The organism is Streptomyces fuscichromogenes (genome assembly GCF_014645815.1).
GTDB classification, from domain to species: domain Bacteria; phylum Actinomycetota; class Actinomycetes; order Streptomycetales; family Streptomycetaceae; genus Streptomyces; species Streptomyces fuscichromogenes.
The window spans coordinates 57,672-286,745 of the sequence record NZ_BMML01000013.1 but is presented as its reverse complement, the minus strand read 5'-3'; the positions used below and the strand labels follow the sequence as shown (position 1 = coordinate 286,745).

The 229,074-nt window shown below is 71.6% G+C and carries 196 protein-coding genes, 4 tRNA genes and 1 riboswitch (1 of these 201 cut by a window edge); of the genes, 105 read left to right on the top strand and 95 right to left on the bottom strand.

Features of this window, described 5'->3' with window-relative positions; genetic code table 11:
* Positions 1–76: 76 nt before the first annotated feature.
* On the bottom strand, positions 77–1,009 hold the full coding sequence (locus IEZ11_RS27915; protein ID WP_189265643.1) for a DMT family protein: 933 nt from the start codon (positions 1,007–1,009) through the stop codon (positions 77–79).
* Complete coding sequence (locus IEZ11_RS27910; RefSeq protein ID WP_189265642.1) at positions 1,006–1,800, bottom strand: phosphatase PAP2 family protein; 795 nt, start codon at positions 1,798–1,800, stop codon at positions 1,006–1,008. Before IEZ11_RS27910 ends, IEZ11_RS27915 begins: the two co-directional genes overlap by 4 nt.
* Before the next feature lie 225 nt (positions 1,801–2,025).
* On the opposite strand from IEZ11_RS27910, the gene IEZ11_RS27905 reads away from it, so the two are divergent.
* Entirely contained in the window at positions 2,026–2,640 is a 615-nt protein-coding gene (locus IEZ11_RS27905; protein ID WP_189265641.1) for a TetR/AcrR family transcriptional regulator, read from the top strand.
* 153 nt (positions 2,641–2,793) lie between these two features.
* Here the strand turns inward: IEZ11_RS27905 and IEZ11_RS27900 are convergent, their stop codons facing one another.
* The 3 genes from IEZ11_RS27900 to IEZ11_RS27890 all read right to left on the bottom strand — a co-directional run bounded on the left by IEZ11_RS27900 (position 2,794) and on the right by IEZ11_RS27890 (position 6,488).
* Entirely contained in the window at positions 2,794–3,894 is a 1,101-nt protein-coding gene (locus IEZ11_RS27900) for a DUF2510 domain-containing protein (RefSeq protein WP_189265640.1), read from the bottom strand.
* A 136-nt stretch (positions 3,895–4,030) separates the two neighbouring features.
* Complete coding sequence (locus IEZ11_RS27895) at positions 4,031–5,176, bottom strand: anhydro-N-acetylmuramic acid kinase (protein WP_189265663.1); 1,146 nt, start codon at positions 5,174–5,176, stop codon at positions 4,031–4,033.
* Between the two features lie 16 nt (positions 5,177–5,192).
* Positions 5,193–6,488 (bottom strand): MFS transporter, encoded by a 1,296-nt coding sequence (locus IEZ11_RS27890; protein WP_189265639.1) that lies wholly within the window; start codon positions 6,486–6,488, stop codon positions 5,193–5,195.
* A 181-nt stretch (positions 6,489–6,669) separates the two neighbouring features.
* Here IEZ11_RS27890 and IEZ11_RS27885 point away from each other — a divergent pair, with 181 nt between their 5' ends.
* A complete protein-coding gene (locus IEZ11_RS27885) occupies positions 6,670–9,351 on the top strand; it encodes an ATP-binding protein (protein WP_189265638.1) in 2,682 nt (893 codons plus the stop codon).
* Positions 9,352–9,445: 94 nt separating this feature from the next.
* On the opposite strand, the gene IEZ11_RS27880 is transcribed toward IEZ11_RS27885, so the two are convergent.
* The 8 genes from IEZ11_RS27880 to IEZ11_RS27845 all read right to left on the bottom strand — a co-directional run bounded on the left by IEZ11_RS27880 (position 9,446) and on the right by IEZ11_RS27845 (position 16,806).
* Positions 9,446–10,237 carry an SDR family NAD(P)-dependent oxidoreductase gene (locus tag IEZ11_RS27880; protein WP_189265637.1) on the bottom strand — a complete coding sequence of 264 codons (792 nt, stop codon included), beginning with the start codon at positions 10,235–10,237 and terminating at the stop codon, positions 9,446–9,448.
* 49 nt (positions 10,238–10,286) lie between these two features.
* The gene (gene pcaDC / locus IEZ11_RS27875) at positions 10,287–11,405 is read right to left on the bottom strand and encodes a bifunctional 3-oxoadipate enol-lactonase/4-carboxymuconolactone decarboxylase PcaDC (RefSeq protein ID WP_189265636.1); all 1,119 of its coding nucleotides are present in this window, start codon (positions 11,403–11,405) and stop codon (positions 10,287–10,289) included.
* The gene (gene pcaB / locus IEZ11_RS27870) at positions 11,402–12,742 is read right to left on the bottom strand and encodes a 3-carboxy-cis,cis-muconate cycloisomerase (protein WP_189265635.1); all 1,341 of its coding nucleotides are present in this window, start codon (positions 12,740–12,742) and stop codon (positions 11,402–11,404) included. Before pcaB ends, pcaDC begins: the two co-directional genes overlap by 4 nt.
* Positions 12,739–13,341, bottom strand: a complete 603-nt coding sequence (gene pcaG / locus IEZ11_RS27865; RefSeq protein ID WP_189265634.1) for a protocatechuate 3,4-dioxygenase subunit alpha — start codon at positions 13,339–13,341, stop codon at positions 12,739–12,741. Before pcaG ends, pcaB begins: the two co-directional genes overlap by 4 nt.
* Positions 13,342–13,347: 6 nt before the next feature.
* Entirely contained in the window at positions 13,348–14,121 is a 774-nt protein-coding gene (gene pcaH / locus IEZ11_RS27860) for a protocatechuate 3,4-dioxygenase subunit beta (protein WP_189265633.1), read from the bottom strand.
* An 83-nt stretch (positions 14,122–14,204) separates the two neighbouring features.
* Positions 14,205–15,410 carry a thiolase family protein gene (locus tag IEZ11_RS27855; protein WP_189265632.1) on the bottom strand — a complete coding sequence of 402 codons (1,206 nt, stop codon included), beginning with the start codon at positions 15,408–15,410 and terminating at the stop codon, positions 14,205–14,207.
* On the bottom strand, positions 15,407–16,051 hold the full coding sequence (locus IEZ11_RS27850) for a CoA transferase subunit B (protein WP_189265631.1): 645 nt from the start codon (positions 16,049–16,051) through the stop codon (positions 15,407–15,409). Before IEZ11_RS27850 ends, IEZ11_RS27855 begins: the two co-directional genes overlap by 4 nt.
* Positions 16,051–16,806, bottom strand: coding sequence for a CoA transferase subunit A (locus IEZ11_RS27845; protein ID WP_189265630.1), 756 nt, complete (start codon positions 16,804–16,806; stop codon positions 16,051–16,053). Before IEZ11_RS27845 ends, IEZ11_RS27850 begins: the two co-directional genes overlap by 1 nt.
* 181 nt (positions 16,807–16,987) lie before the next feature.
* Between IEZ11_RS27845 and IEZ11_RS27840 the strand changes: the two genes are divergently transcribed.
* Complete coding sequence (locus IEZ11_RS27840) at positions 16,988–17,479, top strand: MarR family winged helix-turn-helix transcriptional regulator (protein ID WP_189265662.1); 492 nt, start codon at positions 16,988–16,990, stop codon at positions 17,477–17,479.
* Here IEZ11_RS27840 and IEZ11_RS27835 read toward each other — a convergent pair.
* Positions 17,449–18,438 (bottom strand): DUF3048 domain-containing protein, encoded by a 990-nt coding sequence (locus tag IEZ11_RS27835; RefSeq protein WP_444544938.1) that lies wholly within the window; start codon positions 18,436–18,438, stop codon positions 17,449–17,451. The two genes, IEZ11_RS27840 and IEZ11_RS27835, sit on opposite strands and share 31 nt — an antisense overlap.
* 97 nt (positions 18,439–18,535) lie before the next feature.
* Positions 18,536–19,603 (bottom strand): ATP-dependent DNA ligase, encoded by a 1,068-nt coding sequence (locus tag IEZ11_RS27830; RefSeq protein WP_189265629.1) that lies wholly within the window; start codon positions 19,601–19,603, stop codon positions 18,536–18,538.
* Between the two features lie 139 nt (positions 19,604–19,742).
* Between IEZ11_RS27830 and ligD the strand changes: the two genes are divergently transcribed.
* The gene (gene ligD, locus IEZ11_RS27825) at positions 19,743–20,762 is read left to right on the top strand and encodes a non-homologous end-joining DNA ligase (RefSeq protein ID WP_189265628.1); all 1,020 of its coding nucleotides are present in this window, start codon (positions 19,743–19,745) and stop codon (positions 20,760–20,762) included.
* A gap of 118 nt (positions 20,763–20,880) precedes the next feature.
* The gene (locus tag IEZ11_RS27820) at positions 20,881–21,921 is read left to right on the top strand and encodes a LacI family DNA-binding transcriptional regulator (RefSeq protein WP_189265627.1); all 1,041 of its coding nucleotides are present in this window, start codon (positions 20,881–20,883) and stop codon (positions 21,919–21,921) included.
* A gap of 12 nt (positions 21,922–21,933) precedes the next feature.
* On the opposite strand, the gene IEZ11_RS27815 is transcribed toward IEZ11_RS27820, so the two are convergent.
* Complete coding sequence (locus IEZ11_RS27815) at positions 21,934–22,725, bottom strand: VOC family protein (RefSeq protein ID WP_189265626.1); 792 nt, start codon at positions 22,723–22,725, stop codon at positions 21,934–21,936.
* 259 nt (positions 22,726–22,984) lie between these two features.
* Between IEZ11_RS27815 and IEZ11_RS27810 the strand changes: the two genes are divergently transcribed.
* The 5 genes from IEZ11_RS27810 (at position 22,985) to IEZ11_RS27790 (ending at position 25,012) form a co-directional block, all read left to right on the top strand.
* Positions 22,985–23,239: a WhiB family transcriptional regulator gene (locus tag IEZ11_RS27810; protein ID WP_189265625.1), complete on the top strand. Its 255-nt coding sequence runs from the start codon at positions 22,985–22,987 to the stop codon at positions 23,237–23,239.
* A gap of 66 nt (positions 23,240–23,305) precedes the next feature.
* Positions 23,306–23,377, top strand: a tRNA-Ala gene (locus IEZ11_RS27805).
* 10 nt (positions 23,378–23,387) lie between these two features.
* Positions 23,388–23,459, top strand: a tRNA-Asp gene (locus tag IEZ11_RS27800).
* A gap of 27 nt (positions 23,460–23,486) precedes the next feature.
* Positions 23,487–24,839 carry an SDR family NAD(P)-dependent oxidoreductase gene (locus IEZ11_RS27795; RefSeq protein ID WP_189265624.1) on the top strand — a complete coding sequence of 451 codons (1,353 nt, stop codon included), beginning with the start codon at positions 23,487–23,489 and terminating at the stop codon, positions 24,837–24,839.
* On the top strand, positions 24,836–25,012 hold the full coding sequence (locus IEZ11_RS27790; protein ID WP_189265623.1) for a hypothetical protein: 177 nt from the start codon (positions 24,836–24,838) through the stop codon (positions 25,010–25,012). The genes IEZ11_RS27795 and IEZ11_RS27790 overlap by 4 nt, the downstream gene beginning before the upstream one ends.
* Positions 25,013–25,015: 3 nt before the next feature.
* On the opposite strand, the gene IEZ11_RS27785 is transcribed toward IEZ11_RS27790, so the two are convergent.
* Complete coding sequence (locus IEZ11_RS27785) at positions 25,016–26,830, bottom strand: AAA family ATPase (protein WP_189265622.1); 1,815 nt, start codon at positions 26,828–26,830, stop codon at positions 25,016–25,018.
* Positions 26,831–28,270, bottom strand: coding sequence for a DUF2201 family putative metallopeptidase (locus IEZ11_RS27780; RefSeq protein ID WP_189265621.1), 1,440 nt, complete (start codon positions 28,268–28,270; stop codon positions 26,831–26,833). It lies immediately after the preceding gene.
* 90 nt (positions 28,271–28,360) lie between these two features.
* Here IEZ11_RS27780 and IEZ11_RS27775 point away from each other — a divergent pair.
* Together IEZ11_RS27775 and IEZ11_RS27770 are read left to right on the top strand one after the other, a co-directional pair.
* A tRNA-Trp gene (locus IEZ11_RS27775) sits at positions 28,361–28,436 on the top strand.
* Positions 28,437–28,703: 267 nt separating this feature from the next.
* Entirely contained in the window at positions 28,704–29,324 is a 621-nt protein-coding gene (locus tag IEZ11_RS27770) for a hypothetical protein (protein ID WP_189265620.1), read from the top strand.
* On the opposite strand, the gene IEZ11_RS27765 is transcribed toward IEZ11_RS27770, so the two are convergent.
* From IEZ11_RS27765 to IEZ11_RS27750, 4 genes are all read right to left on the bottom strand, one after another.
* Positions 29,321–30,166 carry a hypothetical protein gene (locus IEZ11_RS27765; RefSeq protein ID WP_189265619.1) on the bottom strand — a complete coding sequence of 282 codons (846 nt, stop codon included), beginning with the start codon at positions 30,164–30,166 and terminating at the stop codon, positions 29,321–29,323. The genes IEZ11_RS27770 and IEZ11_RS27765 overlap by 4 nt on opposite strands.
* 67 nt (positions 30,167–30,233) lie before the next feature.
* Positions 30,234–31,208, bottom strand: a complete 975-nt coding sequence (locus IEZ11_RS27760) for an acyl-ACP desaturase (RefSeq protein WP_189265618.1) — start codon at positions 31,206–31,208, stop codon at positions 30,234–30,236.
* Between the two features lie 226 nt (positions 31,209–31,434).
* Positions 31,435–32,211, bottom strand: coding sequence for a dimethylargininase (gene ddaH / locus IEZ11_RS27755; protein ID WP_189265617.1), 777 nt, complete (start codon positions 32,209–32,211; stop codon positions 31,435–31,437).
* A 96-nt stretch (positions 32,212–32,307) separates the two neighbouring features.
* Positions 32,308–33,945: an ABC-F family ATP-binding cassette domain-containing protein gene (locus tag IEZ11_RS27750; protein WP_189265616.1), complete on the bottom strand. Its 1,638-nt coding sequence runs from the start codon at positions 33,943–33,945 to the stop codon at positions 32,308–32,310.
* Positions 33,946–34,383: 438 nt separating this feature from the next.
* On the opposite strand from IEZ11_RS27750, the gene IEZ11_RS27745 reads away from it, so the two are divergent.
* The gene (locus IEZ11_RS27745; RefSeq protein WP_189265615.1) at positions 34,384–35,226 is read left to right on the top strand and encodes an isocitrate lyase/PEP mutase family protein; all 843 of its coding nucleotides are present in this window, start codon (positions 34,384–34,386) and stop codon (positions 35,224–35,226) included.
* Positions 35,227–35,244: 18 nt separating this feature from the next.
* On the opposite strand, the gene ssgD is transcribed toward IEZ11_RS27745, so the two are convergent.
* The gene (gene ssgD / locus IEZ11_RS27740) at positions 35,245–35,661 is read right to left on the bottom strand and encodes a spore wall synthesis regulator SsgD (protein ID WP_189265614.1); all 417 of its coding nucleotides are present in this window, start codon (positions 35,659–35,661) and stop codon (positions 35,245–35,247) included.
* Between the two features lie 203 nt (positions 35,662–35,864).
* On the opposite strand from ssgD, the gene IEZ11_RS27735 reads away from it, so the two are divergent.
* From IEZ11_RS27735 to mmpA, 3 genes are all read left to right on the top strand, one after another.
* Positions 35,865–36,968 carry a WD40/YVTN/BNR-like repeat-containing protein gene (locus IEZ11_RS27735; protein WP_229713396.1) on the top strand — a complete coding sequence of 368 codons (1,104 nt, stop codon included), beginning with the start codon at positions 35,865–35,867 and terminating at the stop codon, positions 36,966–36,968.
* 264 nt (positions 36,969–37,232) lie between these two features.
* A complete protein-coding gene (locus IEZ11_RS27730) occupies positions 37,233–37,925 on the top strand; it encodes an endonuclease V (protein ID WP_189265612.1) in 693 nt (230 codons plus the stop codon).
* Between the two features lie 61 nt (positions 37,926–37,986).
* Complete coding sequence (gene mmpA, locus IEZ11_RS27725; RefSeq protein ID WP_189265611.1) at positions 37,987–38,133, top strand: morphogenic membrane protein MmpA; 147 nt, start codon at positions 37,987–37,989, stop codon at positions 38,131–38,133.
* A 68-nt stretch (positions 38,134–38,201) separates the two neighbouring features.
* On the opposite strand, the gene IEZ11_RS27720 is transcribed toward mmpA, so the two are convergent.
* Positions 38,202–39,380: a saccharopine dehydrogenase family protein gene (locus IEZ11_RS27720; RefSeq protein ID WP_189265610.1), complete on the bottom strand. Its 1,179-nt coding sequence runs from the start codon at positions 39,378–39,380 to the stop codon at positions 38,202–38,204.
* 179 nt (positions 39,381–39,559) lie between these two features.
* Here IEZ11_RS27720 and IEZ11_RS27715 point away from each other — a divergent pair, with 179 nt between their 5' ends.
* Genes IEZ11_RS27715 through IEZ11_RS27700 form a run of 4 tightly spaced genes read left to right on the top strand, consistent with a single transcriptional unit; the run spans position 39,560 to position 45,227 of the window.
* Positions 39,560–40,723, top strand: a complete 1,164-nt coding sequence (locus tag IEZ11_RS27715) for a CaiB/BaiF CoA transferase family protein (RefSeq protein ID WP_189265609.1) — start codon at positions 39,560–39,562, stop codon at positions 40,721–40,723.
* Positions 40,723–41,736, top strand: a complete 1,014-nt coding sequence (locus tag IEZ11_RS27710) for an LLM class F420-dependent oxidoreductase (RefSeq protein ID WP_189265608.1) — start codon at positions 40,723–40,725, stop codon at positions 41,734–41,736. Before IEZ11_RS27715 ends, IEZ11_RS27710 begins: the two co-directional genes overlap by 1 nt.
* Positions 41,737–41,794: 58 nt before the next feature.
* Complete coding sequence (locus IEZ11_RS27705; protein WP_189265607.1) at positions 41,795–43,009, top strand: acetyl-CoA C-acetyltransferase; 1,215 nt, start codon at positions 41,795–41,797, stop codon at positions 43,007–43,009.
* Positions 43,010–43,049: 40 nt separating this feature from the next.
* Positions 43,050–45,227, top strand: a complete 2,178-nt coding sequence (locus IEZ11_RS27700; RefSeq protein ID WP_189265606.1) for a 3-hydroxyacyl-CoA dehydrogenase NAD-binding domain-containing protein — start codon at positions 43,050–43,052, stop codon at positions 45,225–45,227.
* Positions 45,228–45,406: 179 nt separating this feature from the next.
* Here the strand turns inward: IEZ11_RS27700 and IEZ11_RS27695 are convergent, their stop codons facing one another.
* Entirely contained in the window at positions 45,407–48,589 is a 3,183-nt protein-coding gene (locus tag IEZ11_RS27695) for a P-loop NTPase fold protein (RefSeq protein WP_189265605.1), read from the bottom strand.
* A gap of 130 nt (positions 48,590–48,719) precedes the next feature.
* Positions 48,720–49,445, bottom strand: coding sequence for a MerR family transcriptional regulator (locus IEZ11_RS27690; RefSeq protein WP_189265660.1), 726 nt, complete (start codon positions 49,443–49,445; stop codon positions 48,720–48,722).
* A gap of 253 nt (positions 49,446–49,698) precedes the next feature.
* On the opposite strand from IEZ11_RS27690, the gene IEZ11_RS27685 reads away from it, so the two are divergent.
* Positions 49,699–51,165 (top strand): amino acid permease, encoded by a 1,467-nt coding sequence (locus tag IEZ11_RS27685; protein WP_189265604.1) that lies wholly within the window; start codon positions 49,699–49,701, stop codon positions 51,163–51,165.
* Between the two features lie 42 nt (positions 51,166–51,207).
* On the top strand, positions 51,208–51,699 hold the full coding sequence (locus IEZ11_RS27680; RefSeq protein WP_189265603.1) for a macro domain-containing protein: 492 nt from the start codon (positions 51,208–51,210) through the stop codon (positions 51,697–51,699).
* Positions 51,700–51,779: 80 nt separating this feature from the next.
* On the opposite strand, the gene IEZ11_RS27675 is transcribed toward IEZ11_RS27680, so the two are convergent.
* Positions 51,780–53,249 (bottom strand): M1 family metallopeptidase, encoded by a 1,470-nt coding sequence (locus IEZ11_RS27675; protein ID WP_189265602.1) that lies wholly within the window; start codon positions 53,247–53,249, stop codon positions 51,780–51,782.
* A 221-nt stretch (positions 53,250–53,470) separates the two neighbouring features.
* Between IEZ11_RS27675 and IEZ11_RS27670 the strand changes: the two genes are divergently transcribed.
* Positions 53,471–55,423, top strand: a complete 1,953-nt coding sequence (locus tag IEZ11_RS27670) for a Xaa-Pro dipeptidyl-peptidase (protein WP_189265601.1) — start codon at positions 53,471–53,473, stop codon at positions 55,421–55,423.
* Between the two features lie 56 nt (positions 55,424–55,479).
* On the opposite strand, the gene IEZ11_RS27665 is transcribed toward IEZ11_RS27670, so the two are convergent.
* Positions 55,480–56,400 carry an FAD-dependent oxidoreductase gene (locus tag IEZ11_RS27665; RefSeq protein ID WP_189265659.1) on the bottom strand — a complete coding sequence of 307 codons (921 nt, stop codon included), beginning with the start codon at positions 56,398–56,400 and terminating at the stop codon, positions 55,480–55,482.
* An 89-nt stretch (positions 56,401–56,489) separates the two neighbouring features.
* On the opposite strand from IEZ11_RS27665, the gene IEZ11_RS27660 reads away from it, so the two are divergent.
* The 3 genes from IEZ11_RS27660 (at position 56,490) to IEZ11_RS27650 (ending at position 59,744) form a co-directional block, all read left to right on the top strand.
* A complete protein-coding gene (locus IEZ11_RS27660) occupies positions 56,490–57,512 on the top strand; it encodes an oxidoreductase (protein ID WP_189265600.1) in 1,023 nt (340 codons plus the stop codon).
* A gap of 36 nt (positions 57,513–57,548) precedes the next feature.
* Entirely contained in the window at positions 57,549–59,189 is a 1,641-nt protein-coding gene (locus IEZ11_RS27655) for an ABC-F family ATP-binding cassette domain-containing protein (protein WP_189265599.1), read from the top strand.
* A gap of 78 nt (positions 59,190–59,267) precedes the next feature.
* Positions 59,268–59,744: a DUF1003 domain-containing protein gene (locus tag IEZ11_RS27650; protein WP_189265598.1), complete on the top strand. Its 477-nt coding sequence runs from the start codon at positions 59,268–59,270 to the stop codon at positions 59,742–59,744.
* A 60-nt stretch (positions 59,745–59,804) separates the two neighbouring features.
* Here IEZ11_RS27650 and IEZ11_RS27645 read toward each other — a convergent pair whose 3' ends face one another.
* The 3 genes from IEZ11_RS27645 to IEZ11_RS27635 all read right to left on the bottom strand — a co-directional run bounded on the left by IEZ11_RS27645 (position 59,805) and on the right by IEZ11_RS27635 (position 64,033).
* Positions 59,805–62,198, bottom strand: a complete 2,394-nt coding sequence (locus IEZ11_RS27645; protein ID WP_189265597.1) for a Tex family protein — start codon at positions 62,196–62,198, stop codon at positions 59,805–59,807.
* Between the two features lie 159 nt (positions 62,199–62,357).
* Entirely contained in the window at positions 62,358–63,227 is an 870-nt protein-coding gene (locus IEZ11_RS27640; RefSeq protein WP_189265596.1) for an SCO6745 family protein, read from the bottom strand.
* A 50-nt stretch (positions 63,228–63,277) separates the two neighbouring features.
* Positions 63,278–64,033 (bottom strand): enoyl-CoA hydratase/isomerase family protein, encoded by a 756-nt coding sequence (locus IEZ11_RS27635; RefSeq protein ID WP_189265595.1) that lies wholly within the window; start codon positions 64,031–64,033, stop codon positions 63,278–63,280.
* Positions 64,034–64,310: 277 nt separating this feature from the next.
* Between IEZ11_RS27635 and IEZ11_RS27630 the strand changes: the two genes are divergently transcribed.
* On the top strand, positions 64,311–64,805 hold the full coding sequence (locus tag IEZ11_RS27630) for an ATP-binding protein (protein WP_189265658.1): 495 nt from the start codon (positions 64,311–64,313) through the stop codon (positions 64,803–64,805).
* A 6-nt stretch (positions 64,806–64,811) separates the two neighbouring features.
* Here the strand turns inward: IEZ11_RS27630 and idi are convergent, their stop codons facing one another.
* Positions 64,812–65,405 carry an isopentenyl-diphosphate Delta-isomerase gene (gene idi / locus IEZ11_RS27625; RefSeq protein WP_189265594.1) on the bottom strand — a complete coding sequence of 198 codons (594 nt, stop codon included), beginning with the start codon at positions 65,403–65,405 and terminating at the stop codon, positions 64,812–64,814.
* Positions 65,406–65,608: 203 nt separating this feature from the next.
* Positions 65,609–66,544 (bottom strand): cation diffusion facilitator family transporter, encoded by a 936-nt coding sequence (locus IEZ11_RS27620; RefSeq protein ID WP_189265593.1) that lies wholly within the window; start codon positions 66,542–66,544, stop codon positions 65,609–65,611.
* A 436-nt stretch (positions 66,545–66,980) separates the two neighbouring features.
* On the opposite strand from IEZ11_RS27620, the gene IEZ11_RS27615 reads away from it, so the two are divergent.
* From IEZ11_RS27615 to IEZ11_RS27525, 20 genes are all read left to right on the top strand, one after another.
* Positions 66,981–68,750 carry a DUF5941 domain-containing protein gene (locus IEZ11_RS27615; protein WP_189265592.1) on the top strand — a complete coding sequence of 590 codons (1,770 nt, stop codon included), beginning with the start codon at positions 66,981–66,983 and terminating at the stop codon, positions 68,748–68,750.
* Entirely contained in the window at positions 68,747–69,499 is a 753-nt protein-coding gene (locus IEZ11_RS27610; protein WP_189265591.1) for a phosphocholine cytidylyltransferase family protein, read from the top strand. Before IEZ11_RS27615 ends, IEZ11_RS27610 begins: the two co-directional genes overlap by 4 nt.
* On the top strand, positions 69,487–70,548 hold the full coding sequence (locus tag IEZ11_RS27605; RefSeq protein ID WP_189265590.1) for an iron-containing alcohol dehydrogenase family protein: 1,062 nt from the start codon (positions 69,487–69,489) through the stop codon (positions 70,546–70,548). Before IEZ11_RS27610 ends, IEZ11_RS27605 begins: the two co-directional genes overlap by 13 nt.
* Positions 70,549–70,561: 13 nt before the next feature.
* Positions 70,562–71,305, top strand: a complete 744-nt coding sequence (locus IEZ11_RS27600; protein WP_229713395.1) for a CDP-alcohol phosphatidyltransferase family protein — start codon at positions 70,562–70,564, stop codon at positions 71,303–71,305.
* A 35-nt stretch (positions 71,306–71,340) separates the two neighbouring features.
* Positions 71,341–72,186, top strand: a complete 846-nt coding sequence (locus IEZ11_RS27595; RefSeq protein ID WP_229713408.1) for a glycosyltransferase family 2 protein — start codon at positions 71,341–71,343, stop codon at positions 72,184–72,186.
* Positions 72,187–72,351: 165 nt separating this feature from the next.
* Positions 72,352–73,281: an ABC transporter permease gene (locus IEZ11_RS27590; RefSeq protein ID WP_189265587.1), complete on the top strand. Its 930-nt coding sequence runs from the start codon at positions 72,352–72,354 to the stop codon at positions 73,279–73,281.
* Entirely contained in the window at positions 73,274–74,053 is a 780-nt protein-coding gene (locus IEZ11_RS27585) for an ABC transporter ATP-binding protein (RefSeq protein WP_189265586.1), read from the top strand. The genes IEZ11_RS27590 and IEZ11_RS27585 overlap by 8 nt, the downstream gene beginning before the upstream one ends.
* Positions 74,054–74,412: 359 nt before the next feature.
* Positions 74,413–75,315, top strand: a complete 903-nt coding sequence (gene hpnC / locus IEZ11_RS27580) for a squalene synthase HpnC (protein WP_189265585.1) — start codon at positions 74,413–74,415, stop codon at positions 75,313–75,315.
* Positions 75,312–76,265, top strand: a complete 954-nt coding sequence (gene hpnD / locus IEZ11_RS27575) for a presqualene diphosphate synthase HpnD (RefSeq protein WP_189265584.1) — start codon at positions 75,312–75,314, stop codon at positions 76,263–76,265. Before hpnC ends, hpnD begins: the two co-directional genes overlap by 4 nt.
* Complete coding sequence (locus IEZ11_RS52530) at positions 76,265–76,405, top strand: DUF6380 family protein (RefSeq protein WP_373294984.1); 141 nt, start codon at positions 76,265–76,267, stop codon at positions 76,403–76,405. The genes hpnD and IEZ11_RS52530 overlap by 1 nt, the downstream gene beginning before the upstream one ends.
* The gene (gene hpnE / locus IEZ11_RS27570) at positions 76,402–77,823 is read left to right on the top strand and encodes a hydroxysqualene dehydroxylase HpnE (RefSeq protein ID WP_189265583.1); all 1,422 of its coding nucleotides are present in this window, start codon (positions 76,402–76,404) and stop codon (positions 77,821–77,823) included. The genes IEZ11_RS52530 and hpnE overlap by 4 nt, the downstream gene beginning before the upstream one ends.
* Positions 77,824–77,882: 59 nt before the next feature.
* On the top strand, positions 77,883–78,950 hold the full coding sequence (locus IEZ11_RS27565) for a polyprenyl synthetase family protein (protein WP_189265582.1): 1,068 nt from the start codon (positions 77,883–77,885) through the stop codon (positions 78,948–78,950).
* 117 nt (positions 78,951–79,067) lie between these two features.
* On the top strand, positions 79,068–81,059 hold the full coding sequence (shc, locus tag IEZ11_RS27560) for a squalene--hopene cyclase (protein ID WP_189265581.1): 1,992 nt from the start codon (positions 79,068–79,070) through the stop codon (positions 81,057–81,059).
* On the top strand, positions 81,059–81,700 hold the full coding sequence (locus IEZ11_RS27555; protein WP_189265580.1) for a phosphorylase family protein: 642 nt from the start codon (positions 81,059–81,061) through the stop codon (positions 81,698–81,700). The genes shc and IEZ11_RS27555 overlap by 1 nt, the downstream gene beginning before the upstream one ends.
* A 5-nt stretch (positions 81,701–81,705) precedes the next feature.
* Positions 81,706–82,728 carry an adenosyl-hopene transferase HpnH gene (gene hpnH / locus IEZ11_RS27550; protein WP_189265657.1) on the top strand — a complete coding sequence of 341 codons (1,023 nt, stop codon included), beginning with the start codon at positions 81,706–81,708 and terminating at the stop codon, positions 82,726–82,728.
* 4 nt (positions 82,729–82,732) lie between these two features.
* Complete coding sequence (gene ispG / locus IEZ11_RS27545; protein ID WP_189265579.1) at positions 82,733–83,890, top strand: flavodoxin-dependent (E)-4-hydroxy-3-methylbut-2-enyl-diphosphate synthase; 1,158 nt, start codon at positions 82,733–82,735, stop codon at positions 83,888–83,890.
* Positions 83,891–83,917: 27 nt separating this feature from the next.
* Positions 83,918–85,918: a 1-deoxy-D-xylulose-5-phosphate synthase gene (dxs, locus tag IEZ11_RS27540; RefSeq protein WP_189265578.1), complete on the top strand. Its 2,001-nt coding sequence runs from the start codon at positions 83,918–83,920 to the stop codon at positions 85,916–85,918.
* Positions 85,915–87,300, top strand: a complete 1,386-nt coding sequence (locus tag IEZ11_RS27535) for an aspartate aminotransferase family protein (protein ID WP_189265577.1) — start codon at positions 85,915–85,917, stop codon at positions 87,298–87,300. The genes dxs and IEZ11_RS27535 overlap by 4 nt, the downstream gene beginning before the upstream one ends.
* A 59-nt stretch (positions 87,301–87,359) precedes the next feature.
* Complete coding sequence (locus IEZ11_RS27530) at positions 87,360–87,983, top strand: helix-turn-helix domain-containing protein (protein ID WP_189265576.1); 624 nt, start codon at positions 87,360–87,362, stop codon at positions 87,981–87,983.
* Positions 87,980–88,102 carry a DUF6126 family protein gene (locus IEZ11_RS27525; RefSeq protein WP_189265575.1) on the top strand — a complete coding sequence of 41 codons (123 nt, stop codon included), beginning with the start codon at positions 87,980–87,982 and terminating at the stop codon, positions 88,100–88,102. The genes IEZ11_RS27530 and IEZ11_RS27525 overlap by 4 nt, the downstream gene beginning before the upstream one ends.
* A 22-nt stretch (positions 88,103–88,124) precedes the next feature.
* Here the strand turns inward: IEZ11_RS27525 and IEZ11_RS27520 are convergent, their stop codons facing one another.
* The gene (locus IEZ11_RS27520) at positions 88,125–88,922 is read right to left on the bottom strand and encodes a tyrosine-protein phosphatase (RefSeq protein WP_189265574.1); all 798 of its coding nucleotides are present in this window, start codon (positions 88,920–88,922) and stop codon (positions 88,125–88,127) included.
* A gap of 194 nt (positions 88,923–89,116) precedes the next feature.
* On the opposite strand from IEZ11_RS27520, the gene IEZ11_RS27515 reads away from it, so the two are divergent.
* The 4 genes from IEZ11_RS27515 to IEZ11_RS27500 all read left to right on the top strand — a co-directional run bounded on the left by IEZ11_RS27515 (position 89,117) and on the right by IEZ11_RS27500 (position 94,468).
* Positions 89,117–91,201: an alpha-galactosidase gene (locus IEZ11_RS27515; protein WP_189265573.1), complete on the top strand. Its 2,085-nt coding sequence runs from the start codon at positions 89,117–89,119 to the stop codon at positions 91,199–91,201.
* 305 nt (positions 91,202–91,506) lie between these two features.
* Positions 91,507–91,667: riboswitch (cyclic di-AMP (ydaO/yuaA leader) on the top strand.
* A gap of 4 nt (positions 91,668–91,671) precedes the next feature.
* Positions 91,672–92,634, top strand: a complete 963-nt coding sequence (locus IEZ11_RS27510) for a M23 family metallopeptidase (RefSeq protein WP_189265572.1) — start codon at positions 91,672–91,674, stop codon at positions 92,632–92,634.
* A 186-nt stretch (positions 92,635–92,820) separates the two neighbouring features.
* Positions 92,821–93,537 carry a DUF6250 domain-containing protein gene (locus tag IEZ11_RS27505; RefSeq protein ID WP_189265571.1) on the top strand — a complete coding sequence of 239 codons (717 nt, stop codon included), beginning with the start codon at positions 92,821–92,823 and terminating at the stop codon, positions 93,535–93,537.
* Positions 93,538–93,682: 145 nt separating this feature from the next.
* The gene (locus IEZ11_RS27500) at positions 93,683–94,468 is read left to right on the top strand and encodes an SGNH/GDSL hydrolase family protein (RefSeq protein ID WP_189265656.1); all 786 of its coding nucleotides are present in this window, start codon (positions 93,683–93,685) and stop codon (positions 94,466–94,468) included.
* A 67-nt stretch (positions 94,469–94,535) separates the two neighbouring features.
* On the opposite strand, the gene IEZ11_RS27495 is transcribed toward IEZ11_RS27500, so the two are convergent.
* Both IEZ11_RS27495 and IEZ11_RS27490 read right to left on the bottom strand, forming a co-directional pair.
* Positions 94,536–95,141 (bottom strand): TetR/AcrR family transcriptional regulator, encoded by a 606-nt coding sequence (locus tag IEZ11_RS27495; protein ID WP_189265570.1) that lies wholly within the window; start codon positions 95,139–95,141, stop codon positions 94,536–94,538.
* A gap of 68 nt (positions 95,142–95,209) precedes the next feature.
* Positions 95,210–95,731: a GNAT family N-acetyltransferase gene (locus IEZ11_RS27490; RefSeq protein WP_189265569.1), complete on the bottom strand. Its 522-nt coding sequence runs from the start codon at positions 95,729–95,731 to the stop codon at positions 95,210–95,212.
* Here IEZ11_RS27490 and IEZ11_RS27485 point away from each other — a divergent pair.
* Both IEZ11_RS27485 and IEZ11_RS27480 read left to right on the top strand, forming a co-directional pair.
* A complete protein-coding gene (locus IEZ11_RS27485) occupies positions 95,730–96,368 on the top strand; it encodes a helix-turn-helix domain-containing protein (protein WP_189265568.1) in 639 nt (212 codons plus the stop codon). The two genes, IEZ11_RS27490 and IEZ11_RS27485, sit on opposite strands and share 2 nt — an antisense overlap.
* Positions 96,365–97,513: an MFS transporter gene (locus tag IEZ11_RS27480; protein WP_189265567.1), complete on the top strand. Its 1,149-nt coding sequence runs from the start codon at positions 96,365–96,367 to the stop codon at positions 97,511–97,513. The genes IEZ11_RS27485 and IEZ11_RS27480 overlap by 4 nt, the downstream gene beginning before the upstream one ends.
* Positions 97,514–97,525: 12 nt before the next feature.
* On the opposite strand, the gene IEZ11_RS27475 is transcribed toward IEZ11_RS27480, so the two are convergent.
* A complete protein-coding gene (locus IEZ11_RS27475; protein ID WP_189265655.1) occupies positions 97,526–98,704 on the bottom strand; it encodes a glutamate dehydrogenase in 1,179 nt (392 codons plus the stop codon).
* A 149-nt stretch (positions 98,705–98,853) separates the two neighbouring features.
* Between IEZ11_RS27475 and IEZ11_RS27470 the strand changes: the two genes are divergently transcribed.
* The 8 genes from IEZ11_RS27470 to IEZ11_RS27435 all read left to right on the top strand — a co-directional run bounded on the left by IEZ11_RS27470 (position 98,854) and on the right by IEZ11_RS27435 (position 106,476).
* Positions 98,854–100,041: an MBL fold metallo-hydrolase gene (locus IEZ11_RS27470; RefSeq protein WP_189265566.1), complete on the top strand. Its 1,188-nt coding sequence runs from the start codon at positions 98,854–98,856 to the stop codon at positions 100,039–100,041.
* 108 nt (positions 100,042–100,149) lie between these two features.
* Complete coding sequence (locus IEZ11_RS27465; RefSeq protein ID WP_189265654.1) at positions 100,150–101,310, top strand: DUF4037 domain-containing protein; 1,161 nt, start codon at positions 100,150–100,152, stop codon at positions 101,308–101,310.
* A 417-nt stretch (positions 101,311–101,727) separates the two neighbouring features.
* Positions 101,728–104,154, top strand: a complete 2,427-nt coding sequence (locus tag IEZ11_RS27460) for a sensor histidine kinase (protein ID WP_268239930.1) — start codon at positions 101,728–101,730, stop codon at positions 104,152–104,154.
* Positions 104,155–104,228: 74 nt separating this feature from the next.
* Positions 104,229–104,663 carry a roadblock/LC7 domain-containing protein gene (locus IEZ11_RS27455; RefSeq protein WP_189265565.1) on the top strand — a complete coding sequence of 145 codons (435 nt, stop codon included), beginning with the start codon at positions 104,229–104,231 and terminating at the stop codon, positions 104,661–104,663.
* A 2-nt stretch (positions 104,664–104,665) separates the two neighbouring features.
* Complete coding sequence (locus IEZ11_RS27450; RefSeq protein WP_189265564.1) at positions 104,666–105,037, top strand: DUF742 domain-containing protein; 372 nt, start codon at positions 104,666–104,668, stop codon at positions 105,035–105,037.
* Complete coding sequence (locus IEZ11_RS27445; protein ID WP_089107223.1) at positions 105,015–105,614, top strand: GTP-binding protein; 600 nt, start codon at positions 105,015–105,017, stop codon at positions 105,612–105,614. The genes IEZ11_RS27450 and IEZ11_RS27445 overlap by 23 nt, the downstream gene beginning before the upstream one ends.
* Before the next feature lie 61 nt (positions 105,615–105,675).
* Positions 105,676–106,257 (top strand): GAF domain-containing protein, encoded by a 582-nt coding sequence (locus IEZ11_RS27440; protein ID WP_189265563.1) that lies wholly within the window; start codon positions 105,676–105,678, stop codon positions 106,255–106,257.
* A 57-nt stretch (positions 106,258–106,314) separates the two neighbouring features.
* The gene (locus tag IEZ11_RS27435) at positions 106,315–106,476 is read left to right on the top strand and encodes a hypothetical protein (RefSeq protein ID WP_189265562.1); all 162 of its coding nucleotides are present in this window, start codon (positions 106,315–106,317) and stop codon (positions 106,474–106,476) included.
* 95 nt (positions 106,477–106,571) lie between these two features.
* Here IEZ11_RS27435 and IEZ11_RS27430 read toward each other — a convergent pair whose 3' ends face one another.
* Complete coding sequence (locus IEZ11_RS27430) at positions 106,572–106,874, bottom strand: muconolactone Delta-isomerase family protein (protein ID WP_189265561.1); 303 nt, start codon at positions 106,872–106,874, stop codon at positions 106,572–106,574.
* Between the two features lie 107 nt (positions 106,875–106,981).
* On the opposite strand from IEZ11_RS27430, the gene IEZ11_RS27425 reads away from it, so the two are divergent.
* The 10 genes from IEZ11_RS27425 to IEZ11_RS27380 all read left to right on the top strand — a co-directional run bounded on the left by IEZ11_RS27425 (position 106,982) and on the right by IEZ11_RS27380 (position 114,350).
* Entirely contained in the window at positions 106,982–107,911 is a 930-nt protein-coding gene (locus IEZ11_RS27425; protein ID WP_189265560.1) for a LysR family transcriptional regulator, read from the top strand.
* 128 nt (positions 107,912–108,039) lie between these two features.
* Entirely contained in the window at positions 108,040–108,753 is a 714-nt protein-coding gene (locus tag IEZ11_RS27420; protein ID WP_189265559.1) for an SDR family NAD(P)-dependent oxidoreductase, read from the top strand.
* Positions 108,754–108,799: 46 nt separating this feature from the next.
* Positions 108,800–109,171, top strand: coding sequence for a YybH family protein (locus IEZ11_RS27415; RefSeq protein WP_189265558.1), 372 nt, complete (start codon positions 108,800–108,802; stop codon positions 109,169–109,171).
* 176 nt (positions 109,172–109,347) lie between these two features.
* Complete coding sequence (gene tdh / locus IEZ11_RS27410; protein ID WP_189265557.1) at positions 109,348–110,376, top strand: L-threonine 3-dehydrogenase; 1,029 nt, start codon at positions 109,348–109,350, stop codon at positions 110,374–110,376.
* Between the two features lie 31 nt (positions 110,377–110,407).
* Positions 110,408–111,601 carry a glycine C-acetyltransferase gene (locus IEZ11_RS27405; RefSeq protein WP_189265556.1) on the top strand — a complete coding sequence of 398 codons (1,194 nt, stop codon included), beginning with the start codon at positions 110,408–110,410 and terminating at the stop codon, positions 111,599–111,601.
* A gap of 52 nt (positions 111,602–111,653) precedes the next feature.
* Positions 111,654–112,556 carry a LysR family transcriptional regulator gene (locus tag IEZ11_RS27400; protein WP_189265555.1) on the top strand — a complete coding sequence of 301 codons (903 nt, stop codon included), beginning with the start codon at positions 111,654–111,656 and terminating at the stop codon, positions 112,554–112,556.
* A gap of 46 nt (positions 112,557–112,602) precedes the next feature.
* Entirely contained in the window at positions 112,603–113,235 is a 633-nt protein-coding gene (locus IEZ11_RS27395; protein WP_189265554.1) for a helix-turn-helix domain-containing protein, read from the top strand.
* Positions 113,232–113,768, top strand: coding sequence for a GNAT family N-acetyltransferase (locus IEZ11_RS27390; RefSeq protein ID WP_189265553.1), 537 nt, complete (start codon positions 113,232–113,234; stop codon positions 113,766–113,768). Before IEZ11_RS27395 ends, IEZ11_RS27390 begins: the two co-directional genes overlap by 4 nt.
* Before the next feature lie 29 nt (positions 113,769–113,797).
* Complete coding sequence (locus tag IEZ11_RS27385) at positions 113,798–114,157, top strand: MmcQ/YjbR family DNA-binding protein (protein ID WP_189265552.1); 360 nt, start codon at positions 113,798–113,800, stop codon at positions 114,155–114,157.
* A 119-nt stretch (positions 114,158–114,276) separates the two neighbouring features.
* A tRNA-Pro gene (locus IEZ11_RS27380) sits at positions 114,277–114,350 on the top strand.
* A 99-nt stretch (positions 114,351–114,449) separates the two neighbouring features.
* Here the strand turns inward: IEZ11_RS27380 and IEZ11_RS27375 are convergent.
* The 8 genes from IEZ11_RS27375 to IEZ11_RS27340 all read right to left on the bottom strand — a co-directional run bounded on the left by IEZ11_RS27375 (position 114,450) and on the right by IEZ11_RS27340 (position 121,515).
* The gene (locus tag IEZ11_RS27375; RefSeq protein ID WP_189265551.1) at positions 114,450–115,667 is read right to left on the bottom strand and encodes a tyrosine-type recombinase/integrase; all 1,218 of its coding nucleotides are present in this window, start codon (positions 115,665–115,667) and stop codon (positions 114,450–114,452) included.
* Positions 115,667–115,930: a MerR family transcriptional regulator gene (locus IEZ11_RS27370; RefSeq protein ID WP_229713393.1), complete on the bottom strand. Its 264-nt coding sequence runs from the start codon at positions 115,928–115,930 to the stop codon at positions 115,667–115,669. Before IEZ11_RS27370 ends, IEZ11_RS27375 begins: the two co-directional genes overlap by 1 nt.
* Positions 115,931–115,979: 49 nt before the next feature.
* A complete protein-coding gene (locus tag IEZ11_RS27365) occupies positions 115,980–117,251 on the bottom strand; it encodes an IS256 family transposase (RefSeq protein WP_189265550.1) in 1,272 nt (423 codons plus the stop codon).
* 141 nt (positions 117,252–117,392) lie between these two features.
* Positions 117,393–117,782 (bottom strand): sulfurtransferase, encoded by a 390-nt coding sequence (locus IEZ11_RS27360; RefSeq protein WP_189265549.1) that lies wholly within the window; start codon positions 117,780–117,782, stop codon positions 117,393–117,395.
* A gap of 9 nt (positions 117,783–117,791) precedes the next feature.
* The gene (locus IEZ11_RS27355) at positions 117,792–118,880 is read right to left on the bottom strand and encodes an MsnO8 family LLM class oxidoreductase (protein WP_189265548.1); all 1,089 of its coding nucleotides are present in this window, start codon (positions 118,878–118,880) and stop codon (positions 117,792–117,794) included.
* A gap of 105 nt (positions 118,881–118,985) precedes the next feature.
* Positions 118,986–119,153 (bottom strand): hypothetical protein, encoded by a 168-nt coding sequence (locus IEZ11_RS27350; RefSeq protein ID WP_189265547.1) that lies wholly within the window; start codon positions 119,151–119,153, stop codon positions 118,986–118,988.
* A complete protein-coding gene (locus tag IEZ11_RS27345; protein ID WP_189265546.1) occupies positions 119,153–120,739 on the bottom strand; it encodes a cyclase family protein in 1,587 nt (528 codons plus the stop codon). Before IEZ11_RS27345 ends, IEZ11_RS27350 begins: the two co-directional genes overlap by 1 nt.
* Positions 120,740–120,777: 38 nt before the next feature.
* A complete protein-coding gene (locus IEZ11_RS27340) occupies positions 120,778–121,515 on the bottom strand; it encodes an SDR family NAD(P)-dependent oxidoreductase (protein ID WP_189265545.1) in 738 nt (245 codons plus the stop codon).
* Positions 121,516–121,554: 39 nt separating this feature from the next.
* Between IEZ11_RS27340 and IEZ11_RS27335 the strand changes: the two genes are divergently transcribed.
* Positions 121,555–121,722 carry a TetR/AcrR family transcriptional regulator gene (locus IEZ11_RS27335; RefSeq protein WP_189265544.1) on the top strand — a complete coding sequence of 56 codons (168 nt, stop codon included), beginning with the start codon at positions 121,555–121,557 and terminating at the stop codon, positions 121,720–121,722.
* A gap of 15 nt (positions 121,723–121,737) precedes the next feature.
* Positions 121,738–122,118, top strand: coding sequence for a TetR family transcriptional regulator C-terminal domain-containing protein (locus IEZ11_RS27330; RefSeq protein ID WP_189265543.1), 381 nt, complete (start codon positions 121,738–121,740; stop codon positions 122,116–122,118).
* A gap of 573 nt (positions 122,119–122,691) precedes the next feature.
* On the opposite strand, the gene IEZ11_RS27325 is transcribed toward IEZ11_RS27330, so the two are convergent.
* From IEZ11_RS27325 to IEZ11_RS27300, 6 genes are all read right to left on the bottom strand, one after another.
* Positions 122,692–125,136, bottom strand: coding sequence for a SpoIIE family protein phosphatase (locus IEZ11_RS27325; protein ID WP_189265542.1), 2,445 nt, complete (start codon positions 125,134–125,136; stop codon positions 122,692–122,694).
* 535 nt (positions 125,137–125,671) lie between these two features.
* Complete coding sequence (gene gnd, locus IEZ11_RS27320; protein ID WP_189265541.1) at positions 125,672–127,123, bottom strand: NADP-dependent phosphogluconate dehydrogenase; 1,452 nt, start codon at positions 127,121–127,123, stop codon at positions 125,672–125,674.
* Between the two features lie 33 nt (positions 127,124–127,156).
* Positions 127,157–128,191, bottom strand: a complete 1,035-nt coding sequence (locus IEZ11_RS27315; RefSeq protein WP_189265540.1) for an L-idonate 5-dehydrogenase — start codon at positions 128,189–128,191, stop codon at positions 127,157–127,159.
* 14 nt (positions 128,192–128,205) lie between these two features.
* A complete protein-coding gene (locus tag IEZ11_RS27310; protein ID WP_189265539.1) occupies positions 128,206–128,976 on the bottom strand; it encodes an SDR family oxidoreductase in 771 nt (256 codons plus the stop codon).
* A gap of 31 nt (positions 128,977–129,007) precedes the next feature.
* Positions 129,008–130,075, bottom strand: coding sequence for a D-2-hydroxyacid dehydrogenase (locus IEZ11_RS27305; protein ID WP_189265538.1), 1,068 nt, complete (start codon positions 130,073–130,075; stop codon positions 129,008–129,010).
* Positions 130,072–130,710, bottom strand: coding sequence for an RraA family protein (locus IEZ11_RS27300; protein WP_189265537.1), 639 nt, complete (start codon positions 130,708–130,710; stop codon positions 130,072–130,074). The genes IEZ11_RS27305 and IEZ11_RS27300 overlap by 4 nt, the downstream gene beginning before the upstream one ends.
* 776 nt (positions 130,711–131,486) lie before the next feature.
* Here IEZ11_RS27300 and IEZ11_RS27295 point away from each other — a divergent pair.
* From IEZ11_RS27295 to gdhA, 8 genes are all read left to right on the top strand, one after another.
* Positions 131,487–132,863 carry an MFS transporter gene (locus IEZ11_RS27295; protein WP_189265536.1) on the top strand — a complete coding sequence of 459 codons (1,377 nt, stop codon included), beginning with the start codon at positions 131,487–131,489 and terminating at the stop codon, positions 132,861–132,863.
* A 122-nt stretch (positions 132,864–132,985) separates the two neighbouring features.
* Positions 132,986–133,801, top strand: coding sequence for a LamB/YcsF family protein (locus tag IEZ11_RS27290; RefSeq protein ID WP_189265535.1), 816 nt, complete (start codon positions 132,986–132,988; stop codon positions 133,799–133,801).
* A gap of 19 nt (positions 133,802–133,820) precedes the next feature.
* Positions 133,821–134,561, top strand: coding sequence for a 5-oxoprolinase subunit B family protein (locus IEZ11_RS27285; protein WP_189265534.1), 741 nt, complete (start codon positions 133,821–133,823; stop codon positions 134,559–134,561).
* Entirely contained in the window at positions 134,558–135,559 is a 1,002-nt protein-coding gene (locus tag IEZ11_RS27280; protein ID WP_189265533.1) for a 5-oxoprolinase subunit C family protein, read from the top strand. Before IEZ11_RS27285 ends, IEZ11_RS27280 begins: the two co-directional genes overlap by 4 nt.
* A gap of 64 nt (positions 135,560–135,623) precedes the next feature.
* Positions 135,624–136,421, top strand: coding sequence for an SDR family oxidoreductase (locus tag IEZ11_RS27275; RefSeq protein WP_189265532.1), 798 nt, complete (start codon positions 135,624–135,626; stop codon positions 136,419–136,421).
* 23 nt (positions 136,422–136,444) lie between these two features.
* Positions 136,445–137,614 (top strand): pyridoxal phosphate-dependent aminotransferase, encoded by a 1,170-nt coding sequence (locus tag IEZ11_RS27270; protein WP_189265531.1) that lies wholly within the window; start codon positions 136,445–136,447, stop codon positions 137,612–137,614.
* Between the two features lie 32 nt (positions 137,615–137,646).
* Entirely contained in the window at positions 137,647–138,222 is a 576-nt protein-coding gene (locus IEZ11_RS27265; protein ID WP_189265530.1) for a TetR/AcrR family transcriptional regulator, read from the top strand.
* Between the two features lie 135 nt (positions 138,223–138,357).
* Positions 138,358–139,704 carry an NADP-specific glutamate dehydrogenase gene (gene gdhA / locus IEZ11_RS27260; protein ID WP_189265529.1) on the top strand — a complete coding sequence of 449 codons (1,347 nt, stop codon included), beginning with the start codon at positions 138,358–138,360 and terminating at the stop codon, positions 139,702–139,704.
* Here the strand turns inward: gdhA and IEZ11_RS27255 are convergent.
* Positions 139,663–140,271 (bottom strand): MMPL family transporter, encoded by a 609-nt coding sequence (locus IEZ11_RS27255; protein ID WP_373294981.1) that lies wholly within the window; start codon positions 140,269–140,271, stop codon positions 139,663–139,665. The genes gdhA and IEZ11_RS27255 overlap by 42 nt on opposite strands.
* A 34-nt stretch (positions 140,272–140,305) precedes the next feature.
* Positions 140,306–140,860 (bottom strand): TetR/AcrR family transcriptional regulator, encoded by a 555-nt coding sequence (locus IEZ11_RS27250; protein ID WP_189265528.1) that lies wholly within the window; start codon positions 140,858–140,860, stop codon positions 140,306–140,308.
* A 102-nt stretch (positions 140,861–140,962) separates the two neighbouring features.
* Here IEZ11_RS27250 and IEZ11_RS27245 point away from each other — a divergent pair, with 102 nt between their 5' ends.
* Positions 140,963–141,382, top strand: coding sequence for a nuclear transport factor 2 family protein (locus tag IEZ11_RS27245; RefSeq protein ID WP_189265527.1), 420 nt, complete (start codon positions 140,963–140,965; stop codon positions 141,380–141,382).
* Between the two features lie 708 nt (positions 141,383–142,090).
* Complete coding sequence (locus IEZ11_RS27240; RefSeq protein ID WP_229713392.1) at positions 142,091–143,659, top strand: glycoside hydrolase family 140 protein; 1,569 nt, start codon at positions 142,091–142,093, stop codon at positions 143,657–143,659.
* 121 nt (positions 143,660–143,780) lie between these two features.
* Here IEZ11_RS27240 and IEZ11_RS27235 read toward each other — a convergent pair whose 3' ends face one another.
* From IEZ11_RS27235 to IEZ11_RS27205, 7 genes are all read right to left on the bottom strand, one after another.
* A complete protein-coding gene (locus IEZ11_RS27235; protein ID WP_229713391.1) occupies positions 143,781–145,919 on the bottom strand; it encodes an acyl-CoA dehydrogenase family protein in 2,139 nt (712 codons plus the stop codon).
* 243 nt (positions 145,920–146,162) lie between these two features.
* Positions 146,163–146,900, bottom strand: coding sequence for a glucose 1-dehydrogenase (locus tag IEZ11_RS27230; RefSeq protein WP_189265525.1), 738 nt, complete (start codon positions 146,898–146,900; stop codon positions 146,163–146,165).
* Positions 146,901–146,940: 40 nt separating this feature from the next.
* Positions 146,941–148,026, bottom strand: a complete 1,086-nt coding sequence (locus IEZ11_RS27225; RefSeq protein ID WP_189265524.1) for an NAD(P)-dependent alcohol dehydrogenase — start codon at positions 148,024–148,026, stop codon at positions 146,941–146,943.
* Positions 148,027–148,060: 34 nt separating this feature from the next.
* The gene (locus tag IEZ11_RS27220) at positions 148,061–149,569 is read right to left on the bottom strand and encodes an aldehyde dehydrogenase family protein (protein WP_189265523.1); all 1,509 of its coding nucleotides are present in this window, start codon (positions 149,567–149,569) and stop codon (positions 148,061–148,063) included.
* 26 nt (positions 149,570–149,595) lie between these two features.
* A complete protein-coding gene (locus IEZ11_RS27215) occupies positions 149,596–149,985 on the bottom strand; it encodes a Zn-ribbon domain-containing OB-fold protein (RefSeq protein WP_189265522.1) in 390 nt (129 codons plus the stop codon).
* A 14-nt stretch (positions 149,986–149,999) separates the two neighbouring features.
* The gene (locus IEZ11_RS27210; protein WP_189265521.1) at positions 150,000–151,178 is read right to left on the bottom strand and encodes a thiolase family protein; all 1,179 of its coding nucleotides are present in this window, start codon (positions 151,176–151,178) and stop codon (positions 150,000–150,002) included.
* 34 nt (positions 151,179–151,212) lie between these two features.
* Positions 151,213–154,401: a crotonase/enoyl-CoA hydratase family protein gene (locus IEZ11_RS27205; RefSeq protein WP_189265520.1), complete on the bottom strand. Its 3,189-nt coding sequence runs from the start codon at positions 154,399–154,401 to the stop codon at positions 151,213–151,215.
* A gap of 301 nt (positions 154,402–154,702) precedes the next feature.
* Here IEZ11_RS27205 and IEZ11_RS27200 point away from each other — a divergent pair, with 301 nt between their 5' ends.
* Positions 154,703–155,617 carry a LysR family transcriptional regulator gene (locus tag IEZ11_RS27200; protein ID WP_189265519.1) on the top strand — a complete coding sequence of 305 codons (915 nt, stop codon included), beginning with the start codon at positions 154,703–154,705 and terminating at the stop codon, positions 155,615–155,617.
* Positions 155,618–155,687: 70 nt separating this feature from the next.
* Here the strand turns inward: IEZ11_RS27200 and IEZ11_RS27195 are convergent, their stop codons facing one another.
* From IEZ11_RS27195 to IEZ11_RS27185, 3 genes are all read right to left on the bottom strand, one after another.
* A complete protein-coding gene (locus IEZ11_RS27195; RefSeq protein ID WP_189265518.1) occupies positions 155,688–158,054 on the bottom strand; it encodes an acetyl-CoA acetyltransferase in 2,367 nt (788 codons plus the stop codon).
* 215 nt (positions 158,055–158,269) lie between these two features.
* Positions 158,270–159,232 (bottom strand): SDR family NAD(P)-dependent oxidoreductase, encoded by a 963-nt coding sequence (locus IEZ11_RS27190; protein ID WP_189265517.1) that lies wholly within the window; start codon positions 159,230–159,232, stop codon positions 158,270–158,272.
* Between the two features lie 157 nt (positions 159,233–159,389).
* Positions 159,390–160,283 (bottom strand): helix-turn-helix transcriptional regulator, encoded by an 894-nt coding sequence (locus IEZ11_RS27185; protein WP_189265516.1) that lies wholly within the window; start codon positions 160,281–160,283, stop codon positions 159,390–159,392.
* 182 nt (positions 160,284–160,465) lie between these two features.
* Between IEZ11_RS27185 and IEZ11_RS27180 the strand changes: the two genes are divergently transcribed.
* Positions 160,466–161,980, top strand: a complete 1,515-nt coding sequence (locus tag IEZ11_RS27180; protein ID WP_268239929.1) for an aldehyde dehydrogenase family protein — start codon at positions 160,466–160,468, stop codon at positions 161,978–161,980.
* 55 nt (positions 161,981–162,035) lie between these two features.
* Here IEZ11_RS27180 and IEZ11_RS27175 read toward each other — a convergent pair whose 3' ends face one another.
* The 6 genes from IEZ11_RS27175 to IEZ11_RS27150 all read right to left on the bottom strand — a co-directional run bounded on the left by IEZ11_RS27175 (position 162,036) and on the right by IEZ11_RS27150 (position 168,413).
* Complete coding sequence (locus IEZ11_RS27175) at positions 162,036–162,440, bottom strand: nuclear transport factor 2 family protein (RefSeq protein WP_189265514.1); 405 nt, start codon at positions 162,438–162,440, stop codon at positions 162,036–162,038.
* Positions 162,441–162,506: 66 nt separating this feature from the next.
* Positions 162,507–163,421: an SDR family NAD(P)-dependent oxidoreductase gene (locus tag IEZ11_RS27170; protein ID WP_189265513.1), complete on the bottom strand. Its 915-nt coding sequence runs from the start codon at positions 163,419–163,421 to the stop codon at positions 162,507–162,509.
* A 9-nt stretch (positions 163,422–163,430) separates the two neighbouring features.
* Positions 163,431–164,933 (bottom strand): MFS transporter, encoded by a 1,503-nt coding sequence (locus IEZ11_RS27165; protein WP_189265512.1) that lies wholly within the window; start codon positions 164,931–164,933, stop codon positions 163,431–163,433.
* Positions 164,934–165,049: 116 nt separating this feature from the next.
* Positions 165,050–166,276 carry a cytochrome P450 gene (locus tag IEZ11_RS27160; protein ID WP_189265511.1) on the bottom strand — a complete coding sequence of 409 codons (1,227 nt, stop codon included), beginning with the start codon at positions 166,274–166,276 and terminating at the stop codon, positions 165,050–165,052.
* A gap of 38 nt (positions 166,277–166,314) precedes the next feature.
* Entirely contained in the window at positions 166,315–167,793 is a 1,479-nt protein-coding gene (locus tag IEZ11_RS27155) for an FAD-dependent oxidoreductase (protein WP_189265510.1), read from the bottom strand.
* Positions 167,787–168,413, bottom strand: coding sequence for a TetR/AcrR family transcriptional regulator (locus IEZ11_RS27150; protein ID WP_189265509.1), 627 nt, complete (start codon positions 168,411–168,413; stop codon positions 167,787–167,789). The genes IEZ11_RS27155 and IEZ11_RS27150 overlap by 7 nt, the downstream gene beginning before the upstream one ends.
* 347 nt (positions 168,414–168,760) lie before the next feature.
* Between IEZ11_RS27150 and IEZ11_RS27145 the strand changes: the two genes are divergently transcribed.
* The gene (locus IEZ11_RS27145) at positions 168,761–169,345 is read left to right on the top strand and encodes a TetR/AcrR family transcriptional regulator (RefSeq protein WP_229713390.1); all 585 of its coding nucleotides are present in this window, start codon (positions 168,761–168,763) and stop codon (positions 169,343–169,345) included.
* A 320-nt stretch (positions 169,346–169,665) separates the two neighbouring features.
* Here IEZ11_RS27145 and IEZ11_RS27140 read toward each other — a convergent pair whose 3' ends face one another.
* Complete coding sequence (locus tag IEZ11_RS27140; RefSeq protein WP_189265508.1) at positions 169,666–170,427, bottom strand: SDR family NAD(P)-dependent oxidoreductase; 762 nt, start codon at positions 170,425–170,427, stop codon at positions 169,666–169,668.
* Positions 170,428–170,590: 163 nt separating this feature from the next.
* On the opposite strand from IEZ11_RS27140, the gene IEZ11_RS27135 reads away from it, so the two are divergent.
* The 3 genes from IEZ11_RS27135 (at position 170,591) to IEZ11_RS27125 (ending at position 176,687) form a co-directional block, all read left to right on the top strand.
* A complete protein-coding gene (locus tag IEZ11_RS27135) occupies positions 170,591–171,226 on the top strand; it encodes a TetR/AcrR family transcriptional regulator (protein ID WP_189265507.1) in 636 nt (211 codons plus the stop codon).
* A 354-nt stretch (positions 171,227–171,580) separates the two neighbouring features.
* Positions 171,581–174,514 carry a carbohydrate binding domain-containing protein gene (locus IEZ11_RS27130; protein WP_189265506.1) on the top strand — a complete coding sequence of 978 codons (2,934 nt, stop codon included), beginning with the start codon at positions 171,581–171,583 and terminating at the stop codon, positions 174,512–174,514.
* A 226-nt stretch (positions 174,515–174,740) separates the two neighbouring features.
* Complete coding sequence (locus IEZ11_RS27125) at positions 174,741–176,687, top strand: glycoside hydrolase family 127 protein (protein ID WP_189265650.1); 1,947 nt, start codon at positions 174,741–174,743, stop codon at positions 176,685–176,687.
* 212 nt (positions 176,688–176,899) lie between these two features.
* Here the strand turns inward: IEZ11_RS27125 and IEZ11_RS27120 are convergent, their stop codons facing one another.
* Together IEZ11_RS27120 and IEZ11_RS27115 are read right to left on the bottom strand one after the other, a co-directional pair.
* Positions 176,900–177,319: an EthD domain-containing protein gene (locus IEZ11_RS27120; protein WP_189265505.1), complete on the bottom strand. Its 420-nt coding sequence runs from the start codon at positions 177,317–177,319 to the stop codon at positions 176,900–176,902.
* Positions 177,320–177,353: 34 nt separating this feature from the next.
* Positions 177,354–178,310, bottom strand: a complete 957-nt coding sequence (locus IEZ11_RS27115; RefSeq protein WP_189265504.1) for a zinc-binding dehydrogenase — start codon at positions 178,308–178,310, stop codon at positions 177,354–177,356.
* A gap of 108 nt (positions 178,311–178,418) precedes the next feature.
* On the opposite strand from IEZ11_RS27115, the gene IEZ11_RS27110 reads away from it, so the two are divergent.
* Together IEZ11_RS27110 and IEZ11_RS27105 are read left to right on the top strand one after the other, a co-directional pair.
* Positions 178,419–179,051 carry a TetR/AcrR family transcriptional regulator gene (locus IEZ11_RS27110; protein WP_189265503.1) on the top strand — a complete coding sequence of 211 codons (633 nt, stop codon included), beginning with the start codon at positions 178,419–178,421 and terminating at the stop codon, positions 179,049–179,051.
* A gap of 91 nt (positions 179,052–179,142) precedes the next feature.
* Positions 179,143–181,992: a SpoIIE family protein phosphatase gene (locus IEZ11_RS27105; RefSeq protein ID WP_189265502.1), complete on the top strand. Its 2,850-nt coding sequence runs from the start codon at positions 179,143–179,145 to the stop codon at positions 181,990–181,992.
* Between the two features lie 10 nt (positions 181,993–182,002).
* Here the strand turns inward: IEZ11_RS27105 and IEZ11_RS27100 are convergent, their stop codons facing one another.
* The 5 genes from IEZ11_RS27100 to IEZ11_RS27080 form a co-directional block, all read right to left on the bottom strand.
* Positions 182,003–182,908 carry a carbohydrate ABC transporter permease gene (locus IEZ11_RS27100; RefSeq protein ID WP_189265501.1) on the bottom strand — a complete coding sequence of 302 codons (906 nt, stop codon included), beginning with the start codon at positions 182,906–182,908 and terminating at the stop codon, positions 182,003–182,005.
* On the bottom strand, positions 182,908–183,792 hold the full coding sequence (locus IEZ11_RS27095) for a carbohydrate ABC transporter permease (protein WP_189265500.1): 885 nt from the start codon (positions 183,790–183,792) through the stop codon (positions 182,908–182,910). The genes IEZ11_RS27100 and IEZ11_RS27095 overlap by 1 nt, the downstream gene beginning before the upstream one ends.
* A 10-nt stretch (positions 183,793–183,802) precedes the next feature.
* On the bottom strand, positions 183,803–185,140 hold the full coding sequence (locus IEZ11_RS27090) for an ABC transporter substrate-binding protein (protein WP_189265499.1): 1,338 nt from the start codon (positions 185,138–185,140) through the stop codon (positions 183,803–183,805).
* 448 nt (positions 185,141–185,588) lie between these two features.
* Positions 185,589–186,605, bottom strand: a complete 1,017-nt coding sequence (locus IEZ11_RS27085) for a hydroxyacid dehydrogenase (protein WP_189265498.1) — start codon at positions 186,603–186,605, stop codon at positions 185,589–185,591.
* A 303-nt stretch (positions 186,606–186,908) separates the two neighbouring features.
* Complete coding sequence (locus tag IEZ11_RS27080; RefSeq protein WP_189265497.1) at positions 186,909–188,036, bottom strand: LacI family DNA-binding transcriptional regulator; 1,128 nt, start codon at positions 188,034–188,036, stop codon at positions 186,909–186,911.
* Between the two features lie 113 nt (positions 188,037–188,149).
* On the opposite strand from IEZ11_RS27080, the gene IEZ11_RS27075 reads away from it, so the two are divergent.
* Positions 188,150–190,333, top strand: coding sequence for a glycoside hydrolase family 36 protein (locus tag IEZ11_RS27075; protein ID WP_189265496.1), 2,184 nt, complete (start codon positions 188,150–188,152; stop codon positions 190,331–190,333).
* 118 nt (positions 190,334–190,451) lie between these two features.
* On the opposite strand, the gene IEZ11_RS27070 is transcribed toward IEZ11_RS27075, so the two are convergent.
* The 6 genes from IEZ11_RS27070 to IEZ11_RS27045 form a co-directional block, all read right to left on the bottom strand.
* Positions 190,452–193,301, bottom strand: coding sequence for a carbohydrate binding domain-containing protein (locus IEZ11_RS27070; protein WP_189265495.1), 2,850 nt, complete (start codon positions 193,299–193,301; stop codon positions 190,452–190,454).
* Positions 193,302–194,627: 1,326 nt separating this feature from the next.
* Entirely contained in the window at positions 194,628–196,106 is a 1,479-nt protein-coding gene (locus IEZ11_RS27065) for an aldehyde dehydrogenase family protein (RefSeq protein ID WP_189265494.1), read from the bottom strand.
* A gap of 50 nt (positions 196,107–196,156) precedes the next feature.
* The gene (locus tag IEZ11_RS27060; RefSeq protein ID WP_229713389.1) at positions 196,157–197,683 is read right to left on the bottom strand and encodes a carotenoid oxygenase family protein; all 1,527 of its coding nucleotides are present in this window, start codon (positions 197,681–197,683) and stop codon (positions 196,157–196,159) included.
* 247 nt (positions 197,684–197,930) lie between these two features.
* The gene (locus tag IEZ11_RS27055) at positions 197,931–199,286 is read right to left on the bottom strand and encodes a PucR family transcriptional regulator (RefSeq protein WP_189265493.1); all 1,356 of its coding nucleotides are present in this window, start codon (positions 199,284–199,286) and stop codon (positions 197,931–197,933) included.
* A 49-nt stretch (positions 199,287–199,335) separates the two neighbouring features.
* Positions 199,336–199,941, bottom strand: coding sequence for a hypothetical protein (locus tag IEZ11_RS27050; protein WP_189265492.1), 606 nt, complete (start codon positions 199,939–199,941; stop codon positions 199,336–199,338).
* A gap of 25 nt (positions 199,942–199,966) precedes the next feature.
* Positions 199,967–200,752 carry an SDR family NAD(P)-dependent oxidoreductase gene (locus tag IEZ11_RS27045; protein ID WP_189265491.1) on the bottom strand — a complete coding sequence of 262 codons (786 nt, stop codon included), beginning with the start codon at positions 200,750–200,752 and terminating at the stop codon, positions 199,967–199,969.
* A 112-nt stretch (positions 200,753–200,864) separates the two neighbouring features.
* Here IEZ11_RS27045 and IEZ11_RS27040 point away from each other — a divergent pair, with 112 nt between their 5' ends.
* From IEZ11_RS27040 to IEZ11_RS27000, 9 genes are read left to right on the top strand one after another with little or no spacing between them, the layout of a single operon-like run.
* A complete protein-coding gene (locus IEZ11_RS27040; protein ID WP_189265490.1) occupies positions 200,865–202,475 on the top strand; it encodes an ATP-binding cassette domain-containing protein in 1,611 nt (536 codons plus the stop codon).
* Positions 202,472–203,671 (top strand): ABC transporter substrate-binding protein, encoded by a 1,200-nt coding sequence (locus IEZ11_RS27035; RefSeq protein WP_189265489.1) that lies wholly within the window; start codon positions 202,472–202,474, stop codon positions 203,669–203,671. Before IEZ11_RS27040 ends, IEZ11_RS27035 begins: the two co-directional genes overlap by 4 nt.
* 33 nt (positions 203,672–203,704) lie before the next feature.
* Positions 203,705–204,568, top strand: a complete 864-nt coding sequence (locus IEZ11_RS27030) for a branched-chain amino acid ABC transporter permease (protein WP_189265488.1) — start codon at positions 203,705–203,707, stop codon at positions 204,566–204,568.
* The gene (locus tag IEZ11_RS27025; RefSeq protein WP_189265487.1) at positions 204,565–205,599 is read left to right on the top strand and encodes a branched-chain amino acid ABC transporter permease; all 1,035 of its coding nucleotides are present in this window, start codon (positions 204,565–204,567) and stop codon (positions 205,597–205,599) included. The genes IEZ11_RS27030 and IEZ11_RS27025 overlap by 4 nt, the downstream gene beginning before the upstream one ends.
* On the top strand, positions 205,596–206,396 hold the full coding sequence (locus tag IEZ11_RS27020; RefSeq protein ID WP_189265486.1) for an SDR family NAD(P)-dependent oxidoreductase: 801 nt from the start codon (positions 205,596–205,598) through the stop codon (positions 206,394–206,396). Before IEZ11_RS27025 ends, IEZ11_RS27020 begins: the two co-directional genes overlap by 4 nt.
* A gap of 37 nt (positions 206,397–206,433) precedes the next feature.
* Positions 206,434–206,925 carry a VOC family protein gene (locus IEZ11_RS27015; RefSeq protein ID WP_189265485.1) on the top strand — a complete coding sequence of 164 codons (492 nt, stop codon included), beginning with the start codon at positions 206,434–206,436 and terminating at the stop codon, positions 206,923–206,925.
* A 39-nt stretch (positions 206,926–206,964) separates the two neighbouring features.
* The gene (locus IEZ11_RS27010; RefSeq protein WP_189265484.1) at positions 206,965–208,686 is read left to right on the top strand and encodes a bifunctional 3-(3-hydroxy-phenyl)propionate/3-hydroxycinnamic acid hydroxylase; all 1,722 of its coding nucleotides are present in this window, start codon (positions 206,965–206,967) and stop codon (positions 208,684–208,686) included.
* Positions 208,683–209,525: a fumarylacetoacetate hydrolase family protein gene (locus tag IEZ11_RS27005; RefSeq protein ID WP_189265483.1), complete on the top strand. Its 843-nt coding sequence runs from the start codon at positions 208,683–208,685 to the stop codon at positions 209,523–209,525. The genes IEZ11_RS27010 and IEZ11_RS27005 overlap by 4 nt, the downstream gene beginning before the upstream one ends.
* Positions 209,526–209,578: 53 nt before the next feature.
* Positions 209,579–210,367 carry an IclR family transcriptional regulator gene (locus IEZ11_RS27000; RefSeq protein WP_189265482.1) on the top strand — a complete coding sequence of 263 codons (789 nt, stop codon included), beginning with the start codon at positions 209,579–209,581 and terminating at the stop codon, positions 210,365–210,367.
* 302 nt (positions 210,368–210,669) lie between these two features.
* Here IEZ11_RS27000 and IEZ11_RS26995 read toward each other — a convergent pair whose 3' ends face one another.
* The 8 genes from IEZ11_RS26995 to IEZ11_RS26960 all read right to left on the bottom strand — a co-directional run bounded on the left by IEZ11_RS26995 (position 210,670) and on the right by IEZ11_RS26960 (position 220,223).
* Complete coding sequence (locus IEZ11_RS26995; RefSeq protein WP_189265481.1) at positions 210,670–211,359, bottom strand: GntR family transcriptional regulator; 690 nt, start codon at positions 211,357–211,359, stop codon at positions 210,670–210,672.
* A gap of 91 nt (positions 211,360–211,450) precedes the next feature.
* A complete protein-coding gene (hpaD, locus tag IEZ11_RS26990; protein ID WP_189265480.1) occupies positions 211,451–212,314 on the bottom strand; it encodes a 3,4-dihydroxyphenylacetate 2,3-dioxygenase in 864 nt (287 codons plus the stop codon).
* Entirely contained in the window at positions 212,307–213,884 is a 1,578-nt protein-coding gene (hpaE, locus tag IEZ11_RS26985) for a 5-carboxymethyl-2-hydroxymuconate semialdehyde dehydrogenase (protein WP_189265479.1), read from the bottom strand. Before hpaE ends, hpaD begins: the two co-directional genes overlap by 8 nt.
* Positions 213,881–214,819 carry a 4-hydroxy-tetrahydrodipicolinate synthase gene (gene dapA / locus IEZ11_RS26980; RefSeq protein WP_189265478.1) on the bottom strand — a complete coding sequence of 313 codons (939 nt, stop codon included), beginning with the start codon at positions 214,817–214,819 and terminating at the stop codon, positions 213,881–213,883. The genes hpaE and dapA overlap by 4 nt, the downstream gene beginning before the upstream one ends.
* A gap of 42 nt (positions 214,820–214,861) precedes the next feature.
* Positions 214,862–216,313 (bottom strand): fumarylacetoacetate hydrolase family protein, encoded by a 1,452-nt coding sequence (locus tag IEZ11_RS26975; RefSeq protein WP_189265477.1) that lies wholly within the window; start codon positions 216,311–216,313, stop codon positions 214,862–214,864.
* A gap of 107 nt (positions 216,314–216,420) precedes the next feature.
* Positions 216,421–217,671, bottom strand: coding sequence for a metal-dependent hydrolase family protein (locus IEZ11_RS26970; protein ID WP_189265476.1), 1,251 nt, complete (start codon positions 217,669–217,671; stop codon positions 216,421–216,423).
* Positions 217,672–217,686: 15 nt separating this feature from the next.
* Positions 217,687–219,651 carry a S9 family peptidase gene (locus IEZ11_RS26965; RefSeq protein ID WP_189265475.1) on the bottom strand — a complete coding sequence of 655 codons (1,965 nt, stop codon included), beginning with the start codon at positions 219,649–219,651 and terminating at the stop codon, positions 217,687–217,689.
* Positions 219,648–220,223 (bottom strand): TetR/AcrR family transcriptional regulator, encoded by a 576-nt coding sequence (locus IEZ11_RS26960; protein ID WP_229713401.1) that lies wholly within the window; start codon positions 220,221–220,223, stop codon positions 219,648–219,650. The genes IEZ11_RS26965 and IEZ11_RS26960 overlap by 4 nt, the downstream gene beginning before the upstream one ends.
* Before the next feature lie 187 nt (positions 220,224–220,410).
* On the opposite strand from IEZ11_RS26960, the gene hisC reads away from it, so the two are divergent.
* The 3 genes from hisC (at position 220,411) to IEZ11_RS26945 (ending at position 223,960) form a co-directional block, all read left to right on the top strand.
* The gene (gene hisC / locus IEZ11_RS26955; RefSeq protein WP_308426500.1) at positions 220,411–221,676 is read left to right on the top strand and encodes a histidinol-phosphate transaminase; all 1,266 of its coding nucleotides are present in this window, start codon (positions 220,411–220,413) and stop codon (positions 221,674–221,676) included.
* Positions 221,673–222,701, top strand: a complete 1,029-nt coding sequence (locus IEZ11_RS26950; RefSeq protein ID WP_189265472.1) for a GNAT family N-acetyltransferase — start codon at positions 221,673–221,675, stop codon at positions 222,699–222,701. Before hisC ends, IEZ11_RS26950 begins: the two co-directional genes overlap by 4 nt.
* 116 nt (positions 222,702–222,817) lie before the next feature.
* Complete coding sequence (locus IEZ11_RS26945; protein ID WP_189265471.1) at positions 222,818–223,960, top strand: M20/M25/M40 family metallo-hydrolase; 1,143 nt, start codon at positions 222,818–222,820, stop codon at positions 223,958–223,960.
* Here IEZ11_RS26945 and IEZ11_RS52770 read toward each other — a convergent pair.
* Complete coding sequence (locus IEZ11_RS52770) at positions 223,957–224,748, bottom strand: acyl-CoA dehydrogenase family protein (RefSeq protein ID WP_444544937.1); 792 nt, start codon at positions 224,746–224,748, stop codon at positions 223,957–223,959. The genes IEZ11_RS26945 and IEZ11_RS52770 overlap by 4 nt on opposite strands.
* A gap of 30 nt (positions 224,749–224,778) precedes the next feature.
* Positions 224,779–228,228 carry an indolepyruvate ferredoxin oxidoreductase family protein gene (locus IEZ11_RS26935; RefSeq protein WP_189265470.1) on the bottom strand — a complete coding sequence of 1,150 codons (3,450 nt, stop codon included), beginning with the start codon at positions 228,226–228,228 and terminating at the stop codon, positions 224,779–224,781.
* A gap of 125 nt (positions 228,229–228,353) precedes the next feature.
* On the opposite strand from IEZ11_RS26935, the gene IEZ11_RS26930 reads away from it, so the two are divergent.
* Positions 228,354–228,794 carry an Lrp/AsnC family transcriptional regulator gene (locus IEZ11_RS26930; RefSeq protein WP_189265469.1) on the top strand — a complete coding sequence of 147 codons (441 nt, stop codon included), beginning with the start codon at positions 228,354–228,356 and terminating at the stop codon, positions 228,792–228,794.
* Positions 228,795–228,868: 74 nt separating this feature from the next.
* On the opposite strand, the gene IEZ11_RS26925 is transcribed toward IEZ11_RS26930, so the two are convergent.
* Positions 228,869–229,074, bottom strand: partial view of an ABC transporter substrate-binding protein gene (locus IEZ11_RS26925; RefSeq protein ID WP_189265468.1) — the 3' portion only. 1,264 nt of this gene lie beyond the right edge of the window; 206 of the gene's 1,470 nt are visible here — the last part of the coding sequence; its start codon lies beyond the right edge, outside the window; the stop codon is at positions 228,869–228,871.

The window sequence follows — 229,074 nt, the reverse complement described above, 5'->3', positions numbered from 1 at the left end:
CGTGGGGGACCGTTGTGTGGCGGCTGCGGGTGGTTCGTGGCTGGTCGCGCAGTTCCCCGCGCCCCGTTGGGGCGCGCTACAGGGCCGTGAGTTTTCTCGGTTCCGAGGTCTGACGGGGGAGCAGGGTCGGGTCCAGGGCCAGGACCGCCGCCACCGGGTGTTCTTCGTCCAGGTCGATGACCGGTGTCGGCGGGATCACCCGGGTGAGGAGGACCACGCCCCAGGACGCCAGGCCCGCGCCGGTCAGGGCGAGGAGGATGCCCCACACGCCGCCTTGCAGGCCCTGGCCTAGGAGGGTCAGGCCGATGATCGCGGCAGCCATCGGGTTGGAGAGGGTGACCACCGCCAGGGGGGCGCCCAGGCCGCCCCGGTAGGCCGTCTGGGAGAGCAGCAGGCCGCCGACGGCGAACGCGGCCACCAGCAGGGCCACCACGATCACCTTGGCGCTGAGCACCGGACCCGAGTGGTCCGTCGCCGCCACCGTCACCGTCTGGGTGAGCGCCGAGGCGACTCCCGAGGCGAAGCCGGACGCGGTCGCGTGCCGCAGCCCGGGGCGGGTACCGGGGCGGGACAGGACGCCGATCAGGGCAGCCGTCGTACCGGCCACCGTCACGGCCTCGGTGAGGCTCAGCGCCTGGTGGGGTGCGGGGCCGGAGGCCGTGACCAGGAGGGCGCCGAGGCCGAGCAGGGTCAGGGCGGTGCCCCGCCACTCCGTCGCGGTGACCCGGCGGCCGGCCACCCGGGCGCCCATCGGCACGGCAGCGACCAGGGTGAGCGCGCCCAGCGGCTGGACGAGGGTGAGCGGGCCGTACTTCAGGGCGACGACGTGCAGCAGGGCGGCGCCTGCGTTCAGGCCCACGGCCGCCCACCAGGAGCCCGAGCCGAGCAGGCGCAGCAGGCCCGCGCCGGAGTTCTTGGAGGCGAGGCGCTCCTGGGCCACGGCGGCGGCCGCGTATGCGACGGCCGAGACCAGGGAGAGGACGACGGCGATCAGGGCCGCGGCGCTCATCGGCCCGCCCCCACCAGTGCGGGCTCCTCGGCGACGAGGTGCCGGGTGCCGCGCCCGGCCGTGGTGGCCGTGCGGTGCGGCGGGTGGATGAGGGCCAGGGCGGCGCCGAGCATCGCGGTGGCGGCGATCGCGTCCAGCCAGTAGTGGTTGGCGGTGCCGATGATCACGAGGAGGGTGATGGCGGGGTGCAGCAGCCATAGCCAGCGCCACCGGGAGCGGGTGGCGACGATCAGGCCGATCGCGACCATCAGGGCCCAGCCGAAGTGCAGCGAGGGCATCGCCGCGAACTGGTTGGAGAGGTGGTCGCGGGCGGGCGGGCCGTAGACGGAGGGGCCGTAGATCCGGGCGGTGTCGATCAGGCCGGAGGCGGCCAGCATCCGGGGCGGTGCCAGCGGGAACGTGAAGGGGAGCACCAGGGCGGCCGCGGTGACCGCGGCGAGGACCCGGCGGGCCCAGACGTAGTGCGCGGGCCGCTTCAGGTAGAGCCAGACCAGGAAGGCGAGCGTGGCCGGGAAATGAACGGTGGCGTAGTAGGTGTTGGCCAGGTGGACGAGGGTGTCGCCGTGCAGCAGCGCGGACTGCACGTCGACCTCCGAGGGCAGGTGCAGCGTCCGTTCCAGGTCCCAGATCCGGTGGGCGTTGTGCAGGGCCTCGGCGGTGTGGCCGGTGGCCAGTTGCCGCCCGAATTTGTAGACGAGGAAGAGCCCTGCGACGAGCAGGAGCTCACGGACGAGCGGCGGCCGGGCTATCGCGCCCGGCTCCGCTGAAGCAGGCTCGGACTGGGATCTCATCCCAGGCCCCCTCACTGACGGTGGTGCTGTGCCGAGTCCCGGGCGGTGGCCCGAACTCTTCGATACGAAAGCGTACCGATACGCCACTGTACCGATACGGTCGAGTACCGGTACAGTGGCGTATCGATAGACGTAGGCCACACTGGTTGTAGGTTTCCGCGCCGGCCGAACGGCGGGCGGGGCGGAAGTGATCCGCACGTGATGCGCGAGTGAGGAGAAGAGCACATGACGTCGCAGGCCGCGGACGGACCGGAGACGGTCGCAGCCACGCGCCGCTCCAAGATCACGCCGGAGCGTGAGCGGGAGTTCTTCGACGCCGTGCTCGAACAGATCCGCGAGTGCGGGTATGACTCCGTCTCCATGGAGGGGATCGCCGCCAGCACCCGGTGCAGCAAGTCCACCCTCTATCGGCAGTGGAAGACGAAACCCCAGTTCGTCGCGGCCGCGCTGCGGGCCAACCGCGAGGTGCGCTTCGTCGGCGTCGACACCGGTTCGCTCGCCGAGGACCTGCGTGAGGTCGCGCGGGCCGCGGGCGGCTGGTCCCGCAAGGACACCAAGCTGCTCCAGGCGCTGGGGCACGCGATGCACTCGGACGAGGAACTGGCGCAGGCGCTGCGCGAGGCGCTCGTGGAACCCGAGATCGCCGCGCTCCAGGAGATCCTGGACCGCGGTGTCGCGCGCGGCGAGGTGCCCGAGGGCCATCCCGCGCTGGACTACGTGCCCGCCATGATGTTCGGCGTGCTGCGGGTACGGCCCGTGCTCACCGGCGAGTACGCCGACGCCGACTATCTCGTCCGCTTCGTGGAGGCCGTCGCGCTGCCCGCACTCGGACTGACCTAGGACCCAGGCCGCCGTCCACGGGATGACTGGACGGCGACCTGCTCGCGCCGCACCGTGGGGACGGGGGCGGCGCGCACCCCCCGGCCGGGTGGGGCGCCCCTTTGAGCGGAGGGGCGCTTCACCCGGCCGACTGTTTTCCGGGACCGGTGCAGGTCAGACGTTCGAACCGCTGCCGCTGCCCGAGGACACCTTGATGCCGCTGGTGATCGTGTCGATGACCGACTCCTTCTGGCCGACGTCGACACCGAACCTGACCACCACGATCTGCGCGGAGTTCGAGGGCGACGGGAAGGCCAGCGACTCGACGTAGCCGTCGGCGCCCTTGCTGGTGATCGCCTTCCAGCGGACCATGTACCCCTTCTGCCCGGCCACCGTGACCGCCTTGGAGGCCAGCACCTGGTGCGAGGTGATCGAGCCGTAGGTCTTGCCGCCGTACGACTCCTCGGCGTTGGCCGAGATGTCCGCCTTGGCGACCTCCTCGGCCGTGTCCCCCTTGGTGCCCAGCACCACCGCGGGCTCCGAGTAGGCGCCGCCGGCGGTGCAGCTCTTCGAGGTGTCGCCGGGGCACTTGTAGGAGTCGTCGGAGGTGACCTGGGCGCCGTAGGTGAACGCCTGCCCGGTCCAGCCCTCCGGCACCGGGATGCTGATGGCGTTGATCGAGTCCGACACCGTGCCGCCGCCCTTGACCTTCGGCGCCTCGGACTGGCCCGGCGACGGCGACGCGCCCCCGTCGGTGCCGCCGGAGCCGGAGCCGCCGAACGGCAGGCCCTGGCCGCCGCTCTGGCCGCCGCTCTGCCCTTCGGGGCCGCCCTGCCCGAACCCGCCCTGGCCGCCCGAGCCCTGCTGCGAGGCCTGCTGGCCGCCGCTGTCGCCGCCGCTGCCGGTGAGCGCCCACGCGCCCACCCCGATGGCGGCGAGGACCGCCACGGCGATACCGACGGCAACGCCGGTACGCAGCCCGCGCCTACCGGTGGCCGGCGGCGCCGGGTACCCCGGATAACCCGGGTACGCGGGGTAGGCCCCGTCGGCCGGGTACGCGGGGTAGGCCCCGTCGGCCGGGTACGTCGGGTAGGCCCCTTCGGCGGGCGGGGCGCCGCCGGCCGGCGGCTGCGGCGGGGGACCCCAGTCGGCGGCCGACCCGGCGGGCCGGGTCTGCTCCGTCCAGGCCTTGCCGTCCCACCAGCGTTCGGTGGCCGGACCGTCACTTGTCTGCCCGGGATCGGGATACCACCCGGGAGGAGTCACCTGCGTCATGCCCCCACCGTATGAGGCATCGGTGAAAGTCGGATGAGAGGATCCGGCAATGTTCGGATGAACCGCTCCGACGCGAGCGGGACGCGGGCACCTCGTGGCCGTCCTCTCGCCGCCGTGTCCTCGCCGCCGTCCCGGTTCACTCGATCCGTAGCCGTACCGGCGGCCCCGGTGCCGGTGGTGGCAGGCGCAGGCCGTCGCGTCCCGGGGTCAGGGAGCCGAGGATGCTCGGGTGGCGGGCGCCGGTGGCGGTCGGGGCCGTGGCCGGGAGGCCGTGGGCGGTGAGGAAGCCGAGGACCGCGAAGGCGTACGCCTCCTTCGCCGCCGCGGGCAGCCCGACCTCGTCGGAGACGCGCACCGGGAGCTCCGGGAGCAGGTCGCCGAGCATCCGCATCAGCACCGGGTTGCGGGTGCCGCCGCCCGACGCGATCACCTCCGTCGCCGCCACGCCCCGCACCGCGTCCGCCACCGTCCGCGCCGTCAGCCGGGTGAGGGTCGCCAGCGCGTCCTCGGCCGACAGGTCCGCGGGCGCCCGCCAGTACCCGGCGTGGAACAGCTCCTTGCCGGTCGTCTTCGGCGCGGGCAGCGCGTAGTACGGCTCCGCCAGCAGCTCGTCGAGAAGCGCTCCGTGCGGGCGGCCGCGCGCCGCCAGCGCCCCGTCCACGTCGTACGCCAGCCGGCCGCCGGTGAACTCCCGGACCGCCGCGTCCAGCAACGCGCACCCGGGCCCGGTGTCGAAGGCCGTGCCGTCCGGCGCGGTGAGGTTGGCGATCCCGCCGAGGTTCAGCGCCACCGGCGTCCCCGGCCGCCCGCGCAGCCACAGCAGGTCGACCAGGCTCACCAGCGGAGCCCCCTGGCCCCCGGCCGCCACGTCCCTCGGCCGCAGGTCGGCCACCACCGGCAGCCCCGTCGCCTCCGCGATCCACGCCGGCTGCCCGAGCTGCAGGGTGCCGTGCACCCGGCCGCCGTCCACCCAGTGATAGACCGTCTGCCCGTGCGAGACCACCAACTCGGCCCGCCCACCGCACAGTTCACGGTCGGCCCGGACCGCGGCCGCTGCGAACGCCTGCCCGATCCGGGTGTCCAGCAGACACACCCGTGCCAGCGGCACCGCGGCCGGCGGCAGCGCTCCCGCGAGCGCCTCCCGAAGCTCCTCGTCGTACGGCGTGCTCACCATCCCCAGCGGCTTCAGCAGCAGCGTGCCGTCCAGCAGCAGCCGCAGCTCGGCCGCCGCCGCGTCCACCGCGTCGTACGACGTCCCGGACATCAGGCCGATCACCAGCAAAGTCCCCACCCGCCTTTCAGTCCGCCTTCGTCTTCGGCGGCCCGAGCAGCGCGAGCACGCTGACCGCGCAGGTCGCCGCCGCGTAGTAGCCGGGAACGTCGAGATTCCCGGTGCGCCGCACCGCCTCCGTGATGATGAGGCCCGCACAGCCCGAGAACACGGCATTGGACAGGGCGTAGGCGAGTCCGAGGCCCGTGCAGCGGGCCCGCGCCGGGAACATCTCGGCCAGCATCGCGGGCCCCGGCCCGGCCATCAGCCCCACCACCGCACCCGCACCGCACAGCGCCGCCCCCTTCACGAAGGCCGGGGCTCCCGGGTCCTGGAGGAGGCCGAGCAGGGGCAGCGCCAGCAGCACCACCAGCCCGGCGCCCGCCAGCATCACCGGCCGCCGCCCCACCCGGTCGCTGAGCAGCCCGGCCGGCAGGATCGCAGCCGCGAACCCCAGGTTCGCCACCACGGTGGCCAGCAGCGCCGCACGGAAGCCGGTGTGCAGGGCGGCCTGGAGGTACGACGGCAGCACCACCAGGAAGGTGTAACCGGCCGCGGACCAGCCCATCACCCGGGCGGCGGCCAGCGCGACCGCCCGGACCGGCACCCGCACGGCGGGCCCGGCCGGCTCCACGTCAGCGCGCACGGCCGGCTCCCGGAACTCCGGGGTCTCGTCCAGCCCGATCCGCAGCCACAGGGCCAGCGCACCCAGCGGCAACGCCAGCAGGAACGGCAACCGCCATCCCCAGGAGCCGAACTGGTCCGCCGTCAGGAGCACGGACAGCCCCACCGCCACCCCGGCCCCGCCCAGCAGCCCCAGCGCCACCGTGAACGACTGCCACGCCCCGTACAGCCCCCGCCGGCCCGGCGGCGCGAACTCCGTCAGCATCGCCACCGCGCCCCCGAACTCCCCGCCCGCGGACAGCCCCTGAACGACCCTCAGAAAGGTCAGGAGCCAGGGCGCGAGCGCACCCGCCTGCGCATACGTCGGCAACACTCCGATCAGCGCCGTCGCGCCCGTCATCAGGGACACCACCGCGATCAGCACCGGCCGTCGGCCGAGCCGGTCCGCCAGCCGTCCGAACAGGGCCGCGCCCAGCGGACGGAAGAAGAACGCCAGCCCGAACGAGGCGTAGGTGCGCACCAGCCCCTCGGCCGCGCTCCCGCCCGCCGGGGTGAAGAACCGCTCGGCGACGACGGTCGCGACATAGCCGTAGACACCGAACTCGTACCACTCGATGAAGTTCCCCACCGAGCCCGCTGCCAGCGCCCGCAGGGGCCGGTTCCGCTCCCGTACTGCCCGATCTTCGAAAGTAAGCTTCATGTTCCTGCCCGTTGACGGTCCGTTCGCTGCTCATCGGCAGGTCGGGGCCGTTCCGCGTCGCCCGGACGCACCCGCTTTCACCCGTCACGGCAACAGCTGCCCGGACCCGCCTCCGGACAGCCAACCTGACGGCTACGCTCGTGGTCTGTACGTCGTTCGGGCGACTTGGGGAGGTAGCGGGATGACGGAGGAGCAGCTCCCGGGAGGCGCCTCGGCTCCCCTCTGGGAGCGCGAGGAGGAGATCGCCGCCGTCACCGAGGCGCTCGACCTCCTGTGCGCCGACCGTTCCACCGCCGGGAACCTGCTGGTGCTGCGCGGCGAGGCCGGGCTCGGCAAGACCGCGCTGCTGGCCGAGACCCGCCGTATCGCCGAACGCCGGGGCTGCACCGTCTGGTCCACCCGAGGCGTCGAGACCCTGCGCAGCGTGCCCTTCCACGTGGTGCGCCAGCTGTTACAGCCCGCCCTGGTCTCCCTGCTGCCCGAGGAGGCCCGGGAGTACCTCGGCGACTGGTACGACATCGCCGGCCCCGCCCTCGGCATAACGGACCCCGGCGACCGCCAGGCCGACCCGCAGGGCGTCTGCGACGGCCTGGTCGCCGCCGTCCGCCGGCTCGCCAAACGCGACTGGCCGCTGGTCCTGCTGGTCGACGACGCGCACTGGGCCGACCAGGAGACCCTGGCCTGGCTCGCCGCCTTCGTCGAACGCCTCGACGACCTGTCCGTCCTGGTCCTGGTGGCCCGCCGCCCCGGCGAGGCCAGCGGCGACAGCGCCCGCTACCTCGACGCCGTGGCCACCGCGGCCGGCCGGCCCGTCCGCACCATCAGCGCCCTCACCCCGGACGCCACCGCCGGTCTCACCCGCGCCACCCTCGGCGAGCACGCCGACGCCCCGTTCTGCCGCGAGGTCTGGGCCGTCACCGGCGGCAACCCCTACGAAACCGTCGAACTTCTCGCCAAGGTCCAGGACAGCGAGGTCGAACCCGTCGAGTCCCGGGCCGGTGAACTGCGCGCCCTCAACCGGTCGGCCAGGGGCGGCGGACTCGTCACCCGCCTCGAAGGCCTCGGCGTGGATGCCACCCGGTTCGCCTGGGCCGCCGCCATCCTCGGCACCGGCATCTCCGTCGGCCTCGTCGCCCAGCTCGCCAGCATGGCCCTGGACGACGCCGGACGCTGCGCCGAACTGCTGCGCAACGCGCGTATCCTCACCGAGCCCGACCCGGCGGGCTCCCGGTCCCACGCCGGTGACCTGGAGTTCGTCCACCCGCTGATCGCCACCGCCGTCTACCACTCCATCCCGCCCGCGATATGCACCGCCATGCACGGCATCGCCGCCCAGATCGTCATCGACGACGGCCGTGGCATCGCCGAGGCCTCCCGCCATCTGCTGAAGGTGCACCCGGACGACGACGAGGAACTCGTCGAACAGCTGCGCGACGCGGCCAAGGAACACCTGGCCGTCGGCGCCCCGGACGCGGCCCGCCGCTGCCTCGAACGCGCCCTCCTCGAACCGCCCCTTCCCGAGGTGCACGCGCACGTGCTCTACGAACTGGGCTGCGCCACCCTCCTCACCAAGCCCGCCGTCACCATCGGCCACCTCCGCAGCGCCCTCGGCATGACCGGCCTCGCCGGTCCCGAACGCGTCGACGCCGTCTTCCGGCTCTCCCAGGCACTCATCCACAACGACCAGCTGGAGGAAGCCGTCCGCACGGTCGAGGCGGAGGCCGCCCGGCACGAGGACGGACCCCCGAAACTCCGCCTCCAGGCCGTCCAGTTCATGTGGGAGGGCATCGCAGGCGAGGCCGTCTCGCCACGCCGCTCCGAGCGGCTCGCCGACCTCGCCGCCACCTGCACCGGCCGTGACAACTCCGAGCGCGCCCTGCTGATGCTGCGCGGCTTCGACCTCCTCATCCAGGGCGAGAGCGCCGAGGAGGTCGTCGAACTGTGCGACCGCGCCCTCGTCAACGGCCGGCTCGCGCCCGGTCTCGGCTGGACGGACACCGAGTGGGGCATCGAACTCCTGCTGATGCTCGCCAACTCCTACGTCTACACCGACCGCCTCGACCGCGCGGAGAGCCTCTACAACGAGGCCCTGCGCGCCTACGAGTCCTCCGGCTGGAGCGGCGGCCACCTCGCCCTCGCCCATGCCTACGTCGGCCTCGGCCACCGACGGCGCGGCCGGCTGCGGGACGCGGAGATCTCCCTGCGGGAGTCCCTGCGCATCGCCGAGCGGGTCGGCCGCCGGCTGCCCCTGTACTGGACCGCCACCTGCAACCTCATCGACACGCTGCTCGCCCGCGGTCATGTCCAGCAGGCCTGGGAGACCGCCGAACAGTACGGCTTCGCGCCGCCGTACCCCTCCACCATCGTCATGCCGGACCCGCGGTCGGTGCGCGGCCGGCTGCTGCTCGCCGTCGGCCGCACGAAGGAGGCGGTGAACGAGCTGGAGGCCGCGGAGAAGGCGGCCGCCGCCCGCGGCCACTTCAACCCCGTCGTCGTGCCCTGGGCGCTCGACCTCGCCCGCGCCCTCGCGAACGAGGACCCGGCGCGGGCGGCCCGACTGGCGAGCGACGCGCGGCGGCAGGCCGAGCGGTTCGGCACGGACACCGCGATCGGCGAGGCGCTGCGGTGCGCTGCCGCGCTGGAGACCGGGCAGCGGCAGGTGCGGCTCGCCTCGCAGGCGGTGGCGTATCTGGAGGCCTCGCCGTGTCAGTACGAGCATGCGGCGGCCCGGGTGGAGTACGGGATCGCCGCGCGGTCGGTGGCCGAGTTGAATAGGGGGCTGGGGCTGGCTCGGTCGTGTGGCGCCGATGGGCTGGTTGCTCAGGCTCGCGAGGTGCTGGACACGGGAAGGGGGCTGCGGTGACGGGTGCGTCGCGGGGTGCGGGTCGGGTGCGGTTGCTCGCGCCCACGCGGCGCCAGCCGCACATCGATGCAGCCCCGCGCCTCTTTGGGGCGCGTTACAGCGCGAGGAGTTGATCGGTTACCGCTGAGAGGCGTTTCTGTACCTCTCGGTCGTATGTCGCCTCGTGCGCTCGCGCCCTGTTCGTGCCGTCGAAGTAGCCGCCCGTTCCCAAGTCCCGTGTCGCCAGGGCCAGTACGCCAGGAGCTCCGTCCGCCACCGTGCTCCAGGGCGCTACTCCGCCCTCCCTCACCATCGCCGTGTCCATGAAGGTGGCGGGGTGCAGGACATTCACCGCGACGCCCGTGCCCGCCAACTCCTCGGCCAGGGCGAAGGTATGGGCCGCAAGGGCGAACTTCGCCCGGCAGTAGGCCGCGAAGCCCTGGTAGCCGCGGGTGAATTCGGGGTCGGCGAAGTCGAGGGGCTCCTGGCCCGCCGAGCCGACGTTCACGATCCGGGCGGTGGTGTTCGCGCGCAGCGCCGGGAGGAGTGCGCGGGCCAGGACCACCGGGGCCAGGTAGTTGACGGCCAGACGCAACTCGTGGCCGTCGGCGCTCAGTTCACGGGCCGAGCCGGGGGCGCCGGCGCCGATGCCCGCGTTGTTGATCAGGACGTCCAGGCCGGGATGCGCCTCGGCGACCCGCGCGCCCAGCTCGCGGACCCGGGCCAGCGAGGCCAGGTCCGCGACGAACGCCTCGGCGTCGCCCTCGGTGCGCAGCTCCTCGACCAGCCGCTCGGTACGGCCCGGATCGCGGCCGTGGGCGAGGACGAGGTGGCCCGAGCGGACCAGTTCGAAGGCGACGTACCGGCCGAGCCCGGAGGTGGCACCCGTGATCAAGATGGTCGACATGCCCCCACCGTAGGCACAGCGCCCCCTTCTGTGCCTGTCCCCGGCAGGGTCACCCTTCCTCTTCCGCCAGCACCCGCTGCGCCGTCGCGAACGCCGAGTTGGCCGCCGGGACCCCGCAGTACACGGCGGTCTGGAGCAGCACCGCGCCGATCTCCTCCGGCGTCAGCCCGTTGCGCCGGGCCGCCCGCACATGCATGGCCAGCTCGTCGTAGTGGCCGTGGGCGACCAGCGCGGTCAGGGTGATCATGCTGCGTTCGCGGCGGGAGAGGGTGGGGTCGGTCCAGATCTCGCCCCAGGCGTAGCGCGAGATGAAGTCCTGGAAACGGGCCGTGAAGGGCGTCTGCCGGGCCTGGGCGCCGTCGACGTGCGCGTCGCCGAGGACCTCGCGGCGTACCGCCATGCCGCGCCTGGCACCGCCGTCCAGGTGGGCGCGGAGCGCGGTGAGGACGGCCTCGGGGCACTGCGCGGGCGCCAGATGCGCGGCGCCCGGCAGCTCGACCAGTGTCGACGCCGGCACCGCGTCCGCGATCTCCCGCAGATGCGGCGGCGGGGTCGCGGGGTCCTGCCGGCCGGCGATCAGGAGGGTGCGGACGCCGATCTCGCCGAGCCGGTCCCGCAGATCGAAGGCGGCCAGCGCGTCGCAGCAGGCGGCGTACGCCTCCGGGTCGGCCGCCCGCTGGTCCTCGACCAGCCGCGGCACGGTGAAACCCGGGCTGAACCAGCGGGAGTCGGCGTTCTGCGCCAGCCACTCCACGCCCTCCCGGCGCACCCGTGCGGCCCGTTCCGTCCAGGGCCCGGACCCGCCGAAGTGGGCCGAGGAGCAGATCACCGCGAGGTTCTCCAGCCGGTCCGGGTGGTGGACGGCCAGCTGCAGCCCCACGGCACCGCCCAGTGACACCCCCGCGTACGCGAACCGCTCGACGCCGAGCGAGTCGGCGAGCGCGAGCACCAGATCGGCGAGGTCGCCGACGGTCGCCCCCGCCTTGACCAGGTCGGGCGCCGAACCGCCGTGCCCCGGCAGGTCCCAGCGCACCACCCGGTGCACGGTGGACAGTTCGGGCGCCACGGCGTCCCAGAGCGCGTACGAGGTGCCGAGCGACGGCCCGAGGAGCAACGGGGGAGCCGAAGCGGGGCCCTCGACGCGGTGGTTCAGGAGGTTCTCGGTCAACGTCGCTCCAGAGCACGGTCGGTGAGCACACCGGCGGAGCCGGTGTAACGGGCGGGATCGGTCAGGCTGTCGAGCTCGACATCCGTCAGGTCGACTTCCCCGGCAAGGAGTTCACGCAGTGTTCGGTGCTCGCTGTGGGTGCGGCGGGCCAGCTCGGTGAGCAGTTCCCTGGCACGGGCCCGGCCGAGCACGGGCGCCAGCTCGGCGGAGAGCCGTTCCGAGACGATCAGGCCGTTGGTGAGGTCGAGGTTGCGGCGCATCGCCTCCGGGTGCACCCGCAGCCCCGCCGCCAGCTCCGCCGCGTCCCGGGCCGCACCTCCCACGGTCCGCAGCAGGTCCCGCAACGGCTCCCACTCGGCGTGCCAGGCACCGGCCGGCCGTTCGTCCGCCGCGGCCATCGAGCCGTACAGGACGGCCGCGAGCTGCGGGGCCCGCCGGGCGGCCGCCGCGATCAGCGTCGAACGCACGGGGTTGGCCTTGTGCGGCATCGCCGAGGAACCGCCCCCGCCGCCCTCGGAGACCTCACCGATCTCGGTACGGGACAAGGTCAGCACATCCGCGGCGGTCTTGCCCAGCGCCCCGGCCGTGAAGGCGAGGCACCCGGCGAGATCGGCGATCGGCGTCCGCAGCGTGTGCCAGGGCAACAGGGGTGCGGCCAGGCCGAGTTCCCGGGCGTACGCGGTCGGCAGCTGGTCGGCGTGCGCCGCGCCGTACACCCCGAAGGCGGCCAGCGTGCCTGCCGCGCCGCCGAGTTGGGCGGGCAGCGCCTCCCGGACTGGGGTCACGCGGTCCCGGGCATCGAGGACCAGCGAGCGCCAGCCGGCCGCTTTGAGCCCGAAGGTCGTCGGTACGGCGTGCTGGGTGAGCGTGCGGCCCGGCATCGGCGTGTCCCGGTGCTCGGCGGCCAGCCGGGCCAGGGCCTCCTCGGTGCGGCCGAGGTCGGCGAGCACCAGGTCCAGGGTGCGGGCGGCGACCAGCATCATCGCCGTGTCCATGATGTCCTGGCTGGTCGCACCCCGGTGCACGTACGGCCCGTACTCGGCGCCGACGGCCTTCGTCAGATCGGCGACCAGCGGGATGACCGGGTTGCCGCCGCCGCGGGCCCGCTCCGCGAGGGCACCGACGTCGAAACGGCCGGGGTCGGCCGCCCCGGTCACCGCCGTCGCGGCCTCGGCCGGGGCCAGCCCCAGGGCGGCCTGGGCACGGGTGAGGGCCGCCTCCGCGTCCAGCAGCGCCCGCAGACAGGCGCCGTCGCTCGTCGCGGCCGCTGCGGGGGAACCGGACCACCCGGGACCGAGCAGCCCGCCGTCACCGCCGCCGTATCCTGCTGAACTCACCTGAACTCCAGGAAGACCGTCTCGCCCTCGCCCTGAAGGCGGATGTCGAAACGGTAGGTCCCGCGGCCCTCGTCGGTGGCGATCAGCGTGTCGCGCCGTTCGCCCACCCGGGTGAGCAGCGGGTCGGCGGCGAGCGCCGCGTCGTCGCCCGGCAGGTAGATCCGGGTGAACAGGTGCACCAGCAGCCCGCGGGCGAACACGCACACACTGAGATACGGCGCGCTGCCGCCACGGGCACCCGGCCGCAGCGTCCGCGCGTACCAGTGCCCGTTGCTGTCCGTCTGGATCCGGCCCCAGCCGGTGAACTCCACGCCGTTGCGGCCGAGGTAGTCACCGGTGGCCGGGTCACGGCGGATCGAACCGTCGGTCGTGGACACGTTCCCGTCGGGGTCGGCGCCCCACAGTTCCACGAACGCGTCGGGCAGCGGGTCGCCCGCGCCGTCGAGGATGTACCCGTGGACGGTGACCGTGTCCGGGTGTCCGAGCGGCGCGATGTCCTCACCACCGCGGAACGGCAGCGCGTAGCCGTAGAAGGGGCCGACCGTGTGCGACGGGGTGGGCAGCACGTTCTCCGGGCCGCTCGTGTCGATCTTCGTCATGTCGGGTCAGCGTCCTTCTTCGATCCAGGTGGCGTTCGGGCCGTCCAGCACGATGTCCCAGTGGTAGCCCATCGAGAACTCGGGCACGGACAGAGCGTGGTCGTACGTCGCGACCAGCCGCTGCCGGGCCGCGTCGTCCGTCACCGACTGGATGATCGGGTCGTACGCGAACAGCGGGTCGCTCGGGAAGTACATCTGCGTCACCAGCCGCTGCGTGAACGCCGAGCCGAACATCGAGAAGTGGATGTGCGCCGGACGCCAGGCGTTGAGGTGGTTGCGCCAGGGGTAGGGGCCCGGCTGGATGGTGGTGAAGTGGTAGCCGCCGTCGGCGTCCGTGATCGTACGGCCGACCCCGGTGAAGTGGGGATCCAGCGGGGCGTCGTGCTGCTCGCGCTGGTGCGCGTAGCGGCCCGCCGAGTTGGCCTGCCAGACCTCGATCAGCTGCCCCCGGACCGGCCGTCCCTCCCGGTCGAGCAGCCGCCCGGACACGGTGATCCGCTCACCGATGGGCTCCCCGTTGTGCTGCCGGGTCAGGTCATTGTCTATCCCGGTGATGTCCCGCTCCCCGAACGCGGGGGAGTGCAGCTCCACCAGCTCCGGGTCCTTGGCCGTGTCGATGGCCACCAGCGCCTGCTTCGGATGCCGGAGCAGGGAGGACCGATAGGGGGCGTAGTCCCGGCGAGGGTGATGTTCGACGGGAGCGCCTTCGGCGACGCGCTTCTCATAGGCGGCGCGTTCACCGGCGATCTCAATATCGATGTCAGCCTGGGTGAGAGTCATGCGAAGTCCTAGCGACAGGCGCCCCCTCAGGGGCGCGGGGAACTGCGCGACCAGCCACAGCGCACCCGCAGGTGCCCAACGGCCTATCGCTCGAGAACGAGGGCGAGTCCTTGGCCGACGCCGATGCAGAGGGTGGCCACGCCGACACCGGAGCCGTGTCGGGCGAGTTGGTGTGCGACGGTCCCGGCGAGCCGGGCGCCGGAGGCTCCCAGCGGATGGCCCAACGCGATGGCTCCGCCGTGTGGGTTGAGGATGGCGGGGTCGAAGTCGGGCCATTCGGCGACGCATCCGAGTACCTGGGCGGCGAACGCCTCGTTCAGCTCCAGCACCGACAGGCCGTCGAAGGTCTTGCCGGCTTTGGCGAGGGCGCGGTTGACGGCCTCGACGGGTGCGAGTCCGAAGTAGTCGGGGTCCAGTGCGTGGACTCCGGTGGCGGAGACGCGGGCCAGCGGTTCGCGTCCGAGGGTCCTGAGGCCTTCTTCGTCGGTCAGGAGCAGGGCTGCCGCGCCGTCGTTGAGGGGGGAGGCGTTGCCCGCGGTCACGGTGCCGTCGGCCTCGGTTCGGAAGGACGGTTTGAGTCTGGCCATCGCGGTCAGGGAGGCGTCGGCTCGTACGCATTCGTCCGTGGTGAAGGGGACGGGGTCGCCCTTGCGCTGCGGGACGGGCACGGGCGCCAGTTCGGCGTCGAACAGGCCCCGCTGCTGAGCCTGGAAGGCTTTGCGGTGGGAGGAGAGGGCGTAGGCGTCCTGCTGTTCGCGGCTGATCTTGTGCTTGTCCGCGATGCGTTCGGCGGATTCTCCGAGGGGGATGGTCCACTGGGGGTTCATTCTCGGGTTGACCATGCGCCAGCCGAGTGTGGTCGAGTGCAGCTGGGTGTTCCCGGCGGGGAAGGGCCGGTCGTTCTTGGGCAGGACGTAGGGTGCCCGGGTCATCGACTCCACACCGCCCGCCACGGCGATGTGCGCGTCTCCGAGGGCGATGGCGCGGGCGGCCTGGATGACGGCTTCCAGGCCGGAGGCGCACAGCCGGTTGACGGTGACGCCCGGTACGGAGGTGGGCAGGCCGGCCAGGAGGGCGGCCATCCGGCCGACGTTGCGGTTCTCCTCGCCGGCGCCGTTGGCGTTGCCGAAGTACACGTCCTCGATCCGGGTCGGGTCCAGTTCGGGGGTGCGGGCGAGGAGTTCGCGGATGGTGTGGGCGGCCAGGTCGTCGGGGCGGATGCCGGCGAGGCCGCCGTTGTAGCGGCCGATCGGGGTGCGGACCGCGTCGAGGATGTACACCGTGTTCACAGCGGACCCTCCAGGACACTCAGCTTCGCGTCGGTCTTCGCCACGATCTCCTCCACCCCGACCCCGGGCGCGGTCTCGATCAGGACGAGTCCTTCGCCGGTCACGTCGATCACGCCGAGGTCGGTGATGATCCGGTCCACGCAGGCCTTCCCGGTCAGTGGCAGCACGCACTGTTCGAGGATCTTGGGGGAGCCGTCCTTCGCGGTGTGTGTCATGACGACGATCACCTTGCGGGCGCCGTGGACCAGGTCCATGGCCCCGCCGATCCCGGTGACGAGTTTGCCCGGGACGGCCCAGTTGGCCAGGTCGCCGTGGGCGGAGACCTGCATCGCGCCGAGGACGGCGACGTCGATGTGTCCGCCGCGGATCATGGCGAAGGACAGGGCCGAGTCGAAGAACGAGGCCCCGGGCAGGACGGTGACGGTCTCCTTCCCGGCGTTGATCAGGTCCGGGTCGACGGCGTCCTCGGCGGGGTAGGGGCCGGTGCCCAGGATGCCGTTCTCCGATTCCAGGACCACCTCCACCCCCTCCGGGAGATGGTTCGGGATCAGTGTGGGCAGTCCGATGCCGAGGTTGACGTACTGGCCGTCCTTCAGTTCGCGGGCCGCCCGCGCGGCCATCTCCTGGCGTGTCCAGGCCATCAGCTGCTCACCGTCCGCTGCTCGATCCTCTTGTCCCCGGCCTGTTCCGGGGTCAGTGCGACCACCCGCTGGACGAAGATGCCGGGCAGGTGGACGGTGTCCGGGTCGATCTCGCCGGGTTCCACCAGTTCCTCCACCTCCGCGATGGTGACCCTGCCGGCCATCGCGGCAAGGGGGTTGAAGTTGCGGGTGGACTTGTTGAAGACCAGGTTCCCGTGCCGGTCGCCCTTCGCCGCCCGTACCAGCGCGAAGTCGGTGCGGATCCCGTGCTCCAGGACGTACTGGGTGCCCTCGAACTCCCGTACCTCCTTCGCGGGCGAGGCCACGGCGACCCCGCCCGCACCGTCGTAACGCCACGGCAGACCGCCCTCGGCGACCTGCGTGCCCACCCCCGCCGGGGTGTAGAACGCGGGGATCCCCGCACCACCGGCCCGCAACCGCTCCGCCAGCGTGCCCTGCGGAATCAGCTCCAGCTCCAGCTCACCGGCCAGATACTGCCGCGCGAACTCCTTGTTCCCCCCGATGTAGGAACCCGTCACCCGGGAGATCCGCCCGGCCGCGAGCAGCACCGCAAGACCCGTCTCCATCGCCCCGCAGTTGTTCGAGACCACCCACAGACCCCCCACCCCCCGCTCGAACAGAGCCCCGATCAACACACCCGGGACACCCGACAGCCCGAACCCACCCACCGCCAACGACGCACCCTCCGGCACATCAGCCACCGCCTCCCCGGCCGTGGCGACCACCTTGTCCATCCGTGCAGCCTCTCTCAGCGAATTAATCAGGGCACTGAGTATTTCAGCGAGATGTCTGCCACGCTCCCACTGCCGTCGCCACCCGTCAAGGCCTGGGAAGATGATGGACGAGCGCAGGGACAAGGAGGATGACTGCGAGTATCGTTCAGTGCACCAATGAATTCGGACCATGGGAGCGCATATGGCCGCGGTGGACCTCACCACCCACCCCGGGCACCTGGCCCGGCGGCTTCAGCAGGCCCACTACCTGCTGTGGAACACGATGGTCTCGGAGGAGATCACCTCGCCGCAGTTCGCCGTGCTGAACGCGCTCGTCGCCGAGCCGGGCCTGGACCAGCGGACCGTGGGGGAGCGGGTGGGCCTGGACCGCTCGACCATCGCCGAGGTCATCAGCAGGCTGGGCCGGCGGGGGCTGCTGGACAAGGTGCGCGACCCGCAGGACGGCCGCCGCTTCCTGCTGCGGCTCACCGACGACGGGCTGCGCACCCACCGCAAGCTCGCCGTGCGCACCGCCCGGATGAACCAGGTCTTCCTCGCCCCGCTCTCGGCCGAGGAACAGGGTCAGTTCTTTGATCTGATCCGCCGGGTCTCGGACGCGGCGGAGGACCTGCGCAACCCTGCCGAGCCGACTCCGCCGCAGGGTCAGGCCTTGGCGAACACCACCCACACCTGACCGTCGGCGAAGTCCAGCGGGCCGCCGTCCGGGCCCGTGAACGTCGTCCCGTCGCTGGCCTCCGGGCGTGACCAGGTGGCTTCGTACGACCGCCCGTCCCGCAGCACCTCCGCCTTACCCGTTCCGACCGTCTCGGTGAACGGAGTGTTGTTGCCGAGCACGTCGTGATACGCCGACTTCGTCACCCGCACGTACTGCACCACGACCGTCGCCGGGGCCAGCCGGTTGCCCGCCGTCGTCCTCGCCGGTGTGCCGTCCATCGACACCAGCCAGCGTTTCCGGGCGGCGGACCAGGTGAAGGAGAAGCGGGCCGCCGGATACCGCACGGTGCGCGCGGCGGTGGCCGTGCCGCCGGCCGGGGCCGGGCCGTAGCGGAAGCCGGTGGTGAGCGCCGCCCTGCCGGGGGCCCTGTCCAGCAGCTCGGCCGGGCGCAGGTACAGGTTGTGCGGGGCCGGTCTGCCGGTGCCCCGGTAGTAGGCGCGGGACGCCTCCTCGGGCGACTCCGGCCGCAGCGGGGCCTTGTCGATCAGGGGGAGCAGTCTCTTCTGGGCGCCGGAGAAGGCGAGCGTCGGCCGGTCGAACTGGCGTAGCAGTTCCAGGTCGGACTCGCGGGCGCTGCGCACCGGGCCGATGACTTCAGGGAGCTCGGTGGCGTACACCGCCATCAGCCGGCTGAGGCCGCCCTCGACCTGCTCCGCGTACACCACGTCCGCCGCGTCCAGCCCGGTCTGGGGGCGGGCCGCGGCCACGTTGTCGATCTTCACGGCCAGTACGGGCCCGGTGGCGGTGTGCGGTGCGCTCGGTGTCGGGGTGCCCTCCTGCGGTGCGCGGCCGTCGTCCGGCGGGCCGTGCCGTGTGCAGCCCGTCGTGAGAGCGGCCGTCATCGCGGCCGCCGCCAGTCCTGCCGTCAGCACCGCCCGGCGCGTCGGCGCCCCGTGTCCTGTGCCCACCGCTGCCACCCCGTCCGTCCCGCCCCGTACGCCCCGTGCCCCGTCCTGATTGTGTACTCATCAGGTCATCGGAGGCCATACCTGGTCGAACCAGATCGGGAGGCGGTCAGGACGTCCCCAGGATCTCCGCGAGGTCGTAGCGCACCGGCTCCTCCAGCTGGGCGTAGGTGCAGCTGTCCGGCGTGCGGTCCGGGCGCCAGCGGCGGAAGCGGGCCGTGTGCCGGAAACGCGCCCCGTTCTCCATGTGGTCGTACGCCACCTCGGCCACCCGCTCCGGCCGCAGCGGCACCCAGGACAGGTCCTTCTTGCCCGACCAGCGGCTCGGCGCGCCGGGCAGCCGGGCCGACTCATGGGCGGCCTCCTCCGTCCAGGCCGCCCACGGATGCCCGGACGCGTCGGCCATGCGCAGCGGCTCCAGTTCCTCGATCAGCTCGGCCCGCCGCTTCATCGGGAACGCGGCCGACACCCCCACGTGCTGCAGGGCGCCCCGGTCGTCGTAGAGGCCCAGCAGCAGCGAACCCACCACCGGGCCGCTCTTGTGCAGGCGGTACCCGGCCACCACGACGTCGGCCGTCCGCTCGTGCTTGACCTTGAACATGGCACGCTCGTCCTGCCGGTAGCGCAGGGTGAGCGGCTTCGCGATGACCCCGTCGAGGCCGGCCCCCTCGTACTGCTCGAACCACTGCCGGGCCACCTCGACATCGGTCGTGGCCGGGGCCAGATGCACCGGCGGGGTGACACCGTCCAGCGCCCTCGTGAGCAGGGCGCGGCGGTCGGTGAGCGGGACGTCGAGCAGCGACTCGTCCGCCAGCGCCAGCAGGTCGAAGGCGACGAAGGACGCGGGCGTCCGCTCCGCCAGCGTGCGCACCCGGGAGTCCGCCGGGTGGATCCGCTCGGTCAGCGCGTCGAAGTCCAGCCGGCCCTCCCGGGCGATGACGATCTCCCCGTCCAGCACGCACCGCTCGGGCACCCGCTCCTGCAGCGCCGCCACCAGCTCGGGGAAGTACCTGGTCAACGGCTTCCCGGTACGACTGCCGAGCTCGACCTCGGGGCCGTCCCGGAACACGATCGCCCGGAAACCGTCCCACTTCGCCTCGTACTGCATGTCCGGCGGGATCGCCGCCACCGACTTGGCGAGCATCGGCTTCACGGGCGGCATCACCGGCAGATCCATGCCACGACTGTACGAGCGGTCCCCGGCACGCGCTCGTCACGCGGTTCCCGCCACGGGCCGGCGGCCCGCCGTCTCCCGGGCCCGGGAGACCGTGCCGAGCCGATATGCGCGGTGGGGGCGGTGCGCCTACCGTGGCCGCATGGGCGATGCGGTGGAACTGGAGGTGGCCGGCCGGACCGTACGGCTGTCCAGCCCGGACAAGGTGTTCTTCCCGGAGCGCGGTTTCACCAAGCTGGACGTCGCCCGCTACTACGCGGCGGTCTCCCCCGGCATCCTGCGCGCCCTGCGCGACCGCCCCACCACCCTCCAGCGCTACCCGGACGGCATCGAGGGCGAGTGGTTCTACCAGAAGCGCGCCCCCAAGGGCATGCCCGGCTGGATCCCCACCGCCCACATCACCTTCCCCAGCGGCCGCAGCGCCGACGAGATGTGCCCCACGGAGGCGGCCGCCGTGGTGTGGGCCGCCCAGTACGGCACGCTCACCTTCCACCCCTGGCCGGTGCGGCGCGCCGACGTCGACCGGCCCGACGAGCTCCGTATCGACCTCGATCCGCAGCCCGGCACCGACTTCGCCGACGCGGTCCGCGCCGCTCACGAACTGCGCGCCGTCCTGGACGAGTTCGGCGGGCTGCGGGGCTGGCCCAAGACCTCCGGCGGCCGGGGACTGCACGTCTTCGTGCCCATCGAGCCCCGCTGGACCTTCACCGAGGTCCGGCGCGCGGCGATCGCCGTGGGCCGCGAGCTGGAGCGCCGGATGCCGGACCAGGTCACCGTCAGGTGGTGGAAGGAGGAGCGCGGCGAGCGCATCTTCATCGACTACAACCAGACCGCGCGCGACCGAACCATCGCCTCCGCCTACTCCCTGCGGCCCCGCCCGGACGCCCCCGTCTCCGCGCCGCTGCGCTGGACGGAGGTCGACGACGTACGGCCCGCGGACTTCGACCTGGTCACGATGCCGGCCCGGTTCGCCGAAGTCGGCGATGTGCACGCCGACATGGACGAGCACGCCTACTCCCTGGACGCCCTCCTGGAACTCGCCCGCCGCGACGAACACGAGCACGGCCTCGGCGACCTGCCCTACCCGCCGGAGTACCCGAAGATGCCGGGCGAGCCCAAGCGCGTCCAGCCGAGCCGGGCGCGACCCGAACAGCCCTCCTGACGAACTGACTTGGCGTGTCCCGGCGGCCGTCGGCGGCCGGGGCGCCGCCGAGAGCGCTCTCACCTCCGCCGGTGCCCGGGACTATGCTGATCGCCAGCCGCCGAGGAGGAGGGCCGAGGTGTCCGAGGCAGTGTCCCGCCCCACGCTGGAGGCCGTGGCCGCGCGGGCCGGGGTGTCCCGGGCCACCGTGTCACGGGTCGTCAACGGCGGGGACGGGGTGCGCGAGCCCCTCGTCGAGCGGGTGCGCCGGGCGGTCGAGGAACTCGGCTACGTACCCAACCAGGCGGCCCGCAGCCTGGTCACCAGACGGCACGACGCCGTCGCCGTCGTCATCGCCGAACCGGAGACCCGGATCTTCACCGATCCCTTCTTCGCCCTCCAACTGCGCGGTATCAGCAAGGAGCTGACCGCCCAGGACAACCAGCTCGTGCTGCTGCTCACCGAGGGGCGCGACGACCACGCGCGGGTGGCCCGCTATCTCGCCGGCGGCCATGTCGACGGCGCCCTGGTCTTCTCGCTGCACCTCGACGACCCGCTGCCCGGTCTGATCGAGGGCGCCGGCGTCCCCACCGTCTTCGGCGGCCGGCCCGGCTGGGGCGGCGGCTCGAACACCGCCCGGTACGTCGACTGCGACAACCGGGGCGGCGCCGAGGACGCGGTACGGCATCTCGTCGGCCTCGGCCGGACCCGGATCGCGCACATCACCGGACCGCTGGACCAGACCTCGGCCGCCGACCGCCTCCAGGGATACCTGGACGTCATGGGGGAGGTCATGGGGGAGAGCGACCCGCGACTGGTCGTCGCCAGCGACTTCACCCCGTCCGGCGGTGAGCGCGCCATGGGCGAACTGCTCGACCGCTGCCCGGACGTGGACGCCGTGTTCGCCGCCAACGACCTCACCGCGCTCGGTGCCCTGCGTGTCCTGCGCGAGCACGGCCGACGGGTGCCCGAGGACGTCGCCGTGATCGGCTTCGACGACGTGCTGCCCGTCGCCGAACAGACCGAACCGCCGCTGACGACGGTCCGTCAGGACATCGAGGAGATGGGCCGGCTGATGACCCGGCTGCTGCTGTCCACGCTGACCCGCGGCGGGCCGGCGGCCGGCGCGCCGGCCGGCGTCGTCCTGCCCACGACCCTCGTACGGCGCGCGACCGCCTGACCCGCCCTGCCCTCAGGTCTGCTGGGGTTCGCCCTTGATCACCGCGAACCGCGCGCCGTACGGGTCGGCCAGCTTCGCCATCCGGCCCACACCCGCCAGCGTGGTCGCCGGCATCCGCACCCTGCCGCCCGTCTGCTGGGCCTTCTCGACCACCGCGTCCGGGTCCTCGACCTCGAAGTACGGCAGCCAGTACGCCCCGGCCTGCGCCTCGGCCGGGTCCTCGGCCAGCGGGACCATACCGCCGAACATCGACGCGTCGCCGCCGCCCGACGGGTTGACGCTGGTGTAGGTGCCGCCGGGGAAGGGCACGCCGGAGGTCTCCATGCCGAGCACCCGGTGGTAGAACGCCGCCGCGGCCGCGATGTCCGGGGTGTACAGCTCGACCCAGCACAGCGAACCCGGGACGCCCGCCACGTCGACGCCCTTGGTCCGCGCCGGCTGCCAGATACCGAAGGGCACGCCCGCCTGGTCGGCGAGGAGCGCCAGGTGGCCCTGGCCCAGCACGTCCATCGGCTGGGCGAGGACGCTGCCGTGCGTCTGCTCGGCCGCCTTCGCGGTGGCCCGCGCGTCCCCGCTCTGGAAGTACACGGTCCAGGACGGCGGCCCCTGCTCCGGGGTGGTCTGCATACCGCCGGCCACGGTCCTGCCGTCCAGCTGGAAGAATCCGTAACCGCCGGCGTCGGGACCCGCCGACCGGAACTCCCAGCCGAAGAGACCCTTGTAGAAGGAGACGGCACCGTCGATCTCGGGCGTGCCGAGGTCGATCCAGTTGGGAGCGCCGTCGACGAAACGGGTGGTGAGCATCATCGCCCTCCTCGGAAGGGTCCTGTTCTCTGCTGCGCCGAGTCTTCCACCGCCCGCTGACAATCGCTGCCCGACCACGCCCACCGCAGTCCGGTTACCGTGGGTCACCCGGCACAATCGCCGAGTTTCGGATCCGTTCCGCGTGCCGCCGTGCACGGGCGTGGTGCGAGGGCGCATGATCGAGGCTGCGGTGAGCTGTCGCCGGGACGTTGAGCGGCCGTTGATCGAACGTTTTTCGCCGCCCGGCACGATCCTGGCCATGTACTTCGACACCATCACCCCGCCCCGCACGCCCGTCCCGGCCTGGCAGGCGCAGGCGTTGTGCGCGCAGACCGGGGCGGACTTCTTCTTCCCCGAGCCCGGCAGCTCGGTGCGCGAGGCCAAGCGCATCTGCGGTATGTGCGAGATGCGTGCGGCCTGCCTGGAGTACGCGCTGGACAACGACGAGCGCTTCGGCGTCTGGGGCGGCCTGTCCGAGAAGGAGCGCCTGGAACTGCGCCGCGCCTCCCGCTGACCCGCGCCCGCCGCCGAAATGCGGTACGCCCGTACGCGCCGGCCCGGATAGCATCCGGGGACGCGGCCGGACGTAGCGCAGAGGCAGACGCACCGCATGGCATGCGGGACACGCCGGTTCGAATCCGGCCGTCCCGGCCGCGTGCCGAGGTCCTGTAGAGCAGAGGCAGACTCGCCACCCTGTCAAGGTGGATACGCCGGTTCGAATCCGGCCGGGACCGCGACAGGGCGGACACGGGGCGGGGCGGATGAGCGAGACGGGCACCGAGGCGATCACCGAGGCGATCACCGAGGCGGAACTGGCGGCTTTCCACCAGGTGGTGGGGAAGCTGCGGGCGCTGCCCGTCGACGACCCGGTGCGGCTGCGCGCCGAGCAGGTCGCCGCCTCCTTCGCCCGCGACGGCCGGCTGCGCCGCCGCAGGACGCGCGGCACCGAGACGTCGACGGCCGACGCCGCCGTGATGGCCGCGACCGCGACCGGTGCCCTGGACCGCCGCGAGGACGCGCCGCTGGCCGTGCCCGGCGTCGGCGGCGTCTTCCGCAAGCCGCGCACCTGCTACGTCTGCAAGTCGCCCTATCGACAGGTCGACACCTTCTACCACCGGCTCTGCCCCGACTGCGCCGCCGACAACACCGCCCGCCGCGCCCTGAGCACCGACCTCGGCGGCCGCCGGGTGCTGCTCACCGGCGGCCGGGTGAAGATCGGATTCCAGCTGGCGCTGATGATGCTGCGCGACGGCGCCGACGTCGCCGTCACCTCGCGCTTCCCGTACGACACCCGGCGGCGTTTCGAGGCGGCACCGGGCAGCGCCGGATGGCTGGACCGGCTCACCGTCCTCGCCGTCGACCTGCGCGACCCGCGCCAGGTCCTCGGCCTCTGCGAGGAGCTGCGACGGGAGGGCGAGCCGCTGGACATCCTCGTCAACAACGCGGCGCAGACCGTGCGCAGACCGCCCGAGTCGTACGCCGCGCTGGCCGCCGGCGAGCGTGACGCCCTGCCGCCGGGTGCCCGGCAGGCCCCCGGCTTCACCCCGATGCGCGGCCTGCCGGGCTCGGCCGCGGCGCTGCCCGTCGCGCTGCGCGAGGCCGACGAGGCCGGACTGCTGCCCGACCCGTCGCCCGAGAACTCCTGGTCGGTCCGGCTCGGTGCCCTCGACCCGGCCGAGGTCCTGGAGACCCAGCTCGTCAACGCCCTGGCCCCGGCTCTGCTCTGCGACCGGCTGTTGCCCCTGCTGCTGGCCTCGCCGCACCCGCGCCGCTACGTGGTCAACGTGACCGCCGTCGAGGGCCGCTTCACCGTCCGCAACAAGACGGCCGGCCATCCGCACACCAACATGGCCAAGGCCGCCCTCAACATGCTCACCCGCACCAGCGCCGCCGAACTCGCCGAGCAGGGCGTCCACATGTGCGCCGTCGACACCGGCTGGGTCACCGACGAGAACCCGGCGCCGAAGAAGGCCCGGATGGCGGGCGCCGGTTTCCGCACCCCCCTCGACATCGTGGACGGCGCGGCCCGCGTGTACGACCCGATCGTGCGCGGCGAGGCCGGAGACCCGGTGTCCGGGGTGTTCCTGAAGGACTACCGGGAGGCGGAGTGGTGACCGAGGACCCGCAGCGCTCGCGGCGGGAGACCTGCGCGGGTCTCCCGCACGTCGTGCCGCGCCCGGTGGCCGAACTCGCCCCGCTGCTCGGCGCCCACATCCCGGCACCCGCGGTCCCGGCCGACGTGGCGGCCGTACGCAGCGTCCACCGGACCGCGCCGCCACCGGCCTGACCGTCAGCTCCCGCGCAGGTCCATGAAGACCTCCATCCAGTACCGCTGCTGCCGCTCCGACGCCCCCACCAGGTAGGTCGCCCGCAGCTTGGCCGGCAGCAGGGCCACCAGGCGGCCCACCGCCGCCCGGTGTCTCTTCAGCTGGGACAGCTCGGAGTTGGCGAGGATCTGGTGCACCGCGTCGCTGTCGTCACCGCCCTCGTCGGAGTGGGCGGCGGCCCTGCGCAGCCGGGCCTCCCACGCGTCGACGTCCCGGGCCAGCTCCCGCAGACCGGTGACCGGGCGGCCCTTGAAACGGTCGACGAGGGCCGTCAGCGGCACCGGCGCGTACTCGCCGTCGCCGAGGTAGACCGTGCCCATCTCCAGCGGCAGTCCCTTGCGGTGCAGCTTGATGAGCCGTTCCAGGGTCCGCTTGGTGATCCAGGCCCGGCCCTCGTCGTCGATGTCGTGCTTCCACCACTCCAGAACCGTCTCGGCGTCCCGGCCGTACCGCGCGAGCAGCCACTCGTTCGCCGGTATGTCCTCGGGCTCGACCAGGAGCGATGCCGTGAACCGGGTCGCCTGGGCGATGTTGTTCCGCGCCACGAGCAGCTTGCGGCCCAGGTGGTACGGCGGATTCTGCACGGCCACCTGGGCCCGCAGGTTCTCGATCCGCCGCCCCGCCAGCGACCACTCCTGGGTGACCTCCATCAGCTTCGCGAACGCGGCCCGGTCCTTGGGCCGGTTGTACTCGTCCCACACGATCGCCTTGGGCTCGGGACCCGTGAAGGGCGCGGCGAGGAGGCTGTCGAGCGTGCCGTCCGGGGACGGCAACGGCGCGCACAGGTCCTCGACGTTCGTCACCGGCAGCGAGAAGTACAGGGCGTCCCGGCCCAGCCCCGCGCGCAGGGTCTCCCGGACCAGTTCCGTCTTGCCGCAGCCCGGCGGTCCCTGGAGCAGCACCGTCCAGCGGTTGCGCAGCGCCGCCCGCACCACCTGCCGTACCGGGTCCGCGACCGTCGCCGGGTTGGCCACGCCCACGCTCGCGGCGATCCGGTCGAGGATCTCGGCCGTGCGGTTGTGCCCCGGCCGTCCGTCCGGGCCCGGCTCGGCCAGCCGCAGCCGCTCGCCGTCGACCAGCGGCAGGCCCCAGCGCAGCGGGAAGCCCTCGCGCGCGTTGGCCAGCACATGGTCCAGGGTGCGCGGGGAGAGCAGCTCGCGCAGCGCGGAGGGGAGGGACGCCCACAGGGAGAACATCTCACGCAGGTCCCAGGGGCGGTACTTGGCCGCCAGGTGCCGGCGCCAGGAGGTGTCGTTCGCCGTGATCCGCATCGTCACCATGCGGTCCAGGAGCGCCAGGTCGCCGCGGCGTGCCGAGGTCTCCGACAGCGACTCGTTGTCGGTGAGGAACACGCCGACGCAGCCCAGGGCGCGCAGATCGTGCTCGCCCAGCGACCAGTTGCAGGCGATCTGCATGAGCTGCGACTGGATCGTGTCGCCCGCCTGCAGCGAGTCGTCGATCAGCAGCACGAACGGCCGGCCCGGCTTGAGCTGGCTCGTCACCAGCTGGCGCAGCACCAGTTCGCCCGTGTGCGGGTCCCGGACCGGCGCGTTGACCAGCAGGTCGTCCGGGGTGAGGTTGGCCGCCGGCACGTACACCAGCGTGGTGTCCGGGTGTGCGCGGGAGAGGTGCGAGAAGAACGTCGCCGTCTTGCCGATGCCGTGCTCGCCGAAGACCTGACCCGTCTGCCCCATGTCGATCATCGCGTCGATGAAGGACTCCAGCCGGGAGGCGGTCGGCTGCTCCGTCTGCGGTGTCCGCTGCGTCTCTGTGGTCATCTACCGTGATCCCGTGGTGACGCGATGGCAGTCCATCGCGGGTGTGTGCGTCTCGGGCCAGTCCTTGCCGCCCTCTGTGATCAGCCAGATCCATTTCTCCGGCTCGGCCGGGGTGATCGGCGGCGCGTATCCGTCGGTGAGGACGACGACCGCGTCCGGGGCCACGTCGCAGCGTCGGCCCGCCACTTCGGTACGGCCCTCCACGTAGTCCGCGACCGCCTGGAAGCTGGTGCCGCCCCCGCCGTACACCCTCCCCCAGCCTTCGTCCGGGGGGACCCCCATCTCGCTTCGCTCGCCGGGCCGGAACGGCATCACCACGGTGTCGAAGGACAGCCAGTGCGCCTGCACCCCGTCGATCCGGCCGACGAGCCGGGTGAGCCAGTCGATCACCCGGTCCGGCATCGAGCCCGAGGTGTCGTAGGCGATGACCAGCACCTTGTCGCGCACGGGGCCGCGCCGGGCGAGCATCGGGTCCTGGCCGAGGGCCGCGAGCAGGGCGCCGCGCTTCTTCGGGTACACCAGCCGCTCGCCGTCGCGCAGCCGGGAGCCCAGGACGTCCACCAGCCAGCGCTGCCACCAGTCGACGGTCCCGGTGCGGGCGGTCGCGCCGCGCAGCACGCCCGCGCCCAGCTTCCCCCAGAGCTTCGCGGCCCGCGCCGAACCCTCCTCCGTTCGGCGCATGAGATCGAGCAGCTCGCGCTCCGCCCCCGCGTGCCCGCGCCTGGCCGCCAGCAGGGCGTTCAGCAGCGCCGACGAGGTCATCGCGTCGACCGTCTCCTGGTCGGCGGGGACCCCGGTCACCAGGTGCGGGCACAGCGGCGGCGGCACCGGCGGATCGCACATGCGCTTCAGCTCGCCGTAGATCCGCATGTCGGTCTCGATGAACTCCTCGTACGCGAGCGGCTCCAGGCCGTGGGCCGTCAGGTCCTCGCGGTAGGCGTCGTGCACCGCCCGCGGGTCGACACCCGTCGGCCGGCCGTCCAGCAGGGGGAGCTCCGTGCGGCCGAGACGGGCCAGGGCCACGTGGTTGACGGCGACCTCGGCGGCGAGCGTGAACACCGGGTCCTCGCGCAGCTCGGGATCGGCCAGGAGATGCCGGTGCACCAGATGCCGCGCCTCGTGGAACAGCACGAACTTCACGCCGTCCAGGCCCAGTCCGACGAAAAAGTCCGGGTTGTAGAGCAGCAGACAGGTACCGTCGCCCGAGGCGACCACGGCCGCCGTGTCCACCGCCGTCGTCGGGATCTGGTGCGGGCACTTCGAGTACAGCCACGAGGCCACCACCGACTCCGTCAGCCCGAAGTCCAGCAGCGCGGCCTCCTTCAGCCGCCGCGCCTCCGCCACGACCCCCTGATCAGCCGGGCGGTACGCCTCCAGTGCCCTGCGGTCGGCCAGGTCCACCACCGAAGGGCGTGGCCGCCCCCGCTCCCCGTACGCCATGTGCCGTCCCCCGCGCCGCAATTCCCCCAGTGCTCCATTGGTACCAGTCGGCACTGACAACGGGCCAAGGCATTACGATCTGCCGCAAGGGCGGGGTCGTAGCGCAGCGGCAGGCGCACCGGTCTCCAGAACCAGAACACGCCGGTTCGAATCCGGCCGCCCCGCCCCCTCTGGAAGACCCGCTGGTCGAACAGCAGGCGACCCGTCGTGTCGCGGTGCGGGCGCGCGTTCTTTGCCGTCGTGAGCCGGACCGGCCGCCTCGGCTCCGGGCAAGCGCGCGGCGGAGCTCCCACGGGGCGCCCGGCCGGCCGCGCTCGCCCGCCGGGCCGGTGATCACCGCCCCGCCACCGGTACCGCCACGGCCCGGCCGTGCGAGCGGGCCGCCCGCGCGGCAGGCTGGTAGGAGAGCGACGTGGCGAGGGGAGGAGCTCCCATGGGACACACCGAACAGCGGTCCGCCACCGGTGCCCGGAACGGGAAGCGCGTCGGCACCGGGAGCGTCTTCCTCTCCTTCGCCCCGTGGATCGTCTTCGGCGTCGTGGCCGCCCCCAGCACCTGGGAGTACGCGGCGCTGGCCGCGCTGATCGCCGCGGTCGGGCTCTCCGGCAGGGACATGCTCAGGGGCCGGTTCTTCCTCCTGGACATGGTCGCCATCGTGTTCTTCGCCGTGCTCTGCGTCCTGGCTCTCGCCCTGGACCGCCACGAGCTGATCTGGCTGGAGACGTACGCCCAGGTCGTCTCCAGCGCGGTGGTGGCCGTCGTGGCGCTCGGCTCCCTGCTCTCCGATCCCTTCACCGCGCAGTACGCCCGCCACTCGGTGCCGCCCGAGTACTGGGACTCGCCCGTCTTCACACACGTCAACACGGTGCTGACCGCGGCCTGGGGCGCGGTCTTCGCGCTGATGGCCCTGTCCACCTGGCTGGCCATCCGGATCCCGGCGGGCAGCGACTGGTTCGACTGGGTCATCCCCATCGCCCTGCTGGTCTGGGCCGTGAAGTTCACCGAGCGCTATCCGGACCGGTACAAGCAGCGGGCGGCGCCCCAGGGCCGCTAGGCGATGCTCCCCGCGGTCCTGACGAGTTCCCCGGTCGTGCCGTGGAAGGTGCCGAGGAGCTGGGCCAGTACCGCCCAGGCCTCCTCGCGGGTGCCCAGATGGTCCAGGACCAGCGGGCGCAGGGCGTCCTCGGCCTCGGCGGCGCGGGCCGGGAACATGACACGGCCCAGGGAGAGCACCCTCAGCACCTGCGCGGCCGGTCCGTGGTCCAGCGCGTACGCGGCGGGGCCGTCCAGGATCCCCGCCTGGCGGACGCGGAAGTCGAACTTGCGGTGGCTGCCGAACTGGGCACGCAGCGCGGGCGGGCAGTCCGGCCGGACGGACAGCGCCCAGCGGACGTAGCCGGGCAGGGAGTGCTCGCGGTCCGCCTCGGCGACCGTCTGCCAGTGCTCGCGCCGGTAGACCATGGAGGTGACCTCCCGCGCGGCGGCCATGGAGTCCGACTCGCGCAGGGCCGGCAGCAGCCCGAGGCGGGCGACCCGGTCGGGGACCGGCGGCGCCTCGTGACCGGCGCGCAGGGCCGGGTCGACCTCCACCGCCAGCAGCCGCCCCGGGGCGAAGGGCACCCCGTCCAGGACGGCCCGCCGCAGCGCCGTGTCCCGGTAGGTGAGCAGACGCCAGACGACGGTGTTGAGGTCCGGGTCGTCCTCCTGGAGCATCCACAGCACCACCGAGGACGGCAGTGCCGGGACCGTGAAGGGAATCCGGCGCCTGGTCTCCCGGAGGTCCTCCGGCGCCGGCCGGGGCAGTCCGACACGCGCGCGTACCCGGTCGGCGTCCGCGGGGCCGATCAGGTCCAGCAGGAAGCCGACCGCCGGGCCGGAGGTGGTGTCAGCACGCATGCGCGCATGATGCCGCAGGCCACCGACAGGGCGCACCGGGAATTCCGGGTGCCCGCCGGCCATGGCGTCACGCGCCGGCGCGCGCCGCCATCCGTGCCTTGCGCGCGGCCAGCTTCTCGTCGAACTTCGAGGCCTCCTCGTTCAGCCCGCCCATGAACAGGCCGAGTTCCTCCTGCGCCTTGAGGCCCTCCGGGCCGAGGCCGTCGATCTCCAGGACCTTCAGGTGGCGCAGCACCGGCTGGAGCACGTCGTCGTGGTGGATGCGCAGGTTGTAGACCTCGCCGATGGCCATCTGGGCGGCAGCGCGCTCGAAGCCGGGGATGCCGTGGCCGGGCATGCGGAAGTCGACGACGACGTCCCGTACCGCCTGCATGGTCAGGTCCGGGGCGAGCTCGAAGGCCGCCTTGAGCAGGTTCCGGTAGAAGACCATGTGCAGGTTCTCGTCGGTCGCGATGCGGGCCAGCATGCGGTCGCAGACCGGGTCGCCGGACTGGTGGCCGGTGTTGCGGTGCGAGATGCGGGTCGCGAGTTCCTGGAAGGCGACGTAGGCGACCGAGTGCAGCATCGAGTGCCGGTTGTCGGACTCGAAGCCCTCGCTCATGTGCGACATCCGGAACTGCTCCAGCTTGTCCGGGTCGACCGCGCGCGAGGCGAGCAGGTAGTCGCGCATCACGATGCCGTGCCGGCCCTCCTCGGCGGTCCAGCGGTGCACCCAGGTGCCCCAGGCGCCGTCCCGGCCGAACAGCGAGGCGATCTCGTGGTGGTAGCTGGGCAGGTTGTCCTCGGTGAGCAGGTTCACCACCAGGGCGATCCGGCCGATCTCGGTGACCTTGGACTGCTCCTTGCCCCAGGCCTGTCCGTCCTCGAAGAAACCGGGGAAGTTACGGGCGTCCGTCCACGGCACGTACTCGTGCGGCATCCAGTCCTTGGCGACCGTCAGATGCCGGTTCAGCTCCTTCTCGACCACTTCCTCCAGGGCGTACAGCAGCCGCGCGTCGGTCCAGGCGGACGAGCTGCCGAGATGAGGAGAAGTGATCGTCACGAGAACTCCATGGGGACGTCGAACAAGAGCGGATGAGCGGGAGGAGACCGGCGAGCGGTGCCGGAACCTACGCGATCGTAGGCTACGAATCCGTAGGTTACGAAGCCGTAGGTTAAGTGCGCTGTAAAGACTGCTGATCAGGCCCGGTGTGCAGGGCGAATCGGGACACGCCGACCGGCCCCGGGACCCGCAGGTCCCGGAGCCGAAGAGGTGAAACGATCACCCGTCAGGCGTACAACTCCCGCAACCGCACCGAGAGGCACGTCACACATCCCTCCAGTTTCTCGAACTCGGAGATGTCCACCGTGACCACCTCGTGGCCGAGGTCGGTCAGCAGCTCCGCGGTCTTCGGGGCGCTCGCCGCCATCAGCACCTTCCCGCCGCCGAGCAGCACCACATGGGCGCCCGCGTCCTCGGGCACCGCCAGGAAGCCCGGGAACAGCGAGGGCCGGTCCACGTTCGGGATGTGCCCCAGAACCGTTCCGTCGGGCAGCGCGGTCACCGCCGACTTCAGATGCAGCACCTTGCTCACCGGTACGGCGACCACGCGCGCGCCCAGCGGCTCGAACGCGGCCCGCAGCTGCTGCACCCCGGCCGCGTTGGTCCGCCCGCCGCGGCCGACGTAGACGGTGTCGCCGACCTTGAGGACGTCACCGCCGTCCAGGGTGCCGGGCTCCCAGATCCAGTTCACCGAGCAGCCGAGGCGGGCCACCGCCTCCTCGACACCGGCCGTCTCCGCGCGCCGGGACTCGGCACCGGGCCGGGTGATCAGCGCCACGTTCTTGTACATGACGACCGCGTCCTCGACGAACACCGAGTCCGGGCAGTCGTCCTCCGGGTCCACCTCGACGGTCTCCCAGCCGTGCGTGCGCAGCGTCTCCACGTACGCCTCCCACTGCTCCTGGGCGAGCTCGACGTCGACCTTCTCCCGCTCGACGTGCGTCACCAGGCCTTCGGCGAGGCGTGGGCTGGGGCGGCGGACGAGGGCCTTCTTGCTGGGCACGACGGGTCTCCGGGGTCGGGGTTCGGTCCGGCGCCCATGGCGGGGCGCCGGACCGCCATCATGCAGGGCGGGTCCGTGTCGACAAAACCCCCGTTGTCAGGCTGTGCCCTCCCCGAGACCGGCCACCTCGTCCGGTGTCGTGCCCGTCAGCTCCCCGTCCGTCATCAGCAGCCACCGGGTGATCCCGATCGACTCCAGGAACGGCAGGTCGTGACTGGCCACGATCAGGGCGCCCGCGTACGCCTCCAGGGCCGAGGTGAGCTGCCGGACGCTCGCCATGTCGAGGTTGTTCGTCGGCTCGTCCAGCATCAGCAGCTGCGGGGCGGGCTCGGCCAGCAGCAGCGCGGCCAGCGCCGCCCGGAACCGTTCGCCGCCGGAGAGCGTCCCCGCCCTCTGGTCGGCGCGCGCGCCCCGGAACAGGAAGCGGGCCAGCCGCGCCCGGATCCGGTTGTTGCCGGCGTCCGGCGCGAACCGGGCCACGTTCTCGGCGACGGTCAGCCCGTCGTCGAGGACGTCCAGCCGCTGTGGCAGGAAACGCAGCGGCACGTGCGCGTGCGCCTCGCCCGCGACCGGCGCCAGCTCCCCGGCGATCGTCCGCAGCAGCGTCGTCTTGCCCGCGCCGTTGCGCCCGATCAGCGCGATCCGCTCGGGCCCGCGCAGATCCAGGATCCCCTTCACCCGCGAGCCGTGCGCGAGCTCCAGGTTCTCCAGCGTCAGCACGTTGCGGCCCGGCGGAACGGCTGTGTACGGCAGCTCGACGCGGATCTCGTCGTCGTCCCGCACCGCCTCCACGGCCTCGTCCAGTCGCTCCTTCGCCTCGCTGAGCCGTTCCTCGTGCATGATGCGGTGCTTGCCCGCGGACTCCTGGGCCGCGCGTCTGCGCGCCCCCATGACGATCTTCGGCTCCCGCTTCTGCTCGAACATCTTCTGCCCGTACCGCTTGCGGCGGGCCAGTTTGACCTGGGCGTCGGACAGTTCGCGCTGCTGCTTGCGGACATCGGCCTCGGCGACCCGCACCATGCGCTCGGCCGCCTCCTGTTCGACGGCGAGCGCCTCCTCGTACGCCGAGAAGTTGCCGCCGTACCAGGTGACCTCTCCGGTGCGCAGGTCGGCGATCTGGTCGACCAGGTCGAGGAGTTCGCGGTCGTGGCTGACCACGATCAGCACGCCCGGCCAGGACGCGACGGCCGTGTACAGCCGCCTGCGGGCGTACAGGTCCAGGTTGTTGGTGGGCTCGTCGAGCAGCAGCACGTCCGGGCGCCGCAGCAGCAGCGCGGCCAGTCGCAGCAGTACCGACTCGCCGCCGGACACCTCGCCGACGGTCCGGTCCAGGCCGATGTGGCCGAGGCCGAGTTCGCCGAGGGTGACCAGGGCGCGCTCCTCGACGTCCCAGTCGTCGCCGACCGTCTCGAAGTGCCGCTCGGAGACGTCACCTGCCTCGATGGCGTGCAGCGCGGCCCGCCGGGCGGCGATGCCGAGCACCTGGTCGACGCGCAGCCCGGTGTCGAGCGCGACGTTCTGCGGGAGGCAGCCGACCTCGCCGGCCACCTTCACGGTGCCGTCGGACGGGGTGAGCTCACCGGCGACGAGCTTCAGGAGCGTTGATTTCCCCGACCCGTTGACGCCGACCAGGCCGGTGCGGCCGGGGCCGAAGGAGATGTCAAGGCCCTCGAAGACGGGGGAGCCGTCGGGCCAGGCGAAGGACAGGGAGGTGACGGTGACGGATGCGGACATGGGCGCCTCGCGGTTGCTCGCGGTGTCGGGGTGGGCAGACGCGTGTCGAGACACCGCGAGGCGGAAGCCGGGAGGGCCAGGGAGATCTCCTGCACCGGGAGGACGGCTCACACGCCGAGGTCGAACGCCACAGACACACCTCACGGGTGTGACGCGGTGTCTCAGGACCTCAGACGAGCAACGTCCTTCTCCAATCGGCGGCAACAGAAGCGAGATCAACGCTAGGAGGAGCCACCGGGGGTGTCAACGCAATTAGCTGCCGGCGCCCGTCCGCGCCGCGCCGGCGTCTGCGCGAGCCGTGTCGGCGTCGTCCCGTACCGCCTGGGTGTCGGTTCGTTGCGCGTCGGCGACCGTCCATGTCACGTCGTTCCCGGCGGATCACGTTCATGGCGGATTCCTGCCAGCGTCCGCCCCGTCCCGGCTGGTTGAGTCGTCCGCATGACGAACCCGGACACCCTGCGCGATCGCGCCCTCGCCTTCCACGCCCTGCACGTCAAGGGGCGGCCGCTCGTCCTGCCGAACGCCTGGGACGCGGTGAGCGCACGGCTCGCCGAGGACGCGGGCGCCGCCGCGGTGGCGACCACCAGCGCCGGGCTCGCCTGGGCCCTCGGCGTCGCCGACGGCGACCGGCTGGACCGGGAGCACGCGCTGGAGGCCGTCGGGCGGGTCGTCGCCACCGTCCGGGTTCCGGTCAGCGCCGACATCGAGAGCGGGTACGCCCGCGACCCGGAGGGCGTCGCCGACACCGTCCGCGCGGTGCTCGCGGTGGGGGCGGTGGGCGTCAACATCGAGGACGCGCTCTACGGCGACGAGGCGGGGAACGGACCGCTGCGGTCGGTCGCCGGGCAGGCCGAGCGCATCGCCGCGGCGCGTGAGGCTGCCGACAAAGAGGGCGTGCCCCTGTTCGTGAACGCCCGGATCGACACGTTCCTGCGCGCCGCCGGGGGAGTGGACGCCACCCTGGAGCGGGCTGCCGCGTTCCGGGCCGCGGGCGCCGACGGGATCTTCGTCCCTGGGGTGGTCGACCGGGAGACGGTGGCGGTGCTGGTCGATGGCGTGGACGGACCGCTCAACGTGCTGGTGGGCCCCGGTGCGCCGTCCGTCGCCGAACTGGCCGCCCTGGGCGTGGCGCGGATCAGCGCAGGCTCCGGCCTGGTCGAGGCCGCGCACGCGGCCGTCCGCCGCGCCGCGCGGGAGCTGCTGGACGCCGGAACGTACGGGTCGCTCGCGGGCGGGCTCGACTACGGCGAGCTCAACGCCCTGCTGGCGCGGGAGCGCTAGGTCCGGACAGGCTCCAGGTCAGCAGGCGTCCCGGATCAGCTCGGCCAGGTCGTGGTCCAGGTCCAGCTGGAGGTGTTCGAGACCGGTGGGGACCAGGTCGCCGGTCGCCTCCAGGAACCGGCGAATCTCGCCCGTGCGCACATGGATGACGGCGGTGCCCTCGGGGGCGTGGAACTCCAGCACGGTCCGGTCGTAGCCGTACGGCCGCACCCGGACGTCGCCGTTGCCCTCGGCCGCGTGCAGCCCGGCCGCCAGCAGCTCGCGGGAGAACGTCCAGCAGACGTCGACCCCCTCCAGGGTGGCCGGCGCCGGGAAGGTCATGCGCACGGCGAAGGGGTCCTCGCGGTCGTAGCGCAGGGTGGCGGGGATGCTCGGCATGCGCGGTGACGCGGCGACCAGGCGGGCCTCTACGGGTTGCTCGATGACGGTGGACAACGCCTTGCTCCCTCGTGACGGTGGTACGGATCTCCGGGTGGGTGAGACCTGGCACTCGATGAGACGACGGAAGCGGCCGATCCGTGCACGCGAAGCGCGAGTGACCTCTGTCACCGGCCGCATTCACACCCGGGGCTTACCTGGCGCGCGGGGCTGCCGGGCCCTCTGGACGGCGCCGGGACAGTCGGCTAGCTTCGCGCGCCATGAGGCGCTTGGGGAGCACGCGACGCACAGGTCGAGCCCGACGTACCGGCCGGGCGGTCGCGGTGGGGGTGGCGTGCACGGCGGCGCTGGCCGCGCTGACCGCCGGTTCCGCGCAGGCCACGACACGGGCGCCGCACTGGGTGCTCAAGGACACCGGCACCCCGGACGTGCGGTTCCGGGGCCTGGCCGCCGTCGACCGGAACACCGCCTGGCTGGCCGGTACCGGTGGCACCGTGCTGCGCACCACGGACGGCGGGACGAGCTGGCGGAACGTCTCTCCGCCGGGTACGGACGACCTCCAGTTCCGTGACGTCGAGGCGTTCGACGCGCGCCGCGCGGTGGTGCTGGCCATCGGCGAGGGCGAGGCGTCCCGGGTCTACCGGACCGACGACGGCGGCCGGACCTGGACGGAGTCCTTCCGCAACACCGACCCCGCCGCCTTCTACGACTGCATGGCCTTCTTCGACCGCCGCCACGGCCTGGCCATGAGCGACCCGGTCGACGGGAGGTTCCGCATCCTGTCGACGAGCGACGGCGGCCGCTCCTGGCGCGTGCTGCCGGACGACGGCATGCCGGCCGCCCTGGCCGGCGAGGCGGGCTTCGCGGCGAGCGGCCAGTGCCTGGTCACCTCAGGGTCCAAGGACGCCTGGCTGGCCACCGGCGGCGGCGCCCACGCGCGCGTGCTGCACTCCACCGACCGTGGGCTGACCTGGACCGCCGCCGACACGACGGTCCCGGCGGGCGATCCGGCCAAGGGCGTCTTCGCCCTCGCCTTCCGCGACCGCGACCACGGCCTCGCGGTCGGCGGGGACTACCGCGCCGACCAGGCCTCACCGCAGGCGGCCGCGGTCACCGCGGACGGCGGCCGCAGCTGGCGGCCCGCCGCCACCCCGCCGCCCGCCTACCGCTCGGGCGTGGCCTGGCTCCCGCACAGCCGCACCACGGCGCTCGCCGTCGGCCCCACCGGCACCGACCTGACCACCGACGGCGGCCGCACCTGGCGGACCGTCGACACCGGTTCCTACGACACGGTGACCTGCACACCGGACCTCAGCTGCTGGGCGGCCGGCGAACAGGGACGGGCGGCCCGCCTGGAGAACTGACCGTCGGACACCCGTTCCACGCCGGTCCGGCCCGAACCGGGAACGCCGGTGCGACCACATCGAGGAGAGCGCGCTCGACAACGAACGCGCTCCTCCGGCGAGTCCGGGACCGCGAGCCGGACGTCCACCGAGGACGTGCCGTCCCACCGCCGGAAGAACCCCCGCGACCGAGGTGCGAAACCCGGTCGAGGTGCCTGTTCTCGTCGCAGCCGCCTCGGCGGGGCGGATCCGCGGGGCGTGGCACGCCGTACGCTCGTATCCACCATGACGACGACCGTACGCGTACCCGCGGGCTGGCCCGCGACCGAGGCCGAGGCACTGGCGGTGCAGGACGGGCTGCGGGGGCGGGTGGTCCTCGACGAGCCCGGCCCGGCGCCCGGCACCGGTCATGTGACCGGCGTCGACGTGGCCTACGACGACGAGCGCGACCTGGTCGCCGCGGCGGCCGTCGTCCTGGACGCGGCGACCCTGGACGTCGTCGCCGAGGCGACCGCCGTCGGCAGGGTCTCCTTCCCGTACGTGCCGGGACTGCTCGCCTTCCGCGAGATCCCGACCGTACGGGCCGCCCTCGACGCCCTGCCCTGTCCGCCGGGTCTGGTCGTCTGCGACGGTTACGGTCTCGCCCACCCGCGCCGCTTCGGTCTCGCCAGCCACCTGGGCGTTCTGACCGGCCTGCCCACCGTCGGCGTCGCCAAGAATCCCTTCACCTTCGCGTACGACGACCCGGACGCCCCGCGCGGCAGCCACGCGCCGCTGCTCGCCGGCGCCGAGGAGGTCGGCCGCGCCCTGCGTACCCGGGCGGCCGTGAAACCGGTGTTCGTCTCCGTCGGCCACCGGGTGAGCCTCGACAACGCCTGCGCCCACACGCTCGCGCTCACCCCTGAGTACCGCCTGCCGGAGACCACCCGCCGCGCGGACACGCTGTGCCGCCGGGCGCTGCGTGAAGCTCAGGCCTGAGTAGCGATTCTGAGTACGAGTACGGATGCCGCTGTTACCGAGCGACGGCAGGCTTGCCCGCATGACGACACACCGTGCACCCAAGCCCGTGGCCGCCCCCGCCCCGTCCGCCGGGCGCGCCGTGAACGCGGCGCTGGTCCTTTCCGTGGTGGCGGGGTTCGCCTGGATCGTCGGGATGCTGTACACCGTGCTGGCGTGGCAGGCCTGACGGCGGCCGGGTCTGCCGGAAACGTCCGCCAGGGCCTGCGCGGCAGGCGGGAACTGTCAGACAGGCCCTCAAGACGTCGCGGCCACCCGGAACCCGATGCCCGCCGTCCGCAGCCGCTCGGTGAGCGCGTCGCCCATCGCCTGCGCGGTGGTGACCTGGCCCGCCGTCGGCGGCAGGTCGTCGAAGGCGAGCGACAGGGCGGCCTCGGCGAACATCTTCGCCGTCTCGCCGTAGCCGGGGTCCCCGCCCGAGACCTCGGTGAACACCCGCCGTCCGCCGCCCTCGCCGACGAACCGGACCGTGAACCAGCTGCGGGCCCGCTTCTCCGCGTCCGGGCCGTCCCCGGGCCTGAGCCGGTCCGACAGCCAGCGCCGGGCGGGCGGCAGCTGGGCGGCCGCCGCGACCGCGCCGACCGCCGCGACCCCTCCGAGCGCCATCGGCAGATGCCTGACGGCCGCGTAGTGCCGGTAGCGGAAGTCGGGGCCGTAGCGGTCCAGGGCCGTCGCCGAACGGCGCACGATCTGGGCGTCGATGGTGGGCAGCGGCAGCGCCCAGGCGCCGACCTCGGGTGCGAAGCGCGGGACGCCCGTCGGCGCGCTCGCCCGCCGGCCGAGCAGCCGGGGCTCGTGCCGGGCACGGTCCCGCGCGGCGGCGATCAGCTGCCGGGGGCGCGCGAACTGGTCCAGCGCGGAGGCGAAGGTGCCGCCGGAGAAGGTGGCGTCGGCGGTGACGAACCCGTCCACGGTCAGCGGCACGCCCTCCGGCAGCTGCCGGACCGTGAAGTACGCGCCCAGGTCGTGCGGGACCGAGTCGAAACCGCACGCGTGCACCAGGCGGGCGCCCGTCTCACGCGCGCGTGCGTCGTGCCGGACGTACATCAGGTCCACGAACTCCGGCTCGCCGCACAGGTCCAGATAGTCGGCGCCGGTGTCCGCGCAGGCCTCGACCAGATCCTCGCCGTACCGGCCGTAGGGACCGACCGTCGTGGCCACCACGCGCGCGTGCTCGGCGAGGGCGCGGACGGTGGCGGGCTCCGCCGCGTCGGCGTGCAGCACCCCGACCTCGGCGCCGCCCGGCAGCCGCGCGCGCAGCGCCTCCAGCCGGTGCTCGTCCCGGGCCGCCACGGCCCAGCGCAGGCCCTGAGGCGCGTGTGCGGCGAGGTACTCGGCGGTGAGCTCGCCGACGAAGCCGGTGGCTCCGAAAAGCACGAGGTCATAGGGACGGTCCGTCGTCTTCAGCCTGCTCATGACACCTCTCGGTCCTGCAACCCGCGCCGTTGTCGGTGGCTGAGGCTAGCGTGAGGAGTGCGGGCGCACCCCCACGGGGTATCTTGACTAAGCGCTTGCTCGTCCACCCTTGTGCCCAGTGGAACGTGTTCTTAACATCGTCGGTGTTACATCAGTTGTGTCACATGACTGGGGGCGGCATGACCACGGCAGGGACGCCAGGACACGGCCCGCTCTCCGGCGTGCGTGTGGTCGAGCTGGCCGGCATCGGCCCGGGCCCGTTCGCCGCCATGCTCCTCGCCGACCTGGGCGCCGAGGTGGTCCGCGTAGACCGGCCGGGCGGCCCGGGGCTCGCCGTCGACCCGGCGTACGACGTCACCAACCGCAACAAGCGCTCGGTGCTCGTCGACCTCAAGTCCCCGGACGGCCCCGCCCGCGTCCTCGACCTCGCCGAGCGCGCCGACATCCTGATCGAGGGCTACCGCCCCGGCGTCGCCGAGCGGCTCGGCGTCGGCCCCGAGGACTGCCGTGCCCGCAACCCCCGCCTGGTCTACGGCCGGATGACCGGCTGGGGCCAGGAGGGACCGCTCGCCCACCGCGCCGGCCACGACGTCGCCTACATCGCCCTCACCGGCACCCTCGGCATGATCGGCCGCCCCGACGAACCGCCGGCCGTCCCCGCCAACCTGCTCGGCGACTACGCGGGCGGCTCCCTCTACCTCGTCGTCGGCGTCCTGGCCGCCCTGCACCACGCGCGCGCGACCGGCACCGGCCAGGTCGTGGACGCCGCCATCGTGGACGGCACCGCGCACCTCACCTCGATGATCCACGGCATGGTGGCCGCGGGCCGCTGGCAGGACCGGCGCGCGGCCAACCTGCTGGACGGCGGCTGCCCGTACTACGGCACCTACGAGACCGCCGACGGCGGCCACATGGCGGTCGGCGCCCTGGAGCCCCAGTTCTACGCCGAGTTCCTCCGGCTGCTCGGCGGCCTGGACGACCTGGCGGACGCCCGCAAGGACTGGACCCGCTGGGGCGAGCTGCGTGAGCGCGTCGCCGTCCGCTTCAAGGCCCGTACCCGGGACGAGTGGACGGCGGTCTTCGAGGGCTCCGACGCCTGCGTGGCCCCCGTCCTCTCGCTGCGCGAGGCCCCGCACCACCCCCATCTGGCCGCCCGCGGCACCTTCACCGACCACGGCGGCATCACCCAGCCCGCCCCCGCCCCGCGCTTCTCCGCCACCCCCACGACCGTGCGCACCGCCCCCGCCCGGCCGGGCGCGGACACCGCCGAAGTGGCCCGCGACTGGGACGTGCCGGCACTCCTCGACGACCCTGACGCCGACCACGACAAGGACGCCACCTGATGGAGCTCTCGACCTTCCTCGACTACGCGGGCGACCCGCGTACCGCCGCGGACCAGGCCGCCGCACTGGAGTCGGCGGGCCTCGACGCGGTCTGGGTCGCGGAGGCCTACGGCTTCGACGCACCCACGCTCATGGGCTATCTGGCCGCCCGCACCGAGCGCATGAAGATCGGCTCCGCGATCCTCAACGTCTACTCCCGTACCCCCGCCCTCATCGCCCAGACGGCCGCCGGCCTCGACGCGGTCTCCGGCGGGCGCGCGATCATCGGACTCGGCGCCTCCGGCCCGCAGGTGATCGAGGGCTGGCACGGCAAGGCGTACGACAAGCCGCTCGGCCGTACCCGGGAGACGATCGAGCTGACCCGGCGGATCCTGCGCCGCGAGGTCATCGACCACCACGGCATCACCGACATGCCCCGCCCCGGCGGCCTCGGCAAACCCCTCAAGATCCTCACCAGGCCGGTCCGCGCCGCCGTCCCGCTCTACGTGGCCGCCCTGGGCCCCGCCAACGTCCGGATGACCGCCGAGATCGCCGACGGCTGGCTGCCGACCCTGTTCATCCCCGAGAAGGCGCACCAGGTCTGGGGGACTCCGCTGGCGGAGGGCGCCGCCCGTCGTGACCCGGCCCTCGGTGAGCTGAAGATCGTCGCCGGCGGCCTGCTCGCGATCGGCGAGGACGCGGCCGCCGCCCGGGACCTGGTCCGCCCGCGGATCGCCCTGTACGTCGGCGGCATGGGAGCGCCCGGCAAGAACTTCTACAACGACCTCGCCGTCGCCTACGGCTACGAGAAGGAGGCCCGGCTCATCCAGGAGCTGTACCTCGCCGGACGCAAGAAGGAGGCCGAGGCGGCCGTACCGGACGAGTTCTGCGAGCTCATATCCCTGTGCGGCCCCGAGGGCTATGTCCGGGACCGCATCGCCGCCTTCCGCGAGGCGGGCGTGACCATGCTGGACATCGCCCCCGTCGGCCCCGACCCGGCCCGCCTGGTCGAGACCGTCAGGAACTGGCTCTGACCCGCCTACTCCTGAAAGCCCTCGTCTCTTGAAAAACCCTCGTTGAAAGGCTTGTCCAGTGAGCACCGAAGCGTACGTGTACGACGCGATCCGCACCCCGCGCGGCCGCGGCAAGGCGAACGGCGCCCTGCACGGCACGAAGCCGATCGACCTGGTCGTCGGCCTCATCCACGAGATCCGTGACCGCTTCCCGGACCTCGACCCGGCCGCCATCGACGACATCGTGCTCGGCGTCGTCGGCCCGGTCGGCGACCAGGGCTCCGACATCGCCAGGATCGCCGCGATCGCCGCCGGACTTCCGGACACGGTCGCCGGCGTACAGGAGAACCGCTTCTGCGCGTCCGGTCTGGAGGCCGTCAACATGGCGGCCGCCAAGGTCCGTTCGGGCTTCGAGGACCTGGTCCTCGCCGGTGGCGTCGAGTCGATGTCCCGGGTGCCGATGGCCTCCGACGGCGGCGCCTGGTTCAACGACCCGATGACCAACCTGGCCGTCAACTTCGTGCCGCAGGGCATCGGCGCCGACCTGATCGCCACCATCGAGGGCTTCTCCCGGCGGGACGTCGACGAGTACGCGGCGCTCTCCCAGGAGCGTGCGGCGACGGCCGTGAAGGAGGGCCGCTTCGAGCGTTCCGTGGTCCCCGTGAAGGACCGCGCGGGCCTCGTCGTCCTCGACCACGACGAGCACCTGCGCCCCGGCACCACCGCCGACTCCCTCGCCAAGCTCAAGCCCTCCTTCGCCGACATCGGCGAACTGGGCGGCTTCGACGCGGTCGCCCTGCAGAAGTACCACTGGGTCGAGAAGATCGACCACGTCCACCATGCGGGCAACTCCTCCGGCATCGTCGACGGCGCCTCCCTGGTCGCCATCGGCTCGAAGGAGATCGGCGAGCGCTACGGCCTCACCCCGCGCGCCCGGATCATCTCGGCCGCCGTCTCCGGCTCCGAGCCGACCATCATGCTCACCGGTCCGGCCCCCGCCACCCGCAAGGCGCTCGCCAAGGCCGGTCTCACCATCGACGACATCGACCTGGTCGAGATCAACGAGGCGTTCGCGGCGGTCGTGCTGCGCTTCGTGAAGGACATGGGCCTGTCCCTGGACAAGGTCAACGTCAACGGCGGCGCCATCGCACTCGGCCACCCGCTCGGCGCCACCGGCGCGATGATCCTCGGCTCGCTCGTCGACGAACTGGAGCGCCAGGACAAGCGCTACGGCCTCGCCACCCTCTGCGTGGGCGGCGGCATGGGCATCGCCACCATCGTCGAGCGCGTCTGAAATCCCCGCGGAACCAAGAGACTTCACGGAGACACGAGCCATGACCGAGAGCACCACCATCCGCTGGGAACAGGACGACACCGGTGTCGTCACCCTCGTCCTCGACGACCCCAACCAGTCCGCCAACACCATGAACGCGGCCTTCGTCGAGTCCATCGCCGCCGTCGCCGACCGCCTGGAGGCCGAGCAGGACTCGATCCGGGGCGTCGTCTTCACCTCCGCGAAGAAGACCTTCTTCGCCGGCGGCGACCTGCGCGACCTCATCCGGGTCACCCCCGAGACCGCCCAGGACCTCTTCGACGGCGGCCTCGCGATCAAGCGCAACCTGCGCCGCATCGAGACCCTCGGCAAGCCGGTCGTCGCCGCCATCAACGGCGCGGCCCTCGGCGGCGGCTTCGAACTCGCCCTCGCCTGCCACCACCGCGTCGCCCTCGACACCCCCGGCACCAAGATCGGCTGCCCCGAGGTCACCCTCGGCCTCCTCCCGGGCGGCGGCGGAGTGGTCCGCACGGTACGCCTCCTCGGCATCGCCGACGCCCTGCTGAAGGTCCTTCTCCAGGGCACCCAGTACAACGCCACGCGCGCGTTGCAGAACGGCCTGATCCACGAGGTGGCCGCGACCCCGGACGAACTGCTGGCCAAGGCCCGCGCGTTCATCGACGCCAACCCCGAGTCCCAGCAGCCCTGGGACAAGCCCGGCTACCGGATCCCCGGCGGCACGCCCGCCAACCCCAAGTTCGCCGCCAACCTGCCCGCGTTCCCGGCGTCCCTGCGCAAGCAGACCAACAACGCCCCCTACCCGGCGCCGCGCCGCATCCTCGCCGCCGCCGTCGAGGGCAGCCAGGTCGACTTCGAGACCGCCCAGGTCATCGAGGCCCGCTACTTCGTGGAACTGGCCGCCGGGCAGACCTCGAAGAACATGATCCAGGCGTTCTTCTTCGACCTCCAGGCCGTCAACTCCGGCGCCAACCGCCCCAAGGGCGTCGAGCCCCGCAAGGTCACCAGGGTCGCCGTCCTGGGCGCGGGCATGATGGGCGCCGGCATCGCCTACTCGTGCGCCCGCGCGGGCATCGACGTCGTCCTCAAGGACGTCTCGACCGAGGCCGCGCAGAAGGGCAAGTCCTACTCCGAGAAGCTGTGCGCCAAGGCCGTCGCCAAGGGCCGTACCAGCCAGGAGAAGGCCGACGCGCTGCTCGCCCGCATCACGCCCACCGGGGACCCGCAGGACCTGGCCGGCTGCGACGCCGTCATCGAGGCCGTCTTCGAGGACACCGCCCTCAAGCACAAGGTCTTCCAGGAGATCGAGTCCGTCGTCGCCCCCGACGCGCTGCTCTGCTCCAACACCTCCACGCTGCCCATCACCGCCCTCGCCGAGGGCGTCGAGCGGCAGAGCGACTTCATCGGCCTGCACTTCTTCTCGCCCGTCGACAAGATGCCGCTCGTGGAGATCATCAAGGGCGGGCGCACCGGCGACGAGGCCCTGGCCCGCGCCTTCGACCTGGTCCGGCAGATCAACAAGACGCCGATCGTCGTCAACGACTCGCGCGGCTTCTTCACCTCCCGGGTGATCGGCCACTTCATCAACGAGGGCGTCGCCATGGTCGGCGAGGGCATCGAGCCCGCCTCGGTCGAGCAGGCGGCGGCCCAGGCCGGCTACCCGGCCAAGGTGCTCTCCCTGATGGACGAGCTGACCCTCACCCTGCCGCAGAAGATCCGCCGCGAGTCCCGGCTGGCCGTCGAGGAGGCCGGCGGCACCTGGACCGCGCACCCCGCCGAGGCGGTCATCGACCGCATGGTCGACGAGTTCGGCCGCCCCGGCCGCAGCGGCGGAGCGGGCTTCTACGACTACGCCGAGGACGGCAAGCGTGCCGCGCTCTGGCCCGGTCTGCGCGAGCACTTCACGAAGCCGGGCCACGAGATCCCGTTCCGGGACATGCAGGAGCGGATGCTCTTCTCCGAGGCCCTGGACACCGTCCGCCTCGTGGAGGAGGGCGTGCTCACCTCGGTCGCCGACGCCAACATCGGCTCGCTCTTCGGCATCGGCTTCCCGGGCTGGACCGGCGGCGTCCTCCAGTACGTCAACGGCTACGAGGGCGGCCTGCCCGGCTTCGTGGCACGCGCGCGTGAACTCGCGGAGACCTACGGCGAGCGGTTCACCCCGCCCGCGCTGCTGGTGGCGAAGGCGGAGCGGGGAGAGACCTTCACGGACGGGCGCTGACCCTGGTCCGCCGCCGAGGGCGCTGAGCGGGCGAGGGCGCTGGGCGGGCCAGGGAGCCGAGCGGGCCAGGGCGGTGCCGTCCGCTGCCCCCGGGATCCGCCGGCCGGAACCGGCCCTGTGCACCGTGCCCAGCGGCAGCGCAGAGGACCGTCCCGGTGACCGGCAGTACGACCGCACCGCTACCGGTGTGCGGCGAGGCCCCGGGTGTGGAAGCTGTAGCGGGTCAGGTCGGCGCACCAACGGCGGTAGTGGCCGACCGTGAGCGGGATCTCCTGGTCGGCCGAGAGATCCCGCAGCACGCCGGGCAGCGCCCGCGCCAGCCGGTCGAACCCCTGAGGTCCTTCAGCGCTCCTGGTGCACAGGTCGGCCAGCGCGGTGTCGTCGTCCTGGCAGGCCAGCAGCCGCCGGAACAGTTCCTCGGCCGCCCTGGGACTGCCCGCCAGCACGGCCAGCAGGATCTGCACGGCCTGGAAGGGCGCAGGTCCCGAACTGCTGGCGAAGGCGGGCAGATCGGTGGCCGGGACACCGATCCGGACGAGCCGGTATAGGTTGACCAGCCGCTTGGCGGCCCGGGGAGTGGGAAGCAGCGCGCCGAGCCGGGTCATGAACGTGATTTCGGCGGTGCCGATGCGCAGCCCCGGCGGCAGCAGGTCCGCGGGCTCCGGAGCCGGTCCCCGCACGGCGCCCGGCGCGGGGCCGGGGACCGCCGCGGGCGTGCCGTCGAGGGCGTCCTCGCCGGGCGGGGGAGGAGTGCCCTCGCGGGTGTCCGGTTCGTACCCCTCAGTGGGCGGCAAGGAGTCGGGGTCCGGCCTTTCGGCCCCCTCGGCCTGCGGATCCGGCAGCAGGGAACGCAGATAGCGCGCCATGGTCTGGGGCGGCGGCGGATTCAGGGCGTACGGGATCTGGAAGATCTTGTCGAGATAGTCCACCGCGGTCGCGAGCCCGCCGATGTCCGGGGCGGTGCCGGTGGCGTCCGACGCGTCCTCGTGCTGGAACAGGGCGTTGTGGTGATGCCGCAGGGAGTGGATCAGCCAGCGGGCGTCGACGGCCACGACCACCACGAACAGGTCGAGGCCGAGCATCAGATGGACGGCCTGGAGCACCTCGACCACCCGGTCCGGCGGACAGCGGTCCAGATCGTCGATGTACAGGACGATGCGTTCCAGCGGCGGGGCGGCGACGGCACCGCCCGCCTGCCACTGCAGGCGGGCGGCCTCCAGGTCCAGGCCGAGCCGCAGCAGATCGGCGTGGGCCTGGCCCAGCACGCCCCGATAGGGCTGGTAGGCGGTGCCGTCGGCGCGCTCTTCGAGGAACTTGCCGAGGCGGGCGGCGGCGTCGACGAGGGCCAGCCGTTCCCGCAGGCCGTTGATCTCGGCCCGCAGGGCCCGCTGCTGCGCGGCCAGTTCGCCGTACCGGCGCTCGGTGAGGCCGAGCAGATCCTGGTGGGCCGAGCGCAGCCTGCGCAGCAGCGGACGCGCGGGGGCGGCCGCCGCGGCGAGCGCCAGCACACCGGCGACGAGTCCGCCGAGCGCTCCGCGCCACAGCCAGACGCCGGTCGCGCCCCCGGCCAGGAGCAGCCACAGGGCCAGCACGGGCAGACCGACACGCAGGTCGCGTACCGTCTGGCGCACCGCGGTGAGCAGGACCCGGTAGGAGCGCATGGGTGATCCGAGGGGCGCGAACCGTCCGGCCGCGGGCATCGCGAGGTCGGCGGCGGCCAGCCGGTCGGCGAGCTGCCGCTCCGACGACTCCCGCTGGTCGAGAGCCGCGCGCAGCGTGTCGCGGTCCCGTCGGGCCTGCCGCGGATCCGGCGCGGGACCGGTCGTCTCGTCCTCGTCGCCCCCGGCCAGGGCGGTGAAGAGGTGGGTGATCAGGCCCGTCCACACATTGGTGTCGCTGTAGTGCCAGGCGTTGAACCGCACCTGCCGCACGGAGGAGACGAAGGCACTCCGGCCGGGCCGCCCACGCGACAGCCGTGCGAGCAGTCTCACCTGCCGCTCGATCTGGAGCATCACACTGGACTTGCCGGCGCCCCAGTTTCCGATGAGGGCGATCGAGAGCGGCGGCCGGGTCTCGGCGGCGGCGATCAGATCGGCGAGCACCTCGACGTCATGGACGACACCGAGGCGGTCCTCCGCACTGGGGCCGTCGCCGTGCACACCGGCCAGCGGGCGGGTGCCGACGCGGGTGGTGAAGAGCCCCGAGCCGTCGTCGGCGGGATCCGAGTGGCGCAGCGTGAAGTCCAGTATGCGGTCGCGGACCAGCTCCAGTTCGGTGGCGTCGATGACGTCGTCGGCGACCGCGGTGGCGTAGTCACGGATCAGGGAGTGGAGCTGCCACCGGTCCTGCTCCGTCTCCTCGACCAGATGCGCCTCCAGCAGCCGGTCCAGGAGGCCTTGTGCCTCGCGCCTCCCGGTGCCGAGGCCGGCGGCGACGGTCGCGGTGGAGAAGCGCGGGCCGACCGTCAGGGCCAGCGTGGACAGCAACCGGGCATCTTCCCCGGAGAGTTCGCGATAGGACGACTCGATCGCGGTGGCGACGCCGACGTTCTCGAGTCCGAGCCGCTCCAGCCGCTCGCGCGCGTCGCCGCTTCCGGTCAGCTCCTCGGCCACCCGGGCGAGCGGCCACGACGGGTGCACGGTCAGCCGTCTGGCGATGATGGCGAGGGCGAGCGGCAGACCGCCGGTGCTCGCCACGACGGCTTCGGCGGCTCGTGGATCCGCGCGCACCCGGCTGTCTCCCGGAGCGACGCTCTGCAGCACCGTGTCGAGGAGCCGCACGGCGTCGGCGCGGGCGAGCGGGTTCACGGTGACGGGGTGTGCGATGAGCGAGAGCAGCTGCTTCCGCGACGTGATCACGATCCGGTGGCGCGGGTCGCCGGAGAGCAGTGGCGCCACCTGCTGGGAGTCGGTGGCGTCTTCCAGTATCAGCAGCAGGGGACCCGGCAGACGCGCCAGCGCCGTGCGATACGCGGCCGCCCTTCCGTCGAGGTCCACGGGTATGTGCCGGGGGTCCACGTCCAAGGAGAACAGGGCCGATTCCAGCGCGTCCGCGGGCCGGACCGGTCTGTTCCCGGCATGGTGTGCGCCCAGGTTCAGGTAGACGGTTCCGCCGGGGAACCAGCCCCGGCGCACGGCGCTGTGCGCCGCCTGCACGACCAGCGCGCTCTTGCCCACACCGGCCATTCCGGTCACCAGCACGGGCAGCGGCTCCTGCCGGGCGTCCGCCTCCGGCGCGAGCAGGTCCAGGAGTTCCGCGAGTTCCTGGTCCCGGCCGGTGAACGCGGCGGCGGGACGGGGCAGTTGATGCGGGACGCGGTGGGGGCGCTGTGCTGCGACCACCGTGACGCTGTCCCCGGTCACCACGCTCCCGCGCTGGAAAATGCCCCCGGAATCACTCGTTGCCACGCGCTTCCCCCCTGTCCTGCGTACAAGTTAGGGCAGTCGCGGGACGCGCCGCTGCTCGGGCCGTGCGATCCGCGCACCCGGCGGATCAGGCGGGCCGGTCTTCGGCCGCACCCGACGACCACTGGTGGACCTCGGCCCTGAGCGACCGCTGGAAGGCCGTCAGCAGAGCCTGCACGACCAGTGGCTGCATGTGCGCGGACAGGGACTTCACGTCCGCCTCGGTCCGCTCCGCCACCTCGGCCCGGAACAGCTGGGACAGCTCGTGCGCGGCCGCCCGCGCGTGTTCGGTCAGGACCGTGCGCGCGGCCAGGATCGCCTTCTCGGACAGCGCTACGTCGAGGAGCTGTACGGCGAGCCTGAGCAGACCGGGGTCGACGCGGTAGGAGTCCCCGTCGGGCCGTACGACGTCCATGGCGACGAGCCGTTCGACGTCCTTCTCGTCCAGTGGCCGTCCGGCCCGCCGCCGCAGCTCCCCGGCCGTCACGGTCTCCTCGGTGTCCGGGGCCCAGGAGGCCACCACGGCCCGGTGGACGGCCAGGTCGTGGTGGCTCAGGCCGGGCGGCAGCTGCCCCAGATAGCGTTCGATCGCCGCCAGCGTCATGCCCTGGTGCTGCAACTCCTCGATCAGCCCCAGCCGGGCCAGGTGCTCGTGCCCGTAGTGACCCACCCGGCGCGGACCGATCACCGGCGGCGGGAGCAGTCCCTTGGTGCCGTAGAAACGGACCGTGCGGACCGTGGTGCCGGCCCGCGCGGCCAGCTCGTCGATCGTGAGCGCCGGCTCCCCGAGGTCGCCGTCGGCGTCGGTGGTCATGTGCAGCAGTATCGCTGTCACACCGGCACTGTGACACCGGGGAGTGCCGCGACATACTCGGACGACATGCGGCGCTATGTCGTGATCGGCGGCTTGTGAGAAGTTCCGCTCTGTGACCTGTGCCATCGCATGCGCCCAGGTCACCGGGGGAAGGTGGCGCCTTGGTCCGTGCCCACCACCGAGCGGCGCCGACCGAGTACGTCCGGACACCCGAGCGCGACCCGCTCGGGCGCACCAGAGAGTGGAACCACCTGTGAGCAAGGACGCCGTGGACACGGCACAGGCCGCCACCCGGACCGCCGCGGCCCAGGCGCCCGCGGACGCGGGCGACGTCGGCTACAGCAAGGACCTCAAGGCCCGCCACGTCAACATGATCGCCATCGGCGGCGCGATCGGCACCGGGCTCTTCCTCGGTGCCGGCGGACGCCTGCACAACGCGGGCCCGGCCCTCGCCCTCGCCTACCTGGTCTGCGGAATCTTCGCCTTCTTCGTGGTCCGCGCCCTCGGCGAGCTGGTCCTGTACCGCCCGTCGTCCGGATCCTTCGTCTCGTACGCGCGGGAGTTCCTCGGCGAGAAGGGCGCCTACGTCGCCGGCTGGATGTACTTCCTGAACTGGTCGACCACCGGCATCGCCGACATCACCGCGATCGCGCTCTACACCCACTACTGGAGCATGTTCACGAGCATCCCCCAGTGGACGCTCGCGCTGATCGCCCTCGCCGTGGTCCTCGCGGTGAACCTGATCTCGGTGAGGATCTTCGGCGAGATGGAGTTCTGGTTCGCGATCATCAAGGTCGCCACCCTGGTCGGCTTCATGCTGATCGGCATCTTCCTGCTCGCCACCCAGCACAAGGTCGACGGGCGGACCCCGGGCCTGAGCGTCGTCTCCGACCACGGCGGTGTCCTCCCGCACGGCCTGATGCCGGTCGTCCTCGTCATGCAGGGCGTGATCTTCGCGTACGCGGCCCTGGAGCTGGTCGGCGTCGCGGCGGGCGAGACCGCCGAACCGGAGAAGGTCGTCCCGCGCGCGGTCAACTCGATCATGTGGCGCGTCGGACTCTTCTACGTCGGCTCGGTCGTCCTGCTGGCCCTGCTGCTCCCCGGCTCGGTGTACTCGGCCGACCAGAGCCCCTTCGTCACGGTCCTCTCCAAGATCGGCGTCCCGGGCGCCGGCGACGTGATGAACCTGGTGGTCCTCACCGCCGCGATGTCCTCCCTCAACTCCGGCCTGTACTCCACGGGCCGCATCCTGCGCTCCATGGCGGTGGCCGGCTCGGCCCCGAGGTTCACCGCCCGCATGAACCGCAGCCAGGTGCCCTACGGCGGCATCCTGCTGACCTGCGCGGTCTGCGTGCTCGGCGTCGGCCTGAACTACCTGATGCCCAGCCAGGCCTTCGAGATCGTGCTGAACGTGGCCTCCCTCGGCATCATCAGCACCTGGGTGATCATCATGCTCTGCCACCTGGTCTTCGTCCGCCGTGCGAAGGCGGGCCTGGTCGACCGCCCGGCGTTCCGCCTCCGCTTCAGCCCGGCGACCGAGATCGCCACGATCGCCTTCCTGCTGGTCTGCCTGGGCATGATGTGGAACGACCCCGAGGTCGGCCGCAAGACCCTCCTGCTCATCCCGGTGATTGCCGCAACTCTGGTGGCCGGCTGGTTCGCCGTCCGTCGCCGGGTCTCCCAGGCCACCGACAAGGAGCTGTCCCAGCTCACGAAGTAGCAGGTCAGGGCCATTGTCAGTGGCAAGGGCTACGGTGGCGTCATGTCGGGGATCACATACATCCGGGGGGACGCCACCACGCCGTCGGGCAAGGGCGTCAAGGTGATCGCCCACGTCTGCAACGACCTGGGGGGCTGGGGAAAGGGCTTCGTGCTGGCCCTCTCGCGCCGCTGGCCGGAGCCGGAGAAGGCGTACCGCGCCTGGCACCGGGACCGTGCGCACAACGACTTCGGGCTGGGCGCGGTCCAGCTGGTCCGCGTCGACCGGTACATCTGGGTGGCCAACATGATCGGCCAACGGGGGACCAGAACCGGCAGCAAGGGCGTCCCGGTCCGCTACGAGGCGATCGACACGGCCCTGGCCAAGCTCGCCGACGAGGTGGCCGAACGCGGCGCCTCCGTGCACATGCCCCGCATAGGCTGCGGACTGGCGGGCGGAAAGTGGTCGCGGGTCGAGCCGCTGATAACCGAGCGGCTGGTGGCGCGGGGTATCGGGGTCACGATCTACGACCACGGTGGAGACGCCTCCGCATAGCGCCCCGCCAGGGGCGCGGGGAACTGCGCGACCAGCCGCACACGGCCGGCAGCCCCCCACTCACCGCACCCGGCACATGCTCAGTGCACGTCGTTCGTAGCCTCGATCTGCTTCCACGACTTCGGCTGCGCAACGGCCCCCACGGCCTTCGCCGCAGGCACCGCCGGCTTCGTCGGCTGGAACAGCCACGCATCGAACAACCCGGACAGCGACTTCCCCGACACCTTCTCCGCGTACTCCTCGAAGTCGGCCACGGACGCGTTCCCGTACGCGTGCTCCTTCGGCCACCCCTTCAGGATCGCGAAGAACGCGTCGTCACCGACCGCGTTCCGCAGCGCCTGCACGGCCAGCGCCCCCCGGTCGTAGACAGCGATGTCGAACTGGTCGTCGGGGCCGGGATCCCCCGGCTTCACCGTCCAGAACGCGTCGTCCGCCGGATGTGACGCGTACACGTAGTCGGCGAGTTCCTGCGTCGTGCCCTCGCCCTCGTGCTCCGACCACAGCCACTGGGCGTAGCGGGCGAAGCCCTCGTTGAGCCAGATGTCCTTCCAGCCCTTGAGGGAGACGTCGTCGCCGTACCACTGGTGGGCCAGCTCGTGCACGACCACGGAGGTGTTGGCGCCGTTCGCGAACTGCTTCGGGCTGTAGTAGACCCGGGTCTGCGTCTCCAGCGCGTACCCGGTGGTGGTGTTCGGCACGTACCCGCCGGCCGAGCTGAAGGGATACGGCCCGAAGTAGCCGGAGAGCCAGTCGACGAGCTCACCGGTGCGCTCCACGCTCGCCCGCGCCGCCCCGTCGTTGTCGCCGAGGTCCTCGCTGTAGGCGTTGACGACCGGGACTCCGCCCTCCGACGTGCTGGTGGTGATGTCGAACTTCCCGACCGCCAGAGTGGCCAGATACGTCGCCTGCGGCTTGTTCTGCCGCCAGTTGTACCGGGTCCAGCCGAGCTTCGAACTCGTCGACTGGAGCAGGCCGTTGGAGATGACCTGGGTGCCGTCGGGGACGGCCACCGACACGTCGTAGGTCGCCTTGTCCAGCGGGTGGTCGTTGCTCGGGAACCACCACCAGGCGGACTCGGGTTCGTCCGCCGCGACCGCCCCGTCCGGGGTGCGGTGCCATGTGTCGAAGCCGTACGCGCTCTTCGTCGACGGCACCCCGCTGTAGCGGACGACGACGGTGACCTGCGTGCCCTTCGCCAGCGGCGCCCTGGGGGTGATGACCAGTTCGTGCTGGCCGGACGTGGCGAAGTCCGCCTTCACCCCGTTGACCCGAACCTCGCTCACGTCCAGCAGGAAGTCCAGGTCGAAGCTGGACAGATCCTCGGTGGTGCGCGCCAGGATCGTCGCCGTACCCGCCAGCTCGTCGGTGGCCGGCTGGTACTGCAACCGGAGGTCGTAGTGGGAGACGTCGTAGCCGCCGTTGCCGTAGTACGGGTAGTAGGGGTCGCCGATGCCCGGTGCGCCGGGGCTGTAGCTCGCGGCCGATGCCGGGATCGCCAGCAGCAGGGAGGCCGCCGCGAGGGCGCCCGGCGCGAGGATTCTGCGGTGCACGAGAACTCCAGGTCGGTAGGGGGCCGAGGCGCCCCGCCGCACCGCGGCGGACAGCGCCAAGTCGATGGAGCGTGAAACTGTTCGGAGCCTATTCAGTCCCTGTGGCCCCTGGCCTGTCCATGGCACCTGCTGTCACACGATCGCCATTCGGCCGCAATCCGCCTGACGGTCCCCCAGATGCCCCCTTCTGCACGGGAGTTGACCCAGGTAGCGTCCGCCCCATGCCGAAACGCACGCGCTTCACGATCTGGAGACCGTTCGCCGTCGCGGCCGTCGCAGCCCTGATCGCCGCCTTCCTCACCCCGGCCGCGGCCCAGGCTTCCGGCGCCCCTCGCGAGAGCCGACCCGTCTACTCGTACGCCGACGCCATCCGCGAGGCCGTCTGGGTGGACACCGGCCTGGACTCGGACGGCGACGGGAGGACCGACCGGGTCGCCGCCGACATCGTCCGGCCCGCCGAGCCCGCCGCGCAGGGCCGCAAGGTACCGGTCATCATGGACGCCAGCCCCTACTACTCCTGCTGCGGACGCGGCAACGAGAGCCAGGTGAAGACGTACGACGCGAACGGCGACGTCGTCCAGATGCCGCTCTTCTACGACAACTACTTCGTGCCCCGCGGCTACGCCTTCGTGGGCGTCGACCTGGCCGGCACCAACCGCTCCGACGGCTGCGTGGACGTCGGCGGCCGCTCCGACATCCAGTCCGCGAAGGCCGTCGTCGACTGGCTCAACGGCCGCGCCAAGGCGTACAGCAGCCGCACCGGCACCACCACCGTGAAGGCGAGCTGGACCAACGGGAAGACCGGCATGATCGGCAAGAGCTGGGACGGCACCATCGCCAACGGGGTGGCCGCCACCGGCGTCAAGGGCCTGAAGACGATCGTCCCGATCAGCGCCATCTCCTCCTGGTACGACTACTACTTCGCGCAGGGCGCCCCGCTCTACGACTCGGGGCCCGACTGGCTGGCCGGCGCGGTGGAGAGCGACGACGCCTACGCCAAGTGCGGTGCCGTGCAGCAGAAGCTGGTCGACGGCGCGCCGCGCAGCGGCGACTGGACCGGCCTGTGGACCGAGCGCGACTACGTCAAGGACGCCTCCAAGGTGAAGGCCAGCGTCTTCCTCGTGCACGGCATGCAGGACCTCAACGTCCGCACCAAGCACTTCGGCCAGTGGTGGGACGCCCTCGCCAAGAACGGCGTCGAGCGCAAGATCTGGCTCTCCCAGACCGGGCACGTCGACCCCTTCGACTACCGGCGCGACGCCTGGGTCGACACCCTGCACCGCTGGTTCGACCATGAACTCCTCGGCTACGACAACGGCATCGACCGCGAGCCGATGGCCGACATCGAGCGCCACCCCGACCAGTGGGTGACCTCCTCCGTCTGGCCGCCGAGCGGCACGCGGACCACCACCCTGCGCCCCGCCACCGGCACCCGGCCGGGCGTCGGCACCCTCGGCCTGCAACGGGGCTCCGGTACCGAGACGTTCACCGACGACCCGCAGCAGAGCGAGACCGACTGGGCCGCCCAGCTCGCCACCCCCACCGCGGACAAGGCCGGCTTCCTCACCGCGCCGCTCACCCGTGACCTGCGGCTGTCAGGTTCCGGCAAGGTGACCGTCACCGCCACCCCGACCACCTCGACGGCCCACCTGACCGCCGTCCTGGTAGACCTCGGCCCCGACACCATCCGGGACTACGCCGACGGCGCCGAGGGCATCACCACCCTCACCGACCGCACCTGCTGGGGCGCGAGCACGGCCGGCGACAGCGCCTGCTTCCTGAGGACCGCGGCCAGGACCAAGGCCGTCGACTACACCGTCTTCAGCCGCGGCTGGGCCGACGTCGGCACCTACGCCGACCCCGGCAAGGGCGTCCCGCTCACCCCGGGCAAGGCCTACACGATCACGATCGACCTGGCCGCCACCGACCACGTCGTGCCCAAGGGCCACCGGCTGGCGCTGATCGTCGCCGGTACGGACAAGGACCTCATCGACCCGCCGTCCAGCACCCCGACGCTCACCGTGGACCTGTCCCGGACGACGGCCAGGGTCCCGCTGGTCGGCGGCCCGGCCGCGTTCACCCGGGCGACCTCCGCACGGTGGACCGCCCCCGAGAAGACCGCCCTGCACGGCGTGCGCGCCCCGCGCACCGTCCAGCACGTCCCCTCGGGCTGACCGTCCAGCGCGTCCCCGTGGGCTGACCGCCCCGCGTGAACGCGCGAGCTGACCGCTCAGGCGGCCGGGCCGGCATCCGCCAGCCCGGCCGCCTCCCGGGCGCATCCCCAGGCGACCGTGACCCCGGCCCCGCCGTGCCCGTAGTTGTGGACCAGCACCCGCCCGTCCGGCCGGAGCTCGCGCTCCAGCCGGACCGCCGGCCGGTACGGCCGCAGCCCCACCCGGTGCGCCAGCACCCGCGCCCCGGCGATCTCCGGCCGGACCGCCGCGCACCGCGCCACGATCCCGGCCGCGACCTCCGGATCCGGCTCCAGCGACCAGGCGTCCTCCTCCGCCGTACCCCCGAGCAACAGCCCGCCCGGCTGCGGGAAGAAGTACGCGGACGCGCCCCCCGCCACCTCGTCGGAGGTGTACCAGGTGCTGATCCCGGGGTTCTCCACCACGACCAGCTGCCCGCGCACCGGACGCACGGCCGGGTCCGGGACGAGGGAACGGGCCCCGAGGCCGGTGCAGTTGACCACGACCGGCGCGGGCACCTCGTCCAGCGCGCCCACCGCCCGCTCCTCGACCGTCCCGCCCGCCCGCTCCAACCGTCCCCGCAGCCAGGCCAGATGGACCGGCATGTCGATCAACGGCAGCCGGCCCGTCAGACCTTCGGCGGTCTCGGCCAGTCCCGGCACCTCGGCCGCCCACGGGCCCAGCCCGTCCAGCCGCAGGCCGTCGTGTACGCCCTCGACCAGGCGTACGCCCGTCTCCTCCGGCCGCGCCGCCGACTCCGCGTACACGACAAAGGAGGCGAGCGCCCATTCCCCGACCAAGGCCTCCGGCTCGATGCGGTACGGCCACCACAGCGCACCGGCGACCGCCGAGGTCGTGAGCCCGCCGGTCTCCCTGGCCCACACCCGCACCGGGCGCCCGCCCTCGGCCAGCACCACCGCCGTGGTGAGTCCGACGACCCCGCCACCGACCACGATCACTTCGTCACCCGGTTCAGACCGCACAGTGTGACGTTAGCGGAATATGTCATGCCGCGCTCAGATCGTCCCGCTCTGGGGATACTCACAGCATGTCTGCCGCATACGCGACCTTCGGCCTGGCCCCGGCGATGCGCGCCGGCGGTGTCCGCGCCGACGGCGGCTACCAGCTCCACCGGGACTTCGTGGACTTCGTCGTCGACGGTCACCCGCTGCTGTACCAGCTCTCCGACCTGGACGCCGTCTCCCCGCTCGCCTCCGACGTCCCGCCCGCGATTTTCACCGCCCAGGTCCGCAGCCTTCTGCTGGAGTCCGAGGCCCCGCTGCCCGACGGCCGCTACGTCGTCTACGGCTGCCCCGAGTGCGAGGACCTCGCCTGCGGCGCGGTCACCGCGGTCATCGAGCGCGACGGCGACGACTACATCTGGCGGGACTTCGCCTGGCAGACCGCCGAACACGCCGACCTGGAGCTCAACGGCTACCACGGCATCGGCCCGTTCCGCTTCCACGGGCCCGGGTACCGAGAGGCCCTCGGCGCGCTCCTGGCGGACTCCGGGCCGCCGCCCGGCCGCCGGGTGCTGCTGATCGGCGCCCGCGTCGCCCTTCTCGCCAGACTGGCCGCGGCCCTGCGCGCCATCGGCATCGGCGCCGACATCACCCGCGACGCCGAGGGCGTCCCCGCCGAGGAACTCCGCGGCTACGGAGCCGTCGCCTTCGGTCCCGCGGTCGGTGACACGGAGCGGACCGCCGTACGCCAGGCGTTCGAGCGGACCGGCGTGGCGGTGGCCTACGTGGACGGGCTCGCCCCGATCGTCCCGCTCCTCGTCGCCCAGATCGAACACGCCCTTGACCGCAGCCCGCTCCCGCAGCGCCGCCTCGCCCGCCTGGTCGCCGCCGACGGCGCCGCCGGCGTGGAGGTCATCACGCCCTGCCGGGTACGGGTCACGGCGTACCGCCTGGACCGGTTCTCCCGCCCCCGCACCCATGAACTCTTCGACGGCGTCCTGGAGCCCGGCAGCCACCGCATCCCCCTGGACGGCAGGACGGCCAGGGGCGGGTCCTTCGTCGTGGCCCGCACCGCCGGGAGCGTCCTGGTGCAGGCGACGGCGCGCTGACCCCCGCGCCCCACGGACATTAGGATCGGCGTTCTGATGACTGCCACTCTCGTCGCCAAGAACCTCGCCGCCGGGCACGGCGACCGCTCCCTCTTCTCCGGGCTCGACCTCGTCGTCGCGCCCGGGGACGTGATCGGGCTGGTCGGTGCCAACGGGGCGGGCAAGTCCACCCTGCTCCGTCTGCTCGCCGGGCTCACCGCCCCCGAACAGGGCGAACTGCGGCTCTCCCCGCCGACCGCGACCGTCGGCCACCTGCCCCAGGAACCGGAGCGGCGGCCGGGCGAGACCGTCCGCGCCTTCCTCGCCCGCCGCACCGGGGTCGCCGAGGCCCAGCGCGTGATGGACGAGGCGACCCAGGCCCTCGTCGACGGGGCGCCAGGGGCCGACGACGCGTACGCGACGGCCCTGGAACGCTGGCTCGACCTCGGTGGCGCCGACCTGGAGGAGCGGGCCGAGGAGGTCGCCGACTCCCTCGGCCTGGCCGTCGGCCTCGACCAGCCGATGACCTCCCTCTCCGGCGGCCAGGCCGCCCGCGCCGGCCTCGCCTCCCTGCTCCTCTCCCGCTACGACGTCTTCCTCCTCGACGAGCCCACCAACGACCTCGACCTGGACGGCCTGGAGCGCCTCGAACGCTTCGTGACCGGCCTGCGCGCCGGCACGGTCGTGGTCAGCCACGACCGCGAGTTCCTCACCCGCACGGTCACCAAGATCCTCGAACTCGACCTGGCCCAGAACCAGATCAACCTCTACGGCGGCGGCTACGACGCCTACCTGGAGGAGCGCGAGACGGCCCGCCGGCACGCCCGCGAGGACTACGACGAGTACGCCGACAAGAAGTCCGCCCTCCAGGACCGTGCCCAGATGCAGCGCGGCTGGATGGACAAGGGCGTCAAGAACGCCCGGCGCAAGGCGGGCAACGACAACGACAAGATCGGCCGCAAGTTCCGCAGCGAGGCCAGCGAGAAGCAGGCCGCCAAGGCCCGTCAGACCCAGCGCATGATCGAACGCCTGGAGGTCGTCGAGGAGCCCCGCAAGGAGTGGGAACTGCGCATGGAGATCGCGGCCGCCCCGCGCTCCGGCGCCGTCGTCGCCACCCTGCGGGACGCCGAGGTACGGCGCGGGGACTTCACCTTCGGCCCGGTGTCCCTCCAGATCGACTGGGCGGACCGGGTCGCGGTGACCGGTGCGAACGGCGCGGGCAAGTCGACGCTGCTCGCAGCGCTGCTGGGCCGGGTGGAACTGGACGCCGGGCACGCGGCCCTCGGCTCCGGCGTGCTGGTCGGCGAGGTCGACCAGGCCCGCAAGCTCTTCCACGGCACCGAGTCCCTGCTGGACGCCTTCGCCGCGGCCGTACCGGACACCGAACCGGTCGAAGTCCGCACCCTGCTGGCCAAGTTCGGCCTCAAACAGGACCATGTGCTGCGCTCCGCGGCCACGTTGTCACCGGGGGAGCGGACCCGTGCCGCCCTGGCCCTGCTCCAGGGCCGCGGTGTCAACCTCCTCGTCCTCGACGAGCCGACGAACCACCTGGACCTGCCGGCGATCGAGCAGCTGGAATCGGCGCTCGACTCCTACGAGGGCACCCTCCTCCTGGTCACCCACGACCGCCGCATGCTGGACGCGATCCACGTCAACCGCCGCCTGGAGGTGGCGGCGGGCAAGGTGACCGAACGCTAGCCGCGGGCTCCCCGAAGGGGCGCGGGAAGCCGCACCGTACGCTGCGATCATCGCTGGACACCTGGCAGGAGAATCGCCATGAGCACATCGCCGAAGCGGTCGGCCCCTCGGATCGCGAACGAACAGGTCGTCCTCGCGCAGCTGCGCGGCACCCAGGACCGCATCGCGGACGCCGTCACCGCCTTCTCCGGGACGATGACGTTCGTGTATCTGCACGCCGTGTGGTTCGCGGTCTGGATCGTGTGCAACGAGGGCGTGTTCGGCCGGGGCGCGATCTGGGACCCGTTCCCCTTCGGACTGCTCACCATGATCGTCAGTCTGGAGGCGATCTTCCTGTCCACGTTCGTGATGGTGAGCCAGAACCGGCAGGCCGCCCGTGAGAACGTCCGTGCCGACCTGGACTTCGAGACCAACGTGCGCTCGGAGGTGTGGTCCATCCACATGGGCCGCGCCCTCGGCATAGACCCCGTGGAGGTCGAACAGCGCGTCCAGGAACTCCTCGCGGAGAACCGCGCCCGGATGAACGGCACCCCCCAGCCGCCCAAGGGGACCTGACCGACCGGCGCCGCGGGCCGCAACGGACCCGCGGCGACCCGCGTCCCTCGGCGGGTACGGTCAGCGCTTCCCGTTCTTCCCGCCGCCCAGCAGCCCGGCCCGGCGCAGAGCGTCGGCCATCGCGCTGTTCGCCGGTGCGGGCGCGGCCCCCTGGCGAGGGCTGCCGCCTCCCTGGCGCTGCTGTTGCTGCCGCTGCTGCGGCGGACGGCCGCCCCGCTGACGGCGCTCACCGCCGTCGCCCTGTCGGCCGCCCTGAGGCGGCGCCGCCTCGTCGTCCAGCCGCAGCGTCAGCGAGATCCGCTTGCGCGGGATGTCCACGTCGAGGACCTTCACCTTGACGATGTCACCCGGCTTCACCACGTCCCGCGGGTCCTTGACGAAGGTCTTCGACAGCGCGGAGACGTGCGCCAGACCGTCCTGGTGGACGCCGACGTCGATGAACGCGCCGAACGCCGCCACGTTCGTGACGACCCCCTCCAGGACCATCCCCGGGGAGAGGTCGGCGATCTTCTCGACGCCCTCCTTGAAGGTGGCCGTCTTGAAGGCCGGACGCGGGTCGCGACCCGGCTTCTCCAGCTCCTTCAGGATGTCGGTGACGGTCGGCAGACCGAACGTCTCGTCCACGAAGTCCGTCGGCCGCAGCGAGCGCAGCGCACCGGTGTTGCCGATGAGCGCGGCCACCTCCTGGCCCGACGTCTTGACCATGCGCCGTACGACGGGATACGCCTCCGGGTGCACGCTCGACGCGTCCAGCGGGTCGTCGCCGCCGCGGATGCGCAGGAAGCCCGCGCACTGCTCGTACGCCTTCGGGCCGAGCCGGGACACGTTCTTCAGCTGTGAGCGGGACGTGAACGGCCCGTTGGTGTCCCGGTGGGCGACGATGTTCTCGGCGAGCCCGGAGGTGATGCCGGAGACCCGGGCGAGGAGCGGCGCGGAGGCGGTGTTGACGTCGACGCCGACGCCGTTCACACAGTCCTCGACCACCGCGTCCAGCGAGCGCGACAGCTTCACCTCGGAGAGGTCGTGCTGGTACTGGCCGACGCCGATCGACTTGGGGTCGATCTTCACCAGCTCGGCCAGCGGGTCCTGGAGCCGACGGGCGATGGAGACGGCGCCGCGCAGCGACACGTCCATGTCGGGCAGCTCCTGCGAGGCGAACGCGGAGGCCGAGTACACGGACGCGCCGGCCTCGGACACCATCACCTTGGTGAGCGTCAGCTCCGGGTGCCTGGTGATGAGGTCACCGGCGAGCTTGTCGGTCTCGCGGGAGGCCGTGCCGTTGCCGATCGCGATCAGGTCGACCGCGTGCTCCTTGGCGAGCCGGGCCAGCTTGGCGATCGCCTCGTCCCACTTGTTGGCCGGGACGTGCGGGTAGATGACGTCGGTGGCGACCACCTTGCCGGTGGCGTCGACGACGGCGACCTTCACGCCGGTCCGGAAGCCGGGGTCCAGGCCCAGCGTCGCGCGCGTGCCGGCCGGGGCGGCGAGCAGCAGGTCGCGCAGGTTCGCCGCGAAGACGTCGACCGCCTCGTCCTCGGCGGCCGTACGCAGCCGCAGCCGCAGGTCGATGCCCAGGTGGACGAGGAGACGGGTGCGCCAGGCCCAGCGGACCGTGTCCGACAGCCACTTGTCGGCCGGCCGCCCCCGGTCGGCGATCCCGAACCGGTGGGCGACGATCCCCTCGAAGGAGGACGGGCCCTCGGTCGGCTCCTCCGGCTCCAGGACGAGGTCGAGGACCTCCTCCTTCTCGCCGCGCAGCATCGCCAGGATGCGGTGCGAGGGCAGCGCGGTGAACGGCTCCGCGAAGTCGAAGTAGTCGGCGAACTTCGCGCCCGCCTCTTCCTTGCCGTCCCGTACCTTCGCGGCCAGCCGGCCGCGCACCCACATGCGCTCACGCAGCTCACCGACGAGGTCGGCGTCCTCCGAGAACCGCTCGGTGAGGATCGCGCGGGCGCCCTCCAGGGCGGCCTGCGGATCGGCGACACCCTTGTCGGCGTCGACGAAGGCGGCGGCGGCCGCCAGCGGCTCCACCCCCGGGTCCCCGAGCAGCCCCTCGGCCAGCGGCTCCAGACCGGCCTCCCGGGCGATCTGCGCCTTGGTCCGCCGCTTCGGCTTGTACGGCAGGTAGATGTCCTCCAGCCGCGCCTTGGTCTCGGCGCCGCGGATCTGCGCCGCCAGCTCGTCGGTGAGCTTGCCCTGCTCCCGCACCGACTCCAGGATCGCCGTCCGCCGATCCTCCAGCTCCCGCAGGTAGCGCAGCCGCTCCTCCAGCGTGCGCAGCTGCGCGTCGTCGAGCATCTCGGTCGCTTCCTTGCGGTAGCGGGCGATGAAGGGCACCGTCGAACCGCCGTCGAGCAGCTCCACGGCAGCCTTGACCTGCCGCTCCCGTACGCCGAGCTCCTCGGCGATCCTGCCTTCGATGGACCCTGGAACCAGGGACCCGGGTGTCGTCACGATCCCGTACCGCCTTCTCCACTGAGGTTGCGCCGCAATTGTGGCAGGTGACACCGACAACCGGGCCCCAGGGCACCGTTCCGCGACACGGACTCCCCACGAATCCGTGAACCACCCGGGAAATCCCTCGCACACCCGACCGAATCCACCCGGGTCGCGTCACCCCTTGCCGAGGAGGTCCGTGGGGAAGGCCCCGGCCGCCACCGCGGCTCTCGTGAAGCCCGCCGCCAGTTCTGTCAGGCGGGTGACCCCGTCGGCCCCCAGATGCTCGTACGGCGCCCGGTCCAGTCGGTCCGTCTCCGCCTCGATCTCCGTCCGCAGCGCCACCCCCGCCCCGGTCAGCTCGCCCGCCGCGTCGAGCAGCCCGCGCTCCCGCAGCCGTGCCACCGCCGCGTCCCAGTCGTCCTGGCTCCAGCCGCGCGTGGCGAACACCCACTTCGGGGCCATGCCCTTGCCGGTGGCCGTGTGCGTCACCACCGCCTCCAGCCCGTCCAGCCCGGCCGCCAGCAGCACCGCGAGATGTCCGTCGCCGCGGTGCTCGCGCAGCAGCGTGCCCGCGTACCAGTAGGCGAGGTGCGGCTCCCGCGGCACCGGCAGGTCCGCGTGGGCGGCGTACAGCGGGCGGCCGGAGCGCGAGCAGGCCTCGGTGGCGCGCAGCGCGAGCTCCGCGGCCTCGGCCATCCCGTCGGAGACCACCGCGTCCGCGCCGAGCAGCCGCCGCATCGACGCGTCGACGGCACGCGCGCGTGCGGCGAGGACGTCCTTCGGGGACGCGATGTCCCAGACGGCCGGCACATGCCGGGCCACCAGCTCGTACTTGTAGTTGTAGAACGTCGCCGTCACCGTGCCGGCCCCGACCGGCCCCAGCGCGGCCGCTCGCACCGCGAAGTTGACGGCCCGCGGATGGGTGACCCCGAGCGCGGCCAGTTCCTCGGCCAGTTCGGGACTGAAGAAGTGGGTCGCGTGCAGGGAGTTGAGCAGGGTGTTGCAGCGGCGGCCGGCGCGCGGCTCCAGGGCGGCGGTTGTCATGGTCGGAACGCTACTGACTGGTTGGTACGTACTCCAGAGGTCGGGCCGGTTCATCCTCGGCCGGGAAGCGACCAGGTGAACCGCGGCGGGCGGCGCTCCAGGAACGCGGCGACCCCCTCGGCGGTGTCGTCACTGCCGCGCGCCTGCTCCGCCCAGTGCGCGTCCCGGTCCGTGCGGCCGTTCGCGAACTCCTTCGCGGCGGCCTGGGTCAGCTGCGAGCGGGCGGCCAGGATCCGGGTGAACTCCGCCACCCGCTTGTCCAGTTCTCCCTCCGGCAGCACCTCGTCGACCAGACCGCAGCGCAGCGCCCGCTCCGTGTCGACCAGCTCGCCGGAGAAGAGGAGGTACTTGGTGGTGGCCGGACCGACCAGGGACACCAGGCGGCGGGTCGAGGCGGCCGGGTAGACGATGCCGAGTCTGGCCGGTGTGACCCCGAACGACGCGCCCTCCTCGGCGAACCGCAGATCGCAGGCGGCGGCGAGCTGCGAGCCGCCGCCGACGCAGTGGCCGCGCACCGCGGCGAGGGTCGGCTTGGGGAAGGCGGCGAGTGCCTCCTCGGCGGCGCCGGCGAGGGTCTGCGCCTCGGCGGCGGAGCCCCGGAGGCTGGAGATGTCGGCGCCCGCGCAGAAGGTGCCGCCCTCGCCGGTGAGGACGAGGACCCGTACGGCGGGGTCGGCCGCGAGACCGTCCAGGAGGGGCGGCAGGGAACGCCACATCCCGGCGGTCATCGCGTTGCGTTTGGCCGGGTTGCCGATGACTACCGTGGCGACGGCGTTACTGACCTGGTGGTCGAGGCGGGGCTCCATGGGGCCGGATGGTATCCGCGCCGCAGGAGGCGGAGTTCCGGTGGTGCCGGCAGGCGCACTCGTCGACCTCGGAAAGTTCTCATACCCGTACAACCCGAATAGTTCGCGAAGTCGGCATTCAAGAGGGCAGGAGTCGCCCCACAACTGACCTTGTCATACGCCAATGGTCAGATCCGTTCGATAGTTGCTGACTTGTGTTCAGTCATCCGGAGCGGAGCAGGTCGTTACCAACACTCGACGTGTGGTGACAATCGAGCGCGAGGGTGGCGACCGGACGATGGAGAACCACGGGCGCGGGCACGACCCGCGCCCACAGGCGGGCGGCGCGCCGCCGCCGGATCCGCTGCCGTACGAAGGAATCTGGCGGTTCACCGCCGCCGCCGTGGACGCCTCGGTCCCGCAGGCGCGGCGCGCCGTACGGGACCTGCTCCACCGCCAGGGCGTCCCGGTCTCGGAGGACCTGGTGTACGGGCTGTTGCTGATCGTCTCCGAGCTGGTCACCAACGCGGTCAAGCACGCGGCGCTGCTGTCGCCGATGCTCGCCGTCGAGGTCGCCGTCGGTGCCGAGTGGGTGCGGGTGTCGGTGGAGGACAACCACCCCTACCGCCCGACCGCCCTGGAGGCCGACCACGGCCAGACCGGCGGCCGGGGGCTGCTGCTGGTGCGGGAGGTGGCCCGGGAGGCGGGCGGAGTGGTGGACGTGGAACACACGTCGAGCGGCGGCAAGGTGATCTGGGCCGCCCTGCCGCTCAAACCCGCGACGCTGCCCTGAGGGGGTTCACCAGCCCGCGGACGGGCCCGTCAGCTCCCTGATCGCCGGGCGGGCCGCGTCCAGCACGGTCATGAACCAGGCGGAGAAGGGGTCCCGGGCGTGCCGTTCGATCAGCTCGGCGGCCGTCACGAAGACGGTCGCCTCGACCTCCTCCGGGTCCGGCGCGAGCGGCGCCTGGACCATGCCGACGAACAGGTGGTTGTACTCCTGCTCGACCAGGCCGGAGGCCGGGTCCGGGTGGTTGTAGCGGACCGTGCCCGCCTCGGCGAGCAGCGACGGGGAGACCCTCAGCTCCTCGAAGGTCCGCCGGGCCGCCGCCGCGAAGGGTGCCTCGCCGGGGTAGGGATGCCCACAGCAGGTGTTGGACCACACGCCGGGGGAGTGGTACTTGCCCAGCGCCCGCTGCTGGAGCAGCAGTCTGCCGTGTTCGTCGAAGAGGAAGACGGAGAACGCCCGGTGCAGCCGGCCGGGCGGCTGGTGCGCGGCGAGCTTCTCCGCGGTGCCGATGGTCACACCCTTCTCATCGACGAGTTCGAGGAAAATCGCGTCTGCGGTCCCTTCTGACGTGCTCTGCGTCGCGGTGGCAGGTGTGATCGGCATACCCATCCTTCGCCTCGGTCTTCGCACCAAGTCTGCCGTACGAATCCGACACTCCCGGCACTTCCCGGCACGGGCACGCCGGAAGAGGGACCCGGTAGTTGATCGTGCCCTACGGGTGCCGGAGGGAACCGTCCGGGGGCCTCGAACACCAGGACGCCGGGGGAGTGCGGAGCGCTGCGTTCCAGGTCCCGGCCGTGACGGGGTCAGTGGCAGAGCCGGGCCTCGTGCTCCGCGTGGCCGCCCGGCTCCAGCTGGAAGGTGCAGTGCTCCAGGTCGAAGTGGTGGCCCAGGCAGCCCTGCAGTTCGTGCAGCAGCTTCTCGTGGCCGATGGCGCTCAGCACGTCCGAGCGGACCACCACGTGCGCCGACAGCACGGGCAGCCCGGAAGTGATCGTCCAGGCGTGCAGATCGTGGACGTCCTCCACGCCGTCCAGTGCCAGGATGTGCGCCCGTACCTCGGACATGTCGACATCCCGCGGCGCCGCCTCCAGCAGGACGTCCAGGGTCTCGCGCAGCAGCTTCACCGTCCTCGGCACGATCATCAGGCCGATCACCAGCGAGGCGACCGGGTCCGCCGCCTGCCAGCCGGTGGTGAGGATCACCACGGCCGAGACCAGCACCGCCAGCGAGCCCAGCGCGTCGGCCGCCACCTCCAGGAAGGCGCCGCGCACGTTCAGGCTCTCCCGCTGGCCGCGCACCAGCAACGTGAGCGAGATCATGTTCGCGACCAGGCCGATCAGACCGAACGCGATCATCAGGCCGCCGCGGGTGTCCGCGGGCGTGAGAAACCGCTGGACCGCCTCGTACAGCACGTAGCCGCCGACCCCGAGCAGCAGCAGGCAGTTCGCCAGGGCGGCGAGGATCTCGGCGCGGGCGAGACCGAAGGTGCGGTGGGTGCTGGGCGGGCGGTTGGCGAAGTGGATGGCCAGCAGGGCCATGCCGAGGCCCAGCGCGTCGGTCGCCATGTGGGCCGCGTCCGCGATCAGCGCGAGCGAGTCGGCCAGCAGACCGCCGGCGATCTCGACCGTCATCACCCCGATGGTGATGGCGAGCGCCACCCGGAGCCGCCCGCGGTACGCCGCCGCGGCCGTATTGGTGGCCGGTGCGTGGGTGTGGCCGTGGTCGTGCCCTGCCCCCATGGATCACGCCTCCTTCGTTCCGCCCGGGATCACAGTGAACTACGGGTGGGGGGTATCCGGCAACGCGGCACCGACTACCGTTGTCATCTACTCTGACCTGCGGAAACGAACTCCAGGTCAGGGCACCCTCAGTTACCCGGGGTGAGTGGGTGCGCATCCCGGGTGGTCGGTCGGTACTCGCCGCGCCGTACGGCCCGGTGTCCCCAATGCCCGTTCTGCGAGCGCGGTTTGTGGGCCGGGGCCCGGATCACGGATGATGATCTCGGCAAAGGCCGGGACAGAGTGGGCCGACCGGGCCGTGAACGGCCGGTGAACAAGCAGTCCTCACCATCCGCTAACCTCTGCCGAATGCCGCCCGGGGGCCACCAGGCACACCGAGCCCCACCACGCAGGAGAAACCGGCGCGCCGTGCGCCGCACCCAGGGAGTGAGTTCGGTTGTCGACCGCAATCGTCACCGGTCAGCCGGTCCCCGGATCGTCACTGGAGAGCGATCTGCGGGCGCTCGGCTTCGAGGTGCTGCCGGCCGCCGACGCCGCCGAGGCCGGGAACCTCCTCGCGGGCGTACCGGCCGACCGGCGCGTGGCCCTCGTCGACGCCCGCTTCGTCGGCCACCTGCACGCCCTGCGTCTCGGCCTGACCGACCCGCGCTTCCCGCTCGCCGCGATCCCCGGCGCCGTCACCGCCCAGCCGGCCGGCCGCCAGGCCCTCGGCCGGGCGCTGGCCCGGGAGGCCGCCGCGGGCGGCGGCACCGACCTCGCCGTCGACGGCCTGGTCACCGCCCTGGACGCCGACGTCCACCGCCCCGAGCTGGGCAGTCTCGTCGCCGCCGTCCCCGACGACCCGCAGGGCCGCAACGAGGTACGGCAGGCCGTCGCCGCCGTGGACGACGAGGCGGTCCGCCTGAAGTCGGCCGTGAAGTCCCGCGACGGCTTCTTCACCACCTTCTTCATCAGCCCGTACTCCCGCTACCTCGCCCGCTGGTGCGCCCGGCGCGGACTGACCCCGAACCAGGTCACCACCGCCTCGCTGCTCACCGCCCTGGTCGCGGCGGCCTGCGCGGCCACGGGCACCCGGATCGGCTTCGTCGCCGCGGGCGCCCTGCTGATCTGCTCGTTCGTCCTGGACTGCACCGACGGCCAGCTGGCCCGCTACTCCCTGCAGTACTCCACGCTCGGCGCCTGGCTGGACGCCACCTTCGACCGGGCCAAGGAGTACGCCTACTACGCGGGCCTCGCCCTGGGCGCCGCCCGCGGCGGCGACGACGTATGGGCGCTGGCGCTGGGCGCGATGATCCTCCAGACCTGCCGGCACGTGGTCGACTTCTCCTTCAACGAGGCCAACCACGACGCGACCGCCAACACCAGCCCCACCGCCGCGCTCTCCGACAAGCTGGACAGCGTCGGCTGGACGGTCTGGGTGCGCCGGATGATAGTCCTGCCCATCGGCGAACGATGGGCGCTCATAGCCGTCCTCACGGCGGCCACCACCCCGCGGATCACCTTCTACGTGCTGCTGGCCGGCTGTGCCTGCGCGGCGACCTACACCACGGCGGGACGGGTCCTGCGGTCGCTGACCCGGAAGGCGAAGCGCACGGACCGGGCGGCCGGGGCGCTCGCCGACCTGGCCGACAACGGCCCCCTCGCGGGATTCTGGTCCCGCACCGGCGGACGCACCCCGATCGGCCATCCGCTCCTCCTGGCTCTCTGCGGAGTGGCGGTTCTCACCGCCTCCCTCCTCTCCGGGGCGACCTGGGCGCCGGTCGTGGGTGCCCTGGTCTACGTTGTCGCCTCCGGCCGGGCCCTCGCAGGACCGCTCAAGGGCGCCCTCGACTGGCTGGTCCCGCCCCTCTTCCGCGCCGCCGAGTACGGCACCGTGCTCGTCCTCGCAGGCAAATCCGGGGTGAACGGAGCCCTTCCTGCGGCTTTCGGCCTGGTGGCCGCCGTCGCCTACCATCACTACGACACGGTGTACCGCATCCGCGGGAACGCCGGAGCGCCGCCGGTCTGGCTGGTCCGCGCCATCGGGGGGCAGGAAGGGCGCGTGCTGCTGGTCACCGTCCTGGCCGCGGTGCTCACCGCCGCGCAGTTCAAGGTCGCGCTCACGGTCCTGGCCGTGGTCGTGGCCGGGCTGGTGCTCGTCGAGAGCATCCGCTTCTGGGTGTCCGCAGGGGCGCCCGCCGTACACGATGAAGGAGAACCCGCATGATCGGCCTCGTGCTGGCGGCCGGCGCCGGACGGCGTCTGCGCCCCTACACCGACAGCCTGCCCAAGGCGCTGGTGCCGGTGGGGCCCGCGGGCATAGAGGGCGAGCCCACGGTTCTCGACCTGACCCTCGGCAACTTCGCCGAGATCGGGCTGACCGAGGTCGCGGTCATCGTCGGCTACCGCAAGGAGGCCGTGTACGAGCGCAAGGCGGCCCTGGAGCGGAAGTACGGTCTCCGGCTCACCCTCATCGACAACGACAAGGCCGAGGAGTGGAACAACGCCTACTCCCTCTGGTGCGGCCGTGACGCCCTCAAGGACGGCGTGATCCTCGCCAACGGCGACACCGTCCACCCGGTCTCCGTCGAGCAGACGCTGCTGGCCGCCCGCGGCGACGGCAAGAAGATCATCCTGGCGCTGGACACGGTCAAGGACCTCGCCGACGAGGAGATGAAGGTCGTCGTCGGCGCCGACCAGGGCATGACGAAGATCACGAAGCTGATGGACCCCGCCGAGGCCACCGGCGAGTACATCGGCGTCACGCTCATCGAGGGCGACGCGGCCCCCGAGCTCGCCGACGCGCTCAAGGCGGTCTGGGAGACCGACCCGCAGCAGTTCTACGAGCACGGCTACCAGGAACTGGTCAACCGCGGCTTCCGCATCGACGTGGCGCCGATCGGCGACGTCCGGTGGGTCGAGATCGACAACCACGACGATCTCGCCAGGGGACGGGAGATCGCGTGCCAGTACTGACCCGGCTGATCCCCTCGCCGGTCGTCGTGGACATCCGCCCGGGTGCCCTCGACGACCTGGCGGGTGTGCTCGCCGACGAACGCATCTCGCACTCGGGCCGGCTCGCCGTCGCGGTCAGCGGCGGCTCCGGCTCCAGGCTGCGCGAGCGCGTCTCCCCCACCCTGCCCGGCGCCACCTGGTACGAGGTCGGCGGCGGCACCCTCGACGACGCGATCCGGCTGGCCGGCGAGATCAAGGCCGGCCGCTACGACGCGGTCGTCGGCCTCGGCGGCGGCAAGATCATCGACTGCGCGAAGTTCGCCGCGGCCCGGGTCGGCCTGCCGCTGGTCGCCGTGCCGACCAACCTCGCGCACGACGGTCTGTGCTCGCCGGTCGCCACCCTCGACAACGACGCGGGCCGCGGCTCCTACGGCGTGCCGAACCCGATCGCGGTCGTCATCGACCTCGACGTCATCCGGGAGGCCCCGGCGCGCTTCGTGCGCTCGGGCATCGGGGACGCCGTCTCCAACATCTCGGCGATCGCGGACTGGGAGCTGTCCCACCGCGTCAACGGCGAGAAGATCGACGGTCTGGCGGCCGCCATGGCCCGGCAGGCCGGCGAGGCGGTGCTGCGCCACCCCGGCGGCATCGGCGAGAACGACTTCCTCCAGGTCCTCGCCGAGGCGCTGGTGCTGAGCGGGATCGCCATGTCGGTGTCGGGCGACTCCCGCCCGTCCTCCGGCGCCTGTCACGAGATCAACCACGCCTTCGACCTGCTGTTCCCCAGGCGTGCCGCCAGCCACGGCGAGCAGTGCGGGCTCGGCGCGGCCTTCGCGATGTACCTGCGCGGAGCCCACGAGGAGTCCGTGTACATGGCCGGCGTGCTGCGCCGGCACGGACTGCCGGTGCTGCCGGAGGAGATCGGCTTCACGGTGGACGAGTTCGTCCGGGCCGTGGAGTTCGCTCCGGAGACCCGGCCCGGCCGCTACACCATCCTCGAACACCTCGACCTCAAGACCCACCAGATCAAGGACATCTACGTCGACTATGTCAAGGCCATCGGTAGCTGAACTCCGTCCGGTCGTGCACCCCGCTGGGGTCAAGGACCGGCGCAGCGGTGAGCACTGGATGGGACGCCTCTACATGCGCGAGGTGTCCCTGCGGGTGGACCGCTACCTGGTGAACACCAGGGTCACGCCCAACCAGCTCACGTACCTGATGACCGTCTTCGGCGTGCTCGCGGCCCCGGCCCTGCTGGTGCCGGGGATCACGGGCGCCGTGCTCGGCGTCGTCTGCGTCCAGATGTACCTGCTGCTGGACTGCGTCGACGGCGAGGTCGCGCGCTGGAAGCAGCAGTACTCGCTGGGCGGGGTCTATCTCGACCGGGTCGGGGCGTACCTCACCGACGCGGCCGTCCTGGTCGGGCTCGGACTGCGCGCTGCCGACCTGTTCGGCACCGGCCGCATCGACTGGCTGTGGGCCTTCCTCGGCACCCTGGCCGCGCTCGGCGCCATCCTGATCAAGGCCGAGACCGACCTGGTCGGCGTCGCCCGCCACCAGGCCGGGCTGCCCGTGGTCAAGGAGGCCGCCGCCGAGATGCGCTCCTCCGGGATGGCGCTGGCCCGCCGGGCCGCCGCCCTGCTCCGGTTCCACCGGCTCATCCTCGGCATCGAGGCGTCCCTGCTGATCCTGGCCCTCGCGATCGTCGACCAGGTCCGCGGCGACCTCTTCTTCACCCGCCTGGGCACCGCGGTGCTCGCCGGCATCGCACTGCTCCAGACCCTGCTGCACCTGGTCTCCGTCCTCGCGTCGAGCAGGCTGCGGTGAGCGCCGGACCGAAGGTCGGCGCGGTCGTCATCACCATGGGCAACCGCCCCGACGAACTGCGCGCCCTCCTCGACTCGGTGGCCAAGCAGCACGGCGACCCGGTCGAGGTGGTCGTCGTCGGCAACGGCTCGCCCGTCCCGGCCGTCCCCGAAGGCGTCCGCACCCTGGAACTGCCCGAGAACCTCGGCATTCCCGGCGGCCGCAACGTCGGCATAGAGGCCTTCGGCCCCAGCGGTCGCGATGTCGACATATTGCTCTTCCTCGACGACGACGGCCTGCTCGCCGAGCACGACACCGCCGAGCTGTGCCGCCAGGCCTTCACCGCCGACTCGAAGCTCGGCATCATCAGCTTCCGCATCGCCGACCCGGACACCGGGCAGACCCAGCGCCGGCACGTGCCGCGGCTGCGGGCCTCCGACCCGATGCGCTCCTCCCGGGTCACCACCTTCCTCGGCGGCGCCAACGCCGTCCGCACCCAGGTCCTCGCCGAGGTCGGCGGCCTGCCGGACGAGTTCTTCTACGCCCACGAGGAGACCGACCTGGCCTGGCGGGCCCTGGACGCCGGCTGGATGATCGACTACCGCTCCGACATGGTGCTGTTCCACCCCACCACCGCCCCCTCCCGGCACGCGGTCTACCACCGGATGGTGGCCCGCAACCGGGTCTGGCTGGCCCGCCGCAACCTGCCCGCCCTCCTGGTCCCGGTCTACCTCGGGGTGTGGCTGCTGCTGACCCTGGTGCGCCGCCCCTCCCGCCCGGCCCTGCACGCCTGGTTCGCCGGCTTCCGGGAGGGCTGGACCACCCCGTGCGGACCCCGCCGCCCGATGCGCTGGCGGACCGTGTGGAAACTCACGCGACTGGGCCGTCCCCCGGTGATCTGACAAGCTCGGAGGTGCGTGTCCGCGCGCAACGGCCCGCGGACATCCCCCGAAGTCGTCTCCGATGGCGGAGACGTGTCGCGCCCAGTAGCACAATTGCGTAAGACAAACGTAAGACGAATCCGACGGTGCATCCGAAGACGGATCCGGAGACGAAGGCTTCCACCCTTGAGTGAGACAACGCATGACGGCGGTGTCGCGGTGACCGCGGTGCCGTCGCCCGACGAGGGCCTCACGGCGGCGCAGCTCGCCGCCCGGTACGGGCTCGCGGTGAGCGGCGCACGCCCCTCGCTCGTCGAGTACGTACGCCAGCTCTGGGGACGGCGCCACTTCATCCTGGCCTTCTCGCAGGCCAAGCTCACGGCCCAGTACAGCCAGGCCAAGCTCGGCCAGCTCTGGCAGGTGGCCACGCCGCTGCTGAACGCGGCCGTGTACTACTTCATCTTCGGCGTCATCCTGCACGCCAGCCGGGGCATGTCGCAGGACGTCTACATCCCGTTCCTGGTCACCGGCGTGTTCACCTTCACGTTCACGCAGAGCTCGATCATGACGGGTGTGCGGGCGATCTCCGGCAACCTCGGTCTGGTGCGCGCGCTGCACTTCCCGCGCGCCTCGCTGCCGATCTCCTTCGCGCTCCAGCAGCTCCAGCAGCTGCTGTTCTCGATGATCGTCATGGTCGCCGTGGTGGTCGGGTTCGGCAGCCGCCCGGGTCTGTCCTGGGTGCTGGTCGTCCCGATCCTGTTCCTGCTGTTCCTGTTCAACACGGGACTGGCCCTGATCGTGGCCCGGATGGGCGCCAAGACCCCGGACCTCGCCCAGCTGCTGCCGTTCGTCCTGCGCACCTGGATGTACATGTCCGGCGTGATGTTCTCGATCACCAAGATGATGGAGGGCCGCCCGGGGTGGGCGCGCACGCTCCTCCAGGTGAACCCCGCCACCGTCTTCATGGACCTGATGCGCTTCGCGCTCATCGACGGCTACGGCGCCTCGAACCTCCCGCCGCACGTCTGGGCCGTCGCCCTCGTCTGGGCCGTGGTCCTGTTCGTCGGCGGTTTCGTGTACTTCTGGAAGGCGGAGGAGCGGTACGGCCGTGGCTGAGCAGACCATCGGGGAGCGGATCCCCACCGTCATCGCGGAGGACGTCCACATCGTCTACCGGGTCAACGGCGCCAAGACCGGCAAGGGCAGCGCGACGGTCGCCCTCAGCCGCATCTTCAAGCGCGGCGACGACCGGGGTGTCCGCAAGGTGCACGCCGTCCGCGGGGTCTCCTTCGTCGCCTACCGGGGCGAGGCCATCGGCCTGATCGGCTCCAACGGCTCCGGCAAGTCCACTTTGCTGCGCGCCATCGCGGGCCTGCTGCCCGCCGAGAAGGGCCGGGTCTACACCAACGGCCAGCCCTCGCTGCTCGGCGTCAACGCGGCCCTGATGAACGACCTCACGGGCGAGCGCAACGTCATCCTGGGCGGCCTCGCCATGGGCATGTCCCGGGAGGACATCAGGGCCCGCTACCAGGAGATCGTCGAGTTCTCCGGCATCAACGACAAGGGCGATTTCATCACCCTGCCCATGCGCACCTACTCCTCCGGCATGGCGGCCCGGCTGCGGTTCTCCATCGCCGCCGCCAAGGACCACGACGTCCTCATGATCGACGAGGCGCTGGCCACCGGCGACGCGGCCTTCCGCAAGCGCTCCGAGGAGCGGATCCGCGAACTGCGCGAGCACGCCGGCACGGTGTTTCTGGTCAGTCACAACAACAAGTCGATCCGCGACACCTGCGACCGGGTCCTGTGGCTGGAGCGCGGTGAGCTGCGCATGGACGGCCCGACCGAAGAGGTGCTCCAGGAGTACGAGAAGTTCACGGGCAAGTAGTCCCGCACGACCCGGGCCCCGCCGGAACCTTTCCGGCGGGGCCCGGCGTCTGCAAAGGAAACGTCAACTCCGGCCCGCCTTAGGAATCTTGACGCCAATCGGTGTGTTGTTGTGATCTGCGGGACACCCCGACGAACCTCGATGCGTTGTACAACGTAAGCTGTACCGGTCCCGGAAAGCGGCAAGTGGGGCGATAATGCGCGACACCCTCCGCCGGGCCGCCCCGCGGAATGCCGGGCGGCGTGTCCGAAATAGTGTGTATTGGGTCGGCAGTGTAGAACGGGAGATGTGACGGCAATGGCTACGGAAACTCCCCAGCTCAACGCAGGCCGCGCCGTCCCCGCCCCGGGCAGCGAACGGTGACGGCAACCGCCCCGGCCCGAACCGGAGACGCGGAGCACGGCACCCTGGCCAAGGCCGCGGACGAGAACTTCCCCGTGGCTCCCTTCTTCCTGCCGAAGGCCTGGCGCGACGACCTGATGGCGGTGTACGGCTTCGCCCGCCTCGTCGACGACATCGGCGACGGCGACCTGGCCCCCGGCGGCGCCGACGCCCGCCTCCTCGGGGTGCCGCCGGAGCGGGCCGAGGACCGGCTGGTCATGCTCGACGCCTTCGAGGCCGACCTGCGCCGGGTCTTCGACGCCACCCCGCACCACCCCCTGCTGCGCCGTCTCCAGCCCACGGTCCGCCGTCACTCCCTCACCCCCGAGCCGTTCCTCGGGCTGGTCGCCGCCAACCGCCAGGACCAGCTCGTCAAGCGGTACGAGACCTACGACGACCTCGTCGCCTACTGCGAGCTGTCCGCCAACCCCGTCGGCCGCCTGGTCCTCGCCGTCACCGGCACCTCGACCCCCGAGCGGGTACGGCTCTCCGACGCGATCTGCACCGCACTCCAGATCGTCGAACACCTCCAGGACGTGGCCGAGGACCTCGGCCGCGACCGGATCTATCTGCCCGCCGCGGACATGAAGCACTTTCATGTCCAGGAGGCGGATCTCGCCAGGAAAACCACGGGCGCATCGGTGCGTGCACTGGTTGCATACGAAGCGCAACGCGCCCGCGATCTCCTGAATGAAGGCGCCCCCCTTGTGGGTAGCGTCCACGGCAGGTTGAAGCTGCTGCTCGCGGGGTTCGTGGCGGGGGGAAGGGCGGCGATCGGCGCGATCGCCGCCGCCGAATACGACGTACTTCCCGGCCCGCCCAAGCCCGGCAAGGGCCGGTTGCTGCGTGAGGCGGGCGTGACTCTGCGAGGAGAGGGGTGATCCGGACCGTGGACTCTCCCACACACGTGTCCGCACCGGTACTCGCCGCCTACAGCTACTGCGAGACGGTCACCGGACAGCAGGCGCGGAACTTCGCCTATGGCATCAGGCTGCTCCCGGCGCCCAAGCGGCGTGCCATGTCGGCGCTCTACGCCTTCTCCCGGCGCGTCGACGACATCGGCGACGGCGAGCTGGCCGACGACGTGAAGGCGGCCCGCCTGGAGGACACCCGGGCGCTGCTCGCCCGGGTCCAGGAGGGCGAGGTCGGCGAGGACGACACCGACCCGGTCGCGGTCGCCCTCGCGCATGCCGCCCAGGCCTTCCCGATCCCGCTGGGCGGCCTGGACGAGCTGATCGACGGCGTGCTGATGGACGTACGCGGCGAGACCTACGAGACCTGGGACGACCTCAAGGTCTACTGCCGCTGCGTGGCCGGTGCCATCGGCCGGCTCTCGCTCGGCGTGTTCGGCACGGAACCGGGGGCGCGCGGCGCCGAGCGCGCGCCGGAGTACGCCGACACGCTCGGGCTCGCGCTCCAGCTCACCAACATCCTCAGAGACGTCCGCGAGGACGCCGGCAACGGCCGTACCTATCTGCCCTCCGACGACCTCGCCAAGTTCGGCTGCTCGGCCGGGTTCCACGGGCCGACCCCGCCGGCGGGCTCCGACTTCGCCGGTCTCGTGCACTTCGAAGTGCGGCGCGCCCGTGCCCTTTTCGCCGAGGGCTACCGGCTGCTGCCCATGCTCGACCGGCGCAGCGGCGCCTGCGTCGCCGCCATGGCCGGCATCTACCGCCGGCTGCTCGACCGCATCGAGCGCGAACCGGAGGCGGTGCTGCGCGGCCGGGTCTCGCTGCCCGGACGCGAGAAGGCGTACGTCGCCGTGCGCGGCCTGTCCGGGCTCGACACCCGGCGCCACACCCCCCGCCTGACCGTCAGGAGGCGCGCCTGATGGACAAAGTGGGCCAAGGTGACTCCACCGGAGACAAACGGCAGGCAACCCTCCGGCACGGCGTGGCGTCCCTGACTGCGACGGCCCGCCCTGTCCCGTTTAACCGGCGTGGCGGGCGGCCAGGAGAGGCGGCACGATGACCGACGGCACGCGTTCCGAACGGACGCACGACGACACTCCGTCCGGGCGCACCGCCGTCGTGATCGGCGGCGGCCTCGCCGGCACCACGGCCGCGCTCGCGCTCGCCGACGCGGGCGTGCGCGTGACGTTGCTCGAAGGCAGGCCGCGTCTGGGCGGGCTCGCCTTCTCCTTCCAGCGCGGCGACCTGACCGTGGACAACGGCCAGCACGTGTACCTGCGGTGCTGCACCGCCTACCGCTGGTTCCTCGACCGCATCGAGGGCGCGGCGCTGGCTCCGGTGCAGGACCGCCTCGACGTGCCCGTGCTCGACCTCGCCAAGCCGGAGGGGCGGCGCCTGGGCAGGCTGCGGCGCGACCCGCTGCCCGTCCCCCTTCACCTGGGGCGCAGCCTGGCCGCCTATCCGCACCTCTCGCTCGCCGAGCGGGCCGGTGTCGGGCGTGCCGCGCTCGCGCTCAAGGGGCTCGACCTCGCCGATCCGAGCCTGGACGCACAGGACTTCGGCAGCTGGCTGGCCGCCCACGGCCAGTCGGCGCGTGCCGTCGAGGCCCTGTGGGACCTGGTCGGGGTCGCCACCCTCAATGCGGTCGCGGGCGACGCCTCGCTGGGGCTCGCCGCGATGGTGTTCAAGACCGGTCTGCTGTCCGACCCGGGCGCGGCCGACATCGGCTGGGCCCATGTGCCGCTGGGCGAACTGCACGACCGGCTGGCCCGCAAGGCGCTCGACTCCGCGGGCGTGCGTACCGAGGTCCGTACACGCGTCACCTCCGTCTCCACTAACGAGAACGGAACCTGGAGCGTTCAGGTTCCCGGCGAGACCCTCACGGCCGACGCCGTCGTGCTCGCCGTCGCCCAGCGCGAGGCGTACGACCTGCTGCCGGCCGGCGCCCTCGACGCCCCGGAGAACCTGCTGGAGATCGGCACCGCGCCGATCCTCAACGTCCATGTGGTCTACGACCGTCAGGTGCTCACCAAGCCGTTCTTCGCGGCCCTCGGCACCCCGGTCCAGTGGGTGTTCGACCGCACCCGTGCCTCCGGGCTGCGCGAGGGCCAGTACCTCGCGCTGTCCCAGTCGGCCGCCCAGGACGAGATCGACACCCCCGTGGCCGACCTGCGCGGGCGCTATCTGCCCGAGCTGGAAAGGCTGTTGCCCGGTGCGCGCGGCGCCGGAGTGCGGGACTTCTTCGTGACCCGGGAGCGCACCGCGACGTTCGCCCCCACCCCCGGCGTCGGGCGGCTGCGGCCCGGCGCCCGCACCAAGGCATCCGGCCTCTACCTGGCCGGAGCGTGGACCGCCACCGGGTGGCCCGCGACCATGGAGAGTGCGGTCCGCAGCGGTGTCAGTGCGGCCGACGCCGCGTTGCGCACCCTGGGCCGGCCCCGCCCCCGTCGCCTCTTCGAGTTCGAGGAGGCGGCGTGACGCTCGATCAGCAGGCGGCAGGCCCCCGCACCCCCGGTACCGCAACAAGAGGAGAGACTGTGCCCACTGTGCCCCCGGCCGAGACGGCTGCCGACGCGGTGGACGTGACCGCGCTCCTGGAGCGCGGCCGGACCCTTGCCACACCGGTACTGCGGGCGGCCGTCGACCGCCTGGCCTCCCCCATGGACACCGTGGCCGCCTACCACTTCGGCTGGATCGACGCCGAGGGCAACCCCGCCGACGGCGACGGCGGCAAGGCCGTCCGGCCCGCGCTCGCCGTGCTCTCCGCCGAGGTCACCGGCGCCGCCCCCGAGATCGGCATCCCCGGCGCCGTCGCCGTCGAACTCGTCCACAACTTCTCCCTGCTGCACGACGACCTGATGGACGGCGACGAACAGCGCCGGCACCGCGACACCGTCTGGAAGGTGCACGGCCCCGCCCAGGCCATCCTGGTCGGCGACGCCCTGTTCGCCCTCGCCAACGAGGTCCTGCTGGAACTCGGCACCGTCGAGGCCGGCCGTGCCACCCGCCGCCTCACCACCGCCACCCGCGCCCTGATCGACGGCCAGGCCCAGGACATCTCCTACGAACACCGCGACCGGGTCAGCGTCGAGGAGTGCCTGGAGATGGAGGGCAACAAGACCGGCGCCCTGCTCGCCGCCTCCAGCTCCGTCGGTGCGGTGCTCGGCGGCGCCGACGACCGCACCGCCGACACCCTGGAGAAGTACGGCTACCACCTCGGCCTCGCCTTCCAGGCCGTCGACGACCTGCTCGGCATCTGGGGCGACCCGGACGCCACCGGCAAGCAGACCTGGAGCGACCTGCGCCAGCGCAAGAAGTCCCTGCCGGTCGTCGCCGCGCTCGCCGCCGGCGGGCCCGCCTCCGAGCGGCTCGGCGAGATCCTCGCTGCCGACGCCAAGAGCAGCGACTTCGAGAACTTCTCCGAGGAGGAGTTCGCCGCCCGCGCCGCCCTCATCGAGGAGGCCGGCGGCCGCGAGTGGACCGCCGAAGAGGCACGTCGTCAGCACACCATCGCCATCGAGGCCCTGCACGCCGTGGACATGCCCGACCCGGTCCGGGCCCGGTTCACGGCGCTCGCCGACTTCGTCGTCGTACGAAAGAGATGATCATTATCGGTCGAATAGCCCTCGCGTAGTCGCCGGCCGGTGCGAGCGCGCAGCCAGCACCGGCCGACGGCGGACCCACAGCAGAACGATTTCGTACGACTGCACGAAGGGGAAGCCATGACAGCGACGACCGACGGAAGCACCGGGGCCGCTCTGCCGCCCCGGGCCGACTCGGCCAGCACCGACCTCACCACCCCCGCGGCGGCCGGGGTGCGAGAAGCCGCCGAACGCGCCGTGCGGCGCGCCACCGACCACCTGCTCGCCCAGCAGGACGCGCAGGGCTGGTGGAAGGGCGACCTGGAGACCAACGTCACCATGGACGCCGAGGACCTGCTGCTCCGTCAGTTCCTGGGCATCCGCGACGAGGCCACGACCGCCGCCGCCGCGCTCTTCATCCGCGGCGAGCAGCGCGAGGACGGCACCTGGGCCACCTTCTACGGCGGCCCCGGCGAACTCTCCACCAGCATCGAGGCGTACGTCGCCCTGCGGCTGGCCGGGGACCTGCCGGACGCGCCCCACATGGCCAAGGCGTCGGCCTGGATCCGCGAGCGCGGCGGGATCGCCGCCGCCCGGGTCTTCACCCGGATCTGGCTGGCCCTGTTCGGCTGGTGGAAGTGGGAGGACCTGCCCGAACTCCCGCCGGAACTGCTGTACTTCCCCAAGTGGTTCCCGCTCAGCATCTACAACTTCGGCCAGTGGGCCCGGCAGACCATCGTGCCGCTCACCGTGGTCTCGGCCAAGCGCCCGGTGCGCCCCGCTCCCTTCCCGCTGGACGAGCTCCACACCGACCCGGCCGACCCGAACCCGCCCCGGCCGCTGGCCACGGTGGCGAGCTGGGAGGGCGTCTTCCAGCGGCTCGACAAGGTTGTCCGCGGCTACCGCAAGGTCGCGCTGCGCCGGCTGCGCGGCGCCGCCCTGAAGTCCGCCGCCCGCTGGATCGTCGAGCGCCAGGAGAACGACGGCGCGTGGGGCGGCATCCAGCCCCCGGCCGTGTACTCGGTGATCGCCCTGCACCTGCTCGGCTACGACCTCGAACACCCCGTGATGCGCGCCGGACTTGAGTCGCTGGATCGTTACGCCTTGTGGCGCGAGGACGGCGGCCGGATGATCGAGGCCTGCCAGTCGCCGGTGTGGGACACCTGTCTGGCGACCATCGCGCTCGCCGACGCGGGGCTGCCCGCCGACCACCCGCAACTCGTCAAGGCCGCCGACTGGATGCTCGGCGAGCAGATCGTGCGGCTCGGCGACTGGGCGGTCAAACGCCCCCAACTGCCGCCCGGCGGCTGGGCGTTCGAGTTCCACAACGACAACTACCCCGACATCGACGACACCGCCGAGGTGGTCCTCGCACTGCGCCGGGTCCGGCACCACGACCCGGAACGGATGGAGAAGGCCATCGGGCGGGGGGTGCGCTGGAACCTCGGCATGCAGTCGAAGAACGGCGCCTGGGGGGCCTTCGACGTCGACAACACCAGCCCGTTCCCCAACCGGCTGCCGTTCTGCGACTTCGGCGAGGTCATCGACCCGCCCTCGGCCGACGTCACCGCGCACGTCGTGGAGATGCTCGCCTTCGAGGGCATGTCCCAGGACCCGCGCACCCGGCGCGGTATCGACTGGCTGCTCGCCGAACAGGAGCCGAACGGCGCCTGGTTCGGACGCTGGGGCGTCAACTACGTGTACGGCACCGGCTCCGTGGTCCCCGCCCTGACCGCGGCCGGGCTGCCCACCTCGCACCCGGCGATCCGGCGCGCGGTGACCTGGCTGGAGCAGGTCCAGAACGAGGACGGCGGCTGGGGCGAGGACCTGCGCTCCTACAAGTACGCCGCCGACTGGAGCGGACGCGGTGTCTCCACCGCCTCCCAGACCGCGTGGGCGCTGATGGCGCTGCTGGCGGCGGGGGAGAAGGAGGCCAAGGCCGTCGAGCGGGGCGTCCGGTGGCTCGCCGAGACGCAGGCCGAGGACGGCTCCTGGGACGAGCCGTACTTCACCGGCACCGGCTTCCCCTGGGACTTCTCCATCAACTACCACCTCTACCGGCAGGTCTTCCCGCTCACCGCGCTCGGCCGCTATGTGCACGGCGAGCCCACCCCCGAGGCCGAGGGCGACTGATGAGCCCCATGCCCGCGCCGGCCCCGCTGCTGATCGCCTGCGCGCTCGGCATCGAGCACCTCGCCCTGCGCGCCGGGGAACGCGGGGACGCGGGCGGACCCGTCACCGTGCTGCGCACCGGCATGGGCCCCAGGGCGGCGGAACGGTCCGTCACCCGGGTCCTGGCCGACCCCGCGCTCACTGGTGCCGCGGTCCTGGCGACGGGCTTCTGCGCGGGACTCGCCCCCGGGATGCACCCCGGCGACCTGGTCGTCGCCGAGGAGACCCGGGACCCCCGTGGCAGCGTCCCGTGCGTCGGTACCGAACTCCTGGTCAAGGAGCTCGTGCGGACCCTGCCCGGCCGCACCGTGCACACCGGCCCGCTCACCGGCTCCGATCACGTCGTCCGCGGTCACGAGCGGTCGGACCTGCTCGCGACCGGCGCGATCGCGGTCGACATGGAATCCGCGGCCACACTCCTGAGCGCCGTGCGCGCGGGCGAACGCCCCGTTGCGGCCGTACGGGTGGTCGTGGACGCTCCTGAACATGAACTCGTCCGGATCGGCACGGTACGCGGTGGAATATCTGCTTTCCGCGTTCTTCGATCCGTTCTTCCAGCTTTCTTCGAATGGCACCGTTCCTTGCTGCTCCCCCGGAGGTGAGCCAGATGGCCATGCCGCTGCGCCAGTCGATCAAGGTCGCTACCTACTTGGCAGAACAGAAGCTCCGCAAGCGGGACAAATTCCCGCTGATCGTGGAGCTGGAACCGCTCTTCGCGTGCAACCTGAAGTGCGAGGGCTGCGGCAAGATCCAGCACCCGGCGGGGGTGTTGAAGCAGCGCATGCCGGTCGCGCAGGCGGTCGGGGCGGTGCTGGAGTCCGGTGCCCCGATGGTGTCCATCGCCGGCGGCGAACCGCTGATGCACCCTCAGATCGACGAGATCGTGCGGCAGTTGGTGGCGAAGCGGAAGTACGTCTTCCTGTGCACCAACGCGATGCTGCTGCGCAAGAAGATGGACATGTTCACGCCCTCGCCGTACTTCGCCTTCGCGGTGCACATCGACGGGCTGCGCGAGCGGCACGACGAGTCCGTCGCGAAGGAAGGGGTGTTCGACGAGGCCGTGGCGGCCATCAAGGAGGCCAAGCGGCGCGGCTTCCGGGTGACCACCAACTCGACCTTCTTCAACACGGACACCCCGCAGACCATCATCGAGGTGCTCAACTTCCTCAACGACGACCTCAAGGTCGACGAGATGATGATCTCGCCCGCCTACGCCTACGAGAAGGCCCCCGACCAGGAGCACTTCCTCGGCGTGGAGCAGACCCGCGAACTCTTCAAGAAGGCCTTCGCGGGCGGCAACCGCAAGAAGTGGCGGCTCAACCACTCCCCGCTCTTCCTGGACTTCCTGGAGGGCAGGGTCGACTTCCCGTGCACGGCCTGGGCGATCCCGAACTACTCGCTCTTCGGCTGGCAGCGCCCCTGCTATCTGATGAGCGACGGATACGTGCCGACGTACCGCGAACTCATCGAGAAGACCGACTGGGACAAGTACGGCCGCGGCAAGGACCCGCGCTGTGCCAACTGCATGGCGCACTGCGGCTACGAGCCCACCGCCGTCCTCGCCACCATGGGATCGCTCAAGGAGTCGCTGCGCGCGATGCGCGAGACGGTCTCCGGGAACCGGGAGTGACGGCATGACCGCCGTTTCCCTGGGCCTCCCCGAGGTCCCCGCCCGGCCGGTCGCCGAGCGCCGCCCGTCCCGGCAGATCCAGGTCGGACCGGTGGCGGTCGGCGGCGGTGCCCCGGTGTCGGTGCAGTCGATGACCACGACCCGCACCTCGGACATCGGCGCCACCCTCCAGCAGATCGCCGAACTCACCGCGTCCGGCTGCCAGATCGTCCGCGTCGCCTGCCCCACGCAGGACGACGCGGACGCCCTGGCGACGATCGCGAGGAAGTCCCAGATCCCGGTGATCGCGGACATCCACTTCCAGCCCAAGTACGTGTTCGCGGCCATCGAGGCCGGCTGCGCGGCGGTCCGCGTGAACCCCGGCAACATCAAGAAGTTCGACGACCAGGTGCGGGAGATCGCACGGGCCGCGAAGGACCACGCCACCCCGATCCGGATCGGGGTCAACGCCGGCTCGCTCGACCGCCGGCTCCTGGAGAAGTACGGCAGGGCGACCCCCGAGGCGCTGGTCGAAAGCGCCCTCTGGGAGGCCTCGCTCTTCGAGGAGCACGACTTCCGGGACATCAAGATCTCCGTCAAGCACAACGACCCCGTCGTGATGATCGAGGCGTACCGGCAGCTGGCCGCCCAGTGCGACTACCCGCTGCACCTCGGGGTCACGGAGGCGGGCCCGGCCTTCCAGGGCACGGTCAAGTCGGCGGTGGCCTTCGGGGCGTTGCTCTCCCAGGGCATCGGTGACACGATCCGCGTCTCGCTGTCGGCCCCGCCCGCCGAGGAGGTCAAGGTCGGCATCCAGATCCTGGAGTCGCTGAACCTGCGGCAGCGGCGTCTGGAGATCGTGTCCTGCCCGTCCTGCGGGCGTGCCCAGGTCGACGTCTACAAGCTGGCCGACGAGGTGACGGCAGGGCTGGAGGGCATGGAAGTGCCCCTGCGCGTCGCCGTCATGGGCTGTGTGGTCAACGGCCCCGGCGAGGCACGCGAGGCCGATCTGGGGGTCGCCTCCGGCAACGGCAAGGGCCAGATCTTCGTCAAGGGCGAGGTCGTCAAGACCGTGCCGGAGTCGAAGATCGTGGAGACCCTCATCGAGGAAGCGATGAAGATCGCCGAGCAGATGGAGCAGGACGGCGCCGGGTCCGGAGCACCCGCCGTCACCGTGAGCTGAACAGCACGGACCGAGAGGGGGCCGATCGTGACGATTCTGGAGACCATCCGGGGACCACGCGACCTGAAGGCGCTGTCCGAGGCGGAACTCGGCGAACTGTCCGAAGAAATACGCGAGTTCCTGGTGCACGCGGTAGCCAGGACCGGCGGCCACCTCGGGCCCAACCTGGGCGTCGTGGAACTGACCGTCGCGCTGCACCGGGTCTTCGAGTCCCCGGTCGACCGCATCCTCTGGGACACCGGACACCAGAGCTACGTCCACAAGCTGCTGACCGGCCGTCAGGACTTCTCCAAGCTGCGCGGCAAGGGCGGCCTGTCCGGGTACCCCTCGCGCGAGGAGTCCGAGCACGACGTCATCGAGAACAGCCACGCCTCCACCGCGCTCGGCTGGGCCGACGGCCTCGCCAAGGCCCGCCAGGTGCAGGGGGAGAAGGGCCATGTCGTCGCGGTGATCGGCGACGGCGCGCTGACCGGCGGGATGGCCTGGGAGGCGCTCAACAACATCGCGGCCGCCAAGGACCGGCCGCTGATCATCGTCGTCAACGACAACGAGCGTTCCTACGCCCCCACCATCGGCGGACTCGCCAACCACCTCGCGACCCTGCGCACCACCGACGGCTACGAGAGAGTGCTGGCCTGGGGCAAGGAGGTCCTCCTGCGCACCCCCGTCGTCGGCAACACCATCTACGAGTCCCTGCACGGCGCCAAGAAGGGCTTCAAGGACGCGTTCGCCCCGCAGGGCATGTTCGAGGACCTGGGCCTCAAGTACGTCGGCCCGATCGACGGCCACGACATCAAGGCGGTCGAGTCGGCGCTGCGGCGCGCGAAACGTTTCCACGGGCCGGTGCTGGTGCACTGCCTCACCGAGAAGGGGCGCGGCTACGAACCCGCCCTCGCGCACGAGGAGGACCACTTCCACACCGTCGGCGTGATGGACCCGCTCACCTGCGAGCCGCTCACACCGTCGGGCGGCCCCTCCTGGACCTCGGTGTTCGGCGACGAGATCGTCCGGATCGGCGAGGAGCGGGACGACGTGGTGGCGATCACCGCGGCCATGCTGCACCCGGTCGGCCTCGGCGGGTTCGCCGAGCGCTTCCCCGACCGCGTGTGGGACGTCGGCATCGCCGAGCAGCACGCGGCGGTCTCGGCGGCCGGCCTCGCGACCGGCGGACTGCACCCCGTCGTCGCCGTCTACGCCACGTTCCTGAACCGTGCCTTCGACCAGCTGCTGATGGACGTGGCACTGCACCGCTGCGGGGTGACGTTCGTCCTGGACCGGGCGGGGGTGACCGGGGTCGACGGCGCCTCCCACAACGGCATGTGGGACATGTCCGTCCTCCAGGTGGTGCCGGGCCTCAGGATCGCCGCCCCGCGCGACGCCGAACAACTGCGCCTCCAGCTGCGGGAGGCGGTCGCCGTCGACGACGCGCCGACGCTGGTGCGCTTCCCGAAGGAGTCGGTGGGACCGGAGATCCCGGCCGTCGACCGGCTCGGCGGGATCGACGTGCTGCGCCGCGACCCGGACGCGCAGGTGCTGCTGGTCGCGGTCGGGGTGATGGCGCCGGTCTGTCTCCAGGCCGCGGAGCTGCTGTCCGCCCGGGGAATCAACTGCACGGTCGTGGATCCCCGTTGGGTGAAGCCCGTGGACCCGGCGCTGCCCGTCCTGGCCGCCCGGCACGAACTGGTGGCCGTGGTCGAGGACAACAGCCGGGCGGCCGGCGTCGGCGCGGCGGTGGCGCTCGCGCTCGGCGACGCCGAAGTGGACGTGCCGGTGCGCAGGTTCGGGATTCCGGAGCAGTTCCTGGCGCATGCGAAGCGGGGGGAGGTGCTCGCCGACATCGGGCTGACGCCGGTGGAGATCGCGGGGCGGATCGGGTCCAGTCTCGCGGTACGGGGTGCCGCGGGGGGTCGTTCGGCGGGTGCGGCGCCGTCCGGGCTGGTCGCGCCCCGCGGCGGCAGCCGCAAATCGATGCGCCCCGCGCCCCTGAGGGGCGCTGATGCCGAGGGCGTTGACAAGGAGAGGCAATGAGTACGGAGTTCGACCTCGGAGCGCTGCTCGCCGAGCGTGGCGGTGAGCGGTACGAGCTGCACGGCAAGTACCTCAACCACCAGCTTCCGCGCATGCTGCACACCATCGGCTTCGACAAGGTCTACGAGCGGGCCGAGGGTGCCCACTTCTGGGACGCGGACGGCAACGACTACCTGGACATGCTCGCCGGGTTCGGGGTGATGGGACTGGGCCGCCACCACCCCGTCGTCCGCAAGGCCCTGCACGACGTCCTGGACGCCCAGCTGGCCGACCTCACCCGCTTCGACTGCCAGCCGCTGCCCGGACTCCTCGCCGAGCGGCTCCTCGCGCACAGCCCGCACCTGGACCGGGTGTTCTTCGGCAACAGCGGTACCGAGTCGGTCGAGACGGCCCTGAAGTTCGCCCGCTTCGCCACCGGCAGACCCCGCGTCCTCTACTGCGACCACGCCTTCCACGGCCTGACCACCGGCTCCCTGTCGGTCAACGGCGAGAGCGGCTTCCGGGACGGCTTCGCCCCACTGCTGCCCGACACCGCCGTACCCCTCGGCGACCTCGACGCGCTCGCCCGCGAACTGAAGAAGGGCGACGTGGCCGCCCTGATCGTCGAGCCGATCCAGGGCAAGGGCGTGCACGAGGCCCCGCCCGGCTATCTGCGCGCCGCACAGGAGCTGCTGCACCGGCACAAGGCGCTGCTCATCGCCGACGAGGTGCAGACCGGCCTCGGCCGCACCGGCGACTTCTACGCCTACCAGCACGAGGAGGGCGTGGAGCCGGACCTGGTGTGTGTGGCGAAGGCGCTGTCCGGCGGATACGTCCCGGTCGGCGCGACCCTCGGCAAGGACTGGATCTTCAAGAAGGTCTACTCGTCCATGGACCGCGTCCTGGTCCACTCGGCGAGCTTCGGGGCCAACGCCCAGGCCATGGCGGCCGGGCTCGCCGTCCTCTCGGTCATGGAGAACGACCAGGTGGTCGCCGACTCCCGGGCCGTGGGAGAGCAGCTCAGGTCCCGGCTTGCCGCCCTGACCGACAAGTACGAACTGCTGGCCGACGTACGCGGCCGGGGCCTGATGATCGGCATCGAGTTCGGCCGGCCCGGCTCGCTGAAGCTGCGCAGCCGCTGGACCATGCTCCAGGCCGCCCGCAAGGGCCTGTTCGCCCAGATGGTCGTCGTACCGCTGCTGCAGCGGCACCGGATCCTCACCCAGGTCTCCGGCGACCACCTGGAGGTGATCAAGCTCATCCCGCCGCTGATCATCGACGAGACGGACGTGGACCGCTTCATGGACGCCTTCACGGACGTCATGGACGACGCCCACAGCGGGGGCGGTCTGATGTGGGACTTCGGCAAGACCCTGATCAAGCAGGCGGTGGCCAACCGCTAGCTTTTTGCCTCCGAGGCAAGAAAATTGCCTCGGAGGCAAAGCTGCGGCTGAATGGAGGCATGAGCTCCTCCGAGAAAGAGCATACGGGCGGGCCGGCGGGCGAGCTGCCCGCCGTCGCCCCGCAGCTGCGCTCCCTGCGCCGCCGTGCCGGTCTCACCCTGGAGGCCGCGGCCCGGGACGCGGGGCTGTCGCCCGCTCACCTCTCCCGGCTGGAGACCGGGCAGCGGCAGCCCTCGCTGCCGATGCTGCTCGCGCTCGCGCGTGTCTACGGTACGACGGTCTCGGACCTCCTGGGGGAGACCGTCGCCGACCGGGACGCGATCGTGCGCGCCGGCGACATGGAGCCGACCCACGCCGGCGGCTGGACGTACTGGCAGGCCGGGGCGTCCGGCCGGGGGATGCAGGCGCTGCGCGTCCGGGTGCCGTACGGCTCCCAGGGCGACATCGTGCGGGTGCACCCCGGCGAGGAGTGGCTGTACGTCCTGCGCGGCCGGCTCCGGCTGCGGCTCGGTGACACCACGCACGTGCTCGCGCCCGGCGACAGCGCGCACTTCGACTCGCTGACCCCGCACCGGCTCGCCGCCGGGGACCAGGACGGGGTCGAGCTCCTGTTCGTCCACACCCTGCTGCAGAGTCCCACGGCCGCGCTGTGCCTGGGCCCGATCACCGGAGAGCTGCCATGACCGACATCGAGGAGAAGTTCCCCCGGGCCCTGTGGGTCCGGCTCATCATCTACATCGCGGTCGGGCACGTCTTCGCCGCGTTCCTCTACCTGCTGTTCGCCGTCGGCGGCAAGGGCTGAGCGCTCCCGTCCCCGCTCCGCCTCAGTCGAGCAGCCGCCCGCGCAGCCGCTCCCGGGTCTCGGGGGTCACCCGCAGCCCCTGCTCCAGGTACGTGTCCACGTCGCCCCACGTCTCCTCGATGCTCTCGAAGGCCGCCGTAAGGTACTCCGCGCGGGCGTCGAAGAGCGGGCTCAGCAGCTCCATCACCTCGGGGCTGTACACGCTCTCCCCGCTGCCGTTGCGCCGCACCCTGTAGCGGCGGTGCTTGGCGTTGGACTCCAGGTAGTCGGCGAGGATCGCGTCCCGCTCCACGCCCACCGCGAGCAGCGTCACGGCTATGGAGATGCCCGCCCGGTCCTTGCCGGCCGCGCAGTGCATCAGCGCCGGGACGCTGTCCTCGGCGATCGAGTGCAGCACGCGCGAGTGCTCGCCGGTGCGCTCCTTGACGATCGTGCGGTAGGAGTTGACCATCCGGGCCGCGGCCTTGCCGTCGCCCAGGAGGCCGCGCAGCTGCTCGGTGTCACCCTCGCGGACCATCGTCCAGAACTCGGCACCGTGCGCCGGGTCGGTCAGCGGCAGGTTCACGTTCCGTACGCCGGGCAGCTCGACGTCCGGACCCTCCAGCTTCTGGTCGGCCGCGTTGCGGAAGTCGAAGATCGTGTGCAGACCGAGCGAGGCGAGGAACTCCGCGTCGCGCTCCGTCGCGTGCGCCAGATGCCCGCTGCGGAACAGCACGCCAGGCCGCACCCGCCGCCCGTCCGCGGTCGGCAGGCCGCCCACGTCACGGAAGTTGCGCACCCCGGCCAGCTCGGGCTCGGTGGACGGGACCTGCTGCGTCACGGGGGCTCCTCCCGGTCGGCCCCGTCGGCGCGGCTCGGCGACGGGCACTGGCTCGACCATACGACATCGGTTTCCGCAGGCAATGAGTTGTCCACAGGCACCGCCTCCGGGGCCGTGACCCTTGATTCCGGGGCCCGCAGCCCTTGATGATGTTGGTGCTTGAGTGGATCTGTTGGCTGCTGTGTGAGGTTTCGATGGTGGACATCGCCGAAAACGGTCGTACCTGGCTCCTGTCGGGCCCCGGCAGCAGCTACGCGCTGCATCTCACGGCGGCCGGTGAACTGCTCCACCTGCACTGGGGCGCCAGAATCGGGCTCGCCGACGCGGAGGAGCTCAGCACCCGGGCACTGCCCGGCTACTGGCCCTTCGAGTCCCCGCTCGACGGCCGGGAGGAGTATCCCGTCGAGGGCGGGCCCCGGTTCGTCCGCCCCGCCCTGTCCGTGCGCACCGAGGAGCGGCGCGGCACCGAGTGGACCTTCGAGGCCTACGAGACCGGGGCCGGCGCGGACGGCGACGAACTGCGGCTGCGCTTCCGGGACGACGACATCCTCATCACCCTGCACTACCGGATGCGCGGCGACGTCGTCGAGCGCTGGGTGACCGTCGGCAACGAGGGGCACGCGCGCGTGGAGCTGCTGCGCGCCGACCCCGCCGCCTGGACGCTCCCCGACCGCGAGGGCTGGCGGCTCTCCCAGCTGCACGGCCGCTGGGCCGCCGAGTCCCGCCTCACCAGCGGCCCGCTCACCTACGGCGAGAAGGTCATCGGCAGCCGCCGCGGCCACACCGGCCACCAGCACCTGCCCTGGGTCGCCCTCGACACCGATGCCACCGAGGAGCGCGGCGAGGTCTGGGGCTGCGCGCTCGGCTGGTCCGGCTCCTGGCGCATCGCCGTCGCCCAACTCCCCGACGCGCGCGTGCAGATCACCGGCGGCGCCGGTTACGACGACTCGGGCCTGCTGATGCTGGCCGAGGGGGAGTCGTACACCAGTCCGGTCTTCGCGGGTCTGTGGACCGACGGCGGCTTCGGCGGGGCGAGCCGTGCCTGGCACGCCTACCAGCGGGCGCACATCATCCCGGACGCCGACCAGGACCGGCCGGTGCTGTTCAACTCCTGGGAGGCGACCACCTTCGACATCTCCGAGGAGCAGCAGGCCACCCTCGCCCGCCGGGCTGCCGCGATCGGCATCGAGCTGTTCGTGGTCGACGACGGCTGGTTCGGCAAGCGCACCAGCGACCGGGCCGGCCTCGGCGACTGGACGCCCAACCCCGACCGCTTCCCGACCGGCCTCAAGCCCCTCGCCGACTACGTGCACGCCCTCGGCATGCAGTTCGGCATCTGGGTCGAGCCCGAGATGGTCAACCCGGACAGCGACCTGTACCGCGCCCACCCCGACTGGGTGCAGTACCAGGAGGGACGGAAGCGGACGGAACTCCGCAACCAGCTCGTCCTCAACCTCGCCCGCGAGGACGTCCAGGAATACCTCTGGGAGCAGCTCGACACGTTGCTGTCCAGCGCCCCGATCGACTACGTCAAGTGGGACTTCAACCGCTGCTTCACCGACGCGGGCTGGCCCGGCGAGCCCTATCCGCAGCGCCTGTGGGTCGATCACGTCCGCGGGCTGTACGCCCTGCTCGACCGGATCCGCGCGGCCCACCCGGACGTCGCCATCGAGTCCTGCTCCGGCGGTGGCGGACGGATCGACCTCGGCATCATGAGCCGTACCGACGAGGTGTGGACCTCCGACAACACCGACCCGCTGGACCGGCTCGCCATCCAGCACGGCTTCAGTCAGATCCACCCCGCCCGGGTGATGTCCGCCTGGGTCACGGACAGCCCGAACCACCAGCTCAACGGCCGGGTCAGCAGTCTGCGTTTCCGCTTTGTCAGCTCGATGGCCGGAGCCCTCGGGGTCGGCGGCGACCTCTCGCAGTGGACCGAGGAGGAACTCGCCGAGGCCGGCCGCTGGGTGGCGCTCTACAAGGAGATCCGGCCACTGGTGCAGCGAGGCGACCAGTTCCGGCTGCGGCCGCCCACCGGCGGGCTCAGCGCGGTGCAGTACACGCTCGGCGACGAGACCGTCGTCCTCGCCTGGCTCCAGGCCCAGAGCTACGGCGAGCCGGCGCCTGCCCTGCGGCTGCGGGGTCTCGACCCCACGGCATCGTACGAATGCCGCGAAACGGGTGAAGTGCACCGAGGAGCCGTCCTGTTGCATCACGGACTGCGTACCGGGCTGAAGGGTGACCTGGATGCGTCGGTCATCCGGCTCCGTCGGATCTGACGCATCTGCCCGAATTGGTGCCTTCGTTGCAACTCGCTCTGGAATAAGGGGACGTGGCGTGACGTGCGTGAGGAGCGTCATATGCGTGACCGTCCGTCGCGCGTCATGCTCACGTAATCGCGGTGCTTCGCAAGAAGGTTGGAAAACCGAACAGGCCGGAATTCACGGAGGGTGACCGCGATTTCCGGTAACGGATCAAGTGAAACCCGGACCGCCGGAACCGGCCGCTTGTCCGAGTCCGTCTCACTCGCCTACGTTCGCCACACATCCGGGCGGAACGCCGAATCCTGCCGCCGCCCGGAGTCCCCACACACCCACCCGTGCCCGGCAGGAGCGGGGGACCCACCAGGTACGACCGCCTGTTCCGGTTCCCGGGACGGCTAGGGGTGTAGTCGCGCGACGACGCGTGGCCGGGCAGCTCCAGCCCGAACCCGACAGCTCACCTCGCAGGCGCCGGAGAGGAATGCGCCATGCCCGCGAAGGGTAAGCACCGCCGCCCCAAGTCCCAGCGTCTCACCCGCTCGATGGCCGTCGCCGGAACCGGTGGTGCCGCGCTGGCGCTGCCGCTCATGGGGGCCACCAGCGCCCACGCGGCCACCTCGCCGTCCGTTTCCGAAAAGGCCGCACAGTCCCTTCCGGCGGTCCAGAAGGCCCCGGCGCGGAAGACGGCCGCGGGGAATTCCGCCGCCACGCATTCCGCGCACCGCATCTACACCGTGGTGCCCGGTGACTGTCTCTCGAAGATCGCCCGCGACCAGCACGTCCGCGGCGGCTGGCACCGGCTCTACGCCGACAACCGGCAGGCCGTCGGGGAAAATCCCTCGCTGATCCACCCCGGCCTCAGGCTCACCCTCGGCGGCCGGCACGCGACGACGACGGACACCGCGGACTCCGGCGCCCGTTACGAGGCGCCGTCGAACCAGCCGTCGTCCACCTCGTCGTCGTCCACCTCCTCCTCGGCCTCCTCGTCCTCGGCCTCCTCCTCGGCTTCCTCGTCCTCGGACGGCTCGGTGACGAGTGCCGCCGGCTTCACCCTCCCGGTCACCGGTGCCACCGTCGGCACCGGCTACCACGTCGCCGGCGGCATGTGGTCCAGCGGCTACCACACGGGCGTCGACTTCGTCGTCCCGACCGGCACCCCGGTCAAGGCCGTCGGCGCGGGCACGGTCGTCACGGCGGGCTGGGGCGGCTCCTACGGCAACCAGGTCGTCATCCGGCTCACCGACGGCTACTACGCGCAGTACGGCCACCTCTCCGCTCTCTCCGTCTCGGTCGGCCAGACCGTGGTCGCGGGCCAGCGGCTCGGACTCTCCGGCGCGACCGGCAACGTGACCGGCCCGCACCTCCACTTCGAGATCCGCACCACCCCCGACTACGGCTCGGACGTGGACCCGGTCGCCTACCTCCGCTCGAAGGGCCTCGCCGTCGGCTGACCCGGCGCCTCATCGGTCCGACACGCACGCCGAAGGCCGGACCCCCGATCCCCGGGTCCGGCCTTCGGTGTGTCCTTCTCGTGGCGGAAGCGCTCGGGGCATCGACAGCGGCGGCGGCCTCGCGGCACAGTGGCCTCCGTTGGGTGCAAGCGCTTTCCATCGTTCCCGCCGGAAGGAACCCGCCGCATGACGACCACCCGCCGAACCTTCGCGACCCTGGCCGCCGGAGCCGCCCTCGCGGCCCTGGCCCCCGCCGCACCCGCGAGCGCCGTACCCCGGCATCCCCGGCTGCTCGCCCACGACGACTTCCGCCACGGCCTCGGCCGGTGGTTCGTGGAACTGGAACAGGGCGGCACGGTCACCGCGTCGCACGGGATCCTGGACGTCGACGTGCCCGCCGGCGCGACCGTCTGGTTCCGGCAGCGCCTCGAAGGGCCGTACGTCCTGGAGTACACCGCCACGCCGGTGTCGGCGGGCGGCGCCGACGACCGTGTCTCGGACCTCAACAACTTCTGGAACGCCACCGACGTCCGCTCCCCGGACGACCTTTTCGCCACCCCGCGCGGCGGTGCGCTCGCCGAGTACGACTACCTCACGACCTACTACGCCGGCTACGGCGCCAACTACAACACCACGACCAGACTGCGCCGTTACGTCGGCGAGCCCGGCGTACGACCGTTGATCTTCGACTACACCGAACCCCTGCTCGTCGCGAACGAGCCGAACCGCGTCCGGATCGTCTCTGACGGTTCGACCGTGCGATGGTGGAACAACGGCCGGCTGGTGTTCGACTACACCGACCCGGAGCCTTATACCGGCGGGCACTTCGCGTTCCGGACCACCTGGAGCCATTTCCGGATCGCCGACTTCCGTGTCTGGCGATCGACCCATCAACGCCGCTGACAAGAGCCTTATTCCAGGCTTGGCAGAGTATTTAAAAGTGTCTTATCTCACCGAACGTCAACCCTTTATTACGGTCGCGTAGGTCACAGTCGAAGGTGAATCATGGTCCGACGTGGGAGACGATTCGAAGAGTGACAACGCATCAGTGATCGGGTCGTACGCGGCGGTGGGGGACAGCTTCACCGAGGGCGTCGGCGACCCCGGCCCCGACGGGGCGTTCGTCGGCTGGGCCGACCGGTTCGCGGTACTGCTGTCGGACCGGCAGCCCGAGGGCGACTTCGAGTACACCAACCTCGCCGTGCGCGGGAAGCTGCTCGACCAGATCGTGGCGGACCAGGTGCCGCAGGCCCTGGCACTCGCCCCGGACCTGGTCTCCTTCTGCGCGGGCGGCAACGACATCATCCGCCCCGGCACCGACCCCGACGAGGTCGCCGAGCGGTTCGAGCGGGCCGTGGCCCAGCTGACCGAGGCCGTCGGCACGGTGCTGGTGACCACCGGGTTCGACACCCGGGGCGTACCCGTCCTCAAGCACATGCGCGGCAAGATCGCCACGTACAACGGACACGTCAGGGCCATCGCCGACCGGTACGGCTGCCCGGTCCTGGACCTGTGGTCCCTGAAGACCGTGCAGGACCGCCGGGCCTGGGACGACGACCGCCTGCACCTGTCGCCCGAGGGGCACACGCGCGTGGCGCTGCGCGCCGGCCAGGTGCTCGGCGTCGACGTGCCGGCCGACCCGGACCAGCCGTGGCCGCCGCTGCCGCACCGCGGCACCCTGGAGGTCCGCCGCGACGACGTGCACTGGGCCCGTGAGTACCTGGTCCCCTGGATCGGGCGCCGACTGCGCGGCGAGTCCTCCGGCGACCATGTGACGGCCAAGGGGGCGCTCTCCCCGGACGACATCAAGATGCGGATCGCCTCGGTGGCCTGAGGCGGTACGGGCGGGTAAGGGGCGGCATCCTGGCGGACCGCCCCTTAGTGCTGCGCGGACCGCCCTCTCACTGCTGCTGTGCGGGCAGGCCCAGTTCGCGTGCCAGGGCCTCGTCCACCCACTCCTGCGCCCGGGACCGGGGGACGGCACCCGGGTACGACGTGAGCTGGACGGCGAGCCCGTCCAGCAGGGCGGTCAGCCGCAGCGCCGCCGCCGTGGGGTCGGGGCACCGGAACTCACCGGCCGCCACCCCCTCGGCGATGACCTCGGCGATCGCCGCCTTCCACTGCTGGTCCAGGCTCTTGGTGACATCCCGCAGCGCGGGCTCCCGCAACGCCACCGCCCAGCCCTCGATCCACAGCCGCCAGCCCTTGGCCTGCCCCGTCGGCGCGTACCAGCGCACCGCCGCCCGCAACCGGCGCAACGCCGACGTACGGCGGCCCAGTAGCTTGCGCAGCCGCGCCAGGTCGTCCTCGGCGGCGAACGCGAAGGCGGCGGCGACCAGCTTCTCCTTCGTCGAGAAGTGGTACAGCACCAGCGCGTTGCTCACGCCGAGGGCCGAGGCGACATCGGCGATCCGCACCGCCGCCACACCCCGCGCCTCGATCTGCTCGATGGCGGCCCTCAGCAGCTCCGCACGCCGCTCGGCCACACTCAACCGGACTCTCGCCACGCGGTCACCCTAATCGGTCGCCGCACCACCCGTGTCGGCGTCCCGCGCCGGCCGCGGCCGGGTGCTCGTCACAGCGGCAACCGCATGATCGTCAGATCCAGCCAGCGGCCGAACTTGGTGCCCACCTCCCGGACCGTGCCGACGTTCTCGAAGCCGAACCGGCCGTGCAGCCGGATCGACGCGGCGTTCCCGGCCTCGATGCCGGCGATCATCACATGGTGGCCCGCCTCGCGCGCCGCGGCGACGAGCGGGCCCAGCAGCGCGGAGCCGATGCCGAGCCCATGGCTCCCCTCGCGGACGTACACGGAGTTCTCCACCGTGTGCCGGTAGCCCTCCAGCGCACGCCACGGGCCGTACACCGCGAACCCGGCCACCTCGCCCGGTGCCCCGGGCACTTCGGCGACGAGCGCCGAACCGCGCTCCAGGTGGGCGGCGAACCAGGCCGCACCCTCGGCGGGGGACTGCGGGGTCTCGGTCCACAGGGCCGTCGAGTGCTCGATCGCGTGATTGCGGATCGCGCGCACGGCCTCCTCGTCACCGGGCCGGGCCGGGCGTACCGCCACCAGGCCTCTCTCGTATGTTGGATTCATGTCCAACATAGTAGAACCACCGGTGGACCCCCTGGTGCGGCAGATCGCCGCCCGGGTCCGGACCGAGCGGGAGCGCCGGCGCTGGACCCTGGCGCAGCTCGCGGACGCCTCCGGGGTCTCCCCGGCGATGATCAGCAGGATCGAGCGCGGCGAGAGCAGCCCCACCGCGGTCGTGCTCGGCAAGCTCTCCGCCGCCTTCCGGCTCGGGGTCGCCTCGCTGCTGGCCCTCGCCGAAGGCACCCAGGAGACCGAAGGCGCGCTGCCCGCCGCAGGTACGCCGGAGGCCGCAGTCGGCGGTGCCGGCGTGCGGCGCGGCGCCGACGCCGCCGAGTGGCGCGACCCCGGCACCGGCTACCGGCGCCGCCAGATCACCGGCCCGCGTTTCCCGGCGGAGATCGCCGAGATCCGGCTGCCCGCCGGAGCCCGGGTGCCGTATCCGGCCGCCGCCTTCGCCTTCGTACGGCAACTCGTCTGGGTCCTCGACGGACGGCTGACCTTCCACGACGGCGACGCGGTCCACGAACTCGACGCCGGCGACACCATCGAATTCGGCGCACCCGCCGAGCGCGTGTTCGCCAACACCACCGACACCGAGTGCCGTTACGCCGTCGTCCTCACCCGCGACGCCCAGCCGTGAGCAGGCCGCTGCCCCGTGGCGGCACGTTCCTGCTGGCTGTCCTGGCCGGGACGGCGATCGCGAACAACTACGCCGTGCAGCCCGCGCTCACCGCGGTCGCCGCCGACCTCGACGTGCCGCTCTCCGTGATCGGCCTGGTGCCGACCGCCGCCCTCGCCGGCTGCATGACCGGCTTCGCCCTGCTGCTCCCGCTCACCGACCACCTCGCCCCCAACCGCCTGGTCGGCGCGCAGCTCACCGCCCTCGGCGCGGCCCTCGCGCTCGCCGCGACCGCGCCCGACGCCTTCGTGCTCCTGGGTGCCTACCTGCTGATCGGCGCCGCCGCGAGCGTGGCCGCCCAGGCCGGCAACATCGCCGGCCGACACGCCCGGCCGGGCCGTGGCGGAACCGGCGTCGCCCTGGTGGCCGCCGGCATGTCGGCCGGCATCCTGCTCAGCCGGCCGGCGGGCGGTGCCCTCACCGACCTCCTCGGCTGGCGGCGGACGCTCCTCGTCTTCGCCGCCCTCGCCCTGCTCGGCGCACTCGCCGCCGCCACGCTCCTGCCCCGGCACCGGCCGCACCCCGAGCGCGGCTACCGCGCCACCCTGACGGCCCTCGCGCCGCTGCTCCTGCACCAGCCGCGGCTGCGCCGCGCGGTGACCACCGGAGCGCTCTGGTACTTCGCCTTCAACCTCGTCTGGATCGCGCTCACCCTGGACCTGGCCCAGCCGCCGCACTCCCTCGGCCCCACCGCCATCGGCCTGTACAGCCTGGCCGGACTCCTCGGTTTCGCCGCGCTCCCGCTCACCGGCCGCCTCACCGACCGGCACGGGCCGCGCCGGGTGATCGGCCTCTCCATGGCCACCGCCGCGACCGGTACCGTCCTGCTGGCGACGGGCCTGGACACCCCGTGGCGCACCGCCCTCGGCCTGGCCCTCTTCGACGCCGGCTGCTTCGCGGCCCAGGCCGCCAACCAGAGCCGCGTCATCGCCCTGGACCCCGCCCGCTCCGGCAGCCTCAGCAGCGTCTACCTCGTGGTGTACTTCACGATCGGCGCCCTCGGCACGGCCGCCGCCGCACCTCTGCTCGACACCCTCGGCTGGCAGGGCACCGCCTTCACGGCCCTGGGCGCGCTGCTGCTCGCCGCGGCTCTCGGGCGCCGCTGACCGGCCGGCCCGTCACCGGTACCAGCCGAACCGCTCCGCGATCACCGGCAGCCGGTCGGTCACCAGGGCGTGGGCCGCCGCGCGCGGGGTCGTGCCGTCGGACTCCGCGCGGTCCAGCATCAGCTCCACCAGGGCCCGCATCGAACGACGGGTGTGGGCGAACGCCTCGTCCGCGTCGGGGCCGATGTCGCCGAACAGGGTCCACCACCACCAGGCGTTGGTGCCCGAGTTCACCACCACGTCCGGCAGCACGGTCACCCCGCGCGCGGTGAGCCGTGCCTCCGCCTCGGGCAGCACGGGCATGTTGGCCGCCTCCACGATCCAGCGGGCGGTGACCAGGTGCTCGTTGCCGGTGTCGATCGCGTACGACACCGCCGCTGGCACCAGCACCTCCGCGTCGGCGGACAGCCAGGCGTCACCCGGCAGTTCCACGTCACCGGGGCGCAGCACCGCGCGGTCGACGGTGCCGTACGCGTCCCGTGCCCGCAGCAGCGCCTCCACGTCCAGACCCGCCGGGTTGGCGATCGTGCCCTTGACGTCGGCGACCGCCACGGCGGTCAGCCCGGCGCGGGCCAGGAACCGCGCCGTGGCCCCGCCCATCGTGCCGAGCCCCTGCACGGCGAACCGCGTCCCCGGGTACGGCACGCCCGCCCGGTCCAGGGCCGTCAGCACCGACTCGGCGACCCCGCAGCCACCGGCCAGCTCGTCCAGACCGATCCCGTCCACCTCGACGGCGAAGGCGTCCGCCAGCCGCCGCCGGGCCGCCGTCTCGTCGTCCAGCAGCGGATACACGGCCTGGACCGAGGAGACCAGCCCCGCCTCGGCGGCCGCCCGGTCCACCAGGTCCTGGGTGAGCCCCAGGTCCTCGCCGGTGGTCCAGGAACTCTCCACGTACGGCCGCATCGCGCGCAGATAGCGGACCAGCAGCGCGTACGCCCCCGGGTCCTGCGGATCGCAGTCGATGCCGCCCTTGGCGCCGCCCAGCGGGATGTAGCGGCCCTCGGGGTTGTAGTGCAGGGCCTCCTTCATGGTCATGCCGCGCGCGAGCCCGGTGACCTCCTCAAGGGTGCAGCCCGGCCGCATCCGCAGACCGCCACTGGCCACACCCCGTACCAGCCGGTCGACGACCAGGAACCCCTGGCGGCCGGTGACGTGGTCGGTCCAGACGAGGGACATCAGGGGAGCGGTCACGGGGGTCACGGAGGCTCCTCGGGAGCGGTGTGAAGAAACGGTGCTACTGAACAGTGGGTCAGTATCGGGAGGTGGACGGTGCGGTGTCAACGCCGACTGTCACAAGGGCCGACCATAATGGGGACCCCGGCGACACCACTGGAGGTACCGTGACCGGTTTGCGATCCCTGAGCTCCGGGCTCCGCGCGCTGCGGCCCGCTGCCTTCGGCGCGGACCCCGGCGGCGAGCGCCTGGCCCGCATCCAGAGCTCCCCGCACTTCAAGGACGGTGTCTTCCAGAACCCCGGCGGCACCACCCGGATGCGGCCCTCGGGCTCGATGCTGGAGTTCGCGAGGACCTACTTCGAGAAGGAGCAGCGGGCCCGCAGAGCCCCCCGGGGCACCGTCCCGGTGCACCCCACCACCGTCGCCGACCTCGCCGGGCCCGCCGTCACCGGCCTGCGGGTGACGTGGATGGGCCACTCCAGCGTCCTCGCCGAGATCGACGGACACCGCGTCCTGTTCGACCCCGTCTGGGGCGAGCGGTGTTCCCCGTTCCCGTTCGCCGGGCCCCGGCGGCTGCACCCGGTGCCGCTGCCGCTCGCCGCGCTCGGCCCGGTCGACGTCGTGGTCATCTCGCACGACCACTACGACCATCTCGACCTGCCCACGATCAAGGCGCTGGCCGGCACGGACACCGTGTTCGCCGTGCCGCTCGGCGTCGGCGCCCACCTCGAACAGTGGGGAGTCCCCGCCGACCGGCTGCGCGAGCTGGACTGGCACGAGGAGACCAAGGTCGGCGGGCTCACCCTGACGGCGACCCCCGCCCGGCACTTCTGCGGCCGGGGGCTGCGCAACACCCAGCACACCCTGTGGGCGTCCTGGGTCGTCTCCGGCGCGGAGCACCGGATCTACCACAGCGGTGACACCGGTTACTTCGACGGCTTCCAGGACATCGGCGCCGACCACGGGCCGTTCGACGTGACGATGATCCAGATCGGTGCGTACAGCGAGTTCTGGCCCGACATACACATGACGCCCCAGGAGGGCGTGCGGGCCCACCTCGACCTCCAGGGCGGGCAGCCGCACGGCGTGCTGCTGCCGATCCACTGGGGCACCTTCAACCTCGCCCCGCATGCCTGGGCAGAGCCGGGGGAGTGGACCAAGGACGCCGGCGACGAGGCGGGCCAGGCGGTCGCGCTGCCGCGTCCCGGCGAGCCCTTCGAGCCGTCCGGCAAGCTGCCCGCCGACCCGTGGTGGCGTGCGGTCTCGGCGCCGGTCGCCCGGCCGTGGCGCGGTGAGAAGCAGTCGGAGGCCGCGCCGGGGCAGGGGGACCTCGACCTCGCGGGCGAACGCTGACCGCGCGGGCGGCCTGTGCACCGCCGTCACCGATGTGGCGGCGGCGTGAAAACGGCGTGCATGCCCCTGCACAACCTGGGCAGGGGCATCGCCATGAGCCATGCACATATGCCAAGTCCCGCCTTCTTACCTGGGCTTGAGCTCTCCCGGCGCTTCTACACCGAGGCCGTACGCCCGCTGCTGGAGGAGGCGGCTCCCGGCATACCCCACTCCGCCGCCCGCATCGGCGCCGGCTCCGAAGTGCTCGGTTACGACACCGAGCGCTCCGCCGACCATGAATGGGGCCCACGCCTCCAGCTCTTCCTGCACTCCCATGATGTGAGTCGGCATGCCGGACGCATCAGACATGTGCTGGCCGAACACCTTCCGAAGACCTTCCATGGCTGGCCCACTCACTTCGCCGCCACGGGCGACCGGGACATCCGCGTCATGCGGGTCACCGACGGTCCGGTACACCACCGTGTCGAAGTGACCGGCGTCTCCTCCTGGTTCGTCGCGGCCCTCGGCTTCGATCCCGCCTCCGGAGTCACCCCGGCGCACTGGCTCGCCCTGCCCACCCAGCTCCTCGCCGAGGTCACCGCCGGTGCCGTGTTCCATGACGGCCTCCACACGCTCACCCCGGCCCGCACCGCCCTGCGCTGGTATCCCCACGATCTCTGGCTCCACGTCCTCGCCTGCCAGTGGCAGCGCATCGCCGAGGAGGAGGCCTTCGTCGGCCGCTGCGGCGAGGTCGGCGACGAACTGGGCTCCGCCGTCGAGGCCTCCCGCCTGGTCCGCGACCTGATGCGGCTCTCCCTGCTGATGGACCGGCGCTATCCGCCGTACGGCAAATGGCTCGGCAGCGCCTTCGCCCGCACCCCGGCGGCCCCGCGGCTCACCTCCGAACTCACCGCCGTCCTCGCCGCCACCGACTGGCACCGCCGCGAGCGTCATCTGGGCCGGGCGTACGAGATCGTCGCCCACCTGCACAACGAGCTGGAGCTCACCGACCGGGTGGACCCGGCCACCCGCCCCTACCACTCCCGGCCCTTCCGGGTGCTGCGCGCCGACCGCTTCACCCGGGCCCTCACCGCCCGTATCGGGAACCCGGACATACGGGCGTTGCGCCGGGCGGGGGCGGTGGACCAGTTCATCGACAGCACGGAGGTCCTGAGTCGGACGGACCTGACCCGGGCCGTGACCGACGCCGTCACGGGCATCGACGCCCACGACGGCCCGCGCCGCGCACCGATGACGAACAGCCGAGGCCAAAGGGGTCACCGTGCGTGACATTCCGGGCGGGAGGGAGGGGGTGCGAAGGGACCCTGCCGCCGCCCCGCCGGGCCTCCTGAGGATGCGCTGACCGAGGGGTGGCGAGCGAGACGGCGCGGCGGGAGCCCGGCCCCCGTGTCTTCTCCGTGCGACCGTTTCTGAGCAGGTGGGATCGGTAGGTGGCCGTTCGGGAGCGGAACGTCGACCGGGTTATCGGTCTTTCGTGCGAGGGCTCATACCAGAGCGGGACCGTCGTCGGGGGACTTTGTCAACTGCCCGCCGCACATGATGCCTTGGCGACTACTGTGAGTGTCCGTCGGACGACGCGGGGCCGAATTCTTCTGCGGTCCCCTCGGCCGGCACCGCGATGGCGCATGCCCAACTCGCGCGACCCGCGCGAGCATCCAGGCCCGACGGACCAGTACGAGGACGCAGATGTCTCACCTCCGTGCACCGGCCGCCCGCGCCGACCGCCGTGAGGGCGGCCGGCACGGACGTCCGGTCGCCCGCCCCGTTCCCGCGCTGCCCGAGACCCACATACGGCCTCAGCTCATGCGTCTGGCGGTACTGCCACCGGTCGCGGTGGCGCTCAGCGGCTGCGCGGCCGTTCTGTTCACCGTCCGCTCCACCGGCGTCCGGCCCGGCCTCACCCTGCTGGCCGTGCTCACCGGAGCGGTCTCGGTGACGGCCGCGGGCATCGTGATCGCCGCCGTGGCCGCGGGCCGTGCCGCCCGCTCGGTCAGCGACCGCGTCGGCACCCTGCGCCGCAACACCGCCCGCGGCGAGGCCGACCTGCTGGCCCTCGTCGACGCGCTGCGCCGCGGCGAGACCCCGCCCCCGCGCAAGCCGCGCGGCGGACCGCCCGAGAACGCTGACGACTTCGAACTGCTCGCCGCCGACCTGTCCCGGGCGCACAACGGCGCCGTGACCGCCGTCGTGCAGGCGGCCCAGCTCTCCAGCCAGGCCGGCAGCGAACAGAAACTGGAGGTCTTCGTCAACCTGGCGCGGCGGCTTCAGTCCCTCGTGCACCGGGAAATCTCGATCCTCGACGAACTGGAGAACGAGATCGAGGACCCTGACCTCCTCAAGGGCCTCTTCCACGTCGACCACCTGGCCACCCGCATCCGACGGCACGCCGAGAACCTCGCCGTCCTCGGCGGCGCCGTCTCCCGCCGCCAGTGGAGCAACCCCGTCTCCATGACGGAGGTGCTGCGCTCCGCCATCGCCGAGGTCGAGCAGTACTCCCGGGTCAAGCTCGTCCCGCCGATCGACGGCGAACTGCGCGGCCACGCCGTCGCCGACGTCATCCACCTTCTCGCCGAACTCGTCGAGAACGCCACGGTGTTCTCCGCCCCGCACACCCAGGTGCTGCTCCGCGCCAACCTCGTCACCTCCGGCCTCGCGGTCGAGGTCGAGGACCGCGGACTCGGCATGCCGGTCGGCGAACAGTCCAAGATGAACGCCCTGCTCGCCGACCCCGACCAGGTCAACGTCGCCAGCCTGCTGGCCGACGGCCGCATCGGCCTCTTCGTCGTCTCCCAGCTCGCCCGGCGGCACGGCATCAACGTCCGCCTCCAGAGCAACATCTACGGCGGCGTCCAGGCCGTCCTCGTCGTCCCGCAGGGCCTGCTCGGTACGGCGGCGGGCGCGCCCGGAGCACCCGGAGACGTACCGCAGCCGCGCGACACGGCGAGCGGGGTCGGTGCGCCGGTGGCCGGTGGTGTTCCCGGCGGCGGGGGAGCACGGCCGTCCGACGACACCGGGGCGCTGGAAGGTATCCGGCCCGCCACCGGCGCCACGGCGGCCGGCCGGGTCCCCGGACAGCAGCAGGGCTCCGCCACGGCCCCCGCCGGTGGCCGTCGCCGCCGCGCGCAGCACGGGGGCGCGCCCGCGCCACTGCCGGTGCGCGGCGCCCAGGAGACCCGCCCGAACCCCGCCGAGGCGCTGCCCGGCATCCGGTCCGAGGACCGGCCCACGGTCGCCGAGCACGCGGGCAGCCCGCCCGTACCGCGTGTCGGCGCCGTGCGCGGCACCATGGGCAAACCCCAGCTGCCGCGCCGCCGTGCCCAGGAGCACATCGTTCCGCAGCTCCGTGGTGGCCCGGCGCCCCGCCAGGACAGCGAGGTCCCGGCCGGGCACGACCCCGGCCTGATGGCCGCCTTCCAGCGCGGCATCGGCCTCGCCGAGGCCCAGCAGCACCTGGAGGGCACCCAGGTGGAACCGACCACCGCCGAGTCCGTGGGCGGCGCACATAGCGCGGCCCTCCAGGGCGGGTTCACCGGCATGGGCTTCGCCGACATGGGCCCCGCCGACAGCTCCGGCGACCGGCCGCCCCACACATCCCCGGCCATGCACCTCGATGCCACCCACATGGACGCCATCCACATGGACGCCATCCACATGGACGCCACGCGCCTGGATGCCCCGCACATCGAGGCGGCACATATGGGGGCGGCCCACATGACGACCGGATACCTGATTCCGGACCACACAGCTCCCGACCACACAGCCCCGGACCAGTCGGACCGGGACCTCTTGACGCCAGACCCCATCGGGCTGGACCCCGTGGCGCCGGCCCCCCTGTCCTCGGACCACATGACCCCAGGTCACATGGCGCCGGGCCACATGACCTACGACCACATGGCCCCGGACCACCCGACCTCGGACCACATGGCCCCGGACCACGCGGCCCCGGACCACCCTGCCCCGGACCACTCGGCCCCCACCCACCTGAGCCGGACACACCGGGACCCCGCCGACCCCCAGCCGGCGGCCCGGCCCCAGTCGTACTCCCAGGCCCTGCGCCCGGTGCACAGCTCCGAATTCACCGCCCGGCCCGACGGGAGCGCGCCGACCGGATGACCAGCACCGTGTCCACCCCCACCCCCATCCCCACCGCTCCCGCAGACCTTCGTACCTCAAGGAGTCGATCCACCATGGCGAGCGATGCGCCGACCGCCCAGGTATCCGACCTCGACTGGCTGATGAGCGGCCTAGTGCAACGCGTACCGCACACCAGCAGCGCGGTGCTCCTCTCCTGCGACGGGCTGGTGAAGTCCGTCCACGGCCTCGACCCGGACAGCGCCGACCACATGGCGGCGCTCGCCTCCGGCCTGTACTCGCTCGGCCGCAGCGCGGGCGTCCGGTTCGGCGACGGCGGGGACGTCCGCCAGGTCGTCGTCGAACTCGACTCGACGCTGCTGTTCGTCACCACCGCCGGCTCCGGCACCTGCCTCGCCGTGCTGGCGGGCCGGGAGGCCGATGCTGCCGTCCTCGGCTACGAGATGGCGATGCTGGTCAAGAGCGTGCGCCCGTACCTCGTCACCGCGCCCCGGCAGCACGCCGTCGACTCCACGGCGATGAGGCCTTGAGGGTGGCGGCAGCCGGCGACGGGCCCTGGCTCGACGACGCGGCCGGACGCCTCGTGCGCCCGTTCACGGTCAGCAACGGCCGCACCGAGCCCAGCATCGCCCTCGACCTCATGTCGCAGGTGATGGCGACCGGGTCCACGCCGATCGGCTACCTCGGCCTGGAGCACGCGCAGGCACTCGACCTGTGCCGCGCCCCCGTCTCGGTCGCCGAGATCGCCGCGCACCTCAAACTTCCCGCCGTGGTCACCAAGGTGCTGCTCTCGGACCTCGTCGACTGCGGGGCGCTGACCGCCAAGCCCCCCGTGTTCCACCACAACCCCACTGACCGGTCCCTCCTGGAGGCAGTGCTCGATGGACTACGACGACAGCTCTGATCCCTTCCCCACCGCGCTGAAGATCCTGGTGGCCGGCGGGTTCGGAGTCGGCAAGACCACCTTCGTGGGCGCGGTCAGCGAGATCGCGCCGCTGTCCACGGAGGAACTCCTCACCACGGTCAGTGCCGCGACCGACAGTCTCGAAGGGATCGAGAACAAGGTCGAGACGACCGTGGCCATGGACTTCGGCCGCATCACCCTGGACCCGGAACACGTGCTCTACCTGTTCGGCACGCCCGGACAGGAGCGGTTCTGGTTCATGTGGGACGAGCTGTCCGAGGGCGCGCTCGGCGCGGTCATCCTCGCTGACACCCGCCGCCTGGAGGACTGCTTCGCGGCCGTCGACTTCTTCGAGGAGCGCGGCCTCGGCTTCATCGTCGCCATCAACGAGTTCGACGGTTCCTACCGCTACGACCCCGACGAGGTACGCGCCGCCATCGACCTCGACCCGGAGGTCCCGGTGGTCCGCTGCGACGCCCGTATCTCCAGCTCCGGCGTCCAGACCCTGCTCACCCTCGTCCGTCATCTCATCGCCCATGCTCCGGTCTCCGCGCCGAGCCATGGCGCCCACATGTGAACCTCATACACCCCACACGGAGCCCGTATATGACCCACGTCCACCGCGACGGAGCCCGCGCATGAGGTACGACCCGCCGCGCCCGGCCGGCCGGCTGCTGCTCACGCCCGAGGACAAGGAGGCACCCGAGCGCACCCGGCGCCTCGGCCAACTGCGCCTGGGCGCACATCCGGACCCGGCCCTGGACACCTACGCGGACCGGCTCGCCGAGGTCACCGGGGCGCCGTACGCCATGGTCAACTTCATCGACCTGAACCGCCAGTTCTTCGCGGGCCTGCACCTGCCGGACGTGGCACCGCCCGTGGTGCGGCCCGACGGCAGCACCCCGGTACTGGGCCGTGAACTGCCCCGCGACCATGGTTTCTGCCCCCATGTGGTGGTCCGGCGCAAGGCGCTGGTCCTGGAGGACGTCTGCGACTACCCCAGGTTCGCGGGCAACCCGGTCGTCGACGACTTCGGCATCCGTTCCTATCTGGGCGCCCCGCTCATCGACAGCACGGGCACGACGCTCGGCACGGTGTGCGTGGTCGACGTGGAGCCGCGGCCCTGGGGCCGCCCCGGTCTGGAGACCATCAAGTCGTCGGCGGCCGAGCTGGTGGCCCGCATCGAGCGCCGCGAGGCCGACGGTCTGCCGCTGCTGTGACCGCGGGAGCAGCCGCTTCACCAGCCGACCGGTCCCATATCCCCCTGCCGCGGTCGCATGGGACGCACCGGTGACGCCGGGCGGAAGACTCTCGACGCCGCGTGCTCGCTGATCCTGACCCTGGAGCTGAGCGACCGGACCGAGGCGAGGCGGGTGGTGACCGGCCGTGACCGGCACCCGCGGCGACGTGACCGTGGCGACGTGACCGTGGCGGTGTGACCGCGGCGGCCTGACCGTGGCAGTGCGGCCGTGGCAGTGCGGCCGCGGCGGTGTGACGGCGGTCCCGGTGACACGGGTCCAGGGGGAGGCGCCGGTCAGTGGGTGCCGTCGACCCGGCCCGGGTCGTTGGGGTGGGACTCCAGCGGGGTGACGGTGAGCGTCATCCACGGGCGCAGGGGCAGGGTGCCGAGCACCTTCTCGTGGAGTTCCGCCTCGTCGGCGGCCCGCCAGACACCGATGCTGCGCAACTCGCCCACCGGGCGCCACAGCCGGGCCAGATGACCGGTCGCGGCCAGCTCCCTCGCTCGGACGGCCTCCGCGGCCCGCCGCCGGTCGACCTCGTCCTGGCCGGTGCCCTCGGGGACGGTGGTGGTGATCTCGACCAGGAACTCTCGCACGGTGTGCTCCCTCGGTTGTCCGTGACTCCATGCTGCGCCGCCGTCGGCCGCACTGCCACGACCGGCGGACTCGCTGCTGGGAGGCGCGGCCTCCCAGCACGCGTAGCATGACGCGCGTGGAACTGCGCCAACTGCGCTACTTCGTGGCGGTCGCCGAAGAGCTGAACTTCGGCCGGGCCGCCGAGCGGCTGCTCATCGCGGGCCCCTCGCTCTCCCAGCAGATCAAGGCGCTCGAACGGGACCTGGGCGTCCGGCTGTTCGACCGCGACCGCCGCTCGGTCTCCCTCACCCCCGCGGGCGCCGAACTGCTTCCGCACACCCGGGACCTGCTGGCGCGGGCCGACGACCTCAGACGCCGGGCGGGCCGGCTCTCGGGCTCCCAGCCGGTACGGCTCGGCTATGTCAACTGGCTGCCGCCGGACCTGGGTTCACGGACCGCCGCGGTGGCCCGGGTGCACGTGGACGCGTGGGTCGCGCCCTCCCACACCCAGGCCGCCCGGGTCGCCGACGGCAGCCTGGACCTCGCCGTCTGCTGGGTGCGTACCGAGGACCTCGAACGGCTCGGGCTGCGGGCCCGGCTGATCGGCGCCGACCGGCTGTACGCCGTCGCCAAGGGCACCGACACCAGCGACCTGCCGGCCCGGGACACGGACATCCTGATCGACGAGGACATCACCTCCTGGGCCTCCTGGAACGGGTACGCGGAGGAGCTCACCCGGGCCGTCGGCGCCCGCGCGGTGCGCATCTCCGACGGCGCCGTCACCGGCCCGGCCTACTTCGACCACGTCCGGCGCTGCACCCGGCCAGTCCTCAACTCGCCCAAGGGCCAGACCACTCCGCTCCCGCCCGACCTGGTCCGCCGCGAGATCGTCGCGCCGAAGGTGTACTGGACCTGGTCCCTGGTCTGGCGCGCGAGCGAGGACCGCGCCGGCGTCCTGGCCGCCGTCGACGCCCTGTGCGAGGGCGTCGGCGACCTCGGGATCCACGCCCCGGACGCCTGGCTGCCCGCCGGCGATCCGTACGCGCTCCCGGGCTGAGCTGCGCTGGGAGGCTGGGCCTCCCAGTCAGGAGGAAGCCGATCCTGGCGCCCCGGACCGGCGTGACCTACGTTCCAAGTAGTTGACCGGTCGGCTAGCGATCGTCAGCCCCTACGGAAAAGGTCGTCATGAGCACTCAGCAGCAGAAGGTCGCGATCGTCACCGGTGCCTCGCAGGGCATCGGCGCCACCCTCGTCGAGGGCTACCGGAAGCTCGGCTTCGCGGTCGTAGCCACCTCGCGCACCATCGCCCCCGCCGACGACGACGGTGTCCTGACCGTCCAGGGCGACATCGCCGACCCGGCGACCGCCGAGCGGGTCGTGGCCGCCGCCGTCGAGCGTTTCGGCCGGATCGACACCGTGGTCAACAACGCCGGCATCTTCGTCGCCAAGCCCTTCACCGACTACACCGCCGCGGACTACGCCGCCGTCACCGGCATCAACGTCGCCGGTTTCTTCCACCTCACCCAGCAGGCGGTCCCGCACCTGCTCGCCCAGGGCGGCGGACACATCGTCAGCATCACCACCAGCCTGGTCGACAGCCCGGACGCCCGGGTGCCCTCCGTGCTGGCCTCACTGACCAAGGGCGGCCTCCAGTCCGCGACCAAGTCCCTGGCGATCGAGTACGCCACCCGCGGCATCCGCGTCAACGCGGTGTCGCCCGGCACCATCAAGACCCCGATGCACGCGGCCGAGACCCACGAGTTCCTCGCCGCCCTGCACCCGGTCGGCCGGATGGGTGAAGTGAGCGACATCGTCGACGCGGTGCTCTTCCTGGAGACCGCGCCGTTCGTCACCGGCGAGATCCTGCACGTCGACGGCGGCATGAGCGCCGGACACTGACAGCCAGGCAAGGCGCATCACCCGTCGAAGAGAGCAAGGAGCGGACATGACCAGCACGACCGAGGACACGGCGATCCTGAGCGCGGTCCTCGACCGGTGGCAGGAGGCCGTCGACGCGCACCGTCCCGAGCGCGTCGCCGCCCAGTTCACCGAGGACGCCGTCTTCCAGGGACTGCATCCGTACAGCGTCGGACGGCAGGGCGTCGCCGCGTACTACGACTCCCAGCCCCTCGGGATGAAGGCGGTCTACCGCGTCCTGGAGACCCGGCGGCCCGCCGAGGGTGTCGTCCTCGGCTATCTGGGGGTCGAGTTCTCGTTCGTGGACCGGCCCCCGGTGGATGTGAAGCTCTCCGTCCTCGTCACCCGGACGGGCGAGGACTGGTTCATCGCCCACTACCAGGTCTCGCGCCTCGACTAGCCGTGTCCTGCCGGGTGTTCCGCAGGTGTGAAGCGCAGCTGTGGCGGCGGTTAAGAAATCCTCGATGGACCGACGCGCCCGGGTGCGGCAGATTGCTGTGAGATTCCACCCCCTCCCAGGCCGCGGGCCGCCTCGGCGTCCCCGCGGCCGGGATCTCACGCACAGGAGCCGTAGCGTTGAAGGCGCTGGTCAAGCAGAAGGCGGAGCCCGGGCTGTGGCTCACGGACGTGCCGGAGCCCACGGTCGGACCGGGTGACGTACTGATCAAGGTGCAGCGGACCGGTATCTGCGGCACCGATCTGCACATCCGGGCGTGGGACGGCTGGGCCCGGCAGGCCATCACCACGCCGCTGGTGCTCGGGCACGAGTTCGTCGGCGAGGTCGTGGCGCTCGGCCGGGATGTCAGCGACATCGAGGTGGGCGACCGGGTCAGCGGCGAGGGCCACCTCGTGTGCGGCAAGTGCCGCAACTGCCAGGCCGGGCGGCGCCATCTGTGCCGGGCCACGGTCGGCCTCGGCGTCGGCCGCGACGGCGCGTTCGCCGAGTACGTCGCGCTGCCCGCCGGCAACGTCTGGGTGCACCGCGTTCCCGTCGACCTGGACGTGGCCGCGATCTTCGACCCGTTCGGCAACGCGGTGCACACGGCCCTCTCCTTCCCGCTGGTCGGCGAGGACGTCCTGATCACCGGCGCCGGGCCGATCGGCCTCATGGCCGCCGCCGTGGCCCGGCACGCCGGCGCCCGGCATGTCGTGATCACCGACGTCAGCGAGGAGCGCCTCGAACTCGCCCGCAAGATCGGCGTGAGCCTCGCCCTGAACGTGTCGCAGGCGGCGATCGCCGACGGACAGCGGCAGCTGGGCCTGCGCGAGGGCTTCGACATCGGCCTGGAGATGTCCGGCCGGCCCGAGGCCATGCGCGACATGATCGCCAACATGACGCACGGCGGCCGTATCGCCATGCTCGGTCTGCCCGCCCAGGAGTTCGCCGTCGACTGGGCCCGGATCGTCACCTCGATGATCACCGTCAAGGGCATCTACGGCCGTGAGATGTTCGAGACCTGGTACGCGATGTCGGTGCTGCTGGAGGGCGGACTCGACCTCGCCCCCGTGATCACCGGCCGCTACGGCTACCGCGACTTCGAGGCGGCCTTCGCCGACGCCGCGAGCGGCCGCGGCGGCAAGGTCATCCTGGACTGGACCCACTGACGGACCCGCTGACGACACCCAAGGACTGATGATGTTCGACTCCGTGCGCGACGACCTGCGCGCCACCCTCGACGAGATCCGCGCCGCCGGTCTGCACAAGCCCGAGCGGGTCATCGGCACCCCGCAGTCCGCGACCGTCGCCGTCACCGCGGGCGGCCGTCCGGGCGAGGTCCTCAACTTCTGTGCCAACAACTACCTCGGCCTCGCCGACCACCCCGACGTGATCGCCGCCGCCCACCAGGCCCTGGACCGCTGGGGCTACGGCATGGCCTCCGTCCGCTTCATCTGCGGCACCCAGGAGGTCCACAAGGAGCTGGAGGCCCGCCTGTCGGCGTTCCTCGGCCAGGAGGACACGATCCTCTACTCCTCCTGCTTCGACGCCAACGGCGGGGTCTTCGAGACCCTGCTCGGCGAGGAGGACGCGGTGATCTCCGACGCCCTCAACCACGCCTCGATCATCGACGGCATCCGCCTCTCCAAGGCCCGCCGCCTCCGCTACGCCAACCGCGACCTGGCCGACCTGGAGCGGCAGCTGAAGGAGGCGCAGGGCGCCCGGCGCCGGCTGGTCGTCACCGACGGCGTGTTCTCCATGGACGGCTATCTGGCCCCGCTGCGCGAGATCTGCGACCTCGCCGACCGCTACGACGCGATGGTCATGGTCGACGACTCGCACGCCGTCGGCTTCGTCGGCCCGTCCGGCCGGGGCACCCCCGAGCTGCACGGCGTCATGGACCGCGTCGACATCGTCACCGGCACCCTCGGCAAAGCCCTCGGCGGCGCCTCCGGCGGCTATGTCGCGGCCCGCGCCGAGATCGTCGCCCTGCTCCGCCAGCGCTCCCGCCCCTACCTCTTCTCCAACACCCTGGCCCCGGTGATCGCGGCGGCCTCCCTCAAGGTCCTCGACCTGCTGGAGGCGGCGGACGACCTGCGGGTCCGGCTCGCCGAGAACACCGCCCTGTTCCGCCGCCGGATGACCGAGGAGGGCTTCGACATCCTCCCCGGCGACCACGCCATCGCCCCCGTGATGATCGGCGACGCGGCCGTGGCGGGCCGCATGGCCGAGCTGCTCCTGGAGCGGGGCGTGTACGTGATCGGCTTCTCCTACCCGGTGGTCCCGCAGGGGCAGGCCCGGATCCGGGTCCAGCTGTCCGCGGCCCACTCGACGGACGACGTGAACCGCGCGGTGGACGCCTTCGTCGCGGCCCGAGCGGAGCTGGCCGGCTGAGCAGCCGGGCCGCCGGCCCGAGCGGCGCCGACATATTGCGATAATCAATCCCATGATCGAGGCACGGCGGCTCCACATCCTCCGTGCGGTGGCCGACCACCGCACGGTCACGGCGGCAGCCGCCGCGCTGTACCTGACCCCCTCGGCGGTGTCCCAGCAACTGACGGCCCTTGAGCAGGAGACCGGCCACCGTCTGGTCGAGCGCGGCGCCAAGGGGGTACGGCTGACCCCGGCCGGCGAGATCCTGCTCGCCCACACCAACGCGGTCCTCGCCCAGCTGGAGCGGGCCGAGGCCGAGCTCGCCGCGTACGGCTCGGGCGAGGCCGGCACGGTCACCGTCGCCGCCTTCGCCACCGGCATCGCCCAGGTGGTCGCCCCGGCCGTGGCCCGTCTCGCCCGCACCGCACCCGGTATCCGGATCCGCGTCCAGGACGCCGAGGGCGACGCCAGCCTCCCGATGGTCCTGGACCGGCAGGTCGACGTCGCGGTCGCCGTCGAGTACCGGGGGGCGCCGTCCGCCGACGACCCCCGGCTCACCCACGTACCCCTGTACGCCGAGCCCTTCGACGCCGTCGTCCCGCTCCACCACCGGCTGGCCGGGACCTCCGAGGTGCCCCTCGCCGACCTGGCCAAGGACACCTGGATCGGCCCCTACCCCGGCAACCCCTGCCACGACGTGGTCGTCCTGGCCTGCGAGAGCGCCGGCTTCCAGCCCCGTCTCGAACACTCCTCCGACGACTTCCGTGCCGTGGTGGCGCTGGCCTCGGCCGACGCGGGCGTGGCCCTCGTGCCGCGCTCGGCGCTGCGCGGCATGGACCTGACCGGCGTGGTCGTACGCCCCGTCGACGGCGTCGCCCCGACCCGCCGCGTCTTCGCGGCCGTACGACGCGGAGCCGAGGGCCATCCACTGATCCGCCCGGTGCTGACCGCCCTGGGCGAGGCGGCACGGCCGTGAGCCTTTCTTCACACCGGCGTCTCATATCAGGGATACCGTCCCGAATATGAGACAAGCTGTCCCTGACCGGACCGTCCCTGATCCCGCAGCCCCTGATCCCGCCGTCCCAGATCCCGCAGCCCCCGACCCCGTCGACGCCCGCCTCGGCAGCCGTCTCGCCGAGCTGCGGGCCGAACACGGCTGGTCCCTGGGCGAGTTGGCGGAGCGCAGCGGGGTCAGCAGGTCCACCCTGTCCCGGGCCGAACGGGCCGAGACCAGCCCCACGGCAGCCCTCCTCAACCGTCTCTGCCACGTCTACGGCCGGACCATGTCCCAGCTGCTCAGCGAGGTCGAGGCGGAACCCGCCCCGGTGCTGCGCGCCGCCGAACAGCAGGTGTGGACGGACCGCACCTCCGGCTTCGTGCGACGGTCCGTGTCGCCGCCGCACGGCGGGCTGCGCGGCGAACTCGTCGAGGGCAGGCTCTCGACCGGGGCGGACATCGCCTACGACCGCCCGCCGGTGCCCGGCCTGGAGCAGCACATCTGGGTGCTCGACGGGAGCCTCGCCGTGACGGCGGAGGGCACCGAGCATCTCCTCGACGCCGGTGACTGCCTGCGGCTGCGGGTGTGGGGGCCGACGCGGTTCCGGTGCGCAGGACCGGAAGGGACGCGGTACGTACTGGCGGTGGTGCGGCCATGAGGACACTGCGCCTGGGGGCGGACCAACTGTCCGAGAGGACCGGGGAGTTGGCTGAACTACTGGCCGACACCGTGAACGGCGGGGCGTCCGTCGGCTTCCTCGCCCCCTTCGAGCGGGAGCGGGCCGTCGACTGGTGGCGCGGACGGACGGCCGCCGTGGCCGCCGGGCAGCTCGCCGTCTGGGCCGCGCTGGACGCCACCGGCCGGGCCGTCGGCACGGTCGGCCTGGCCTTCCCCCACTCCGACAAACCCAACAGTCCGCACCGCGCCGAGCTGGTGAAGCTGATGGTCCACCGCGACGCCCGCGGCCGGGGCGTCGGACGCGGACTGCTCGCCGTCGCCGAGGCGGCCGCGGTCGCCGCCGGCATCACCCTGCTCCATCTGGACACCGAGACGGACAGTCCCGCCGAGCACCTCTACCGCTCGGCCGGCTGGACCCGCGCCGGAGTCATCCCCGACTACGCCCTCGACCCGACCGGGGTGCCGCGCCCGACGACCCTCTACTACAAGCGGGTGGGCTCGCCGCCCGGGTGACTGTCAGTGCCAGGGGCTAGGTTCGGGGCATGCCGGAAGCCGAAGACGTACGCCGTGTCGCCCTGTCCCTGCCGGACACCGGCGAGAAGATCGCCTGGAACATGCCCACGTTCCGGGTCGCCGGGAAGATGTTCGCCACGCTGCCCGAGGACGAGACCTCCATCGCCGTGCGCTGCCCCAAGGAGGAGCGCGACGAGCTGGTGCTCGCCGAGCCCGGCAAGTTCTGGGTCGCCGATCACGAGGCACAGTTCGCCTGGGTCCGGGTCCGGCTCGCCGCGCTGGAGGGCGAGGGCGAGCTGCGCGACATCCTCGCCGACTCCTGGCGGCAGGCGGCCCCGCCCCGGCTCCTCGACTCCTATCCGGAGTTGGGCCTGCCGGGCGGACATTGATCAGGCCCCGCCGCACCGGCACGGGCCGGCCGGGGCGAAACGCGTGCGCGACCACCGAGCCGAGTGCGGTATTGTTTCCTTGCACGTTTCGACCAGGGAAACCCCAGGTCAAACGGCATCGGGACGTGGCGCAGCTTGGTAGCGCACTTGACTGGGGGTCAAGGGGTCGCAGGTTCAAATCCTGTCGTCCCGACTGGAGACAGTCGCAGGTCAGGGCCGGTTTCGGAGGCATCCGAAACCGGCCCTTGATCATTCTTGGGGACCAGTTGGGGACCGGCGCCCTTGACTGAGGTCAGCGGGTCACGACGATCGGGCTCGGCAGCGAGCGCGGTGCGCGGAGCACGCTGAGGTGTGCGGAGAGCGCCGCCCCGGCGGCCGTGATCTTGTGTACGTCGGGGTGCAGGTAGCGCTGAGTGGTGGTCAGGGAGCCGTGGCCGGCGATCCTGCGCAGGACGTGCACCTGGACTCCGGCGTCGGCGAACCAGGTCAGTCCGGTGTGCCGGAGGTCGTGGCGGCGCAGGTGTTCGTAGCCGAGCTTGGTGACCACGTCGTCCCAGTGTGTGGCGTCGCGCAGGACGGCGGTGGAGATGCGTCCGCCGCGCGGGCCGGTGAACAGGCGGGCATCGGGATTCGGGCCGGCGGACAGGACACGCTGAGCGACGAGGGAGCGGATCTCCTCGACGATGGGAACCTTGCGGGCCCGCTTGCCCTTGGTGCCCTTGTCGGTCAGCCCGCCGGGCGCGGGTGTGGTCTGGCGCCGCACGGTCCAGATCCACTGAGCGGTGTCGATGTCCCCGACACGGCAGCCTGAGACCTCGCCGATCCGTGCGGCAGTGCACGCAGCGAAGACGACGACGTCTCCCCAGCCGCGGTACTGGTCGTGGGAGGCGGCAACGAGCGCGTCGGCCAGCGCAATGAGGGTCTCCCAGTCGGGCAGGGCCAGTGCCCTTGGGTCGAGGAGTTCGTCCTCGGCCTGCTTGTAGAGCTTCTGCCAGCCGCTGACCCGGGCGGGGTTGACTTTGATGATGCCGTCGCGGACCGCTTGCGCCATGACGCGGACCAGGACGGCGATGGTGTTCTTGACGGTGGAGCGGCTGTGCTCGTCGACGATCCAGTTCTGCACGCTGCGGTCGACGACGCCGTTGGTGATCATCCGTACGGCGAGGTGGCCGAGCGCGGGGACCACGCGCATCCGCCATCCCGCCAGATACGGGTCGAGGGTCTTCAGCTCCAGCCCGCGCAGGGCGAGATCCATGTTCGCGTCGCCGTACTCGGCGAGCTTCATGGTGGCGAGTGACGGGGACAGCCCTGCCTGCGCGGCTTCGATGATGTCCCGGAGCCACTCCTGCGCCTCGTCCTCGTCCGCCTTTCCCTTCGACAGGGACAGGCGCCGCTTCGTAGTCGGATCGAACCAACGGACACGTGCCCGGTAGGGATGGGGGCGATCGGGCCGGTACTCGATATCGGTGGAGAGCCGGACACCCACCGGAACAACAGCCTTCTCGGCCATCAGGCTTCCCTGCCCGGGACGGTGCGGCGGCTGCGCAGCCATTCCTCCACGTCGAGCGCGCTGTACATGACGACGCGTTCCGAAACGGAGACGAACGGAGGACCCTGCGGCGGCCGAGCGGCGCGCCACCGGCGCAGAGTCGAGGCGTCCACACGCAGGCAGACGGCTGGGTCGCTCGTCGAATACCAGCCGTTCGCCAGGAACGACGAACGGCTGCCATCGTGGACGGAGACAACCCGGCTGGCAGTGGAGTGCGCGGTCACGTCCGCTGGAGTGGTGTATCGACGGCCACTCGGTGATCTCGTTTTGAGGCTATGCGGTGAGTTCGGTCGGGAGGACGGTCTCGTCGGTTTCTGACTCGATCGGGTGGAGGCGGGCCTTGGCCGGAAGGTTTAGTCCCATGTAGCGGCGGGCTTCGGTCCACTCGTCGTTCTGCTCGGCCAGCACTGCGCCGACCGGTCGGATCAGGGCGGTGCGGTCGGGGAAGATGCCGACCACGTCGGTGCGGCGGCGGATCTCCTTGTTGAGCCGTTCCTGCGGGTTGTTCGACCAGATCTGCCGCCAGATCTCCCGCGGGAACGCGGTGAACGCCAGCACGTCGCCCTGAGCGGCGTCCAAGTGGGCCGCGGCCTTGGGGAATTTGGCTTCCAGGGCATCGAGGACGTGCCGCATCTGGGCCTGGACGGCGTCGGCGTCGGGCTGTTCGAAGACGGTCCGCAGCAGCGTGGCCACCCACGGCTGGGCCGACTTGGGCACCTGGCTCAGCAACGCGCGGGCGATGGGGGTGCCCCCGCGCCTGTTCAGGGCGTGGGGGAGGGTGCGACATCGCTGCCAGCTCGCGCCGGGCAGGGTGGCCCCGATCGCGTCGACCAGGCCGGCGTGCGCGTCCGAGATGACCAGCCGGACGCCGGACAGGCCGCGGGCGATCAATGAGCGCAGGAAGGCCAGCCAGCCGGCACCGTCCTCGGCCGTGGCGACGTCGATGCCGGGGATCTCGCGATGGCCGTCGGCGTTGACACCGACCGCGATCAGTGCGTGGACGTTGATGATCCGGCCGCCCTCGCGGACCTTCTGGGTCAACGCATCGACCCAGACGAACGCATAAGGGCCTTGATCCAGCGGCCGGTTGCGGAAGGCGGCGACCTGCTCGTCGAGATGCCGGGCCATCGCCGTGACCTGCGACTTGGACAACTGCGTGACGCCGGGCGACTCGGCGAGCTTCTCGACACGGCGGGTGGACACGCCCAGCAGGCAGGCGGTGGCGATCACCGAGATGAGGGCCTGCTCGGCCCGGCGACGTCGTTCGAGAAGCCAGTGCGGGAAGTAACTCCCGCTCCTGAGCTTGGGGATGGCGAGTTCGACGGTGCCGGCCCTCGTGTCCCACTCGCGCGGGCGATGGCCGTTGCGGTGGTTGGCTCTCTCGTCGCTGACCTGGCCGTATTCGGCGTTGCAGGCGGCGTCCGCCTCGGCGGACATGAGCGCGTCGGCGAACGTCTTGACCATCGGGCGCAGCAGATCGGGACTCGCCGCGGCGAGGTTGTCCTCGGCGAGGGCGTGCAGGGGCAGACTGTCGGGTGCGGTCATCGTGCTGATCTCCTTCGGGCTTCGACACCTCGAAGATCAGCCGGTGGCCGTTCAAGCGGCTCGTCCGCCTGACCACGTAGGACACGGTCCAAGGCCGTGAGGCAGGGGTGTCGGGAATTTCGTGGTGCCCGGTAGCCATGCTCAGCCACATGGGCGGAGCGCACAGCAGGTTGAGGGGTCCCGGGCCGTCTCGACGGGGTGCCCGGACTCCCGCCAAGCGTGCAGGCCGCCGTCCAGCACGGACACCCGGTCGTGGCCGAAGACCCGCAGCAGCCACCACAGTCGCGTGGCCCAAGCGGTGGTCGTGGTGTCGTAGGCGACCACGTGGGTGTCGGTCCCGATCCCGAGCGCGCCGGCCGCCGCGGCGAGGGCCCCGGAGGAGGGCAGGGTGAAGGCGAACCGGTCCGCCGGGTCGCACAGCTCGGTGAGGTCGGCGAACCGGGCACCGGGGGCGTGCCCGGCCCCGAACCCCTCCCGGTCCGGCCGCACGATGTTGGGGACGCCGTCGGCGGAGAGCAAGGGCGTAGCCACGCGGGAACGTTAGCGCGCAGCAACGGCAGGGGAGCCGCCAGACGCCCCTTCGCCAGGCACTTCCTGGCTGCTGTGACCCTCCTCGACGGAGAGCAGGCGCAGCGTGGCCTCGCGCTGGGGGCTGCGGTCCGCGGCTGTGCCGGTGAAGGCGCCGGCGACGGGGTGAATCATGACCTCGTCGACGTCGTGGCGTCGTGCGAACGCGCTGATCTGGGCGCGCCCCTGCGCAGCGGTCCCGACCACCCACGGTGCCATCAGCTGGGTGCTGAACGCTTTGAGTTCGCCGCTGAGCGCTTGTGTTTCGGCGTCCTCGACGAGGGGCTGTCGTTGCATGCTCCCGTTGGTTTGCATGCTGAGCAGCGCGAGTGCGTAAGGCAGCGCGAGGCGGCGGGCGTCATCTTCGGTGGGGGCGATGACCGCGTTCATGGTCAGCAGCACGCGTGGCCGTTCGGCGTGCTCGGAGGGACGGAAGCGGGAACGGTACACATCGACGGCCTCGTCGGTGCCGGTGCCCGAGAAGTGGTGCGCGTAGGCGTACGGCAGCCCCCGCTCGCCGGCCAGCCGCGCCGACTCGGTGGACGAGCCGAGAATCCAGACGGTCGGGGTCGTGCGTGCCTCCGGGGTCGCCTTCAGGGTGTAGGTGCTGCCCTGCACGTGGACGGTCGCGCCCTCGGGTTGCACCATCGCCTGGATGCTCTCGACCTGGTGCGGGAAGCTCGCGGGGTTGGCAGCGGCGCCGTCTCGCAGTGCGTAGATGGCTATCGCCCGGCCACCCGGTGCGCGACCCAGGCCCAGGTCGATGCGGCCCGGATAGGCGGCCTCGAGGAACGAGAACTGTTCCGCCACGTCGAAGGCGGTGTGGTTGGGCAGCATCACACCGCCCGAGCCGACGCGGATCCGCTCGGTCCTCGCGGCGATCGTGCTGACGGCGACCGGAGGGGTCGTCGAGGCGAGTGGGCCGCCGTGGTGCTCGGACACCCAGTACCGCTCATAGCCGGCTTCGTCGGCGCACTGCGCGAGCGCGACCGTTGCGGCGATCGCATCGGCACTGGACTGGTCGCTGCGCAAGAGCATGGTGTCCAGCACGGACAGCTTCACGGTCACTCCTGACAGTAAACGGGGAATCTTCCATTTCTGGTCGCCCGCTAGGCTATCCGGAAGATTCCCCGATTGCGAGTTCGGCGAGGTGGTGGCGGTGCCTGGTCAGGCCAGACGCGCGGACGCGCGCCACATCCGCGACCGTGTGACCGCGACGACGTCGCCCTCCCCGACCCCGCGCTCGGCCATCTGCTCCGCCACCGCCTCGGTGTGGCGCACGACATCCGCGTACGACAGCTCATGCTGTGCGTCACGCAGACAGGGACGGGACATCACGGAGTCCGGCCGCCCCCCCCGGGCGGATATCCAAGGCCAACGCTCACCAGATCACCTCGACGACGCTGTACGGCGGTGTATTGCGCGTCCGTGAACAGTGGAAAGGAGTCGTTCGCCATCCCATGCCGCGGATCCATAAATCTCCTCGCCAAGCGGCGCTTGCCGTACATGTCGCCCAGCTGTCCGGCCACCGGAGTGGCGACGGCGCTGGTGAGGAGGGTGGCGGTGACGGCCCAGGAAGCGTCCGAAGAGGACGTGTCCAGGAGTCGGGGCAGTCGGGGGACGATCGGGAGGACCAAGGTCTGCATCACCGCGACCACGACGCCGGCCAAGGCCAGTACCGGCACGATGAGCTTCGGGTTCGGTGTGGAGGACCTGCCGGTCGGGCGAGGGGACGTATGGGACACGGTGAGGTTTCCAGTCTGATCGGTCTTTTGCCCGGTGGGGCGGTGAAGTGTGGGGCGGAACGCCCGTCGGGACTCCGCCGTACCCGTCCGGGCTTGAGACGGCCCGTACGTCGTCCATGGCCCGTCGTAGGGCCGGATGCCGCAGGCCGACCGGTATCCGGTAGGCCTGCGGGCCGCATGCGGCAACGGAGGGGTTGACCAGGTGTTCGGTCGGCTCCCATACCGCGATCCGGGTTGCTGCTTGAGGGCGATGGGGGTGATGGGCGATCCCGCCGAGGCGGTGACCTTGAGGCCGGAGGCGCACAGGAGAAACTCCCAGACGCCGTCCTGGGCGCAGTCGGCTGCCAGAGCCTCGAAGTCCCACATCTCGCCGAGCGTGAGCCCCATGTCCCGGATGGCGATCTGGTGGAACGGGGCGTAGGCGCCGTCGACTGGGGACGGGGACACTTCCACGGCCCAGTTGTCCAGGGCGAGGGCGGCGACCTCGCGCTCGTGCAGCCAGGGCAGGGTGTCCATGCCGGGGCCGGGTTCGACCTCGCTCATGTAGTGATCGCGGTCGCCCTCGGCGAACCACTGGTGCCAGCCGGTGCGGATGCAGAGGATGTCACCGGACTCGACGCGTACGCCCTGGCGTTCCTCGGCCGCCAGCAGGTCGGCGACGGTGATCTCGTACGACTCGTCGAGACGGTCGACGCCCTTGAGCGCGGCGATGTCCAGGAGCACACCGCGGGAGATCAGGCGGCCGGCGGCCTTGTCGAAGGAGTTCCGGGAGACGCCTGCGAAGTTGTTGATCGCGGCGGCCGGGACGTTGTTGTAGAAGTGCCCGTCGTATCCCATGTGGCCGAGGCCGTCCCACTGGGTGGCCGCTTGCAGGCTCATCACCACCATGTCGTCGGAGGAGATCGGCCCGTCGGGGAAGCCCGCGGTGTCCGAGGGCGGCAGGGTCATCACGTGCTGGGGGTTCTCCCGGAACGAACCCGCCGTTGCGGGACCCTCCTTGCCGAACGCCATGCCGAGGTCAAAGGTCTTCCCGGTCCTGACCAACCGGGCCGAGGCGACGCGCTTGGCCGGCGTGATGAAGTTCAGGGTGCCGATCTCGTCGTCGTCACCCCACCGCCCCCAGTTGCTCAGTTCCTTGCCCAGCGGGTGATGCGGAAGCGTCGTGGAGTCGCTCATTTTCTCTCCTATAAGATCTTCAATGAGGGGTATGACGGTCAGAGTTGGGTGCGGCCTCCGTCGACGACGAGATCGGCACCGGTGGTGTAGCGGTTGTCGTCAGACGCGAGGAAGAGCATCGCCGCGGCGATCTCCTCGGGTCGGCCCAGACGGCCCAGGGGCACGGCGGCGGCCAGGGCGGCACGCGCCGCGTCCGGGTTGTCCTGGGTGTCGATGATGGGCGTGTCGATGGGGCCCGGGCTGACCGTGTTCACCCGGATCCCGCGCTCTTTCAACTCGCCCGCCCAGGTGCGGGCGAAGGACCGGATGGCTGCCTTGGAAGCGCTGTAGACCGTGCGCTCCGGCACGCCGTTCAGATGTCCGGAGGACGAGGTCAGAATGATCGAGCCGTTGTCGTTGAGCAGCGGCAGCGCCTTCTGTACGGTGAAGAACGTCCCTCGGACATTGACGGAGAAGATCCGGTCGAAGTGTTCGGGTGTCGCCTGGGCCAGAGTGGCCTGCTCGCCGCGTCCGGCGTTGGCGACGATCACGTCGACCGAGCCGCGCTCCTCCCCGACCTGCCGCCAAAGCCGGTCGAGATCTTCCAGGCGGGAGATGTCGCCCTGCACGGTGGTGACAGCGCCTGCGATCTCCGCCTGCGCCGTGTCGAGTTCCTCCGTGCTCAGCCCGGTGATGTACACGAACGCGCCCTCGGCGACGAATGTCCTGGCGGTCGCGAGGCCGATACCGCTGCTGCCGCCCGTGACGACCGCGGTCTTGCCGTCCAATTTGCCCATGACGGATCTCCCACTTTTCATTTAGCGATCGCTAAAGCGATGAATGGCTACACCACTAAGGCAATCGCGCAAACCGGCCCCGGCGGAGCCGCGCAAGGGACCTCGGTCGCTGATCTGACCGCGGCGATGGGCATCCGGCCGCCCAGCCTGTACGCGGCCTTCGGCAATAAGCGCCAGCTCTTCGAGAAGGTGCTGGAGCGCTACTAGGAGGCGCGCTTCCCCTTGGTCTGCGAGGCGCTGGCACAGTCCACCGCCCATGCGGCGGCGGTGCGACTGCTGACGTGCCTGGTCGAGGCCTACACCACGCCGGGTCGGCCGCCCGGCTGTCTCAGCGTGCAGGCGGGGCTCGCCTCCGACGCCGACAGCCGCGCGGTTGTGGAACTTCTCGCGACCGTCCGCAACAAGTACCGGCAAGCAGTCCAGGAGAGGTTCGAGAAAGCTGTGGTGAACGGGGACCTGCTTCCGGACACTGACAGCGAGGCTCTGGCCCGTCTCCTCATGGTCACCGCCGAGGGCCTCGCCATTCATGCGGTCTCCGGCGCCTCCCGGGAGGAACTCATGTCTGCCGCAGACCTGGCAGTACAGTTGGTGCCCGCCACCTGAACGCCCTACGAACCACCATCCGCCCTGTTCGTCGTCCCCCTACGGCACCGCCGACCCGGTCGCGCGGCAGGAAACCCTGGCCGAGACCGAAGCCCCTTGTCGGAGGGCTGCCGCCGACGGTTGGGGCGAGCCGACAGACCATCAAGGGAGGCCGGGCCAGGGCATGCCGACCTGTCGTCGGCCGACTATGCGATCGCAGCCCTTGCAGGGGCGGGTGCTCCCGATGTCGTGCGCGTTTCCCGGTGGCCCAGGAGACCGTCGCCGGGGAGGAGGCCGGTGCCGGGCGTCCGCGCCGTCGTCTGGCCGCGGCCCCCTCAGTCACACGCCTGCGCTCGTCATGGCGCTCACCTTGCCCGCCCCGCTCATCTGTGGCCCACCAGGCCATGGCGCCGACCACGAGCGACATCCCTCCCGGCGGTCGTACGACAACGTCGCGATGGTCGAGATGTGGGAGACGAGCGGGAGTTTCCTCCACTAGGAGAACGCCGAGCTGCCCGAGTTCCGTCCGGTCCACCGCCTGTTCACGGGCCGCGACGAGTGAGGCATGGCGCATATCGGGGTCGTGCGACGGGCTCATGGTGGGAGGGTCTGTTCGGCCCAGATGGTCTTGCCCTGGGTGGTCTGGCGGGTACCCCAAGCGGCAGTGAGCTGGGCGACAAGGAGCAGCCCGCGGCCGCCCTCGTCGAAGGTGCGGGCGCGGCGCATGTGGGGGGCGGTGCCGCTGGCGTCGGAGACTTCGCAGATGAGGTTTCGGTCGTGGATCAGACGCAGCTGTATGGGTGGTTCGGCGTAGCGGATGGCATTGGTGACGAGTTCGCTGACGACCAGTTGGGTGACGAATGAGGCGTCGTCCAGTCCCCATGCCGCCAGCTGGTCGGTGGCCACGTTGCGGGCCTGGGAGACGGCGGCGGGGTCTGAGGGCAGATCCCAGGTGGCGACGCGGTCGATGTTCAAGGCCCTGGTGCGGGCGATGAGCAGGGCGATGTCGTCGGAGGGACGGCCGGATATCAGGGCGGTCAGTACCGCGTCGCACAGGTTGTCCAGCGGGGCGGACGGTTGGGCGACGGACTGGCAGAGCAGGGACAGGGCGGTGTCGATGTCCCGCTCGCGGGACTCGACCAGCCCGTCGGTGTAGAGGGTGAGGAGGCTGCCCTCGGGTAGTTCGAGGTCGACAGCCTCGAAGGGGAGTCCGCCCAGCCCGAGTGGGGGGCCGATGGGGAGGTCGAGAAGTTTCACGGTGCCGTCAGGGGTGACCAGGACGGGTGCCGGGTGTCCGGCGAGGGCGAGCACGCAGTGGCGGGACACCGGGTCGTACACGGCATACAAGCAGGTCGCGCCGACATCTCCGGTGATCTCCGCTTCGGGTCCCGGCCCCGGGATGTCCTGTGCTTCGGCGGACAGGCGGGCGACGAGGTCGTCGAGGTGTGTGAGCAGTTCATCCGGGGGCAGGTCGATGTCGGCGAGGGTGAGTACGGCGGTGCGCAGCCGCCCCATGGTGGCGGAGGCATGGAGGCCGTGGCCGACGACATCGCCGACGACGAGCGCGACCCGGGCGCCGGACAGCGGGATGACGTCGAACCAGTCCCCGCCCACCCCGACCTGGGCGCCGGCGGGCAGATAACGGGACGCGATCTCCACCGCGGCCTGCTCGGGCAGTGCCTGTGGCAGCAGACTGCGCTGCAGAGTGAGTGCGGTGGCGCGCTGGCGGGTGTAGCGCCGGGCGTTGTCGATGCAGACCGCCGCCCTGACGGCCAGCTCCTCGGCCAGCACCACGTCGTCCTCGCGGAACACCTCGGGATGCTGGTGGCGGACGAAGGCGACGACGCCCAGAGTGGTGCCGCGGGCGGTCAGGGGCACGGTGATCGCCGAGTGGACGCCGAAGTCGCGGACCCGGGCGGCCCTGGAGGGATCGCGGGCCGCCCATGCGGCGAACGCTGCGTCGGCGGGGTCGGTCACGCGGTGCAGCAGGGCACGTCCCGACCTGAGGCTCAGGACCACGGGGGAACCCTCCGGATAGCTGTCCACCTCACCCGGGGCGACGAGCGCCTCGGGAGTCCCGGGGTTCACGGACAGGTGAGCGACGCGCCGCAGCAGGACGGGGCCGCGCGGCGAGCCCGTTCCCGGGGGCGGTTCCTGCGAGCCGTCGAAGGAAAGGAGCAGGTCGACGCTGACGAAGTCGGCGAATTCCGGGACGGCCACCTCCGCGAGTTCCTGAGCCGTCCGTGCCACGTCCAAGGTGCTGCCGATGCACCTACTGGCATCCGCGAGCAGCATGAGGCGCTTGCGGGCCCAGTACTGCTCGGTTACGTCATGAGTGGCCGCGCCCACGCCCCGGACTCGCCCGTCCGCGTCCTTCAGCGGAGTGACGAACACCGACCAGGCGTGCTCGCGGCTCTCACCGGGGGAGGTCCCGTACATCTCGATGAACTGCGGCTCACCGGTCTCCAGCGCCCGCCGCATGATCCGCTCGATCCTGTGCGTCTCGGAATGGTTCACCAGTTCCGAGAGCCGCAGGCCACGCATCTCCTCCTCGGCGAGCCCGAGGCTGCGCAGCTGGGCTGCGTTGCCCCGGCGCAGGCGCAGCCTGGTGTCGAACAGCGCCATGAGGCAGCCCGCGACCTGCTCGTGGTTCTGGCTCACGAGGATCTCGTCATCGGGCCGGGACTCCGTCCCCACCAGCGCGGACACGAGAAACCAACCCAGGGGCCGCCCGTCGTCCTGCGTCTTTCTGTGCGCCAGAACCCTGGCCTCCAGGCGGTGGCCCTCGCGGTGCCGTAGGCCCACCCGCCCGTTCCACCTGGGCAGCTGCGCGAAGGACCGCAGATCCGCCTCGCTGATCGCCTCGGCCAGCAGAGCGGCCGCAGGTCGTCCCACGATCTGTGCGGGCGGGTACCCCAGCAATGCCTCGGCTCCCGCATTCCACCCGGTCACGATGCCGTGTTCGTCGATGGTGACGTTGGCGCTGAGCGTCTCGTCGAAAACGTCCTTGGACACCCCCGGCGCATCGTCGGTGCCCATGCGTCCCTCCGTGGTTGTTTCTCGCTCTGGCGGAGATCTCCGCCTCTCCCGTCCTGCGACGCCGGGATTCGCGCATACAGCCGAATGGGTCACGCATCCGTATTATCCCGCTTTGATTCGCTGGAGGTAGTGGCTGGCGGCGAGGGGAGTGACATGCGGCCCCTCGGCCATGCCCGCCAATGGCGGCCTCGGCCTGCCAAGTACCTGTCGGCGGGCTAGTCGTCTTCGCTTGGGGAACGACGAGCGGCTCCCTCACGCCGCCATCGCGGTCACCGCCGTCCATCGGTGCCGCGGGGGTGGCTACCTGCCGTAGACCTTCGCACCCGACGCCGCGGCCCTGATTGGCGTGCGGACTCCCGCCATGGGCGCGATAGCGGGCTCCGCACTCGCCGGGTCCCGCTCAACAATGGATTTCAAGCAGGCCCTGCGCCGTCCCCAAGGGTCTGTTCGGGTGATCAGCAGTTTCTCGTGACGCCCTCCCACAGAGCCCGCGGTGAGGGCAATTGTCAGTGGCAGCGATCTTGCACTTGGTAGGTTAGCCTGCTGTGCCTCGCAGCTTGGTTTCGGATTGGTCTGCGGACCAGAGGGTGTGGAATGTGCCGTCCCGGTCCGTCCGTCGGTAGGTGTGGGCGCCGAAGAAGTCACGTTGCGCCTGGACGAGCGCGGCCGGGAGCCGGTCCGCGCCCAGCGAGTCGTAGTAGCTGAGCGCGGAGCCGAAGCCGGGGACTGGTACGCCGGAGTGTGCGGCCGTGGCGACGACGCGGCGCCAGGAGTCCTCGCCCTCGGCGACCGCCTGCGCGAAATAGGGGGCTTCGAGGAGCGTGGTGATGTCCGGGTTCTGGGCGTAGGCCTCGGTGACGTGGCTGAGGAAGCGGGCACGGATGATGCAGCCGCCGCGCCAGATCCGGGCGATCTCGTCCTGGTGGATGTTCCAGCCGTACTTCTCGGCTCCCGCGACGACGGCGTCGAAGCCCTGCGCGTACGCGACCAGCTTGGACGCGAAGAGGGCCTTGGCGACCGCTTCCACGAACGAGGCGTCCGCCTGCTGGACCTCGGGTCGACTGGAGCGGATGCGTCGTATCGCGGCACGCTGCTCGGGCTTCGCGGACACTGAGCGGGCGAACACCGCTTCTGCGATGCCGCCGACGGGCACCCCGAGATCGAGTGCGGTCTGCACGGTCCACACGCCCGTTCCCTTGGAGCCGGCCTGGTCCAGTACGACGTCGACGAACGGCCTGCCGGTGGCGGGGTCGGTGTGCCGGAGGATCTCGGCAGTGATCTCGATCAGGTACGACTCCAGCGGTCCCCTGTTCCACTGGGCGAAGACGTCGGCGATGTCGTCCGGCTCCAGGCCGCCGACGGTCCGCAGCAGGTCGTAGGCCTCGCCGATGAGCTGCATGTCGGCGTACTCGATGCCGTTGTGGATCATCTTGACGAAGTGGCCGGCGCCGTCGGTGCCCACATGGGTGACGCAAGGCTCGCCCTCGGCGACGGCGGCGATCGAGGAGAGGATCGGACCCAGGGTGCGGTAGGACTCCGCCGAGCCGCCCGGCATGATCGACGGCCCCCTCAAGGCCCCCTCCTCGCCTCCGGAGATGCCCACGCCGACGAAGTGGATGCCGGTGAGGGCAATCCTTTGCTCCCGGGCGATGGTGTCCCGGAAGTGCGCGTTGCCGCCGTCGACGATGATGTCGCCGGGCTCGAAGCGTTCGGCGAGCTGGTCGATGACAGCGTCCGTGCCCGCGCCCGCCTGGACCATGATGATCGCGGTGCGCGGACGGGCCAGCGCGGCCACGAAGTCGTCGATGGTCTTTGCCGCGATGAAACCGGCCTCGGGATGGGCCGCCACGAGTTCCTCGGTGCGCGCGTGGGTCCGGTTGTGGACGGCGACGACGTTGCCTTCGCGGGAGGCGAGGTTGCGGGCCAGGTTCGATCCCATCACCGCCAGCCCGATGACACCGATGTTGGCCGCTGCGCTGTCGTTCATCTGGATCTCTTTCGGTGGGTGCGAGGGGGACTGTCAGAAGGCGAGCAGGACCTTGCCCGAGAGCGAGGCGTCGGCCGCGACGGTGAAGGCCTTGAGTGCCTCGTCCACCGGGACGGTGTGGGTGATGACCGGTTCGACGTGCAGTGATCCGTCGGCGAGGGAGGTGATCACCTCGTCGATCTCGTCGTTGAAGCGGAACGAGCCGATCAGGCGGAGTTCCCGGGTGATGGCGTGCGCGATCGGTACGGGCTGGTCGCCGAGAGGCAGGAGGCCGACCATGACCACGGTGCCGCCGCGGGTGGCGCCGCGCAGCGCGGAGGCGAGACCGTGGTGGTTGCCGGAGGACTCGATGACCACGTCGGCGTCGACGGCCGCGACGGCCTCGGTGTCGGCGGCGTCGATGGTGCGGGTCGCTCCGACGGCGGTCGCGATGCGGCGGGGGCCGGGGTGCAGGTCGACGGCGACGATCTCGGAGGCACCGGCGCGGGCCGCGATCGCGACGCACAGAGCGCCGATGGGGCCGCTCCCCACCACGAGGACACGCTTGCCGTGGAGCTCGCCGGCCTGGGAGACGGAGTGCCAGGCGACGGCGGCCGGTTCGGCGAGGGCGGCGGTGCGCAGGTCGAGGCCGTCCGGCAGGGCGCGCAGCATCGACGAGGGCAGGACGATCTCGCGGGCGAAGGCTCCCTCGGTGTGCGGGTAGCGGGCGGCCGAGCCCAGGTAGCGCACCCCGGGGGAGAGGTTGGGGCGGTCCTCGGGGTAGCGGGCGTCGCTGTGTTCGTGGGTTGCCGGATGCACGGTGACGCGGGCGCCGGCGGCGGGACCGGTGCCGTCGGAGGCCGCCCGGACCACGGTTCCGGACAGCTCGTGCCCGAGGACCATGGGTGCGCGCAGCACGGATTCGCCGACGGCGCCGTGCCGCCAGTAGTGCAGGTCGGAGCCGCAGATACCGCCGTAGGCGACGGCGACGACCGCTTCGTGCGGTGCGGGGGTGCGCAGTGCGATCTGCTCCACCCGGAGGTCGCCGGCGCCGTGGGCGACGACCGCGGTCGTGGTACGGGGGGTCATGAGGGGTTCCCTTCTCAGACGACGGCGGTCATGCCGCCGTCGACGAAGACGACTTGGCCGTTGACGTAGTCGGAGGCGCTGGAGGCGAGCCAGACGACGGGGCCCACGACGTCGGCCACCGTGCCCCAGCGGCGAGCCGGGGTCCGGCCGAGGATCCAGGAGTTGAACGCTTCGTCGTCCACGAGGTTCTGTGTCATCTCGGTGTGGATGTATCCCGGCGCGACGCCGTTGATCTGCAGTCCCTCGCCGGCCCATTCCGCGGTCATGGCCCGGGTGAGGTTGCGCAGGGCCCCCTTGGCGGCCGTGTAGGGGCCGATCGTGGGGCGGGCGAGGTCGGTCTGTACCGAGCAGATGTTGATGATCTTGCCGGCGTGGCGGGGCAGCATCCGCAGGGCCGTCTGACGGCCGACGACGAAGGCACCGGTCAGGTTGGTGTCGAGTACCCGCCGCCAGTCCTGGAGGCTGACGTCGACCAGGGGTTCGCGGTGCTGGACTCCGGCGTTGTTCACCAGGACGTCGATGGCGCCGAGGTCCGCCTCGATCGACGTGAGGGCCTGGGCGACGGCGTCCTCGTCGACGATGTCGAAGGCGCGGGCCGCGACGCGGTCCTCGCCGAACCGGGCGGCGAGCGCGTCGCGTGACGCCTTGAGCCGGTGCTCGTCCATGCCGTTGAGGACGAGGGTGGCTCCGGCTTCGGCGAGCCCGGCAGCGAGGGCGAGTCCGATGCCCCGGCTCGATCCGGTGACCAGGGCGACCCTGCCGGTGAGGTCGAAAGCGGAGGTCATGTGGGTGATGTCCCTCGGTTTGGTGGGTTGTTCAGTAGAACTCGACGGTGTTGACGCGGTTGAGCAGATCCTTGCCGTCGAGGAGCCGGGTGGCGTTGGCGGTGAAGAGCTCGGCGATGAGCCGCTCCTCCGATGCATCGAGAGCGGCCGTGTGAGGGCTGATCAGCACCTGGTCGTGGGTCCACAGCGGGCTGTCGGCCGGCAGGGGTTCGGTCTCGAAGACGTCCAGTGCGGCGAAGCCGACCCGGCCGGAGTCGAGGGCGTCCAGGAGGGCGGCTTCGTCCACGACGCTGCCGCGCCCGACGTTGACGAGACAGGCGCCGGGCCGCAGGGCGTCGAAGAACGTCTTGCCGACGAGGTGTTCGGTCGCCGTCGTGCCGGGGAGGGTGTTCACCACGGCGTCCACGGTGGGGGCCACCTCGGTGATCCGGTCGGGATGGATCACGGCGGCGACACCGGGGACGGTGACGTCCCTCCGGCTGGTGCCGATGACCGAGGCGCCCAGCGCGTGGAGGGAGGCGGCGACCGCGCGCCCGATCCCGCCGAGGCCGAGCAGGAGCACGGTCTGCCGGCTGACCTGGCCCATCGTCCAGCGGCCGGTCCACGCGCGGTCCCGTTGCTGCCGGATCAGCCGGGACAGGTCCTTGGCCCCCGCCAGGACGCCGAACACGGCGAACTCGGCGAGCGGCCGCCCGTGCACACCGGCCGAGGTGGTGAAGGCGACCCGGTCGAGTTCCGCAGCGGTCAGCGCGGCGGCCTTCACCTGGCCGCCGCCGCCCGCGGCCATCGTGTGGACCCAGCGCAGCCGGGGGTTGGCGCGCACGGTCCGGGCCAGGGCCCGGGGGTCCACGTCGGGTATGCCGTACAGGGCGTCGGCCGAGTCGACGGCCTCCTCGTAGGCGCGCTGCCGCGCCGCGTCACGCAGCCAGGACGGATCACCCGAGAAGTCGGCGGGCCAGCGCATCGGGGGCAGCAGATCGTGGTCGACGACGAAGTCGACGCGGGGCTCCAACGCCTGGATGTGCGCGCGGTCGTCCTCGGACAGCGGCGCGGTGACCGCGACGCGCAGGCGGTGGCCGGCACCGTCCCGACCGTTCACCGGGCCACTGCGTTCCTGAGTTCCGCGGCCTCCGCGTCCAGCGCGGCCTCGCGGGCGACGATCTCCTCGACCGAGGCGAGCGCCTCCTGCACGCGGTGGGGCGGGATGACGATGACGCCGTCGCCGTCGGCGACGACGATGTCGCCCGGATGGACCACGACACCGCCGACGGCCACCGCTTCACCGATGCTGCCGGGGCCGTTCTTGAACGGGCCGGCGGGCGTGAGACCGCGGGCGAAGACGGGGACGCCGAGTTCCTCGATGATCGCGGCGTCCCGCACGTAGCCGTCGACGACGGCGCCGGTCGCCCCGAAAGCGGCGAAGCGCTGGGCGAGGTTGTCACCGATGATCGCGCGTCCGTCGTAGCCGAACGCGTTGATGACGACGAGATCGCCTGGGCGGATGTGGTCGAGGGCGGCGATGACCGCCTTGTTGTCGCCCGCGATGGTCATGATCGGGAGCGCGGTCCCGACGGCTTTCGCTCCCCTCCAGATGGGCGCGATGCCGCCGTCGACGATGTTCAGACGGTCCAGCGCGTCACCGAGGTTGGCAACGGAATGGGTCCGGAACCGATCGAGTGTCTCCTCGTCGACACGGTGCCATGGGCTGCTCACACGTACGTTGTCCTGGGTCATCGCAGGTTCCTTGAGGGGGGCGAGGGGCGGAGGCCGGGCCCCGGACGGTGTGACGCTTCGGTCAGGAGGCGCACCGAAGCGCGCCGCGCCGCTCCCAGCCCGTGGTTGGTGTGCCGCGCTTGACGCACGCGGGTCTGCCCGGTCGTGAAATGCGAAAAGTTTCGCGTTTCTGCGGTCAGTGTGCACCCTCTCATGGTGCGAGGCAAGGGTGGCCCTCCGGCGTGGGTGTCGGTGAGGTCGACTGAAGGCGAGGGAGCCGGGCGGCGGGAGGGGGGTGTTTCGGTGTGCCGGTAATGGCTGGAACCGGATCCTGATCCGTGGCCGTCGCCCGCCGGATGGCTCCTCGTCGGCTCGGCCTCGCGGCTGAATCACAACCGAATCGGAAGGTTAACTTCGGGGTAACGCGAGTCCTTGACCGCCTCGGAATGCGAATCTATTCTCATTCGCGATGGGAGTCGCAAGTCGGTCTCCTGGCCGCCTCGCGGCACCACTTCCACAGTGTTCTCCCGACCCCACTCGGGCGAGCGGCGGCCGGAACACCCTCGTCGGGTCGCCGTGGCGCACATCTCATAGGGCACATCGTCCGCCGGGCACCTCGACGGACGAAGGGGTGGGCGACAACGCATCGCGCTTCTCCTGACGCGCCGTCATCACCTTCTACGACACGCCGTGGACGCGTGCACCCCGGCAAGGGGGCACCGTCGGCAGCGATCACGTTCCACGCACGTCCCTCAGGACGCCTCCCAAGGGGTCCTCGGCATCGAAAGTGAACGCGTATGACAACGTCAGATCGGCTCGACATCACATCGGATCGTCATGGCGCGGTACCGGAAAAGTCCGGCGCGTCAGGGGTCGACGTCGCCACCACGGAGCAGGCAGTTGTCCGCAAGGCGACCGTCGCGGGTGCGATCGGGTCGTTCGTGGAGTGGTACGACTACGGCATCTACGGCCTGCTCGTCACGTACCTCGCGGTCAACATCACGGGCGACGCCGCGTCGGGCGGCCTCTTCCTCACGAACGTCGGCTTCCTCATCAGCTTCGCCGCCCGGCCGTTCGGCAGCGCCATCTGCGGTTACCTCGGCGACAAGATCGGCCGCAAGTCCCTGCTGGCCACTCTGCTGGTCCTCATCTCCGGGGCCACGGCGGCGATCGGGCTCATCCCCTCCCACTCCGTCATCGGAGTCGCTGCGCCGGTCCTGCTGGTCCTGCTGCGGGTGCTCCAGGGCTTCTCGGCGGGCGGCGAGGTGGCCGGCGCCATGTCCTTCGTCGGCGAGTACGCGCCGGACGCGCGCCGCAACTACATGATGAGCTTCATCGCCGTGGGCTCCTTCGTCGCCCTGATGTTCGGCAGCGCCTTCTCCGCCGTCCTCATCACGGCTCTCGGCGACGACGCGATGACCTCCTGGGCCTGGCGGGTGCCGTTCCTGCTGGCCGTCCCGCTCGGGTACGTGGGCTTCTACATCCGGCGCAGGCTGGAGGAGACCCCGCACTTCACCGCCCTGCGCGAGCAGAAGACCGTCGCCCGCAACCCGCTGAAGGAGGCCCTGACCTCCCCGCGCCACCTGAGGGCGATCGCGCTCACGATCTTCCTTCCCGCGCTCAACGGACCGGGCTACTACCTGCTCTTCGTCTACATGCCGACCTACCTCAAGACCTCTCTCGGCGACAACAACTTCTCCATGCTGCGGGCCCTCACGGTCACCGCGTTCAGCCTGGTCGCCATCGCCGTCTGTATTCCGCTGATGGCCCGGCTGTCGGACCGGATCGGCCGCAAACCCGTCCTCGCGGGCTCGGCCGTCGCGATGGCCGTCGTCTCGTACCCGATGTTCCGCCTCATCACGACCGGAGAGTTCGGACTCGCCTGCGTCGGTACGATCGTCCTGGCTATCGCGTTCTCCGGGCACGCCGCTGTCGTGCACACCGTGCTCGCCGAGATGTTCCCGACGACCGTGCGGTACTTCGCCTACAGCATCGGCTTCAGCATCTCGACGATCATCTTCGGCGGCAGCGCCCCGCTCCTGATGACCGAGCTGATCAAGTCGACCGGCTCCAACCTAGTACCTGCCTTCGCCTCGATCCTGACCGCGCTTATCACCCTGGCCGCCGTCGCCTTCGTGCGCGAGACCAAGGGCAGGCCCCTCGCGGACCGGTGATCGACGCTCCGGCCTCGGAGAGACCATGGAGACACCCTCCGGAGCCGTCACCAGCCACGGTGACGGCTCCGGCCACCCCACCGGCATGCGCTGACCCACCCACGCCCACTCGGGAGCACCACATGGCAACCAAGTCCGTAGCCGTCGTCGCCGACCTCGGTGAGAGCTTCGGCAACTACACCATCGGCGACGACGCCGCCCTCCTCGGCCTCGTCACCTCGTCGAACATCGCGTGCGGCTTCCACGCAGGCGACCCGCGCATCATGGACCGCGCGGTCGCCGACTGCGTGGAGCGCGGCATCGAGCTCGGGGCCCACCCCGGCTACCCCGACCTGGTCGGCTTCGGGCGCCGCCTGATCGAGGCGACCGAGGAGGAGATCCGCACCGACGTCCTCTACCAGCTGGGCGCCCTCGACGCCTTCGCACGCGTCCACGGCGGCACCATCAGCCACGTCGCCCCGCACGGCCGGATGGGCTCGATCGCGCAGACCGACGCCAAGCACGCCCGCGCCATCACCGACGCGGTCGCCGCGTACAACAGGGACTACCTCGTCATCTGCCAGCGCGGGCTGCTCGCGGAGGAGTCGCGCAAGCGCGGCCTGCAGGTCGGCTACGTGTTCCTCGCCGACCGCGGGTACGGCGACGACGGGATGCCCGTCGCGCGGTCCCATCCCGGGGGCCTGATCCACGACCCCGAGTTGATCGGCGAGCGGTGCGCCCAGGTCGTGCTGGAGGGGACCGTGCGCTCGGTCGACGGCAACGTGGTGCCGCTCGGCCACGACGCCGACGTCCTGCTGCTGCACGGCGACCACCCCTCCGTCCTCGCGAACGGCATCGCCCTGCGGGCCGCGCTGGAGAAGGCCGAGGTCCGCGTCACCGGGCTGCGGGACGTGCTGGCCGAGAAGGCGCAGAACGCGCAGGCCGCGCTCGCCCGTTGACGGAAACACGGATCAGGCGATGACCACCACAGCGCAGTACGGCGCCATCGCCGTCGAGCCCTTCGGGGACTCGGCGGTCATGGTCACCATCCCCCACCCCGACCAGGAGATACGCAGGGCCGGCATCGTCGCCTTCCGCGAGCGGCTCCTGGCCCACCGCCCGCACGGGGTGGTCGACGTCGTCTCCGGGCTGGAGTCCCTCCTCGTCGAGTTCGATCCGCTGCAGACTGCGCTGCCGCACGTTGAGTACGCGGCGCGCCTGGTGGCTCGGTGGGCGCCTGCTCCGGCTGTGGACAGTGGCGGGGCACGGGCGGCGCGGAGCTTCGTCATCCCCGTCGTCTTCGACGAGGAGAACGGCCCCGACCTGCTCTCCGTCGCGGAGGAGCTGGGCGTCACCCCAGACGGGGTGGTCGAGGCCATCGCCGGATCCACCTTCACCATCGCGTTGCTGGGCGCCGCGATGGCCCCGATGATGGACGGCCTGAAGGTTCCCCGGCCGGTACGTCGCCGGGCCGAACCCCGCACGGACGTCGCGCCCGGAGCGGTCATGATCGCCGGGACCAACGCGATCATCCAGCCGTTCCCCGGTCCCACCGGATGGCGTGTCGTGGGGCGCACCCCGCACACCGTCGTCGACATCTCCCGCCCCGACCCGGTCTCCTTCGGCACCGGCGACACCGTGCGCTTCGTCCCCGTCGGCCCGGACGAGGCCGCGGCCATGGACGCGGGCTTCCTGACGCCCGTGGAGGAATCCGCATGACGACGGTGACGCTCGACATCACGAGCACCGGATGGGTCACGACCTTCCAGGACCTCGGCCGGCACGGCACCGAGGCGCGGGGCGTGCCGACCGGAGGCGCCGCCGACCAGCACTCCGCGAGCGTCGCGAACCTCCTCGTCGGCAATCCGAGGGGCGCGACCCTGATCGAGAATCTCGGCGGCGAACTCGCGCTCGTGCCCGACACCGACGTCCTGCTGGCCGTCACCGGCACCCCTGCCCGGGTCACGGTCGGCGGCGCCGGCGCCGACGCCTGGACCCCGCTGGTGGTGCCCGCCGGGCAGGAGGTCCGCGTCCGCGCGGACATGGACCTGGGCACGCGCACCTATCTGGCGGTGAACGGAACGCTCACGGCCCCGGCCCTGCTGGGCAGCACGGCCCCGGACGCCAGGATGGGATTCGGACAAGCCGTCGTGCCGGGGACGCCGGTGCTGCTGGAGACGGACTTCCACGGGTTCCGCCGCCGGCACTTCGAACCGCCGCTGTTCCGGCTCCCCGTCCCCGTGCCGCGCTTCGACGACGGACCCTGGACCGTGGACGTCGTTCCCACCCACGGCATCCACGAGATCCACGGCATCCGCGAGCTGATCGAGGACTCGACGTACGTCGTCACCCCCCGCTCCAACCACGTCGGACTGCGCCTAGCCGGACCGGTGCTCCACCCGGACTCCGCCACCGAGATCGTCTCGCACGGGGTCCCCGTCGGTGCACTCCAGATCCCGCACGCCGACGAACTGATCGTGCTCGGCCGCTACCGCAGCCTGACCGCCGGATACCCCATCGTCGGCGTCGCGTCACGGGCCTGCCTGCCGCTGCTCGGCCAGGCCGGACCCGGCCGCCGGCTGCGGTTCCGCTGGGTGGACCGGGAGACCTCGCTGCGCCGGTACGCCCGACGCGAGGCCGAGGTGCGCGCGCTGCAGCACGCCGCCGTGGACGCTTTCACCGCGTCCGGGATCACGGCACCCTTGCCCATCTCTTAATGAGAAGTTATTCTCAATTGAGATTTGAATATCAGATAGTTCGGACGACTGCGGAGGAGGACAGATGACGATGACCACCGGCAGGACCGCCCTCGTCACGGGAGCGGGCAGCGGCATGGGACGCGAGACCGCACGGCTCCTCGCCCGGGACGGTTTCGCCGTCGTCCTGGTCGGACGCAGGCAGGACGCACTCGACGAGGTCGCGGACGCCGTCCGCGCCGAGGGCGGCACGGCCCTCGCGCTCGCGGCGGACATCACCCGCGCGGACGACGTGGCCCGGGTCCTCGACCGCGTCCGCGCGGAACTCGGCCCCGTCGACGTCCTGATCAACAATGCCGGCAGCTCCTCGTCCGTGCTCAACCCCCAGTGGCTCCCGCACGAGCAGTGGCGGCAGGTCCTCGACGTGAACCTGACGGCCGTCTTCCAGCTGACCCAGGCCGTCCTGCCCGACATGCTCGACCGCGGCATCGGGACCGTCGTCACCGTCTCCTCGCTGGCTGCCGTCAACCCCAACCTGCTCGGCGGCGCCGCCTACGGAGCCGCCAAGGCCGGCGTCCGCAACTTCATGACCTTCCTGCACAACACCTTCCGCAACCAGGGGCTGCGGGCCATCACCGTGCTGCCCGGCGAGGCCGACACCCCGATCCTCGACAACCGCGCCCGGCCCCCGGCGCCCGAGGAGCGCGCCGCCATGGTGCAGCCCGAAGACGTCGCCGAAGCCGTCCGGCTCGCCGTCACCCTTCCCCAGCGCGTCGTCCTCCAGGAGATCGTCGTCGCCCCCACCCGGCAGCGCGACACCTCTGCGGACCTGGAGATCAGCCGCTGGGCCGGCGCCCCCGAAGGCGCCGCACCGCAGACCTGAACACCCGTCGACAGGAGAAGCGCATGCCGCCCACCCTCACCAGCCAGCCGCCGCTGTACGCCACCGCCGAGGCCGTCGCCCGCATCGAGGCCGCCTCCCGCCGCACCCAGCAGCCCCAGTCCCGCGCCGACCTCGTCTCCCTCGCCATGGGCGAACCGGACTTCGACACGCCCGCCGCGGTCACCGAGGCGGCCCACGCCTCCCTGCGCGCCGGACGCACCCACTACTCGCCCCTCAGGGGAGAGCAGGCCCTGCGCGACGCCCTCGCCGAGAAGCTCACCGCCACCGCCGGCGCACCGGTCTCCGCCGCCGACATCCTGATCACCCAGGGCGGCACCGCGGGCCTGTCCGCCGCGATCCTCGGCATCGTCAACCCCGGTGACAAGGTGGTCGTACCCGACCCCACCTACTCCCTCTACACCGACCTCGTCAGCATGGCCGGCGGCACCGTCGTCCCCGTGCCTCTCGCCGACGACCTGCACTGGGACCTGGACCGGCTCGCCGACGCCCTCACCGACGCCCGGCTGTTCGTCTTCTGCAACCCCGTCAACCCCACCGGCATCGTCCACAGCCGCGAGGAACTCCAGGCGCTAGCCGACCTGCTCGACGGCACCCCCACGATCGTCGTCTCCGACGAGGCCTACTCCGACCTCGACTACACCGGCCGCCCCTTCACCTCGGCCATCTCGATCGACGGCCTGCGCGAGCGGACCGTGTACTGCCAGACCTTCTCCAAGAGCTACGCCATGACCGGCTGGCGCGTCGGCTACCTCTGGGGTCCCCAGGCGCTCATCGAAGGCGCCGCACGGATCCACAACACGTTCAACGGTTCCGTGAACACCTTCATCCAGGACGCCGCGCTCGTCGCCGTCCGCGACTGCGCAGACGAGGTGCTCCGCATGCGTGCCGCCTACGAGGAGCGCGGCGAACTCATGCGCAAGGAACTCTCCGCGATCCCCGGTCTCACCCTCAGCGCACCGGAAGGCGCCTTTTACCAGTTCCCGCGCTACGACGTCGACCTGCCCGCCGTGGAGGTGGTGGCCGCCCTGCGCGCGCGGGGCGTCGCCGTCCGGCCCGGAAGCGAGTTCGGGTCCCGGGGCGAAGGACACCTCCGGCTGTCGTACGCTGCCAGCCCGCAGGCCATCACCGAAGGCGTCCGGCGGCTCGCCGACGGCCTCGCGGCCCTGCGATGACACCCGTTCCGCACCCGACGAGGAGCCGACCGATGCGCAGCGACACCGAACGGAACCGCAGGCACCTGATCCGGGCCGCCGCGCTCCTGTTCGAGAACTCGCCGACACCGGTCAGCCTGGCGGAGATCGCCAAGCACGCCGAGGTGTCCACCGCGACGGCCTACCGGCACTTCTCCTCCGTCGAGGAGGTCCTGCACGCCTTCCGCGAACAAGTCGGCACCGAACTACGCGACTTCAGCGCACGCCAGACCAGCCGGGGCATGGTCCGGCTCGAAGCGGTGTCCCGGCACTGGGTCTCGCTCGTCCTCGAACACGGCGGCGCCATGGCCCAGATGCGCTCCCACCGCGGCTACCTGGAACGGCTGCGGGAGAGCACCGCCTACCTCGCGCCGCAAGCGGAGGCCCTCGCCGAACCGCTGCGGCAGACCACCGAGGACCTCGGCCTCGGAGACCTCGGAGACGAGGCGCTCTACCTGTGGAACGTCCTGTTCGACCCGCGTGACATCCTCGACCTCATCAAGAGCGGCCGCACCGAGGACGAGGCCGCCGGCCACCTCGTCTCCGCACTGCGCGGAGCACTCATCGGCTGGTCCGCCGCCGGCCGGTAGCCCCTTCACGGGACTTTTCCCTGCCGATTCCGCGACCGCGCGCCCGTCCTCCCGTCATCTTCGGACGAGAGGCGCGCGGCCGCGTGATGTCCCCTGCCCCTTTGCCCCGGTGCCCCGAACAGAGAGCCAGTGATCATGGATGTCAGCACCTATATCGATGCCGTCTTCGCGGACATCCGCCGGAGAGACCCCCAGGAGAGCGAGTTCCACCAGGCCGCTCACGAGGTACTGGCCGCCATCCGCCCGGTGCTGAGGGCCCACCCCGAGTACGCCGAGGCACGCGTCGTGGAGCGGCTGTGCGAGCCCGAGCGGCAGCTGATGTTCCGCGTGCCCTGGGTCGACGACCGGGGCACGGTCCAGGTCAACCGCGGTTTCCGGGTGGAGTTCAACAGCGCGCTCGGCCCGTACAAGGGCGGCCTGCGCTTCCACCCGAGCGTCAACCTGGGCATCGTCAAGTTCCTCGGCTTCGAGCAGGTCTTCAAGAACGCGCTGACCGGTATGTCCATCGGCGGCGGCAAGGGCGGCGCGGACTTCGACCCCAAGGGCCGCTCGGACGGCGAGATCATGCGCTTCTGCCAGTCCTTCATGACCGAACTACACCGCCACCTGGGCGAGAACACCGATGTGCCCGCCGGTGACATCGGAGTCGGCGCGCGGGAGATCGGCTACCTCTTCGGCCAGTACAAGCGGATCACCAACCGCTTCGACGCGGGCGTCCTCACCGGCAAGCCGGTCGGCTGGGGCGGCTCGCACGCCCGGACCGAGGCCACCGGCTACGGGGCCGTGTACTTCGCCCAGGAGATGCTGGCCACGCGTGGCCTGACCTTCGAGGAGCGGCGCACGGTGGTCTCGGGCTCGGGCAACGTCGCCATCTACGCCATCGAGAAGGCGTACGCCCTGGGCGGGACCGTGGTCGCCTGCTCGGACTCCTCCGGCTACGTGGTCGACGAGGACGGCATCGACCTCGAATTGCTCAAGGACGTCAAGGAGGTACGCCGGGCCCGGATCGCCGAGTATGCCGAGGCCCGGCCCACCGCCCGCTTCTCCGCCCGGGGCTCGGTGTTCGACGTGCCGTGCGAGGTCGTCCTGCCCTGTGCGACCCAGAACGAGCTCGGCCGGCAGGACGCGGTGGCGCTCGTGAAGAACGGCGTGCTCGCCGTGTCCGAGGGCGCGAACATGCCCTGCACGCCGGAGGCCGTCGAGGTGTTCCGCGACGCACGGGTGCTCTTCGGCCCGGGCAAGGCGGCCAACGCGGGCGGCGTGGCAACCTCGGCCCTGGAGATGCAGCAGAACGCCTCCCGCGACCGCTGGACCTTCGAACAGACGGAGGACCGACTCGCCGCCATCATGAGGCGGGTGCACGCGCAGTGCCGCACCACTGCCGAGACCTATGGCGGTGACGCCGATGACTACGTCGTGGGTGCCAACATCACGGGCTTCCTACGGGTGGCCGAGGCGATGACGGCACAAGGCGTCATCTGATCCCTGCCGGCTCTCAGCCGGCAGTGCCGGGAGACGAGCGAGTCCCTCGCCCTCGACGCCCACGCGGGGCAGCGTTTTGTAGAGCCGAGTGGGCAGTTGCCAGGCGGACTTGTCGAGCAGGGCCGGCACGGCGCAGACTACGGCCGTCCTGACGACGAACGCGTCGAAGCGGACGGCCATGGCGATGGCGAGGTCGAAGCCGATCGTCTTGACCATGGTCTCATCGGCGCCGGCGAAGCCGGAGAACACCGCGATCATGACGACGGCGGGCGCCGTGACCATGCGACCGCCTTCCCGGCGGCCGGTCAGGACGGCCTGGCGCGGTTCCGCGCCGTGGACGTATGCCTCCCGCTTACGGGTGACCAGGAAGACCTCGTGGCCCAGACCGGCCCGAACGCGAAGCCGGCCATGAAATTCGGCACCAGACTCATCATGGGCCCGGTCTCCTCCGGCCCGAGGACCGGTGCCACCGAACCGGGGAATAAACCCGGCTGCGGCGGGAACGGGTGAGGGGCCGTCGATCTGCGTCCGCAACGGGATCGAAAGGCCGCCACCCCTGCCTTGCACGTGAATCCGACGGCTGGAGGTTCGCCTTTGCCGGTCAGCGCGGTGTGATGCCGTCGAAGGCGATGTCGAGGAGGCGTTCGCCGGCGTCGGGTGTGAGCTCGGCGACAGCCGCGATGGTGTTGGCCATCATGAGCAGTTCCATCGGTTTCATGTCCGGGCGGGCGGCACCGTGCTCGCGGGCGTCGGCGAGCAGTTCGGCCGTCGTCGCGACCAGCGGGTCGTGCCAGTGGCAGATGAGGTTCTTGCTCTCGCCGGCCGTGTTGAGTGAGGCCGAGGCCAGTCCGCGGCGGGCGGTGAGGTGCTCGATGAACAGGCGCATCCAGGCCTTGAGTGCCTGGCCGTTCTTCGAGGTTTCCAGAAGTCGGCGGGCGGCGTCGGTGAGCGCGTCCACCTCGGCGGAGTACACGGCCACCAGCAGGGTGTCGCGGGTGGGGAAATGCCGGTAGAGCGTGGCGTTGCCCACGCCCGCGCGCCGCGCGATGTCGTCCAGTGGGGCGTCGGGGCCGTACTCGAAGATGGCATCTCGTGCGGCCGCCACCAGCAGGTCGTAGTTGCGGCGGGCGTCCGCGCGCAGGGTCCGGGGGGCCATGGCTCGTAACCTCACACTCGCTAAACGGGGAATCCTCCGGGTAGGGTAGCATCGAGTCAACCGGATAATCCCCCGTTTATCTGCCGCCGAAAGGACCGAATCATGAGCTCTGTCCAATCTGAACTGATGGCCGTCTGTACCCGTAACGCCGCGGGCACCGACCAGCTGGACCGTGACCTGATGCTGTCGGCGTTCCACCCCGACGGGAAGCTGATCGTCCCGTCCATCGACTTCGTCGCCAAGGGCCACGAGGAGCTGGGCAAGCTCATCGATCTGCAGGCGGGGTTCGACAAGACCCTCCACTTCATCGGCAACTCCCGCTTCGAGGTCGGCGAAAGCGGCGACGCCGCCACCGGCGATATCTATGTCCTCGCCCACCACCTCAAGGACGGCAAGGTGCGGGTCTCCGCCATCCGCTACAACGACGTGTACAGCCGCCGGGACGGCGAATGGCGGCTCGACGAGCGAACGGTGAACATCGACTGGAACCACGTCCACGACACGATCGAGTCGGTTCTCTAGCGCGACACCTGTGCCTGGGGGCGTCTCAGGCCGAAGTGCGGGCTTCCTCCGCTCGTCATCGGCGACGCCTTCTTGTTTCCGCGACTGTGGCGGTCCGCTGGGCGTAGGCGGTCAGGGGATGTGTGGCGTGTCGGTGCCGGGTGCGGTGGAGTCGCATCCGACACCGGCCCAGACAGCACTCGCCTCGCGGCCGGCACGCCTGGCCTCGCTGCGATGACCATGGTCCGGCGACGACGTCCGTTCCGAGGTATGGCCAGGGATCTTCCTCTGGCGCCTGTGGCTCTCTCACCCGCAGGTCACCCGGATCTGGGCGGACTCGGCCCCCGCCCGTGATCTGCGGCCCGGCCGCCATGCCGGTCGTCTCAGGTCGCGCGAAGAAGACCGGGCCCCGCCTTGTTGCTGTGACCCGGCGCACCAGCATGGGGCATGCGTATTGTCACCTCGGCAGTGGCCCTCCGCAACGACGACCTGTCGGCGAGGGACGCGCCCGCTCCGGGATCCGTCCGGGTTTTTGCTGCGAAGTCAGACCCGTCGACCGAAACAGTCGTCATTGTCGCCATAGTAAACGCTTTCTGCTTTAGTGGGGTACGTCGGCTCCGGTGGGCGGCTCAAGCGGGAGGGCCCGGCGACCTCTGTCCGCAGCGGTCGTGGCCCCGGCGCACGACGAACCCCGGCCGTCGGGTGCGGACTTGTCGAAGGGACATCGCGTTGACCGTCGCGTGGCAGCAGGCCGAGTTCGTGCTCGGAGCAGAGGGCGCCTACGCCAACCCCTACACCGACGTGGAGGTCTGGGCCGACTTCACCGACGACGCGGGGACCACCGTGCGTCGCCCGGCCTTCTGGGACGGCGAAAGGGTCTGGAAGGTCCGCTTCGCACCTCCGTCCGGCGGACGCTGGACCTGGCGTACCCACAGCTCCGTCGCGGACCCGGGGCTGCACGCCGTGACGGGTGAACTCGACGTCCGGCCGCGGGCCGCCGACTCCCCGAACCCCTTCCTGCGCCACGGCTTCTGGCGGATGTCCCCGGGCGGACGGAACCTGGTGCACGCCGACGGCACGCCCGCACTGCTCGTCGCGGACACCGCCTGGGCCCTTCCCTGGCGGGCCACGGAGGACGCCGTACGCGTCTACGCCGCCGACCGCGCGGCCAAGGGCTTCAACGCCGTGCTGCTGATGAGTCTCCAGCCCGACATGGACGCCCGCGGTCCCCGGGACCGAACCGCTGACGAGGGCTTCGACGTCGCCTTCGAGGATCTGCCGGACGGTCACCTCGACCGCCTGCGTCCGTCCTACTTCCGGTACTTCGACCGCCTGCACGCCATGCTGCTGGAACACGGGATCGTTCCGGTGCTGCAGCCGGTCTTCCAGGGCTTCGGCTGGAAGGGGCTGCGCGCGGCCGGCGCGGCCGTTCCGTCCGACGAGTACGGGCGCTACTGCCGTTACCTGGTGGCCCGCTACGGTGCCGCCCCGGCCGTCTGGCTGGTGGGCGCGGACGGCAGCGGCAGCGAGCCGCAGATCGCGGCGGGCGGTCGCGAGATCGAGGAGTGGGACGCGTACGGGCAGCCGACCGGTGTCCACTACCGTCCGCACTCCCGCAACGACGCCCACCAGGACGCGCCCTGGCTGGACTTCCAGTGGTGCCAGACCGGCCATCGCGGTGAGCACGTCCCCGAGCGGGTCGCCGACATGTGGCGCAATCTTCCGGCCAAGGCGGTCGCCAACGGCGAGCCGACCTACGAGAACACCGGGGAGCACGGCAGAGCCGAGGGCTGGTGGCAGGGCCACGAGGCCTGGTCCAACCTCTGTGCCGGCGGCACGATGGGAGTGGTCTACGGCGCCGCCGGCCTGTGGCAGTGGCGCCTGCACCCGGCCGAACCCGGCCACCAGCCGTTCTTCCTCGCCCCGGACACCGGCTGGCGTGAGGCACTGGACTTCGCGGGATCACACCACGTCGGCATGATCGCCCACATCCTGGCGGGACTGCCCCTGGCGGACATGACCCCTGACTGGCAACTCACCTTCGCGCCACGCGGCCTGTCCGTGCCCGGCCTGCTCTACGTGACCTACGCCGAGCGCGGGGGCCCGCTGAGAATCCACCCCGACACCGATCACGCCGTACCCCGCCCCTACCGCGTCTACGACCCCCGCACCGGCGAGATCACCGGCACGGGCCACCGGCAGGAAGGGGACCTCGTCCTACCCGACGCCGGAGGAGCCCCGCGTGTCTTCATTTGCAACACGGCCTGGGCACCGGACAAGCCCGGGAGTCCGGCATAGCGGACGGCTCCCGCCCCGCCTGTGAGGCCGACGGCGCACGGGCGGGGCGGGAGCCGTGGGAGTTCCGGTGCCCTCGACGGCGAACAGAGCGGGACGGCTCCTGAGCGGAGCCGCCGGACGATCAGCGGGGCAGGCCCAGGCTCCGGGCGATCAGGCCGCGCTGGATGTCGTTCGTGCCGCCGCCGACGACGTACATGATGGAAAGGCGCAGGCCGTACTCGAAGGCCCCGCCGCCAGGCACCCCGGGCACCGACGCCGACAGCGCGGCGGCGGGGCCGAGGATGTCCAGGACGGCCTCGCCGAACCGTTCGGCGAGTTCACCGCCGAGGACGCCGGCCATCGGGGCCGCGAGGCGTGCGCCGGTGTCCTCGGCGGTGGCCCGGATCGCGGCGGCCACCAGGGCACGGGTGGCCTGTACGCCGACGGCCAGTTCCGTCAGCAGGGCACGGGCATGGGAACCGCGCGGACCGACGGAGGCACCCGGGTCCTCCCGGACGAGCGCCAGCAGGTCGTCGAGCTGGCGGTGCAGGGCGGCGGCGATGTTGCCCATGGCGATCCGCTCACCCGCGAGGGCGTCGGTGATGACCTTCCAGCCGCCGTTCACCTCACCCACGCGCAGGCTGTCGGGGACCCGGACGTCGTCGTAGAAGACGGTGCAGGCGATCTCGCCGGACAGCGCCCGATGCTGCTGCACGACGATGCCGGGCGTGTCCATGGGGACGAGGAACACGGTGATGCCCGCGTGCCGGGGCGTGGCGTCCGGGTCGGTCCGCACCGCCAGCCAGACCCACTCCGACTCGTGGCCGCCGCTCGTCCACAGCTTCTGCCCGTTGATCACCCAGGAGTCGCCGTCGCGGACCGCGTGGGTGCGCAGCGAGGCGAGGTCGGAACCGGCCTCCGGCTCGCTGTAGCCGAGGCAGAAGGCCAGCTGTCCCTGACGGATCAGCGGCAGGAACCGTTCCTGCTGCTCCGGGGTGCCGTGCTTGAGGATCGAGTCGCCGAGCAGGGTGACGGCGCCGAGCGCCTTGGTGATGGGGGCCCGTCGGTAGACGGCCTCCTCGTTGAGGACGACCTGCTCGGCCAGCGAGGCGCTGCGGCCGCCCGCCGCCGCGGGCCAGGTGAAGCCGAGCCAGCCGTGCTCCGCGACCGCTCGGGTCAGCTCCGCGTCCTCGCCCATCTCGATGCGGCCGAGCAGGTCGGCGTGCGCGTCGAGGAGAGCGCGCACCTCGGTGCGGAACGCCTCGCCCGTCTCGCCGAGGTCGCCCGTCGGCAGTGAACCGGTGCCCTCGACCAGGGTGTCGGCCACGTCGCCGGCGGCGCGGGACAGCGTCCGCAGGCGGGCGGTGTCGGCGTGGACGCGGCGGAACAGCCAGGGGGCGTCGTGCTCCTCGAAGTAGCCGATGGCCGCGAGGGTGTGGTGGGCCCCGAACTGCACGCGGGGAGCGGCGGCCCGGGCGTGCTCGACGGCGATCTCGGCGGCGAGCAGCCGGTCGGGCAGGCCGTGCTCCAGCGCCCGGACGGCGTCGGCGATCAGCAGGTTGCCCGCGCCGACGTCGATCTGGCAGGTGGCGGTGCGCTGCTGGACGGCGCCGAAGGAACCGATGACCTTGCCGAACTGGCGACGCTGCGTGGCGTGTTCGACGGCCATCTCGTGGGAGCGCTCGGCTGCCGCCAGGGCCCGGACGGCCAACTGGAGGCGGAGCAGGACCACGGCCTCGTCGGCGGTGCTCGCGTCGATCTCCACGGTGGCCGTCGGCTCGCCCGGCGTCACCGTGGACCAGGCCGGGACGGCGAGGCCGGCCGTCTCGTCCGCCCGGGTCACGGGGCGCAGCACCGCGGTGCCGCCGGTCGCGGGGAAGGTGAGCAGGTGGGTGGCCTGCCGTGCCGCGTCCAGATGCCGGAGCCGCTGCTCGGTGCCGTCGCCGACAGAGGCGATGACGCGCACCTCGCCGCGGCCGATGCCGTCGACCAGGGCCTCGTCGTGGGCGAGGAGGCGGGTGGCCACGAAGGCGTCCATCAGGGGCAACGGGCAGGCCGCCCGGCCGAGTTCGCGTACGGCGGCGGCAGCGGCGGCCAGTGCTCCCGCGGCGCCCAGCTCCAGCCAGCCCTGCTCGGCGGCAGACTGCCAGAGCTTGAGGAGATCGGCCTCGGGGGCCGCGGTGGGGCCGGGCCAGTGGCGGGTGAGTGTCCCGCGCACGCTCTGGGCGAAGGACGACACCTCGTCCGGGGTCATGGGCACGAGCGGTGTGATGGCAGTCATGCGGTTCCTCACAGAGGGAAGTGCTGCGGAGCACTTACGGAACGGAAGTCGTCGGTGATGACGTGTCGCGGACGCCGCCGTCGGGTCGGCCGGGCGCTGCGGGAGCACCTGCTGGTCGAGGCTCGGACCCTGCGTCCCGGTCCGGTTCCCGACACCGACACCGACACCGGCGCTGTCCACGGCGACCCGGCCCAGCTCGTGCGGCGCCGGCCGGTTCGCTGCCGTGGCGTGCGGCGCGTGCGGTCACACGGCGGTCTGGCCGCCGTCCACGACGAACTCGGAGCCGGTGGAGTAGCCGGACTCGTCGGAGGCCAGGTAGAGCACGAGCGCGGTGACCTCCTCGGGCCGGCCGGGGCGGCGCGCCGGGATGGCCCGGATGGCGGGGTGGTCGCCGGTGAAGCCGTACTTGTCCGTCATCGGGGTCACCACGACGCCCGGGTGGACGGAGTTGACCCGGATGCCCTCGGCGGCGAACTCCGCCGCCACGGACTTGGTCAGGCCCCGCACCGCGAACTTCGACGCGCTGTAGGCGGCGCCCAGTTGCACGCCGACCATGCCGGCCGTCGAGGAGACGTTCACGATGGAGCCGCCGCCGGCCCGCCGCATGGACGGGACGACCGCCTTCATGCCCAGGAAGACGCCGAGCTGGTTGATGTCGACGATGCGGCGGTACTCCGCCTCGGTCGTGTCGAGCAGCGCTCGGACCTGGCCGACACCGGCGTTGTTGACCAGGACGCCGACCGGGCCGAACGTCTCCTCCGCGAGCGCGACGACCTCGTCCCACCCGGCGGCCTCGCTGACGTCGTGGGCGAGGAAGCGCGCCTGGTCGCCGAGTTCGGCGGCGAGGGCCTCGCCCTCGTCCTTGAGCACGTCCGTGATCACCACGGACGCGCCCTCCTCGACGAAGCGCCGGGCGTGCGCGGCGCCCATGCCGCGCGCGCCACCGGTGATGACGGCGACCTTGCCGTCCAGTCTTGCCATGACGGATCTCTCTCCCGGGATCGTGGTGCTGGAGGTGGTGCTAGAAGGTGAGGACGGGCTTGACGACGTCCCCCTTCATCGCCGCGACCGCTTGGCCGATCTCCTCGAAGGGGAAGGCGGTGATGATCCGGTCGGCGGGGAAACGGCCCTGTGCGTGCCAGTCGAGCAGCAGCGGGATCAGCTCGTGCGGATTGGCATCGCCCTCGATGACGCCCCGGACCGTCTTGCCGAAGCCGATCAGGTCCCTGACGTCGAAGCCGACGTCCCCCGCCCCGAGGGCGACGAGGGCCAGCGAACCCCGGGTGCCGAGCGCCAGGGCGGCGTTGCGGACCACCGCGGGAACCCCGGTGGTGTCGAAGGCGTGGGTCGCGCCGCCCGAGGTGAGGTCCTTGATCTGCCCGACGATGTCCTCGGCGGCTCCGTCGAGGGTGTGGGTGGCACCCACCTGAGCCGCCAGATCGAGCCGCTGCTTCGCGAGGTCGACGGCGATGATGGTGCCGACGCCCAGCGCGGCCCCCGCCATGATCGCCGCCATCCCGACCCCGCCGGTGCCGAACACGACCAGGCTGGAGTCGGGGTCGGGGCACAGCACGTTCACGACCGATCCGGCGCCGGTCTGGAACCCGCAGCCCATGGGCGCGGCGGTCACGAGGTCGGTGCCCTCGGGGACGACGACGACGTTCTCACGTACGGCGATCGCGTGCCGGGCGAAGCTCGACTGGCCGAAGAAGGAGGACCACGCGTCGCCGCCCTGGCCGGTGAGGATCGCGCTGCCGTCCGGGCGGCGCCCCGAGGCGTTGAGGGCCTCGAACCGCTCGCAGTACGACCGGTGTCCGCCGGCGCACTGTGCGCAGATGCCGCAGCTGCGATAGCTCAGGACGACCCGGTCGCCGGGCTGCACGCCGGTGACCTCGGCCCCGGTCGCCTCCACGACACCGGCGCCCTCGTGCCCGAACACGGCGGGGATGCCCGCGGGCAGGACGGCCTTGGTGGCCAGGTCGGTGTGACAGACCCCGGTCGCCGTGAGGCGCACCAGGATCTCGTCGGGGCGAGGGTCGGAGATCTCGACGTCCTCGATGGTGAAGCCGCTGTCGGGGCCGTGCGAAACGGCGGCCTGGGTACGCATGTCATCCTCCAACTGGGCTGTTGTTCAAGCCTGTTCAGGCCTGTTCGGCGGGGCGGGCGCTGGGCGTGCGCTCCCGGACGGCACCCAGGGCATAGGCGAGGTAGCCGCGCAGGGCGTCCGCCTCGGCCTTCCCGGCCGGCGGCAGGATGCCCGCCGCGAGAGCGGCCGGAGCCGTGCTCGCGGCCACGGTCCGGCGGTGGCTGAAGGTCAGGAAGCCGGTCTTCCCGGAGTACGCGCCCATGCCGCTGCGGCCCACACCGCCCGACGGCGCGCCCTCCACGCCCCAGTGGACGGCGAGGTCGTTGCGGGAGACGCCGCCCGAGGTGGTCCGCTCGACGAAGCGGCGGAACTCCGGTCCGTCGGAGCCGAAGAAGTAGGCGGCGAGCGGGCTGGGACGGGTGTTGAGGTAGGCGATGACCTCGTCGAGGTCGTCGTACGGGTACACCGCCAGGACCGGGCCGAAGATCTCCTCGGTGGCGACGGCCATGTCCTCGGTGACGTCCAGCAGCACGGTGGGGGCGATACGGCGCCCCGCGCGCGCCGGCAGCTGGTCGGCCTCCTCCGGCGCGGCGATGGTCAGCACGCGCGCGCCCTTGGCCTCGGCGTCGGCGACCAGCGCCGTGACCCGGTCGAAGTTCTTGTCGTCGATGATCGAGACGACGTCCGGGTTGTCCAGCCAGGTCGGGAAGTGCGTCCGGACGGAGCGCTCGTATCCGGCGACGAACTCGTCGAGACGGGCGCGCGGTACGAAGACGTAGTCGGGGCAGAGGCAGATCTGACCGCCGTTCATCAGCCGCGTGCCGCTGACGCGTTCGGCGGCCATGGCGACATCGGCGTCCGAGCCGAGGACGACGGGGTTCTTGCCGCCCAGCTCCAGCGTCACCGGCACCAGGTTCGCACCGGCGGCCGCGGCCACCTTGGCACCGACCCCGGGGGAGCCGGTGAAGATGAGGTGGTCGAAGGGGAGCGAGGAGAACGCCGTCGCGGTGGCCAGCCCGCCCCGTACGACGGCCACTTCCTCGGGGGCCATCCGGGTGGCGACGGCCCGGGCGAACACCTCGGCGGTGCGCTCGGGTACGTCCGAGAACTTGATCATCACGCGGTTGCCGGCGGCCAGCGCCTCGATCGCGGGCTGCACGACGAGGACGACCGGGAAGTTCCAGGGCCCGACGACCCCGACGACGCCCTTCGGACGGGTCTGGACGAAGGCGGGTGTCCCGACCTCGGCGGAGCCGGGGACCTCCTCGTCCGCCATCCACTCCGCCAGCTCCCGGCGGATCAGATCCACACCCGGGATCACGCTGACGACGTCGCTCGCCAGGTTCATCAGGTCGGGCCGGGAGCCGAAGTCGGCGTCCAGGGCGGCGCTCAGTTCGTCGGCGTGCTCCAGGACGCAGGCGAGGAAGCGGTCGATGCGGTCGAGCCGTACGTCGAGGCTCGGCGGCCCCTCCGCGAGGAAGGCGGCCCGCTGGGCGTCGAGGAGGCGGCGCTGGAGTTCCGGGGAGGGGTCGGTGGCCGTGGCGTGCGGTGTCAGGGTGCTCATGTGCGGTCCTCTTTTTCGTACGGCGTTCAGACGGCGGGGTGGAAGACGGGGAGCGTCTCGCCGCCGTCGGGGCGTTCGAAGGCGACGGTGACGGGCATGCCGGCCCAGGGGCGTTCGCCGTCCCGCAGGCCGTGCAGGGGCGCGTAGAGCCAGGGGCCCTCGGTGAGTTCGAGCAGCGCGCTCGCCGTCTCCGCCGCACCCGCGCGGCTGTGGGCGACGGTCCACGAGACGACGGTCGCGGTGCCCGCGGCCGGTACCCAAGTGGCCTCGGTGCTCCGGCAGTCGGGGCAGGCGTCGGACTGGGGAGCGGCATGCGCCCCGCAGTCGGCGCAGCGGCGGATCAGGAGTTCGCCGCGGGCGGTCGCGTCGAAGAACAGCTCGGTGGCGACGTCGCGGTGGACGACGGGCAGGGTCATGGTGGCTCCAGGGCTCAGGCGTGCGGGTGGGGGCTGAGGACGAGCGTCGAGTGGTGGTCGAAGCAGCCGCCGTTGCCGCTGACCAGGACCACGTCGTGGCGCGGCACCTGCCGTTCGCCCGCCTCGCCGCGGGCCTGGATGACCGCCTCCGAGAGCGGGGTCATGCCCCACATGTAGTACGAGGAGAGCTGGCCGCCGCCGGTGTTGACCGGCAGCGACCCGCCCGGCGCGAGCGCCCCGCTCGCCGCGAAGGCCCCGCCCTCGCCCTTGGCGCAGAAGCCGTAGTCCTCCAGGGTGAGCAGAACCGTGAAGGTGTAGCAGTCGTAGAGCTCGGCCACGTCCACGTCGTCGATGCCGACCCCGGCCATCTTCAGAGCCTCCGGGCCCGCCTGGGCGGCACCGCTGACCAGGCCGAAGTCGCTGCCCCGGTGCATCGGGTAGCCGGGGTGGGCCTGCGCCCAACCCAGCACGTGCACGGGCGGCCTGCGCAGATGGGCGGCGCGCTCGGCGGTGGTGACGATGACGGCGACGCCGCCGTTGCTGACGAGGCAGCAGTCGAGCAGATGCAGCGGCTCGGCGATCAGCCTGGAGGCCTGGTGGTCCTCGACGGTGATCGGGTCGCGGAACTGGGCCCGGGGGTTCATCCCCGCCCAGGCCCGCTGGGCGACCGCGATGTGGGCGAGCTGCTCGCTGGTGGTGCCGAAGGTGTCCATGTGGCGGCGGGCGGCCACCGCGTAGCGGGGGGTGGCGCTCATCATCCCGGCCGCCGCCGTGAGTCCGGCCCAGCCGTGCGTGCCGAGGCCCGCGCCCGTGTACGCGGCACCGGTCGAGGTCTTCTCCTTGAGCGGGGCGTCGGCGAAGACGCAGGCGACGGCTTCTGCCATGCCGGCCCGGACCGCCATCGCGGCGTACTGCACCATGCCGCCGGCCGTGGAGCCGTACGCCTGCATCTCCGAGAGCAACCGCAGGTCACGCAGGCCGAGTTGGGACTGGAGACTCAGCCCGACGCCGGTGCTGACGCCGCTGCTGGTGAGCAGGCCGTCGAGGTCGGAGAGGGCGAGGCCCGCGTCCTCGGCGGCGCGGCGGACGGCGTCGGCCGCGAAGTCGGCGGCGCTCCGGCCGTAGACCTTGCCGGTCTCCGTGATGCCGAGGCCGGCGATGACGGGGCCCCGGGCGGTGTCTGTGGTCGTCACGATGGCTCAACTGCCTTTCGTCGTACGGCGGTTGTCAGCGGGCCTGCCAGACCGGGGCGCGCTTCTCGGCGAAGGCCCGGGGGCCCTCCTGGGCGTCCGCGGAGTTCATCAGCCCCAGCAGCTCCTGCTCGTTGATCTCCCAGGCGCCCCGCTCGGTCTCGACCTGCCCGGCGCTGATACCGCGGGCGATGCGCTTGCTGGCCTGGACGGCGAGGGGAGCGTTGGCGCCGATGCGTTCGGCGAGGGCGATCGCCTCGGCGAGCACCCGGTCGGCGGGCACGACCCGGTTGACCAGGCCGTAGGACTTGGCCGTGGGCGCGTCCAGCGTGTCGCCGGTCAGCAGCAGCTCCGTGCCGATCTTGGTCGGCAGCTGGGCCGCGAGCCTGAAGGCACCGCCGGCGGCGGCGATGATGCCCCGCTTGACCTCCGGGAGCCCGAAGGACGCGTCCTCGGCCGCCACGACCAGGTCGCTGGCCAGCGCGATCTCCGTGCCGCCGCCGAGGGCGAAGCCACGCACGGCGGCGATGGTGGGCTTGCCGATGTGGTGGTTGACGTAGGCGGCGAAGCCCCACTCCTTGGTCTCCGGTGGCATGATGTCCTCGCCGCGCGCCACCGCCTTGAGGTCGGCGCCCGCGCAGAAAGCCTTGTCCCCGGCGCCGGTGATGACGACGGCCCGCACCTCCGGGTCCTGGTCGGCCTCCTCCAGCGCGGAGCCGATGCCCCGGGCGACGGCCGCGTTGACCGCGTTGCGGGCCTCGGGCCGGTTGAGGGTGATGACCATGACGTGGCCCTGGCGTTCGACCAGGACCGGCTGCGGGGCGGGGGTCACGGGGCGGGTCTCCTTGGGGACGTGGATTTCGAGGACCCCGCTGTCGATGAGCTTCTCGGTCTCCTCGTCGGACAGACCGAGGAGTTCGCGGCTCAGCTCGCGGGTGTGTTCGGCGGCCAGCGGCGCGGGGCGCAGGGGCGGGTCGGCGAGGTGGAGCGAGTGGGCGGGGCGGGCCTCGGTGGGCAGCGGCTCGTCGAGCGTCGGCTGCCGCAGTTCGGTGAAGAAGCCGCGCGCCGTCAGGTGCGGATCGGTCAGCAGGTCGACCACGCGCAGCATGGGCGCCGACGGAACGCCGGCCGCCTGGAGCAGCTCGGTGACCTTCTGCGGGGTGCGGGCCGAAGTCCAGGACGACAGGGCCTCGTCGATCAGGGCGCGGTGGGCGCGGCGCCCCTCCGCGTGGGACAACTCCGGTTCGACGGCGAGGTCCTCGCGTCCGACGACCGCGCACAGCCGCTGCCAGTCGGCGTCGTCACGCACACCGATCACGGCCCACTGGTCGTCTCCCGCGCAGGGATACACGCCGTCCGAGACCGCCCGCACGGAACCGGGGGCGACCCACTCGCCCGCCAGCTGCTCCGCCAGCGTGTCCAGGATGATCTCCGCCTGCGCGATGCTGACGGTGCCGCCCACACCGGTCCGAAGCCGCTGGATCAGCTGGGCCACGACGGTCGCCGCGCCGATCCGCCCGACCACGTGGTCCGGGTAGATGGTGATCGAGTCGCTGTGCCCGTCCGGGTCGCCAGGGTAGCGCCACAGGTCGCTCAGCCCGGTGGAGGCACGTACGAGGGGGCCGTAGCCAAGGCGGCGGCTCCACGGTCCGCTCGGCCCGAAGGCACTGCTGTCGGCGATCACCAGCCGCGGGTTGAGCGCCAGCAGGACGTCCGGGCTGAGCCCGAGGGAGTCGAGGGTGCCGGGCTTGAAGTTGGACAGGACGACGTCGGCGTCGGCGGCGAGCTTCTTGAAGAGGGCGACGCCCTCCGGGTCCCGCAGGTTCAGGCCCAGGCTGCGCTTGTTGCGGTGCCCCCAGGCGGTGGAGGCGGTGATCACCTCGCCGGTGAGGGACTGCCGTCCGCCGTCCGGGAAGGCGCGGTTCTCCACCTTGACCACGTCCGCGCCCTGGTCGGCGAGCATCCGGCCCAGCTCGGCCCCGGCGACGATGACGCCGAGGTCGAGGACGCGCAGACCGGCCAGGGGGCGGGTGCGTCCGGAGGCGGCGGGCGCCGCTTCCCGGGCGGTACGGGTCTCCGCGAACACCTCGTCGTTGTGCTCGCCCAGCAGCGGGGCCCGGCGGCGCGGAGCCATCCGTACCCCGTCGATCTCCAGGTACCCCGAGGGCAGCCGGGCCGTGAGGCCGGGGGCGAGTTCGGTGTCGGTGAGCGCGCCGCGCTCCAGGTAGTGCTCGGCGTGCACGGCCTCGCCGGGCGTCAGGATCGCGGCGATCGGGACCCCGTGCTCCTGGCCCTGGCGCACGAGGTCGTCGCGGGTGCGGTCGGCGAAGAGGGCGCCGATCAGGCCGTGGATCCGGTCGGCCTCCTTGAAGCGCAGGGCGATGTTGTCGTAGCGCGGGTCGGCGAACTCCTCCGGTTCCCCCAGCCAGGCCCGCATGCCGTGCCACTGCCGGGGATTGAGCACGCAGATCCGGACCAGGCCGTCGGCACACGGGAAGATCGGGTACAGATGTCCGGCGGACGGCCGACCGGGCGGCAGCTCGGCGGCACGCCTGCCGCCGGTGGCCGAGCCGCCCATGCCGAACCCGGGGTCGATCACCTGGGTGGTGGCCTCGTGCACGGAGAAGTCGATGTGGTCGCCGTAGCCGTTCTCCAGGCTGTTGTAGTGGGCGAACAGGGCGACCATGGCCGCCTGGACGTTGGCGGTCTCGGCGACGATCGACCCGGGCGGCGGCAGCGGCGGCCGTCCCGGCAGACCGGAGCGCGAGAGCACGCCGCTGAAAGCCGCGTGCACGGTGTCGGTGGCCGCGTATCCCGCGTACGGGCCGGTCAGCCCGAAGTCGGTCACGGTGACCAGCACGAGCCGGGGATTGCGGGCCGCCACGGCCTCGTACGCGAGCTCCGGCGCACCCGGCCGCTCGGACTCGATCCAGATGTCGGCCGTGTCCAGCAGAGCGAGCAGGTCACGCCGGCCGTCCTCGGTGTCCTGGTCGAGGGTGACGCCGCGCTTGCCCGCGTTGCGGACGGTGAAGTACAGGCTGGATCCTTCGTGCAGGGGGGCCCTGCGGCGGGCGTCCGCGCCGCCCGAAGGCTCGACCAGGATCACGTCGGCGCCCAGGGAGGCGAGGAAGCGGCCCGCCCCCTCGCCCCGCCCGTCGGTGGTGTCGATCACCCGCAACCCCTTCAAGGGGGCCGGTGCCGTACCGCCGGTTGCTGCTTCGCTCATCGTTCGCCTCCCGGACCGGGCCCACCGGCGCCGCGCACCGACGCGGGGCACGGCGGACCAGCCCGAGGCCGAGGCAAAGGGGGGTCACGCCCTGGGTACGGCGAGAGAGTGTCCGTACCGGCGCGCGTCGGAGTGGTCGCGACGACCGCGTGTCGGCCGTATGAACTCCGTATTTCCTGGATCCAGCCTCGCCTCGGGGGAAGGCATCTGTACATGTCCGTTTCGCTGACGCGCACGTGTCCGGAATGGCAACGTCGCAGGTGTGTGGAACCCGGGCCGGAACTGGTGATCTACTGGCCCCGTGGACATCCAGCAACTCCGCTATTTCCTCGCCGTCGCCGACGAGTTGCACTTCGGCAGGGCCGCGGAACGGCTGCATGTGACCGCCTCGCCGCTGAGCCGCCGTATCCGGGAACTGGAGCACGAACTCGGCCGCGACCTGTTCGTCCGCGAGCACCACCACGTGGAACTGACGTCCTTCGGAGCAGCCTTCCGCGCACGGGCGGACGGCGTGGTCCGCGACTTCGACGATCTGCGGACCTTCGCCCACGACCATGCGGGCGCCAGGCTCTGCCGCGCCGGAGCCGCCCCACTGGCCCCGCCGAGGGTCCTGGACACCGTGCTGTCGATCTACGGCGGGATCGCCCCCGACGTCGAACTGCCCGTCACCCTCGCCCCGTCGGCCGAACTGCTGGAGGAGCTGGTGGCGGGCCGTCTCGACCTGGCCGCCGTCCATCTCCCGGTCGGCACCGCGGATCTGGAGAGCCTGGTCATCTCCCGGGGCTCGCTCGGGGTGGCGATGACGGTCGACGACGAGTTCGCCGACCGTCCCTCCCTGACCCTGCGGGACCTGCGCCGACGGCAGGTGCTGGTGACCTCCCCGAAGGTGCATCCGTCGGTGGTGGCCGAGAACCGGGCGGCGCTGGTGGAGGCAGGGGTCACCCGTATCGTCGACCTCCCGCACAGCGACGCGGTGCAGGTCGCCGCCCATGTCATGCGCACCGGTGCGCTCGCCCTCACCGTCCTCGGCGACGACCTTCCCGCCATGCGCGTCTTCGGCCCGCCGACCTTCCGGGTCGTACCGCTCGACGAGCCCGGCATGGTCCTCCGGGCCGGCATCGCGTGGCGGCGGGGCGCCGAGGAGTTCGTCCCGGGTCTGCGGGAGGTGCTCGCCGAGCTGCGGGCGCGGTACGAGGACGCACCCATGGGCCTGTGAGGACCCGGCGGGACCTGTGGGGACCCGGCCGACGGGACCTTGTGAGGTCCTGGGCCGGGCCCGCCGCCCCTCAGCGGCCCACCCACAGGGGCTCGCGCTTCTGGGCGAAGGCGGTCATGCCCTCGATGGCGTCCTCGCTGACGAACATCTCGTCCAGCACGGCGCTCGGGTGCCGGGTCGCGGCCACGGTGTCGGCGATGCCCGCGGTCTCGGTCATGAGCCGCAGAGTGGACCGTACGGCGGCCGGGGACCCTTCGAGGATGCGTGCGGCCAGTGCCCGCGCGGTGTCGAGTGCCTTGCCGGGCTCGGTGACCTCGGTGACCAGGCCCCAGCGCAGCGCCTCCTGCGCGTCCATACGGCGGCCGGTGAGGAGCATCTCGGTCGCGACCCTCGGCGGCAGCGCCCGCGGCAGCCGGATCGCGCCGCCCTCGCCGGCCACCAGGCCCACCCTGACCTCGGTGAGCGCGAACTGCGCGGTCGCGTCGGCGACGATCAGATGGCAGGCGAGGGCGATCTCGAAGCCGCCGGCCATGGTGTAGCCGTTCACCGCGGCGATGACCGGCTTGGTCATGCCCTCGCGGTGGGTCAGGCCGCCGAACCCGTTCTTGGGCACCCACATCGGCTTGCCCGAGGAGGAGTAGCGCAGGTCGTTCCCGGCGCAGAAGGCCTGCTCCCCGGCGCCGGTGATGATCGCGACCCACAGGTCGGGGTCGGCGAAGAAGCAGTCGAAGGCGTGTTCCAGCTCGTCGTTGGCCATGGGGTGCAGGCAGTTGCGCACCTCGGGCCGGTTGATCGTCACTTCCAGGAGGTGACCGTCGCGGCGGACGGCGATGTGCTCGTAGGACTCGCGCAGGACGAGCGGGGGAGTGGGGAGGAGCTCCTCCATGCGCGCGGCCGTGGTGGTGACTCGATTGCCGTACCCGAAGGACCGCACGAAGACCCGTTCGCCGATGGGCTGTTCGGCTGCGAGCAGGCCGAGCGTCTCGGTGTCGCCGGGTTGGGTCATGGCCACGAAGCGGCGGCCGTCCCGCTCCAGCCGGCCGATGACGATGCCCGTGTCGCCGGAGCGGCCGTGTTTGACCGTGAACGTCTCGATGCTCGCCCAGCCGTCGGCGTGCCTGGCCTCAGCGGGGGCGGGCACCGCGTCGAGCGCGGCCTGCTTCTCGGTGTCGGCGGCGGGCTTCCACGGTGCCGGGGCCGTGGAGTAGACGCCGGCGGAGTACTTGCTGAGGAAGCCGCCGTTGGCGCCGACGAAGCCGAAAGAGCCGGGGGCGGTACGGGCCCGCTGGACCGTCTCGACGATGGCGTGCATCGAGTAGTTGTTGCCCGGGCCGCCGAAGAAGGGCAGCCCGCCGGTGAGGGTGAGACCGCGCGGGTCGTCGTCCCTGAGGCCGAGGCCCTCGATTACGGCGGACACGGCCACCGGGAAGCAGCTGTAGAAATCGAAAGTGGACACCTCGTCCACGCCCAGACCCGCCATGTCGAGCGCGCCGCGCGTCGCCGCGACCGCCGCGGGGGCCGAGCCGAAGTCGGCGCGGTCCATCAGGTCGCGTTCCCGCAGGTCGGCGTGGCCGTGCAGGAACACCCACCGGTCCTCGGGCACGCCGAGCCGCCGGGCTGCCGCTACGGACATGAGCAGCACGGCCGCTCCCTGGTTCACCTTGTCCCGGGCCACGAGGTAGCGGGTGTAGGGGTCGGCGATGCGGCGGTTGGCCTCGCTCGGCGTGACCAGTTCCTCGGCGGACCGCTCGACGGACGCACTCGCGTGCGGGTTGGCCGCGGCCACCTTGGTGAACGGCGCGAACAGCTGGCCGATCGAGGCCGCGTAGTCCTGGCGGGACTGCTTCAGCCGGGCCCGGCGCGCGTTCTCCAGCAGGGCGTACTGGGAGGGGGCGTCGGTCAGCCCGTGAGCGCTGCGGTGCATGCTCGCGAGGCCCTGCATACCGTAGCCCCGGTCTTCCAGCTGGCCGCCGACCCGCTCGGACCAATCCGGCCGCTCCTCTGCCTTGGCCAGCGCCTGCGCGGTGGAGATGGCCTCGGCGCCGAAGATCAGCGCGACCTCCGACTCGCCCGCCGCGATCGCGGCGGCCAGCTCGGTCACCAGGTGCTGCGGGCTGTGACCGCCGGCGATCTCCAGGACCGCCCGGCGCGGGTCCGCCCCCAGCCGGGCGGCTACCGAACGCGGGAAGTTGTCGGAGCGCCCGAGCGGCGCGGGCATTCCGGGCGCCGAGGTCTCGAACTGGCGCACCCCGGCGACCGTGTCGACGATGTCCGCGACCTCCGTCGCGGCGCCGCTGTCCGCGAGGGCCTCCTGCGCGGCGTCGGCGGCGAGCTGGACGGGCGAGCGCTTGCGGTAGCCGGGTTCACCCAGCCGTTCGGACACCTGGCCGATACCGACGAGCACGGGTGTGCGGGGGTCGAGTTCGTCGTACTGCATGTGCGTTTCTCACTTCTGTCGAGGCTTGGTGCGCGGTCGGAGCGGGGCGGGTCCGGGTGCGGGCGCCGGGCCATGGGCAGGTCCGCACGCCCGCGGTGACGGACTGGAGAGGTACGGCAGGGTGGGCCGACCGGGGATCTGCTCGCGCTCGGGGGAGTGGCTGCCCGGCGAGCGCGTCGGTGTTGTCCGGTGCCCGGCGGTGCGTCCGTCCCGGGTCAGCGCGTGGTGATGAGACGCAGCGAGGCCTCCCACAGCCGGTCGGCGCCCACCGTGTCGAGGGCGTAGGGTGCCACGGCGTTCATGAACTCAACGGGTTGCGTCTCCATCGACGGCGGCCGGTCGACCGGTACCGCCTCGGCGCAGTCGGCGAAGTAACGGCCGCTGACCCCCTCCAGCAGAGGGGAGGCGGCCGCCAGGACGGAGGTGGCCGCGCCCTGCTCCGTCGACTTGATCAGTCCCTTGACGTTGCCGAACATCTTGCCCTCGGTCGGCGACGGCGGCTTGTGCCGGTAGAGGTTGCTCATGGCGGTGCCCGGCGTGACGGCGTTGACGGAGATTCCGTCATGGGCCCAGCGGTCGGCGGCGCCGACGGCGAAGAGGATGTTGGCGGTCTTCGACTGGCCGTACCCCAGCCAGGGGCCGTACTGCCGGAAGGTGAAGTGGAGGTCGTCGAGGACGACCGGCGACCACATGTGCATGCTCGAACTGACCGAGACGACCCGGGCGCCGCCGGCGGCCGCCAGTGCCCTGTGCAGGCCCACCGCGAGGGCGAACGGGCCGAGGTGGTTGACGGCGAACTGCTTCTCCCAGCCGTCCGGCGTCAGCTCCAGCCGCGGCAGTGCCATGACGCCCGCGTTGTTGACGAGGATGTGCAGGGGTCCGTCCCAGGCGGCGGTGAAGGCGGCCACCGACTCCCGGTCGGCCAGCTCCAGAGCCGCGACGCTGATCTCCTTGTTGCCCGTGGTGGCGGTGATGTCGTCCGCGGCCACCTGTCCGGCGGCCGGGTCACGGACCGCGAGGGTGACCTCCGCGCCGACGCCCGCCAGGGCCCGCGCGGTCTCGACGCCGAGTCCGGAGGACGCTCCGGTCACGATGGCCCGCTGCCCGGTCAGATCGATCCCGGCGGCGACCTCGGCGGCGGTGGAATGGAACCCGAAGGGTGTGCTGATGAGTGTCATGCCTGCAACGGTCGGCGACCGTCCCAGGGATACCCAGTGCCCTGCCTACCCTAGGAGTGACGGGACCAGGCTCGGCGACCGCACGACCCGTGCCACCCCTGCACGTTGCCGGTGAGGACACGTGAGTGTCAGCGAAGCGGACATGTGCACGGGCCCCTCATGCACGCCGGACGTCCGGGGCGGTGCGTTCGGCGGGAGAAGCGGAAGAAGGCGTCGCAGCGGTGTTCGGGGTGGAGGCGAGGGAGGCGAGGAGGGCGAGGCGTTCCGCGGTGGGGGTGCCCGGGTCGGCGTGGTAGATGACGAGGGTCTGCCGGTCGGCGTCGGTGATCAGCAGCTTCTCGTGGCGCAGCTGGAGGGGGCCGACCTGGGGGTGTTCGAAGGTGAAGGTGCCGCTGCGCTTGGGCCGCACCTCGTGGCGTGACCACAGCTTGCGGAAGTCCTCGCTGCGCACCGACAGCTCGCCGACGAGTTCGTTCAGGGCGGGGTCGTCGACGTCGGGGCCGACGAGGGCGCGCAGGGCCGCGACCAGACCCTCGGCGTTCACGTCCCAGCCCCCGTGCGCGGCGGCGGAGACGGGAGCGAGGAAGAGGGAGCGGACCATGTTGGTGCCCGGCGTGAGGATGGGGGTGAGGGCCTGGGCGAGCGGGTTGGCCGCGAGCACGTCCATCATGCGGCCGAGGACGTAGGCGGGGGCGTGCGGCCAGGTGTCGATGAACTGCCGGATGCCGTCGGGAGCGCGCTCGGGGCGCCGCGGTGTCGGCCGTCGGCGACCGCGCTCGGGGTGGGCGAGCCGGTGCAGATGGGCCGTGGCGTCCTCGTCGAGGTGGAGGGCGCGGGCGAGGGCGTCGAGGACCTGCACGGAGGGGTTGCGGTCGCGGCCCTGTTCCAGGCGGAGGTAGTAGTCGGCGCTGATGCCGGCGAGCAGCGCCATCTCCTCCCGGCGCAGACCGGGCACTCGGCGTCGCCCGGACGCGGGCAGGCCGACGTCCTCGGGGCCCAGTTGCTCGCGGCGGGCTCGCAGGTACTCGCCGAGGGGGTTTTCGTTGACCATGTCTCCCACGGTACGGCCCCCGGTCGCCGCGAGCCTGGTCCTGTCACCCCCAGGATGAGCGGGGTACTGGGTAACCCGGCGGCGGTCGAAGACGGTGGAGGCCGTCGCGGACCGCGGCCCCTCCCAGGTTGCCGTCGTCCGCTCCCGGAGCCCCCGGTTCCGCGTGCGGCGGGCCGGATCCCGTGATCCTCCTTCGCCGTGGCAGCCGACGAATCAAGGAGCTGGTTCCCCTGTCCGCACTTCCTTCCACCCCCACCCCTGAACATGTCGACCGTGCGGAGCTCGACCGGCTCGTGGCGGTGCAGCGGGCGGCTTTCCGGCTGGAGGGCCCGCCCACCGCGCAGACGCGGCGCGACCGGATCGACCGACTCGTACTCGCTGTACTCGATGCCGCGGACGAGCTCACCACCGCGCTGACCGAGGACTTCGGCCGACGCCCGGCAGCCCTGTCCAAGGCGGGGGAGGTCCTCGGCCTGGTCCCGGAGTCCCAGGTCCTGCGCGAGGGTCTGGAGGAGTGGATGAAACCGGTCCCCGTCGACGGCCCCGTCCCCGCGTTCGTGCAGCAGCAGCCGCTCGGTGTCGTCGGCGTCGTCACCGCGTGGAACCTGCCCGTGGGTCTCGCCGTTCGCCCGGCGCTGGACGCGCTGGCCGCCGGGAACCGCGTGATCATCAAGTTCACCGACGTGCACGTCCGCACCGGCGAGATCTTCGCCCGGGCCGTGGCCCGGTATCTCGGCGAGGACGAGGTCGCCGTGGTGTGCGGGGACCTGAAGACGGCGCAGGAGTTCTCGCATCTCCCGCTGAACCACATCCTGTTCACCGGCTCCCCCCAGGTGGGCAGGTCGGTGGCCGCGGCCGCCGCCGCGAACCTCGTCCCCGTCACCTTGGAGCTGGGCGGGAAGAACCCTGCCGTCGTTGCCCGGGACGCCGACCTGGACCTGGCCGCCCGGCGCATCGCGGGCAGCCGGATGAGCAACGGCGGCCAGGTCTGCCTCTGCCCCGACTACGTCTTCGTGCCCCGGCAGCACGTGGACGGCTTCACCGACCGCCTGCGCACCGCACTGGCCGGCCTCTTCCCCACCTACACGGACCACCCGGCCGCGGTCTCCCTGGTCGACGACCGCAACTTCGACCGGGTCCTGGACCTCATCCAGGACGCCGAGAAGCACGGTGCCAGGAGGATCACCGCCGTCGCGGAGGAACCGTCCCGCGAGGACCGCCTCATCCCGCCTGCCTTGCTCCTCGACGTGCCCGAGGAGGCGGAGATCTCCCGGGAGGAAATCTTCGGTCCGGTCCTGGTGATCCACCCGTACGACGACCCCGCCGAGCCCGTCGCGTACATCGCCGACCGCCCGGCCCCGCTCGCCGCCTACTGGTACGGCGAGGACGGCGACGACTTCCGCCACTTCCTGCGACACACCACCTCCGGTGGCGTCACCCGTAACGACGGCCTCCTCCACGCCTCCCTCAGCAACGCCCCCTTTGGCGGGATCGGCGGCTCCGGCCACGGCGCCTACGGCGGCAGGACCGGCTTCGACACGTTCACCCACCGGCGCACCGTGGCTGCCCAGACCGGCCCGCACGGCGTGACGGAGGGACTGGTCGGTACCCCCGCGCTCGCCCCGGAGACGACGGCGGGGCTCGACCAGGCCATCGCCGCGGCGGCCATGGAGATCCGGACCCGACTCGGCCTGTGAGCGGTGGGGGAACACGGCGGCCCCGCACCCGCTCGACCAGAGCGCCCCCGAGGGCTCAACCCGTCACCAGGACGTCGACCGCGTGCTGGGTGTCGAGGTACTCGCGGACTTGGCGGATCTTGCCGTCGTGCAGTTGGAAGACATAGATGATCCGCTGGTCGTAGACCTTGCCGGCGGCGGAGACCCCGTGGCTCTCGGCCTCCACCACGACCCGGTCGTCCTGCGTCGTGGTGGAGGTGACCTTGAGGTCCACCCCGTTCGGCATGGCCTGTCCGACCGTGCCCAGGAGTCGCAGCAGCCCGTCCTTGTCGTAATCGCCCGCGAGGGGGAAACGGTCGGGCTTGCCCGCCACCCACCAGACCGCCTCCTCGTCCAGCAGCGCGAACGCCGCCTCGGCGTCCCCTGCGTTGAAACTCTCGAAAAAGCTCAGCACCAGGCCGGTGTTGTCGCTCTTGGTCATGACAAATTCTCCTTGCTTGATATCGGCATGGGTGATCGTCGGGGGGGGGCTTCGGCCCCCGAAGGGCTATGGCATCAAGGTCAGTTCGTCCCACAGCGAGCCGGGCACGTGGTACACGGAGCGGTCGCGGATGCGGTCGATGTGCGCGTGCACGTCGTCGGCGGTGGGAACCGGGTCGGTCGGCGGCACGTACCAGCCGTCCACCACGCCGGTGAAGACGCGGGCATAGCGGCCACGGGCGACGGAGAAGGCCTCCTGGGAGTACGGGTTCGTCTCGCTCGCCAGATAGGTGACCATCGCGGTGATCACCTCCGGTGCGTGGTGCGCGGGGGTGGTGGGCGCGTCGGCCATGGAGTCGGCGCTCATGCCCTCGGCCATCCGGCTCGCCGCCGTCGGCAGGATGGTGTTGGCCTTGATGCCGTAAGGCGCGCCCTCCAGGGCCACGACGTTCGCCAGGCCGAGGAGCGCGGTCTTGGCGGCCGCGTAGTTGGCCTGCTCCTTGTTGCCGAAGACGCCCGCACCGGAGGAGGTGAAGACGATACGGCCGTATCGCTTGTCCCGCATGACGGCGAAGGCGGGCTGGGTGACGTAGAAGGCGCCCCTGACGTGGACGGCCAGCAGCGCGTCGATGGCCTCCGGGGTGAGGCTGGTGAACGGTGCGTTGCGGATGTTCCCGGCGTTGTTGACGAGGATGTCGAGGGTGCCGAAGGCGTCCAACGCCGTTCGGACGATCGCCGCGCCGCCCTCGGGAGTGGCGACGGAGTCGTAGCAGGCGACGGCGGTACCGCCGGCCTCCTCGATCTCCTTGACGACCTGGTCGGCCATGCTCGTGCCACTGCCTGTGCCGGTGATGTCGCCGCCGAGGTCGTTGACGACGACCTTGGCGCCGCGCGCGGCCAGGTCCAGGGCATGGCTACGCCCCAGTCCGCCGCCCGCTCCGGTGACGACGGCGACGCGGCCCTCGAATGTGATTCCGGACATGACGATGTCTCACTTCCTTGCGTCTGAGGTGGACTTCTCGGCGCCGTCGGAGCCGACCGGTGAGGCGGCCGCGACAGGCCCTGCCGGGTGGGGGTCGGCGGGGCTCCGGCGCCGGGGCACGAAGGCGGCCAGGCCCAGGGAGAGGACGGCTGCCGCGCAGGCGATGGCCATGAGAGCCTTGAAGCTGTTCTCGGACGGCAGTACGGCACCGCCGTACGAGACGCTCATCTGGGCGAAGACCACCCCCGCGATCGCGCTGGACAGCGAGTTCCCGATGTACCGCATGAGGGTGTTGAGGCTGTTGGCGGCGGCCGTCTCGGACGGCGGAACCGCGCCCATGATGAGGGAGGGGATGGCGCCGTAGGCGAGGCCGATGCCCGCGCCGACGATGCAGGAGACCAGGATCAGGTGCCAGATCTCCGACATCAGCACGATGTTCAGCGCGAAGCCGCCGGCGACGACGGCGGCACCGAGCATCAGTGTCACTCTGGGGCCCCTGGTCCGGGACAGGGCCGCCGAGGCGCCGGCGACCGCCATCACCACCAGACCCTGGGGCATCATCACCAGACCGACGGTGACCAGGGACCTGCCCATGCCGTAGCCGGTCGTCTCGGGCAGTTGCATCAGCTGGGGGACGACCAGCTGCATCATGAACATGGAGAAGACGAACGTCACCGTCGCGAGGTTGGTGAAGAGGACCTGCCGGCGGGCGGTGACGGGGAGGTCCACCAGGGGCTGCGCGGTGCGCAGTTCGTAGCGGCCCCACAGCGGCAGGATCACGACGACCGCGGCGAACAGGCCCAGCGTCGTGCCACTGGTCCATCCCCACGCCGCGCCCTTGGACACCGCCACGAGCAGGCAGACCAGGGCCGCCGTGAGCCCCAGCGCACCGACCAGGTCGAAGCGGCCACCGCTGCGCGTCTCGGACTCCGGGACGAACAGGACGACGAGCACGATGACGATCGCGCTGAGCGCGGCCGAGATCCAGAAGAGGGTGTGCCAGGAGGCGTTCTGCGCGATCAGCGCGGCCGCGGGCAGCCCGAGAGCGCCGCCGACCCCGAGGGAAGCGCTCATCAGGGCGGTGGCGGAGCCCAGGCGTTCAGCCGGCAGCTCGTCGCGCATGATGCTGATGCCGAGCGGGATCACACCCGCCGCGGCGCCTTGCAGCGCCCGGCCGACGATCACCGGGGCCAGCGAGTCGCCGAGGGCGGCCACGATCGAACCGGCGAGCATCACGATCAGGCTGACGAGCATCATGCGGCGCTTGCCGTACATGTCGCCGAGCCGCCCCGTCATGGGGGTGACGACGGCGCCGGCCAGCAGGGTGGCGGTGACGGCCCAACTGGCGTTGGACGACGACGTGTTCAGCAGCCCTGGCAACTCGGGCACCAGCGGGAGGACCAGGGTCTGCATCACCGCGACCACGACACCGGCGAGGGCCAGGACCGCCACGACGACGTTCGGTTGCGGTGTGGAGGTGCCGCGGGCTGGGAGGGAAGGTGTGTGGGACACGGTGAGGTTTCCAGTCTGATCGTGCGCTGCCCTGGCGGGCGGCGTGGTGCGGGGTGGAGTGCCGGTACGGCGCCCCGAGGGGCCGGGGCGCCGCGCCGTACCGGACCGTTCGGGCCTCAGGCGGCCCGCACGCCGTCCACGGCCAGCCGCAGGGCCGAGGGGCCCCGCAGGTCGGCCGGTACGCGGTACGGCGGAGGATCTTGCAGCAGCCGGGGGTTGACCAGGCGCCGGGTCAGCTCCCGTACCGCGATCTGGCCCTCCAGCCGGCCGAGCGCGGCGCCGAAGCAGTAGTGGATGCCGCCGGCGAAGCTGAGGTGGGCGTTGTCCGTGCGGGTGATGTCGAAGGTGTCCGGGTCGGTGAAGCGCCGGGGATCGCGGTTGGCCGCGGCGAGGTTGAGGATGATGGAGGAGCCCCTGGGAATGACCTGGTCCCCGACACGGATGTCGTCGACGGCGATGCGCGGCCGCATGTGCACGGAGGGTTCCAGGCGCAGGGTCTCCTCGACGGCGCCGGCCGCCAGGGCGGGGTCGGCCCGGAGGCGGGCCAGCTGGTCGGGGTGACGCAGCAGCAGGAGCAGGGAGTTGGCGATGAGGTTGACGGTCGTCTCGTGGCCGCCGACGAAGAGCATGTTCACGGTGCCCAGCAGCTCCGGCATGGTCATCCGGCCGCCGGGGCCGTCGTCGTGGATCATCCTGGACACCATGTCGTCGCCCGGGTTCGCACGGAGCCGCTCGATGTGCGCCGCGAAGTAGGCGCTCAGTTCCTCCTGTGCGTGCGTCCTGGCCGCCGTGACCTCCGGGTCGTGCGGGTCGACCTGGAACTCCGCGCCGCGCACCGCCTCCTCGGCGTGGCCCCCGAGGGCCAGGGCGTCCTGGAAGGGGATGCCCAGCAGGTGGCAGACGACCAGGACGGGGACCGGATAGGCGACCTCGGCCACCAGGTCGAACTCGGTGTGTCCGGTGAGCCGGTCGACATGGCGGCGCACCAGGTCCTCCACCATGGGGCGCAACGCCTCGACGCCGTCGGCGAGTTCGGGCGGGCCGAAGTGCCGCATCGCCTGCCCGCGCAGCCGGTCGTGTCCGGGGTTGTCCCGGACCAGGAAGACGGGAGACTGGCCTGCGGGCTGGGTCTGGGCGCCGCCGCGGCTGTCCGCGTCGGCCTTGCTCCGGTCGACGGAGACACGGGGGTCGCGCAGGAGCGCGGTGATCTCGTCGTATCCGCTGACGACGTGGGTCCCGTCGTCCTGCACGCTGACGACCTCCTCGCGCAGGTCGGCGTAGAGGTCCCAGGGGTGGGGGCGGCTGTCCGGGTGGAGGATTCGCTTGAGCAGAGTGGATGCCATGAGGCTGCGACTCGCTTTCGCCGTGGGGGGAGTGGGGGTCATCGGCCGGTGGGCCGGACCACGGGGGAGGTGTTCTCGTCGCTGGTGACGAATTCGGGCGGGAACGGCGCCCCTTCGCGGACGAGGGCGGTGTAGTGGTGCAGATAGCGGCCGTTGTCGACGGTGACCGCGCCGACGGTGCGCTCTGCGAGGCCGTACAGGACGCTGAAGGAGCCTTGGCCCGGGGTGCCCTGGACGACGGCGATCCGGTCGGCGGCGCCGGGGAAGCCGACTCCCTTGATGTTCACGCCGAACTGGGTGGACCAGAAGGACGGCAACTCGGTGTGGGGAGACGGGACTTCGCCGGAGGGGCGGGTGATGTCGTGCGCGACGGTGCGTGCCTGGGTGACCGCGTTGCCCCAGTGCTCGACCGACAGCCGCCGGCCGGGGAAGAGGGGGTGCGGCAGGCCGGCGACGTCCCCGGCCGCGTACACGTCCGGGAGCGGGCACCCCTCCAGGTCGAGCACGCGGCACCGGTCGTCGCAGTGCACCCCGTTCCGGTCCACGCGCGCCGCGGAGCCTTCCAGCCATTCGACGTTGCGTACGGCGCCCAGCGCGACGACCGCGAGATCGGCGTCGACGGTCTCGCCGTCACTGAGCCGGACCTGCCGGAGCGCTCCGTCGTCGCCCGCCACGAACTCGTCGACGGTGGTGGACAGGCGCAGGTCCACGCCCGCGCTCCTGGCCAGGTCGGCCATGACGCCGCCGACGGTCGTGCCCAACGGCCCTTGCAGGGGTGCCTGCTGCGCTTCGACGAGCGTCACCGGGATACCGAGGTCACACAGGCCGGAGGCCAGTTCGCCGCCCAGGAAGCCGGCGCCGACGACCACCACGCGGCGCGGTTGCCGGGCCAGGCGCCGCTGGAGGTCCTCGGCGTCGTCGCGGGTGCGGACGGCCAGCACACCGTCGGGGGTCGTGCCGGGGTACGGCCGGGCGCGGGTGCCCGTCGCGATCACCACGGTGTCGTAGCCGACGGCCGCGCCGTCCGCGAGCCGGACCAGGCGCCGGTCCGTGTCCAGCCCGACGGCCGCCGTGCCCAGCAGGAAGCGCGCGTCCAGGGTGCGGGTGACCGGCAGTTCGAGGCGATCGGGCGGGAGCTTCTCGCTCACGCACGCCTTGGTCAGCGGCGGGCGGTCGTACGGTCGGTGCGGCTCGTCCCCGATGACCGTCAGCGGGCCGGAGAAGCCGCGCTCGCGCAGCGCCTCGGCCGTCTTGAGACCGGCGAGCGAAGCGCCGACGACGACCACGTGCCGGTCCGCGCGGGAGGTGGTCCCGGCCGGCTCGTCCTGGACGCCGACGGTGATGGCCTGCACCGGGCAGGCCAGGGCGGCCCGGTGCACGGCGTCGCGCATCTCGTCGGGCGGGTTCGGCAGGTAGGTCAGCGCCTCCAGGCCGTGCAGGGTGAACGCCGAGGGAGCGGCGAAGACGCACTGCCCGTAGCCCTCGCAGCGGTTCAGGTCGACGCTGATCCTCACCACGAACCGCCGTTCCGGCAGGGGGCCAGCACCGGCAGCAGCACGTGATCCACGAGCGACCGCACGAACATGGCGTCGACCTGGGAGTCGGCGACCAGTACCTGATGGATCAGCGCGCCCCGGGCGAGGTCGGCGACCAGGACGGGATCCGCACCCGCACTGATCTCACCGCGTTCGCGGGCCCAGCCGAGGACGGTCTCCGCCATGCGGGCGTGTTGCAGGCGGCACAGTTCCTTGGCCATCCGTCCGACCTCGTCGCCGCCGGACGCGGCGACCAGCAGTCCGGAGATGTACTGGGGCGTGCGCTGCTGTTCCGGGAGCGCGGACGGCAGCAGATTGCGCAGCAGGTCCTCGCGCAGCGACCCGGAAGAGGCCTGGGGAACGTGTTCGTCCACGGCTCGGCACACCGCCCTGCGCAGGGCGGCCGCCATGAGCTGCTCCTTGTTCGCCCAGCGCCGGTAGACCGTCTTCGTGCTGGCCCTGGCCCGACGGCACACCTCGGTCAGGCTCAGCCGCTCGTACCCGACTTCGGACAGTAGTTCGAGTGCGGCGTCCAGCAGTGCGGACTCCCGTTGCGTGTCCAACGGGCGCCCCGGAGGCCTCGCCTCGACCGGCGCGCTCATGGGTGTCACCTCCGGATTGCGAAACGACACGATGTCTTTTCCTAACTGGTCGGAAATGTGCGCGGGGGGCAACTTGCCTTCGCGGTGCGGCGGTTCTGGCAGTTGGCGGAGTGCTCCAGGGGGGATGGGCCGCCGCTGCCGGCCGCTCCGACTCCGCGGCGAGCTCGCTCTGGGGCCCCGCACGGGTCCCTCTGTCGGCGACCCCGCTATATTCGGAACGACCGCCCCGCTTACGATACGGAACGGTCGCCCCGCTTGCAAGAGGCGGAACGATCGCTCCGATTCGGCGGAGCGGGAGATCATGTCCTGATGGAAGTCGTCAGTTCCGAGAAGGGAGGGATGCGGACGTGTCCGCCAACCTGGAGAGCGTGAAGCCGCTGCGTGCCGATGCGAGGCGAAACCGGGCCAGAGTTCTCGACACCGCGCACGAGGTGTTCGCCGCGGAGGGCTTCGGGGTGCCCATCGACGAGATCGCCCGGCGGGCCGGCGTGGGCGCGGGGACCGTGTACCGCCACTTCCCGACCAAGGAAGCCCTGTTCGAGGCGGTCGTGCTGGACCGCCTGGACCGCCTCGTCGCCTCGGCCCCTGATCTTGCGGCGGCCCATGAACCCGGAGAGGCCTTCTTCGCGTTCCTCTGGGCGAGCGTCGACGAGGGAGCGGGGGACAAGGGGCTCGCCGAGGCCATGGCCGGGGCCGGGTACGACATCGCGGTCCTCGCTCCCGAGGCCGAGCAGCGGTTCCGGAACGCGTTCGGCGACCTGCTCACCCGCGCCCAGGCCGCCGGCGCGGTGCGTGCGGGCCTCACGGTCGACGACGTGAAGGCGCTGCTGGTGGGCTGTATGGCCATGCAGCGCTACCGCAGTGGGGAGGCGGGCGGCCTCGGCCTGCTCAGGGAGGTCGTCCAGGACGGCCTGCGGGGCGGCCGGAACTGAACCAGTGCTCCGGCGCCGGCGACGCCCTGCGGAAGGCCTCGGGACGGTGGCCGCAAGGGCGTCGACCCTGCCCGGGCGGCGCGGCGACTCGGTGCACTGGCCCAGCACCGTGGGCCCGCCCGCCGCCGGCGGCCTGGGACGTGATCGCCTCCTGGGTGCGTTGCAACTGCGAGGCGGCAGGGGAGCCGACGCCGGGTATCGGCGAATGACGGCGACGCCGCGGACGCGCGGGCCAGGCCCGGCGGCGCCGGGATGATCCAATCGGCAGGGCCTGGCTCGCGTCGCGGCGGGGCGCCCGGCGGGGCGCCCGATTGGCCGGGTCAGACGGCCGCCCAGCCGTTGTCGACGGGGAGGATCGCGCCGTTGATGTTGCCGGCCGCGTCCGAGGCCAGGAAGACGATCGCCGCCGCCTGCTCCTCGGGCTCGGAAAGCCGGCCCACGTTGCCGAAGTACGGGCCGAGCGCGGCCGGCCCGTGCGCACCGTCCTCCAGGTCCACCTGGATCCCGGTCTTGGTACCGCCCGGGGCGATGGCGTTGGCCCGGATGCCCTTGTCGCGGTACATCACCGCGAGGCTCTTGGTCAGGCCGACGATGCCGTGCTTCGAGGCCGTGTAGGCGGCGCCCGCCGCGCTGCCGCGCAGGCCGGCCTCGGAGGCGGTGTTGACGATGGCGCCCCGGCCGGCCGCGAGCATGTGCGGCAGTACCGCGCGGGTGAGCAGAAAGGGCGCGGTGAGGTTGACCCGTATGACGCGCTCCCACTCCGCGTCGCTGACGTCCGCCAGTGCCGACATGCGGTCCATGATCCCGGCGTTGTTGACCAGTACGTCCACCCCGCCGAACCGCTCCACGGCGGTCGCGGCCACCTGGTCGACCACGGACTGCTCGCTGAGGTCGCCGGTGACGGCGACGGCCGTGCCGCCCGCCGCCTCGATCTCCTTGACCACCGCGCCCGCGCTCTCGGCGTTCAGGTCGGCGATCAGGACCCGGGCGCCCTCCTTGGCGAAGGCCAGGGCGGTGGCCCGCCCGATGCCCGATCCCGCGCCGGTGACGACGACGCCGCGCCCGTCGAGTCCGCTGTCCATGTGGTGCTCCGATCCGGTGGTTCGTGGGCGCGCCGCGCCCGGTTACGGGCACACCATACGACTTAATGTCGGCAGGTGACATAAAGTGTTGACCGGAATTTTCCGTCAGCGCGCCGCCTCGGGGAGAATCCCGGTGCAGCATCCGATGGCACCGGAGGGACAGATGACCGCAGGGGGACGCATGGGACGCCCGCCCCTGACCGAGGAGCGCAAGGCCGAGATCAGACTGGAGATCGCCCGCGCCGCGGTGGACCTGTTCGTCACCCAGGGGGTGACCGCGACCACCGGCGAGCAGATCGGTCAGGCGGTCGGTGTCACGGCGCGCACGGTGTGGCGCTACTTCCCGAGCAAGGAAGCCTGCGTACGCCCGCTGTTCGCGGCCGGTATCGAAGCCGTCACCGAGGGGCTGCGGGCATGGCGGCCCGGCCGGCCGCTGGAGGAGGCCTTCGAGCACACCCTGCCGGCGGACAGCCGGCTGGTGCGCAGCCCGGACCGCGCCACCATGGGCGCCCTGATCCGGCTGACCCGTGACGAACCGGGCCTGCGCGCGGAGTGGCTGCAGTCCTACGACGAGGCCGAACCGGCGTTCGCCCGCGCCCTCGCCGAACGCTCCGGGCTCCCCGCCGACGACCTGCGGCCCACCATCCAGGCGGCCATGTTCAACGCGGCCCTGCGTGCGGCCGCCGAGCACCACGTCTGGCGCGTCGCCGACGAGACCACGGACCCCGCCACGGCGGAGGCCGAGCTCACGGCGACCATGCTCGCGGCCCTCACGGTGGTGGCGGAGGGTCTTGCCTAGGGCCATCCTCTCGGACCTCTTGGCAGGCCGGACGGGAAGCGGCTCCCTGACGGCGCGGGCGTCGTGAGCGCCCGAGGAAATCGAGAAGAAATATGTCGGACCGATCTCTTGCGCGTGCCGCGGAGCGGCCCTTACGGTCCATGGAAATCGTTTACTGCGTTCGGCTGAGACTGTTCGGATGAACCGCTCCACGCCGCGGCCGAGAGACTCGCGTTCTCGGGGGCGGCGTGGCCGATGTCCTCCCCGGCCGCACGCTCTGCCCTGCCGCCTTCCCACACCGTTCTCCCAGGCCGGTCTGCTGTTCGTCGTGCCCGCGTTCGGCGTGGCACTCGCCGAGAGGGGCTCACATCAGCCATGTCCAGCGAACTGGATCGCCGCACGGTCCTGCAGTGCGTCACTGTGGCGGGCGCCGCCGTGGCCGGTATCGGCTGGTGGGGTGCCGAGCCGGCCGCCGCGTCCTCGAACGGTCCGAAACCGGCGGACTGCGGGCCTCTCGACGTCGTGGTCTTCGGCGACGCCCACTCGGAGGACGCGCACGGCCTCGTCGCCACGCTCTCCGACGTGGTCACGGGCGGGCTGGGGCAGACCGCCCGCGTCCTCAATCCCAGCGACCCGGCCTCCTACTGGGGCGGCACCCTCAGTTTCGACGTCGCCGTCGCGAACGGGGGCACGACCTATGTGACCGTCCGGCTCTGGGGCGACGAGTACGACCCGACCTCGACGAAGGCGGGCGGCGGCACCGCCATGTGGCGCCTCCAGCTGTTCTGCGAAGGCCTCCAGGTCGGCCACGAGGACGAGGGGGCCGTGGACTGCCTGGACATCCTGGACACCTCACCCCGCGCCCCGGGCCGGTTCTTCTTCCATACGCTGCCCCTGCCGGAGAAGCTGACCGAGGGCAAGAAGAAGGTCAGGCTGGAGATCCGGTCGATGGGCCGCATCTGGTCCTACGGCCAGACACAGGCCAAGTTGTACTACGACATGACCACCGCCTCTCGGGGCATCTACCGGCTCCACACGCACACCTCGCCGTACTTCGTCACTGCGGACGGCGAAGCACAGGGTCCGGCCCCGGTCGCCGTCCCCCGTACCTCGCCCGGTGCCGAGGTCATGGACGCGGTGAAGTCCCGGGTCCGAAGCGACCAGACCAAACTCCTGAACCACAACAATCCGTGGAGCTTGGACGCCTGGGCGTTCCAGAGCCTGGCCGAGGGCTATCTGTGGTCCGGCAGCCCCGCCTACCAGCAGGACGCGGCTCTGGGCGGGGTGCTCCAGGCCATCGACGGCCGCTACCTGGCCTGGCAGAGCGATGACACCGTGCTGACCGGCTCGGACCAGCAGTGGCAGGGTTTCGGCAGAGTGGGCCTGGTCCTGGCCCTGCTGTGGGAGCACCTCGGCGACAGCCTGGACGAGACGGTGACAGGCTCCCCGTACGAACTGGTCAACCCCGGCTTCGAATACGGCAACACCACCCCGACCGGCTGGAAGTCCAACACCTGGTCCGGCAGCGGAACCTGCACGCGTGACACCACGGTCTCACTGAGCGGATCGGCCTCCGCGCGCATCACCGTCCCGAGCGCCGGCACCGTGGGCCTCATCCCCACGCGCCGCCTCGCGGTGGGCCAGGGCGTCTACACCTACAGCGCCCGGATCAGGACGTCAGGAGTCGGCGTCAAGAGCGCCTACATCGACATCTTCTTCTACGACTCCTCCGGCACCCGCATCGGAAGCGACAACAAGGCGTGGGCGACTTCCGGCACCCACGACTGGGAACAGGTCGGCATCACGCTGACCACCCCCGCCACCGCGGCCTACGCGGAGTTCCAGATCCGTCTGTCGAACGCGGGCACCGCCTGGTTCGACGACCTGACCTTCACCGCGCCCGACGGCGTCACCGTCCCCGTGATGCCCACCCGCCGCGAGGCGTACACGGAGATGCTGTCGGCGAGCCTCGACTACTGGCGCCGGCACTTCCCGCACTACAGCAACCAGGTCATGATCTGCGCGATCGGTCTCTACCAGGCCAACCGTGGTCTGCGTCTGCTCGGATCGGAGGCGGCGCTGTCCGAAACGAAGGCACTGACCTACGTGTACCAAGCGGTGGGCCTGTCTCCGTGGCTGGGCCGCGAGGACGCCGAGGGCAACCCCTCCAGGATCCTGGGCGAGAACTACCACGTCGTCACCAAGGCCGGCCTCACCCGGGAACTGGGGTACGTGGGCAGCTACGGAGAGGTCCTCGACTGGCTGGTGATGCTCTACGAGTCGATCACGCGCGGCCACGACCCGCAGGACCCGCCGACCGAGCTGAGGGCCCAGATCATCAAGATCATGAAGGCCCGGGGGAAGTTCCGGATCGTCGACGTCGACGCCGACGGGTGCAGGATCGCCAAGACCGAGAGCGTCATCGGCTGGCGGAACGAGGTCTACCCCGGTGAGACCGCCTACGCCTCGCGCACCGCCTGGGACTCCCACCCGGTGATGGCGGCCGCCGTCTTCGCCGACCCCGACATCGTCGGCTGGACGCAGGAGATGATCGGCGACGGCCAGTTCTACCGGCAGCTCGACCTGCAGGTCGACAACACCACCGCCCGCGTCGGCCTCAACGCCCTGCGGCTGGTGTCCCGCGACTGGGACGCCTTCCAGGCCCTGGCCGCCCGTCCGGCCACCCTCCCCACCGACTGGGACGCCGACGACTTCGTCTTCACCGACGAGGAGAACGGCGTCGTCGCCCTCAAACACGGAAGGGAACTCCTCTTCGTCTCCCTGTACTTCCGCTCCCGCCAGGCCGTCAACAACTACGCCCGCGTCCACCACCTCACGCCCACGGACCAGCGCTCCGGCACGATCCGTCAGCACTCCGCGGGCCTCACCGGCGACACCTACACCGTCCCGGACTGGATTCTGTGGGACTACGCCATCAACGACCCCAGTGCCACCCTCCCCGCCGGCGGCTTCCCACCGCCCGGCGACCCCCTGCACCAGGCGCTCGCCGGTGATGTCCACCGGCTCGCCCCCATCCCCCCGGACGTCGAGGACCCCGCTCTCGGCAGTACCGCCTACGGCGTCGAGAAACTCCTCGTCGGCCGCGCACCGCTCTACTGCTGCGAGTACGGCGACTACCTGATCGCGATGAACACCAGCACCGACAAGGTGTTCACCCTCCCCGCCCGCCAGGACTTCGGGGAGGCCCGCGACCTGGTCGGCGGCAAGACCGTGGGTGCGGGCCGGTGCCTCAGGGTCGGCCCGCTGAGCACCCTGGTCCTGCACCGCGGGAACGGCTCGTCCGGCTGACGGGACCCCGGCCCCCGTGACAGTCCGGCGGGCATCGGGTGAGGGTCGTACCGCGCCACCTTCCGGGTCTGGCGCAGTCTCCCGGCCGGCGCCGCTGCAACCTCCCGGCTGCCCGGCCACTTCCGGCCGCGTGGTGAGCCCTTCCGTCGGCTCTTGTGGGAGCGCGTGGTGACCCATAGGATGATGGTAAACGTTTTCTATCAGATCCTCTGCGAAGGAGACCGCGCTGAACGCCACACAGCCCGCCGGGCCGGTGTGCCCCGGCCCGGGAGCGAGTCCTGTCCTGCGTTCCGCCGCCCTCTGCCGGATCGACGGTGGTTTCTGGGCCGAGCGTCGTCGGACCAATGCCGAGGTCTCCGTCCCGGAGGGTCCGCGGTGCTTGGAGAAAGCCGGGAACCTCGCGAACCTGCGCGCGGCCGCGGAGCGTTCCACCGGGGCTCCGCCGGTGTTCACGGGCGACTTCCAGTTCCAGGACTCCGATGTCTACAAGTGGCTGGAGGCCGCGTGCTGGCAGCTGGCCGACGACCCCGGATCCGAGCTCGCCGCCGAGGTGGAGCGGACAGTCGCACTGATCTCCGCCGCCCAGCGCGCGGACGGCTACCTCCAGACGTACTACCAACTCGGCGGCGCGCAGGAGTGGACCGAGCTGGGCTGGGGGCACGAGCTCTACTGCGCCGGGCACCTGATGCAGGCCGCCGTCGCCCACCACCGGGCGACCGGCGGACGGCGCCTGCTGGACGTGGCCTGCCGCCTGGCCGACCACATCGACTCCGTCTTCGGCCCCGGCAAGCAGGTGGACGCGGTGTGCGGCCACCCCGAGATCGAAACCGCTCTCATCGAGCTGTACCGAGCCACGGATGAGATCCGCTACCTGGACCTCGCCCGCTACTTCCTGGACCGGCGCGGACACGGCACTCTCGCCGCGGGCGCCGACCGCGGGCACGACCGTGACCCGGGGGCCGCCTACTGGCAGGACCACACCCCGATCCGGGAAGCCGACGAGGTGGCCGGTCACGCGGTGCGCCAGCTCTACCTCCTGGCCGGCGCGGCCGACCTGGCGATCGAGTCCGGTGAGCCCGGACTGCGGCACGCGCTGGAGCGGTTGTGGCACGACATGGTGGCCACCAGGACCTATCTCACCGGCGGTGTGGGCTCCCGTCACGACTGGGAGTCCTTCGGTGACACCCACGAACTGCCGGCCGACCGCGCCTACGCCGAGACCTGCGCGGCCATCGCCTCCGTTCACTTCAGCTGGCGGATGGCCCTGCTCACGGGCGACGCCCGCTACTCCGACCTCGTCGAGCGCACCCTGTTCAACGGCTTCCTGAGCGGCGTCGGTCTGGACGGGCGGACCTGGATGTACGTCAACCCGCTGCACCACAGGTCCCGTTCCCAGGAGCGCTTCGGCGACCAGAGCGCTCATCGCACCCCGTGGTTCCGCTGCGCCTGCTGCCCACCCAATGCCATGCGCCTGCTCGCCAGCCTGCACCACTACGTCGCCACCACCGACCCGGGCGGCCTCCAACTGCACCAGTACGCCACGGGCGCCTACGGCGGCGAAGACCTCACCGTGCGGGTGGCCACCGCATACCCGTGGCAGGGCACGGTGACGGTGACCGTCGAGCAGGCCCCCGACACCTCCCGAACCCTTTCGCTGCGCCTGCCGTCCTGGTGCACGGATCACACCCTGACCGTGAACGACGTGGCCACGCACGACCGGCAGGAGAACGGCTGGCTGCGCGTCACACGCCGTTTCCGCCCGGGCGACACCATCCGGCTCGACCTGGCGATACGCCCCCGCCTGACCGTCCCGCCCCCGCTCGTGGACGCGGTGCGCGGCTGTGCCGCCATCGAGCGCGGCCCCTTGGTGTACTGCCTGGAGCAGACCGACCAACCGGGCCGCCTGGACCCCGACACCGTCGCCCTGGACCTGACCGAACCGCTTACCGAGCAGACACCACCGGGCCTGCTCGGCAACGTTGTCACAGTAGGCGCCACGGGGCGCGTGCTGCCCGGCGGCGGCCCCGGCCCATGGCCCTACCAGCGGCACGACCGGGCGCCGCGAGAGGAGGGGGCGGCCGTCAGGCTCACGGCCGTTCCGTACTGCGCGTGGGCCAACCGGGAACCGGGCGCCATGCGGGTGTGGGTTCCGGTTGCCGGCTCGCGGCGATGAGTCGCACGTATGCGGGACTCGCCCCGGCGACGGATTGACCCGCGTCAGCGGGCTGAGCGGCCGCCGCGACCTGAATGGGCACGGCGGGCCTGCGGGGCGGGCGGCGCCTGGTGGATGAGGCGAAGTCCGGCTGCCCGGGACTTGTCCACGACGACCCGCCGTTCCGTGGCCGAGGGCCGGCCGGGAACCGGGACGGCTCCGCCGGCCTCGGGTCAGCCGCTGTGGCGGTCGCCGATCGGGCTGAAGGTCCAGGCGGTGCCGGAGGAGAGGTCGATGGCGGAGGTGAAGTCGATCTCGCCCCGGCCGGCGAACTCGTCGTGGGCCGCGAAGGCGGCAGCCGGGTCGCCCTCGATGTCCCAGAGCGCCATGTACTGGTGGGGGCCGGGCGCGACCTGGTCGTTGAGCCGGGCCGGATGCAGTCGGTAGCGCTGGACGGAGTTCCAGCCGGGGATCTTCAGGACCTGGGGGATGTGGGTGTTGTCGTACCAGCGGTTGAACTCGTCGTCCTGTCCGGGGGCGGAGTTGCTCAGGACGACGAACAAGTGGCGATCGGCCACGACGATCTCCTGGTCGGGACGGGGCAGTGGGTAGAAGGGGGGCGGAACCCGCTCGGGGTCGAGGGGGCCGCTCATGGCTGTGCGCCGCGCGGTTTTGTCTCGGACGCGCTCAGGCGACGTCGAGTACGGCCTTTCCGGCCACCTTGCGGCTGAACAGCTCCTCGTACGCGTCGTCGAGTCGCTCCCACGAGCCACGCCAACCGACCTCGGCCTTCAGCCGGCCCTGGGCCAGGAGCCGGATCAGGAAGCGCAGGTCGGGGCCGAGCGGGTCGCCGTTCCCGCTGAAGCGGCTGAAGTCCCCGCCGACGGCGCTGACCGTGCGGGACTTGCCGAAGGCGAACAGGCCGTTGGGAGGGAGCACGGTGGTCTCACCCGATGCCGCACCGATGAGCAGCAGACTGCCACCGGGCGCCAACAGGTTGTAGGCGGCGAGAAGTTGAGGGCCTCCCACGTTGTCGAGCACCAGGTCCACGGGCTCGGTCACTCCGTCAAGGCCGACGACCACCTGGTCGGCGCCCAGTTCGCGCAGCCCCTCGCCCCGTTCCGCCGAGCCGACCGAGGCGATGACGAAAGCGCCGGCGAGCGCGGCCAGCTGGACGGCGTATCGGCCCACACCGCCCGACGCCCCGGTGACCAGCACCCGGCGTCCCAGTACCGCCCCGCCGGCTCGCACCGTGCGCAGTGCGGTGAGACCCGCCACCGGCAGGGCGGCCGCCTCGGCCAGGTCGGCACCCTCCGGCACCACGGCGAGGTCTTCCATGTGGGCGGTCGCACGCTGTGCCCAGCCCCCGTGACCCCAGGCGACCACCCGCTCGCCGACGGCGGGTCCCCCCTCGGTCGTCTCCAGCACGACACCGGAGAAGTCGAAGCCGTGGACGGTGCCGGCGGGGTCGGTGCCGCGACCGGCGCCGTACGGAATGCCTCGCGCGAGCAGCGGCTCGGCCCGGTTCACCGAGATGTGCCGGACTTCCACCAGCACCTCCTGGGGTCCTGGCTGCGGCTCCGGTACTTCCGCCATCCGTACGTAGGCGGGTGAGCGGTCCGGGTCGATGACGTATGCGCGCATGCTGCCTCCCGAAGGGCCGACCAAACGGACCGGCGGTCCGATTCCTTCCTGGGATATTATTCGGACCGGTAGTCCGATTGTCCAACCCGCATTTCGGAGAGTCCCGCCATGACGGAGTCCCGCACGGAGCGGTCCGACGCGGCCCGCAACCGAGTCGCCGTGCTGCGCGCGACCGAGAAACTGCTGGTCGAACACGGCGCCGAGCACATTTCGCTGGACCGGGTCGCCGCGCAGGCGGGCGTGGGCAAGGGCACGGTCTTCCGGCGCTTCGGAAACCGGACAGGGCTCTTCGCGGCCCTCGTGGAAGAACGCACCGAGACCCTGAACCAGGACATCGAAACGGGCCCCCCTCCGCTGGGCCCCGGAGCGGCACCGCTGCCCCGACTGCGCGCGTTCCTGGACGCGCTGGCCGACCTGGCCGCGCGCCATGTGTCGCTCTTCGCGGCCCATGAACAGGCCTGTGGGCCGGGTCGGTTCACCAGCCCGACGTATCTGGCCTGGCACCGGCACGTATCCGGGTTGCTCGCCATGGTTCGGGTGGGTGACGCCGAGGCGACGGCCCACGCTCTCCTGGCGGCCTTCGACGCGGACCTCGTCCGTCTGCTGTGTCCGGACGGCCGCCCCGACCGTCTCGCCGAGACGGTCAAGAACCTGGCCACTGCCCTGATGTCGGAGCATCCGTCCACCGTCGAGCAGGTCACGCGATCCGGGGTGGCGGACTCCTCGTCCGGCCGGGCGTGAGCACCGCGGACGGGGCTACGGGCAACCCCTTCGGCCGGTGAACGCAATATGCCAAATGCCGCAAAAAATCCGCGAGGGTACCGTAAGGGACATGGGTGCGAAGGCGCGGCTGGCACTGCTGGATAGCACGGATCAGGGGATCACGGAGACCGAGATCTTTCGGTTGGGGCTCCTGCACCTGGTGGGGGAGTTGGACGGCTTGGGCGGTGCCGTCCACCTGCGTGGTCCCACGTCGGCGCTGCGCCTTGTGACGTCGCTCGGGTTGCCCCCGGCCCTGCTCCGTTCCTGGGACATCCTGGACGAGCAGGAAGGCTCGGCTGCCTCGGTACGCGCTGTGTGCGAGGGCGGCGCGGTATGGGTCCCCGCATCGCCGGGTGACTCTCCTGGACCGTCAGCCTGGCCCTGGCCCGCCGGCGGGCTGGCTTCGATCCCGCTGTTCCGCGGGGAACGCGCCATCGGTGCGATCACGGTACTGAGCGGTACCGGCACCGGGCCCACCGTGGAGCAGTGGGAGTTCGTACGGGCCGTGGTCGCCTGGACCGAGGAGCGGCTGGGACAGGCGCCGCCGGTCGCCCGTGCGACAGCGCAGGAGCAGGACCACCTGGCCGGCGGCCGCCTCCGCCAGGCGATGAGGGACGTCCCGATCGGGACGTGGGAGTGGGACATCCGCACGGGAGGCCTGATCTGGGACGGACATGAAACGTCTGTCCACGGCAGGGTACCGGAGGACTACGAGCCCCGGATCGAGAGCTGGATGAAGGCCATCCACCCCGACGACCTGCCGTCGACGCTCGCCGCGGCGGAGCGGGCGGTCCGCGACGGAGTTCCCTACGAGGTCGAGTACCGGGAGCGGCGGCCGGGCGGTGGCTATGGCTGGACACAGGCTCGCGGGTGGGTGATATACGACGACGAAGGGGAACCGGTACGCGGGGTCGGGGTGTCCTGGGACAGCAGCGAGTGCCGTACCGCGCAGGACGCGCTCGGCCGTGCTCTGCGCCACATGAGCGACGGGTTCGTACTGGTCGACGACGACTGGCGGATCGTCTTCGTCAACCTGGAGGCCGAGCGCACGCTCGGCGCGTCCCAGACCGAGGCCTGCGGGCACGTGCTGTGGGAGCTGCCGGCTGTCCAAGCCGTTCCCGACCTGGAACCCCGCTGCCGCGAGGCCGCCGCCGCGGCCGCCCCGATCGGCTTCGACGTGCGCATGGCGCCGGGGCGCACACACCATCTGCGACTCGTGCCAGGGCCCGACGGACTCACCCTCTACCTCACGGATGTCACCGAGCGGCGACGGCGCGAGGCGGAACGGGCCGCCGCCGACCGGTCCGCGGCGGAGCGCTCGGCCCGGATCACCGAACTCACCGCGGCACTCGCCAGGGCGCAGACGTCCAGCGAGGTGGTGGACGTGGTAGCGGGGCGGGCGCTGCCGTCCTTCGGCGCCACCGGCCTGGCCGTGATCGCCGTCGAGGGGGGCCGGGCCGAGGTCATCGGAGCCTTCGGGTACCCCGATGCCCTGCTCGACGAGATCGAGGGCCTGGAGGTCGTGGCGGGCGATCCTGTCGGCGACGCGGTACTGACCGCGGCGCCGCTGTTCTTCTCCTCGGCGCGGGAGTACGCCCGGCGCTATCCGAACCTGCGGGAGCGGCCACGCCTGGCGGGCAAGCAGGCCTGGGCGTTCCTTCCGCTGACCGCCTCCGGGCGCACGTTCGCCGTCTGCACGATCTCCTTCGACCTGCCCCGAGGCTTCAGCCCGGACGAGAAGACCCTGCTGACCGCGATCAGCGCCCTGGTCGCACACGCTCTGGAGCGGGCACGGCTCTACGACGCCGAGCACACCCGCGCCCAGGAACTGCAACGCGGACTCCTCCCCAGACGGCTGCCCGGAGTGGCGGCGTGCACGGCCGCCGCACGCTTTCTCCCGGCGGGACGGGGCATGAACGTGGGCGGCGACTGGTACGACGTGATCCCGCTCTCCGCCGGGCGGGTCGCCCTCGTCGTGGGGGACGTCATGGGTCACGGCCTGTCCGAAGCGGCGACCATGGGGCGGCTGCGGACGGCCGTCGCCACCTTGGCCGACCTGGAACTGCCTCCCGACGAGGTCATGTTCCACCTCAACGACATCGTGAGCGGCATGGGGGAGGACTCCTACGCCACCTGCCTGTACGCGGTCTACGATTCCACCACCCGGACGTGCGGCCTCACCGGAGCGGGCCATCCACCGCCGGCCGTCATCGAGCCCGACGGCGTCGTGTACTTCCCGGACCTGCCTCCGAACCTTCCGCTCGGGGTGGCGCAACCTCCGTTCGAAACGCTTGAGTTGACGCTGCCCGACGAGAGCCTGCTGGTGATGTACACGGACGGCCTGGTCGAATCAGCACATCGTGAGATCGACCGGGGCATGGCTGATCTCCAGGAACTCCTGCGCGGGGCCGACCGGGTGGATCTGGAGTCCCTGTGCGACACCGTCACGCGTGAGCTGCTCCGTGACGAGCAGCTCACGACCAGCGACGACGCCGCTCTCCTGGCCGCTCGTGTGCACGCGCTCCCCGACGACCGGATGGCCTCCTGGCAGCTTCCCGAGGACCCGCGGGCGGCAGGGCAGGCCCGGAAACACATCCGGGAGCAACTCGACGTCTGGGGCCTGGACGATCTGCTGACGACGACCGAACTCGTCGCAAGCGAGCTGGTCGGCAACGTCGTACGGCACGCCAAGGGCCCCGTGCGCCTGCGACTGCTGCTCAGCACCACCTTGATGTGCGAAGTCTCCGACGGGAGCCTGACCACCCCCCGGGTGCGCCGGGCATCGGACACGGACGAGGGCGGGCGCGGTCTGCAACTCGTGGCGGCCCTGTGCCAGCGGTGGGGTACCCGCTACACCGAGGCCGGTAAGTGCATCTGGACGGAGCAGGCTCTCGCCGGGAGCCCGGGCGATCTGCCGTAGGGCGGGTGGGTCACTTGAGGGCTCCGAGGGTGACTCCGGAGCGCCAGTAGCGGCGCATGGCGATCATCATGATCGCCATGGGGATGATGGACAGGAGAGCGCCGGTGAGGACCAGGCTGGTGAGGTCGATCCCCGACTCCGCGCGTTTGCCGGACCAGTTGTAGAGGCCGAGGTTGAGCGTCCAGTTGCTCTCGCCGCGCAGGACCGTGAGGGGGAGGAAGAAGGCGTTCCAGGTGTTGACGAAGGCCAGCAGGAACACGGTCGCCCCGCCTGTCGTCATCATGCGCAGCACGATGCTGACGAAGATGCGGAGTTCACCGGCGCCGTCGATACGGGCCGCTTCGAGGAGTTCGAAGGGGATGGTGGCTTCGGTGTAGACCTTGGCGAGGTAGACGCTGAAGGGGTTGACGAGGCAGGGAATGAGCATGGCCCAGGGGGTGTCGACCAGGCCGATCTTCGAGAACAGCAGATACAGCGGCAGGGTGAGCAGGGCGATCGGGATCAGGAACGAGCCCACCACGCAGGCGAAGACCAGGTTGCGGCCGGGGAAGTCGAAGCGGGCGAGGCCGTAGCCGGTGGCGAGAGCGAGCAGGGTGCCGCCGAGCGAGCCGACTCCGGCGTAGAGGAAGGAGTTGGCGGTCCAGCGCAGGAAGATGCCGTTCTCGTAGGTGAACACCTGGCGGAGGTTGCTCCACAGGTGCCAGTCGGAGAACCACAGGCCGTTGGACTGGTACAGGCCGGTGCGGTCCTTGGTGGCGGCGACGATCAGCCACCAGACGGGGAAGAGGCTGTAGACGGACGCCAGGGACAGTCCGACCAGGAGGAAGCGCTGGCTGCCCCGGGCACGGGCGTCCGGGGCAGGCCTGGCCAGGCGCCGCACGGGGGAGGCCTTCGCGCGTTCTTCGGTGAGGGTCATCAGTCCGTCTCCCTGGAGGTGAGCCGGTAGAACAGGAACGAGGCGACACCCAGGATCAGCGCGAGAAGCACGGAGAGTGCGGCCGCGTAGTGGTAGTTGCCGGCGTTGAAGGCCTGGTTGTAGATGATCATGATGGGGGTGAAGGAGTCACTGACCGTCTGCGGTGTGATGTTCCGGAACAGGGCGGGCTCGTTGAAGATCTGGAGCATCTGGATGATGGAGAGCATCCCGGTCAGCACCAGTGCCCCCCGCACGAACGGGATCTTGATGCTGCGGGCGATCCGCCACTCGGAGGCCCCGTCGAGGCGGGCGGCCTCGAAGAGTTCGCGCGGCACGCCCTGCAGGGCCGAGTAGATGATGACCATGTTGTAGCCGATGCCGTGCCAGGTGAGCAGGTTGCCGATGGACGGCCACACCATGGAGGGGGAGAAGAAGTTCCAGTCGAGGCCGAAGACCTTGCCCAGGGGGGTCAGGGGGCCGACGTCGGGGCTGTAGAGATTGATCCAGACGATCGCCGCGACCACACCGGGGATCATGTACGGCACCAGCAGCATGACCCTGAACCGGCCCGCCGTCCTGGACGAGAGCGCGTCCAGGCAGAGCGCCAGCGCCAAGCTGATCAGGAGCATCAGCGGGATCTGCACACAGGCGAACAGCACCACCCGCAGCACGGAGCCCATGAACGCCGAGTCGGTCAGCCCCTGCCGGTAGTTGCCCAGCCCGGCGAACGTGTCCGTCGTGCCCCCCAGTCCCAGACCGGAGGACTGCGAGCGGTACAGCGACTGGTAGACGGCGTAGCCCATCGGGAGCAGGTAGAGGAAGACGAAGCCGAGCTGGAAGGGCACCGTGAACACGGCACCCTTCCAGCGCAGGGAGCGAATCATCGGGTGTGCCTCAGCCCTTCACGCTGATGCCGCGGGACTTGAGGTCGTTGACCGTCCACTCCTGCATGTGCGCGAGCAGATCGGTCACCTTCTCCTCCTTGCTCACGACCTTGCCCCACTGGCCCTGCATCTCGGTGAACATCGCCGTCCAGTCGGGCCCGAAGGTCCAGTCCGAGGTCACGGTGTTGAGGCTGTCCTTCACGATCTGCTGGGCCGGCTGGTAGTTCGAGCCGAGCAGCTTCTCGGAGATCGCCTCGGAGACATAGGCGTCGCTGTCCTTCAGGGCCGGCATCACACCACTGCCGGTCTCCGGACTCGCCATGATCTTGACCGCGTCGGTGTCGGTGGACATCCACAGCGCGGCCTCGGCGGCCTGCTCCTGGTACTTGCACTGCTCGGACACCAGCGTCAGATTGCCGCTCTGGTTCGTGCCGGCCGGGGTCTTGGCCGCCTCACCGGTATAGGTCGGCCAGGGAGCGAGGGCCCACTTGCCGAAGGACTTGGTGAAGTTCTGCACCATGCCGGACATCTGCCAGGTGGAGATCTGACGGGTCGCGGTGGCACCGGTGTCGAAGCTGCGCTGCACGGCGGCGTAGTCGGCGAAGGACAGCTTGGCGTTGAGATCGTTGTCGATGATCTCCTGGATCACCTTGGCCGCCTTCAGGCTGCCCTCGTCCTGGAAGGAGATCTTCCAGGAATTGCCGTCGATGGCGTACCAGTGCGCGCCCGCCTGCATGGCCAGGGTCTCCAGCGTGCTCGGGTCCTCACCGGCGAAGTTCGTGACCTTGATGCCGTGCTTCTTGAGCACCTTGCCCGCGGCGATGAACTCGTCCCAGGTGGTCGGCGCCTTCAGCCCGTACTTGGCGAAGATGTCCGTGCGGTAGATCGTGAACGCCGGCGCCGACGCGGTCGGCACACCGTAGGTCTTGCCCTGGACCTGGCCGGAGGCCCACGAGCCGGAGTTGAACTTGTCCTTGCTCGACCCGACGTACTTCGTGATGTCGGCCAGCGCACCCTGCGCGACCCAGCTCGTCACGTACTCGGCGGTGTTCTGGAGCAGGCAGGGAGCGTTCTTCGCCTTGACCGCGTTGCTCAGCTGCTTCTGCATGGTCAGCTGGTCGGTCACCTTCGTGTACTTCAGCTGCACATCCTTGTGCGACGCGTTGAACGCCGCGACCACCTTGTCCTGGCCATTGGCCCACCCCCAGAACTGCAGCGTGACCGGCCCGGAGGCCTTGGTCCCGGAGTCCCCGGAACCGGATCCGCCGCAGGCGGTGAGCAGACCTGACAACGCCAGACCCGCGACAGCGACATGAACAACTCTTCTGCGAGGACTGATGGACTTCATTGACCGTGATCCTTCGGGGTATGGGCGCTCTCGAACGAGGAGAGGCGGTGAGGACGGCGGCTCGGAACAGGCCGGAAACGGCGGCCGGAAGACCTCGGCCGCGGTTACGGGGGGACGACCCAGCGGGAGCTGTAGTAACCGATTGCTATGGACGCTAGGTCAACGGCCGCTCCGCAGCAAGGGGCGAGGCTCAAAATGTTGCGCCGAGTTGTCCAAGAGGATACAGGCGAGTGATCGTCCCGTGTTGCGCAGTAAGGCAGTTCCCGCAGTTCACTGACGCTTGCGGTGGTCCGATCCGGCTGCGATGCAGGGCAGACCGAGCGGCGGCGGTGCTCGGGAAGGAGAAGTCAGTAACAGGCCCTGATCGTGTAAACGGTTTCCGTCAGGCAGCGATCGCGCACTCTGGTAGGTGCGGAGGTGTGCGATGCCCGGATCGCCGGGCGTGGGTTCAGGCCACGCGGGCCAGATCCGCGTGCCGCACCTGGTGGGCGAGGGGCAGCCCCGCGGCCATCCGTTCGAGTTCGGCGACGACGATGCGGCCGAGCCGCTCCAGTTCATTGCCGAGCGAGCCCGCGATATGGGGCGTGAGGAAGACGTTGGGCAGCGTGTACAGCGGGGAGTCGGCGGGCAGCGGCTCGGGCTCGGTGACGTCGAGGACCGCGTGCAGCCGTCCTGACAGCAACTCGTCGGTGAGGGCGGCGTGATCGACGAGAGCGCCTCGGGAGGTGTTGATGAACACGCCGCCGTCGCGGACGAGGGCGAGCCGGGCGCGGTCGAGCATGTGGTGGGTCTCGGGGATGTCGGGCGCGTGCAGGCTGACGATGTCGCTGCGTCGCAACAGGTCTTCCAGCGGGAGGAGCCGGCAGCCGAGCTCGGCCGCCTCGGCCGCGTCGACGTACGGGTCGTGCAGCAGGACCTCGAAGTCGAACGGCCGCAGCAGCTCCAGGAGCCGGCGGCCCACGCGAGAGGCGCCTATGACGCCGATGCGGCGGCCGACGTTCCCGATGGCCACGGTCTCGGCGGGACCCGGGTAGGCGTGGGTGTCGCGGAATCGCTCCCGATGGGTGAAGGCGTCCTTTCCGGCGAGAAGGATCATCGCCAGGGTGTACTCGGCGACCGGGACGGCGTTGCCGGTGACGGCGCTGGAGACGGCGACGCCCCGGCTCCACAGCGTCTCGCCGACCAGGGACCGGACGGAACCCGCGGCATGCAGGACCGCGGACAGCCTGGGCGCGGCGGCGAGCGCGTCCGGGCCGAGGTGGGGGCAGCCCCAGCCGGTGATCAGGACCTCGGTACCGGCCAGTTCCGACGCGGCGGCGGGGTCGGCGAAGTCCTGGACGACGCGTGCCGGGTCGATCCGGGCCGTGCTCCGGAGTCGGTCCATGAGCGGCGCGGGGAACAGTTGGGGCAGGTGCACCGGGTCCATGGCGAACACGGCCTTGAGGGTCGGTTGGGCGACGGGCATGACTCTCCTCATGAGCGCACAGGAGCGCAAGGGCGAGAAAACGTTTACCGCACACGGTAGGGGCGCGGTAGGGCCCGGTCAATCGGCTGGCGCATGCGGTGGACACGGAGGCCCGGATTCGGCGGGAGGCGCACGGCAGGAACGAAAGACGCCCCTGAACATGGGCATGCGGACAGCCGCCGGTCCATCACGGCGGGGGAGTGCGGAGCTCCGCCGGACGCGGCGATCCGCGTCGCGCCGACGCGGGCGGCGCAGGCGTTCCGGGACGCGACGTTCCGGCCTCCGCCGGCGGACGGCTGTCCGCTACCAGGACAGCCGTCGTACCGACTGCCGGATGATCAACTGGGTTCCGAGCACCATGTGGTCATTGCCGGAGTGGGATTCCTCCCGCTCCAGGGCCAGGCGTACCGCGGTGCGGCCGAGTTCCTCGTAGGGCACCCGGACCGTGGTGAGGGGCGGGGTCAGGTCGGTGGCGAAGGGTACGTCGTCGAAGCCCACGACCGACACGTCGCCGGGCACGTCCAGGCCGGCCTCGCGCAGCGCGGCGAGGGCGCCCAGCGCGACCATGTCGGAGGCGGCGAACAACGCGGTGAACTCCACACCGGCGCGCAACGCGTCCCGGGTGCGGAAGAAACCGGACGAACGGGTGTACGTCCCCTCCGTGTCGAGTTCCTCCGCGTAGTCGGCGCCATGGGCGCGCAGGGCGTCCCGGTATCCGGTCCGGCGTTGGCCCGCGCTGCTGACCGCGGCCTCGCCGCCGAGGTAGAGCACCCTCCGGTGCCCGTTCGCGAGCAGATGCGAGACGGCCTGGAAGGCGCCGCCGTGGTTGTCGTAGTCCACGACGGTCACCGGCAGGTCCTCCGCCAGCGCCGGACGGCCGACCAGGACCAGCCGCGAGCCCGCGGCGTCCAGGGCCTTGGCGTATCCGGCCATGCGCCGGTCGTACGCCTTGTCCAGCACCGCGCCTCCGACGAGGAGGACGGCGGCCGCGTGCTGCTCGCGCATGAGCTGCACCAGGTCGTCCTCGCGGGCCGGGTCGTCGCGCGTGGCGCAGACCAGGCTCAGCCTGCCCCGGTCGGCGGCCTCCTGCTCCACACCGGCGGCGACATGGGCGAGCGACGGGCCGGTGATGTCCTTGAGCACCAGGGCGACCGGGCCGGCGACCTTCCCGGACAGCGCCTTGGCGTGCACGTTGACCACGTAGTGCAGGGACTCGACGGCCGCCATCACCCGGGTCCGGGTCTCGTCGGACACGGGGTAGTTCCCGGCCAGGGTTCGGGAAACGGTTGCCACCGAGACGCCCGCCTTCGCGGCGACGTCACGGATCGTGCTGGGCCGCTCCTGGAGGGCCTGCCCCCTGTCGGCGCGTTTGCGCGTGCGAGGCCGGCCGACGCGGGTGGCCGGTGGATCGTTGCTCCCGTTGTCCGTCACGGCTCGACGTTACTGCATGTAAGGGGCCTTGCGACAGCCGGAGGCGAGAAGCTAGCGTGTTGGTTCAGTAAACGTTTTCTCTATGTCATTTCCCTCCTGGCCGGAGCCACTCCATGACCGTCACGCATCTGCGCTGGGGCAGTGACCAGCTGTCGCTGCTCGTCTCGCTCGACCCGTCGGGCCCCGCACGGCTCCTGGCGGTGGGCGAGGCGGCAGGCCTGCCCGATCCCGAGCGGGAGCCGGAGCTGTGCGTGCGGCTCGCTCACCGAGCGTTGCCCGTGGTCGAGATCCAGACCACGGGAAGCGGACGTCTGGGCACGTCGGGCAAGCGGCACGTGGACGGTGCGCTCTCCCGCGGTCTGCGCTGCGTCGGCCACGAAGAGCACGATGACGGAGCGGTGCGGACGCTCCGGGTGCGGATGACGGACGAGACCACAGGTCTGCGAGTGACCGCCCTGTTCCGGCTGCGCGCCGGACTGCCGGTGCTGCACGCCGAGGCCCTCGTCGAGAACCCGGGCGAGGCCCCGGTGACCCTGGAATACGTCTCCTCATTCGCCGTGTCCAACCTGGCCCGCGGCCTCCCGGACGGCGCGCGCTGGGAGGACGGGCTCTCCCTCTGGCTGGCCGCCAACCCCTGGAGCGGGGAGTTCCGTTGGTCGAGGGAGACCCTCGCCGAACGGGGGCTGTACGACGTCGGCATGGCCGCGTTCGGCCAGACCGGGTCGAAGAACCGCATCGCCGTGACCAGCACCGGATCCTGGTCCTCGTCCGAGTATCTGCCGATGGGCTGCCTGGAGGACACGGCGACCGGCCGCGCCCTGCTGTGGCAGACCGAACACAACGGTTCCTGGCACGCCGAACTCGGCGACCGCTTCGGCGATGTGTATCTCGCCCTGTCCGGTCCGACGGACCGGGAACACCAGTGGCGCCACCGCCTCGACCCCGGCGCCGGGTTCCGCACCGTGGCCGTCGCCGTCGCCGTCGTACCGGAAGGCGGTCTGCGGACGGCGGTCCGCGTGCTGACGGACCATCGGCGCGCCACCCGCAGGGCCCACCCCGACCTCGAACAACTGCCCGTCGTCTTCAACGACTTCATGAACAGCCTGATGGGCGAGCCGAGCACCGGGGCGCTGTTGCCGCTGGTGGACGCGGCCGCCGTGGCGGGCGCCGAGGTGTTCTGCGTCGACGCGGGCTGGTACGACGCGGAACCGCCCGGCACGGTGGGTCCGGGCGGGGTGCCCGGCTGGTGGGACGCGGTCGGCGAGTGGCGGGAGTCGAAGCTGCGGTTCCCGAACGGGCTGGGAGAGGTGATCGACCGGATCCGCGAGGCGGGGATGGTGCCGGGGCTGTGGCTGGAGCCGGAGGTCGTCGGGGTGCGCAGCACGGTCGCCGCCGCGCTGCCGGACGAGGCGTTCTTCCGCAGGGACGGAACGCGCCTCGTGGAATGGGGCCGGCACCAGCTCGACCTTCGGCACCCGGCGGCCCGCGCCCACCTCGACGGGGTCGTGGACCGGCTGGTGCACGACTACGGCGTCGGCTACCTGAAGCTCGACTACAACATCGACATCGGCCCGGGCACGGACGGCCCGACGGGCACCGACAGTCCCGGCGGTGGCCTGCTCGGCCACAACCGCGCCTACCTCGACTGGCTCGACGGCGTCCTGGACCGCCATCCCGGCCTGGTCCTGGAGAGCTGCGCGGCCGGCGGCAGCCGCACCGACCACGCGATCCTCTCCCGGCTGCCGATCCACTCGGTCACCGACCAGCAGGACTTCCGTCTCGTCCCGGCCATCGCCGCCGCCGCGCCGACCGCCGTCACCCCGGAACAGGGCGCCATCTGGGCGTACCCGCAGCCCGGGCACACCGACGCCGAACTCGGCACGGTACTGGTCTCGGCGCTGCTGGGCCGTGTCCACCTCAGCGGCCGCCCCGATCTGCTCGACAGCGACCAGATGGCCTTGGTGCGGGAGGCGCTCGGCACGTACAAGACCTACCGGCACCTCCTGCCTGGCGCCCGCCCGCACTGGCCGCTCGGACTGCCGGGATGGCGCGACGGCTGGCTCGCCCTGGCGCTGGACGCCGAGGACGGCACGACCCTCCTCGCTCTGTGGCGGCGGGAGGGGGCAGACGAGTCGGTGACGGTCCCCCTCCCCGCCGGCGGCCGGCCCCGGGTGCTGTTCGAGGCCGGGGCGCGCACGAGCCTGGAGTGGGACCAGTGCGGCCGCGGCCTGCGGGTGGGCCTGCCGGCCGAGGGATCCGCGGTCCTCGTGGCACTCGACCCGGTGGAATCGTCGTGATCGCCAAACTGCCGCGGCGGACCCGCTGACACCGCGTCACGGTCCGTACAGACGTGACGGCCCCGGCCCCCGGCCCGGCACCGGAGGGACAGGGCCGTCCTTCGGCCTTCCCCCGAAGTCAGCCTCTGCGCAGCACCACGGTGGTGCCGGGCTTCACACACAGCTCGGCGTCGGCGCTCACCGTCGCCCCGGTCACGAGGTTCGTGGCGGCGCCGAAGCCCTTCGTGGCCAAGGTGTAGCTGCGGCTGTCGGTCGTGTTCATGGCGATCAGGTACGGGCCGTACGCACATCGGTAGAAGGAAGCGCGGCCGGCGTACGGGCTCTCGACCCCCGGGTCCCGCTCCGGAGCGTCGTCCGGGGCCTTGGCCAGTGGCAGCACCTGGCCCGCGAACGCCTGGTGCAGGGTGTCGCCCGGCGGGGCGAAGCCACCGGCGGGGATGTCGAGGTCGCCTGCGGAGAACTCCCAGTTGACCCAGTCGGGCTCGGCGAAGGCCCTGCCGTCGGGAACGTACTTGACGTCCTGCCAGACCGTGCCCGAGCGCTCGACGCCGTCGGCGGTGATGTGGTGGACGCGGGCGAGCCGGTTGACGCCCCAGCGGGCCCGCCAGTACAGCGAGGCGAAGAGGATCTCCTCGCCGTGCTTGATCGCGACGAGGCCGTTCTCCTCGTCGGAGAAGACGAAGTCGGGCGCTCCCGCCGTCATGGGCAGCTGCGCACCGCTGCCGGTGGCCGTGCTGATGTACGCGTAGTCGTCGGCCGTGGACAGCAGGTTGAGGTTGGTCCGGGCGGAGACCGTCGCCTCGTAGGTGCCCTGCAGGGACAGGAACGCCTGGCCCTCGCTGAGGGACTGCTGGGCGTAGGAGGTGAGGTCCGGGTCCTTGATCTGCGCGGCCATCTTCAGTGCGTGGCCGTCCCACTTGGCGTCCTGGTCGTAGGCGACCTTGCCCGGGTACTCGGTGTCACGCCAGCCGACCATGGTCTCCAGACGCATCGTCCGGTAGCCGTCGGGGTCCACGGAGGGGTACCGGAACACCGCGCGCGCCTTGGCCATCTTGACCAGGTGGTCGCGCAGCGTGCCGTCCTCGACGCCGCCGATGACCGTCACCGCGTCGTACACGAACGACAGCCATTCCTGGAGTTCGCCGTAGCTGCCCGCGTAGCCGAGTTCCTTGGAGATGCCCTTCTTGGTGACCTGGTAGTACGAGCCGCCCAACGGCTCGGTCGGGGTGCCGTCCTCGTTCTCCGGGCCGAGCCAGGGAACGAGGCCGACGGCCTGGTAGAGGTAGTCGCGGGCCTTGGTCTCGCCCCAGGCGTCGTCGGAGCCGAGCCAGCTCAGGCCGCGGTCGGCGAGGTAGAGGCCGATGGAGCAGATGATGGCCTGGTTCGTGTACTGCGGGATGTTCTGCCGCCAGTACTCGCGGCTGTCCAGCAGCATCTTCGCCCAGGCGGACCGGCGGGTGACGGGCGTGTACGCGGACCCGGCCGGCTCGGTCATGGTCAGGTCGTCGAACCAGGCCGTGCCCGCGCCGGAGAGACGTATGGAGACGGCGGCCTGGGTGGCCGTACTCGGCGTGGTGAGGGTGGCCGTCACGTGCTCCCAGTCGTGGGTGCCGGACGAGGCGTAGAACTTGTTGTCCGTGCCGACCAGGGTGCCACTGGAGTTGTAGAAGAGGATGTCGAGACAGGCGCCGTTGTCGGCGGTGCTGTCGGTCTTGACCCAGGCGCCGTATGTGTAGGTGCCCTGGTCCACCGGGAGCTTCGCCGAGGTGGTGTAGCCGACCGTGCCGGAGCCGGGGATGGTGATCTTCGCGGAGGCGTGGCCGGTGCGGTACACGGTGGTGTCCCGGGCGGCGGTGCCGCTGCCGGACCAGGTGGACGACTTCCAGCCGGTCGTGCCGAACTCGAAACCCGGGTTGCTCAGTCCGTAAGGCGACCCGAGGACCGGCTCGTCGAGCAGCGGCTTCAGGTCGTCGGCGAGCCCCAGCATGACCAGTCCGGCCCGGCCCAGGCCCATCCACTGCTGGGTGGAGCCGGTGATCACGGTGGAGTCGGCGACGTACTTCCAGTAGACGCCGTCCAGGCTGCGGGCTGCCTGCGGTGGCACGGCGATGTTCTGGTAAGCACCCGTCGAGGACATGTGGTAGGCGCGGGCCAGGAAGTCCAGGTACCACAGCTCGGTCTGGGCGCTGGTGCGGGCGGCTTCGGCCGAGGCCTGGGCCAGGACACGGGTGTTGATCGTGCCGACGATCTCGGAGCCGGGTGAGGTCCGGGTCGCCGGAGCCGGCAGCGCTCCGGTGACGTCGTCGGCGGCGGTGCCGAAGTACGGCTCGTCGTGGGTGTAGAGGCGGTAAATGGTGCGGCTCGGGCCGTCCATGTCCTTGTAGTACTCGTCGGCCGTGCTCGCGTAGCCGGCGATGCGCCCCATGGACCGGACTTCGAGGGCGACGGACGACTTGCCGGCGGTGAGGTCGAGGGGCAACGGCAGCGTGTGGTAGAAGAAGCGCTCCAGCGAGCGCGGGTCGTCGCTCGCTATGTCGAGCGGGTCGACGGCCCCCAGGTGATAGTGGCCGACCTGCTCGCCCTCGGCGAACAGCTGCAGTCGGCCGAGCTCGGCACCGCTCTCCGAACCCCACAGCTTGACGGTGACATAGGTGGCGCCCGTGGGCCGACAGGCCAGCCTCGCGGACAGGGTGCCGCCCCAGAAGGCCGCGGTCTCCGGGGCGTTGAGCACACGGGCGGCCTGCTCCAGACCGCCCGTCACGACGTCGGAGAGGGTCGCGGTCAGACCGTGCGCGCTCTCCGACGCGCTGTCGCCGAGGACGAGCGTGTCGAGAGGAGCGGTGGCGGCCTGCGAGGCTGTCGTCCCGGCCTCGGCGGCCTGTGCGGTACCGCCCGGCCACAGCCAGCCCGCGGCTGTGACTCCCGCGGCCACCTTCAGAAGTGACCTGCGCTGGATCGGTTCGGGCATGTCGGATTTCCCTTCGACGTTGGAGGGGGTACGGGGGAGGGCGCGGACGGGTAGCGGTCGTGCGTGGTTCTTCGGTACGGGCGTGGACGTTCGGATCCGTCCCCGCCACGGCGTGAGCGAGCGGCGGGCCCGCGCTGGTTCCTCCATGGCGGTGCGCCCGAGACGCCCCGGTTCCTTGCCGAACGCGGCGGCGATGTGCGTGGGCAGTGATCACCGGGTGCCGGGCAGGTGCGTCCCACCCGGGAACTCGCCTGCGGCCGGAAGGTGTCCTTGCCGGCGGGCAAGAACGCGACGAGGGTGTGTTCGGCCACCGGACGGGGGTTGGCGTGCGCCGCGCCGGACGCCGCGTCCCCGTGCTTCCGTATGCCGTCGTCCATCCGGCAGCCGGGGCCGGCCGAGGGGGGTCCCATCCGGCGATGAACACTTCCGTGCCAGACCCTGCAGTCGTGCCACGAGCGGCTCGGGGAAGAACTGGTGAAGACATGCCGGGTCCATGGCGAACGGGGCACGGGGCAGGGCGGATCTGGACATGCGTCTCCCGCGTCAGGAGCTTGGGAAGGAAGGAAACGAGGAGGAAACCTCTAGTAAACGTATTCCACGCTAATCGCCGTACGGTGTCCGGTCAATGGCCGAATTCCGTGCAGGCGGAACGTTGTTCCCGCCGCCTTGCCGTCCCCCGAGTGTCGTCGCAGGTCGAGTGCGCCACACGTGCTTCCTGGAGTGGTCTCGGGGTGAGGTGGGCGAAGCGCGGCTACCTCGCCCCTTGCGGGGTGATCTCCGGCTGACTAGGGTCTGCGGCAAACGTTTACTGCATGATGCGTCGGCCGTGGGACAGCCGCTCATGGGCCGAGAACGCGGCTCACCTCGCGGGCAGGGTGCCAGGGCTGACGCGCTCTCATGTCCGGCAGCCGGGGTCGCCACCGGGCTCCGATCCCGACGAGGCCGGCCGTACGAGGCCGTGATCACCGAACGCCCGAAGGTGGGCATCCCGCACGGCCTGTCTGCCGCCCGGACGTTCTTCGGGCAGGCCCAAGCCCGGAGGGCACATGCCTCTCCGGGCGGCTGCGCACACGGTCTTCGGAGCCGGGACGGGCAGCCGGCTGCCCGGCTGTCCCGCCCCCGACCGGCTCCGGACAGTGCCTCGCGCTCAGGCGGGGCCGAGTCGGCTGATGCGGCGTCGGCGTCGCGGCCGCTCAGCCGTGCGCGCGATCAGGGCTGCCGCTTCTGCCGGCCCGCGCCCTGTACCGGGAGGGCCGCCGGCCGATGAGGCCGGCGGCCCCGCCAGGGACCGGCCGACGCGGGCACGCGCCGCAGCACTGCTCAGAATCAGAAGGGGTACCGCTCGATCTCCGCCTGCGCGGTCACCCACTGCACCTCGGTGAAGGTGTCGAGGTTGGCTCCGCCGCCGAATCGGCCGCCGGCGGCGGAAGCCTTGGAGCCCCCGAACGGAGCCACGGCCTCGTCGTCCACGGTCTGGTCGTTGATGTGGACGGCACCGGACTCGATGCGTTCGGCGAGTTCCAGGGCGCCGAACACGTCCCGCGTGAGGATGGCCACCGACAGACCGTACTCGGAGCGGTTGATGAGCTCGACGGCCTCGTCGACGGTCTCGTAGACGGAGACCGGGGCTACCGGGCCGAAGATCTCGTCGGTGAACGCCGGCGCGTCGTGCGGAACGTCGGCGAGGACGGTGGGCCGGTAGAAGAGCCCGTCGTGGGTTCCGCCCGCGGCCAGGCGGGCCCCCTGGGACACGCTGCGGGTGACGATGTCGTGGACCCGGTCACGCTGGGGTTCGTCGATGATCGGGCCGAGCATGTTCGCGGGGTCGGTCGGGTCCCCGACCGTGATCGCCGCGGCCTTCTCCGCGAGCTTGGCCACGTAGCGCTCCGCGACGGAGGCGTGCACCAGGTGCCGTCCTGTGGTCATGCAGATCTGGCCCTGGTGCAGGAATGAGCCCCAGGCCCCGGCCGACGCGGCCGCGTCGAGGTCGGCGTCGGGCAGTACGAGCAGGGCGTTGTTCCCGCCCAGCTCCAGATGCACCTTCTTCAGCAGAGGGCCGGCCGCCGCGCCGATCGCACGGCCGGCGGCGGTGGAGCCGGTGAAGGAGACACAGGGCACGGAGGGGTGGGTCACCAGCGCCTCACCGACGTCGACGCCGCCGGGCACCACGTGCAGCAGTCCCTCGGGCAGCCCCGCCTCGGCGAGCAGCTGGGCGAGAGCCAGTCCGCCCGAGACCGGAGTGCGCGGGTCGGGTTTGAGGATGACGGCGTTGCCGAGGGCGAGCGCGGGCGCCACCGAGCGCATCGAGAGGACGGCGGGGAAGTTGAAGGGCGAGATGACCCCGACCACCCCGAGGGGTACCCGGCGGGTGAGCGACAGCCGCGGCCGCGTGCTGCGGAGCAGCTCGCCGTAGGGCTCCGCCGCCAGTGCGGCGGCCTGGAAGAGCTCGGAGACCACCAGACCGGTCTCGAAGGCGGCCTTGCCCGCTCCCGATCCGGCCTCGGGAACCAGCCAGCTCGCCAGCCGGTCCGGGGCTGACTGCAGCGCGGACGCCGCCTTCCGGAACACCTCCGCCCGCCGGTCGTAGGGCAGCCGGGCCCAGTCCCGCTGGGCCTTCGCCGCGCGTTCGACGGCCCGGTCGACGTCGGCGGGGGACGCCGCGCCGACCGTGGTGAGCAGCCGGCCGGTGGCCGGTGCTCGCACGTCGAGGGTCCCGCCGCGGCCCTGGGTCCAGGCGCCGTCGAAGATCTTGCCGTCCCACGGCAGGTTGCCGTGGATGGACGAGGGTTCAACTGTCGTGGTCAACGTGGTCTCCGGGATCCGCGCGCGGCTCAAGGGTGTGGGTGCTGTGGATGTCAGTCGGTGACTCGGAGGGCGGACACGCTCTTGTCGAGGACGCTCTGGTCGGCCCAGCTGCCGTGGAAGCCGAACGGCACCCGCACGGGCAGCCCGACCCGGGCCAGCGGCTGTGTGACGAGGTCGGACGCGTCGTGGATCAGCAGCTCGCTCAGGCCTGTCTCGGGGTTCCACCACAAGGTCAGCAGGTAGCCGTCGTCCTCGCCGGTCGGGTCGGGGCGAGGGACGAACACCGGCTCGCTGGGGCTGGTCAGCGGGTGCGGTCCTTCGACGACGGTCGTGGAGTCCCTGAGGTAGTCGTGGCGGGCCAGGCCGTCGGTCATGGTCTCCGGTGCCAGGTCACGGGTGGTGACGAAGTAGCCGTACCGGTGCTGCCGGCCGACGTAATCGTCGTTGATCTTCGGGAACTCGCCGGCGATGCCGGACACGCGGCGGTCGCCGACCTTCCCGGTCGCCGTGTCGATCCGCCACTGCCAGGAGTAGCCCGGCGGGAACCACTCGTGGGAACCGAGCGGGGTGAGCGCGTCGGCGGGGTTGCCGATGCGGGAGATCCGGTGCATGTCGATGACGACCTCGTCGCCGATCTCGTAGGCGTTGTAGAAGTGCGTGGGTGCGAACACGCCACCGGCCTCGTACCACTTCACCTCGTGGGTGCGGCGGTCCATCAGCACGATCTGGGTGCCGTGCGGCAGCGCGGACTCGTCCCAGACCACGCCGGGCCTGCCCTGCGCGATCAGGTCGAGGCGGAACAGGTTGGGCGCGACGAAGAAGATCGCGTAGTTCTCGCTCACGACGAAGTCGTGCACGAGTGCCGGGACGCCGATGTCGATGGTGTGGGAGTCGATGACCTGTCCGGTCCGGACGTCGGCGCGGTACCAGGTGATGACGGGGCCGGTGGCCGCGAAGAACAGCATGTCGCCGGTGGCCGGGTCGGTCTTGTGGTGGGCGGTGCACAGGACGTCGATGCCGCCGTGGAAGTCGTAGCTGCCGTACGTCTCCAGCGTCTGCGGGTGCATCGCCGTAGGCAGGCCGCCCTCGAAGTAGACCAGCAGGTGGTCGTCGAAGATGCCGACGTTGGTGTTGGCCACGTTCTTGGCGGGCGGGGCGCCCTGCGGCAGTCGCCCGGGCGTGCCGCCGTTGACGAAGCCGCTGTAGACGGCCTCGCCCTGTTCGACCTCGAACTTCATCGAGTCCGTCGCCACCCAGCCGGTGCGGAAGGCCGCCTTGCCGTCACGCAGGTAGAGCGCGGCGACCATGCCGTCGCCCTCCCACCAGTGGTAGCGGTCCATGTTGCGGGGCTGGAAGCGGGGGTTGGAGGAGATCCGGAACAGGGCGCCCGCGAGATCCGCCGGGATGACGCCCGCCACCGGCAGGTCGTAGCCGTGGCTCTCCTCCGCCCACGGGGCGAACGGACCACGCAGCCACTTGTTCCCCGTCGGCCAGTTCTGGTCGGGGCCGACGGGCAGGGCCTGCGGCGCCATGGACATCGGTGTGGTCGCGACGACGGGTATGGACGGGGTGCTCATGAAGTCCCTTTCACGGGGAGCGGTCTCTGCGCCGGGCCCACAGCCGGCGCACTCCGACGTGCCGGGACAGGCTCCGGGACGCTTCGGCTCGGGTGCCGCTCCACTGCCCGGTGGGCACCTCCTCGTGCCCGGCCGGGTCATCCTCCGGCGCCGTCCGCCGGATGTCCTCGGCGCGGTACGACAGATTCGAGTCCCGGCTTTGTCGCCGCGGCGCAGTCGGGGCCGGTGATCGCAGCCGGGCCGGTGATCAGGGGGTGATGATCCGGCTGATCTCCAGCGCCAGACGCAACGACAGATGGTCCTGCGGCAGCGGCCTGCCCATCAGCTCTTCGGCCCGCTTGACCCGGTAGGCGACGGTGGTGGGCGCCACGAACAGTTCCTCGGCGGCGAGGCTGCGGCTGCGCCCGTGCGCGAGGTACAGACGCAGCGTCTCGCGCAGCGCGGCGGCCTTGGGACCGGGGACGGCCAGCGGCCCCAGGACCTCGCGCATGTAGCGCTCGGCGTGCTGGGCATCGGCGGTCAGCAGGGAGAGGACGGCGACGTCGGCGTAGGCGTACGCGCCCGGGGCGCCGAGGGCCTGGGCGACCCGCTGGGTCTCCCGAGCGGCGAGGTGGCTCGCCCGGAACCCCTCCTCACCCCGGGCCGGCGGTCCCAGCGCGGCGTAGACCCCGCCGGGGCAGTGCGCTGTCCGCTCCTTCGACTCCTCGCGGATCAGCGAGAGGAGATCCGCCGACGGTTCCCGGGGCCAGCTGAACCACGCCCACACTTCGGACGTTCCGGTCGGCAGGACGAGGGAGCGCACGGCCCGCGAGACGCCGACGAGATCGGCGGCGAGATCGGCGGCGAGCCGGTGCGCGGGCGCGGCAGGGCCCTGGCCGTCCGCGGAGGCGGCCGACCACAGCACGGCGGCCATGTGATGGTGCCCGAGATCGAGGCCCAGGGTCTTCTCCACCGTCACGGGGTCGGCGTGGCGGCCGGTGAGGAGGTCTTCCACGAGTGTGCGACGGGCCGCGGTGCGGCTGCCGGCCCAGTGTTCCCGCTCCGTCGCGTACTGCGTGGTGAACGCCGTGGTCAGCTGTTCGACGTAGGCGAAGGACAGCCGGGCGACGCGCTCGCTCTCGTCGGGCCGGCGGTCCGCCTCGACGAGCAGCCGCAGAGCCGCGAGCAGCCGTTCGTAGGTGTGGACGTGAGAGGTCCACACGGCCCGCAGGATGCGGTCCAGCGACACCCCCCGGTGCACCAGATCGCGGTTGCCGTCGACCGCTTCGGGCGGGACGGCGATGAGCTCGGGCGGTGTGTCGTTGAGCAGTCCCCGCAGGATCGCGATGCAGCAGGCCTCCACCGACCGGCGTGCCGTGCGCAGGCCGACGGGTCCGGCGGCGACTTCGGGAGACTGCCGGGCGCATTTCTCGGCGGCCCCGGCGGCCGTCTCGACCGCCCAGGCCACGGGACCGTCGCCGAGGTCGGCCACGGCCTCGGCGACCGTCGCGGGGGAGGAGGCCGGTGATGGGCGGTCCGCGCCGTCGTCCGGCCGCAGTCCCAGCAGCCACTCGCCCGCGCTCGTACCGGCACCCACCTCGGCCACCTCGCCCGCCTCGCTCATCCGTGGCCCATCATCCTCCCGGTCACGGCACACGGTGAGGTGCCGGTGCTCACCCGTGCGCCGCCGGATCGGGTCCGGGCGGGGCGCTGTCCAGCAGCGGGGTCAGCAGTTCGCGTGCCCGCTCCGGGGTGATGACGTCCGCCGGGTCCATCTTCACGATGCGGCGGCTGCCGGCGTCCTCGTAGATGTGCTCGCCGATCAGGCGGCAGTCGGCGTCGTACGGCCAGAACGACGCCATGTAGTGGGTGAGCTGGTAGTAGGCGTCGGGGTCGTCGATGTCCTCGCCCTGCTCGGCCAGGACCCGGCCGGGGAGGTGGTGGCCGAAGAAGGACTCGATGGCCAGGCCCCAGTCCGCGACGGCCACCTGGTCGGTGATCGGGCCGAAGACGTTCGCGCGGGCGTCGGTGAGGCCCGCGTAGAACGCGCCGATCTCGGCCGTGCCGCGCAGCTGGAACGAGGCGCCCTTCTCGTTGATGCGGTACAGGGGCTCGTCGACGATCATGCCGGGCTGGAGGATCTCCCGCCAGCGCCCGGAGACCTCCAGCAGCGCGTGCCTGCGGAAGTTCAGCAGGATCGCCCGGTGCCGTGGGTTCTCCGTGACGGCGAGCAGGGCGTCCGGCTCTTTGACGACGTCGCGTACGTCGAAGACGTTCATGGGATGGCCTTTCGGGCGGAGTGGTTCAGAGGCGGATCTGCATGGGGTCACTCGCATCGACGCCGCCGTCGATGACGTGGACGGAACCGGTGATGTACGGCGCCTCGTCGCTCAGCAGGAAGGCGACCAGGGCGGCGACCTCGTCGGCCGTGCCCATGCGCCCGAGGGGGCTGTGCGTGCGCAGTGCGGTGATGGCCGGCTCGCCGCCCAGTGCTTCGGTGAGGGGCTGCTGCATCGGGGTCTCGATCAGACCGGGCGCGATCACGTTCACCCGTACCCCGAGGGGGGCGCCCTCGATCGCGGCGCCGCGGGCCAGACCGATCACCGCGTGTTTGCTCGCCGTGTACGCCACGATCGCGGCGCTCGCCCGCAGCCCGGCGAGGGAGCTGGTGACGACGACGGCGCCCGGTCGGGCGGTGTCGCGGAAGTAGCGCAGGGCGTCGCGCAGACCGAGCAGGACGCCCCGCTGGTTGACCGCGACGACCCGGTCGTAGTCCGCCACGTCGAGGTCGGCGAACGAGCCGAAGGGCCCGGGGATCCCCGCGTTGAGGTGGAGCAGATCGACGCGGCCGAAGTAGGCGACAGCGGCCCGGAGGTACCCCGCCGCGTCGGCCTCCTCCGATACGTCGGCTCCGATGGCCAGTGCCTGGCGCCCGCACTGTGCGGCGACGGCGGACGCGGCGCCCTCGTCGCGGTCGACGAGGGCGACCGAGCACCCCTCGGCTGCGAGGCGCCGCGCGGTGGCCGCCCCGATCCCGCTGCCGGCGCCGGTGACCAGGGCCACGCGTCCGGCAAGCCCGGCGAAGGACATGGCGACCACCCCTAACTCTTCAGAAGTCCCGTTATTTAGGACTGGTATTTCGCTGAACGGGACACTAGCCTGCGTCCACACGTCGGTCAACGACAGGGAAGGAGCCGCGACGGTGAGAACTTCGGACACCGCCCTGACCGTGCGGGGACTGGGCAAACACTTCGGCGGCGTGACGGCGCTCGACGGCGTGGACCTCACCGTGCGGCGTGCCGAGGCCGTGGCCGTCATCGGCCCGAACGGGGCCGGGAAAAGCACGCTGCTCAAACTGATCGCCGGGGTGCACCGACGGGACTCGGGGAGCATCCACCTGGGCGAGCGCCGACTGGACCGGCTGCCGCCGCACCGCATCACCAGACTGGGGGTGGCCCTGGCCCACCAGGTCCCGAGGCCCTTCCACGGCCTGACCGTCCGCGACAACGTGCGGATCGGAGCCATGGCGGCCGGTCCGCCCATGCGCGGGCCGGAACTCGACGAACTGCTCGCCCTGTGCCGTCTGGACACCAAGGCCGCCCGCCCCGCGGACTCGCTGCGCGTCCTGGACCTGAAGCGGCTGGAGGTCGCCCGTGCGCTGGCCACCCGGCCGCAGGTGCTCATGCTCGACGAGGTGGCCGCCGGGCTGGTGGGACGTGAACTCGACGAGGCCATCGACCTGATCCGCCGGGTGCACCAGCGGGGCACCACCGTGATCCTCGTCGAGCACATAGAACGGGTCGTACGCGAGCTGGTCGACCGCGTCCTGGTGCTCAACTGGGGGCGTCCGATAGCGGAGGGCACTCCGGCGCAGATCGCCCTCGACGAGCAGGTGCGGGCGGTCTATCTCGGTGACAGCTCTCCGGCGGGCACCGGTCCGGCCGTCCACTCCCCTGATGTATCTCAGGACATGCGGAGCGCAGGGCAGGACACCGCATCGACTGCCGTGCCCGCCGACACGGATGACGTCCTGGTCCTGGACGGCGTGACCTCCGGATACGGCGACATGCTCGCCCTGCGGGACTTCTCGCTGCGGGTGCGTCCCGGGCAGATCGTGACCGTGCTGGGGGCGAACGGCGCCGGGAAGTCCACGCTCTGCGGCACCCTCATGGGCACCGTCGGGACCCGCACCGGTCGCATCACGGCGTTCGGCCGGGACATCACCCGCCTGCCCGTGCACGAGCGGGCCCGCCTGGGCATCGCCTACTGCCAGGAGGGGCGCCGCGTCTTCGGTGACCTCACCGTCGCCGAGAACCTGCAACTCGGCGCCCCGCTGTCACTCGCCAAGGGTGAGCTGCACACCCGGATGGACCGGGTGCACGCCGTGTTCCCCGTGCTCGCCGAACGCGCCGGGCAGAAAGCCGGGACGATGTCCGGCGGGCAGCAGCAGATGCTCGCCGTGGGACGCGCCCTCATGGCGAACCCGTCCGTACTGATCTGCGACGAGATCTCGCTGGGCCTGGCCCCGGTCGCGATCGACGCGTTGTACCAGGCACTCACCGAGATCAATGCCCAGGGCGTGGCGATCCTGCTCGTCGAGCAGAACGTCAAGCGCGCCCTCGGTATCTGCGACCACGCGGTCGTCCTCTCCCGGGGACGCGTCTCCTACCGAGGCGGCCCGGCCGGTCTGCTCGACGAAGCAGACCTGGACGCCGCGTACTTCGGCACCCCCACCCCAGATGCCGCCGTCTCCTCGACCACCCCCGCCACGCACCCCGGCTCGCCCGCACGCACCACTGGAGACCCGTCATGAGAACAGTCAGACCGTCCCTGCGCCTGGCCTGCGCCGCCGCCTGTGCCGCCCTGCTCGCCGCCGGCTGCGCCGGCAACGACACAACGAGCGCGAGCAGCACGGGCAGCACCGGCCCCATCGTGATCGGCACCAGCATCTCCCTGTCCGGCACCACGGTGCTGACCTCCATCAAGGACGGCTACCAACTCGCCGTCGACAAGGTGAACGCCGCGGGTGGGGTCAAGGTCGATGGCGTCAAGCGCAAGATCAAGCTGGTCGTGCTGGACAACCGCAGCGACACCAACACGATGGTGCAGCAGGTGCGCTCCCTGGTGCTCAGCGACCACGCGGTCGCCCTGCTGGGTTCCTGCTGCCAGCAGAACATCGACATGGAGGGCCAGGCCGACGCGCTGAAGACCCCCCTGATGATGGGCGCCCTCCCGGTGGAGCTGCTGCCGGCGGGCAAGGGCTACGCCTGGGACTCCTTCCAGTCCCTGGCCGACGGCGCCGACAAGTTCTACGAGCTCGCCGCCACCGCGTCCACCAACAAGAAGATCCTGATGGTCTCCAGCAACGATGCCCAGGGCAAGGCCACCGAACAGCTGTGGGGCGGGCTGGGCAAGAAGGCGGGCTTCACCGTCGCCTCCAGCAAGGCGGTGCCCAACGGCACCACGGACTTCTCCGACGTCGTCCAGTCCGGCAAGTCCACGGGCGCACAGATCCTCATCGCCGACATGGCGCCGCAGGACTGCTTCGCGATGTGGAAGCAGATGAAGGCGCTGGCGTACCGGCCGAAGCTCGCCATCGGCCTGCAGTGTGCCCAGACCCCCGGCTGGAGCGCGCTGGGCTCGCTGGGCGACGGCACGCTCGTCCAGCTGAACTGGACGGAGTCGGCGGGGCTCCCGGACACGCAGATGATCGTGGCCAAGTACGCGAAGAAGTACCCCGCTCTCAACGACCTCGGCTCGGTCGCGCTCGGCTACCACGAGGCCGAACTCCTGGTGGACGCCATCTCCCGGTCCGGCGACGCCACGCCCGCCGCCATCAACAAGGCCCTCGCCACCACCGACATGACGTCCGCCCTGGGGCCCGTGAAGTTCACCGCCAACAAGAGCACCACCCCGTCCTTCATCGGGCAGTGGGAGAGCGGCAAGATCCAGCAGGTCTGGCCCGCCAAGGGCGCCGTCCCCCTGAAGTCCCTCTCCGGTCTGGGCTGAGCCCGCCGCGAACAGACAGAAGGGAGTCGAGACATGAGCCTCGACGTGCTCGCCGCCGGCATCCTGGCCGGCGGCCTGTACGCCCTGATCGGCCTGGGAATCTCCTTGGTCTTCGGGGTGCTCGGACTGATGAACCTGGCACACGGCGAACTCGTCATCGGCGGCGCCTACCTCGCCTCGCTGCTCGTCGTGGACGCCGGCTGGGATCCGCTGGCCGCGCTGCCGCTCGCCATGGCCGGCATGGCGCTGATCGCCTACCCCTTGCAGCGCTACCTGCTCACCCCACTGCTGAGGGGCAGCAAGAGTGCCCCGCTGGTGGCCACCTTCGGCCTGTCCCTGCTGGCGCAGGCGCTGTTCCAGGCCGCCTTCGGCACCCACCCCAAGGCGCTGCCCGCCTCCTACGCCGACACCGGCCTGTCCGTGCTCGGCGTGCGGGTCCAGACCGTCTACGTGATCGCCTTCGGGCTCACCGTCGTCCTGTGCGCCGGGACCCACCTGATCCTCACCAGGACCCGGGCCGGCAGCGCGCTGCGGGCGGCCTCGGCCGACCCCGACACCGCGGCCGTGCTCGGGATCGACGTCGACCGCGTCTACGCCATGACCTTCGCCGGCGCGGCGGCCCTCGCCGCGGCCGGCGGAGTGCTCACCGGCGTGGCCCAGAGCTTCACCCCCAGCAGTGGCCTGCCGTTGCTGCTCACCGGCTTCGCCGTGATGGCCCTGGCGGGCATCGGGAGCGTGGGCGGTGTGCTGGCGGCGGGCGTGGCGCTCGGTGTCCTGCAGTCCGTCAGCGTCAGCCTCTTCGGCGGCGGCTGGCGGGACGTGGTCGTCTACCTGGCCTTCTTCCTCGTCCTCGCGGTCCGTCCGCAGGGCCTGTTCCGAAAGGCGTATGCCGGATGACACCTACGCCCACGCCGCGGCGCTGGTGGCCCGCGGCCGCGCTGCTGCTCTCCACCGTGGTCTGCTTCGCCCTCGGAGGCGTACTCGACCACGGCACGCTGGACCTCGGGGTCACCCTGCTGTGCTACCTGGCCATCGCCCAGGCATGGAACATCCTCGCGGGCTTCGGCGGCCTGGTCTCGCTGGGCTCCGCCGCCTTCGTCGCGACCGGCGGCTACGCGGCCGCACTGCTGCTCGTCCACACCGGCCTGAGCTGGCCCCTCGCCGTGGCGGCGGCACCGGTCGTCGCCATGCTGCTCGCTCTGCTGCTGTCCGCGGCACTCCTGCGACTGCGCGGCGACTACTTCTCCGTAGGCACCCTGGCCATCGCCATCGCCCTCCAGGCACTGATCCGCAACTGGGACTGGGCGGGCGGCGCCAGCGGTGTGACCCTGCCGGTCGACGCGGTGCCCAGCGGCGGCAACCTCTTCCAACTCGCCGTAATCGTGGCGGCACTCGCCATGGCACTCACCCTTCACGCACGGCACAGCGCCTTCGGGATCCGGCTGGCGGCGATCCGCGACAACGAACCGGCCGCGGCCGGACTCGGCGTCGCCGTCCGCCGCCACCAACTCGCCGCGCTGCTGCCCTCCAGCGCGATCACCGGGCTGGCCGGGGCGGTGATCGCCTTCCAGTTCGTCGTCATCTCGCCGGACGGCGTGGCCAGCGTGTCGTGGAGCCTCAACGCCGTGCTGATGACCGTGGTCGGGGGGACCGGCACCGTGCTGGGTCCCCTCCTGGGCGTGGCCGTCGTCTACTACGGCCTCACCCGCGAACTGCAGAGCGAGCAGACGCTCTCCCTGGTGATCGAGGGTGTCCTGCTGATCGCCATCGTCCGGTTCGCGCCGCAGGGCGTGTGGCCACTGCTCTGCCGGACGGCCCGCCGCCTGCTCGGCCCGCGCCCCGGCACCGGCCGCCCGGTGACCGGTCGCGGCGACGAGGACGAGACCGTTCCCTCGGGGACCGAGACCCTCGCGATGGACGTCGCATGAGTACGCGGGAGTTCGCCGGCCGTACCGTGCTGATCACCGGCGGCGGTGGCGGCATCGGATACGCCACCGCGGAGCTGATGACCGAGCGGGGAGCCACCGTGGTGGCCCTCGGGCCGGACGATCCAGGTCTGGTCAGGGTCGCCGGACTGCCCGGGGTGACCGCCGTTCCCGGTGACGCCGCCGACGAGGACGACGCACACCGCGCGGTCGACGCGGCGCTGCGGAACGGGGGACGGCTCGACGCCGTGGTGTGCTGCGCCGGGATCGGTACCTTCGGCACCGCCCTGGACCCGGAGCCCGGCTGGCAGGACACACTGCGGGCCAACCTGGACACCGCCTATGTGACGACCCGCCAGGCACTGCCCGGGCTGATCGACACCGGTGGGGCGGTGGTGCTGGTCTCCTCGCTCGCCGGGACGCTCGCCGTCCCCGGTGCGGTCGCCTACACCACCTCCAAGCACGCCCTCATCGGTCTCACCCGGTCGCTGGCCGCCGACTTCGGCCCCCTCGGGGTACGCGCCAACGTGGTCTGCCCGGGGGCCGTGCGCACCTCGATGCTCGACCGCGTGATGGACGAACTCGGCTCACGATCCGGTCTGGACCGCGATGCCGCGTACCGGCGGGCCGGATCGCTGGTGCCCTTGCGCCGGGCGGCGGAGCCGGCGGAGATCGCCGAGGTCGTCGCGTTCCTCGCGGGGCCGCGCTCGGCGGTCGTCACGGGGGCGGTGCTCATGGCGGACTGCGGTGTCTCCGCGGTGGACCTGAGCATGGCGCCCCTCACCCCGAACATGTCCTGAAAAAAGAGATAGCAGTCCTGAAGGAGGGACATCAGAAATGATCACCGGTCTCGGACACACCGGCTTCTGGGTGCACGACCTGGAGCGGATGCGCGACTTCTACAGCCGGGTGATGGGCCTGACCGTCACCGACGAGGACGAGGAACGGGGCATCGTCTTTCTCTCCTCGCGCCCCGACGAGGAGCATCACGAGTTCGTGCTCCAGCGCGGCCGCACGGCACCCGACGGAGCGAAGCTCACGCACCAGGTCTCCTGGCGGGTGGACTCCCTGGAGTCGGTCATCGACTTCCACCACCGTTTCCGGGCCGAGGGGATCGAGGTGCAGCAGGAGGTCACCCACGGCAACGCCATCGGGATCTACTTCTTCGACCCCGAGGGCAATCGCAACGAGGTCTATCTGCGGCTGGAGCGGAACGTCCGCCAGCCCTTCCGCAAGACGATCGACCTCGACCGGTCTCCCGAGGAGATCCTCGCCGAGGCCGAGCGGCTGCTGACCGAAGGGGGGCCCGCGTATCAGCCCGTCCAGTGAGCCCGACGCCCGTCCCGAGACCACCACGGAGCCCACTCCATGACCGAACCCACCCCGGGCACCGGCCCCCTTCCGGCCCAGGACCGGGCGCAGGCTCCGGCCGCCGACGGCCCCGCCGTGCTGATCGTCGGCGCGGGCCCCGTCGGCCTGACCGCCGCCCACCTCCTCGGCTCGCTGGGCGTACGGGTTCTGCTGGTCGAGCGCAACGCCACCACCAGCGACGCCGCCAAGGCGATCAGCCTGGACGACGAGTCACTGCGCACCCTGCAGTCCGCCGGCCTGGCCACCGCCGTGTACCCGATCATCGTGCCCGGCACGGGCACCAAGTACTTCGGCGTGGCCGGCCGTCCCCTGGTACACGCCCGGGGCAGCGGCGACCGGCGCTTCGGGCACCCCTTCAAGAACCCCTTCGCCCAGCCGGACCTGGAACGCGTGCTCCGCGCCGAACTGGTCCGGCACCCCGACGTCGAGGCGCGGTTCGGCACCGGACTGACCGATCTCACCCAGCTCCCGCACGGGGTCCGGGTGACGCTTCGGCCGGACGGCGGGCGAGACACCGAGGAACTCACCGTCGGCTACGTGCTCGGCTGCGACGGCGGACGCAGCACCGTGCGCCGGCTGCTGTCCGTGCCGATGCGGGGACACAGCTTCCCCGACGACGTGTGGCTCGTACTGGACACCCTGGACGACCCGCACCGTGAACGCTACGGCATGCACATCGGCGACCCGTCCCGCCCGACCGTGATCGTGCCCGGACGTGACGGCCGCTGCCGTTACGAGTTCCTGCTCCGGCCCGGCGAGGGCGCGGCCGGTCAGGAGCCGGCGTTCGATCTCGTGCGGCGTCTCCTCCGGCCGTACCGGGAGATCACCCCGGAACAGGTGGAGCGCGCCGTCGCCTACAGCTTCCACGCGCTGCTCGCCGAGCGGCTGCGGGTGGGGCGCTGCTTCCTGCTCGGCGACGCCGCGCACATGATGCCCCCGTTCGCCGGACAGGGCCTCAACTCCGGCATCCGGGACGCGGCCAACCTCTGCTGGAAACTCGCGGAGGTACTGGCCGAGCGGGCCGACGACTCCCTCCTCGACACCTACGACCTGGAACGCCGGCCGCACGCCCAAGCCGTGATCGATCTTTCCGTGCGGCTCGGCCGGACCGTCATGACCACCAGCCGCCCGCGAGCGCACCTGCGGGATCTGCTGGTGCGCGCCGCGCTGCTGACCGGCCCCGGACGCCGCTACTTCACCGAGATGCGCTACCGCCCCGACACCCGGGTGCGCACCGGAGCCGTCGTCCGGCCCGAGAAGCGGGCGCACCCGCTCGTCGGCACGCTGCTTCCACAACCGCACGTACTGCACGGTCCCGGCTACCGGCTCATTCCGCTCGACGACGTACTGGGCACCGGCTGGAGCCTGCTCGGAGTGGGCCTCACCGAAGCCGAGTGGACCTCGGCGCGACAGGCCGGCCTCCCGTGCGCGACCGAGGTGGAGGTGGTCACCGGCGACCTGACACTCGACCGCGGCACCGGCCGGCCCGGGATCACGGACGCCGACGGCAGCCTCCGGGCATTCCTCCAGGACCTGGCCGGGCACTTCGTCCTGGTACGGCCGGACCGTGTGGTCGCGGCGGTCTTCGCGCCCCATCGAGCCGCGCAGGCCGGCCAGGAGCTTCGCCGCTTCGCGTTCGCCCCCGCGGCGGATCCCCCTCTCCCCGCCTTCGCCTCTGGCAGCCACGCCGACACCGGCATCGAAGGAGTCACCCGATGAAACTGAGCACCGTCCGTCTCTCCGGCAACGTCCGGGCCACCACCGCCGCCCGGCAGGACGGGGACACACTCGTCCTGCTGCCCTACGCCGACGTCGGCACGCTGCTGGCCGCAGGCGACGACTGGCCGCGGCTGGCCGCCGAGGACGGGGAACGCGTCCCCCTCGACGGCGCGTCCTTCGCCCCCGTCGTGCCCCACCCCAACAAGATCGTCTGTCTGGGCCTCAACTACGCGACCCACATCAAGGAGATGGGCCGGCAGACCCCCGCCCACCCCACGCTCTTCGCCAAGTTCGACGGCTCCCTCGTCGGCGCGCACGACGAGATCCACATGCCGCCGGTCAGCGACGACCTCGACTGGGAGGTCGAGCTGGGGGTCGTCGTCGGACGCCCCGGCCGTCACATCGCGCGTGAGAAGGCCCTGGAACACGTGGCCGGCTACACGGTCGCCAACGACGTGACCGTCAGGGACTGGCAGCACCGCACCCGGGAGTTCCTCTCCGGCAAGACCTTCGAGGCCACCACCCCCGTCGGGCCCGCACTCGTCACTCCTGAGGAACTGCCGCCCGGCGCCGCCGGACTGGCCGTCTCCTGCAGCGTGGACGGCCACACCATGCAGAAGTCCAACACCAGTGACCTGCTCTTCGACGTCGCCGACATCATCGCCTACGTCAGCACCATCATCACGCTGCTGCCCGGAGACCTCATCCTCACCGGAACCCCGGGCGGCGTCGGAGCCGGCCGCGACCCCAAGGTGTTCCTGCGGCCCGGCCAGGAGCTCGTCACGACCGTGGAAGGCATGGGCAGACTGCGCAACACCGTCGTCAAGGACCGGCTGTGACCCCGGCGGGCGCTCGTCCCACCGAACCGCGCCCAGCCGATACAGTGTCCGGCATGTCAGGAACAGCGTCCCCCAACTACCGCGACCGCAACTCCACGGCCGACCGGGCCCTGGACATCCTGACCATGTTCGACGACACCCACCTCGTCGTCTCGGGAACCGCGGTGGCCGAACGGCTCGGAGTCGCCCGCTCCACCGCGTACCGGTACCTCCAGAGCCTGGTGGCCGGGCGCTTCCTCGAAGAAGCGCCCGGCGGCGGGTTCCGGCTCGGCCTGCGGGTCCTGGAGATCGCCCGGCTGGCACGCCGCAGCTACGGCCTCTCCGAGGTCGCCCTCCCCTCGATGCAGGCGCTCGCCGAAGACGTGCGGGAGACCGTGCTGCTCACCCGCCGCACGGGAGACCTGGTCGTGTGCGTGGACCGGGCGGAGAGCGAGACCCGGGCGGTCCGCATCTCCTACGAACGGGGCAGCGCGCTGCCCCTCAACGCCGGAGCCGCGGCTCTGGTCCTGCTCGCCTGGAGCCCCGAGGACGAGGCACGCCGGCTCCTGGAAGCGGCCGAACTGCGCCGCTTCACTCCGGCCACCCTCACCGACGTCGACGCGCTGGTCGAACGCCTGGGCCGCATCCGCCGACTCGGCTACTCCGTCACCCGCGGCGAACTCGACCTCGACGTCGTGGGCATCTCCGCGCCGATCCGGAGCCAGGGCGGACAGGTCGTGGCGGCGGTGAGCGTGGCCGCCCTGGCCTCCCGCCTGTACCCGGAGGCGGAGGCCGAGGTCGCCCAGAAAGTACTGGCCGTGGCAGGCGAGATCAGCGAACGCCTGGCCCTGGCCGCCGCCTGACGCCGCGTCGCCCGGGCAGGTCCTCGGCGCGGCACGGGCCCGCTCGTCCACGCGGTGACGTCAGGTGGGCGATGCCCGCGCTCGACACGGATACGGCGTGCGGAGTGCGCCTCGCGTCGGCGCTCGTGGATCTCCTCCTACCGGTCCGGAGCGTTCTTCTTGAATCTGCGGTGCGGGGTCGGTGACCCGCCTCCGCGTTCGGTCGCGGTCGCCCACAGCGATGCGAGGGCGAGCCACGTGTGCTGCGGCCTGGATGAGTTCGTGATCGACGGGGTGGGTCCGCACGGTCGTCTTCTGCGCGTTCAGTGGCTGAGTCGCGAGGGCCGGCCTGCCCCCGACTCCAGGAACGCCCGTAGGGTGCCGAGTTTGTGGTCCCGCGCCGCCACCTCGATCTCCAGGGCCGGGGCACCGGTCTCCAGCAGGTCGAGAAGCTGGTGGTGTTCCGTGACCGATTCACGGGCCCGCAGCGGTACGAAGACGAACGTGGAACTACGGATCATGCTCATGCGTTCCGCGTCCCGCTCCACCAGCTCACGCAGATGGGGATTGGGGCACCGGCCGCACAGCAACCGGTGGAAGCGCTGGTTGGTCCTGGTGAAGCCGACCGGGTCGAAATCCTCCAGACAGCCGCGCAGCTCCTCGTTCAGCTGCCGGGCACGGGCGAGGTCGTCCGGTGTGAGCAGGGGAGCGGCCAGCGAGGTCGCGGCGCCCTCCAGATAGGCGAGGGTCTGCATCACGTGGGCGTACTCGGAGGGGTCGATGCCGATCACCTCGGCGCCCACATTGCGTTCGAACCGCACGTACCCCTGTGCTTCGAGGCGCCGGACGGCCTCGCGCACCGGAACCGCGCTGACCCCGAACTCCTTGGCGAGCTGGTCGAGCACCAGACGGTGACCGGAGGCGTAGACGCCGCCCACGATGCGCTCCTTGAGCACCCGGTACGCGGACTCGGACTTCGACAGCCGCTTCTCGTCAGTGGTCCTGGACGCCATTTCCTGCCTCACCGTGCTCCGGCGCACCCCTGCGACCGTCCCGTGATGATAGGCCACCCCCTGGGGGGCGCCGAGTTGCTCCGGGACGGGCTCAGCGCCGCGCGGCGGACTCCAGGCTGAAGTCGACGACGACCTGACCGGTTCCGGTGCTGGGAAAGTAGTCGCACAGCTGCTCGCCGCGGCCGTGGTAGTCGGCGGCCCCGAGGACACCGAAGAGCATTCCGGTGTCCGCCATGGCCCCTTCGCCGCTGCACCGGGCGTTGTAGTCGGGGAGCAGCTCCAGGAACTCCGCGATCCGGCCCTCGCGCCACATCGTGAGCACGGTGTGGTCCATCTCGGCGTTGAAGTCCGAGGTGATCCGGTCGAGATAGGCCTCGGTCAGCGCGTTGGTGGGGAACTGGTGCGACATGGAGCCGCTGGCCAGGAAACCGACCCGGCGGTCGCTGCGGCCGGCGGCCCGGGCGACGGCCTCGCCGACGCGGATGTTCTCCTCGGCGGTGGAGTACATGTTGCAGCCGATGGGCAGCACCCGGATCCTGGGCTCCGCGCTGTTCATGATGTGCATCGGTACCAAGGTGCCGTACTCCAGCCCCAGTTCAGGGATGTCGTGCACCAGGGACTTCTGCCCGCCGGACCTGATCTCCTCGCCGATGAGCGCGGCGAGCTGCGGGTCGCCCGGATAGGAGTAGCGCAGCCCCTGGATGAAGTGGGGCAGCTCGTGGGAGGCGTAGGTGCCCTCGTGCCGCGCCTTGGCGTTGAGGTGGAATCCCGAGCTGTTCAGCCAGTGCGTGTCGGCGACGACGAGGGTGTCCACCCGCCGCTCCCGGGCCCGGCGGCCGACCTCGGTCAGCGCCTCCTCGGCATGGCGTCGGATGCCGTGGTGCCTGCCCTCCTGGAGTGACAGCCAGATCGACGGCACGTGGGTGATCTTCGAGGCGAGGACGATGTCACCCAAGGCGGGCTCCAGGTGTTTCCGGTGCTTGGGGTGCTTCCGGCGTTTTCGCGGGACCCGTTCCGAACCTCGGGACCGGCAGCCTGCGCAGCGCCGTGTGCACGATGTGCGACTCGCTGTAGAAGTCGATGCTGTGCCGGCCGCCCTCGCGGCCGATGCCGCTGGCCTTCACACCGCCGAAGGGAGTGCGGAGGTCCCGGACGTTCTGCGAGTTGATCCACAGCATTCCGGACTCGATCTCCCGCGCCAGGGTGTTGGCCCGGGACAGGTTGTTCGTCCAGATGTAGGCGGCCAGGCCGTACGCGGTGGCGTTGGCCAGTTCGACGGCCTCGTCGTCGGTGTCGAAGGGGGTGACGCACAGGACCGGGCCGAAGATCTCCTCCTGGAAGATCCGGTCGGTCGGCTTCACGTCCGCGAACACCGTGGCGTTGAGGAAGTTCCCCTCGGGCAGACCCTGCGGGCGGTCGCCGCCGGCCACCAGCCGGGCGCCTTCCCGCTGTCCGATCTCGATGTACTCCCGCACCCGCGCGTAGTGCTCGGGGTGGATCAGCGCACCCAGTTCGGTGTCCGGATCCCCGGGCAGTCCGATGCGCACGTTGCGGGCCCGCTCGGCGACCCGGGCGACGACCTGGTCGTACACGGGACGCTCCACGAGCAGCCGGGACCCGGCCGTGCAGCGCTCGCCGTTGAGGCTGAAGATCTGGAAGACGGCGGCGTCGACCGCGGCGTCGAGGTCGGCGTCGGCGAAGACCACGCACGGCGACTTGCCGCCCAGCTCCATGGAGAGCGCCTTGAGGTGCTTGGCCGCGTTCTCCGCGATGATCCGGCCCGTGGTCGTCTCACCGGTGAAGGAGATCAGCGGCACCCGCGGATGGTCGACGAGGGCGGCGCCGGCCTCCTCGCCGATGCCGTGGACGACGTTGAAGACACCGGCCGGGACGCCCGCCTCCGCCATGATCTCCGGGAGCAGGCTCGCCGACAGCGGTGACCACTCGGCGGGCTTGAGCACGACGGTGCACCCGGACGCCAGCGCGGGGGCCAGCTTCCAGCTCTCCAGCATGAACGGGGTGTTCCACGGCGTGATCAGGCCCGCGACGCCGATCGGCTTGCGGATCACGTGGTTGACCTGGTCCTCGCCGACCTGGAAGGCGTCCTCGTGGCCGGCCACGATCATGTCGGCGAAGAAACGGAAGTTCTCCGCCGCGCGGTGGGCCTGGCCCCGGGCCTGGGTGATGGGCAGACCGGTGTCGTAGGCCTCCAGCTCGGCGAGCCGGGCGTCGGCGGCCTCGATGCCCTCGGCGATCCGGTAGAGGATCCGCGAGCGTTCGCGGGCCTTCAGCCTCGGCCACGGCCCCTCGGCGAACGCCCGGCGGGCTGCCCCGACGGCGCGGTCCACGTCCGCCGACTGGCCGGCGGCGCACCGTGTGTACGGCTCGTTGGTGACCGGGTCGAGCACGGGGAAGGTCTCGCCGCCGAGGCTCGGCACGGCCCGGCCGTCGATGTGGTGCGTGATCAGGGCGGGCAGGCCCGCGGGGCGCGCGCTGGGTTCCTGTGTCGTGGTGGTGCCGGTCATCGTGCTGCGACCTCCAGGGGGCCGGGAACCAGGCCGCGGGCCTGGTCGAACAGGGAGAGGATCTGCTGGCGACCGGTCTCGGTCGGGGGGATGAGCGGCGGGCGCACGGCGCCGGAGGGCAGCACGCCCTGCTGTTCGAGCAGCCACTTCGCCGGGGCCGGGTTGGTCTCGACGAAGAGCAGGTCCACCAGGGGGTGCAGCCGGTAGTGCAGCTCGGTGGCCTGCTCGTGGCGCCCGGCCGCGTAGTGGTCGTACATCTGGGCGACCGCGCCGGGGGCGAGGTTGGACAGCGCGCTGATGAAGCCGGTGCCGCCGAGAGCGAGCAGGGGGAGGCACAGCAGTTCGATGCCGGACCACATCAGGAAGTCACGCCCGCACAGGTGGTAGACGTGGGAGAAGTGCTCGAAGTCCTTGGTGGTCTCCTTGATGCCCACGATGTTGTCGTGGTCCCTGCGCAGCCGGTACACGGTCTCCGGGGCGATCTCCACCGAGGTGCGCACCGGCACGTTGTAGACGACGAGCGGTAGGTCCGGGTACTCCCGGGCGATCCGGGAGTACCACTGGTAGAGCGCCTCCTGGGTGGGGCGCGCGTAGTACGGCGTGACGACGAGCGCGGCGTCGGCGCCGAGGTCCTGGGCGGCGCCCGTGAGGGCCAGCGTCTCGTCGAGCTTCAGTGATCCGGTGCCCGGCAGGAACGGGACGCCGTCGGCCGTCTCCTCGGCGACCACCCGCATGGCGGCGACGCGTTCGTCGACGCTCTGCACGCCGGGCTCACCGGTCGAACCGCCGATGGACAGACCGTGGGAGCCGTTGGCGAGCTGCCACCGGCAGAAGGAGCGCAGCCCGTCCAGATCGACGTCGAACTCCGGGGTGAACGGGGTCACCAGGGCTGTGAAGGCGCCTCTCAGGCGTGCGGGGTCGGAGCGGAACTTCATCGGATGACCTTCCCTGTTGCCGTGTATGAAATCGTATATGATTTACCGCCGGTCTTCGCGCCCGTCCGGCTCGCCCGCCGCGCACCAGGCCCGGTAGTGCCCCGACCACTCCTCGTTCATCGGGTACAGGCCGTCGACCGGGCTGCCGGCCGCGACCCGCTGAGCGATGAAGCGTTCCTGCCGCTCCTGTTCGACGGCGTCCCGGGCGACCTCGTCCACCAGCGCCGGCGGGATGACGAGCACCCCGTCGCCGTCGCCGACCACGATGTCGCCCGGCCGGACCAGGGTTCCGCCGCAGGCGATCGCGACGTCGCCCTCCCACGGCACGTGCCGTCTGCCCAGCACCGCGGGGTGTCCCCCCGCGTGGTACGTCGGGATGTCGAGGTCCGCCACGGCGGCCAGGTCGCGTACGCCGCCGTCGGTGACGATGCCCTCGGCGCCCCGGAGTTGGGCACGGAGGGCGAGGATGTCGCCGATGGTGCCCGAGGTGGGGTCCCGCCGGGCCTCGATGACCAGGATCTCGCCCGGCCGGATACTCTCGACGGTGGCCTTCTGGGCGTTCATCCCGCCGCCGACCTCCGCGAACAGGTCCTCCCGCAGCGGCAGGTAGCGCAGCGTCCGGGCGACGCCCACCATGCGGCGGGTGGGGCGGGTCGAGGTGAGGCCGTCGACGGACACGTTGTTCAGACCGCGTCGGCGCAACTGGGAACTGAGGGTGGCCGTGGAGACGCTCGACAGCAGCGCACGCTGCTCGGCCGACAGGCCGCCTGCCGCCGGACGGCCGCCGTAGGCCTCCGCCCGCACGCCGGCGCCCCCGCGTGGCAGGGCGCCGATGGGGCTGAGGGGCGCCTCGCCCTCGGTCACCGTGTTGCCGAGCCGGCCGGTGGTGAGTGCGCCCGCGGTCACCTCGACCTCCACCGTGTCGCCGGGGTGGACCACGGTGGAACCGGTGGGCGTGCCGGTGAGGACGACGTCCCCTTCCTCCAGCGTCATCAGCCGCGAGAGGTCGGCGACCAGCAGGGGGAGGGAGAACAGCCAGTCGTCGGAGCCCGCCTCCTGGACCAGCCGGCCGTTGACCCAGCTGCGCAGCGCCAGATCGGCGGGGGCGATGGCACGGGCGTCGAGCAGCGTCGGGCCGAGGGGTGTGTATCCGTCGATGCCCTTCGAGCGCAGGTTCGACCCGCGGTCGGCGTACCGCAGGTCGTAGACCCCCGCGTCGTTGGCCGCCGTGACCCACCGCACGTGGTCCCAGGCGCTCTCGACCGGGATGCGGCGCCCGCGCTCGCCGATGACCAGCGCGATCTCGCCCTCGAAGGCGAGCAGTTCGCAGCCGGGCGGGCGGACCAGCGGGTCGCCGTCACCCGAGAGCGTCGAGGGCGGCTTGAGGAAGTAGGAGGGGAACGAGGGTGTCCGGCCTCGCTCGTCGGCACGGCTGCGGTAGTTGAGGTGCACCGCGAGGATCTTGGATGGGGCCAAGGCGAGTGGATGGGGCATGGGTGAAGCTCCCTCGATCGCGAAAATCGTCTATGGAATCGAATATGATCAAGGTGATCGGTGGAGTCCCAGCCCCGGCCGATCGACCGGTCCCGCCCGTTGCGAGGTCATGCTCGGTGGCGCGTGTCCTTCACGACGTGGCCGTCCTTGACGACCAGGACCACATGGCTCTGGTCGGCGAACTTCTCCGGCTCGCGCAGGGGATCGAAGTCGAGCGCCACGAGATCCGCGATCTTGCCCGCTTCGACGGTGCCGATCCGGTCGGACATCCGGATGATCTCCGCGTTGGTCCGGGTGGCCGAAATGATCGCTTCCATCGGGCCGACGACTTCGGACTTCAGCGCGATCTCGCGTCCGCGGTCCACCTGTTCCGGGCCGGTGAGGTCGCTTCCCGACCCGACCCGTACTCCGTGCCGGTACGCCAGCCTGATGGATTCGGCCATCGCGTCCCGCAGGCCGTCGAGCCGCGGCAGGACCGCCTCGGGGATTCCCCATTCCTCGGCCTTGCCGGCCATGAGGACCGCCACCGTCATCGTCGGCACGATCGACGCGTCCGCCGCGGCGATCTTCATCGCGGTGTCCTCGTCGAGGAAGGTGGCGTGTTCGAAACATGCCACGCCCGCCTCGAGCCCGTTCCGAATGGCGTGCACGTTGTGGGCGTGGGTGGTGACGTACGTCCCGCGGGCGCGTGCCTCCTGCACGGCGGCCGCGAGTTCGACGACCGTGAACTGCGTGTCGTCGAGGCTGTCGGAGAGCGAGACAACGCCTCCCGACGCACACATCTTGATCTGCGTCGCGCCGCGCTTGAACGCGCGCCGTACCGCCAGACGCACCCCGTCCGGTCCGTCGCAGACGGCGGACATCTGCGTCAGGCCGGGGATCCCGCCCGTGTTGACCTGCGGGCCGTGATGGTGGTCGATCGCGGACGTCCACGGCGAGTTCGACGCGTCTCCGTGGCCGCCTGACTGGCAGAGGAGCGGCCCGGAAGGCAGCAGACGCGGACCGCGCACGAGTCCGGTGTCGATCGCTTCCCTGAGGCCGCCGTCGGCGCCGGCGAGTTCGCGCGCGGTGGTGAACCCGGCTTCCAGGCAGAGTTCCGCGTTGCGAAAGATCTGCGCGGCGACGACGGCGGCCGGCATCCAGCCGGGCGGATCGGGCTCGGCGAGACCCAGGTGCGTGTGGAGGTCGATGAGACCGGGGAGCAGCCAGAGACCGGACAGGTCAAGCGATTCGCCGGCCGACGACGGGCCGGCGCCGACCGACGTGATCAGCCCGTCATCGACGACCACCTTCGCGCCGGTGATCGTGTCGCCGCCGGTTCCGTCGATGAGGGTCGCGCTGTGCAACGTAAGGGACACCGTTGTCTCCCAGGGTCAGGCGGGCGTGAGATGTCTGCCGAAGAACTCGAGGACGATTTCCAGCCGCTGGCGGCGGTGCAGCGGGGATCCGGACCTGGACATCTCATGGCCCTCGCCGGAGAAGCGCACGAACTCGACCTCCCGTTCAAGGGTCCGGAGGGCGACGAAGAGCTGTTCGGCCTGCTCGATCGGGCAGCGCAGGTCGGACTCGGCGTGGAGGATGAGCAACGGCGTCGTGATGTTCTGCGCGTACGTGATCGGCGACATCGCGAGGTACGCTTCCGGGTCCTTGAGGTGGCTCGTGCCCACGTGGTGCCGGAGCACGCCGGCGATGTCGCTGGTGCTTTCCATCGTCAGCAGATTGTTGACGGCGCGTTCGCTGCAGGCGGCCGCGAACCGGTCCGTGTGGCCGATCGTCCACGACGTCAGGAATCCGCCGAAGCTCCCGCCGAGAATTCCCATCCGGTCCGGGTCGACGAACGGGAACCGCTCGATGACGGTGTCGGTGACGGCCATGAGGTCCGCGTAGTCCACGCTTCCCCAGCCGGTGCCGCCGAGCGCGTGGCCACGGATCGCGCGTCCGAACGCCTCCTCCCGGCCCGAGCTTCCCCGAGGGTTCGACCAGACGACCACGTAACCCGCCGCCGCCTGCACGTGGAACTCGTCGAAGAACCGGTTCGCGTACTGGCTGAAGGAACCGCCGTGCACGTTCAGCAGCATCGGGTACGACTTGTGCGGGTCGAAGTCCGGGGGAGTGAGGATCCACGCGTCGATGTCGACGGTGCCGTCCGTCGAGCGGACCACGAAGTGCTCGCCCTGTCGGGGCGAGGTGTCGGCGATGAACGCCGCACCGAGATCCGTGAGTCGCTCCACCCTGCCGTCCGCCTGGACGGCGAACAGCTCGCTCGGGCTGGTGGGCGTCGACAGCGCGTACACGATCACACCGGCAGCGCTGTCGTACCCGGTGACGCATCCGCCGTCCCCGGCCAGGCGGACCGGTGCCGAGGAACCGTCCGCGTCGACCCGGTACAGGGCGACGTCTCCGCGGTCCTCGGCCGTCACGAGAATCGTGGCGTCGTCCAGCCAGCGCGGGCTCTGGATGTCGGGATACGGCGCGAAGTTCCGGTCGAGGCCACGGGAGATCCAGCGCCGCTCGCCGCCCTGGATCGGGATGAGCCCGACATGGGTGTTGCGGGGCGAGTCCTCGATGTCGTCGGCTCCGAGGAAGGCGACCCGGGTGCCGTCAGGGGACACCGAGGGGTTCTGGAAGGAGCCGTCCGTGGCGCTGATCGTCCTCAACTCACCGGTTCCCGTGGAGAGTTCGAAGATGTCCGTGCGCAGGTCGAGGTCCCAGCGCGCGTGAGTCGCGCCGTTCACCACCAGGGCTCCGCTGTCGGGCGTCCACTCATGGCTGTGCAGGGAGAACTCGCCCGGGGTGAGATCGCGAGCCGGCTCGGAGGCGTCCACGGCGACCGTGAACACGTGGAGCGGGCGGTCCGCCACCGGCCCCAGGCCGTCTATTCGGGAGAACAGCCGTGTGACACGCAGGGGTGGACGTGCGTTCTCGGGGACGCCGTATCGCGGATCGCTCGCGCGTGCGGTGTAGGCGATGTGGTTTCCGTCGGGCGACCAGCACAGGCCGTGCGGACCGTCGCCGACGATGTCGAGCTGTCGTGACTCGCCCGATCCGTCGGGGGAGGAGATTCCGATCTCCGCGCGCACCGTGCCGTTGTCGACGGTCATCGACATCGTCGCGAGGCGGGTGCCGTCCGGCGACCAGGCCGGTTGGGATGCGTCGGACCCGGCCGGCGAGAAGGGTACGGCGGGTTCGCTGCCGTCCGTCGGGGCCACCCAGACCCGGCTGCGGTACCGGTTGTGCGCTTCGTCGACGCTCTGCACGACGAACGCGACCCGGCTTCCGTCGGGCGACAGCGTGGGCTGCCTGATCTGGAAGAGCGCCGCGACTTGGCTCGGGTTCACGCGGGGCCCCGCATGAGGGAGGCGGCGACGTACCCGAACAGCGTGCCGGCCGGCTCGTTCGTCTGCAGGCGGGCGAGGGCCAGGCCGCCCAGGCTCCGGTCGATCACGGTGGCGAGCTCCTCGGGAGCGAGCGGGAGCGTCTCTCCGGCGGCATCGGCGTATTCACTGAGTTCGGCCGCGAACCGACTGATCTCGGAAGTCGGGTTGTGCTGGTCGTCCTGCGGGTGTTTGCGCCGGTGGGCCACGTCCTCGATGCCGAGGTCGATCGCGGCCACCGCGAGCGGTCCGGACATGAACTCTCCGTAGTGTTGACCGTAGGCGTACATGACTTCCTGCAGCGGGGCTCCGGGCTCGGCGACCTCGTGGAGGCTCGGCAGTACCCAGTAGTCGGCGAGCGCGGCCGCGAAGAGCTGGCGCTTTCCTCCGAAGATCGAATAGATGGCACCCGAGGTCAGGCCCGCCAGCGTTGCCACCGCGTCGACGGAACAGGCCTGATACCCCTCCTTCGCGGCGAGTTCGCGTGCTGCGTCAAGGAGTGCCTGACGAGACCGGGCCTTGGCCGCGGACCGCACAGGCCACTTCCGCTCCTTCTGTTCAGTCAACGCTCCCCCTTGTCGAGTTGCGGTAACGAAGTTATCATGATGATGCTATCACATCGCGGCCCTTGATCGGCCCCAGGCATTTCGGCCTCCTTGAGGAAGGAACGCCCGAGGAAGGTATCGGTTCGGTGCGTCGTGGGATGACCCCGCGACGCAGGTTGTGGCACTGACTGGGACTCGGTCCGTCACTGCCGTGCTCATCACCGGTTCCTCGTGGTTCCGACCGGTGCCCGCAGCGATCTCGAACTACGAACGAGGTGCACAGTTGACTCGCGCGACGTCATACCCGGGCGGTCTCTTCCGGAAGGCCATCGCTGATGCGGAACCTTATGTACCGGGCAGGACCGCGGTTCTTCTTCAGCAGGAGCACGGCATCCGGGGACCGGTGGTGAAGCTCAGCTCGAACGAGAACCCGCTCGGGATGTCGCCGGCGGCCGAACGGGCGATAGTGGAGGCCGCCGCGGCCGCGTGCGGCTACCCGGACGACCAGTCACTCGGACTCCGCCGGAAGCTGGCCGAGGAACTCGACGTGGACATCGACAACGTGCTCGCCGGGAACGGCTCGTCCGACGTGATCTACCGTCTCGGCGCCGCGATGCTCGAACTCGGCGACAACGTCGTGATGAGCAAGTACTCGTTCAATCTCCTGAGCATCGTCACCAAGATGTTCGGCAGTGAGCTGCGCGCGGTGGAGATGGACCGGTACCACCATGATCTTCAAGCCGTCCTCGGCGCGATCGACGACCGGACCAAGATCGTGTACGTCGACCTGCCCAACAACCCGATGGGCTCGGACGTCGCGGACGCGGACTTCCGCCGTTTCGTGTCCCGGCTGCCCTCCCATGTCCTGCTCGTCGTGGACGAGGCCTACCTGGAGTTCGCCGACCCGGAATACCGGCACGGCACCATCGACCTCATCCGCGAGGGCCGCAATGTCATGGTGGTCCGCACCTTCTCGAAGTCACACGGCCTCGCCGGCGTGCGTGCCGGATATGCGGTCGGCCTGCCCGAGATGATCGCGGGCCTCGCGGTCGCCGGCCTGCCCTTCTCCGTCAACACGCTCGCCCAGGCCGCCGCGGAGGCCGCGGTGGACGACAAGGATTTCCTCGCGCGCACGGTGGAGCTGAACCGCAGGGAGCGGGAGGCGCTCTGCGCTCATCTCGACCGTGAGGGGATCGCGTACGTGCCGTCCCAGACGAACTTCGTCGCCATCGACCTCGGTTCGCGCGCCGGAGCCGTGGTGCGGTCGCTCGAACAATCGGGTGTGATCGTGCGCCACCTGGCCGGATACGGGCTGGAGAACTTCATCCGGGTCAGTCTCGGCACACCCGAGATGAACGTCAGGTTCATCGACGCGCTGACCCGGGCACTGGGCGAACCGTTCTCCGGCATCGCCGCGGCCGACGTTGAGGTGGATGCCCGATGAGCGCCTTCGGCCAGGACGTGGACGCGGTCACCCTCCACGCCGTCGACCCCCTCGACCGCGGCCAGGACAGGCTCACCCAGGGCTGGCACCGTGTCTATCAGAGGGCACTCCAGGAGACATACGGGTCGACGGCCGCCGGATGGTCGCAGGAGGAGGTGCGGGTCCAGTTCACGCACCAGGAGTACGAAAGGCGAGCGGCCTGGGCGGCGGTCCGTGACGACGCGGTCGTGGGACACGCGCAGCTGATCCTCTTCGTCGCCGACAACACCCACTTCGCGAAGCTGCACGTGGCGGTGGATCCCGCGTACCGTCGGCGGGGCATCGGCAGCGCGCTCCTCCGCGTCCTCGAAGACGCCGCCCGGGCGGCCGGACGCACCGTGCTGGTCGGACATTCGGACGTCCTGTTCGGCCATGACGATCCCGCGGCCGGTTTCGCCGAGAGCGCGGGTTACGCCCGAGGGCAGGCGAACCTTCGAAGCGACCTCCTGCTTCCGCCGAGGCGCGACCTCGAAGCGGAACTCGGTGCGTCGTCGGCCGACTACGAACTTCTCACCTCCTGGGGTGAGATTCCCGGTGACTGGCTCGAACAGCGCGCACGCCTCGCTGCGCACATGAGCACCGCGGCACCGCGTGGCGACGTCGACGTGCAGGAGGAACGCTGGAACGTCGAACGAGCCCGGCGTGTGCGGCGGACGATGCTCGACCAGGGACGCCAGGTGGTCGAAACCGTCGCACGGCAACGGCAAAGCGGTCTCCTCGCCGGCTACACCACCCTTGTGGTGCCGGCCGGCCGGCCGGAACTCTCGCTGCAGTGGGACACGTTCGTGCTGTCCGAGCATCGCGGCCATCGACTCGGTCTTCACCTCAAGGTCGCGAACCTGCTTGCCCTGCATCACGCGCTCCCTGCCGTGGAACGAGTGGTGACCTGGAACGCCGCGGAGAACGAGCCGATGCGGCGGGTGAACCGAGCGATGGGCTTCGTGCCGGTGGGCCATCACACCGAGTGGCAGAAGGCGTTCACGTGACCGATGCCGGCAGCCGCGCCTCGACGAACTGAGCCGAAAGGACGCCCACTGATGACCGGCACGACCGCGGAGCACGACCGCTCCGGTGCCCGTCCCGCTCCGAAATGGCCGGCACGATGACCCTGTCACCGACCGGTGCCGGGTACGTCCCCGCGCTCGGGACACTCCTCGCGGACCTGCGCGAGCTGGTCGAGTGCGAGTCGCCCTCGAGTGACCTGGCCGCCGTCGCCCGGTCCGCCGACCTGGTGGCGCGACTCGGCGCGACGCGGCTCGGGGCGGTCCCGGAGCGGATCGTCGTGGACGGGGTCCATCACCTGCGCTGGCGCTTCGGCGGTTCGCGGGCGAAGCCGCGGGTGCTGGTGCTCGGCCACCACGACACGGTGTGGCCGATCGGCACGCTCGCGCGGCATCCGTTCGACGTGACCGACGGCGTCCTGCGGGGGCCCGGCTGCCTGGACATGCTCGCCGGCCTCGTCATGGCCCTGCACGCGATCGCCGCCCTGCCCTCCCGGGACGGCGTGACCCTGCTGGTGACGGGGGACGAGGAAGTCGGATCGGTGAGCTCGCGCTCCCTGATCGAGGACGAGGCGCGGTCCGCCTCCGCGGCCCTCGTTCTGGAGGCCTCGGCCGACGGCGGAGCCCTCAAGACGGCCCGCAAGGGCATCTCGATCTACGAGCTGGAGATCCTCGGCCGGGCCGCCCATGCCGGCCTGGAGCCGGAGAAGGGCGTGAACGCGACGGTGGAGCTCGCCCATCAGGTGCGGGCGATCGTCGCGCTCGGAGGCGGTGGCACGACGGTCACGCCGACCGCCGTGGTGGCCGGCACGACCGCCAACACCGTGCCGGCGGCGGCCCGGGTCTCGGTCGACGTCCGGGCGTGGAGCACGGCGGAGCAGGAGCGCGTGGACACGGCCCTGCGCGCGCTCGTGCCGGTGCTGCCGGAGGCCGGGTTGGTGCTTCACGGCGGCATCAACCGGCCGCCGCTGGAGGAGTCGTCGTCGCTGCCGCTCTTCCGGCAGGCACAGGCCGTCGCGGCGCGGCTCGGGCTCCCCGGCCTCGACCGCGCGGCCGTCGGCGGCGCCTCCGACGGCAACTTCACCGCCGGTGTCGGCACGCCCACGCTGGACGGCCTCGGAGCGGTCGGTGGCGGGGCGCACGCCGCGGACGAGCATCTCCTCGTCGACCGGCTCATCGACCGTACGAGACTGCTGAACGCACTGCTCCTCGACCTGCTGGGAAGGGGCGTGGTCGGGAACTAGCCACGGGAGACGGCATTCTGTGGTCCCCTGCCGAGGCTCATCACCGGCAGAGCCGTCCTCGTCTCCCCGTTCACCGGCCCGGGCCCGCGCCGAGCCGTGAGGGCGAACCAGTTCAGGTGGCACGGGCGGTGTCGACGGTGGCGGCCATGCCGGCGACCAGGAAACCGAGTCCCTGGTGGTCGATGATCCTGCGGCCGAACGCGGTGCGCTCCCGCGTGTAGGCGACGGTGGAGTCCAGCGCGGCCCCGTCCCAGTAGGCGGTCGCGGTGCGGGCGAACAGGGCGTAGAAATCGGCCTTTCCACCGTGGGGTGATCCAGGCTTTCGCGCCGCTGACGCGGTAGCCGTCGCCGCCGCGTTCGGCTCGGCAGGCCAGGGCGGCCGCGTCGGATCCGGCGTGGGGTTCGCAGCGGCTGTAGCCGCCGATCTGCCGACCGGCCAGCACCTCCACGGCCCAGCGCTCCCGCTGTTCCTCGCTGCCGAAGCGCAACAGGGGAGAGGCGGCCAGGGTGTGGACGCTGACGGCCACGGCTACGGCCGCCCAGCGGGCCGCCAGTTCCTCAAGGACCTGGAGGTACATCTCGTACGGCTGGTCTCCGCCGCCGAAGTCCGCGGAGTAGGGCAGTCCCAGCGGCCAGGCCCGGCCGAGCAGGGCGAAGAGCCCGTCGGGGTAACGGTGTTCGCGCTCGTACCCGTCGACGCGGGGCGCGAGTTCCTTGTCGGCGATGTCCCGCACGAGGTCGATGAGGTCGTGCGCCTCTTGGCCGGGCAGCAGACGATCGACGGGCATGACGGTGCTCGTGGGCGAGTCGGTGTGTGCTCAGGCGGACACCGCGGTGGGGGAGCGGAGGGCGGTGAGAGCGGCCCGGGCCTCGGCGCGGTACTCCGCGATACGGGCCAGCTTGATCTCCTCGTACCCGCGGATGCGGTCGGGCAGTTCGACGAGCGCCTGGACCTCGGCGGCGTTGTCCGCGGTGAGACAGGCCAGCGCCTCGCGGACGAGGGCGGGGAACTCCCGGACCAGGGCACGCTCCTCCCGGCGGACGGCCGCGAGGCCGAACGGGTCCAGGCGGGTTCCGCGCAGGGTCCGCAGTCCGCGGAGCGCCCTGAACAGCGTGGGCGCGGTGCGCCGCAGGCGGATCTTGCGCTGCATGCCGAGTGCGCGCAGCAGCGGTGGATGAAGCAGTACGGCGATGTCGGCGCCGGAGCCGAACTCGTCGGCGACCCTGGCCCTCTCCACGGTGTCCAGGTGCAGCCGCGCCACTTCGTACTCGTCCTTGTACGCCATGAGTCTGTGCAGGCTGACGGCGTAGGCGAGGGCGATGCGCTCGCCGGCCTCCGGCCCCGCCCCGCGGCGGGCTAGGACGGCGATCCGGGCGACCTCGGCCGTGAACCCGGCGGCGTAGGACTCGTTCTGGTAACCGATGAGGTCGGCCGCGCGCAGCGCGAGCGCCTCGCGCAGGCTGTCGCTCACGTCCAGCGGGGCGACCAACTCCCGTGCGCGCGGCGTGATGTCGACGACCGGGCGGTCGGGGGCGGCGAGGGCCCGTTCGACCGCCCGCGGATCCGCAGCCGCTGCGCGTCCCCAGGCGAACGCGGCCAGGTTCTTCTCGACGGCGGCCCCGTTGAGCCGGACGGCGGCCTCGACGGACTCGCGTGTCAGCGGGATGCAGCCGTGCTGGAAGGCGGCTCCGATCAGCACCATGTTGGCGGGCAGGTGGTCGCCGAAGAGCGCTTCGGACAGTGCCAGCGCGTCCACATAGAGGTTGTCCGCGGGCCGGGTGAAGGCCTCGACGCGCTCCAGGGCGTCCTGCGGGGTGCCCGGCACGACGACCTGGTTGGTCACCATGGCGGCGGTCGGGACGACGGCGGTGTTGACGACGGCCACCGTGTGACCGGCGCGGGCCACGTCCAGGTTGCCGTCGGCCGCGGCGCCCAGGACGTCGAAGCCGATCAGCACGTCCGCCGTCCCCCGGGCGGCGCGCAGCGAGCCCTCCACCGGCCGGGCGGAGATCCGCACGTCGCTGACGACCGGGCCGCCCTTCTGCGCCAGACCCGTCTGTTCCAGACCGGCCGCGTAACGGCCGTCGAGATGCGCGGCCATCTGGAGGATCTGGGAGATCGTGACCACGCCGGTCCCGCCGATGCCGGGCATCCGCAGCAGGACGGTGTCCCGATCGACACGGCTCACGGGATCGGTGAGCACCACGGGCAGCTCCGGGACCGGCCTGCGGCGCGGGCCCTGCGGTTCGACCAGCAGGAACGAGGGGCAGTCGCCCCTCAGGCAGCTGAAGTCGGAGTTGCACGAGGGCTGGTGGATCCGCGTCTTGCGCCCGAACTCCGTGTGCACCGGCTGCACCGACAGACACGAGGAGACGTCACCGCAGTCGCCGCAGCCCTCGCAGACGCGTTGGTTGATCACGACCTTCTCGGCCGGCGTGGGCAACCGGCCGCGCTTGCGCAGCCGCCGCTCCTCCGCGGCGCAGCGGTCGTCGTGGATCAGCACGGTGACGCCCTCGACCGCGGCCAGTTCCTCCTCCACCCGCGCCAGGTCGTCGCGGTGGCGCACCGAGGCGATCGGATCCAGGCGGACGCGACGATAGCCGCGGGGCTCCGGCGTGGTGACGACGACCTTGCGGACGCCTTCGAGCGCGAGCCAGCGGGTCAGATCAGGAACCGACAGCCGGCCCTCCACCTGCTGCCCGCCGGTCATGGCGACTGCGTCGTTGTAGAGCAGTTTGTACGTCATCGTGACGCCGGCGGCGACGGCGGCCCGGACGGCGAGGGAGCCGGAGTGGTGGAAGGTGCCGTCGCCGAGGTTCTGTACGAAGTGCCGGTCGTCGGTGAAGGGTTGCAGCCCGAGCCACTGGGCGCCCTCGCCGCCCATCTGGGTCATGCCGATCTGGTTGCCGCGCCCGGTACCGTCCAGCGCGATCATGATGTGGCAGCCGATCCCGACGCCCACCAGCGTGCTGTCGGCGGCGCGGGTGGAGGTGCTGTGCGGGCAGCCGGAGCAGAAGAACGGTGTGCGGGTACCCACCGTCGGCAGCGCGATCCGTGAGGGGGCCGACGACGGGCCCGCGATCTGCCGGGGCAGCCGGTCGGGGCCGATCCGTCGCAGCAGCGCCTCGGTGACGTGCTCGGCGCTCAGCGTGGAGCGGGCGGTCAGCAGCGGCCGGCCGTTCTCGTCGCGTCGCCCGACGACCACCGGTGCGTGGCCGGTCCGGTGGAGGGCCTGCTTGAGGTGGCCTTCGAGGAAGGGCACCTTGTCCTCCACGACGAGGACCTGTTCCAGACCGTCCGTCAGGGCGACGAGATCGTCCTCGTGCAGCGGGAAGGGCATGCCCAGCCGGATCAGACGGATACCGAGCCGCTCCATCGCGTCCTCGTCGATCCCCAGGTCGGTCAGGGCGCGCAGCAGGACGGCGTAGGACGTGCCGGAGGCCATGAGCCCCAGGGTGGCGCGCGAGGAGCCGAAGGTGACCCGGTTCAGGCCCGCTTCCCGGCCGTAGGCACGGGCCGTGTCCAACCGCCGGGTGAGCAGGTCGTGTTCGGCGTCCAGCGAGGCGGGGCCGACCAGGGTGGGCGGTGTGCCCCGGGGGCCGACGGTGACGGCGGGCAGGTCGGGGACCGTGGTGGCGAGGTCGATGACCTGGGACGCGTCGGCGGTGTCCGCGACGATCTTCAGCCCGGTCCACAGCCCACTGGCCCGTGACATGGCCACCGCGTGCAGGCCGAACTCGATGATCTCCGCTATCGAGGAGGGGGCGAGCAGCGGCATCGAGAGGCTCTGGCACATGGGTTCGCAGGAACTCGGCACCGTGGACGACTTCGCTCCCGGGTCGTCCCCGATCCACGCGACCGCGCCGCCGAGGGCCGCGGTGCCGGCCAGGGTCGCGTGCCGGATGGCGTCCGCCGCCCGGTCCAGGCCCGGATTCTTGCCGTACCAGAATCCGGTGACCCCGTCGTGGCGGCGGCCCGGCACCTGGCCGAGCAACTGGGTGCCGGCCACCGCGGTGGCGGCGAGTTCCTCGTTGAGGCCGGGGCGGAAGACCACCCCGGCGGGTTCCAGGAAGCGGCGGGCGCGGCCCATTTCCAGGTCCACGCCGCCCAGGGGGGAGCCCTGGTAGCCGCTGACGAAAGCTCGTGTGTCCAGCCCCCGTTCCTCGTCCAGACGGCGCTGTTCGAGGGTGAGGCGGACGAGTGCCTGTATGCCGGAGATCAGTACGCGGCCGCTGCGGGCGGCGTACTTGTCGTCGAGTGTGACCACGCGCCAAGGACAGCATCGCGCTCCGCTTTCGAGCAAGTAAATTGCGACTGATTATGAAAAGATGCAAAGAATCGCAGTATTATCGCGAACTGAGGACTTGATTTTGCGTCAGGTGAGGAGCCGAGGTGACCCAGGTCGACGACATCGACAGGCAGTTGCTGCGCATGCTGCACAGGGACGGGAGGAGCACCTACTCGGAGTTGGCGCCCGAGGTGGGGCTCTCCGTCGCCGCGGTCAAGCGACGGGTCGACCGGCTCCGCGAGACCGGGGTGATCACCGGATTCACGGTGCAGGTGGACCACACGAAGCTGGGACGGGGCATCGAGGCGTTCGTGGAGCTGTCCGTCGCGGGCAGTACGCCCGTCGGCGACATCGTCCGGACCGCCTACGAAGTGCCAGAGGCCCAGGCCGTGTTCACCATCTCCGGGGACCCGGACGCCCTGGTGCACGTCCGGGTGCGGGACATCGGCCATCTCCAGCAGGTCATCGACGGCCTGCGACGCAACGGTCATGTGACCGGCACCAAGACACTGATGGTGCTCGGTTCCTGGACGAAGGACTCGTGACGTGACAGCGCCGCGTGTGTGCCGTCCCCGCGGGGACGGCACACACGCGGACCTTCGAGAGCTGCCAGGTGTCCTTACTTGTAGACGCGGATGCTCGTCGGAACGGGGATCTCGCGCGTCATCACCTCGGCGGTCGCCCCGCTGAAGAAGTACGTGTCCGACTGTTCGGCGACCGGCACGACGTTGACGTCCCGGTAGAGCGCGGCCTCCGCCTTGCTCCACAGGCCGCACGCCTGTGAGGATTCGGCGTCGAGCGCCTTCTCGGCGAGTGCGTTGTAGT

Excerpts from the sequence above, each read along its gene's own strand:
- IEZ11_RS27915 (WP_189265643.1), bottom strand. The coding sequence starts at position 1,009 with ATGAGCGCCGCGGCCCTGATCGCCGTCGTCCTCTCCCTGGTCTCGGCC.
- IEZ11_RS27910 (WP_189265642.1), bottom strand. The coding sequence starts at position 1,800 with ATGAGATCCCAGTCCGAGCCTGCTTCAGCGGAGCCGGGCGCGATAGCC.
- IEZ11_RS27905 (WP_189265641.1), top strand. The coding sequence starts at position 2,026 with ATGACGTCGCAGGCCGCGGACGGACCGGAGACGGTCGCAGCCACGCGC.
- IEZ11_RS27900 (WP_189265640.1), bottom strand. The coding sequence starts at position 3,894 with ATGACGCAGGTGACTCCTCCCGGGTGGTATCCCGATCCCGGGCAGACA.
- IEZ11_RS27890 (WP_189265639.1), bottom strand. The coding sequence starts at position 6,488 with ATGAAGCTTACTTTCGAAGATCGGGCAGTACGGGAGCGGAACCGGCCC.
- IEZ11_RS27885 (WP_189265638.1), top strand. The coding sequence starts at position 6,670 with ATGACGGAGGAGCAGCTCCCGGGAGGCGCCTCGGCTCCCCTCTGGGAG.
- IEZ11_RS27880 (WP_189265637.1), bottom strand. The coding sequence starts at position 10,237 with ATGTCGACCATCTTGATCACGGGTGCCACCTCCGGGCTCGGCCGGTAC.
- pcaG (WP_189265634.1), bottom strand. The coding sequence starts at position 13,341 with ATGACGAAGATCGACACGAGCGGCCCGGAGAACGTGCTGCCCACCCCG.
- pcaH (WP_189265633.1), bottom strand. The coding sequence starts at position 14,121 with ATGACTCTCACCCAGGCTGACATCGATATTGAGATCGCCGGTGAACGC.
- IEZ11_RS27850 (WP_189265631.1), bottom strand. The coding sequence starts at position 16,051 with ATGGCCTGGACACGCCAGGAGATGGCCGCGCGGGCGGCCCGCGAACTG.
- IEZ11_RS27845 (WP_189265630.1), bottom strand. The coding sequence starts at position 16,806 with ATGGACAAGGTGGTCGCCACGGCCGGGGAGGCGGTGGCTGATGTGCCG.
- IEZ11_RS27840 (WP_189265662.1), top strand. The coding sequence starts at position 16,988 with ATGGCCGCGGTGGACCTCACCACCCACCCCGGGCACCTGGCCCGGCGG.
- IEZ11_RS27830 (WP_189265629.1), bottom strand. The coding sequence starts at position 19,603 with ATGGATCTGCCGGTGATGCCGCCCGTGAAGCCGATGCTCGCCAAGTCG.
- ligD (WP_189265628.1), top strand. The coding sequence starts at position 19,743 with ATGGGCGATGCGGTGGAACTGGAGGTGGCCGGCCGGACCGTACGGCTG.
- IEZ11_RS27815 (WP_189265626.1), bottom strand. The coding sequence starts at position 22,725 with ATGCTCACCACCCGTTTCGTCGACGGCGCTCCCAACTGGATCGACCTC.
- IEZ11_RS27810 (WP_189265625.1), top strand. The coding sequence starts at position 22,985 with ATGTACTTCGACACCATCACCCCGCCCCGCACGCCCGTCCCGGCCTGG.
- IEZ11_RS27795 (WP_189265624.1), top strand. The coding sequence starts at position 23,487 with ATGAGCGAGACGGGCACCGAGGCGATCACCGAGGCGATCACCGAGGCG.
- IEZ11_RS27785 (WP_189265622.1), bottom strand. The coding sequence starts at position 26,830 with ATGACCACAGAGACGCAGCGGACACCGCAGACGGAGCAGCCGACCGCC.
- IEZ11_RS27780 (WP_189265621.1), bottom strand. The coding sequence starts at position 28,270 with ATGGCGTACGGGGAGCGGGGGCGGCCACGCCCTTCGGTGGTGGACCTG.
- IEZ11_RS27770 (WP_189265620.1), top strand. The coding sequence starts at position 28,704 with ATGGGACACACCGAACAGCGGTCCGCCACCGGTGCCCGGAACGGGAAG.
- IEZ11_RS27765 (WP_189265619.1), bottom strand. The coding sequence starts at position 30,166 with ATGCGTGCTGACACCACCTCCGGCCCGGCGGTCGGCTTCCTGCTGGAC.
- IEZ11_RS27750 (WP_189265616.1), bottom strand. The coding sequence starts at position 33,945 with ATGTCCGCATCCGTCACCGTCACCTCCCTGTCCTTCGCCTGGCCCGAC.
- IEZ11_RS27745 (WP_189265615.1), top strand. The coding sequence starts at position 34,384 with ATGACGAACCCGGACACCCTGCGCGATCGCGCCCTCGCCTTCCACGCC.
- IEZ11_RS27735 (WP_229713396.1), top strand. The coding sequence starts at position 35,865 with ATGAGGCGCTTGGGGAGCACGCGACGCACAGGTCGAGCCCGACGTACC.
- IEZ11_RS27730 (WP_189265612.1), top strand. The coding sequence starts at position 37,233 with ATGACGACGACCGTACGCGTACCCGCGGGCTGGCCCGCGACCGAGGCC.
- mmpA (WP_189265611.1), top strand. The coding sequence starts at position 37,987 with ATGACGACACACCGTGCACCCAAGCCCGTGGCCGCCCCCGCCCCGTCC.
- IEZ11_RS27720 (WP_189265610.1), bottom strand. The coding sequence starts at position 39,380 with ATGAGCAGGCTGAAGACGACGGACCGTCCCTATGACCTCGTGCTTTTC.
- IEZ11_RS27715 (WP_189265609.1), top strand. The coding sequence starts at position 39,560 with ATGACCACGGCAGGGACGCCAGGACACGGCCCGCTCTCCGGCGTGCGT.
- IEZ11_RS27710 (WP_189265608.1), top strand. The coding sequence starts at position 40,723 with ATGGAGCTCTCGACCTTCCTCGACTACGCGGGCGACCCGCGTACCGCC.
- IEZ11_RS27700 (WP_189265606.1), top strand. The coding sequence starts at position 43,050 with ATGACCGAGAGCACCACCATCCGCTGGGAACAGGACGACACCGGTGTC.
- IEZ11_RS27690 (WP_189265660.1), bottom strand. The coding sequence starts at position 49,445 with ATGACCACCGACGCCGACGGCGACCTCGGGGAGCCGGCGCTCACGATC.
- IEZ11_RS27680 (WP_189265603.1), top strand. The coding sequence starts at position 51,208 with ATGTCGGGGATCACATACATCCGGGGGGACGCCACCACGCCGTCGGGC.
- IEZ11_RS27670 (WP_189265601.1), top strand. The coding sequence starts at position 53,471 with ATGCCGAAACGCACGCGCTTCACGATCTGGAGACCGTTCGCCGTCGCG.
- IEZ11_RS27660 (WP_189265600.1), top strand. The coding sequence starts at position 56,490 with ATGTCTGCCGCATACGCGACCTTCGGCCTGGCCCCGGCGATGCGCGCC.
- IEZ11_RS27655 (WP_189265599.1), top strand. The coding sequence starts at position 57,549 with ATGACTGCCACTCTCGTCGCCAAGAACCTCGCCGCCGGGCACGGCGAC.
- IEZ11_RS27650 (WP_189265598.1), top strand. The coding sequence starts at position 59,268 with ATGAGCACATCGCCGAAGCGGTCGGCCCCTCGGATCGCGAACGAACAG.
- IEZ11_RS27640 (WP_189265596.1), bottom strand. The coding sequence starts at position 63,227 with ATGACAACCGCCGCCCTGGAGCCGCGCGCCGGCCGCCGCTGCAACACC.
- IEZ11_RS27635 (WP_189265595.1), bottom strand. The coding sequence starts at position 64,033 with ATGGAGCCCCGCCTCGACCACCAGGTCAGTAACGCCGTCGCCACGGTA.
- IEZ11_RS27630 (WP_189265658.1), top strand. The coding sequence starts at position 64,311 with ATGGAGAACCACGGGCGCGGGCACGACCCGCGCCCACAGGCGGGCGGC.
- idi (WP_189265594.1), bottom strand. The coding sequence starts at position 65,405 with ATGCCGATCACACCTGCCACCGCGACGCAGAGCACGTCAGAAGGGACC.
- IEZ11_RS27620 (WP_189265593.1), bottom strand. The coding sequence starts at position 66,544 with ATGGGGGCAGGGCACGACCACGGCCACACCCACGCACCGGCCACCAAT.
- IEZ11_RS27610 (WP_189265591.1), top strand. The coding sequence starts at position 68,747 with ATGATCGGCCTCGTGCTGGCGGCCGGCGCCGGACGGCGTCTGCGCCCC.
- IEZ11_RS27595 (WP_229713408.1), top strand. The coding sequence starts at position 71,341 with ATGGGCAACCGCCCCGACGAACTGCGCGCCCTCCTCGACTCGGTGGCC.
- IEZ11_RS52530 (WP_373294984.1), top strand. The coding sequence starts at position 76,265 with ATGGACAAAGTGGGCCAAGGTGACTCCACCGGAGACAAACGGCAGGCA.
- hpnE (WP_189265583.1), top strand. The coding sequence starts at position 76,402 with ATGACCGACGGCACGCGTTCCGAACGGACGCACGACGACACTCCGTCC.
- shc (WP_189265581.1), top strand. The coding sequence starts at position 79,068 with ATGACAGCGACGACCGACGGAAGCACCGGGGCCGCTCTGCCGCCCCGG.
- IEZ11_RS27555 (WP_189265580.1), top strand. The coding sequence starts at position 81,059 with ATGAGCCCCATGCCCGCGCCGGCCCCGCTGCTGATCGCCTGCGCGCTC.
- hpnH (WP_189265657.1), top strand. The coding sequence starts at position 81,706 with ATGGCCATGCCGCTGCGCCAGTCGATCAAGGTCGCTACCTACTTGGCA.
- ispG (WP_189265579.1), top strand. The coding sequence starts at position 82,733 with ATGACCGCCGTTTCCCTGGGCCTCCCCGAGGTCCCCGCCCGGCCGGTC.
- IEZ11_RS27535 (WP_189265577.1), top strand. The coding sequence starts at position 85,915 with ATGAGTACGGAGTTCGACCTCGGAGCGCTGCTCGCCGAGCGTGGCGGT.
- IEZ11_RS27530 (WP_189265576.1), top strand. The coding sequence starts at position 87,360 with ATGAGCTCCTCCGAGAAAGAGCATACGGGCGGGCCGGCGGGCGAGCTG.
- IEZ11_RS27525 (WP_189265575.1), top strand. The coding sequence starts at position 87,980 with ATGACCGACATCGAGGAGAAGTTCCCCCGGGCCCTGTGGGTCCGGCTC.
- IEZ11_RS27515 (WP_189265573.1), top strand. The coding sequence starts at position 89,117 with ATGGTGGACATCGCCGAAAACGGTCGTACCTGGCTCCTGTCGGGCCCC.
- IEZ11_RS27510 (WP_189265572.1), top strand. The coding sequence starts at position 91,672 with ATGCCCGCGAAGGGTAAGCACCGCCGCCCCAAGTCCCAGCGTCTCACC.
- IEZ11_RS27505 (WP_189265571.1), top strand. The coding sequence starts at position 92,821 with ATGACGACCACCCGCCGAACCTTCGCGACCCTGGCCGCCGGAGCCGCC.
- IEZ11_RS27485 (WP_189265568.1), top strand. The coding sequence starts at position 95,730 with ATGTCCAACATAGTAGAACCACCGGTGGACCCCCTGGTGCGGCAGATC.
- IEZ11_RS27490 (WP_189265569.1), bottom strand. The coding sequence starts at position 95,731 with ATGAATCCAACATACGAGAGAGGCCTGGTGGCGGTACGCCCGGCCCGG.
- IEZ11_RS27465 (WP_189265654.1), top strand. The coding sequence starts at position 100,150 with ATGCCAAGTCCCGCCTTCTTACCTGGGCTTGAGCTCTCCCGGCGCTTC.
- IEZ11_RS27460 (WP_268239930.1), top strand. The coding sequence starts at position 101,728 with ATGTCTCACCTCCGTGCACCGGCCGCCCGCGCCGACCGCCGTGAGGGC.
- IEZ11_RS27455 (WP_189265565.1), top strand. The coding sequence starts at position 104,229 with ATGGCGAGCGATGCGCCGACCGCCCAGGTATCCGACCTCGACTGGCTG.
- IEZ11_RS27445 (WP_089107223.1), top strand. The coding sequence starts at position 105,015 with ATGGACTACGACGACAGCTCTGATCCCTTCCCCACCGCGCTGAAGATC.
- IEZ11_RS27440 (WP_189265563.1), top strand. The coding sequence starts at position 105,676 with ATGAGGTACGACCCGCCGCGCCCGGCCGGCCGGCTGCTGCTCACGCCC.
- IEZ11_RS27435 (WP_189265562.1), top strand. The coding sequence starts at position 106,315 with ATGGGACGCACCGGTGACGCCGGGCGGAAGACTCTCGACGCCGCGTGC.
- IEZ11_RS27425 (WP_189265560.1), top strand. The coding sequence starts at position 106,982 with ATGACGCGCGTGGAACTGCGCCAACTGCGCTACTTCGTGGCGGTCGCC.
- IEZ11_RS27420 (WP_189265559.1), top strand. The coding sequence starts at position 108,040 with ATGAGCACTCAGCAGCAGAAGGTCGCGATCGTCACCGGTGCCTCGCAG.
- IEZ11_RS27415 (WP_189265558.1), top strand. The coding sequence starts at position 108,800 with ATGACCAGCACGACCGAGGACACGGCGATCCTGAGCGCGGTCCTCGAC.
- IEZ11_RS27405 (WP_189265556.1), top strand. The coding sequence starts at position 110,408 with ATGTTCGACTCCGTGCGCGACGACCTGCGCGCCACCCTCGACGAGATC.
- IEZ11_RS27400 (WP_189265555.1), top strand. The coding sequence starts at position 111,654 with ATGATCGAGGCACGGCGGCTCCACATCCTCCGTGCGGTGGCCGACCAC.
- IEZ11_RS27395 (WP_189265554.1), top strand. The coding sequence starts at position 112,603 with ATGAGACAAGCTGTCCCTGACCGGACCGTCCCTGATCCCGCAGCCCCT.
- IEZ11_RS27390 (WP_189265553.1), top strand. The coding sequence starts at position 113,232 with ATGAGGACACTGCGCCTGGGGGCGGACCAACTGTCCGAGAGGACCGGG.
- IEZ11_RS27385 (WP_189265552.1), top strand. The coding sequence starts at position 113,798 with ATGCCGGAAGCCGAAGACGTACGCCGTGTCGCCCTGTCCCTGCCGGAC.
- IEZ11_RS27375 (WP_189265551.1), bottom strand. The coding sequence starts at position 115,667 with ATGGCCGAGAAGGCTGTTGTTCCGGTGGGTGTCCGGCTCTCCACCGAT.
- IEZ11_RS27365 (WP_189265550.1), bottom strand. The coding sequence starts at position 117,251 with ATGACCGCACCCGACAGTCTGCCCCTGCACGCCCTCGCCGAGGACAAC.
- IEZ11_RS27350 (WP_189265547.1), bottom strand. The coding sequence starts at position 119,153 with ATGTCCCGTCCCTGTCTGCGTGACGCACAGCATGAGCTGTCGTACGCG.
- IEZ11_RS27345 (WP_189265546.1), bottom strand. The coding sequence starts at position 120,739 with ATGAGCGACTCCACGACGCTTCCGCATCACCCGCTGGGCAAGGAACTG.
- IEZ11_RS27340 (WP_189265545.1), bottom strand. The coding sequence starts at position 121,515 with ATGGGCAAATTGGACGGCAAGACCGCGGTCGTCACGGGCGGCAGCAGC.
- IEZ11_RS27335 (WP_189265544.1), top strand. The coding sequence starts at position 121,555 with ATGAATGGCTACACCACTAAGGCAATCGCGCAAACCGGCCCCGGCGGA.
- IEZ11_RS27325 (WP_189265542.1), bottom strand. The coding sequence starts at position 125,136 with ATGGGCACCGACGATGCGCCGGGGGTGTCCAAGGACGTTTTCGACGAG.
- gnd (WP_189265541.1), bottom strand. The coding sequence starts at position 127,123 with ATGAACGACAGCGCAGCGGCCAACATCGGTGTCATCGGGCTGGCGGTG.
- IEZ11_RS27315 (WP_189265540.1), bottom strand. The coding sequence starts at position 128,191 with ATGACCCCCCGTACCACGACCGCGGTCGTCGCCCACGGCGCCGGCGAC.
- IEZ11_RS27310 (WP_189265539.1), bottom strand. The coding sequence starts at position 128,976 with ATGACCTCCGCTTTCGACCTCACCGGCAGGGTCGCCCTGGTCACCGGA.
- IEZ11_RS27300 (WP_189265537.1), bottom strand. The coding sequence starts at position 130,710 with ATGACCCAGGACAACGTACGTGTGAGCAGCCCATGGCACCGTGTCGAC.
- IEZ11_RS27295 (WP_189265536.1), top strand. The coding sequence starts at position 131,487 with ATGACAACGTCAGATCGGCTCGACATCACATCGGATCGTCATGGCGCG.
- IEZ11_RS27290 (WP_189265535.1), top strand. The coding sequence starts at position 132,986 with ATGGCAACCAAGTCCGTAGCCGTCGTCGCCGACCTCGGTGAGAGCTTC.
- IEZ11_RS27285 (WP_189265534.1), top strand. The coding sequence starts at position 133,821 with ATGACCACCACAGCGCAGTACGGCGCCATCGCCGTCGAGCCCTTCGGG.
- IEZ11_RS27280 (WP_189265533.1), top strand. The coding sequence starts at position 134,558 with ATGACGACGGTGACGCTCGACATCACGAGCACCGGATGGGTCACGACC.
- IEZ11_RS27275 (WP_189265532.1), top strand. The coding sequence starts at position 135,624 with ATGACGATGACCACCGGCAGGACCGCCCTCGTCACGGGAGCGGGCAGC.
- IEZ11_RS27270 (WP_189265531.1), top strand. The coding sequence starts at position 136,445 with ATGCCGCCCACCCTCACCAGCCAGCCGCCGCTGTACGCCACCGCCGAG.
- IEZ11_RS27265 (WP_189265530.1), top strand. The coding sequence starts at position 137,647 with ATGCGCAGCGACACCGAACGGAACCGCAGGCACCTGATCCGGGCCGCC.
- gdhA (WP_189265529.1), top strand. The coding sequence starts at position 138,358 with ATGGATGTCAGCACCTATATCGATGCCGTCTTCGCGGACATCCGCCGG.
- IEZ11_RS27250 (WP_189265528.1), bottom strand. The coding sequence starts at position 140,860 with ATGGCCCCCCGGACCCTGCGCGCGGACGCCCGCCGCAACTACGACCTG.
- IEZ11_RS27245 (WP_189265527.1), top strand. The coding sequence starts at position 140,963 with ATGAGCTCTGTCCAATCTGAACTGATGGCCGTCTGTACCCGTAACGCC.
- IEZ11_RS27235 (WP_229713391.1), bottom strand. The coding sequence starts at position 145,919 with ATGACTGCCATCACACCGCTCGTGCCCATGACCCCGGACGAGGTGTCG.
- IEZ11_RS27230 (WP_189265525.1), bottom strand. The coding sequence starts at position 146,900 with ATGGCAAGACTGGACGGCAAGGTCGCCGTCATCACCGGTGGCGCGCGC.
- IEZ11_RS27225 (WP_189265524.1), bottom strand. The coding sequence starts at position 148,026 with ATGCGTACCCAGGCCGCCGTTTCGCACGGCCCCGACAGCGGCTTCACC.
- IEZ11_RS27220 (WP_189265523.1), bottom strand. The coding sequence starts at position 149,569 with ATGAGCACCCTGACACCGCACGCCACGGCCACCGACCCCTCCCCGGAA.
- IEZ11_RS27215 (WP_189265522.1), bottom strand. The coding sequence starts at position 149,985 with ATGACCCTGCCCGTCGTCCACCGCGACGTCGCCACCGAGCTGTTCTTC.
- IEZ11_RS27205 (WP_189265520.1), bottom strand. The coding sequence starts at position 154,401 with ATGAGCGAAGCAGCAACCGGCGGTACGGCACCGGCCCCCTTGAAGGGG.
- IEZ11_RS27195 (WP_189265518.1), bottom strand. The coding sequence starts at position 158,054 with ATGCAGTACGACGAACTCGACCCCCGCACACCCGTGCTCGTCGGTATC.
- IEZ11_RS27190 (WP_189265517.1), bottom strand. The coding sequence starts at position 159,232 with ATGACACTCATCAGCACACCCTTCGGGTTCCATTCCACCGCCGCCGAG.
- IEZ11_RS27185 (WP_189265516.1), bottom strand. The coding sequence starts at position 160,283 with ATGGTCAACGAAAACCCCCTCGGCGAGTACCTGCGAGCCCGCCGCGAG.
- IEZ11_RS27175 (WP_189265514.1), bottom strand. The coding sequence starts at position 162,440 with ATGACCAAGAGCGACAACACCGGCCTGGTGCTGAGCTTTTTCGAGAGT.
- IEZ11_RS27170 (WP_189265513.1), bottom strand. The coding sequence starts at position 163,421 with ATGTCCGGAATCACATTCGAGGGCCGCGTCGCCGTCGTCACCGGAGCG.
- IEZ11_RS27160 (WP_189265511.1), bottom strand. The coding sequence starts at position 166,276 with ATGGCATCCACTCTGCTCAAGCGAATCCTCCACCCGGACAGCCGCCCC.
- IEZ11_RS27150 (WP_189265509.1), bottom strand. The coding sequence starts at position 168,413 with ATGAGCGCGCCGGTCGAGGCGAGGCCTCCGGGGCGCCCGTTGGACACG.
- IEZ11_RS27140 (WP_189265508.1), bottom strand. The coding sequence starts at position 170,427 with ATGGACAGCGGACTCGACGGGCGCGGCGTCGTCGTCACCGGCGCGGGA.
- IEZ11_RS27135 (WP_189265507.1), top strand. The coding sequence starts at position 170,591 with ATGACCGCAGGGGGACGCATGGGACGCCCGCCCCTGACCGAGGAGCGC.
- IEZ11_RS27130 (WP_189265506.1), top strand. The coding sequence starts at position 171,581 with ATGTCCAGCGAACTGGATCGCCGCACGGTCCTGCAGTGCGTCACTGTG.
- IEZ11_RS27120 (WP_189265505.1), bottom strand. The coding sequence starts at position 177,319 with ATGAGCGGCCCCCTCGACCCCGAGCGGGTTCCGCCCCCCTTCTACCCA.
- IEZ11_RS27115 (WP_189265504.1), bottom strand. The coding sequence starts at position 178,310 with ATGCGCGCATACGTCATCGACCCGGACCGCTCACCCGCCTACGTACGG.
- IEZ11_RS27110 (WP_189265503.1), top strand. The coding sequence starts at position 178,419 with ATGACGGAGTCCCGCACGGAGCGGTCCGACGCGGCCCGCAACCGAGTC.
- IEZ11_RS27105 (WP_189265502.1), top strand. The coding sequence starts at position 179,143 with ATGGGTGCGAAGGCGCGGCTGGCACTGCTGGATAGCACGGATCAGGGG.
- IEZ11_RS27100 (WP_189265501.1), bottom strand. The coding sequence starts at position 182,908 with ATGACCCTCACCGAAGAACGCGCGAAGGCCTCCCCCGTGCGGCGCCTG.
- IEZ11_RS27095 (WP_189265500.1), bottom strand. The coding sequence starts at position 183,792 with ATGATTCGCTCCCTGCGCTGGAAGGGTGCCGTGTTCACGGTGCCCTTC.
- IEZ11_RS27090 (WP_189265499.1), bottom strand. The coding sequence starts at position 185,140 with ATGAAGTCCATCAGTCCTCGCAGAAGAGTTGTTCATGTCGCTGTCGCG.
- IEZ11_RS27085 (WP_189265498.1), bottom strand. The coding sequence starts at position 186,605 with ATGCCCGTCGCCCAACCGACCCTCAAGGCCGTGTTCGCCATGGACCCG.
- IEZ11_RS27075 (WP_189265496.1), top strand. The coding sequence starts at position 188,150 with ATGACCGTCACGCATCTGCGCTGGGGCAGTGACCAGCTGTCGCTGCTC.
- IEZ11_RS27070 (WP_189265495.1), bottom strand. The coding sequence starts at position 193,301 with ATGCCCGAACCGATCCAGCGCAGGTCACTTCTGAAGGTGGCCGCGGGA.
- IEZ11_RS27060 (WP_229713389.1), bottom strand. The coding sequence starts at position 197,683 with ATGAGCACCCCGTCCATACCCGTCGTCGCGACCACACCGATGTCCATG.
- IEZ11_RS27055 (WP_189265493.1), bottom strand. The coding sequence starts at position 199,286 with ATGAGCGAGGCGGGCGAGGTGGCCGAGGTGGGTGCCGGTACGAGCGCG.
- IEZ11_RS27050 (WP_189265492.1), bottom strand. The coding sequence starts at position 199,941 with ATGAACGTCTTCGACGTACGCGACGTCGTCAAAGAGCCGGACGCCCTG.
- IEZ11_RS27045 (WP_189265491.1), bottom strand. The coding sequence starts at position 200,752 with ATGTCCTTCGCCGGGCTTGCCGGACGCGTGGCCCTGGTCACCGGCGCC.
- IEZ11_RS27035 (WP_189265489.1), top strand. The coding sequence starts at position 202,472 with ATGAGAACAGTCAGACCGTCCCTGCGCCTGGCCTGCGCCGCCGCCTGT.
- IEZ11_RS27030 (WP_189265488.1), top strand. The coding sequence starts at position 203,705 with ATGAGCCTCGACGTGCTCGCCGCCGGCATCCTGGCCGGCGGCCTGTAC.
- IEZ11_RS27025 (WP_189265487.1), top strand. The coding sequence starts at position 204,565 with ATGACACCTACGCCCACGCCGCGGCGCTGGTGGCCCGCGGCCGCGCTG.
- IEZ11_RS27020 (WP_189265486.1), top strand. The coding sequence starts at position 205,596 with ATGAGTACGCGGGAGTTCGCCGGCCGTACCGTGCTGATCACCGGCGGC.
- IEZ11_RS27015 (WP_189265485.1), top strand. The coding sequence starts at position 206,434 with ATGATCACCGGTCTCGGACACACCGGCTTCTGGGTGCACGACCTGGAG.
- IEZ11_RS27010 (WP_189265484.1), top strand. The coding sequence starts at position 206,965 with ATGACCGAACCCACCCCGGGCACCGGCCCCCTTCCGGCCCAGGACCGG.
- IEZ11_RS27005 (WP_189265483.1), top strand. The coding sequence starts at position 208,683 with ATGAAACTGAGCACCGTCCGTCTCTCCGGCAACGTCCGGGCCACCACC.
- IEZ11_RS27000 (WP_189265482.1), top strand. The coding sequence starts at position 209,579 with ATGTCAGGAACAGCGTCCCCCAACTACCGCGACCGCAACTCCACGGCC.
- IEZ11_RS26995 (WP_189265481.1), bottom strand. The coding sequence starts at position 211,359 with ATGGCGTCCAGGACCACTGACGAGAAGCGGCTGTCGAAGTCCGAGTCC.
- hpaE (WP_189265479.1), bottom strand. The coding sequence starts at position 213,884 with ATGACCGGCACCACCACGACACAGGAACCCAGCGCGCGCCCCGCGGGC.
- dapA (WP_189265478.1), bottom strand. The coding sequence starts at position 214,819 with ATGAAGTTCCGCTCCGACCCCGCACGCCTGAGAGGCGCCTTCACAGCC.
- IEZ11_RS26975 (WP_189265477.1), bottom strand. The coding sequence starts at position 216,313 with ATGCCCCATCCACTCGCCTTGGCCCCATCCAAGATCCTCGCGGTGCAC.
- IEZ11_RS26950 (WP_189265472.1), top strand. The coding sequence starts at position 221,673 with ATGAGCGCCTTCGGCCAGGACGTGGACGCGGTCACCCTCCACGCCGTC.
- IEZ11_RS26945 (WP_189265471.1), top strand. The coding sequence starts at position 222,818 with ATGACCCTGTCACCGACCGGTGCCGGGTACGTCCCCGCGCTCGGGACA.
- IEZ11_RS52770 (WP_444544937.1), bottom strand. The coding sequence starts at position 224,748 with ATGCCCGTCGATCGTCTGCTGCCCGGCCAAGAGGCGCACGACCTCATC.